A 230,686-nucleotide genomic window follows, 5' to 3' on the forward strand; every position below is an offset into this window, starting at 1 on the left:
AACAGATTGAAGGGCAAAGGACACTATATATAAAATTAGATCCGATCCACCACTTCACACTTCACACTTCACACTTAATCTTGCCCCCCCAACCTACTGTTTTATTATGGCGATTGACACAAAATAAACAAGTCGCTATACTCAAGTAAAAAAATCCCATCTCGATCACCGCTCCATTAACCAACGACAAATAGCAGATGAACTGTACCGGCAAACTGTATCTGTGGGGATTTTCATGATACTTGCATTTTTGCCTGGCATGGTCCATTACCACTGCCCATTCAATATTAACGATTTGTACTGAAATAACAAATTGTTAATCCCAATTGGATTCATCAGTGGGTTCGCCTGGCATATGCATAACCCAGAAAACAGGAGAATCATATGTCCCAAGATACCACACCGCCCATCAAGCATGGAGATCAAGCAATCAAACTCCCTGTGGGCGAGCCTGCATCCCTGACTTTTTCAAATGATCCAAAGGAAAAGGAAACCGAAGGCATCTTCGTGGGATCCGAGCCGCCTAAATACACCATTTTCCGTCTGCCATCTGATTTTAACAGTGCCTCGCTCAAAAAAGGACAGCCACTGGGGGTAAAGTGTGCCGCCTCGGGCAATGTATACACCTACAACGCTTCTGTGATGGATTATCTGGAAAAATATAAACTGGTTTTCATCTCCTATCCGCAAACGGTTGAACAGGTTCCCTTGCGCAAAGAGGACAGGATCGGTTGCTGCATTCCGGCAACGGCAAATGTTCAAAAAAGAGCCCTAAAGGGACTGGTCACCGATATCAGCTATCATGGTTGCCAGTTCAACGTAAAAATACCGCCGACCTTTAAACTTCAGCGGGTAAGTGTTCTGACGGACATCGATCTTTCTCTCTCTTTATCCGGCTATACGGACCCGCAAGCGCTAAAAGGAAAAGTGCGCAATACCAATTTTGACGAATTCAGGATCGCTTTAGGGATCGAATTTGAAAAATTGGAAGACCAGTTCGTCAAACGGTTATCCGATTTTATCGAGCGTCTTAAAACCCTTCAGTAACACCATTTTTCAATCAACGCCCGTAGTTCTCTTTCCATTGGGCCTGAGAATTCTGTACAACCAAACGGTCTTGATCTTCCGTCTGGATGACGTTATGGTATGCACTTGTAAATCAAGTGCGGCGGGCATTGCGTCCGGATTCAGATACGATCCGGACAACTCGGGTCAAATCGCTCGTTTTCTCACCGAAGCCAACATTGAATCATTAGATGATTGTATTCTTATGAGCAAATCCTTTCGATTGCGCCCCTACCAGAAAAAGGCCGTTGCCGCCGTGGTTTCGGCATTTAAGGAAAAACACCAGCGACGGATGCTCTTGTATCTGCCCACCGGTGCCGGGAAAACCGTTATCGCGGCCCATATTATCAAGGCCTTACGCGCCACCAAGGACTTTGGCCGGGTGCTCTTCGTGTCCCATCGCCGGGAAATTATCGATCAGACCGCACGCACCATCCGGCGGCATCTTCCCGGCATCAAGGTACAGATCGACCAGGGGGCTCGCATTGCCCGGGGAAACAGCGCAGTCGTCCTGGCATCCGTGCAATCGCTGGTACGCCGAAAGGAAAATTATGACCCCAAGGCCCATGCGCTGATCATTTGCGATGAATGCCACCGGGCACTGGCGCCAAGCTGGGGAGAGGTGATCGATTACTTCCACACCCAGGCGGACCAGGACACCCTGCTGCTTGGCATGACGGCCACCCCCCAACGGACGGACGGCAAGTCCGCCTTGGACGTTTTTGGTCGATGTGCATTCGAGATTTCCCGAACCGATCTGGAAGATCTCGGTTACTTGGTGCCCATGCGCTATTTCACCATTCGAGGGAACCTGAACCTTTCCAAGGTCAAAATGGCGGCCGGTGATTTTCAGGTGCGCGCGCTTTCCAGGGTCATGAACACGCCCGCCACCAGGGCCTTGACCCTTAAAGCGTGGCTGGAACAGGGCGAGGGCAAAAAAACCATTGCCTTTTGCGCCGGTGTCGATCATGCCATGGATCTGGCCGCGGATCTTTCAGACCTTGGAATTCGAGCGGAGAAAATTGACGGTAAGACCAAAAATCGCGGTGAGATTTTAAAACGGTTCGCCGCAGGAAAAATACAGGTGCTTACCAATTACGGGGTGCTGACCGAAGGATTCGACGATCCATCCGTGGAATGCATCCTGATGGCCAGACCCACCACCTCCCCGCTGGTCTACACCCAGTGTGTGGGCCGCGGTTTACGCACGGCACCGGGCAAAACCACCTGCATCGTCATCGATATCGTCGATCGAAGCGCCCATCCCCTGCAATACGGAGCCACGCAGATGGCCGGCCTTTCCAAAGGCTGGCGCAGCCGCGGAGCGGATCCGTTTCGTCAGGCACACTCGTTTTCCGGCATCAAAGTCACCTGTCCCGACGCGTTTATGCGCCTTCGGGATGCAACCTGCCTGGAGGAAGTCCAATCAATTTTAATGAGCCTGCCGCCGGAAGTCGTTACCGCCGGTCTGGACGGCGAGCCGGTGCTCCATTACGAACCGGCCGAGGGAGAATGCACCGTCGACCAGGCCCGTGTGGCGGCCCGGGATATACTCAAACAGGCCGGCGTGGTCGGCGCCAGACTGCGTGCGGACGAAAATAGCCTGCGCATTTCATTCCGATCGCCGGAAACGGACAACGAACGATACGGCTACCTGAAGTGGCACATTGGGCGGGTCGCCGGACGGACGGTGATTTACGAACCACCCAAACGAAAACGTGATGTACCGCGTCCACGCACGCTTTTACGCTCGATGCTGCCCGATGGCTGTCGCATCAGCTACCTGGCTGCCAGTGAACAAAGCGATACGATCACGGCCAGCATTACCGGTTTGACACCGGCTGCGTTTAAGGACATTCAGGATGATTTTGAGAACGAATTCGGTATCCCGCTGGACCTGAAAGGACAGATGTCGCTTTTTTGATAGAATCCCCGGAGAAATTAGGAGGCATAGGAAGGGGTTGGGTTAAAAATTCGAAAATGAAGGCGCCTGCCCCAGGCAAGCGCCTTCTTTGAAAGGATTTTTCAGCTTAACTTTTTTTTGGCCTTGCGGGTGGTCCAGCCCACTCCCAGCAGGCCGCTTCCCAGCAGCATCAGGGTAGCCGGCTCGGGTGTGGGAACCGGATTATCCTGAGGGGTGGGGGGATTCCAATCCATACCGGGAATATCAAAGCCCATGTCGTCAATATGCAGCCCCTCCGGCGCCATGGGCGCCTCCCCGAATTCGGTCTGACGGGCAAAAACGGCAAATTCAAAAACCAGGTCGGCAAAATGGTAGCCCCGCAGCCTAAAGAATCTTCCATTTTGGCCCCAATCGCCCTGCATGACACTGACCCGGTCGATGCGCTCATCCATTCCTGCGAAAATGGACTCGGTGTCAAATAACAATGGGTCAAAATCGCTCCCGTCAGTAATGCTGGGAACCAGGCCGTCGAAATCAAAGGTGATGGCCTGGGCGTTGGTGTTGACGGTTAACATGAGGCCGACACTCAGTAAAATAATGCTTAATGTTTTCATTTGGCTCCCTCCTTTGTATCCTTTGATTTCATGTCGCCTGACTCCTTCCCCTGGTGGCTTGCTGTTGACCAATACCAAAGCAAAGCGTGTGCCACACAAATATTTATTAATATAACAGTTAGTTATAAATATTTTCCGACATTATTCAATCTTCCATCCTGCCTCAAAATAGAGCATGCGCCGCCCGAAATAATTGCTTAACAACTTGATATTATTTAATATTTTTATATATTTGCCTTAAAATGAAGCAACTTTATCAGGGGGCTAAAAAGATTCATCCTCCGGGGACAAATGGCGGAAAACAGGTGCGGATTTTTGATGGGTTAAACGGAAATGATAAGGCGGCCGGTCAAATAGGCAATCCGGATGCACCAGCATGGGTGCATCCGGAATTTTATTTTTTTCCAGTCAATCAAAGATCGTCCGTTGTGTCATCGGTGGAAATATAGCTTTTAATACAGCGGTCCTCCACCGGAAGCGTCATGATCGTTTCTCCGGCAGCGGTCTCGGCTTTCACGTAGTTGACGAAAGACAGGGCGTAGTCCAGATAGGTGTCAGTCCCCGGCCCGTTTTGTTCCTGCACCGTGGCGAAAGTGTCGTATCCATCGCGACCAGCGGCGATGTAATTGTTGGTCACAACGACATACACGGCATCATCGTTCAGGCTGGCATAAGTGCCCGTGGTCCGGTCTTTGACTTCGAGATTGCTCAAGCGGTTGCCGTAATCGCTTCGCGCATCCACATCGTATTTCAATGCATAGCAATAGGGAAAGGAACCGGTTGAGCCACCCTGGGCTATATTTTCGATGGCATCTTCCAAGACCTGCTTGATCTGAGCACCGGTCATTTCGATTTCGAACAAGGTGTTGGAAAAGGGCAAAAGGGTGTAGGCAGTGTCGTAGGTGATATCACCGGCCTCGACATTGATGCGCACACCGCCGGCATTCTGAATGCAGATGTCGGCATTGGGATCCAAATCATAAAACGCCTTGGCGACAATGGGGGCGATGTCGCTGCCCAGTTCCAGGGTGACGCCGCTGTATTCGTGGCCGGGAACCCGGTTGTGCATCAGGTCTTCACCGGCAGTGCCGATGACGATCGCTCCCAGGGCATCCACCTGTTCGGTATAACCGGCGATAATGCCGGCCACCGTCTCGTCTTCAGCGACCATCGTCAGTTTGTCGTCGGCCGTGATGGTTGTTATCAGCTGTGTCCGTTCATCGCCCGCAACGGTGTATTCGCCGTACTCTTCATCCTCACGAACGAAGGTATCGCCCAAAATCAGATGCGGCGTGCCGCTGCAGGCGTCGATTTTGTCCCCCATGAAGGTCACTTCCAGTTCTCCTAAAACCTTTCCGTATTCCCAGGCCTGGGCAATACAGACGTCATCACCGTCGGCGTTTTGAACGACGGTGGGGTAGTTGCCGGAGCTGTCGAGACCGTAGGCGTTAAAATCGCCCAGGAGGGTGTGCGAATCCCCGTCGACGATGACATCCAGATCCGTTACTGCCTGAGCCAGTTCAACGACATTCTCGTAACCGTAGTGGCTCAAAAGCACGATTTTGCCGACGCCTTCAGCCTTCAAACTGTCCACAGCCGCCTGAACCGAGGCAATCTCATCGGAAAAACTCACCTCATCGCTCGGTTGAGAAGATTCCATGGTCTTGCCGGCGATGGTTACCCCGATGATGCCGATGGTCTCACCGTCAACGCTGGTGGTGATATACGGTGAGAAGAGACCGTCCAGTACATGGCCTTCCGGCACCTCGATGTTGGCACTGATCACCGGCGTGTCCAGCTTGCCGATAAAATCCGCCAACCACTGATCACCATCGTCGAATTCGTGATTACCGATACACATGGCATCGAAGCCGATGGCGTTCATCACCTCCGCGTCGGCATCCTCTTCGAACAGGGTATAATACAAGGTCCCCTGCACTGCATCACCGGCGTGCAGCACCAGATGATTTTCATGTTCGGTGGACAGATCCTCGATCAGGGCCGCCATCCTGGCCATGCCGCCGATCTCGCAGCGGGTCTCTGTGCCGTCCACGTCCAGATCGAGTGAGTCGGTATCCAGGTGAGAATGAACGTCATTGACATGTAAAATGGTGACCGTAGATTGTGTGTTTTCAGTAGTGTCATCGCTGTCACCACAACCGGTAATGGCCAAAGTCGCCAGCATCAGGATGAGCGCCAACATGGCCAAAGGACGAATGGTCTTGTATTTTGGTTTCGATTTCATCTGCTTTCCCCTTGATTGAATGTTGTTCTACTTGGTTTCTAAACCGTAAACGTTTGTATATTCGAGATGCGTATTAGGGGGGTGTTAAGTCAGGATGAGAATTTTATTAGGGGACGGGGCTCAATAAAAATAGGGTTTATAATTGTAGATCCGGTATTCCGCTGGACCTGAAGGCGCAGATGTTGCTTTCTTAAAAAAAACCAGCAGAGAAGCAGTAGTGTTGAATCGACGTTAACCACCATTTACAAATTTAAACCCAAGCTTGCCAGTTGTCTCAAACCGCTTATTTTATATGCATGGTATATTGTGTTGAAGATAATGTTTTTGGCAAGGATAGAGGAGGGAAGCGGTATGATCAATACCGCGGCAACCGATAACGCATCCCAAAAACATTATCTTGAATGCTGGAGTTTGAATTCATAAAAAGGAGGCAACCATGACACAAGAAACATTGAGGGTTCCCAATATTTCCTGCGGACACTGCGTATCGGCCATCGAGTCTGAACTGGCCGATGTGGAAGGTGTGACGTCGGCAAAAGCCGATGCTGAGACCAAGACCGTTGTTGTCGAGTGGAACGACCCGGCATCCATTGAACAGATTCGGGCCGCGCTTTCTGAAATCAATTACCCGGCGCAATAGGCAAACCAATGGCCAATCAATCACTGACCTTGCCCGTCACCGGCATGACCTGCGCCAACTGCGCCATGAACATCGAGCGGGGCCTGAAAAAACTGCCCGGGGTGAACGAGGCCAATGTCAACTTTGCCGCCGAGCAGGCGGCGGTGACCTTTGATCCTAAAAATGCTTCTCCGAAAGATCTTATTCACCAGGTCGAGGGGTTGGGATTCAAGGTCGCCACAGCGCACGTCGATTTTCCGATCACGGGCATGACCTGCGCCAACTGCGCCATGAACATCGAACGGACCTTGAACAAAAAGGTTCCCGGCGTGGTCGGTGCGACGGTTAATTTTGCCGCCGAACGGGCCACGGTCGACTACCTTCCCGCCATGGTCACCCTGGAGGATCTGGCGGCAGCCGTGGAAAAGGCCGGATTCGGGGCCATCATCCAGCAGGAGGGTGAGCCGGCCGACGCAGAGGCCGAGGCCAGAAAGCAGGAGATTGATGATCAGACCCGCAAGTTCACGGTGGGGGTCATTTTCGCCCTACCCTTGTTTTTAGTCAGCATGGGTAGAGACTTCGGGCTCATCGGTACCTGGAGCCATCAACCGTGGGTCAGCTGGTTTTTCTTGCTGCTGGCCACACCGGTTCAGTTTTACACCGGCTGGGATTACTACGTCAGCGGGCTGAAGAGCCTGCGCAACAAAAGCGCCAACATGGATGTACTGGTGGCCATGGGCTCGTCCACGGCCTACATCTATTCCCTGGCCGTTCTGCTCTTTCCAGGATTGGGCGATCATGTCTATTTTGAGACCTCGGCAGTGATCATCACCCTGATCAAGATGGGCAAACTGCTCGAAGCCCGATCAAAAGGCAAAACCGGCAATGCTATCCGCAAGCTCATGGGCCTGCGCCCCAAAACCGCCACGGTCATCCGCGAAGATAGAGAGCAGGAGATTCCCATTGATCGGGTCCGGGTGGACGATCGGGTCGTTGTCCGGCCCGGTGAGCGCATCCCGGTGGACGGGCAGGTCATCGAGGGCAGCTCGGCCGTGGATGAATCCATGCTTACCGGCGAGCCCCTTCCCGTGGATAAACGCCAGGGGGACACCGTGGCCGCCGGCACCATCAACGGTCAGGGCCTTTTAACCTTTATCGCCACCCGCGTGGGCCGTGAAACCGCGCTGGCCCAGATCATCCGTCTGGTGCAGGAGGCCCAGGGCAGCAAAGCCCCCATTCAGGCGCTGGCCGACCGGGTGGCTGCCGTGTTTGTGCCGGTGATCATCCTGATTGCCCTGGTGGTGTTCGCCATCTGGTGGGCTGCTGTTGGCGATTTCGTGACCGCCATGATCCGCATGGTGGCGGTCCTGGTCATTGCCTGCCCCTGCGCCCTGGGTCTGGCCACGCCCACGGCCATCATGGCCGGCACCGGCAAAGGGGCTGAACAAGGCATCCTTTTTAAGAACAGCCGCGCCCTGGAAGGCGCCACCCATTTATCCACGGTGGTGTTGGACAAGACCGGCACGATTACCCAGGGCAAGCCCGTAGTCACGGATATCGTCCCCCATACCGAAAACGGTATGACCGTGGATCAGTTGCTTACAATTGCCGCATCAGTGGAAAAAGGGTCCGAGCACCCGCTTGGCCGGGCCGTGGTAAAAAAGGCGCAAACGCAGTCGTTGACCTTGATGTCGGCCCAGGATTTCAAGGCACATGGCGGCGACGGCGTGGAGGCCAGTGTGAACGGCCGCACGGTGAGAGTTGGTAAACCGCACTGGTTTGACCATCACCCCGGATTGATTCCCGAAAAACTGATGGAACAAACCGTAGCATTTCAGGCCCAGGGCAAAACCGTTATGGTGGTCACCCAGGCAGAGCAGATGATGGGGTTGATCGTTGTGGCCGACCAGATCAAAGCCGACTCACCAGCGGCCATTGCCATGCTTCAAAAGCAGGGATTGAAAACCGTGATGCTCACCGGCGACAACCAGCGGGCAGCACAGGCCATTGGCAGGCAAGCCGGTGTGGACCATGTACTGGCCGAGGTGCGCCCCGAAGAAAAAGCCGCACAGGTCAAAACCCTGCAGAAAGATGATAAGCGTATCGCCATGGTGGGCGACGGCATCAACGATGCGCCGGCCCTGGCCCAGGCCGATATCGGCTTTGCCATTGGCACGGGCACAGATATAGCCATTGAAACCGCCGACGTGATCCTGGCCGCCGGGTCCCTCAACGGGGTGCCCCGAGCCATTGCCTTGAGCCGGGCCACCATGACCACCATTCGCCAGAATCTGTTTTGGGCGTTCTTCTACAATGCGGTCCTGATTCCTGTGGCCGCCGGCGCCCTTTATCCCTTTGAGACGCTGCCCATGATGCTACGCCAGTTGCACCCGATTCTGGCGGCCCTGGCCATGGCGTTTTCCAGCATCTCGGTAGTGTCCAACAGCCTGCGGTTGTATCGGGCGAAGATCGGTGATCGGTGATTTAGATCTACATTGACACGACTTCCTCAGCCAGCGCCTTATAATCCTTGGCACCATAGCTGCCGCTACGATAAAACACCACGGGTTTGCCCACCTCGGCACTTTCGGCAATGGTGGTGTTGGCTCGTACGGCTGTATCGAATACGAGATCCTGGTAGCGTTCATTGGTTTTTAGCTGATCTAAAATCACGTTGGCCACACGGGTACGCAGATCCACAAGGGTGGGAACAATACCGGAAATGGTCAGATCCGGGTTGATCTCTTCGCGTACCGCCTCGATGGTATCGAACAGTTCGGCAAGGGCGCCGTACGCATACGGATGGGTCTGGCAGGGCACCAGCACTTCCGACGCAAAGGTAAAAACATTGACGGTAAGCAGCGACAGGCTGGGCGGTGTATCCATCAGGATAAAGTCGTATTCACCAAGAATCGGCATTAATGCTTCTTTGAGCCGATTTTCCCGACCTTCGGCATCCACCAGCTCAATTTCCGCACCGGACAGATCCACATGCGAGGGAATCAGATCAAGACCTTTCCATCGGGTGGAAATGATCGCATCCTGCACCGTTTTCGAATCGTTTTGCATGATCAGGTCATAGATCGTTGGCTGGTCGTCATCCATCTCCACGCCCAGCCCCCGAGTGGCATTGGCTTGTGGATCCATATCTACCACCAGGACTAAATGGCCCGATTGAGACAACGCCGCGGCCAAGTTGATCACGGTGACGGTTTTACCCACGCCGCCTTTTTCATTGGCTACTGCAATCGCTCTGGTTTTCTTGTTGGCCATCTTGCCTCCCTTCTATATTGTTGGTTCTATAAGTTAATCAAGATTGGCTAATTGATCTAAATCTGCCTTGAGCGCACTGATCTTTTCCTGCAGCAATGTCGACGTCGTTTCCATGTCCGCGAGTGCAACCGATACCTTCTCCTTATCCAGCTGTTGGGCATTGACCCGTTCCACCAGATTAGAAAGATCCGCGCCCTGGTGTTGAAACCGCTCAAGCATCTGACTGTACACCGCTTGACCGGCAGCATCGGATAGCTTCAACAAATACTGGAATTTAATATTCTCCTTATAATCTTTAAGATGAAACAAAATCGATCGTTCGGTCTCCCGTTTCATGCGCTTGATGCCTGAAGCCAAGGCCATAAATTTTTCCTGCTGCGCTTTGTCTCCTGTTTTCTTAAATGCTTTTTTAATCAGGTTGATAATCTTGTAGACCCCGAAGCGCATGATCGCTTCGGTTTTGATCTGTGTAGAATAGTGCATGGTCGCCGCAGCCGGCGGCAGAGACAGCGCGGCATTGCCACGAATCCGTTCCAGATCCAAAGCGATGCTGATCCGCGGCCATTGTCGTCTAATAGGAACGGCACGGTTATCCATGGCCCCCTCATATTGGGCCAGCGCATCATCGATCATGGCACCGTATGGCCCGGCGATTTCATCCAGGGTGTCCAAAAGATGCTTTTCCTGATCCTTGACAAAATGGATCACCTGCGGATTGACGGTTTCGGCCATGGTGGCATCCACGGCCTGCTTGAACTCCTGGAATACCAGGTACAGCGTTTTCCCGAATCCGGCAGTATCCAGGCTTTCATTGTAGCGGTGCAGATCCGCCTGATAGCTGCGCACAAAGTGAATGATACTGGGCACCGGGCCGTCGCCATGACGGTCAAAAAAACGGTCAACGGCGTTTTTCAGATCCCGTTTGATTTGGGTCACAGCGCCGTCCAGGGTATTTTTTAGCGTGACTTTCAATCGATCCAGACGTCCCCGTTGATGATGGGCACGATCGGCCAGTTCGCGTGCCTCACCGGCATCACGGCCTAAAAGGTCCTGATTGAAACGCACCCAGCCGCCCATTCCAGTGGCGACGATCTCAAGCCGTTCCAGGTTATTCTTGAACAGCAAAGTGCTTCGCTCACCTCTTATTTTTTGTTCCAGGAACCGGTGAAAACGGCTGCGCTGGCCGGTGGTGAAATCGACCATGTCCGATTCCTGGCACCAATGGTAGTAGCGCTTGCGATCTCTTGCAGAAAGCGTCGCCTCCATCTGGGACATCAGGGTGAACAAGGCTGAAAACGTGAACCACTGCGGATCCGGGCAGATCAACCGCAAATCTGCGTCAATGTTGGTGGCGCTGGCTTCGAGCGCTGATACGGATTCGTGCTCGCTGAGATCGCAATTGATGACAAAGGCCACGGTATCGATAATTCCCATCTTGCGGATCATGGACAAAAAACGGATATCCGCCTGGCGCAGTCCGGTACGGCTGCTGATCACATAAATCGTGAGGTGCGCCATCATCAGATAATCCTGAATCATGGCCATGTGAAGTGGATTGGGAGAGTCGCTGCCCTGGCAATCGGCGATTTCCACACCGGCGCCCAGCCCCGGATGGTCAATTTCCACCAACACGTCCCTGAGATATACGGCCAGGGCATCGTCACCGACAAAATCACGATGCAGTGGGAATTGCTCACCTTCGAAAACAACCGTCGTGGGATCTTCCCCAACATGCTGCGCGGCGCGCCCAAAGCCTTTCAGGTAGGAGGCCAAGAGTACGCTCCCGGAGCTGCGTGTGTCGTTGACAATCAACTGGTCGGCCGCCAGTTCACCCAGCGCTTTTTCGATTACCCGGCGATCTTCATCGCGTCGGATGTCAAATCCGCCATCTTTTTCCGACTGATGATGGGCGGGCAGGAGAACAGCCGCCTCGTTGATATCCTGGTTGACATCTTCCCAGGTTTTAAGATGCAAGGTGGCCCGCAACCGGTCGCCGCTTCTCACCCGCGTGACAATAGACGTCACCACGCCGGCCCCACGCTTGAGATAATCGCCACCAAACAGGGTATTCACAAAAGTGCTCTTGCCTGATTTGATGGCGCCCACCACGGCAATCCGCATGGTCTCTTCGGATAGTTGTGCGGTAAGCGTTTGGCAGGTCTCTTTCCACTGTGAGAGGCCCTGGCCATCAGCGCCGGTGATTTTCTCTGCATCGCCCAGCAGATGCTGCATGTCATCACTGATCTGGGCGAGTTGGTTTTTCAGTTCCTGATAAAAAGGCATGTCGATCGTTTCTTAAAGGTTCGCGATAGCTCCAGCCCCAAATGCCCGTCATTAATCGACAACCAAAATAGTCTGGTGGCCAGGCATCCGCGTGCTGGTCACGGTTTTTTACCTTCAAACGAAACGATTGTCAAAGATTTCCCGCCCCGCCACCATAGGGGCAAGCGAATCAGCCGAAAGAACACAATGGCTTGTAAATCTTACCATTTAATGATATACACGTGTTCTAAACGAATAAGATGGGCGCTTGTGCGACGCTTGTCTATCAGTTAAGGAAGACCAAACACATGTCAGAAAAACATCCGGAATGCCCATTGTACAATCCGCTGAACTGCAAGGAGTACTACAATCCCAAGCTCTGTGCGTTCGTCAGAAAGGATAAAGTTTGTCTAAAAAAGAAAAAACCCAAACAAAAACCCAAAAAAGACGAGCCTGAAAAAGTCGAGTCTGAAAAAGAATAGCTAAACGAATACTCACCGCACTGAATCATGGGTGGAAAATGATGTCGCCCCCCTTTCCTTGAAAAAATTTTATTGACCTGAATCCAACAACGCATCAGGCATGACCGGCCGTATCGGAAAGCAGGGCCGGGTCAATACCAATTCCCTGCATGGCCGCCTCCCAGCGTCTGTCCACCTCCAGTTGGAAAGTAATCTCTTCTGAAAATGGACCGGTAATCCAGGCATTGCTACGAATTTCACCCTCCAATTGGCCAGGCCCCCAGCCGGCACAGCCCAAAGTGATGATATAATTCGCAGGACCCTGCCGGCCGGCGATTGCTTCCAATATATCCCGCGAATTGCTCAACGCCAGTGCACCGGTAATCATCATACTGCCTTCCCAGCCAAACGGTGCACCATGCAGGATAAACAGTTCGTTGGCGTGTACCGGTCCACCAATGTAGATGGGTACCTTTTCCGCATCAATGGACATGGGTATTTTAAGTTCGTCAAAAATCATCTTCGCGTTAACTTCAGGGTGTACCCGGTTGATCACAACCCCCATCGCACCTTTTGGATTATGCTCGGAAAGACAGGTGACGGTTTGGAAAAAATTGGGGTCTGCCAAGCCGGGCATGGCCATGAGAAACTGACCTTTAAACGATTGCCACGTCGGGTCCATATTTTAAGAATCCCCCCTATTCGGGTTTTGTGAAAATTGGGAAAGTGGTTGTGCTTACCTTAACGGTGAACTGTCGCAAAGGCAAGAAAAAGCTTGACTTATCACTATGGGGTTGTTAGGGATATTTTATTATTTACTCTTGGTAAGATTAACATATGAATAGCCGGTTCGTCCTTCTTAGCATTATTAGTCTTATTCTTATCCTCGTAGTGGGTGTACTCATCCGCGACGAGGAATGGGGGCGATAATGGTCTAAGGCAGCCAACCTGAAAAGAAACAAAATCCGTTATCACCCCAAAAGGGATAACGGATTTTTTTTTGGACTTATTCGGAAAGGAAATCAAGCGCATGAAAAGCGACGTCGCTAAACAGGGAATTGAGCGGGCCCCCCACCGGGCGCTGCTCAAAGCCATTGGCTACACCGATACAGAGATCAAACGCCCACTGATCGGCATCGCCAATGCCGTGAATACCGCCATTCCAGGACATGTTCACCTGGACACCCTGGCCCAGGCGGTAAAGGCCGGTATCTACATGGCCGGCGGTACGCCAGTGGAATTCGGCACGATCGGCGTCTGTGATGGTATTGCCATGAATCACACGGGGATGAAATACTCACTGGCCAGTCGGGAATTGATTGCCGATTCCGTTGAAGTCATGGCCACCGGCCATGCCCTGGACGCCATGGTGATGATTCCCAATTGCGACAAGATTGTACCCGGCATGCTCATGGCAGCAGCCCGTCTGGATCTGCCCACCATTTTTGTCAGCGGCGGTCCCATGTTGGCGGGTGAACACCCGGACCAGCCTGGGAAAAAAATTGACCTGATCAGCGTATTTGAAGCGGTCGGCGCCGTAAAGGCCGGAAAAATGGATGCGGACCAACTCACCCGCATTGAAAACGCGGCCTGCCCCACCTGCGGTTCCTGTGCAGGCATGTTTACCGCCAATTCCATGAATTGCTTGACCGAAGTCATCGGCATGGGCCTGCCGGGCAACGGCACCATCCCGGCCGCCTATTCCGCGCGGGTCCGGCTGGCCAAACAGGCCGGCATGCAGATCCTCGATTTATGGCAAAAACAGATCACCGCCCGCAAAATCATGACCGCCGATGCCTTTCACAACGCCCTGACCGTTGACATGGCCCTGGGATGCTCCACCAATACGGTTCTGCATCTGCCGGCCATCGCTACCGAGGCCGGTGTGGACCTGGATCTGAACATGATCAACGAGATCAGCGGGAAGACCCCGCATATTTGTTCCTTGAGCCCGGGTGGCGCCCATCATATTCAGGACCTGAACCGGGCCGGCGGGATCAGTGCCGTCATGAAAACACTGGCCGATGCCGGACTGATCCGCGGGGCGTGTCAGACTGCCACCGGAAAAACCGTAGCCGAGAACCTAACCGGCGTCATGACCCTTGATCTAGAGGTCATTCGCCCCATGGATCGCCCTTACCATCAGCAAGGGGGACTGGCCGTCCTCTACGGCAACCTGGCCCCCGACGGATGCGTTGTCAAACAATCGGCTGTGCTGGATGAAATGCTGCGCCACGAGGGCCCGGCCAGGGTCTTCGACTCCGAAGAGGATGCCACGGCAGCCATTATGGAGGGACGCATCAACAAAGGTGACGTGATCGTTGTTCGCTATGAAGGCCCCATGGGCGGACCGGGCATGCGTGAAATGCTCACCCCCACCTCAGCCATTGCCGGGATGGAGCTGGATGCCCATGTGGCCCTGATTACCGATGGACGTTTTTCAGGCGGTTCCCGCGGGGCCGCCATCGGCCATATTTCTCCCGAGGCCGCCCAGGGAGGGCCCCTTGGCATCGTCAATGAAGGCGATTTGATCGCCATCGATATTCCGGGCAAAACCATCACCCTGAAACTGTCCGATGAAGAGATCAACGCACGTCTGGCCGCCTGGCAACCGCCCGAGCCCAAAATCAAGCAGGGTTACATGGCCCGGTATGCCCGGCAGGTGAGCTCGGCCAGTCAGGGCGCCGTGGTAAGATAAACGAAAAAACAGAAACGGAACATAAAATTGGAGGCTTGACGCCGTGCCTTGCGCGTATTGTTCGGATTCCCTCAACTTTTCCGTCCCCCTTTTTTACAAAAAGGAGCTAAATAAAAATGAAACTGACCGGCGCACAGATTCTGATGGAAGTCCTCAAGGAAGAGGGCGTGGATTCAATTTTCGGTTTTCCTGGAGGCGCCACCATCGATCTACACGACACCTTGGTAAAAACCGATCTTCGCCACTATCTGGTTCGCCATGAGCAGGGCGCGGTCCATGCAGCGGATGGCTATGCCCGTGCAAGCGGTAAAGTCGGGGTCTGCATCGTCACTTCCGGTCCGGGGGCCACCAATACCGTAACCGGCATCGCCACGGCATATATGGATTCCATTCCATTGGTGATCATCAGCGGTCAGGTACCCACCCACCTGATCGGCAATGACGCTTTCCAAGAGGTTGATATTGTTGGGATTACCCGGCCATGCACAAAACACAACTATCTGGTCTCATCGGTGGAGGAGCTAGCCCGGGTGATCAAAGAGGCCTTTCATATCGCCCGGTCGGGACGCCCCGGTCCGGTGCTGGTGGATATTCCCAAAAATGTGCAGCAGGCTACCTGCAATTTCAAACCCAAGCAGAAGGTCAAACTCAAGTCTTACAATCCCACCTATAAGCCCAATGCCAAGCAAATCCAAAAGGTGGTGGACTTGATCAAGACCGCCAAGCGCCCAATGATTTTCTCCGGTGGCGGCGTGATTCTCTCGGGCGCATCCAAGGAACTGACCCAACTGGCCAAACGCACCCAGACACCGGTCACCATGTCGCTCATGGGGTTGGGCAGCTTCCCGGGCACCGACCCCCTTTCGCTGGGCATGCTGGGCATGCACGGAACCTACCGGGCCAATATGAGTACCGCCGAATGCGACCTGTTTATCGGCGTGGGGGTTCGTTTTGATGACCGTGTGACCGGCAAAACCGATTGTTTTGCCCCCCAGGCCAAAATTGTGCACATCGACATCGATCCCACGTCCATCCGCAAGAATGTGCCAGTCAGTGTGCCGGTGGTAGGCGACTGCAAAGCCAGCTTAAAGGAACTCAACGATTGCCTGGCAAAAGAAGATTTGGCTGCGATCAGCAAAATCCATGCGCCGTGGTTGGAAAAGATCGAAACCTGGAAACAGCAATTTAAATTGGCCTACACCCAGGAAGAGAATGTAATCAAACCCCAGTATGTGGTGGAAACGCTATACAAGCTGACGCGTGGCAAGGCCATTATCACCACGGAAGTAGGCCAGAATCAGATGTGGGCGGCCCAGTATTATCACTTTGACAAACCCAGTCATTTCGTCACCTCCGGCGGGCTGGGCACCATGGGATTCGGCCTGCCGGCGGCCATCGGCGCCCAGGTGGCCTTTCCCGATGCCCTGGTGGTGGATGTGGCCGGCGACGGCAGTATTCAGATGAACATTCAGGAAATGGCCACCGCCGTGCAATACAAGCTGCCGGTGAAAGTGGTTATTTTAAACAACACTTACCTGGGCATGGTCCGCCAGTGGCAGGAGTTGTTTTACAACGAATGCTACGCATGCACCGAGCTTGAACACTCCCCTGATTTCGTTAAACTGGCCGAGGCGTACGGCGCCGTAGGCCTGCGGGCCACCCGTCCGGATGAGGTGGAAGCCGTTTTGCAAAAAGGGATTGACACACCGGGACCGGTGATCATGGATTTTAAAGTCGCCCCCAAAGAGTGTGTCTATCCCATGGTGCCGGCCGGCGCACCCATCACCGAGATGCTGATTGTTTAACCGATTCTCATGCGTGCATGCCAGGAAAAGGGGGATGGACAATGACCGAAGAAAAACATATTTTGACCATGCTGGTGGACAACGAGCCGGGCGTGCTCTCCCGGATTGTTGGCTTGTTCAGCGGTCGTGGATTTAATATAGAAAGCCTTTGCGTGGCTGAAACGATCGATCCTAAGGTATCCCGAATCACCATTGTCACCAAAGCCAATGAACCGCTTGTTGAACAGATCGAAAAGCAGCTTCGAAAACTCATCAATGTGATCAAGCTCAGAGACCTTACCGGGTCCGAATCGGTTCAACGGGAAATGGCGCTGATCTGTGTGCGGGCAAAACCGGAAAACCGAGACGAAATTCTGCGGATTGTGGATATTTTCAGATGCAAAGTCGTAGATGTGGGGACCGAGTATTACATTATTGAAGCCACTGGGACGGCAGACAAAATGAAAGCCTTGATTAATCTGCTCAAACCCATGGGCATCAAAAAAATCGCCCGCACAGGCACCATTGCCCTGTTCAGGGAGCCCCCTCCATTAAACCGTCGCTGAGTGTGTCGCTGTGGCACGTTCAGCGATAACTTCAACCCACCCGATAGCGGTTTGTTTTTATCTGTCGGGACTAAAAAATGAAACATTAAGGAGTAAGAGATGGCTAATATTGACTTTGGCGGAACCATAGAAGAGGTCATTACATCCGAGGAATTCACCCTCCAGCAGGCACGCGAGGTGTTGGCCGGCGAAACGGTCGCCGTTTTGGGGTATGGCGTTCAGGGGCCCGGCCAGGCACTCAACATGCGCGACAATGGCATTGCCGTGATCGTGGGACAGCGTGAAGGGTCAGCCTCCTGGGACAAGGCCGTCGCCGATGGTTTCGTGCCTGGCGAAACCCTACTGCCCATTGAGGAAGCGGCCAAAAAAGCCACGGTGATCCAGTACCTGCTTTCCGATGCCGGCCAGGTGGCCATGTGGCCCAAAATCAAAGAATGCCTCAACGAAGGCGATGCCCTGTATTTCTCCCACGGGTTCGGTATTGTGTATCGCGATCAGACCGGCATCGTGCCGCCGGAAAATGTGGATGTGATTCTGGTGGCCCCCAAAGGTTCCGGTACCACGGTACGCACCAACTTTCTGGACGGCAGCGGCATCAACTCCAGCTTCGCCATCCATCAGGATTTCACCAAAAAGGCCAGAGAACGCACCCTGGCCCTGGGCATCGTCATCGGCTCCGGCTACCTGTTCCCGACCACCTTTGAAAAAGAGGTCCACAGCGACCTGACCGGTGAACGCGGTGTGCTCATGGGCTGTTTGGCCGGCGTCATGGAAGCCCAGTACAATGTGCTGCGTAAAAACGGTCACAGCCCCAGTGAGGCGTTCAATGAAACCGTCGAAGAACTGACCCAGAGTCTGATCCGCCTGGTGGCCCAGAACGGCATGGACTGGATGTACGCCAACTGCAGCACCACCGCTCAGCGCGGTGCTCTGGACTGGGCCCCCCGGTTCCGTGATGCCGTGGTCCCCCTGTTCGATGAACTGTATGAAAGCGTGACCAGCGGCAAGGAAACCAAGCGCGTCCTGGATTGCAACAGCGCCCCGGACTACCGTGAGAAACTGGATGCGGAGCTTAAGGTCTGGCACGATTCAGAAATGTGGCGGGCCGGCGCGGCCGTACGTGCCCTACGCCCGGAAAACCGGCGCAAATAGGGGTTTCGGGGTCCGGTCATGGTGCCGGACCTCGCCCCCATTTTTCGTGTCAGGAGAGAATTATGGAACCAATCCTTATCTATGACACCACATTGAGAGACGGCACCCAGGGTGAGAACATCACCTTTACCGCCGATGAGAAGATTAAAATCGCCAAACGGCTGGATGATTTGGGTGTTCAGTACATCGAAGGCGGATGGCCCGGCTCCAATCCACGGGACATGCGTTTTTTCGACCTGGCCAAACGCAAGTGTTTCACAACGGCGCGCATCACCGCCTTCGGCTCCACCCGCAAGCCTGGCATAAAGGCCGCCGACGATCCGAATCTCAAGGCCATTTTGGACAGCGGCACCCCGGCGGCGGCCATTTTCGGTAAGAGCTGGACCCTGCATGTGACATCGGTCATGGACAACACCCTTGCCGAGAACCTGGCCATGATCGCCGATAGCGTAGCATTTCTCAAGGCCAACGAACGAGAAGTCATCTACGATGCCGAGCATTTTTTCGATGGTTTCAAGGATGATCCCGACTACGCCTTGAACACGCTGTTTGCCGCCCATGCGGCCGGGGCTGATTTTATCGTGCTGTGCGACACCAACGGCGGCACCCTGCCCCATGAAGTGAAATCGATCATCGAGACGGTAAAGGAGAAAATGGGGGTGCGTTTTCCTGATCAGGATACACCTCTCAAGCTGGGCATTCATACCCACAATGACTGCGGCATGGCCGAGGCCAATTCCATTGCCGCCGTAAACGGCGGCGCGGTAATGGTGCACGGTACCATCAATGGGTATGGTGAACGCTGCGGCAATGCCGACCTGACAACGATTATTCCCGTGCTGTGTTCTAAAATGGACCGCCCTTGCATTCCCGCTGAAAAATTGAGTGGATTGAAAAGCATTTCCCGCTACGTGAGTGAAACAGCCAACATCGTCCCACTCAACACAAGGCCCTTTGTGGGACGCAGTGCGTTCACCCACAAAGGCGGTATCCACGTCAGCGCCATCATGAAAAATCCCCGTGCTTACGAGCACATGGAACCGGAGATGGTGGGCAATCAGCGCCGGGTGCTGATGTCCGATCTGGCCGGAAAAAGCAACGTGGAGTACAAAGCCAAAGAGATGGGCGTTGATCTGTGCGCCAATGGCTGTGACAGCAAGGCCATCGTTGCCGCCATCAAGCAGATGGAAGACGAAGGCTATCAGTTTGACGTAGCCGACGGCTCCTTTCAGATCATGCTTGAGAAATTTACCGAGCAGTTCAAGCCGTTGTTCGATCTGGAATCCTTCCGGGTGACCATTGAAAAAGACAAGGAATTTCCCTGTTCCGCCCATGCCACGATCAAGGTTTCGGTGGGTGACAGCCATGAAATTACGGCTGCCGAGGGACTGGGACCGGTCAGTGCCCTGGATAATGCCTTGCGTAAAGCCCTGGCCAATTTCTACCCGGATCTGGATACCATGAAACTGGTCGATTTCAAGGTCCGCGTCGTGGATGGCCGGGATGGAACCGCTGCCAAGGTGCGGGTGTTCATCGAATCCCGCGATCAAGATCAGATCTGGAGCACCATCGGCGTTTCCGAAGACATTATCGAGGCCAGTTGGCAGGCCTTGGCGGACAGTTTCCAGTTCAAGCTGGCCAAAGAGGCCAAAAAGAAAATGTCCCCATCCGATATGGCCAGCGTTGACGCCAAACCGGATCTGTCCATGTCATGCAGTGCATAAAGCCGAACTACAATGCAATCTAAGGAACCACATCATCATGCAACCAAATGAGGAAGGTATCAACGCCGCGGGATTAGCCAGTGTCGCTTTCCCGCGGCCTATGCTCACCATTTTCTGATTTCTCTTATCCCAAATGGTACACAAGACAAAGGGTGTTAATTCCGCCCTTTATGCTAAGGGCTCGCGCAAAAATAACTTCACATTTTCAGCGCCCATCCATCCCGCTCAGCGGCGTTGCGAAAACACGGAATATGCCTGATATTCCTTTGTCTTCGCGCCTTGCTGAGCGGGCGCCTGAACACTGACAATTTGTGAATTTATTTTTGCGCGAACCCTAAATCACCGCTTTTGGCGGATGAACAACCAACCATCGATCCAAAGGAGATCAGCAAATGACCGAGCGCGTAAAAATATTCGACACCACCCTGCGAGACGGCGAACAGAGTCCCGGCGCCAGCATGAACACAAATGAGAAGTTGCGCCTGGCCGTGCAACTGGAAAAACTGGGCGTGGACATCATCGAGGCGGGTTTTCCAGCCGCCTCCGAAGGTGATTTTGAAGCGGTTTCACATATTGCCGGGCGATTGACCCAAACGGAAGTCGCCGGGCTGGCACGTACCGGTAAAGACGACATTGATCAGGCCTGGGGGGCGGTCAAGCACGCTGCCAAGCCCCGTATCCATACGTTTATCGCTACTTCCGATTTGCATTTGAAGTATAAACTGAAGATGTCCCGTGAGGAAGTACTCAAAGCGGCGGTAGAAGCGGTGAAATATGCAAAATCATTTACCGACAATGTGGAGTTCTCGGCCGAGGACGGCTCCCGCAGCGACCGGGACTACCTGTGCAAGGTGTTCGGTGCGGCGATCGAGGCGGGCGCCACGACCGTCAACCTGCCCGACACGGTGGGGTATGCCATTCCCGAGGAGTTTGCCGAGCTGGCCAAATACGTGATGGATCACACCCCCAATATACACAAGGCCACCTTGAGCGTGCATTGCCACAACGATCTGGGCCTGGCCACGGCCAACACCATCGCCGCCATCAATGCCGGCGCCCGGCAGGCCGAGGTCACCATCAACGGCATAGGTGAACGGGCGGGCAACACCTCCATGGAGGAGGTCGTTATGGCCCTGCACACCCGGCAGAATCTGATGCCCTTTGAAACCGGTATCCAGACCGAGCATATCTATCCCACCAGTCGTCTGGTGAGTATGATCACCGGTATCATGGTGCAACCCAACAAAGCCATTGTGGGCGCCAATGCGTTTGCCCACGAAGCGGGCATCCACCAGGACGGTGTCCTGAAAAACCCCATGACCTATGAAATCATGAAACCGGAAACCGTGGGCCTGAGCAAGAACCAGCTGGTCCTGGGCAAGCATTCCGGTCGTCATGCCTTGCATACCCATTTGAAGGGTCTGGGCTATGATCTGTCCGAGGAAGAACTGAAAACGGTTTTCAAGCAGTTCAAGGACCTGGCCGACCGAAAAAAACACGTCATGGACGAGGACCTGGAAGCCCTGGTGACCGAAGGCGTGCTGCGCTCGGCCGAAGTCTTTTCTTTGGAGTACCTGCATGTTACCTGCGGCACAACGGTCATGCCCATGGCATCGGTCAAACTCTCCATCAACGGTCGCTCCGTCAAGGGGGCCAATTACGGCAACGGTCCCATCGATTCGGCATTCAACACCATCGCCCAACTGACGGGCGCCACAGCCGAGCTGTTGCGGTTCACCGTCAGCGCATTGACCGGTGGAACCGATGCCCAGGGTGAAGTGACCGTGCGTCTGCGCGAGAACGGTCTGGTGGCTTTAGGTCGCGGGTCCGATCCGGACATCATCACGGCCAGTGCCAAGGCCTACATCAATGGGCTCAACCGCCTGGAATACTTGAAGGCGCATCCGGTGAAAGCATCGCAAACCCTTTAAATCAATCCTGTTCTTCAGAAAACGCCAGCTGACATCCGTTTCGGCATAGCAGCATCATTTAACTTGTCAGCGCCTTAGTGTTAAGTGTTAAGTTTAAAGTGTTAAGAAGTGGAGAACCGTATAAATCAAAAAGCGGATGGGAACCAAAAAACGGTTCCCACCCGCTTTTAAAAATGGCGAAGTGATCCTATTGAGGGAATGAATTAAAAGACGTTAAAACACATCCAATGACACCCTCCTCCCTTAAGCCTTCAACCGATTCACCTACTTTTTTCCCAACAATCCGTCCCGAATCTTCCGGTTGGCATTCTCACCCACATTATACCGGTAATACATCTGGGCGAAAACCGCTCCCGGGATGGTTCCCCGGACTTCTCCCTGGTAGGTCAGGGTCAATCCTTTGCCGGGGACGTACAGCGATTCGGAAGATAGCCCCGGGGCCATGTCCTTGTCCAGCCAGGCGGCATATTGCTCGATGTCCGAACGGTTGGCCGCCACCAGCGTTTCAGGATTGCCCGCTTCCATCAGCTCGATGAAACCTTCACGGATCTTCTTGGCTGTGGCCTTGCTGGTCAGGTAGTGGGTCAGCATGTATTTGACCTGCTCGGATTCAATCACCTCAACCGGGTCCTGGGTCGGCTCTTCAAGATAAAGGCCAACGGCGTAGACCTTGACGAAACCGAATTTTTTCAGATAGGAAACACCGTTGAGCTGCAGCGTTTTCCCGGCGATCACCTTTTGGGTTGGAAATTTCACCCCCAGGATTTCCACTTGGCCGGCATAGCCGGTAACGGCAACAATCAGCCCGACAATCAGGGCGATGGCTACGGCAAATCGCATTTTTCTCATCTTGATTCCTCTTTAGGTATCAGTCCCCGGTCACCAATGTGCCGATCAACTGCTTGATATCATCGATCTTATTTTCACGTAGCCAGGCGATCATCCCGTCGATAATCGCCACGGTGCTGTCCGGGTTGACAAAATTCGCCGTGCCCACCTGAATGGCGGTGGCGCCGACCATGATAAATTCCAGTGCATCCGTGGCGTTCATGATGCCACCCACGCCGACCACGGGAATGCCCACCACCTGGGCCGTCTGCCACACCATGCGCAGCGCAATAGGCTTGATCGCCGGACCGGAAAGCCCGCCGGTAACATTGGCCAGCCGCGGACGGCGCGTGGCCAGATCCACGGCCATGCCGGTAACGGTGTTGATCACTGACAGGGCATCCGCCCCTGCATCCTCGGCCACCCGGGCAATCTGCGTAATGTCCGTGACGTTGGGTGAAAGCTTGACCATCAGGTGCTTGGTGGTTTTGGCGCGCACCACCTTGACCACCTGATGGGCCAGTTTGGGGTCGGAGCCAAAGGCGATGCCGCCTTCTTTGACGTTGGGGCAGGAAATGTTGACTTCCAATCCCTTCACGGCATCCAGCGTTTCCAGGCGTTCAGCCAGGGCGCCATACTCATCCACGGTTTTGCCGTAGATGTTGGCGATGGCGGGCGGGTCAAGGGTTTCCAGAAAGGGCAGTTTATCCTTGATAAAAGCCTCAACGCCCACGTTTTCCAAACCAATGGCATTGAGCATGCCGCAATCGGTTTCGACAATTCGCGGCGGCGGATTGCCTTTGGCCGGCGTCAGGGAGAGCCCCTTGACGATGATTCCCCCCAACCGGTTCAGATCCATATAATGCTCAAATTCGCGTGCGTAACCAAAGGTACCCGAAGCGGTCAGCACCGGATTGTTGAGGGTCAGGCCTCCGATATCCACGGACAGATCAGGCGTTGTCATGGGTTGTTCCTATTTTTGCGGTTGTGGCGTGTTGCCTTTTTTTTCGAAGAACGGCATTGATGCGCGCGTCAAGGTTGAGAAGATATGCCGGTTCGGGTTGACGCAGGCCGGGCGTGTGATCCCATTCAACCGCTTTGACTTTTTTTTTCACCTCGACCAAATTGCCATCCACCTGGTCCATCAGACGTTCCACCAGGGTTTTAAACCCTTTCAGCTGCCTTTTGGACGCTTGAATATGCTGACGGGCATCCGGGCCGATGAAAGAACAGACGTGGCCTAACAGCAGAATCTGTACATCCAGCGCACTTAGCCGATCGATGGAATGAAGGCAGGCATCGTAGTCCACCAGACAATCGACAATGATCCCACCGGTGTCGTCTCGTGTGCCCAGCGCTTCGGACGCCATCAAGAGCTTGCATCCAGGAATGTAGTAAGAAAGGAAATCCCAGGTATGGCCGGGCGTTTCCATCGTGTGGACGATCAGGTCCGGTGCAATGTCAAACCGGTCCCCTTCCCGGGCCACAATATCCACGTCAAAGGGTTCGAAAGACGTAGCCGAGGCGTCAATACCCCAATCAGCGGCAAGCACGGCCGATGATCGATTGAGTTCGGCGATCAAGGCCACGGCATTGGGCCTTGTCAGCACATCGGCGGCCTTTTGGGAACAAACCACCTGCATTTTGGGAAACTGTTGTTTCAGATAGGCCACGGCCCCACAATGGTCCCAGTGAGAATGGGTGAGAAAACAGTGTGCAGGCTGACGATCGCCCAGAATTTTCCGAATCTGCCGGTCATAGTGGGAGGCAAGAAAGGTCATCCCGCCATCGAACAGGGCTGGATGCGGCCCATCCACTAAATAAATGGGTGCCACACGGTGTCCCAGCATATAGACCCCGTCGGCCATTTTGCCAATCTTTTCAACGACCACGTCACCTCCCCCACAAAGCGATTGAATGAAATCGTATCGGCACTATAAACGAGTCCATGGGGTAGATCAACCCGGAGGTGGTGATCCGCGTTTGTGGCATCGTTTTTGTCACTCGCCGACTTCCACCCTTAGGGGTTTTGTGCTAAACTTTGATTTATTTTTAATGATCCGTTCCAACCACCGCTCACGTTAAGGCAAACCTATGCAAGTTGATGTTCAATACTGGCACTGGCTGGTATTTGGCATGGTTCTCATTATAGCAGAAATCTTTGTCCCCAGTTTCACCATCTTCTGGTTCGGCTTGGGGGGCATTCTGGTGGCAGGCGTTTTGCTGCTCGGCATTGGCATCAATTTTACCTGGCAGCTGTTCGTCTGGGCCATCGCGTCATGTATTTTCTCTTTTTTGTGGTTCAAATTCATTCGGCCGAGGATGGCTGATCGAACACGGGCAGGCATCTCCCGTGAAGCCGCCATCGGTGAAATCGGTCAGGTCATCCGTATCCCGACCCAGGGACAACGGGGCGTGGCGCGCTTTACGATTCCGCTTTTGGGATCCGAAGAGTGGCCGTTTATTTGCGATGCATCCCTGTCGGTCGGTGACCGGGTAACGGTGACCGACATTTCCGGCAACACCTTGGTGGTGCAAAAATTATAGCGGAGGTAAATATGCCAGGCTTGATTGTCGTAACGGTGTTTGTTGTCTTGGTGATCGTCACGTTAATGTTAGGCGTGCGTCTTGTTCCCCAGGGGAGCAAGCATGTGGTTCAACGGTTGGGCAAGTACCACAAGACCCTCGGTCCAGGGCTGAATATCATTATTCCCTATGTCGATTCAGTGGCCTATAAGGTTACCACCAAAGACATCGTCCTGGATATCCCCTCCCAGGAAGTCATCACCCGTGATAATGCCGTCATCATCGCCAATGCCGTGGCGTACATTAACATTATCTCTCCTGAAAAAGCCGTGTATGGCGTGGAAAACTATCAGGTCGCCATTCAAAACCTGGTCCAGACCTCGTTGCGATCCATTATCGGTGAAATGGACCTGGACGATGCCCTGTCGTCACGCGATCAAATCAAGGCCAAGCTCAAGACCGCCATCTCGGACGACATTGCCGATTGGGGCATCACCATGAAGACCGTTGAGATCCAGGACATCAACCCATCTCCGACCATGCAGGCCGCAATGGAAGAACAAGCCGCCGCCGAACGCCAGCGCCGGGCCACGGTTACCCGTGCTGACGGTGAGAAGGCCGCCGCGGTGCTGGAAGCCGAAGGCCGTCTGGAAGCCTCCAAACGCGATGCCCAGGCCAAGGTGGTGTTGGCCGAGGCCAGCCAACTGGCGATCCAGAAAGTCACAGCCGCCATTGGTGACAATGAAATTCCGGTCATGTACCTGATCGGTGAACGCTATGTGGAGGCCTTGAAAGGCCTTGCCAATTCACAAAACAGCAAAGTAGTACTGATGCCGGCGGAAATCCCGACGGCCATCCGGGGAATCGTGGGAGGCATGAAGTAGATGAAGCAGATACTGGGCATTGTGGGCTCGGCCAGGCGACTGGGCAATAGTGAAATCATGGTCAAAGCAATATTCCGCCACATTGATCAGCCTTGTGAATTGCTTCTTCTACGGCTGACTGATTTTCAGATCGAGTCATGCCGGGGATGCTATCAATGCCTGTTCAAAGATGGACAGTGCGTCATCCACGATGATCATCAACTGGTGCTGGACGCCATTGCCGCAGCCGACGCGCTGATCCTTGCCGCCCCGACCTATTTTCTTGGGGTCCATAGCTGCCTGAAACGCTTTCTGGATCGCGGGCTCACCGTTTATGGTTCGGTCGATCGGCTATGGGGCAAACCGGCCGTGGGCGTGACCATAGCCGGAATCCCCGGCATGGAGGGCAATGCGCTTTTGGGCATTGACAGTTTTCTCAAGCTGATGCTGACCGATGTGCGGCAAACCCAGATCGTCTATGGCGCACTGCCCGGGGAAATCTTTTTAAACGATAAAAACATAGGCATCGCGAAATCGTTGGCCGACAGCCTGTTCGGCCCTGCAGTGGCCAAACCCGGCCCCTGCTGTCCGTTATGCGGAGGGGATACGTTTCGCTTTTTGGGCGGGGATCAGGTGCGCTGCATGGTCTGCAGCAATACCGGTACCATTGGTACGGATCATGGCAGCCTCGTCATGGATATCAGGCCCACCGATCACCAGCTGTTTCTGACCCGCGATGATGTATCCAATCACAGGGATTGGCTGATCGGCATGAAGGATCGATTCAAAACCATGCGCGACCGCTTGAAACCGATCACGCTGGATTATCGTAAAGTGGGCCGCTGGATCAAACCACCGGATAAAACGAGTGCTCCGGAATCGGAAAAGGAATAGGCACCATGAAACTGTTTGGCAAAACCCCACCCGAGGAAACCGACCCGGCCACATTAAAAAAAGAAGTTGAACAGGCCGAGATGCGGCTTGGCATCCTCCGGGAAACCACCCAGGCCCTGTTTCTTTTCCTACGGGAATTCACGCTGGACATTAACGAAATCAATGCTGAAGCATTTAAAGAGCAGATCCAGAGCCTGCAACAAAAATTTGAGACATTTGAAAAACCCAAGAGCCTTGCGGACACCTTCGATCGAGAAAAAGGCAAAATTCTGAATCACATCCAACGGCAAAAAACCTATTTGGATGAGCGGGAAGCCGAATTTCGTGAAATCATCGACCTGATGACCACGGCCATGTCCGGTCTGGACAATGAAAACCGTGACTTTTACAGCAGTATTCGCTCCCAGGGGGAACGCTTCGAACAAATCACCCTCTTGGACGACATCAAACGCATTAAAAATGAACTGGTTCAGGAAGTGGAAAAAATGCGCGCCATGGTCCGCCAGAAGGAAAGCCAGGATCAGAAAACCCTGGACGCGCTTTCCAGCCAGGTGAATGCACTGAAAAAAGAATTGGACAAGGCCCGCCATTCAGCCAATACCGACGGATTGACCGGCGTTCACAACCGCAAGGCCCTGGACGATTATCTGCTGGGGCTGATCGACCGGAATCGGGTGACCCGCCAATCCTTTTCCCTGCTGATGATGGACCTGGACCATTTCAAGCAATTAAACGATACCTATGGTCATACGGTAGGGGACCGGATGCTGCTCGCCTTTGCCGAAAAATGCCGCAGTTCGGTACGCAGCGATGATTTTTTAGCCCGCTATGGCGGTGAGGAATTCACGTTGATCCTGCCCGGCGCATCGCTGCGCAACGCCGTTAAAAAAGCCAAGACCATATGCAAGACCATTGCAAATTCCCGCTATGCAGCAGATGACTCACCAAAAGCGGATGTGGTTTCCGTCACCGTCAGCATCGGTGTCAGCGCTTATCGCCAGGGGGACACCGTTCAAAGCATCATCGAACGCGCCGATCAGTGCCTTTACAAAGCAAAAGAAAAAGGCAGGAACAGAGTCGTGGCGGAAAACGATATCTGATCCCATCGGCCCGAGAAGATAGCTTAGCGCCTGTTTGAAAAGGTCAACCACACCGGCCATGCCATCTGCTTGCATTTCATGACCGCCTTGCCAATCATCAATCACCACTTATTTTAACTGAAAGTTATGGATAATCGGCAAAAGGAGGCCATTATGACAACACCCGCATCAACAGTTGATAATTTAAGTAAAATCTCGCTAACCATTAAAGATGAAGACAATTTATCGAGTTCGCCTTTTGAATTTATTTATGGGGTGGGCGCCGAAGGCATCACCCTGTTTGAAAAAGCCCTGTTTGGCAAAGGCGTCGGCGATCAGGTACAATTCGACATATCCCCTGCCGATTATTGCGAAACCATCGGCCACCTGGAACTGCCCCTTTTCAAGCAAACCGGCATCATGAAGCCCATTTCGCTTCAGGTGACCATTGATGCCATTTCAAAAGCCACAGATCATGAAGTCGTCAAAGCCATGGCCGCCGGTGGAAGTTGCAGCGACTGCGGCTGTGGTTGCGGTAACCATTAGATGCAATAAGCTTGATTTGTTTTCCGGAAACCCATATATCTACAGTAATCTTCAAATTCGATCACTTTCATCAATCCAAGTAAACCGTCAGTCGGCCGGAGACGTTCATGTATCGTGACAATTATATTACCGCCCTTCGCACCGAGCTATTAGAGATGGTTTCCGAACAGTTGACACCAGTGGCCCTGCGCTACGGATACAGCGAAGTCCCCCTGGAAACCAATATCAAGTGGCGCCCCCAGGTGTTGGTGCTGGGCAATTATTCATCGGGCAAATCGACCCTGATCAACGAGTTTCTGGGAACAACCATCCAGGGTACGGGTCAGGCGCCCACCGATGACTCATTTACTGTGATTACCTTTGATGATGAAGAACCTGACGGCACACCGATTCGGGTCACGGAACAGCGAGACGGCAAGTTTCTGCTCAATGATCCGGAATATCCGTTTGAGTCGCTGAAAAAACATGGTCAACGGTTCGCATCCCATTTCAAGCTGAAAAAGGTCAATTCACCGTTTTTGAAAAATCTGGCCATCATTGACACGCCCGGGATGCTGGACAGCATCACCGAACGAGACCGGGGCTACAACTATCAGGACGTTATCGGTGATTTGGCCCAGATTGCCGATATGGTCCTGGTGCTGTTCGACCCCCATAAAGCCGGCACGGTCCGCGAAGCGCATACCAGCCTGCGGGATACACTGCCATCGAAAACATTTGAAGACCGGGTGCTATACGTGCTCAACCGCATTGATGAATGCACCTCTATGACCGATCTATTAAGAGTCTACGGCACCTTGTGCTGGAATCTGTCCCAGATCACCGGCCGCAAGGACATCCCCATGATTCATTTAACCTATTCTACAGCAGCTGCGGAAAAAAACATCCAGGAAGACAACCCCCAGGCCACCTACCTTCGGTATCTTGAAAATCAACGCGAAGATCTTAAAAATGCCGTTATGCAGGCCCCCTGCCACCGGCTGGACAACCTGGCCTCGTTCGTGGAAACCCACGGCGAACGGCTCACCCATTTTCTTGAAGGAATGATCAGTTACCGCAAACATGCGCGCCTTTTTCGGGTGAAATCATTTTTCTCCGGTCTGGCCGTATCACTGGTGGGAGGCGCCGCAGCCTGGCTGGGCCTCATGACCTTTACCCCCCTTGCCGGTTTCGATCCCGTGCTTCAGCTGAGCGGTGCCGGTGTATTGAGTGCAATCCTGTTTATCCTCTGGCTGACCGTTGTGCAAAAATATTTCTATGGGCGTTTTCTCAAAAAATGGCTGCGTCAGCTGGATCATCTGACACCGCTCTCAAATCAGACCCGGCGAGACAGCTGGGCGGCCATCCGCGATCTTTTATACGTAAACCTGAAAAAAACCGAAGGTCACTTTTCTTTAAGCCAGGTTTATAGCGAGTATCTTGTGGTTAAAGAAATCCACGAGACCGGATCACGCGAGATTCGTGAGGCATTAAAGGAACTGTCTGGAATCGATTCAAACAACTGGTCGAAAGATATGAACGAACCGGTCGTCCCCTACTGGTCGGTGCCTGAATCAGAAACCCCACTTGAGGAGCAGTAATGAAAAAAACCACGCTGGGCCCCCAGGCCCTGCTTTTCCCCACCCCGTCTGTTCTGGTCGGCACTGTTGTCGATGAGCGGACCAACTTCATGACCGCCGCCTGGTGCGGCATCGCCTCATCCAAGCCGCCGGCCATCTCAGTAGCCGTGCAAGGCGTGCGCCATACCCTGAAAGGCATTCTCGCTCACAAAGAATTCTCCATCAACGTCCCCTCTGCAGCCATGGCCAAGCAGGTGGATTTTTGCGGCATTTACTCCGGACGCAACGATGACAAATCAAGTGTTTTCGAAATTTTCACCGGCGATCTGAAAAACGCACCGCTGGTCGTCGAGTGCCCGGTAAATATAGAGTGCCGGCTGCGCCACACACTGGATCTGGGGGCTCACATCCTTGTCGTCGGGGAAGTGGTCCAGACGCATATCAATGAAAGCTGCCTGACCGACGGCAAAGCCGACGCAACCAAGATCGATCCACTGGTATACTCACCAGGTACAGGCAATTACCAGCGCTTGGGAGAAATTGTCGGCAAGGCATTTTCCATCGGCAAAAAATAAATCAATCGGATACTATCCCATGCAACCATTCAACCCTGAACAGGACCTGATCGAGACCCGCCGGGAATTTGGTGAACACGGTGGCGTCACCCCGTCAATCGCCCGATCCTCCACATTCACGGTTATGGACCCGGAAATCATGCCGGAAATTTTTGGTGGTGTACGGGGGCCGGAAAAAGGAGGGTGCTTTCTCTACAGCCGGCATTTCAATCCCACCGTGGATATCCTGGCCCGCTATCTGTCGGCCATGGAAGGCACTGAATTTGCCGTGTGCACATCCAGCGGCATGTCGGCAATCTCCTGTACACTGCTTCAGTTGTGTCAAAACGGGGATCACATCGTCGCCAGCGATACCATTTATGGGGGCACCCATGCACTGCTGGCGGATTTGCTGCCGCAATTGGGTATCACCACGACCTTCGTGAATCCCACAGATCCAACGGCGTTTGAAAAAGCGATCACCAAACAGACGCGGGTGCTGTTCACCGAAACCATGGGCAACCCGACCCTGAAAATTTCCGATATCCCGGCGCTTTCCAAGGTGGCCAAGGCCAAGGGGGTGTCGCTTGTGGTCGATAACACCTTCACGCCCATGATTTTTTCTCCGGCGCGTCTGGGAGCGGATGTGGTGGTCTACTCGATGACCAAATACATCAATGGCGCCAGCGATCTGGTGGCCGGGGCCATTTGTGCCACCAAGGAGATGATTCACCGCCTTATGGACCTGCATACCGGTCGGGTAATGCTACTGGGGCCGACCATGGATCCACGCATGGCCTATGACATTATCCAGCGTCTGCCGCATCTGGCGATTCGCATGCGCGAGCATTCAAGAAGGGCTCTGGCCGTCTGCAGCCGTCTACATGAATTGGGCGTTCCGGTCACCTACCCGGGTCTTCCATCGTTTGCCCAGCATGATCTGGCCACCCAGCTCATTAACAAGGGATACGGCTATGGAGGCATGTTCACCATCGACTGCGGCACCCGCGAACGGGCCGACGACCTTCTCGACGACCTCCAGAACAAGGAAGATTTCGGCTACATTGCAGTCTCTTTGGGCTATTTCGACACACTGATGTCCTGTTCCGGATCCAGTACCTCATCGGAGATCAGTCAGGAGGAACAGTTGAAAATGGGGCTTTCTCCGGGCTTGGTCCGTTTTTCCATCGGTTATACCGGTACGCTTGAAAAGCGATTGGAGCAGATTGAACGTGCGGTGAAAAAAATTGGATTGACAACCTCATAAAACCATATGAAAGGAGAAGATAATGAGCAATTTTCTGTTCGTGCTGAGCAAGGATGACAACGAGGCCATGACCCGTTGCTGCCAGTTCGCCAAAGTCGCCCACGATAAGGGTCATCATGTGGATATGTTTTTCATCGATGGCGGTGTGATGTGGGCCGACAAAAACCGTGACCTGACCATCAAGACCACCACTGGCGACTGCCCCAATGATTACATGTCCTATATCGTGGAAAATGAAATCAAGATCGGGATTTGCACCCCTTGCGCCAAAAACCGCAACATGGACGAAGCCAACTTTTATTCCAACATGCAGCTCGACGGCGGCCCCCATCTGATCGACATGGCGGCCGAGGCCAAGGTGTTCAACTTTTAGTTAGTGCCCATCCAGAAATGGCTAATTTGCCCGATATCGGCGTTGCGCGAAAAATTTTATCCTCGGAATATCAACTATATGCCTGTGGTAAAATTTTTCGTGCGCCTTGATCTCGACCAAATTTTCCTATTTCTGGACGGACACTATTTATCGCCCCTTAAAAGCAGGACTGCCGCCCATGCACGAGGCACAAGGCGGCAGTCTGGATGGTCATGATAAAGGCAGGCATTCCCTTCTGGTATCCTCACCTGCCATCAATGTGGACTTTATTTGTTATACTTGTCGTAAAACGCCTTTTGCTTTTCTTTGAATTCCGCGTACCTGGACTCGTAATCATCAATTTTTCGGTTGAGCTGGTCGACCTTTTTCCTATAGGCCTCCCGCGTATCCGCATCTGCCCAGGCAGGTGGCGCTTTTGCGGCCAATGCATCCCGTTCTTTCTGTAAGGACTGATAGGTTTTTGCCAGATCCACCTGCATTCGATCGAGTTCATTGGCCTGGTTGGCCAGCCGATCATTCCAGGTATCCGCCTGTGATGTATTCGATCCTTGTGAAGATGCAGATCCAGCAGCTTGATTTCCCGAGGATTGCCCACCCGCTGCGGGTTGCGCCGGCGTACTCTTTACGGATTGATAGGTTTGCACGGTGGGCCGCTGTTCCGCTGGAACCGTTGCCAGGTTATCGGTAAACCGTTGGTTGCCATCGGCATCCGTATACCGATAATACTCACCAAATGCCATTGTCCAGCAAAGGAACATGAACGTGGTCGTGAGCAGTGCCGTTTTCCATGTCTGCATTGGCTTTTGCCTCATCAATTGGGTTCGTTCGAGATCAGTTCCAAAGCGGTCACCTGACCGGCGTTATTCACGTTGGCCCCGACTGTGTTATACTGGCTCATGCCACGGGTGCTGACCCCCGGCGCCAACGTCAGCTGGCGGTCTCCGATGATGACCTGGTTGCCGTCAACGCTGTTCAAAATACCGATAATGTCAAAATAGTCGGCGGCATTGACATTGCGCTGGTAACTTCCCCTTTCGCCAATGGGCGTGATGGAACGAATACCATGAATTCTGTCCCCATCATCGGCCAGGCTGGTTGATGCGGTCAGCAGACTGGTCATCAGCACCGCGGTGACCACAATCCATTTGCCCATGCGATTTATATTTAATTTGCAAAACATATCCAAACCTCCGAAAAGCGATTCGTTTTTATTACTGTTCGGCTAAAGTCCGAGAACCCGCCAGTAGAACATTCCCGGCAGGACCGCAGTGGTCGGAACCTCAGGAATCTGGCCCGTGGGATCCTGAAAGTACATCCGAGGACCGATCAAAAGGGGGCCGAACAACGTCGTTGCGTAGGATTCCCCGCTGGGCGGTAATGGTCCCTCAGCGGTTGTGATCACATCATCATCTCCAATAAGATTATTATTGTTAACATCAAACTGCGGCGACGGTGATCTGGCACCGCTACAGGAGAGGAACTGGTAGACCAATGAGCTGCCACCCGCATCACATGGCGAGCTTGACGGGATGGTGGAGACAAAAACAACAATTTCCTCTTTGATCATCGGCATCTGAACGATCCGCTCACCGCTTTTGGTCAGGTCGATCACCCATCCCATGTGATCGCCCGTACCAGCCACCGGATCGTACCAATTAATGGGATTGTCGGAAAGCACCACCCACTCAGCGGTCTCGTACTCAAAAATCTGTTCAAGCAGCCCGACGCTCCCACCCACCGTGGGCAGCGACCGGTCCGTTCCCAGCGTCCCCAGATATTTACTCTGAGCAGTTGCTAAATCATTCTTGAGATTCCACATGGGCCCCCAATCCCAGATGCCGTACATGGATTGCACCGTGGAATCGGAAAAATCGTTTGAGTTCAAATACTGGCCGGTACCGAAAATCACCATCAGGCCGCGTCCTTCATCCATGTGCACACAGTCCAGCATGACTTCGGGTGAGGCGGTAATCGGCTGAGGAGATCCACTGGCATTTTGGACGGTGATCAGCGGTTTGGGCGTAGCGCCGTCCATGTAGGAAAACGCCCAGTCGTCTTTGCTTGTCCCCCTGAGATCGAATTTCCACATGTTGCCCTTCAAATCACCGGCAAAGACATATTCGACGACGCCGTTAAGATCCATATCCACCGCCGCCGGCGTGGAAAGGCCGTTGCATCCGGTCACGCCGGTTTTTAACTGCTTGAGCAGGGTGCCGGTTTCCGCCTTAAGCACATAAAGCACCGCTTCGCCATTGGTACTGTCATACCCGTTGCCAAAAACAGCCACATACCCTTCCGCCTGTGTATTAACGATCAATGCCCGGCTGTAGGAATAGCCCATGTCATTGTCGGTGCCGTCTGGATATTCCCACAGTACCTTGCCGGCGTCCATGGCTGTCGGCGTGGTTACATCCAGGGCAAAATAGCCTTTACCACCTTTTCCCAGCCCGCACACCAGGACATCCTGGCTTCCGATGTCGGCCACTGTGGCGGTATTGTCCACATAAAATTTGTGAGAATACCCCGGGTCGGCTAGTTCGGCAAGGTGATCGTAGACCAGGCCGGGCACATAGGCGAACAGCTCCGTGCCGCCGGTACTGTCCGGGGTGGCATCGAAGGCGTGCAGCATCCCGTCATTGGCACCGATATAAAGTGTTCCTTTAAAATAGGTCGGCGCCGAGTGAACGATATCTCCAAAAATATGATTGCGGGTACGCAAAACCCCGCTGTGGGCAACATTTTTTGATGTATCGCCGCGAATGAAATCAACGATTTCCGCTGCCGTGCCCAACCCGCTGGCCGTGAGTTGGGTGGACTGTGATCCAGAAAGGTTGGCGGCATCGAAAACAATGCCCGAGGTACCATTGTACGAAAGAATTGTCCGGGAATCCCAGGCTGGCACCTTGCCGCTGGCATCCCAGACAGAAGATCCCACAGCACCAGATGTAACATTAACCGGCAGGGCAGATACCTCCCCATACCAGTTCGACGTGTTATACGTCCCCTGATAAATGACCGACTCCACGGTACGTTGGATGGAGTTGGTGGCCAGGGCTGCCGCCGCGCCCAACCGGCTGTCAATGTCATTTTTCAATACACCCAATGCCTCATTCAATTCAGCTGTGCTTTGTGCCGAAATGAACTTTCCCCGACCGTTGACGGCGGCATGGAACATATCATCAATTTTGCCCGTATCACCGCTTGTACTCGGCCAGGACGAGGGACAGGTCCCCCCAACGGAGCAATCCTCGTAAAGCTCGGTATTAAGAGTCCCAGTGACGCCGAAAGCCACGGTATAGGTCACCATATGCTGGTGATTGGCCGGATCAACCGTGGTAATGGGAACAGAGTCCGAAAGGTAGGTGTTCAGGTCATCCTCGTAGTATTTCATGGCCACATCCGCCAGCGTGTCGCTCGATGAGTCGCCAAACGGGCTGCCGTCGTAATCCGTATCCCCATTTCCGTCCTCATTACCAACAGATGGAGAACTGCCGTTATAATATCCATCAGTAAAAATGATTGTAAAGGCCTGCTGGCAGGTGCCGCCCTTGTCGGCTATAAAATACGGATAGCTACCGCTGTTCACCTGAGAGATGAAAGTCGATGGTTTCTCGTAAGCACCCGAAAAAAAGCGGCCGGCCTTCTTCAACCCTAAGCGCAGGGGCGTGCCATAGCTATCGATCTGGTAGTTGTATAAAATATTCAGTAACGTTGTGGAATCGTCGTAAAACGTGCCGTCCAGATTGACTTTTATCGGCAGGACGCGTTGGTCTTTACTATGGTAGTCATTGATAAAAAAGAGACCGATAAAAATGCCATCCGACGTGTCGATCACATTGGCGATGGCATTTTTTGCCGTCAGCTCGCGGCGGCGATAAAAAGAGTACCAGTTGGCGAAATTCTGGACTTCCTCGGCATAAGTCCTGCCGGTAACGATACCTGCGGTCGCCGCTTCAGCGTCGGTGAGCTTCACCAATTTATCTGCGCTAACAACTTCCCGGTTGTCCGTGGCGCTATCCAGATTGACCTGGTAGTACTCGATCACGCCATTGAGCAGATTGACCAAATAGGTGCCATTACCATTCTGAACATAGTAGTGGCGTCTGGCAATATTACTGATGGGACTATCTGCAGGAACAAATTTAACGGCGTCGGCGTCCACCTGAGAGGTCGAGGCCACCTCGCTGATTTCAACCACTCCTGTTCCGGAAGAAAAAGAAACACCCGATGCGATCGGATACCAGGCACCATATTGCGTAGCCTGATCGATTTCTGTGGTCACTGTTGTATCTGCATAGGTAACATAGTCGACCTTGATTCTAGTGCTATTTCCTCCACGACACCATGCGTAAACGTCATAAGTCGTTGATGTATCCAAACCGGTTGCCGTCCACTTGGCAGTAAAAGTCTCTGTTCCGCTATTTACAATTGAATAGTGATAACTCGTATCGTAATATGCACCGCTAGTGTTCCTGTACCAATAACCATTGCCCGTACCGGTAACACTCAACGCAAAACCGCTGGCATCATCGTTATCAACGATAATCCCATATTCATCCCATTCATGCCACATGGCCGTCATGTCAAGCTGATAGCCGCTGATGACCGGGTTGGAGAGCGGAAGGTCGGGGTCGGCGTCGGAAAACGTCGGCCAGGGCGTGTACTCGGTGGTGGGATCATAATACAAACCGTTGTACCCCGCCCACTGGGACATCCAGCGCATTCTGTTGCTGCTGCTGCCCTCCAGACTCCCATACCCGTATTCATTGTCTAAGTTGTCGGCGGTGTACCGTTCGGAAAACACGTAGTAGCTGCCATTGAATACCCCACTCCCCTCTTGTGCCGGTGGACACATGATGCTCCAGTCCATGCTGCCCGAATCGTCCATGACAAACATGATCATGCCCGGCGCCGCCTGCTCCAGTGCATCCAAAGGGATGTCCGCAAGGTCCATACACGAGGCACCGGCCGTGTGAGGATTGCCGGCGATAATGGCCAGCCAGACGCCCATGGCGGCGATGATGATTCTCAGCCCTGGATTCTTTTTCTTCTGTGTTATCGGTAATGCATTCATACCTGTCCTGCCTTTCGAAGATCTGTTGCTTATCTGTAGCCCACCAGCCGCATCAGACGCGGGCCGGCTATGGGCACCGATGACTGGCCTACCACTGCCGTTTGACACCAATTTCCTGGCGGATCAGCCCAAAGCCGTTGTCGTTGCGGGCGGCATTTAGGGATACGTACTCCGCAATAATCCGGCCCTCGCGCCAAGTGGGATTGTTCGTCCCCGTCGTCACACTGGTGCTCCCGCCGGTCGCGCCCAGGCTGACGGGCTGCCAGCCCACCACCGCATAGCGCAAATTGCCGTTGGCTTCTTCGCCCCGGTCATCAAGAAATGGCATCACGTTGTTCACGAAAAGGGGAGTGGTATTGGCATCAAGAGAATTGTTGAAATCCAGGCAGGGCTGGGTGAATTCGTTTTCATACCAGATGGTATTGATCAATTCCTCCGGCGCGCCGGCAGTGGTGATGGACTGGTCATTGATCCATAGGTTCAATGCCTGATTGAAATTGTCCGGGTTGGAATTATCCAGCTGCATGAATTCCTGCAGCCCCCGCATGAGGGCCGCCTGAGCCAGACCGATATTTTGCTTGTGAATGCCCACGTTGCGGGAAATGAAATTCTCGGTAACCACCGTTTCGGAGGAAACGATGCCGATGACGGTCATGATCGCCAGGATCATCAGCACCATTACGGTCACCGATCCGCTCTGGTTCTTCAAAACGGCGGGTGCCGGCGTTGCCACAGGCGGATCGAATTCAGATCGTTTTTTTATCGTGTTTGCCATTGGTTGACCTCGGATATTGGTGTTGATCAAACCATCGTTGCCATAACCGATGATGCTCAGGGCATCCCGGTGGCCCACCAGGTTTTGACAAATTGGATCTCGGCAAGCCTCTCATTGCCCCCGACAGGCGTCACCCAAACGGTGATTAGCTTGCACACCGTATAGGTCCCGGCCGGAACCTGTGACAATACTGCTGCATTTTGGGCGGGGATGGGCCTATCGTCCTCCACATTCCAGTGTACATCGTAACGCCCGTTGGCGTGGGTAAACTGTTGGGTGCCGGCCGTCAACGCTGCCGGAACGGTCCATGTGGCCGTGTCCATGAACCTTGTGGAAACGAGGGTCTCCTTCTGTTCCTCGGCAATAGTCCACGCCTCGGTCTTGCGGGTCAGATCGCGGGTGCCCATTTGCGAACGGGTCTGGAGCGCGCCCAAGGCCATCAGGCCGATCGAGAAGATGGCAATCGCCATCATCAGTTCGATAAGCGTAAACCCAGCCTCGTTGGATAGCGAACGTCGTGAGTTCATGCGTTTCCCTTTCATTTTGAATCACTCTTTAAATTCCAAGGTTGCGGCACTGAATCAAAGTGGAAAACATAACGCGCCGGTAGGAATCGTTCTGGGCCGCCAGGATTTCATCGCCCTGCGGGTTGAAATATGCCGTGCTATCCGTGTGCGCGCCAACAAACCCGACGCCCCCGGCCTCCCCGGCCCGGGCAACGATGGTCACCTGGATGCTGCGGATATTGGCCAGCTGGCCGGCGGCAACAGGCGTGGCCATCACGGCGGGCGGGGTGCTGTTGTCAAAATAGACGAAATTCAGCGCATCCACATTGCGGGCAAGCGGCTGCAATGTCCCACTGTTGCTCACATCGCGCCCCAGATGACCGCTTGTGTTGATCGCGTAGCGAATATCTTCACCCGGATCATTGACATCTCCATCGGGTGTGCGATCGACGCCATTGCTGATATCCATGGTAAAACGAAGTTGATTGCTATCGGCAAGCAGAATCCCGGCGATCGCGGAAGAAGCAGGAACCGTATCAAATCCGGCCTTGCAAATTTCGTTGATCATCACCTCCATGGCCCCCCGCATGGTCTGATTCATATCGGTCATCGCTTCCTGGGTATTTTTCCCGCGCACCTGAACCTGATAGGTGGCCACCACGACCGCCATCATGATCGAAGCAACAGCCATGGCCACAAGCAGTTCGATAAGGGTAAAACCTTTATTAGATGTATCGTTCATTGATTTTTGCCTCTTTCGATTTTATGGACATTGGCCGACTCGGGAACTGCCGGCCGTACTCACGAAAATGGCACGACATAAACCATTGAAGTGCTGTATCTCCACCCGACCTGCAGGGACGACCATCCCCCTGTTCGTGTAGCGCAAAAGCCCGGCCACCCCTGAACTGGAAAAGGTGGTATTTGTGACAGTCACGCCTGGTGGCAGTTGATGGGTGACCACAGCACCAGGGGTGGCCGCGCCCAGGACAAGCGCCTGGGTCTGGGTATCAAAGCTGTCTGCGGCGTTAAAAACGACATCCGCCGCAAGATTGCTTTTAACGGCAGCCATGCGTGTGCTTTCCATGGCCGATTTTACGCCTCGTACAGCGGCATTGAACTGGGCGTTAAAGCGCCAGTTAATGAAATTGGGAATAGCAATCGCAGCCAAAACGGCAAAGATAGCGATGCTGATCATCAACTCCATCAGCGTAAACCCCAATGGGTTGCCTGAAATCAATCCAACTTGTAAACGGCTGGATGCATGTTCGATCGCATCGACGGATTCATCAACAGTTGAGCCATATTCGTACTGCATTGATTACCTCCATTAGAGATTTCCCAATCAATACTACAAACTTTGTGCCACCAGATGAGGGAAAGTCATGGTCAACGGGCCAATCCCGCGCCAGTCGGACCGTTGGATCAATGAAAAATACTGTTGGATGGATCAATTATCCCTAAAAATGCATCGGCATGAACAGGGCAAATCTTAAAAAATTTTATAGTATTTCAAGCTACTATTAATTTTTTTTAGAGGGCTGCTTCATCACGTTGGATAAAGCCGTTGTTAGAAAGGAAAAAAAGGATGGAGAATCGTTATTCCAGCCGATACGCACATCAACGGTGACCACCGGCAGCGGCCAGCGATAGATGGGCTCTACTTTAACCCAGTCTTTTGCCGTGGTGATCAATATCTCGGCACCGTTGGCGACGGCGTGACGGAAAATGCGCTGCATATCCTTCTCGTCATAGGGGTGATGATCACCAAAGGCGAACTGACGCACAAGACGGGCGCCGCCTTGCTTCAACGAATCGAAAAATTGGTCGTTGTCCGCAAGGCCGGCGAACGCGACTGCTGTTCTATCCTTCAGGGCCGAAAAATTCGCCATTTCATTGGAGGAAGAACCATTGGAAGTGGAAACGGAGTGAACAACAGGAACATGAATCGAATGAAATACAGGCCCATGGAACGTCAGCGGCGGCAAATGATCGGAGCCTGCGGCAGCGTCACAGCGGGTAAGAACCAGGGCATGGGCACGACAAAGCGCAGAGGTCGGCTCCCGCAACCGCCCGCGGGGCAGCAGGTGCCCGTTTCCCAGGGGAGCATGCTGATCCAGCAGCACCAGATCAAGATCCCTTTTCAGACGTAAATGCTGAAAAGCGTCATCCAAAACGATGATATCCGGGGAAAACCGCTCGATGGCCAGCATGCCTGCTTGATACCGGTCACTGCCCACCACAACGGGAATATCGGTCAGGGCTGTCGCGATCAAATAAGGTTCATCACCCGCATCATCAGGACCGAGCAACACGGTCCGACCATCGCTGACCACGCCGGTCGAGCCTTCCATGCGTCCCCTATACCCACGGGAAATCACGACCACTCGGTATCCCAGCTTTTTTATGGTCTGGGCGACAAAAATTGCCATTGGCGTTTTACCCGTACCCCCGGCGGTGATATTGCCAATGGAGACTACCCGGCATGGCAATGACTTGGTTGGGAAAATGCCTGTTTGATAGAAACGCGCACGAATGGCCATCACGGCGCCATAAAGAATCGAGAAAGCATGCAAAACGGTTGCGATGCCCAAGAGCTGTGCCTGCCCGTTATCTTTGGCGATCGATGTGATACGGTTTTTAATCCGCTCCACGGCTGTTTTTCTGCGGCTCATGCTCCCAACAATCCTGATGATGCCTGTACCGGTATTCGTCCGCCAGACAGGGCATCGACATTGATGATGGCCATGGTTCGGGCCACGGCCCCCTGATGACGATTTAAAACGGCAAGGGCCTTTTGCCCCATCTCGTTTTTATTCTTGTCGTCTAAAAGGAGTTCACGGATGGTATCCGATAGGTCTTTTTCATTGGCAACACGCCTGGCGCCCCCGCTTTTTTCCAATGTCCGGGAAATCCAATCAAAGTCATCGGTGTAAGGCCCGAAGAGGATGGGTTTGGCCACGGATGCGGGTTCCAGGGGATTATGCCCCCCTGCATTTACCAAGCTGCCGCCCACGAAGGTGACATCGGCCAGGGCATAAAGTATACGCAAGATGCCAAGGCGATCGACCACCATCACAGCGCCTGGCAATCGCTTTTGCGTTTCAAGTTGAGCCATGGTCATGGCCTGAAGGCCCAAACCACAAAACTCGTCGCAAACATCGCCCGCCCGATCCGGATCACGCGGAACAACAATCAGGTCCACAATCAAGCCATCCGTACAAAGTCGTTGAAGGGCCTTGCCCAGAATCTTTTCTTCATGCGGGTGGGTACTTCCGGCAACCCATACAGGGTTGCCGCCTTGAAACCCCAGTGCCGCCTGCAGTTGTTCATACGCCTTTGGGGGAACATCTACCGGTGGCTGATCAAATTTCATGTTGCCGGCGATAACAACGGTTTCATCAGGCAGCCCAAGATCGATAAAACGGTGCCGGTCTCTTTCCGCCTGAACGCAGATTCGCCGAAAAATCGATAGCAAGGGGACCATTAAAAAAGCGATCCGCTTATATCCACGGTACGAGCGGCCCGAAAGCCTGGCGTTGACCAAATACACAGGGATGCGACGCCTTTTCAGCAGGCAAAGAAAGTTTGGCCATAGGTCGGTTTCTACGATCACTACCGCTCGCGGCCGGATAACCGCCAATGCCCGGTTCACGGAAAAAAGGGTATCGTAGGGAAAATGCCTGATCAAACGTACATGAGGGGCAATCACCCGTCTTGCGGTCTCAACGCCGGTACGTGTGGAAGCGGTAAACACCAGGTTTTTTACGCCATGTTGCCGGGCCAGCGCTTTTACCAGCGGCTCGGCCGATAATACCTCACCCACGGAAAGGGCATGAATCCAAACAGCAGTGGACATGTCAGCTGCATCGACCGACCCTTCAAATCCGCTCGGCGGCGCCATCCACAACCGGCTGAAAAAAGTCTTCCGATACTTCTGGCGAAATCGTACCAGGGGAATCCACAGCGGACAGAATAGGCACAGTGCCGCGAGCATCAACGTATTGTAGACAACAAGAACAAGGCGCATGTTTTAAGCCATACCTATTGGTTTTAGTTAATACTGAACACCAGCACCCCCGCCGCACAGGAAAAAACCAAGTTCCCCATCCAGGCGGCGATGATCGGTGGCAGCATTTCAGCATAGCCCAGAGCAAGGCAAAGGCTGTTGAATACCCAGTATAAAAAAGTAATTCCCAATCCATAGGTAATGCTGATCGCCATGCCTTCACGCAATTTTCCACGCAGAGCGATGCCGGCACCAAGCACACTTAAAAAAATACACACGAATGGATTGGCGATTTTGCTCTGGTAATCGACCCGGTAACGGGTGGCGCCGTACCCTTCCCGTTCGACCTTTTCTATATAGCGGCGAAGCTCTGCCAGTCCCATCTCATCCGATCGCTTGGCTGCCTGAGCCAGGTCTTCCGGATTGAGATCAATCTGGGCGTCCAGTGTCTGGTGCACTGTTACACGATAGCTTTCGGAATCCGCTTCGAGGGTTTGCTGAATCACATCGTTGAGTTGCCAATTACCATTGATAAATTCACCGGTCTTGGCATCAACACGTTTGACTATAAATTCACCGGACTTGGCGTCAACGCGTCTGACCAACTGAAAATCATCATCAAAGGCATGAATGGTGATCCCTGAAACCCGCTTTTCTTCGGGTGCATACTGCGAGATATGGATGATCTGGCGTGCGGACCGCATCCAGATATCGTTGGTTTTGGATGCATAGATATTTTTTTTTCGGACCTCCTGCAGCCAGATCTGGTTAGCCTTGGCCATAAAAACCGGCACGATCCTATCGGCGGTGACAAATAATGCGCCGCATAAAAAAAGGCCTATCACCAGGGTTGGTTTGAGTATGCGCCTTTTGCCAATGCCACAACTTTTCAAGGCGATGATTTCGTTGTTTTTGCTCATCAACCCCAGGGCAATCAAAATCGAGAGCAAAAACCCCACAGGGGCAATTTGAACGGCGATAAACGGCAGTTTATAGGCTAAATGAACCAAACAACGACCGGCAGATACACCAGCCTCCATAAAATTGTCTATCTTTTCTATGAAATCAACGGCCACATAAATACTCATCACCGCTATCAACACGATAAAAAAGGTGATCAATATTTCACGGGTCACATAGCGGTATAAAATCGTCATCTTTTCTTGACCAATCGCATGGCGGTGTCCATCACAGGCGTTAAAAAAGTCATTGAAATCGTTTTTTCTTTTGCCGATCGCACCAGAAGAACAATACCCAGCCCCCCAAGAATCAAGTTGGGCAACCACATGCCGATGGCTGGGTGCAACTTGCCATTTTCAGCCAGTGCAGAGCCCATGGATAGCAAAAGGTAATAAAGCAGGAAAAACAGCAGACCCAGCCCAACGCCGAACGCCTTTTTTGCGTTTCGCGATTGAATGCCAAGGGGCAGGGCCAGAAGCGCCATGGCCAGGCAGGCTACCGGTATGGAAATTTTTTTATGCAAATTCAGCAACCCGTCAAAGTAAGCGTTCTTATTATCCTTGACTTGCTTCAAGTAGTCTCGCAGTTCAGCCAACGTCATTTCCTTGGGCCGCTTGCTTGCCATTCCGGGAGCGTTGATGACATCTCTCAAATCCAGCCGAATATCGTAGGTTTCGAAATTGATCGTGTGAGAAGAACGGTCCTGCATATTCATCTGGTTGATGGTTCCATTATAAAGCCTTAAATGATAGATCATTTCATTGGGGTTCCCGAACAGTTTGCCGCGTTTGGCAATGACCGTGTTATTGACCCCTTTGGTTCGGCCATCTTCAATCAACACATGGTGCAGCACTTTGCTTTGGGGGTCGATACGGTTGACGTAAAGCATGATATTTTTAAAGCTGTCGTTAAATGTCCGTTCTTTCAAGCTTACGCTTAAATTGGCACTGGCCACGTCAAACAGCAGGGTTTTCAATCGATCAGCGCTCTGCGGCACCCCGACAATCGTCATATAGCCGGTGATCAGCATGCCCATAACGCCGAATGTCAGGACGGGCGGCAACAGACGAAAAACACTCACCCCGCCTGCTTTCAGAGCCATAATCTCATTGTCGCCGGACATTCTCAAGATGGACAGCAAAACAGCCATCATCACCGACATGGGAATGACATACTGGAGAAAAAGCGGCATCATATAGATGAAAAGAAGACATACCGCCCCCGCCCCGACCTTTTGATTGACGATCATGTCCGTAATCTCGAGGATTTCTTTCATTAAAAAGATAAATGAAAAAAACGCCAGATTGATAACAAACGGCGGAAGCATCTCAAAAATGAGGTAGCGAAACAAAATGGAAAACGGGGTGATCAACGGTTATCCCAAATGATTTTCAAATATTATCGCGGGGCGCGTTTGACTCATCCTGCTCATGCAAAATGGCGTCATCTTCATCGTCGTCCGATGCGTCCGCAGGGCTATCGTTATCCAAAGACTCGTCATCTTCCCAGTCATCGCCTTCATCGTTCATGGGAACTTCCTTTCTTTGATAAATTCATGTCCAATACACCTTAACGTCGACCAAAAAGAGATCCCAGCACACCGCGAATAATTTGCCGACCAATACTGCTGCCAATGGAGCGTGCGGCACTTTTTATCATTGCCTCGCCCACCGACTGGCGTGAACGACCGCTTGAAGACCGGCGGTGTGCAGCCTGTCGTTGTTGACGTTCCATTTCCAGCTCTCGAAGGCGCTGTTGTTCTTGGATTTGTGCGGATTCGGCCCGCTCTTTGAGCATTTCATAGGCCGACTGCCGATCGATTGGCGCATCATAGCGCCCACGTACAGGGGAACGCTGGATGAGGATTGATAGCTCTTCTTCCGACAGCGGACCAATCCTGCCTTCTGGCGGGGCAATCAATGTCTGTTGCACCGGTTTGGGCCGTCCATCATCATCCAGCACAGATACCAGCGCTTCACCGGTTCCCAGGATCGATAGGGTATCCACCGTACTGAACTGTGAATTGGGCACAAAGGATGCAGCCACAGCCCGGATATTTTTTTGATCCTTGGCCGTGAAGGCCCGCAGGGCATGCTGGACTTTGAGTCCCAGTTGCCCCAGAACCGTTTCAGGCAGATCAAGTGAATTTTGGGTGATGAAATAGATTCCAACCCCTTTGGAACGGATCAGACGCACCACTTGCTCGATTTTTTCCAGCAGTGCCTTTGGCACCCGGTTAAACAGCAGATGGGCCTCATCGAAAAACAATACCAGTTTAGGAATTGGCACCTCGCCTGTTTCGGGCAGTTGCTCGAACAGCTCGGCCAACAGCCACAGCAAAAAGGCTGCGTACAATCGCGGAGCCGTATGAATCAGCCGGCCAGCATTAAAAAGGCTCACCACCCCACGACCGGAAAAATCGGTGTGCATCAAATCGGCCAGTTGCAGAGCCGGTTCTCCAAAAAAGCGCTCGGCGCCCTGCTCTTCCAATACCAGCAAGCGCCGCTGGATGGCACCTAAACTGGCACTGGTGATGTTACCATATTCTGCGCGCAGGCGGCTTGCATTTTCGCCCATCCAGGCCAGCAAGGCCCGTAAATCCTTCAAGTCCAGCAATAACAATCCCTGGTCGTCGGCGATATCAAACCCGGCATAGAGAATCCCGGTCTGGGTGTCGTTCAGCTCGAGCAGGTTGGACAGAAGCAACGGCCCCATTTCCGATATGGTGGTGCGCACCGAATGCCCCGTCTTTCCATCCATATCCCAAAACAGGGTCGGACACGGTTGGTGCCGATATCCTGACAGCGGGATCAGATCGAGCCGTTCGTTGATTTTGGGGTGAGGCGTTCCGGCTGCAGCAATGCCGGACAGATCGCCTTTGACGTCCACGGCAAAGACCGGCGTTCCCATCCTGGAAAATCCCTCGGCCAGCACCTGTAAGGTCACCGTCTTGCCCGTGCCCGTGGCGCCGGCCACCAACCCGTGGCGGCTGGCCATCAGACCGGACTGAACCACCAATTGGCCTTGTGAACCACCAATGCTTACCACAGCAGGGGGCATGCGTATCTCCCGGTTTGCTATGACGCAGGCATCTTCCCCAACAAAGGGATGCCGCTGGTCGATAAATCAGATTCCACCGTCTGTTTAGGAATTGATGAACTCGTAAAAAGTCGCCGTTCGGACGGATTCGTAAAAAGCCCGAGATCAAGGCTTGCGAATCCGTCAGGAATTGATAGTAAAACATCCTGGTACAAATTGAAATGCCCAATATTGCCAGTTCACAAGCCGTTTGGCAAGCCTGCCGGCTTGTGATAGATCTTCGAATGGAAACAATCACGCTTTCAGATATCGCATCACCGCCTCGGCGGCGCGCTGCCCATCCACGGCGCAGGAGACAATGCCGCCGGCGTAACCGGCCCCCTCACCACAGGGAAACAATCCTGCCAGATGAACATGCTGAAGGGTCAATGGATCTCTTGGGATTCTTACCGGGGAGGAGGTTCGCGACTCGACGCCCACGACCAGGGCATCGTTGGTGACAAACCCCTTCATGCGTCTGTCAAAGGCTTTGAAAGCGGTTTGTAATCGCCCGGCAATGGCCTTGGGCAGCCAATGCGAGAGTTCTGACGACGTCACGCCGGGAGGATAAGAACAGGCTGGCAGGGTGGTCGAAGGCCTGCCGGCCACAAAATCGGCCAGCCTTTGGGCCGGCGCCACCACGCCCCCACCGCCATGCTGATGGGCAAACTGCTCGAGCGTCTGCTGAAAATCGAGTCCGGCCAGAGGCCCCTTGACCGCCAGCTCTGGGATATCGTCCAGGGCAATCTCCACCACTATACCGGCATTGGCAAAGGGTGAGTTGCGCTTGGCGAATGACATCCCATTGACTACCAGGGCGCAATCCTCGGTGGAGGCCGGTACAATGAACCCGCCCGGACACATGCAGAAACTGTACACCCCCCGCCCATCTACCTGCTGGACCAGCCGATAGGCGGCCGCCGGCAGGTACTGCCCCCGCGGCTCGCCATGATACTGGATACGATCGATCAGCAATTGGGGATGCTCGACTCTCACCCCCATGGCAAATGGCTTGGCTTCCAGCGCGACACCCTTTTCTGCAAGCAGGGAATAGATGTCCCGGGCACTATGACCGGTGGCCAGGACTACCGCCCGGCCATCCAACCGCCCGCCATCCTTGAGCATCACCCCCATAGCCCGGCCGTCTCGAATCCACAGGCCGGTCACCTGCTGTTGAAAAAAAATCTCGCCACCATGCTCCACGATGGTCTCACGCATGGCCTGGACAATGCCGGGCAATCGGTTGGATCCGATGTGCGGATGAGCCTCATATAAAATGGCCGGATCCGCGCCATGCCGGCAAAAGCATTGCAGCACCCGGCGATGGTCGCCCCTTTTTTTAGACCGCGTGTAAAGCTTGCCGTCGGAAAAAGTACCCGCCCCGCCTTCACCAAAGGCATAATTGGATTCGGTATTTAAAAGCCCGCGTCGATTGAGCGCAGCCACGTCACGCCGTCTGGGGCCGACAGCCTTGCCCCGCTCCACCACGATGGGTTTGAGCCCTATTTCCAATAAACGCAGGGCCGCAAACAGGCCCGCCGGCCCAGTGCCCACAACCACTACCGGCGGCGCCTGGCGCACATCCCGATAATTGAAGTCGGGCAATTCCGGTACACTGACCTCACCATCGGCATACACATCAACACTTAAATTCACACGAACCGGCCGTTTACGGGCATCGATGGAGCGGCGTGCAATCCTATGTTGATCGACCTGGACGGGGTGACCGGTCTGGCGGGCCAGCGCCTTGACAATCGCTTGCGGGTCGGCGGCCTTTTGGGGGGAAAGAACAAGAGAAACGGTTTTGGGCACGGTGCGTCAAACCTTTTCGCGACGATTGTGTTCGTAGCGCATTTGCAGGATCTCAACCATCAGGGCGAATCCCATAGGCAGATAAATATAGGCCTTGGGCACATGCTTGTGCAGCCCTTCCATAAAGATGGTCACCCCGATGGTAATCAAAAACGAAAGGGCCAGGATTTTAAGCGCCGGGTGCTTCAGGATGAAATCACCAATGGGCGCAGCGAAAAACAAAATGCCCACAAAAGAAAGCACCACCGCCGTAATAATGATCCACAGGTGACTGGTAAGCCCCACGGCCGTGATTACCGAGTCGACGGAAAAAACGATATCCAGCAGCACGATCTGGGTGATCACGGAGGCAAAACCGGCGGATTGACCATTTTCCCGATGCAGTTCTTCGTCCTTGATTTCAATGGTGTGATGGATTTCGCGAACAGCCTTGTAGAGCAAAAACAGGCCCCCGGCCAAAAGGATTAGATCCCGTACCGACAGATTGGCCACCACTGGATTGGTGAGCGCGGCAAGGGCCACAACCACAGCCAGCATGACAATCCGGGCCACCATGGCCAAGCTCAATCCGACCAGGCGCGCTTTTTGACGTTGGGCCTCAGGCAGTCGCCCCACAAAAATGGCGATCACCAGCACATTGTCCACCCCAAGCACCAGTTCCAATCCAATCAACAGGGCCAACAGCCCCAATGCGTCTGCCATCAATTACCTCTTCACCCAATACCGGTTTCCAGCGCTCTGCCGCCACGGCCGTCCGCGATACTTAGTTTGCCCTGGCGATCCACTTCACCAAAAGGCATCCCGGTGCACCGCTCCCTCATTTCATGGTCGTCAGTTAAATGTCAATGGACTTTTTTAGGCTGGCCTGCATCCACTCGGATCGCACATGATGTTTTTACAAAACAGTCGCTTATCCATTTTACGGTGCTAAGCATGATTGGAGTGAGGAATCGAAAGGTCTCTTAATAAGGCATGAGATATACGGCACCCATTTCATGGTAAGGCACCCCTTGACGGTTCACCTCATGGCACCATTTGATCGTACAAAACCCCATTGTCCTCAGCTGGCAATCGCTGTCCGGTGAAACATGCTGGTAATTTTCCCCAGAGGCACGAACAAGGATGGTGGTCCCCGGAAAAAGTGCTCGATGGCTGAAAAAGCGGATCCCCTGCGCACTGAAATTAATCAGTCCTCCCTTGATTTGCCCGTTGTTGTGATGGGTAAGCAATAATGTGAGCTGTCCTTGACCATGATGCCGGGGATGGTTCCTTTTTTCCTGTAGTTTCACCATATCCACTCCTTTTCCAACAACTGCCAATCTTTCCTGACACACCCATAGGCAACCCATTCACGGGTGTGAGTAAGCAGACTGCTTACATCTCCTTGTCTTGGATCAGTCACAAAGAAAGCCGTGCAAGGGTTAGGAAATCAGTTCATAACACAATGAAGAGATGGGTGGAGCGGAGAGGGTCAATTTCAATCATAAATGAAGTACCCCAGCATTAGTAACACTCTATAATGGTCAAAGATAAAAGTAATACTAAATCATTATTAGCATACCCGTCAAGTCTTGTAAAATATCCTTGATAACAGCGAAAGCGCCATTTGATGAGATCATTTTAGGATCAATTGGTGAGCTTTTGAGCCGCAGCATCGTACAACGGTTCAAGGCTAGCAAACAGCGCTGCTAAATCCGCGGCGATGGCTTGCTGTTTGGCGATGACAGCCTCCTTTTGCATGCACTTTTCAATACGCAGATCAAATTCCTCCGCTTTCGCCACCGAAGCAAGAAACTCAGAGAGTCTTCCGATATCGCTCGTCAGGTCATTGTCTTGGCAATGCACCCAGCGGTCATTTTGAATGGCGAGTCTGCCGGTGACCCCCTTTCCCGACAAATCGCAAATATAAAGATCGTAAGCCGCACATTGCTTTAACAGCCAGGCTTCGTTTTCCGGTTTTTCCAACCATGGCAGCACAGCGCGCCAATCACAGGTTTCCGGCAATGGATAGTGATAGGGAACATGAAAGCCGAAAAACAGGTGATCATTGTCAACCCGGGCATAAAATTTTGCCTGATCGGCAAGATTTTTCTGTTTTTGCCGTTTGACGTCCAACCAATGGATTTCAGGTTTGCGCAATACAGCCCAGGAATTGAATTTATATAATTTACTGGATAATTTACGGGTTACCAGACCACCTAGCTGACCCCGCCCACGCCAGTTTGTTTTAGAGACAACTAGACCAAAATCGTCAGATTCAAAGCCGGAAAACGGTTTTTTGGATTTTGCGGTGGCCGCTTTGGCCTTTTTTTTCTGCGCCAGCTGCTCCTGCTCCAATTCTTTTTCATGCTGCATGCGTTCAATAATACGCTGTTGCAGAGCGATCGACGTCGATATCTCCTCACCGCTTTCCCAACGAATATCCATTTGGTCTCTATGAATGGCGACGACTTCAAACACGCCTTTCATATTTTCATATTTTTCACCTACTTCAAACCGGATTTCTTCGCTCATGAATTTCTCCTCGATCCTTATAACATTAGGCCCTGTTTCATTATCAAACTACCGCACCCGATAAGTTGATCTCATGTTTTTTGCACATGAAATCAACTGATAATCTTGTACGATACAATTTGTCCGTTGGTTTCTTAGTCAGGAATCAAAAGAAACCGCCCCGATCCTCGGGAGGGAAAAATGGGCAGGGCCGGAAATGATTCTATATATCGAACATACTTTTTATATAGTATCGGGTGCATTTCTATTTGTCAAATCAGCGCCGTTGCTTTCATCAGTATGGTTGACGCAGGACAGAAAGGTTGAAAATCAGGTGGATAGGGAAAAGTCGCATCGAGTAAAGGGGTAGCTACTTAACCACTTTCAATGCATTTCCGGACAGCAGACGTTTTTGCAATTCCTTGAGGATAACAAAGGAAGCTTGTTCTGGCGTGATGGTTTTCAGGAATGATTTGGACAGACACGACTGCATCAGCGGATCATTACCCGGCAATCGAAACTCAGTCCGCAAAAAACGTCCATAAGACTGATGGAACCGTATCAAGCCGGCCTCATTCATGTTGGCCAGGCGTGTCTTGTCGGCAAACGTCATTTCTGCTTCAAGCTTCTCCACGACTTTTTCCACACTGGGCGGAAATTTTTCCAGAAAATCAGACATGGCGGACATTCCTAAAAAGAACCATTATTCTTTTCCGATTCATTGATACCGGTCTTCGAACAAGCGCCTTGGGACCTAATGCGCTTGTAGCGTTATGCCTTGTAAAATAAGTCCGCCATATAATCTTTCAACCGTCCTGACTTCAATTCGGTGCCCTGTGCCGATCACCCGGCAACGTGTGGTCCATCTTTTTTATGGATACCGACAAACAATTCTTCAGGGTGTGACCGTATCTGTCACACCTTGATGGTAATGTGGGATTCAAGTTAATGGGCAACAGATTTTTCACAAAGGAGGAAAGCCATGCGTAAACATGAATTGACCACCGGTTATCACGATTATTTTGAATATTTTGGTAATACCGAAATCGAACGGATCAGGAAACGGTCGGGAAAAACCCTGCGTCGGGATTGGATCATTTTTGACACGGTTGAAGACGCCATGGAATTCTTCAACAGCAAGTGTGGAGAGTTTATCGGTTATTATGCATGAGATTAGCGAGTTAGTGCCCCCTGTATCAAGCTTGATGATTGACCAGGGGGCCAAAAAAGAAAGACGACAAAACGTTCGTTAAAACACCGGATACCTTTTACAAGCGCCAGTAAATAATACCTTCTTTGGCGGCGAGTCTGGGATCAAAGGTGCTTTTGACATCCACGATGACCGGGCGATGTTTTTTGTCGCATAAACCGGCCAGTCCAGCCAGTCCCATATCACGATAATCTTTATGGGCAACGGCAAGGACTAATGCGTCCACGTCTTGCATCCGTTCCACCGATACTAAGTCGACATCGTAATATTTTTTGGCCTCATCGGAATCGGCCATCGGATCATGAACAACTACATCGACGCCGTAATCTTCAAGCTCGGCGATAATGTCAACCACGCGGGTATTGCGCAAATCCGGCACATCCTCCTTGAACGTGATGCCGAGCACCCCCACCCGGGTTTGGTTGATCTGCTTGCCTTCCCCGATCATCAGTTTGACCACCCGTTCAGCGACATATTTACCCATCCCGTCATTGATGCGTCGGCCGGCCAGAATCATCTCCGGGTGGTATCCGATGGACTCGGCCTTGAAGGTCAGGTAGTACGGATCCACACCGATACAGTGCCCGCCCACCAATCCAGGCCTGAAAGGCAAAAAATTCCATTTGGTACCGGCAGCTTCCAGCACATCCAACGTATCGATTCCCATGATATCGAAAATCATGGCCAGTTCGTTCATCAGGGCAATATTGAGGTCCCGCTGGGTGTTTTCAATCACCTTGGCGGCTTCGGCCACTTTCAGACTAGGGGCCACATGGATGCCGGCCTTGACCACACTGCTGTATACCTTTTCCAGCATCCGGGCGGTTGCTTCATCCGACCCGGACACGATCTTCATGATCTTGTCAACCGTATGCACTTTGTCTCCGGGGTTGATCCGCTCCGGTGAATACCCCACTGAAAAATCCTTGCCCAGGGTCAGGCCGGACTCTTTTTCGAGAATGGGCACACAGACCTCTTCGGTAGCCCCCGGATACACCGTGGATTCAAATACGACACAACTACCAGGACTCATGTGGCGGCCGGCTGTTTTGGATGCACTGCACAGCGGTGTCAGATCGGGAATGCGGTACTGGTCAATGGGGGTGGGAACGGCCACGATGATCAACCGGCAACTGCGAAGGGCCTCGGGATCATCGGTATAGGTGACCGCTGCAGCGGCCATTTCTTCATCGGACACCTCAAGGGTGCGATCCGTTCCGGATTTGAGTTCAGCAATGCGGCTGGATTTAAAATCATAGCCCACCACATCAAAATGCCGCGAAAGATGAACCGCCAGGGGCAATCCGACATAGCCCAGTCCCACAACGGCAATTTTCTCTTTTTTTGTTGTTAACGCCTCAAAGGTCAACATCACCTTCTATCTCCTTTATCTTTACGTTAAATATTTGCATGGATGCGTTTGCCTGTTGCGACCCATTGTCAAGCAAGTCCCCACCGCTCAACCGTATCTGATCTGATTTTGCAGGATGGATAGTGGATGTATCGACATGCAGTCACAAAAGCTTTAGATATGACGGTCGCCTGAACCGTTCTTCATCCCGAGGATGAGCAAGAATGATACCGAGGTTACTCATGACCGACAAAAAAAGGTCTGAATTCGGATTCAGGGCGCTGCAATGCAGCATCGATCTGTTCCAACAAACGACCCCGACTCTTGGGCAGCCGCCCCTCCAGATTGATATAATTGGTGTAATGATCACTACAAAGCTCGGATGGAATATCGATGAGACGGATCATGGATGCCGTCTCTTTGAGGACACCGTGAGGGCCCAACATTGTGAACACCCCTTGTTGGACCATTTTCAGCAGTGGCGTGTTGATTTTGGGCACAAAGGTCCGCAGCCGGATAAAATCTGGCTGCATACGGTTGATGACATCGGCGGTTTGTGTGGCGTGAGACAGGGTCCGTGCCGTGCCTCCAATACCGAGCATCACATAAACGCTCAGCTGGATCCCGGCTGCCCGGGTCCAGATACCGGCCTCGGTCTGTTGGGATGCGGTGGTGCCTTTTTTGATCATGCGTAAAATCTCATCATCCCCGGATTCCACGCCCACATGAATACGGGTCAGCCCCGCCTCGGCCAATCGTTTTAACCCTTCGGGGCCTTTCTTATGCATGTACTGGCTGGAGCCGTACACCGTGATTCGTTCCAGACGTGGAAAAATCCGGTGCGCATGAGTACAGATTCTGCACAGGGCATCGGTTTGCATGGCGATGGTATTGCCCGCCGGGAAAAAAAGGGTTCGCACCCCATCGCCGTGAGTCTGCCGGGCCTCATTCAGATCAGCGATAATGCCCGCCGTGGAGCGTTCCCGGTATCGGGGACCATTTTTATAGACCATGCAAAAGGTACAGCGATTGTGGGGGCACCCCACCGTTGCCTGGACCAATAGCGAATGGGCTTCACTGGGGGGCCGATATATGGGACCTTCGAAATACATGGAAAAAAAACCGTCGCTTTCTTTTTATTTTAGACCAAGTTGGCCAAGCAGTTGCCGCCGTTCATCGGCCCGCAAATAGCGCCAGGCGCCACGGGCAAGGTTGCCAAGCTTAAGGCCCGCCACCCGGATGCGGTGCAGCCGCACCACCCGATTGCCTACCTTTTTGACCATCCGGCGAATCTGCCGGTTTTTGCCTTCCATCAGAACGATGCGAAACCGGCGTTTGGAAATCCGCGTCACCCGGGCCGGCCGGGTCATCACGCCGGACAACGGCAGCCCTTTTTCCAAAAGGCCCAGTGCATGATTGTCAATGGGCCGCTCGACGGTCACATCGTATTCCTTTTCATGGTCAAACGAGGGATGCGAGAGTCGATGGTGAATGCGCCCATCGCTGGTGAGCAGGAGTAGTCCGGTCGAGTCCTTGTCCAATCGGCCCACGGGAAAAAGTCGCTGGGGCAGATCAACCAGATCTGTCACCACGGGCTCTCCGCGATGCTGGCAACTGGAGACAACGCCCGCGGGCTTATTGAGCATCACATAGATGTTGCCCTCGGAAAGGGCCACCGTCTGGCCGTTGATGCATACCGTGTCAGTATCGGGGTCCACCTTGGATCCTAGTCGGGTGATGACATCTCCATTGACCGTTACCCGACCGGCAAGGATATGGGCTTCCCCTTTGCGCCGGGAACAGGCCCCGGCGTCGGCCAGAAATTTTTGCAGTCGTACCAATGCCATGATTTTTTACATTAAATAATGCTTATTCAGAAATGGTGCATCTCGCCCGAGTTCGGGTGAGCGGTGCCGTTTCCGGACACGCATTAAGAGCGGTAGTCCGCATTAATCTTCACATAATCGAGACTAAAATCACAGGTCAGCATCGTGGCCTGCCCCGTGCCCAGGTGAAGGTCCAACGTCACCGAAAATTCCGGTTTTTTGATCACCGCGGTGGCTTCCGTTTCTGCAGCCATCCCGCAGCCGGTTCCGTTTTTGACCATCTGAACGGTATCGAAAAAAAGATCCAGCCGGTCCGGATCCAGGTCTACGCCGGCGCGCCCGGCCGCAGCGATAATACGGCCCCAGTTGGCGTCTTCGCCAAAAAACGCGGTTTTGACCAGGGGGGAATGGGCGATGGTATCGGCAATTTGATAAGCATCCTCATCACTGTGCGCCCCTTGCACCGTCAGATCGACCACTTTGGTGACGCCCTCGCCATCTTTGACCAGCTGCCGCGCCAGATCCATCAACAGGTCATCCAAAAGGCGCTGAAAGGTTTTTTTATCATCCTGAGAGTGGACAACCGCCCCGGACGCGCCGTTGGCCATGAGGATCACCGTGTCATTGGTACTCGTATCCCCATCAATGGTAATCCGGTTGAATGACGCATCAACTGCCTGGCCAAGCGCCCGCTGCAGGTCATCAGCGGCCATCTCGGCATCCGTGCAGATAAAACACAGCATGGTAGCCATGTCCGGACGGATCATACCGGCGCCTTTGGCCACGGCAACGATGCGGTAGTTAGCGTTATCCGCCTGACCTTCCCGCCCGGCGGCCTTGGGCACTGTGTCGGTGGTCATGATCGCCCGGGCCAGATCGCCAATTCCATCCTCGCACAACGCATCGGCCAGACGCGGCATGGCCGAGGCAACCTTATCAGATGGGAACGGTGCCCCGATCACCCCTGTGGATGCCACCAGTACCTGGTCCTCGGGCACATTCAACACGCTAGCGGCTTCGGCACTCATGGCCAGGGCGGCGTCCATACCCTGCGGGCCATTGGCACAGTTGGCATTGCCCGCATTGGCAACCACCACCCGGGCCACACCGGATTTGACCCGCTGGCGATCCAGCTTCACCGGTGCGGCCTGGACCCGATTATTGGTAAACACCGCGGCTACCTGAGCCGGCCGATCGGACACCAGCATGCCCAGATCCAGATCATTGTTTTTTTTGATCCCAGCGGCCACCCCGCTGGCAGTGAAGCCCTTACAGGTCAGAGGTTGTTGCATTGCCAGATCCTCTCCTAAGAGCCTGTTTGATAAATCCGTCTAAGGCCCGCTAACGGCGTTGGAAACTGTCTCAAAATGCTCACATATTACATATATATGCTCCGCTTTTGAGCCACTTTCCGCCTTGTTATCGGGCCTGATCCAGACTTCTCAAACAGGCTCGAATTGACGATAACGTTTCATCCAGGCGGTTGTGATGCCCCAGTTAAGGTTTCATTACCCAAATACCGGCCATTGTCAATCCAGTATCCCGCCAAGGTTCTTGCAAAGCGACGCCATATGACATAGAAAACGCATAATTACAAGATGAAGGTAGGCTCGCCTTTCAATTTGCCGGATCACGGTTCGGCAACGCGCCTGCCTTATAAGGAGTCTGTATGAACAAACGACAGCCGCTTTGTGAGCATTGCAATCACCCGTTGAATCTTAAACGAACCTGCACATCGGTGTCCTTTTACTGTCCCCAATGCGCAAAGGATTTTCCACTTTCAAGGTTCTTTCATCTCATGGACGAAGAGATGGAAGCCAGGTTGGCCGGCATTCGTTGTGACAGGGTATAGCCCCCTATGATCATTTTAAACAACCTTTTTCCCGTGTTCGCCCTGATTGGTCTGGGAGCCCTGCTCAAACAGATTCATCTGACCGGCGAAGCGTTTCTCAGGGCCTCGGACCGCCTGGTCTATTTTATTTTTTTCCCGGCCATGCTCTTCTGGAAAATCGGTTCGGCGCCTGCCATCGACAAAAGCGCCGCCAGCCTGATCGGCGCCGCTGTGTGTGCGGTTTTAACGGTGTATCTGATCAGCGCCATCTGTTTAAAATTATTCGGCATCTCATCATTTGTGGCCGGTTCCTTTTCTCAGAGCTGCTATCGTTTCAACACCTATGCGGGCATGGCCGTGATTCTGAATGCCCTGGGGGAAACCGGGGTGGCCCGCTTTGGTATTTTGATTGGGTTTATTATCCCGATTATCAACGTGTTGGCCGTATCGACACTAATCTGGCATTCTGGTCGCAGTATCGATACCCGTGAACGCATACGGATCACGCTGCGCGCCCTAATATCCAATCCGCTGATTATCGGTTGTCTGGCAGGAATGGCCTACGCCCAAGCCATCGGTGAATTTCCGGTTTTCCTGGACAACACCTTCCGCCTGGCGGCCATGGTCGCCCTGCCCCTGGCCCTTTTATCCATTGGTGGCACGCTCACGTTGAAAACCCTGACCGTCCACCTCAATCAGGCCATGATCGGGGTCATTGTCAAACTACTGTTTCTACCCCTTGTCGGATATTTTTTCCTGCGAGTGTTTGGCGCATCATCCTTGTCCTTTCATGTGGGGATGCTTTTTTTTGCCTTACCCACCTCTCCGGCCATTATCGTGCTGTCTTCGCAGCTGAACAGCGATACGGAATTTGCCTCCGCGGCTATCGTTTTGTCCACGTTGCTGTCCTTTTTTTCCATGAGCGCCGTGCTGATGATGTTTGGATGAAAGACGTTTGGATTGAAGAAGACTGGATTAAAAAGGAGCCATGATGCCGAATCGCCCCCGGACCAAAACCTTTAAACTGATCATCGAATACGACGGCTCTGGTTTTCACGGTTGGCAGCGTCAGAAAAACGACCGCACCGTTCAGGAAACCATCGAAAAGGCGATTGGCCGCATGACCGGAGAACAGTGCACCCTTATCGGTTCGGGAAGGACCGATGCCGGTGTTCATGCCAGGGCTCAGGTGGCCAGCTTTCAAACCGCCTCCCGTCTGGACGCAACCATTTTTTTAAAAGGGCTCAACAGCCTGCTGCCCGATGACGTCAGCATCCGCGGTTGCACACAAATGGCGGACGGCTTCCATGCCCGCTTTGATGTGCGCTCCAAACATTATCGTTACCACATCGTCAACGCCCCCATTGCGCCGGCAATTGGCAGGCAGTTTGTCTGGCATATCCGCAAACCCCTGGACACCGCCGCCATGCGGCAGGCCGCAGACCATATGGTGGGCACCCACGATTTCAAGTCCTTTGAAGGGGCCGGCAGTCCCCGCGCCCATACCGTTCGCACAGTCACCGAATCAATGATCCGGCTGGCCGACGGCGGCAGACTGACCTACGACATCCGGGCCGATGGGTTTTTACGCTTCATGGTCAGAAATATCGTAGGAACCCTGGTTGAGGTGGGACTGGACAAGCGTCCGGCAGATGCCATGCCAGCCATTCTCGCCTCCAAAGACCGCAGCCAGGCCGGTGCAACCGCTCCGCCCCAGGGGCTTTTTTTAATGGATGTCACCTATTAACGACAATTTGAAGGCATCCGTTGTTTCGGCGTGGCCGGCACCAGTCGCGCCAAGCCCCCTGAAGCGATGGAGCAGGAATTGCGGCCGGTGTTCGAAACGTTGGCCGCCCTACCCTGCTCGACCTTTGATTCCTCAGCCGAGGTCGGCAGCATCGGCCGGGCGATTGCCGTCAGCCGCGACTACTTCTTCGGTCACGACCTGATTCCCGTGCTTGTTGGCGCATCGCCGCTTGGCCGGTATACCCTGTTCGGACAGCATTTTGCCAGAATGGGAAATACTGTCTATCGCCTGGATCGTCATCCAACCATGGCCAGGCACCCGATCACCCCCATGACCGAAGCTGATCTTGGGCTGCACCTGGCCAGACAGCCCCATGAGAAGATCGCGCTGATGGATATCTTGGAACTGGAGGGCGCCTTCGATCAGGTTCGGCAGCGCTTTGCCGAGAAGTTATCCGAAAAGCCCAGCCTGCTTCTGTTCGATGTTCTCAATGCGGATCGCCTGCAGAAAAGTGCCCGTCAGATGGTTGATGTTGACACCCCACCCGTCGGCCTATTGGAACAGGTACGCCGGTATCTGGGCGCCCTGGCGAAACAGATTCTAAGGCACACCAGCATCCAACGGGTGGTGGTGGCCGGCGGTGACACCTCCGGCTTTGTGCCCCGTGCGCTGGGCGTATGCGCCCTGGAGATAATCCTGCCGGTCTCGCCGGGTGCGCCTTTGTACAAGGCGTACCAGAAGGACTCGTCCCTTTCAGCATTGGGGCTGGCGCTCAAAGGCGGGCAGATAGGCGGCGAAGATTACTTTGAAATTGACTTTACCTGCAATACTCGTGTGCTAATTTGGACCGGCAATCGCCGGAGTAATTCCGGTGCTTTCGTCCCGTCCATGAACCACTCCCAGTAACCGGACAAGTGTATGATCTATTGCCTTCAAGCTTAAACGGTTGATGTGCAAACTGCACAAACAGGTATTTTTTTACATATTTTTTATGTATTTTATAGGACATTATGTCTTTTTTTTACACTTGGGTGGTTATAGTGAATGGAAAAATAGTGGTGCAACTTCAGGGTTACTGTGTGTGGGTGATCATACTATCGAGTTTAGAGACATCTCAGGCTGGACAAAACCCGGCAATCAAACAGTTTCGCTCGAGAAAGACCAGACGGCTACGGTAAGTGGTACATACACACAGCAGAATGGTTCAGTTAAAGTAACGATATCACCTTCAGCAGCAGTTTCAGCAGGCGCACAGTGGCGTGTAGACAGTGGTTCATGGCACAACAGCGGATATACTCAGAGCGACATCGTCGTGGGCACCCATACGGTGGCGTTCAGGTCGATCTCCGGCTGGACGGCACCCGGCAGCAAATCTGTTACAATTGAAAACGGGCAGACAACCTCGACCAGTGGCACCTACACCCAACAGACGGGTTCTTTAACGGTCACCATTGATCCTTCTGCTGCACGATCGGCCGGCGCCCAATGGCGAGTAGTAGACGGGGATACATGGCACAACAGTGGCGATACCCAAAGTGGATTAGCAGTCGGCGATCACACTGTGGAATACAAGGCCATTTCTGGTTGGGCCACACCGGGCAACCAAATCGTAACGATAGAAAACAATCAGAATACCAACACGACAGGTATCTATACCAAGGAAACAGGGTCGTTGAAGGTTACTATCGAGCCTTCTGAGGCGTTAGCAGCAGGGGCACAATGGCGGGTGGATGGTGGTTCCTGGCACAGCAGCGGAGACACTGAATCAGGTCTTGCTGTCGGAAACCATACGGTCGACTATAAGGTTTTATCCGGCTGGACCGAACCAGAAGGCATGATGGTAATTGTGAACGAGGGTGAGACGACACTTGTAAATGCCACTTATTCGGATGCCTCTCAGCCAATTACAACTGGGGCATTAAAGGTGACCATATCCCCTCCTGAAGCTATATCAGCAGGAGCACAATGGCGGGTGGATGACGGTTCTTGGCACAGCAGCGGTGATACACAGAGCGGTGTTGCCGAAGGGTCCCATACATTGGAGTTTAAGGACATCGCCAGCTGGTCAAAGCCCGGGAACCAACAAGTTACAATCACCAGTGGTGAGACAGAAACGATTAGTGCTGCCTATACTCAAAAAACCGGTGCATTGCAGGTAATGCTCAGCCCATCCGAGGTGGTATCCGTCGGCGCACAGTGGCGTGTAGATGGCGGTGTTTGGCATGATTCTGGTGATATGGAAACCAATTTGAGTATTGGTAATCATATAATGGAGTGCAATGATGTTTCAGGCTGGATAACACCAACGGACCAAGAAATAACGATCACTGAAGATCAAACCACAACCATAACCGAGACATATGAAAAGGATGAAACTGTTGAACCTGAAGGTGGAAATGAAAGCGGCGATAGCGGTGACGATGGCGGTGGCGGTGGCTGTTTCGTTAGCAGTATGATATGGTCATTCTAAGCAGTTAAACATGACGATTAATAATAAGCAGGGTCAAATGGTTTTGGCCCTGCTTATTTTGTTACACATCCACTAATTGCTAATCATTCCAAGATTAAAGGTAACCACATCCAGCCTATACAAAGTCATTTACGGCGAAATTAGCGCCCCTCGGGCGGGCTCTTAGTCTGCAGCAAACTTCATTGTCTCACGGATGCAACTCGGGCAACCAAGAACCGGTATAAACCCTTTGACATTTCTTCCTTCGAATTCTGCCATTGATAATTGGCATATTGAATACTTGACATCACCATGGATAGCAGGTACTAACGGCGATCAATCATTAACACACAATCATCAAGGTGAGATCTCCCGCTATGCAATCCATGACGACCATCAGTACCTTTGCCCCAGGTGTACCTGTCGGTGCTGTACCTGTCGTCGGCGTACTCGTACTTGTAGGCGTAGGAAACGCTTTTTCGCCGTAGCGGGCCGACCGATCAAATCAAAACCCCCTCCGGCGAAAAAGCGCCGGCGGGGGTTTTTTATTTGCCACGCCGGAAAGCCAGTCGTCGGGGACACGTGAAAGGAGTCTTCAAATCATGGAAATGACCGGCGCAGAACTGATCATCCAACTGATCGCCCGCCAGGGAATCGGGACCATCGCTGGGGTCCCCGGCGGCGCCAACCTGCCGATCTACGATGCATTGTACCGGTACCAAAAGATCAGGCACGTTCTGGTCCGCCACGAACAGGGGGCGGGCTTTATCGCCCAGGGAATGGCGCGGACCACCGGCCTGCCGCAAGTCTGTTTCGCCACGTCCGGACCTGGGGCGACCAATGTATTGACCGCCATTGCCGATGCCAAACTCGATTCCGTACCGGTCGTCTGCGTAACCGGCCAGGTGCCCACGGCCCTGATCGGTACGGACGCCTTCCAGGAGGTGGACACATTCGGGCTCAGTCTGCCCATCACCAAGCACAATTACCTGGTTCGGTCGGCCGACGACCTCTTGCGGATCATCCCCGAGGCGTTTCGGATCGCCATGTCAGGCCGTCCCGGCCCCGTGTTGATCGATGTGCCCAAGGACGTGCAACTGCAGCGGGTGGTGTTCGATGCCTGGCCGGCCCCCGGACAACGGGAGACGCCGCCAGCGTTCGATACCAGCGACCTGAGACAGGCGGCCAGAATGATCGCGACGGCCAGAAGACCGATTCTCTATATGGGCGGCGGTGTTCTCCAGTCGGATGCCGCGTCCACTGCCGTGGCGCTGGCCGAAAAGGCGGCCATCCCGGTGGTGACGACCCTGATGGGCCTGGGCACCATTTCGACCACCCACCCGCTGTGCATGGGAATGCTGGGCATGCATGCGGCGGTGTACACCAATCTGGCCCTTGAGAAGTGCGATCTGCTGATTGCCGCGGGCGTCCGCTTCGACGACCGGGCCACCGGCCGGATAACCGAATTCTGTCCCAACGCCCAGGTCGTTCACATTGATATCGATGCATGCGAACTGCACAAACTCAGGCGAGCCCATGTGGGTATTCTCGGCGATGCCGGCCAGGTGCTGGGTGCACTTTTCCCCTTGATACCGGAGGACGACCGAGCCGACTGGCATGCCGCGATCGGGGATCTGAAGGCATCCTACCCGCCTGACGCCGTCGATGAGAAAAGACAGATGTCGGCTCCCGCGCTGATCAAATGCGTTTCACGGGTCGTCGGCGATGAGGCGATCGTGGTTACCGATGTGGGCCAGCACCAGATGTGGACCGCCCAGATCTATCCTTTTGTGCGGCCCCGTCAGTTTCTTACCTCCGGCGGCCTTGGCACCATGGGATTCGGTCTGCCCACGGCCATCGGCGCCGCGCTGGCCCATCCGGACCGTCAGGTTGTCTGCATCAGCGGCGACGGCAGCATGATGATGAATATCCAGGAACTGGCCACGGTGGCGGAAGAAGAAATCGACCTCAAGATACTGCTGCTGGACAACAATGCCCTGGGGCTGGTTCACCAGCAGCAGAACCTGTTCTATGGCGGCAGAGTCTATGCTTCCAGATTCCGCCGGCCGGTGGATTTTGTCACCATTGCCAGGGGATTCGGTATAAAGGCCGAGGAACTTTCGGCAGGCACAGATCCGCACAGGGCCCTGGCCATGGCCTTTGCGCAAAAAGGCCCCGTCCTTATCCATGCCGCCATCGATGCGGACGAAATGGTCTATCCCATGGTTCCGCCCGGCGCGGCGAACCGGGAAATGATCCGTGACCATGCCGAAAGGCGGCTGAACGCCTGAATTCTCTGAAAGATGGTATTCGCTTAACACGTTGCCGGGACAATGCATTTCAACAAAAAAGGCAGCGCCCGTTAGAGGCTCTGCCTTTTCAGCCGCCGTATCAGTTGATCCCCATAAAATAATCAAAGCCAATCTTTATCCGCTTTGATATTTTTCTTAAGTTTGTGACCTGCGTCACAGACAGTCTCTCTCATTATTATATTAAAGGTGTAGATGATATGACAGGTTTTTATACGCGAAACATGATCTGCTCTCCACTCATTGATAATGCATTCGAAAAACAGGGGGCATATTGCATCTGAGCTGTCGCATACCCCAATGGTGCTTAAAAAAGATTGAGGTTACCATACCTACACTTTCGCGAAGCGAAGCGTTCCTCTGCAGCAGTTTCTCCAGCATAAATTATCAATCATCATGCAGAACTGCACGGTGTTGGCCGTAGAATGACTATCGAGACTGTGATATATTCCTGATCATATCTTCTGTCATGGCATCGAGATCGTAATCCGGCATCCAGCCCCATTCTTCACGAGCCACCCGGTCTTCCATCTTGTTTGGCCAGGAATCAGCAATCGCCTGACGCAAGGGATCAATTTTGTAATCAATGGAAAAATCCGGAATGATTTTCTTTATTGAAGCGGTGATGATTTCCGGTGTAAGGCTCATGGAGGAAACATTATAGGCATTTCTATGTCGAATCGTTTCGGGATCAGCGGTCATAATATCGATAGCCGCTTTTACTGCATCCGGCATATACATCAGATCCAGGTAGGTTTCCGGCTTCAAGTAGCATGTATATTTCCTGTTTTTAACCGCTTCAAAATAAATTTCAACGGCATAATCGGTGGTGCCCCCACCAGGTGGGGTTTTGTAGGAAATCAGGCCTGGATATCGCACCCCACGGGTGTCTACGCCGTATTTCGTGAAATAATAATCGCAGAGTAGTTCACCGGTGACTTTGCTGATCCCGTATATGGTCGACGGCCGTTGGATGGTATCCTGGGGGGTATTATCTTTGGGCGTTTCAGCCCCAAAGACACCGATAGAACTTGGTGTAAAAACGGCACATTTATATTCCCGGGCAATTTCTAATACATTGCACAAGCCATCGACATTGATATGCCAGCCAAGTTGCGGATTTTTTTCCGCAGTGGCCGAAAGAATGGCCGCCAGGTGATAAATGGTGTCCACTTTATATCTCTCGACAAGTGCAGCGATTGTCTCGATTCTGTTCACATCGAGACAATGGAACGGCCCTGAGTCAATAAACCTTTGCTCCGGTGTTTTCTTGTGGCCGGCGGCGATTACATTTTCCATCCCCAGTTTTTCCCGCAGGGCAGTGGTGAGTTCCGAACCGATCTGTCCCGTCGCGCCGGTAACCAGAACTTTTTTCATTTTGCCTCCTCAACATAGCTCCAAGTTATTTTGTAATCATCTGATTCATCATTTTCCGCAGTGGAGAGGATGTCAGTCCGGTACGGCATGAAAATCAGAAAAGATTCAAGCGTCTCAGACGCATAGCCTTTTCCAGCCTGCGGCGCGCCATGTTCTCTGCTGCCTTGCGAGGCATAATGCCCTTGTTCACCGATTCTTCCAGAATAAGCGCAGTATTACGCCGCAGTTTTTCTTCGATTACCTGCAGCGTGGCCGTTTCACTCATACCCTTGTATTCCATGGCGGCGCAGATGACGCCGCCGGCATTAGCGATAAAATCTGGAATACAGAGCACATTCTTGTCATAGAGATATTTTTCGGCACCGCTGGTCAGTGGAATGTTTGCGCCCTGTACCACGAGTCGTGTATTCATCTTGTGTACATTGTCATCGTTGACAACGTCCGGGCGGGCTGCAGGAATCCAGATATCGCATTCGATGCCGATAATCGCGTCCCTGTCAGACGCCTTGCCGCCCTTGAACTTGACCACACTGTTGCCTTCTTCTTTAAGCCTGATCAGCTCGGTAACGTTAAGACCATTCGGATTATGGATCGTGCCGTGCGAATCGGCTGCGGCGATAAGCTTGGCGCCTTTCTCCGTCAAAAACCGTGCAGCATTCATACCGACCGCGCCAAATCCCTGCACTGCGACACGTGCGCCATGGATATCGAAATCACAGAAGGCAAGCGCCACATCGATGGCGTGGTAGATTCCAAAACCGGTGGCCCCGATTTCATCCAGGGGAATACCACCGATTTCACGTGGAAGTCCCACCGAACGATTGATCTCATCCTTGACCCACGCCATACATTCCTCATTCGTGCCCATATCAGGTCCGAAGATATAGTGTGTCTCTCCCTCGAGGGCGCGTGCCAGTGTTCTGATGAGTTTTTCCTTCTGTTTCTGCGGCATTTTTGGATCACCGTAAATGACCGATTTTCCGCCGCCGTGCGGGATGCCGGCAGCGGCATTTTTGAAGGTCATCGCTCTGGCAAGGCGAAAACACTCCTCGGTACTGACATCCGGTGCCATACGCAGGCCGCCAATCGAAGGGCCTCTGGCGACATTATCGACGACCAGTACGGCTTTCAGCCCAACAGACGGCTGATGTATGTGAATAACCTTCAAGGGGCCAAGCTCATCGTAAAATTTGTAAATTTCTTCCACGAGCGACGTCCTCCTGTCTCTTTTGGTTTGATGAGAATCTCATCGACAACTGAAAATGGATGTTCGAATTGGGCGGGGCTATGGTGATACGGTGGCCGGCGGAAAAGCGTGTTGCCCAACAATCAGGTCTGTTTCCCCACCCCAAAAACAGCTATTTTCATTATAATTTCCGGTTGTGTAAAATTCAAGGATTTGGATCAATGAAGACTTTCGATAAACCCAAAGAAGATCGATACTTGATAAGTTGAATGGTTCGGCTTAAACTGGTTTAGTCTAATTTTAATACAAGGAGAATGATAATGAACAAGAAAGTGTTAATCGTGGACGATGATCCGGATATACGGATGTTCAACGCCTCCATCGTGGAAGATTGTGGCTGCACACCGATCGAGGCACCAAATGGTGAAGAAGGATTGAAAATTATAAAAAAAGGCCCTCCGGATTTGGTGATCTTGGACGTTCTTATGCCCAAGCAGAACGGACTGCGCCTGTATCGGGAATTGAAAACGAATAAGTCGCTGCTGGGCATTCCCGTAATCATACTATCTGGTATTGCCAAACGTACCTTTTTACGCTCCCAGAAGGCGTTGACCGAATTCGGTGATAAGGCGGTTCCCGAACCAGAAAGCTACCTGGAAAAACCGGTCGAACCCGATGAACTCGCCCGGGAAATTAAAAAATTCCTGAGCTAAACTGTCCAACGGCGGGTATCCGAACGATTCACTGGGAAGGGATGACAGGAAAAATAGAGATTTAAAACGGCTGCTGGCAACCCGGTTCGGCAACCTTCCACCGAACAATCTTAACCCGCAACGAAATAGTAAGGAGGCTGTAATGGCGGTCATTACCATATCAAGGCAGTTCGGTGCAGGCGGCATCACCCTCGGCAAAATGGTGGCTGATGAATTGGGGTATACTTTCGCCGATAATGATATTGTTCAGCGTGTGGCCAAAGAGGCGAATGTTTCCACCAACTGGGTCGAATCTTTTGAAAAGGAGGCAGGCAGCAAGCTTTCCAGGTTCATTTCCAGCATGGTTTCCAAGCGCTGGGTGGACCGTGTGCTGGGTGATGAACGGGGATACCTGGACGAACAGATCTACCTGGATTACCTGGTACTGATCATTGCCCAATTGGCCGATGAGGGTAATGTGGTAATTCTGGGGCGGGGAAGCCAGTACATTCTCAACGACCATCCCGATGCGGTCCACGTCCTGTTGATGAACCAACTTGAAAACCGTATAAAATTTATGATGGACCGTTATGGAATGGACCATAAAAAAGCGGAACGAACGGTAAAAAATGAAGACCGTAGACGGACAAGCCTTTACAAACGATTGGGCAAGACCGACTATGAAGACCCGCGCTTATACAATCTTGTGCTTAACATGAGCCAAATGACACTGGAAACGGCCCGGGATATGGTCTGTGATTTGGCGAAACAAAAGGAAGCGTCGAAACCTTCCTAAGTGCCCAGCATCGGCCACTTGGCTGACTGATTTGGGAAAATATTGTATACAGCAGAACATGACTGGACAAAATCGGCTTCAACCCATTCAGCCCTTATTCTTCGTGCGGGCAGCGCAGAATCAAACTTCTCTGTAATTCAGGTTTTTGTGATTTTTTCGAATTATCACAAGATTGTTAGGCGTCTGCCAATTTCAGCTTACCTGTACCTGTCCGTAAAATTTGTTTTTTGAAATGCGGGACAGATTTATTGGAATAATCTGCACCTCAAGGCAAATTGGCTGACCACAAGATATGGGATTGAAATTTGTTTGAAGATATTCGCTTGGGAACCAACATAATGGCAAGCTACCACAAGTCGCTATTATTGGCATCGACTACAATTTTATGATCTGAATAGGCATCTACCCTCAATTTTCTGAACGGCAAAAGTCCAAAGATTTCCTATTCTGATTACACTGGGTGTTACAGATTGCCTGGTCAAAGGAGGTTTGCATGTTAATAAACACCCGCGACAGCTTTGGGTTGATCACTCGAATTCTACACTGGCTTATCGCAGCATTGGTAATCGGAAACCTAATTGGCGGTGCGGTCCTTTCTTTGTTCGAATCTGGAGGCCTAAGGACGTTTACCTTGTCCGCCCACAAATCCACAGGTGTGATCATTCTCCTGCTGATGACAGGTCGTCTCATTTGGCGATTGTACAACTCACAGCCGCGTGATCTGGGCAATATACCCGCACTAAATTTCATCGCCTATGTATTGCATATTTGGCTATATGTGCTTCTTTTCCTGCAACCCCTGTCGGGCATCCTCATGTCTCAGGCATATGGTTATCCAGTTATCGTTTTCGGACTATTCAAACTACCTTCCTTGATATGGAACAGCCCTGCGCTAGGAGCCATCTTCGGAGAGGTCCATACCGTTGCATCGGTTGTCTTGATCTTGACAATAGCCATCCACATTGCTGCGGCACTGAAACATCACTTCGTCGATCGTGACAACACCCTGATGCGAATGCTCAAAGGAAAGTGACCAACAATTTTGCTGATCCGCTCGACGACCTTCGCTCATTGGCCGGAGCAGCGATCCATTGAGGCATTGCTCTTCATCGAAAAAGAAGCAGCCGATTACCAAAGGGAGAATTAACTGTATGCAGTCAAATCGTAAAGTTAAACTGACCCTCACCCGTCAACCGACGATGGAGGGAGCCGGGGTTCATCTAAACCGCGTTTTCGGCCATGGGCAATCCCCCGAATTCGATCCGTTTTTGATGCTGGACGATTTTCGATCCGATACGCCAGAGCAATATTTAAAGGGATTCCCTTGGCATCCCCATCGGGGCATAGAGACCATCACTTACGTGCTGAAAGGCGATGTGGAACACGGCGACAGCCTGGGCAACACCGGCGTAATCTCCTCGGGGGATGTTCAGTGGATGACCGCTGGCAGTGGCATCATCCACCAGGAAATGCCCAAGGGTGATGCCAACGGTTCTATGCACGGTTTTCAGCTGTGGGCAAATCTGCCGGCGGCCCAAAAGATGATGGCGCCCAGGTACCGTGACATCACAGCCGATCGGATACCGGTGGTCGAGCAGGAAAACGGAACAAGAATCCAGGTGATTGCTGGATCACTTGGTGGTGTTCGGGGCCCCATGGACGACATCGTCATCGACCCAGAATATTTCGACTGCACCGTGCCGGCCGACCAAACCTTTCTCCATCCAGTGGACCCCACGTACACGGCCTTTATATACGTCATCGGTGGTACGGGGCTAACCGATGGCCAATTGCTTGAAAACGGCACGCTGGTGCTGTTTGATGAAGGCGAACAATTGGTTATCAGCGCAGCTAACGAGCCTTTGCGGTTTCTGCTGTTGACCGGAAAGCCGTTGAACGAACCGGTGGCTTGGCGGGGACCGATCGTCATGAATACTCAGGCGGAATTGGAGATCGCCTTTCGTGAATTTCAGGACGGCACCTTTATCAAAGACCAATAAAAGGAGGTCATCCGATAAAAGTACTGATTGCCTATTATTCAATGCCCATAATCTGAAATCTCTGTCGATAGAGGGGAAGACAAGTTTTTGGTTTCCGCTGAGAAGTCGGATAAAATCAGTTCAGCACTATCCAATTAAAAGTAAATCAAAAATTCCCGTTTATGGCACCGGTGCTGATCCCCCCTAATCCGGCCGTACAATCTTTTTCTCAGCCGGAGGGGTAGATCGTCGGCCCAACAAATCTGGTCTGGCCGCCGGATTGGAAGCCCGCATTTACTATTATGCCGGACTGCACAATGCAATCAGTTCATTCATGTCCGATAGGTCTTGAAGGGTCCCTATGGTTTCGACTATTTTCTCGGCATTTTCAGTTGGGATGACCGAGTCGGCCAGATCCATGAATTTCGCCTTCATCTCTGCAAAGGAGAGTGGAAACCCTGGTGACCCTTTTGATTCTTTGATAAATTGCTTGAACGTGGCACCTTGTTTGGTTCTGAGCGTCACGATGGTCTCGAACAGGGGGAGTGTTTCATTCAGCACGACCGTCACCCGCTCCCTAAAAGCCACGATTTGTGGATCATTCAGTTCGCTTTCCGTAAACATCTCCTTACCAACGCGGCCTTTGACGATGGCGATGGCGGCGCAATGCTGAACGCTGAACTTTCCTTCCAATATTTTTTGGGGGTTTTTCCGGTTGACCACGCTGAAGGGCAACGGGCCGAATTCGATCTGAAGCGCTTCAACATCTGCTGCGTCGAAGTTCTCTTTTTCGCGCATGGACTCGATGGCCTGGATGGTCGAATGGGTGGCCAGTGCCGACGCATAGGGCTTAAAGGCAACATTCTGGATGTGGTACTTTGTTCCGAGACCGTCCAGGATATTATTGTTCTCCGACTTGGGGGACAACACATTTTTCAGCCCAAAACGCCCCTCAAAAATTTCATGACTGCTGTCAAAATTCCTTCTTGCCAGGACAACGGACAAAATCCCATCCATGGCTGCCTTCCCGGCGTGAAACGGCTTGCTCATGGTGCCGAACACCTCGCGCAGGCCGCCAACCTGGGTTCCTGTCAGTCCAAACGCATTCACGATCTGTTCTGGAAAAAGCCCCATCAGTTTGGCCACACTGGCGGTGGCGCTGAACCGTCCGATGGTGGCGGTGGCGTGCCATCCATGATCATAATGACTCTGTCCGGCCGCAATGCCGATCCGCGCCGCGATTTCAAAACCGATAATGAAGGCTGTGATAAAATCCTTGCCGGAAGCCTTCATATATTCTGCGGCAGCCACGGCCGCCGGCGCCAGACATACACTGGGATGGATGCCGGCATCTTTATGCGTATCGTCGAAATCCAGCGCATGGGACATGGTGCCATTGGCAAGCGCGGCAAAGAGCATATTGGTCTTCACCCCTTTGCCAATGATGGTCGCATGGGGATTTCCGCCGGCGATATCGATCATATCCAATAAAATATCGCACACCGGTTCCTTGGCTCCGCCCAGGGTTACCCCAATCCAGTCCAGCAGGCAGAGCTTTGCAAAGCGGTGGATATCCCTGGGAATATCCGCATAAGCGGTTTCATGAATATAATCTGCAAATCGTTTGGCAATGGTCATATCCTTATTAACCTCGCTTTGAGGGGATTCAAATGGTCCGGTGTCAACCGGGCGGGATTACCACATGCTATACCGCAGTTGGCTTCCGAAAAGACGGTAATGCCCACCATGACGTCGGTTTTACGGGAGGTAACAGGGTAGATTCCCATGACCAAAGACGGATCAAGGGCGATGCCGTTTTTGTAATCCATGCCGGTCCAGACAATGCGGCCCACATTGCGACCGATAAACGTGGCCACTTTTCTCAAGCCGGTAAGCAGCTACGATACGACTCAAGTCAGTCGCTCACGGTCTGAATTACGGTATAATCCCACCGGCTAAGGATTCGTAGACGCGATACGTTGTTTCTTTACCAAGCAAGGTATCCACTTGTTTTTGCAGTTCCACGCGCTGATCACTTTTCAGCCAACGGTTCCAGTCGTCCAAACTGTTCCATGTGCTCATGACAAGGAACTCACTTGGATCATCCAACCTTCGGAATGTCCTGCCGGTAATGTACCCCGGTTGCGTTGTTGCCAGTGAGCGAAGTTTAACAATCAATGGTGCAAGGTTTCTGACTTGATCCTGATTGGTAAGGGTGCGTTTGATCATAACTGAGACTGTCATGATGCCCTCCTTTTGCCGGACTTCAGTCAATGTGGGATGCACTACATTTCAATGTTAGCCTTCACGGACTTTCCTTGTCAATCTCGTAACCATTTACCCGTTCCTTATAGGCCCGGGTACTGTTTTGGCCTTTCACCGGGGTGAGGCTTCTGATTGGCTGCCGCTTTGATAATCTTGAGGATGCGACTGCGTTCGTTCCGTCGATTTGGCCTTTGGAAATTGGCAATATATTGTTGGTGGCTGAACGGAAAAAACGAATTAAAGTGCCGATATTAAAGAGCTAATAAAATATCTATGACCTTTATGTGAACCACGGATAATGAATAACTATCGGTCTGCATGGGAAAAAGTGTGTTTTCGAGTCGCCGGCCCCGCCTTTTTAACCAGGTAGACCCGACTGTTTTCTTCAACGAAATCGACCTCTGCCGACGGTACGATCCCAGCTTTTCGCGAATTGCGCGTGGAATGGTGACCTGCCCTTTTCATTTGTTATAATTTGGTATGATATTTCAATACTGAAATGGAGATTTCGCGATGATATTTGAACATGCCAGCGTCTTTAGAACACGCTTGCATAAAAAAGGCAGAGCCTCGTTAAAGGCTCTGCCCATTCAGCCGCCGTATCAGCGGATTAAATTCCTGTTGCCAATTTATTCGAAGCTCTGCCGTTTACCGTGCCCTCAGATCCTACAGGAGGCTTGCGATTCCCGGCCAGCCACGCATCTGTTGATGAAGTAACCTAGCGCTACCAGAGTAATTGCAGTTCCAATCATGGGGCACCTTCCTTTCATTTATCCCGCCACATCGATTCCCATGTCACAGCCCAGATGCTCGTCTTTGTTTTCACACTCGAAGTTTCTTTCACGGGTGTCAACGTGTCCTTCGCTCTTGTCATCAAAGTAGTCCTGAGTTCTATTCTCGGCCATATTATCACCTCACTGGATTTTTGTTTGGGTTGTTTCATCTTGCTTGAAATAAAGTTAAGACATCGAGCGCATGAGGCAATGTGAGCCGGTTGGCTGGGTGATGGCAGGTTAATACTATCACTTAAAAACGCAATAAATCCTACTTTAACAGGACGCCCTCGGTCGCGTAAGGATTCAGAAACTGCCGTCTCCAGAGAAGTTTTCTATCAACATCACTCAACCCGGCTTTCTGGCAGACGGCGTCCCAATGCTGTTCGATGACGGCAACCAGGTTGCCGAATATTTCGCGGGCTTTGTCCTCGGAAAGAAGGAAGTTGTGCGCAGTCTGCAGGCAGGTTTTAAGCTGGCTCAGGTTGTTATTGCCGTGGATAAGCATGGCCTGCGAGGCCTCTTGACCGGTACGACCCTGGGGACAGATATCGTAAGCCGGCGTCAGGGTCAGCGCCTTGCCGTCCCAGAACGCCGCGTGGTTTCGTGCATGATCATCGGTATTACCGCACAGGATATTGAAGACGAGCCGGGAAAACGTAAGCGTTCACGGGATAGGCACGGCAAGGATCAAATCCACGCAAGATCAGGAATCGATTTTTGGAAATAGGCTTTGACGCAATCCACAAGAACAGGAAAAGTTGCCTTTGCTTTGATACGGCAAGTTTCTCTTAGAGATAAAACACGTTCCACCCAGCGGTTTCCTTTTTCGCTTTGTGTGCCAAGGCTGCGTTTTCTCCACAGCACACCAAAGCGCAACGCTCTTTCGGCACGATTGTTGGTGGGCTCAACGCCTTCGTGATCCATGAAAACCCAGAGGTTATCAATTTCCCGGATGATTTGGCGTGCGAGTCTACCGGCATCGGTCTCATCAGATTCCCAAAGGGTGACGGTAAACAGAAAGAAGGTATAAAAATCCGACCACTTCTTTGGGGCGGGAGGCTCTTTGGCAAAATGGACCAGTTGCCTCAACCAGCCAGCGATGATTTCTCCAAAGCGTCGCAAATCGGCCTTTTTCCTTTCCGCGAGTGCGTCGGCTTTGCGAATCAGATGGGCCAGACACGTTTGGCGGTTGACCCATTTACGATACAGACCATATCCATCGCTGACAAGGATTCCTTGCCAGTCCTGGATCAGGTGATCGAAGGCTTCTTTGGATCGATGAGGATCGATGCGATAAAAGGCGACCCGCTCATTGACCATGGCCCACAGCCAGTGCAAATCGTTTTCCCTGAACCATGAGGTCTCGTCGATATAGTTGCACCAGAAGCTGCGGGCGATCCGCCCGATCTCATCATACACCGGCAGCAGCGCTTCGGCGTTACGGTCGACGAGTTTTTGGATAGTTCCTGTAGAAATAGGGATTTGCAGTACGGATTCGCAAAACTGCTTGACGTCGTTTCTGCTCATCGCCTTGATGCCGCTCAGTTCTCCGACCAGGGCGGTAAAACGCGGGCCATAGCCGGTGGCCTGTTCCGGTGGAAGCTGGGCTTTGACGGTTTTGCCGCAGTTGGGACAGTCGCATTGCTGGAGAATAAAGTGGCTGACTTCCATCTCGATCTTAGGCAGTTCAATACGTTGGTGGACGTAAAACGGCTGCATTTGCTTTGGATCAAAGTGTGTATTTCCGCATGAGCAACGTTTCGGCATTAACCATTTGGAATCAGTCGGATCCAGTATTTGCTGCTGATGCGCCTTGTGACCTTTTTGTCCGCCCTTGGAACGATTGCTCTTTTTCTGTTTGCGTTGCTTTTTAGCAAAAGGCGGGTCTGAAGATGGCGGTTTGCTGGAATTATGAGAATTTTTTTGGGTACTCACTTCAAGCTTTTCAATGCGCTTTTCGTGGGATTCGACCTGCTTCTGCATATCGTCCAGCGTACGTTCCAGGTACATAATGTAATGCCGCACCATCTCTGGTGTCTGTAGCCAATCGAGCTCTGAGAAGGGTCTTTTGAGTGCCATGAAAAGCACTTTATCATAGGTAAAATAAAAAATCTAGCGATTTTTTCAATTATTTCAGACAGTTGCTGATGGCTTGTTTTTTCTTTTGTTTTCTGATGGTTACGACTGGAGGGTAAACATCCAGAATACCCCCTGAACGCTTACGGGAAAACAGTTCCTTCAGTGTATGCCTTGGATCGGTAAAACGGTGGCGGATAATCTCAGATAAGGTTTCATAACTGGCGTAACGCGCCATCATTTCATCCAGACCCAATATCGTCAGGGCTGATACCATTGCCTTTCGTGCCCATTTATCACCTTTGGCCACGCGGTCGAAGCGCTCGATCAGGAGTACATCCCTGCTTGCCGCCCGGGTCAGTTTTACAGGCGCCACGTCCAGCCCGGCCAGTGCCGCCAGGCGCATGGCAATGAATTCGGCCTTGACGACGCTGTACAGATCTGAGCTGGAAGAAAACTTGGCCACGTATTTTTTGTCCTGGTCCTGAATCAGGGCCTTTGGCCGTGCCCCGCCGATGGAACTGCCATGGAACAAGGCCTGATCCAACTCCGGTGTCAGCGGCTCGCCTTTTTCGACCCGCTCTGCGGATTCGATCAATTCCTCCAGACTGACATTTTCAGCGGTACGCGGCATGTATTCAGTGGGTGAGCGCTGAAAATCAAGCGCACCGATCCGGTCCGATCCAGACTCCAGGAGGTAGGTCAGCTCATCGAGCTCGGCTGTGTCCGTAGCCGCTCCTTTACCCCCCAGCTTCCTGTTGATAATCACGCGCCGGCCCCATGCATCGGGCGCAGCATCCCGGATACAACCGGGTATGGTCATGCCCTCGGGCAAAGGCAGTGCCCCTGGCTTTAAGGGCAACTCAGGTTCATAAATCGCTATCGCGGGATTGCTGCCTCCAATCCGATTCAGGTAGCTTTTACCGTAGTTGAAATCGCATATAACCCATATGATACCCTTATGGGTTATATATGCTTATTTTTTCGGGAAGCATTATCCTTTTGGGTCAATTTGTCTCGCGCGAAGACGCTAAGCCGCTAAGATGAAATTAAATTTATCGCGTAACGCCGATATCGGGCAAATTGGCCATTTTTGGATGAACACTAACTAAAAAGGCAGAGCCCCGTTCGAGGCTCTGCCCATTCAGCCGCCGTATCAGCGGAATCAGCGGATTAAATTACTGTTGCCAATTTCTTCGAAGCTCTGCCGTTTATCGTGCCCTTAGATCTTACAGGAGGCTTGCGATCCCCGACCAGCCATACATCTGTTGATGAAGTAACCCAGCGCTACCAGAGTAATTGCAGTTCCAATCATGGGGCACCTTCCTTTCGTTTATCCCGCCACATCGATTCCCATGTCACAGCCCAGATGCTCGTCTTTGTTTTCACACTCGAAGTTTCTTTCACGGGTGTCAACGTGTCCTTCGCTCTTGTCATCAAAGTAGTCCTGAGTTCTATTTTCGGCCATATTATCACCCCACTGGTTTGAAAATTCTCTGTTTGTTTGTTGTTTTGTTTCTTCGTCTTTCTTGGACAAAAGATATGACATCGAGCGGATGAGGCAATGTGAGCCAGTTGGCTGGGTGATGGCAGGAGAATCCTATCACCTGAGCGGAAAGCCATCCGCCGGAGACAGAGGATCTTTCAAGGATGAATTAATTTCGGAGCCGGAAAATAGGTCCGGTATCTGGCCACGCCCCGCGTCATCAGGGGAAGACCGAGGACGGCAGCCTGTGCGCCAATGAAAAAATCGGGGAGCGGTGATGTTTTACTGCCGCTGCGCTGACGGGATGTCATGAAAGCCTTACCTGCCAGAAACAAGGCTTCACGGGGAATCGGCACGATCTGGAACCCGGCTGTGCCAACTGCTTGCTCCAGATCCTCGATCCGCTCAAACCCGATCGATATCTCACTGTAGACGACCGGGCTGATGTACAAGCGACCATGACTGGCGTAATGCTCAAGTTTGGTTTCTGACCACTGCGCCCATTTCGGATCATCCAGAAACAGGTCCAGGATAACATTGGAATCGATGAAGATTCCGCTCATCCATCCCCCCGGGTCAGCGCCATAATCTCATCGGTGGTCATGTTTACCGTGGCCACGCCACGAAGTTTGGAAAAAGTGTGTTTTCGAGTCGCCGGCCCCGCCTTTTTCACCAGGTAGACCCGACTGTTTTCTTCAACGAAATCGACCTCTGCTGACGGCACGATCCCCAGCTTTTCGCGAATTGCGAGTGGAATGGTGACCTGCCCTTTGGTTGTCACGCGCATGTTTTATCCTCCGACAATGGTTGTAATACCAACAAAAATATTACCCTTTTAATGGAATGTCAATCAGCATGGGTGCCACCGCTTCTGCCTTGTGTTGCTGGAATTCAGACAGGATGTACTCGGTTTTCGGAGACCGCGGCCCCAGGCTTCTGCCGTTCCCTTCTCGATCCACGCTCCTGAACAGATACTCCCGACCGGCGGATTTTTTCCAGTGCATCCCCCCTGGTAAGCCTGCGATTCCTTCAGCGCCGCTGTCAGCGCGTCATAGAAAGGTGAAACGCCTGTTAAAGATAATAAGGTCGAAACACTCAACTTTGCATCATTCCGCCGCAGGCCGGAATCCAGTCATTACAATGCTTTCTTATAAATCTTTGCGTTCTTCGCGGCTTCGCGTGAGACATCAGGTAATTAAAACCATCCGCCCCCCATTTTCAGCAATCAACGGCTCCAGTCAGTCCTGTTTTTCACTCAAAAGCAATTTAATTTGTCTGGTTTTTTTAAGATGAAGAAAATTCCAACGATCTTTCTATCAGTGGCCAATAGGAACGGTCCAGTCCTCAATCGACAGACGGTGTTTGACCATACTGAACGCTTTATCATTCGTGACTAATATCGCTCCAACGGCAACCGAATGAGCAGCGATGAGCGTGTCCATTGTCCCAAGCGGAGTCCCTTCACTCTCGCAGGAAGCACGTAGTCGAGCGTATGCCTTTGCAGCGCTTGAATCCCACGGTAATATTTCGACACGAATTAAAAATTCTTTGACTACTACTGGCAGGCGCCTGGCTTCCGGTTTTTTAGCAACACCATGAAGCAACTCTGCCTGAGTGATTGATGAAATACAAACACTTTCCATCGGCACATCAACCAAACGCTTTCGGACTTCGGCTGGCTTTCCCTTAATAATGTAGCTGGCAGTGTTAGTATCCAGCATATAAAGTGGCATTTAAGCCTCCATTAAAATAAATCCCGGTCCGGCGGCAGGTCGTTGTCGCGATCAGCCATAAAATCCTGCGGCACTTCATTTGTATCTGCCAACTCGAAAAAGTCATTCCAGGATTCCGGCTTACGCGAGAGCACGATATCGCCGGAAACAGGATCTTTTCGAATAAAGACTTCTTTGCAGTCGAAACGAAAAGCTGATGGCAAGCGGACGGCTTGACTGCGGCCATTCATAAACAGCTTGGCAATATGGCGCATAGCAAACACCTCCTTTTGACGGTGAGATATTGTAGTGGCTCCTTGATGCACATCACAATATATATCACGCATTGTAATATATCAAGATATATTACAACATCAATATAGGCTATACCTTACAAGGATGGTTCGATGAAATTCTCGACGATCTGCCCCTGGGAGGTTAGGTCCATGATCGAAAGGAGGAGAAATGGATGGTATCATCATGCATAGGAATACTGGACTTCCCTTTCAGACATGACATCGGAACGGAAATAACTGCTTATGAATCCTGGCGTGTTCATCCCATAATTCTCTATGATTCGAACAACCGCCAGATTCGAGAATCCCATGGCCGTGACTTTTATATTTTCGCGTTCTTCGCGGCTTAGCGTGAGACATTATGCCCCCCATTTTGGCACCGAAGTTTCCGGCCGGCCCGTTTTTACCCCTTCTTTTGAGGAAGTTCTAATCAATGAGTTGCTCAACACTGATATCCATGGCATCGGCAAGTTTTTTCAGAGTGCTTTTCCTGGGGGTTGAATCTCCCCTTTCCAGCCGTGCAAGAGAAGGCTGCCTGATTCCTGCCCGGTCGGCAAGTTCTTCCTGGGTAAGTCCGAAGTGCTCACGCCAGGCCTTTATCAGCGTATCCCCCCTGACGTTTGACTTAACAACATCGTTGGGAAACCAAAGTCAGAGTCGTCAGTATCAATCTGGTTCCGCAATAAGCGCTGGTATTCATCCCACGGGATAACAGCAAATGCCGGCTTTCCGTCCTGGGTGATGATCTGATGGTTAGTATGTTCGTTCATTTCTTTTCTTGGCCTCCTGTATCGCGATGATTTGGACCTCTTCCTCGCTATAACACTTCGTCAATTTTATTTGTTATAATTTGGTATAATTTTTCACGCGAAGACGCCAAGCCGCTAAGATAAAAATTATAGAAGAACGATGGATTCTGGGATATTTACTGGCAGTGGTGGCGGAACGCTCCCCTATGGAGACCTCGAAACGATGAAAACGGCACTCCTTTTGATACTTTACCTGGTCGCTCTCTTAAACCGCCCTTTTCGGGCCAAAAAACATCGGTTTAAGGCCGTAAAACAGGCCTGTTTTTCAGCTAAATCCTTAAAAATGAGGTCTCTATCTTGGGCGACTCAGCGTCTTTACGGGCCTGTTTTCGACCTGCCCCCCCACCAGTCAGGCATTCAGTCTGGTTCGACCCGGCGTCAATGGTGGTAAAATGCGAGCATGTCATGCCGCGGCGATTTTTACTGTGTTCCTGCCTGATTCCTTTGCCCTGTAAACGCCATTGTCCGCTGAAGCAACAAGTTCATCAAGTGCCAGGTCAACCCCTTTCCGATTAGCAAGGCCGATGCTGACAGTTAATCTGAGTCTTTCTTTTCCCGTATCAATATCAGCATTTTCAATTGTTTTTCTTATACGCTCTGCAATTTTTTCTGCAGTTTCAAGGCCAGTATTCGGCAGAAGCATTAAAAATTCCTCCCCGCCATAACGTCCCACAATATCATATTCTCTTACCTGGGATTTCAATAGTTCTGCAACAGCCCGGAGGGATTTATCACCTGCATCATGCCCATGATTATCATTTATCCTTTTAAAATAATCGATATCAATAAACATCAGGGATACAGGTTCCAAGGTTCTTCTCGCCCTGGAAATAATATGGCGGGCCTGTTCATTAAAAAAACGTCTGTTTGAAATCTGTGTCAGTTCATCAATCCTGGCAAGTGCATTGAGCTTTTTTCTTAACAGATCTATTTCATAGACAGACTTGATATAGGGAAAGGTTACAAGCGGCGCAACCAGAATCGGGGTTATGATGTGCATTGTAATCAGTATTCCTGAACATTGATAATGGTTTCCCAGCTTGATTACAAGAATACCAATAAGGAGTGATAAAATAACAGACAGAATTGTGCAGAGAAAAACGATTGTACCAGTATTGTAGCGTGACAGTAAAAACCTGCTCATCAACTCGAATATCATAAACAAATTGCCTTTTAAGAACAGTTATTTTTGTCTGCCCTACTGGAGGGGATTTGAAGTGAGGGAAACGCCTTCACCTATAATACGATCTTTAGCCTCGAAAATCAAAAAAAAATAGTACCCAAACTGTACATCTTTATTGACATTTTTATCTTAATTCCTGGTTGTTGGCGTAGCCCGTCCCAAGCCACCCGAGCCCCACTGTGTTACCTTCCCCTAAGGACCACTGGGTCGGCACCCCGGAAGGGTGATTTCGGAGATCAATAGCGGGTCTGCGCTTCCCCCTGTCAACACTTCACGTGCAACCCCGCGATTGACCGCGCATGACTCGGGGCCATGATTGAGAAGTTCTTTTTTCATTTAGGGTTCTTTCATCTCATACTCTATTCCGGTTTATCCCAACGCTTTCGGTCCGACAAGACACCTAAAGAAACAACCATTAGTTCTTCATATTTTCCGTATACTTACATTGGGGATAACCTTTACACCCCAAGAAAGGACCGTAAGGACCGACGCGTTCGACCAACGGTTGACCGCATTTTTTACATATTCTGTTTTCACATAGACCAGCGCTCCCTTTAATGATGTCCTTACCGGGTTTGAAATGCCCTCCATTTTTCGCAGACCTGCGCACAGACCGGTTTAGGTCAACAGCCCACCCACAATTCGAAAGGCATTTGAAGAAGGGACCGTAGCGCCCCCTTGTATGAAAAACCGAGGGTGCACCACACGCTTCACAGACAGGGTTCTCCTGCGCAACCAAAAGCGTCATTACATCCCCGTCTTTCTTTCCGGGACGATTTCTATATAAGGTATATTCCGCTGCCGAGCGGCAGGCTTCACGGCTTTTGATGCGCATCATGCGTTCTTCGGTTCTTCCCCCATAGGAAAGCGGGTTGAGTGATCCATGCCAAAGCACGTCATCATCGATGAAGCACTCTTTTTGATGGATACTGTATCGAAGATCCACGGTCACCCCCAGTCGCTGAAGAAGGCAAAGGGCTTCGTTTACCGAATCGGCGGGGATCGATCCCTGATTTGCCGGAGGTCGGGTCACCACACGAATTTTTACCCCTTCGCTTATTTTCGCACGCAGCATATCTGAGAGAAAGCCCACACGGGAAGGAGTACAGAATCCTGAGAAAATAACCACCGTTTTTTTCGCGTTCCTGAGATCATGCAAAAAGGCATCGTCAAAAGATTCATCATTGAACAGCCCGGTCTTCGAAGAATCGAACCGAATCTGGCCAACCTCGGATGGCAGGGGAATGCGACCCTGATCGTTCGGGCCTAAACCAAGGATCGTCTCCAGCGGCACCACGCTGCCGCGATCTTCCATCATGCGCAGCACATCACGAAGAAAGGCATTGCCGGGCAACTTGGACTCCAAATACATGCGATTGGCAAAAACCACGAGATGACCTCGCGGGCGGCTCAGGGCTACATTCAAGAGCTTTGGCCCATCATCATCTAAAACGTTGGCCTGTAGGAATCTGCCCGGCTTCCACATGCCATAGCCATCCGTGGTATCGAAAATAATGGTCTCTTTTTCGTTGCCCTGAAAACGATGGACAGTACCGCAGGCCACGCTATGCATTCCCATTTCGCCAACTATTTTGGATAAAAATGTGGCTTGGGCGGTATATGGCGAAATCACACCCATATCGTTGATTCCGGTAATGCACCCCTTTTCCTTTAAATGCCAGCACAGGTTTCGAACCCCCACGGCATGGAGCACGTTATACCGCGAGTAGGTGTTGGGCTTGATGTTGGCAAACGGGGTTTGATCCGAGGTGTCCACCAGGGTCAGTGGATTACGCAGTATATCAGGATAAGAGGCAGCAGGGGTTCTCGCGTTTACGCTGGCATCGGTTTCCAATGCATCGCTATAAAATATCCGGTTGACGATGTAGCAAATATCTTCCGCCATGCGATACTGCCTGGTAAGGCGGGCAAGGTTATCCGGGGAAATCCCTTTCCCTACGGCCTCGGTAATACCGACCTTGGTAAAAATATCCTGCCCCATCCACGTTTTGACGAAAGGATCCCGTGAAGCGATAATGGGAGGGAGTTGCCTGAAATCTCCGGCCACAACCACCTGCCTGGTCGCGAGTCCGACCACGTACCCCACGGCGGGAAGAGGCAGCATGGATGCTTCGTCCACGACGACGGTATCGAATGATTGAAAGGCGTTGGGTTTTAAATAGGCTTGCGTGGCCGTGGAGGCGATGACCCGGCAGGACTTTAGCACCTTTTCTCTGATTCCGGCCAATTCCTGTGTGATTTCCCTGATTCGATTGCTAAAGACATCCCGCTGCTGTTGATAAGCCGAAATCTCTTTTTGAAGGCGCTCCAACTGAATACCACGCAAAGTGGCGTCCAATGCACGTATTTCTTTATCGAAAAGTTTTGTTTCGTTCTCGATCGCTTTGCAGTTTGCCAGTTGTTTTTGGCTTGCATCTTCCACATTTTTGATGTGGATTTTTTGGCTTTCAACCAGCGCTTCAATATTAACCGGATTCAGGGCGGTAAAAAAACGTTTGAGCGTTCCTGCAGATTGCGCCCTGGCCAATTTTCGTTCCAGGTCATCAAGCTGGATTTTTGCGTCAAAATGTTCTTGATTAATGCGTTTCAGTTTGTCGTTTGCGAATGCCAAACGCTCCAGACACGCGTTTTTTTGATGTGCCAGGGATGCGCGTTTTTCCCATTGGGCCATAAGGCGACGGTTGGATTCATTCTTTTCATCCAGCTTGGCCATATGCTGCTGGAGATCGACGTTCTCCTTCTCAAGGGGTTCGGAAAGTCGCGCAACGATCAGCACGGCATCAACATAGCCTCCGAACCGCGCTTTCAGCTCCTCTTTGACCATTTGGCCAAACCGTAGAACAGCGCCATTTTCAAACGCCTCACAAGTGCACTTCAACCGTTCGCACAGTTTTTCGAGCAATGCATCCACGGCCTGGTTGGTGTTGGATACGATGAGCACCCGCAAACCGGCCCGGTAATAGGCTTCCACGATGTGGGCCAGGGTCAAGGTCTTCCCGGTGCCGGGTGGCCCCCAGAGATAGGACACCTCGTTACAACATGCTGTTTTTAGTGCACTGAACTGGGAAGCGTTGAGACTTCCACGCGGCAACTGTGTTTCAGAAAAGGATAAGGTTTGGACGCTTTTTGCCCCATGGCTTTTTCCAACATGGGAAGGTCCCGTTTTGTCTTTTCCTCACCCACCGAATCAAAACGCGCCTTGAGGCGCAGAAGCAGGAAGGTCGTATCGCTGCGAATTTTTGCAAAAGGAAGGTGCGGCCCCATGTCCGATTCAATGGAGATAAGAATTCGCTCATCGGTTACCGACACCACCGTGCCTTCTTTGTCTCCATCGCCGGTCACCAGAACAACCGGCATGTCATCCCTCAGATTCACCCCATTCGGGTTGGCGAAGGCGTATATGTGGCCTTCACTGTTTGATTCCAGCCGTTCTCCTTTGGCCAAATCGATCGTTGAGGCGAAACGTTGTCTTTTCTCAGCCTCGATCTCGAAGTTGATCGCCTTGATGAAGTTGGTGATCAGATCACGGGAATTTTCTGATTTTTCATTCATTCAAAGTCCCTGATGGTAGATCAGATAGGATGTCTCTCACTGTAGGTACGCCCTATTAGCATCTGATACTTACCTTAAGTCCACTGGTCTTTGGCTTCTCATCAAGAAAATATACGATTGTTTCAACGTTTCCTCTCATTTTCAATACCGCTCTTTCCGGTGCCACGAAAAATTATCCTGCCCCGGCCAGAAGTGTTCGATCTCCGGTTTAAAAATAGATCGATCCATGAGCGTGAGGATATGCCCTGGTATGTTGCTGTCAATGCGTACACAATCGGAGACCAGTACCTCGTATTTTTTGCCGACGCTCATCAGCCCCTCACCGAATGACCAATGGCAAAGCAGGCAGAGGCACAGGCCGTTGGTGGGAAGGTCGTCCTTGCTCTCACTCCAGGGAACAATGTGGGCGGCTTCCACAACGGTATGTCCCTCTGGCGTCTGCATGCGAATGCCGCACAGGGCGCAGCGGTAGTCGTAAATGCTGACGATGGCTCTTCTGAAACCGGCATCCCTGACTTTTTCCTTCTGCGACGGGATATTCTGCTTCCCGTAATCGTCCGGAATCTGCTTCAACTGCAGTATTTCGTTCTTGTACCGCCCTGATATGTAATTCACTAATCCCAGCTCATAGGAAATTGTCTTAAAAGTTTAATATATAAAGTCCTTGAACCTTTCCCATCGTCGTTCCAGAAGATCGGGTGACGGCCGCAAGCTTTTTGTTTTAGGTATAATTATTTGTTGATTATGCATCCCCTGAAGTCCGTGCTTAAGCATAGGACCGTCAGTTTCATCACGGACGTCCTCACGGACCTCGATGATATAATCCGGTCTGATGCCAATAATAGATCGATCGAAAGCCGCATGATGAAGCTTGCAAAGACATAGACCATTTTTAACTACTGGCAGACCGTCTTTTTCGTTGTCAGGGATAATGTGAGCGGCATCTAACAGCTCCCTGTACTGGTGCTCTTAAGTCGGCACAGCGCACATTGGCTTTGGTAAGCATCGAGTACCCGCTCCCTAAATCCTCGCTGGTGCAACCTTATCCTCACAGATGAAGTAATATATTCGCGTCGAGCCACATCGCTGTTATCATGAATGGCATCGACATCCGCCATACCAAGCATCTTGCTCTTTACAATTGTCATATCATCAGCGGCGACGGTAAAGGACAAAGAAGAGGGATCGTCACCCACAATGAATACTGGCCAAACCACAAGGTATTTTCCAGGGACGATACCGTGAAAGTAGATTAAGGGCGTTTTAAATTCATTGCCTTGCGGAGGCTAATATTTTCATGGTGCTGGGGGTTAACGCCCCGATATTTATATCTCAGCAAATGGTCATTGCCAAAACTGTCATTGTAGGGACTTTTAGGTGAAGTGGTGATGCTCAGCGGTATTTCCGAGAGGATTTTGGGTTTGAATATACCTTGCGGCCCGATAAACTTCACATTCTTTCCTCGAAAATCGAATCCATGCCCAAGAAGCTCCCGAGGAAGGACATCACCATAGGTTGCCTCCTGTTCGGCCAGCCATTTGAAAGCCGCCAAGCGCACTTCAGTATCCAGTTGTTTTCTCAAGTTATCCTTTCACGATCCACTCAACATTTATCAAATACTTTTCAAGCCCAACTAACCGTTCTCAAATCAAAATATTGAAAGCAAAGTTTGATTCTTTCCTCGTATCCAATATTCCTTGCAGGTTAAAAAAAGATTATTTAAAGTTCCCTTCATTTTAAAAACCGCTCTTTCCGGTGCCGCAAAAGATTATCCTGCTCCGGCCAGAATTGTTCGATTTCCGGCCTGAAAATCGGTCGATCCATGAGAGCCAGGATATGCCCCAACATGTTACTACCTGAATTTTGCATGAAAATCTTCATCACACTTAGAAATACAATTATTTCCAATGATATATGGAAAATTCAAAAGTAGAACAAAAAAGTAGTTTCCGGCTAAACTTTTGCATTAACCATTTGTAATTTCATTTTTTTCCCATAATTTGAGTTAGCTTCGCTCATTGGCCAGCAACGGAGCTCGTTCTCAATTTGTGTACGTAGCTGCCTTACACGACGGATAGATACTTTTTCGTTAAAATGTTTTCGACAATATATTGCCAGCAGTAGGTATGTAATTAATCCGGCAAGGATTTGGACCATCAGTCCGTGGGGGCTACGGGCAATCAGATGATAAACTTTAAGATGCCTTTTCCACCAGGCAAAAAAGTTCTCGATGTCCCAGCGGAGCTTATAGGCTTGGGCAATTTGCTCAGCTGACAAATCATAGCGATTAGTGGCAATCCAATATTGAATGCGGTCGACTTCGTAGCCCACTAACCGTAATGGTGTTTTGCTCTGGTTAACACCGTTGGTACCCAAAAGCACCATGGCGTCGAAAAAAACAATGCTGCCGGCTGGCACAGGATTTTGAGAGATGATTGTTTTGGTCGTGCTGGCTTTGATCCGGCAGATATAAAACTTGTTTTCTTGTTGCCATTGGTCAAACAGATCGTGGCACTGGTATCCTCGATCCAGAACGCCTGTTTGGCCTTCGGAGAGTATTTTGGAAACGAAAGGTCTTTCAGCACCGTTACCGTCGGTCAGGTACACCTTTTTGGGGATGGATTGGTTCAGATCAAGGCCGACATGTACCTTTGCTTTTTTGACTCCTTTACGGTAATCGGCCCAGAGCATGGAAAAAGTGCCATCAATTAAAGAACCGTCAATGCCAACAAGGTTCCCAAGTTCTTCATGAGCCTTGGGTAAAATCTTCGAGGCTTGAGCTTGGAGATTTTGAAATACGTGCATGAATTGATCGAGACCCCGACTGTTGGTGGCTTCAGAAAAGCTGCTTTTTTCAATTCCGTCTTCAGGAGCAATGTGTTCTCTGGCAAAGTCATCCTCCTTGAGCGTTTGCAGCAGATGCTGAGCAGATGTATGTTCTTCCAGATGGAAAAAGACCAAAGCCCTGAGTTGGTCTTCGAAGGACATTTTTAGCTTTCGGTTTCCTCTGGATTTAAGTTCAGGCATATCATTCATGGCCTCAAGGGCGGGTTTCAAAAAATCAGCAAAAGATAAAGAACTTGGTGCTTTAAACGGGCTAAACGCGCGCGGCATGTATAACCTCCTGGTTTTATTAGTTATACAAAACCGCGATTCACATTAGCCGCTATTTGTCAAGCAAAAAAACACATTTTTTAAAATTATGTCGGTTAGTTAAATGCAATTTCCTATCCGGAAGTTACTGATTCATAATGGATTATCCCGAAAGCGCATTTGGTTTTGCCAAATCTAAAAGTGCTTTCAAATCGTTATCTATTGATTGCCAATCCTGATTCAGGTTGATGGTGTATATCATCACCTTGTGACTTTCCACCGTATAATTCAAACACAACTCCTTTTGCACAGTGGGGTACAGCAGAACCCCTGTACAATTAGTGTTGACGCCGCCTTGTCTCTCCAGATTCTTAAGATATGCAAAAATCTGATAGAAATGTTGAGAACGGATTTTCTCTGCGTCGTAGTGGCTGGCCAATGCTTCCCTATAAAACTTGGTATCGATGACAACTTTGAATCCATGCCCCTCGATGGAGATATCCGTGACCATCTTCGGTAAATAAACCTGAGATGCCTCATCCATGGCTTCGGCCTGCCATAAGATATCCTCACGCCCCACCTTGAACCCTATTGTCTCCAACCTGTAGAAATTGCGAACAAAATCTTCAAACAGTGCGGCCATTCGTTTTTCGTCGTCTTGGAAAAAGTCCCTGAACTTGCTCTTTCCCGGTGACTCGGAAGCCAACAGGTTATCAAACACCAACTCACAGATTTTCAGCAGAAAATCATAAAAAGCATTGTTGCGATGAAGCTGAACGCGGCTGAATACGGCATATGACAATTTAATGGGATCAACTTCATTAAAACGGCGGTAGAGTCCAATCAGCCTGTCTTTTAATTGGGAGTCAAGGCTTTCCACACGGATCATGGAAAGTAACGTCGTTTTCAAAATCCGGTTGTGCAGGATATTATGGTTCAGTTCATCGAATTCGCAGTGTGCAGTGGCCTTATTGAGCAAGTTGCGCTTTATGGTGGGGCTGAAAAGCAGTTTCCCTTTGAGGCATCGCACATCCTCGGAACAATCGACGTAACCACGATCCAGCCCTCTGCGTAAAAGGTGCTGGACACCACCACAGAGCACCTTGGCAAACAAGTCCACCAGACTGGTGCTATCGATTCCAGAAACATCGATCACATCCCGCTCGTCCAACCGGTTCCAAGCATAGCAAAGCAGGTAATAGATGTTCTGGATGGGAATTTTGCTGTCTTTAATCATGCCAATAGCAGGTCAATGCGTTTCTGGACTTTATCCGGATCATCGAACCAGTATTCCTCAAGTAACGGTTCGATTTCCGTGCGGACTACATTCTCATACCAGGTGCTGTTAAATTTTTGGTTGCTGTTCACAGTGCAGAAATAACTGTGCCCGATACAATACCCGCGGCCGAGATTTTTATGGTCCTCGGTAATTCGATCATTCAGCTGCATCATCCTGCCGATGACCTTGTCCACGATCGACGTCTCGACACCATGGTCGACAAGATACCGCCTGAACTTATCATTTTTAAAACCCGGGTTCAGGGTAATGAAGCCGAAGCGCCTCCTTAGTGCATAATCCACCATGGCAAGCGACCGGTCTGCCGTATTCATTGTTCCAACGATGTATACATTATCAGGGATATAGAAGGTGTCGTCTAAATCCTGCGCATAGGTCAAGGGTATGGCAAAATCCGGCCCCCTCTTATCACCTTCTACCAGCATGAACATTTCACCGAAGATCTTGCTGAGATTGCCGCGATTGATTTCATCGATGATAAAAACATGAGGATCGGCAGTATTTTTCTGGGCTTTGCGGCAAAACTCATAGAATACACCATTTTTGAGTTCGAACCGACCATCACTATTGGGTCTGAAACCCTGCATGAAGTCCTCGTAGGAATAAGACTGATGGAACTGAATCATGGCCACCCGACTTTTATCAATCAGCCCCATCAGCGCATAGGCAATGTGCTTTGCGATGAATGTCTTGCCCACCCCAGGAGGTCCTTGAAGGACAATATTCTTTTTTAACTTCAATATGTGGATAATCCGATCGAATTTAGCTTCATCTAAAAAAAGATCATTCAGCTCTTTCTTTTTGTCATAGATGGAGAGAGGGTCTACTATAGGCGGTGTTGCGCCAATCAAACTTTTCAGGTGCTTTACAAAATCAGGATACTGTGTAATGTCGGTCAGTGTTTTAAGGGCCATCTGATTGTCAGAAGTATCCCATACGCCCTTTTTTAACCATTTTACCTTTCGCACATGTTTGTGCTCATCCCTGTTGGCATCAAAGATATACTCTGATTGAACAATGCCGTATCCAAGCAGTTGACTTTTTCCCTTTTTCGCAAAAATATAGTCACCAATCTGAATGGTTTGTGCAAAGTCATAACACGCCAGAACTCGATTTGTGTGGGAACTGCTGTCACCGTATTCGGCTTGCATCTTGGTACGGATTGTTTCTTTGTCATCAATCTGGGTTAAATCGCCAAGGAAATCCCTGATTATCACGGATTTTGGGGAGGTCCTCTAAACCCCCCGAGTGACGCCGAAATAAGAAGATTTTGCAACCAATTCTCATGATATCGGAAGCCATTCAGTCTTTCGGCCGGACTTTGCAAGCCATGATACTTGGCGACCGTCCTCGGATTTGAAGGCGCAAAATTCTGGATGAGTGCCCATCCGCGAATACCCTGCTCGGCTGCCTCAAGACTTCCATGGAAATATTGGGTGCAGAATAGGTAACGATCCAATCGTTGCATGAGCCTATCGACCATGTTGCTTGTCCGATGCGCGCCGGGATGGTTATAAGCAATTGAAAATGAGGGAAGATTATTGCGCAGCTTTTCAAGCTTGGTCATGATGACAGATGGCATCTCACGGCAGGCAGCCCATTCGTGAAGACGCCTCACCCGTTGAGCAAAAGAGGCTTTGCTTTTAGCCTGATAGCAGCTCCACAGCTTATCTGAAACCAACCGGAAGATATCTTTGAACTTTTTCCGTGATCGATCTCGGATGGAAATGTAAAGGTGTAAAAAGCAGGAGATGAGCACCATAGCCGGGAATAATGACTTGAATGCGTTCATGGTTGGCATCCAGCCATCCGTGTTGCAGGTTTGCGGAGAGTAAGTCGGGTTCAAGTCCTGCGCTTCCTTTTTAAAAACACCATAGCCGGCCTCAAGGTCCTGTTGGCCGGCACTTTTCTTCACGGCCACGCCTAAAATGCAATCGTTGCCGACCGTGCAGGGCACATAGACCTTTTCGCCCTTGATTCGGCTGTGTTTTTCATCCGCGCTGATATGCTGGGGCAGGTATTCAGGGTTTTTAATGGAGGTGCCGATGAGGCTGTTTTTGCCAAGAGACGTCTCCATTCGGTACCAATACATCGGGTTTTTTCCGAAGCCGTAGGCTAACATCCAGAAGGGAACAGCAGCCTTGCGCAACATGAGAGGTTTTTCAACATCCTTTGTAAACCCAGTCATATAGGGCATAGCAAAGGCTGGACGTATCGTATAGGCGATGCCATCAACTTTAATACGGCGGATCCAAATCGACAGCTTTTTCGAACGATACTTATCTTTCATCCGATAGCCTTTGGAAAATGAAGGCGGAAACAGTTCTGGGAAAAGCTCATATTGCGCATCCAGAAATTTTCTGAAATCGACGGCCGAATTGATTTTGTTGTCATAGGGTTCTTGAGAAAATGGTAAACATATGGTTCTATTGAGTCGGGTGGTGGATGTTGCTGCATCTGCTTTTCCCATGTATAGTTAGAGACCTCCTTGCCAGGGTATGGTCTCTAACTATACAAAATCATTAATAAAAAGTCTAGTTGTTTAAATATTACGAAAAATCAACATGTTACACTAATGTTCATCCAGCTCCCCTAAATCCGTTATAATCAGGGAAATCCCAACCGATGGTCATCATTCCCTTTGAGTAATGACTTTCCCAGTATTTGGCATCCATTCCTGGTGAGTAAGTCCAATAGTGTACATCACTTTTTTCAATCAGGCCTTTTTTCTGCTGATTTCCAAAATATGACAGGTACCAATCAAGTTCGTGACCATCGATTCCAAAATCTTTTTGGAACTGAACCGCTGCGTCCCTGAAGTGTAAGTATTGCTCACCGATCGATAAGTTCTTTTTAATTTTCAATCTTCCCAAAACGTTCAAGCCCCGTTCAGTTGCCGGCACCCATACAACATCTTCTTGTGGGGATCTGAGATATAAGAACAGTGTAGCCAATCCTCTGCTGGCACCCTTGATCTTTCCTTTACATAGTGAACGTTCTTAAATTCTTTAAAATCCGGTTTCTTTCGAAGGTCCTCCACCATTGATGCCCCGTTTTTATTGTCATGATTACCAGATATAGCCTCTTGAAAGGCTTCCAGAGAAATCGTTTTGTAAGAGTTCCCAGATGATTTTATTTTTTTAAGAAAGTTTTCATAACTGTTGTAATCAGAGACATTGGTATCGATATTTCTCTGCTTGAAATAAGCGAGGCTCAATTTGTCTAAAGGCATGAATTTATCAGGCTGCAGCCAAAACAGTCCGACCGTCAGTTTTGCCACCCCAACACCCCATATGTTTAAACATCTATCAAACAAATTTGGTCGGATATTATCTTTGGTTACGGCTCGTTCAGCGAGGCGCCAAAGCAGGTCAATATCCTCATCGTTTCTCTTGTAGGCATAACCAAAAAACCAAGCTGCAGTACTCTGAACTACAGGTATTCCGTCGAAATCAATTGGAACCGGGGATTTGAGATCAAAGTATGTTTTTAGATATTCAAGGATAGCCATTCGATTTTTATGTGTTATACCCCGATTAAACATTGCAAAAAAAGTAAATGGATCAATAACTTTCAGCTCCGTTTTAGTACCATCTTCCATTTTATCAGTTAAACTAATCGTCTTTAACCCTTTATTTTTAATATCCTTAACAATCTGCAATAGATGATCAGGCGAATCCTTCTGCCCAGTTATTTTCTTGGCGAGTTCTTTATAGATGGCTACCCAAGTAAACATATACAACTCCAAAAATAAAAGGTTTAACCCCGTCTAACCGACATCCAATCCACACTCTCTTCTACACCTAACATAGAAAAACCTTCCAAGAACTCTGATACATATTGAGCCAGTGTCTGCTCCAGGCTCTGTCGCACTAATTGTTTAAGCTCGTCAGGCTTGACAACCACCGCCTCCGGCCCGATACCCAACACCCACTGGCGAATCTCATCCAAACCCGCCACCCTGAAACTGATTTCGATACCGCCATCAATGAGCTTCTGGATGCGCTGGCTCTGGTGCCAGATTTTTTCACCGATGTAACGCGCCCAGGACGGACTGATCCGGATAGTTACCGCATACAGTTCGTCCTGCATCACCCTGAAGCTGTGCCGGACATAATCATCAAAAGAGAAGCTCTCGGGAACAAAACGCCAGCGAGTGGTTTTGCCTTCTTTTTCCGTGTAAATAGGAAAACCGGCAAGCTGCAGATCGTCCATGTCGCGGTAGGCTGTGCGCAGGGAGACATTGCCTTCCTCGGCGACCTCGGCAGCCGTCAGGCCGTGCCTGCTCACCTCAAGGCGTCTTAATACCCGCCACTGCCTGGAAAGCTGGTCTCCTCGCATAGTCACCTTTGGTTGAAGTTTGAAAAATGAAGAATTAGATTTTAAGCTCGAAGGCTAAAAATCCTGCCTTACTTCAAACTTCAAACTTTTTTATCCTGTATTTCTGCAAACGACTGTTCGGCTTCTCCGGAATGGTATAGTCCAGCTTGCCTGCCTGAATAAGCTTTCGTATGAGGCTGTTTAAATATCCAGAGGGTTTGCCCTTACCCAACCGTTTCGCGATTTCAGATTTTGAAAGGGGCTCTTTTTCCAAAAGTGCAAGTATCCGCATTTCCATGTCTGACTCTGCCCCTGACTCTGCCCCCACATCTGACTCTGGCTGTGACTCCGCCCTCCCGTCTTTTTCAGGCTTAGTCAGAATCGGTTCCGCCAATGTCACGGTAACACGCATTCGCATGCCGATTTCCCTAATTTGCAGTTCGGGAAGGCCCAAAGATTCAGCCTCTTTGAGGATTCGACGGATACCGCTGCCCCATTGTTCGATCAGGTTCAACTCACGAAACACCCGCGCGATGACATGGTTCCGGATTTTGGAGATCCCCTGCTTCATGTCATCGATGGTCATGCCGGGAAGTAGGATGCCCGGATTTTCCACTTCGATACGGTCATCATAGAAAGCGATACGGGTTGGGGCGCCGCGCTGAGAATAGTCGGCATGCACCAGGGCGTTGATGACCACCTCGCGCAGAATGCCGAGTGGAATATTCCAGACGTCCTTGCGCCGGATTTCAGAAAAATCGGCTCCTCGCATGGCGTGCTTTTTTAGAAACAGCATGATGCTTTCCACGGCTTGGGGCAGATGATCAGGGATTTCCATGTGATCGAAGATGTCGGCCTTGTCCCGCCCTACAAACCGGCCGCATTGAATCCAGGCATCGGGAAAGTGTCGTGTCCGGTCTTTCCCAAACAGCAATACAGCCCCTTTGGTGGGAAAGCTTCTTCCCTGTTCGCGGGTCAGCAGCTTCAGAGAAAAAAGTTCCTCTTCGTCCAGATGGTGCCGATCACGAAATTGATCCCTTATCGCCGCCAAATCCAAATCGTCCCGGGACAAATCCGGCATTGGGAGTTCGTCAAAAGCGACCCCTTCTGCAGAACGGCGCAATTCGCCAATCAATTCCCGGTCCGCCTGGCGATTGGTCGAGCCGAGCCGGACATACACACCGTTTTCCGGTCCTTCCGCCTTCAGGTAATGGGGACGCAAACCGCTGAGAAGCACCTCCATCACCAGAACGGTCTTGTCCTCAAGAGTCATCAACTCTACATTGGGCACCAGACGCGGAGAAATGGAGTCGGCAATCAAGCTGCAAATCCGTTCTTCCTCATCCAATGGATGCGATACGCCAACAATCCGGCGGTTATCATCCACCCCAATCAACAATCGCCCCCCTGCCGTATTGGCGAATGCCACAAGCGTTTTCAGGATCGGCCGGGGAGAGGATAGGTCGCGTTTGAACTCCAGGGTTTTCCCCTCTGAAAGGGTCGTTATTTGATCGGTCATCACAAATGTTCCTCTGCAAAGTTTGAAGTAAGGAACAATCCTCTTTTTCAAACTTCAAGCTTCAAACTTTTTCGAATTCATCCACTTTTTTATTTCATCACAGGCCATCTGGCGCTCCCGCGCCCGTCCACCGCGGATAGCGTCGATCAGGCTCAGCAATTCATAAAGCTTTTGGTCTTCACGTGCCGCCTTTGGAACGGATTTGTACAACGGTGAAAACGATTGCCCCCGAACCTCACCATCTGGATCCGGCCACACCGGAGGCAAATCCTCACCCGTCTCGAAATATGATGATAATACCGGACCCGCATAGCCCGTGGGCATACCTCGGGTGATTTCTCCCAGGTCAGGTACAAATACATAAGGCAGTCCATAAAAAAGGAACGATTCCATGTTTCGTGCATTCGGTGTGATGCAATCTCGCTGGGCAGATGCCAAGTGCGCCTTAATTAGCCGCTTAACACCTGCATGAACTTCGGACGGACTCATCCACAACGTGGTTGCCATCCGTCCGTAGGACCAATCATTCCCACCGATTACAACCAGTTTTGCTAAAATCAATACATCCTGGGGTTTAAGTATCATCACACCCTCCATTCTTTATTCGCGATTCGCGAATAAAGAATGGAATAAAATTAAACTCATGTCAAGTATTTACCCACCACCTTGGAAAGCTGGTCTCCTCGCATTTTTGAAGTTCGAAGTTCGAAGCGTGAAGTTAGAAATTTTTCACCCTTCATCATTCCCTCTTCAAACTTCACCCTTCAAACTTCAAACTTTCTAACTCCCCTGCCTGCCCCGTCTGGTGGAAAATCGCTGGAATTCGATACGGCTGTTGCCGGGGCCGTCGTCTTTCCTGAATGCCGACACATGCAAAAGTTTCGACCCATCCGTGAGAGCTGTCCCGTGCGCAATCCTCGATTCAAAAGATATGGTAGCACCGACGCTCACCACCGGATGTCGCTGCCCTTTCGCCTTTTTAACAGACTCAACGAACGCTTTGGCTTTCGCCGGCGCAACCGATGGTACTTTTTCCTTATTATGAACACTTTCTATGGCGTCCATGGCATAGCTGTTGACCAGGTTACTGAAAAATCGAGTAAACGTATCGTTGCTGGCGAAACATTCAAGGCCAGTTACCGTACCATCGATGGCAAACATCGCGCCCACCTGATGCTCGACCAGGTGAAAGCTGTCGCTGTAATCGGCCAGCTTGTCTTCATAATGTTCGAAAACGTCGGACATGGCCATGGTTGGTGAATTTACCCTCATCCGTCTGGATTTTTTTCTGATGTTGTTCCAGATTCACGCCTGATCCGTGCGATGACCAGCACCCCGTGCCAGGAAACCCACCATGCATTCCTGAACCTCTCTACGCAAAGATGAATGCATGACCTTTTCTCCGGATGAGAAATTCTGGCTGTCATAATGCCAGCGCTGCTCTTCGACGCAGCTGACGGGAATGGTCATAGCGGTCTTGCCTGCAATCAGAAAGGATGCATTGACGATGCGATTCTGTTTGGCCCCTTTGAGTTCTTCACTCTCAATCAACAAGATTGGCAATTTGAAATTATTCTTTAATTTTAATCGGTTGACATTGCCTGATGCATCGACCTCGGTGACCACCAGCACCCCGCTGTCGATGGCCTGTTCGAGGGTCAGGTAATAAGGTTCTACAATTTCCGGAAATAACACTGGATATATGGTTAAATTTTGATGAACCTGCTTCTTTGCCAGCCAGCAATCCTGTAAAAACGAAACTACTGACATCATGTCGACACCCCCTTGTTGAATTTCCCGTGAGGCTAATATGACATATTGTCAGATGGGGTCATAGATCGGGACTTTTGCAGGAATTATTTATTTTTTTTCTGAAGATATGAGAAAATTAATAAATTCCGCGACCACGAATAAACTCTCCCCAATCGTTCACCGGTAAGAAAAGACAGTAGTAATAGATAAACGCAATTGATACGATCATTCTCATTTAATATTTGGATAAATTGTCTTTTCCAAGAACGGCAGTATACTGTCAGCAACCTGGGTATAATGAATCCACTTCAACAGAACAACTCCATCTATCGCCGATAAAGACATAATCATATTATTTGTAGGATTAATTTTAACGGGAATTGTACCTTATTGAGATAATGACCTTTATTGTCAATAGCTATTATGAAATGCACATTTTAAAATTTAATTTGGGAAAAACATCGACATTCTATTATGGAAAAACGCACAGGTTTCATCAGTTCTTAACAACCTTTAATTTTTGTTATAAACCACATCATTTTATGGCCATTTAATAGCCCGCCTTTAGTTGTTTCTGGATTTTTTGCCATTAGATAAATCAATCATATAATTGTTATAAGATATTATAACACAACAGAATTGTCATACATTATCATATAAACAGACAGTGACTTTTGATTTGAAACTGTATGGCGCCGTCCCTTCAACATTTACGGAGGCCGTGTATGAAACAAAATGAAAACAGTAACCGATTCCCCCCATACACAGATCAACAACGCCAGCCCATTGCCCAAAAGAGTATCGCCATCTACCGCGTAACCCTGGTCAAAGACGAAACCGTCTCCTTTGGCCAGGCCAACCTGTGCAACTCTCATCAGGCCCACGCCGTGCTTCAGAACCTCATTCTCACCAGAGGCCAGCCGGACCGGGAGCAGTTCGTGGTGGCCCTGCTGAGCGCCAAAAATCAGATGATCGGCATGAACATCGTCTCTGTGGGCGCCCTGTCGGCTACGACGGTTCACCCGCGCGAGGTCCTTAACCGGCAATTTTGTCCAATCCGTCATAGACGAAACAGCCTGATCCCGTCTCAAGCGCCCTCCCTCTGCCCCCTGCCCACCTCATCCGGTTTTTAGCCAAGAGAAGTCACTGCACAGAAGCGACAAATACCAACCAAGGTCAGAATACGGTGAAATACACCGATCCCCTGTCAATACCTGAAAGGAAGATCTATGAATCGTGAACTGTTGGGACAGCCCTTTCCGCCCGAGGCCATCCACCAGCGGGAGGGAAATTTCGGCCACCTGATCGACTACATCGAGGGCCACAGCGTCATCCAGCGTCTCAACGACGCCCTGGACGGCAACTGGAGCTTCGAGGTGGTGGAGCATCGCGTGTTCGATGAACTGGACGAAGTTATGGTGCTGGGCAAACTGTCCACGCACGGGTTGGTCAAATCCCAGTTCGGCGCCAGTGCGATCAAGCGTGCCCGTGAAACCCGAGAAATCATATGCCTGCCTACCTTACCGATCTGGAATGCAGCCGGTTTCCAAGCCAGGCGCCGGAATATCCGGTACTGTGGCTTTGCACCGTTGCAGCAGACGCAATATACCCTTCGGCCAGGTGGTTGAGATCGATTGAAAGGAGGTGGTTTTTACGGGTGATGAAAAGACATTGGAGGTCGCGGCAGACGCTGGCAGGCGGTTGACCGTCAATGCTGGCGGCATTCCGGCGGAAATCATTGCTGTCGGCATCGCCGCGGGTGTGGTCGTGGTTGCCGTTGGGCTGGGCTACGGGATTTACAAGGGTAGCCGGTATCTGCTCAATTATTCACGATCAGCATCATGAATGGAGTGGAAAGTCCCTCCTTTGTATTTGGCCAGCGGGGGACTTTTCATTTTTTGCATGAACAGCCATGTGATCTAAAAGGTCCGGGCAGGTTGCATGACTTCTGTAACAAAATAGAACGATCAGGGCACATCATACATTTGGCCATTCTATCATTTATCTCTTTCTGATAGGAATTATCAATTTGATAAGTCTTTAAGTTGAATAGTAAGCAGCCTTAACACATTAGAAAGGAGAAGCGCTGTGAACCGGAGTAAAAAAATTATTATTGTCTGCCACTGCATCCTCAATGCAAATGCTAAGGTCAGCCCTTTAGCTGTCTACCCGGGAGTATTGCGACAGGCCATGGATGCTTTCATTGAAGCAGGCACAGGCATTTTTCAGCTTCCATGCCCGGAAACATCCTATATGGGGCTGAACCGATGGGGGATGTGTTTTGAACAATATAACCAGCCCAATTACCGGCGGCACTGCCGCCGGATACTTGAGGCCTCTGTGGATCAGATCGAAGCTTTTTCATCGGCCGGATATGAGATTTGCGGCATCATCGGCGCAGAAGGCAGCCCCAACTGCGGAGTGACGAAAATCCCCTCAGGTTTGACCGGTGGGACAATAAGGGATCGCGAAATGGTTGAATCCCAGCTCAAAAACTTAACTTACAAAAAAGGCAGCGGCGTTTTTTTAAGAGAACTTAAAAAGATGCTGAGTGACAAAGGCATATCCTTAAAGATGATGGCAGTGGATGAGAAAAACCCCTCTACATTAATCCAACTGGAAAAGGAGAGCTAAAATGAAACGGCATCTATCCTTAACATGGACACTGGCGATCATGGTTCTGGTCATGGCGGCCAACGGATTTGCCAACGACTTATCATGGAAAAAGATTGAAAAAAAGGGCGTACTGACAGTGGGATTCTGTGCCCAGTATCCCCCGTTTGAATTCAAAACCGAAACCGGAGAGTTTAAAGGCTTTGATGTGGACATGGCCAATGCACTTGGAAAGCAGCTTAATATCGCAATTAAATTAAAGGACGGTGAGTGGCAGGGACTTATTGCCGGTCTTAAAAAGGGCGATTACGACGTCTTAATCACTGGCATGGTCAAAACCCCTGAAAGAATGGAACGGGTTGATTTCAGTGACAAATATGTTGACCTAAACGAAGTGCTGATCGTTCATAAAGACGAGGAGAGCATCCACGGGAAACAAGATTTGAAAGAGAAAACTGTAGGAGCTCAGCTGGCCTCTAACGGTGAACGGGTGATGAACGGCATCAAAGATATGATCGGAGAGACTAAAACATATAATTACACCACAGAAGCGTTCATGGATCTTAAGTTCAAACGGATTGATGCCTTAATCTGCAGTATTGCCTATGCAGCTGTCCAGATAAAAAAGGACCCCTCCTTCAAGGTGGTTGGAGATCCGCTAAAATCAAACGAAATCTGCATTGCTCTACCAAAGGGTAGCCATGAACTTGCCTCTCGGATCAATTCGGCCCTGACAGACATCAAGGCCAATGGCACACATCAGCAAATCTATGAAAAGTGGCTGGGGCTCAATTAATCCTGTCCCAGGAAGGCGGCAGGTCCCTTGGACGGTTTCAAAACAATACTGATTTTTCAAAACCACAGAGAGCTGCTTTTAGGGGCGGGTATCACCCTACAAATTACTTGCGTCTCTTACGTCATTGCCTTGGCCATTGGCACCGTTGTGGGGATTGCCAGGTCCAGACCAAGACGGCTGAATTTTCTTTTGACCCCCTATGTGGAGATCTTCAGAGGGACCCCGCTGTTGATCCAACTTTTTTTTATCTACTATGCTTTGCCTTCTGTCGGGATTACCATCAGCAGCTACACCGCAGCCTATTTAGGAATCGGATTATGCAACGGCGCCTATATATCTGAAATTATCAGGGGCAGCCTTTATGCCGTGGACAAAGGACAGGAAGAGGCCGCTATCTCTTTGGGGTTAAACAGATTCCAGAGCCTGAAACATGTCATTCTGCCTCAGGCTATCCAGGTGGCCATCCCCGCGCTTGTGAATTCCTTTTCTGCCCAGCTCAAGGAGACTTCCCTGGTATCGGTGTTAGCCATAAATGAATTGACCCGGGCAGGTCAGATGGTCTATGCAAGAACTTTTCGGCCGTTTGAGATTTACTTGGCTGTGGGTGCGATGTATTTTATTATGACCTATAGCGTATCCATTCTCTCCAGATATCTTGAAAAGTTTTTCCATGCGAGCGGAAAAGTCAGCCAGGCCTGAATTCCCGTTCATAAGCCTTTAATTTATGGACCACAATAAAACATCTTTTTTACTTAAAACTGAATATAACTTTTTTCATCACCTGGAATTCTCAGCGTTCGCAAAAAATCGATTTTCAATTCAGCCGTCGAATGAACTTCTGGAAACTTGAATCGCAGGGTATCTTTTTTTTAAGCTCTATCATACAATTATTCCTTTACCGTTTTCCATCCCGCACCTCCCTCACAATGCGCAAGACAGCGTTATCCGACATATTTTTAATTCCCTGATGAGTTGCGCAAACAGTGTAGGCCGCTTCCTTATGATTTGCTGGATATCCTCAGAAACCTTACCGCTCAAGGCCAACAAAACATCAGGATCTTCATCGAGTTCCTGTGCCAGGGCGTATATTTTTTCCTCTGAGAGGTAGGTATTCTCCCCACGTTCCACTTTGCTGAGATAGGAGGGTTCAATATTTATACGCTGGGCGACCTGCCTCAACGAATATCGTCGGTCTTTTTCGCGAAGTTCCTCCCCGCGTTCCCGAACAAATTTCCCAAAATATTATAGTGCAGCGGATTATGTGTTTCTGGATCATTCTGAAAACTGGAAGTGGACTCCTCAGCACGACTACAAGACTGTGCCTTCGATGAGCGGATACTATTTTCCTTCTTCGGCGCAACAACACTCCGAAACTTGGGATCGAATCAAAAGGCTACCCGTTGCGAATCATCCAAACGATTCTACGGCACAAAAGCCCGAGCACTACTGAACGGTACCTGCGCAGTATCGGGCTTGACCCGGCGGTTCGGGAGGCACTCGAAGAAGGCATCAGCCGGCCAGCCAAAGTCATCAACCTGCCGGTGAAAAGAGCATCGATTGGACCATAGTTTCAATTTTACGTCCACGATTTACGTCCGCAGGCAAATTCCGGAAACAAAAAAGCCACTGATCAGCAATTTGCTGCGTCAGTGGCCTTAAATAGGGAATTAAATATATTTATTAAGTGGCGTCCCCAAGGGGATTCGAACCCCTGTCGCCGGCGTGAAAGGCCGGTGTCCTGGGCCAGGCTAGACGATGGGGACGCATACTTTGCTAATTGTGATGGGCCGTGTTGGGCTCGAACCAACGACTCTCTGCTTAAAAGGCAGATACTCTACCGACTGAGTTAACGGCCCTCAAAAGAAAAACCGTTTGTATATGTCAGGGGCCCTTTTGTCAACAGCTAAATTCTATTTTCGTATCTTTTTTTGTTATTTTCTATTTTCGCCAGAATTCAGGTACAATCAAAATGATCAGTGTATAGATTTCAAGCCGCCCCAGGAGCATGCACCAGGCCAGCAGCCACTTACCCATGGTTGGAATTTGGGCAAAATTCTCCACCGGCCCCACCATTCCAAAGCCGGGTCCGATATTGCCGATGGTCGCCGCCACCGCCCCCAAAGACGTGACAAAGTCCACCCCGATACCGGCCAGCACCACCGTGCACACAGAAAAAAGCGCCATGTAGAGCGCCAGAAACCCGAGCACACTGCGAACAACGTCTTCAGGCACGGTTTTACCGCCGATTTTAATGTGGGTGACCGCCCGGGGATGAATCATGGAAAAAAGCTCTTTATAGCTGTACTTGAAGCAGAGCATGATGCGCAGGCATTTCATGCCGCCGCCGGTCGACCCGGCCGATGCTCCGGCAAACATACACCAAAAGATAATAATCTGGGACATGGCCGGCCACAGCTCATAATCCGCCGTGGCATAACCGGTGGTGGTAACAATGGAAACCACCTGGAAGGCGGCATAGCGCAGGGCCTGCAGTGGATCAGGATAGACCGTTTGATAAATGTTCAACCCGACCACGATCGTCAGGATGACGCACATGGCCAGGTAAAAACGGCATTCCGAATCTTTCCACAGGGCCATGGGCTGTCCCCTGAGGAGCTGGTAGTGCAAAGAGAAGTTGATGCCGGCCATCAGCATGAAAAGCGTGATCACCACATCGATATAGACACTGTCAAAATGCGCCACAGAGGCATTTTTAGTCGAGAAACCGCCAGTCGGCATGGTGGTGAAGGCATGGTTCAGGGCATCGAACATGCTCATTCCGCCGGCGAGCAGCAGGATCACCTCGAGAACGGTAAACAGGGCGTAGACTTTCCACAAAATCATGGCTGTGTCGCGGATGCGGGGCTTGAGCTTATCCGGCACGGGGCTGGGCACCTCCGCCTTGTAAAGCTGCATGCCACCGACCCCTAAAAAGGGCAAGATGGCAATGGACAGCACAATGATGCCCATCCCCCCCAGCCACTGGATAAAACTGCGCCAGAGCAACAGCCCCCGGCTCAGGCCCTCAATATTGGTCAAAATCGATGAGCCGGTGGTGGTAAAGCCCGATACAGATTCGAAAAAGGCGTCCACAAACAAAAAGGATGCATCGGAAAAATAAAACGGCAAGGCACCAAACAGGCCGATGGCGGTCCAGCCCACAGCCACAATGGCCATGCCTTCCCGCTGGCTGATGGTTTCTGTTTTCTCATGACGGAAAATTGCCACCAGCAAAACGCCGCAAACCAATGTGGCGATGATGGCCTTGGTCAGCGGCATCAGGCTGGGATCCATGGTAAAAAGCTCATAGGCCAGCGGGATCAGCATGGTTCCGCCGAAAAACAGGATCAACACCCCGATGGTGTGCAGGATATAGCGCCAGCGCATTTAAATATACTCCAGCTTGACAGATAAAATTTTCTCAACCCCGGGAATCGCCTGGCGGGTGGCAAAAATAATGATACGGTCCTCCGGTTCGATGATACTGTCACCGGTGGGAATGATAATACTTTGCTTGCGGATGATGCCGGCCACCATTGATCCTTTTGGAAAAGCAATTTTCTTCAAGGGCTTGGACACAATATCGGAGGTCGGCAGGGCCAGGGCTTCCATGACCTCGCCCTCTTCCCCTTTAATGGAAATGGCCGAGAGCACCTTGCCCCGGCGGATGTGCTGCAGGATGGAATTGATGGCCGATAAGCGCGGGCTGACCACCTGTTCAATCCCAATGGTGGACATCAGGGAAAAGTAACTGAACTTGTTGATCTGGGTAATGGTCTTCTTGGCGCCCAGGCGTTTGGCCAGCAGCGAGGCCAGAATATTGGTCTCCTCGTCACTGGTCAGGGTGACAAACAGATCCGTATCATGAATGTTTTCTTCCACCAGCAGGCTTTGATCGGATCCATCCCCATGCAGCACTACGGTCCGATCCAGGCGCTCGGCCAGGATACCGCAACGGTCAGGGCGTTTTTCAATCAGCTTGCAGGCGATTGATTTTTCCTCAAGCCGCTTGGCCAGCCGATACCCGATGCGTCCCCCGCCGACAATCAGCACCCGTTTCACCTGTGAGGCGTGTTTATCGAAGATGGAAAGATGCTTGAACAGCTTTTTTTCCTCGCTGATAAAGTAGACCAGGTCCCCCCCGCGCAAATGATCGTTGCCCTTGGGAATAATCAATACATCCTCACGAACCACGGCGGCGATCAAGGGGCGTTCTTCCTCTACTATATTGGGCAAATCAGCCAGTTTGACCCCCGCCAGACGCGAACCGGGATCAATGTAGATACCGACGAATTTTATCCGGCCATCGGCAAACTCTCCCACATCCACGGCGCCGGGGACGCTCATCAGGCGTTCGATGGTACGCACGACCTCGATCTCAGGGTTGATGACCGTATCGATGTGGGGGGCGTTGTTTTTAAACACCTCATAATAGGTGTCAAAATCGGCCCCGCGCAGACGGGCCAGTTTCTTGGTCATTGGCGACAGGGTATCGGCCATCAGGCAGGCCACCAGATTCACCTCATCGGAATCGGTGACGGCCAGCATGATTTCAGCTTCACGGACCCCGGCGGTTTCCAGAATCGCCGGACTGCTGCCTGATCCGATGACCGTCTGCACGTCAATGGTTTCCGATAGTCGTTTCAACGCCTGGGCATTGGAGTCGATAACCACCACATCTTTATTTTCCATGGCCAGGCGGCTGGCGATATGAAACCCCACCTCGCCGGCACCCACAATAACGATTTTCAACGCCATCCTCCTTTACAAATGGGGCCTCGCACAATCGGCAAAAATGGTGAAACCATCAAGCACAACGATCATCAATATGACATAGTGCCCATCCAGAACCTGGATGGGCACGACCTTGAGTCCATCAAAAAAGCAGCTATGCCTTACACCAGCACTTTACTGCTGTCAAACAAAGGGATCCATGGAGTGAGAAATGTTATCCATATGGTGCGAAATTGTGCTGCTATCGTCAAGAGGGATTAACAATCGGCAGGAAACCCTTAGGATCGGAAATTTTATTAATTGACCCAAATTACTTGTTCTTGCGCCCGTCTTCGGCGTTGCACCAACGGCCACATCCATTAGGGAATCAGCACGGCCAAACAAAGCAGCACCCCGCTGCCCATGGCCCAGCCGTCCCAGCGGCTAAAGGACAGCTCAGGCAGGGTTCGGGCTTCATTGTAGCAACGGGCCTGCATGGCCACCGACAGTTCGTCGGCCCCCCAAAAAACGCGTCGGAACAACGGGATAGAAAATTTTACCAGGCGTAAAAGCGGATTTTTACGCATCTCGATGCCCCGTGCGCGCTGGGCATCGGATATTTCAGAGGCATGGGTAAGAATTACCGGCAGGAAACGCACCACCAACCCCACCATTGTGGCCAGCATCTTTTCATCCACGAAAGGGACAGGTTTCATGAACCACACCAGCGCCGCACGAATGTGAGCAATACGGGTGGTCGCCATCAGCAGGATCCCCATGAGCACCACCACCAGCAGGCGCCAGCAGACGAGCAGCCCTTCTGCGGCTGCCGCAGAGGATATGACGGGCATCCAGTCATCATCGAGGGTAACGGTGCGCACAATAAAAACAAACAGCAGAAAAAAGAGAAAATAACGGATTTCACGGATTAACTGGAACAGCTTTAAGTGGGCTGACCGAAAAAGCACCGCCAGTGCGAAGGACACAATCGATAAAAAATAAACACCGCCCCATACGCTGACCACACTCAAGCCCAACATCAGTGCCTGTTTGGTACGCGGATCCAGGCGATGCAGCAGGGATTGGCCGGGATTGAATCCAATGGTGGTCAACTCGCCCATGGACGGATGCCTCTACCCAATTGAACAGAGCATGGTGGCCGGATGCCATAGTCTTGGATGCCATGGATTATTTTTTCAGGGTGACCATCCTGGACCACACGCCCCTTGGCCATGATCACCAAACGCTGGGTATGGGCGATTACCTTTTCCAAATCGTGGGTGGTAATGACGATGGTATGTCCGTTTTGATGTAGTTCAAGAATCTGATCAAGAACCCTGACCGTTGCAGGGAAATCCAGATTGGAGAAAGGTTCGTCCATCAAAAGAACCTTGGGCCTCATGGCAAGTACCCCGGCAATGGCCAGGCGCCGCTTTTCACCACCTGACAGGTAATGCGGCCGCTTGTTTTCAAACCCGCAAAGGTCCACGGCAGCAAGCGCCCGGCTTACCCGTTGGTCAATTTCGTCTCTTGGCAGCGCCAGATTTTCAGGGCCAAAGGCCACATCGTCATAAACCGTTTCACCGACAATCTGACTGTCCGCATCCTGGAAAACCATCCCCACCAGACGTCGGGCGGCCGACGGATCTTTTTTCACCGACAAGCCGCAGACCCTCACGTCTCCGGACTGGGCCACGAGCAGCCCGTTCAAATGGCGCAGCAGGGTTGTTTTGCCGGAACCATTTGCACCGGCGATGACACTCAATTCACCTTCATTGAGTGCCAGGCTGACATGGTCAAGCCCCAGGCTACCGTCGGCAAAACGATGGGAAAGGGTGTTGATCTGAATGATGGACATCAAGATCAGCCGGCCGAGTGAACCACTTGAAAGGAACCATCGATCATGGGCCGCAAGGTTCTGGCAATGGGAATGGCGGCGGCAATTTTAACGACATCGCCGATTAAAAAAGGAAGCATGCCCACAGCGGCCGCCTTGGACAGGCTCATGCCCGTAATCACCTTGAGCCATGGCACGCCAAAGGTGTAAATGACGGCAGTACCGGCCAGCATGGCCAGCACATCGACGATCACGCGGCCCCGGCCCCGTTCGGAAATCACGCCAATCAGATAGGCGGCGGCCAGAAACCCCAGCAGATATCCACCGGTCGGGCCGATAAACCTGCCCACCCCACCGGTTCCACCGGCAAATACCGGCAGACCCGCTGCGCCGGCCACCAGATACACACCGATGCTGATGGCCGCCCACCGGCCGCCAAGCAGCAATCCGGCCAGCATCACAAACAGGTTCTGCAGAACAATGGGAACCGGCCCAATGGGAATGGCAATATAGGCGCCAACCGCCGTCAATGCAGCCATGAGGGATGCGTAAACCATGCGTTTGAGTTGTTGATCCTGATTTTCCATGGGAGTGTTTTTCCTATCGGTTGGGGTGTTGAGCGTGCAGCACGGTGCCGCATTTTTTATCGGTGAAAACAATCGCCGACCAAGACGGTTTTCATTGCGCCATCGGCCTGACGAACGATCAGTCCGCCATGGTCATCGATATCCACGGCCGCGCCTTCGATCATGTCCTTGATCGTAAACACACGCACCCGCTGTCCGATGGTCACATTCAGGGCCTTCCACTGATCCACCACCTTTTGGGAATCAAAGGCGGCCATGCGCTTTTCAAACCGATCGAGAAATCCGGTTAAGATTTCCCGGCGTGGAACGGACCGTCCTAATAGCGATTTCATGGAAACCGCGACAGGTTCATCGGTCTGCGCTGTATTGTTGACGTTAAGGCCAATACCGATGTTAATGTAGGCCACTTGCTCTCCCTCGGCTTCCAGCTGGGATAAAATGCCGCATATTTTGTGTTTGCCAACCAGAATATCATTGGGCCACTTCACCCCGGCGTCGATCTGGTAGTCGGACCGCAACAGCTCCGCCATATCCACAGCCGCGGCCAGATTGATCAAACCAACCAAAAGCATGGGGATATCCGGGCGAACGACAACAGAAAAATAAAGACCACCCTCCCCCGACAACCAGTCCCGCTGCATGCGTCCCCGCCCCTGGGTCTGGCGGTCAGCTACGACCACAGTGAAATTCGGACAGCCCTGGCGAGCCAATTCGGTCGCATCGTCCATGGTGGACAACGTTTGCGGATGATAATGGATGCGCTTTTGCCTTGCGCTAAAGGCCCAGGGCTGCAGATTATCCGGATCATTTTCCAACTGATAGCCCTTGGAAGAGGCCACAATGGGAACACCGGACTGAACCAGGGCCTGGATATGTTTCCATACGGCGACCCGGCTGATCCCCAGGGCTTCGCTGAGGGTCTCCCCGGAAATCACATGGTCGGCAAGATTGAGGATTTTGATGATATGCTGTTTGGGATCCATTTGGTTAACCTTTCATTTTGATATGGTTAACCAAATTTAAGCATAGATGTCAAGGCAATTGTAAAGGGGTAGTGTCAAGTGCTAAGTTTAAAGTGTTAAGCAAATGTATTCTATCGATTCTTGTTACCTTAGAACCGCAAAAAAATAATTTTCACCTCATATTTCAGAAAAACACTTGGCCAGCCGCTGCATTTCGGCTTCGGCATCGTTGATCAACTCATCGAAAATGTCCTGTAAGGGAAGGATTTTGTCAGCCAGGCCCACACTTTGGCCTGCCATCAGGGACCCATTTTTCATGTCACCATCAACCACGGCGTTACGAAGCGCGCCCATCCAGAAGCGTTCCACCTCGTACTGCGCTTCCGTGCGATCGATAGTCTGGTCCTCAAGTTTTCTGATCAGTGATAGCTGGAGCTTGCCAAATTCATCGGTGCCCACATTTTTAAGCGCTCTTACCGGAATCACGGGAAGCCGACTGTCAAATTGGGGGGTTGCCACTGCATCGCGAGCCTTGGCTCTGCGAAAGCTTTCCTTGAAATCCGGATGAACCGCGCACTCTTCGGACATAACGAAACGCGTTCCCATTTGAATACCGGCAGCCCCCATCATCAACAGGTGCGCCATCATGCGGCCGGTAGCAATACCACCGGCAACAAAAATCGGAACCGAGTCCACGACAAACAATATCTGCTGAATTAAAACGGTCAACGATACCGGGCCGATATGTCCCCCCGCCTCGGAGCCCTCTAAAACCAGGGCATCGGTCCCCATTTTGACCAGCTTCAAAGCCAATTGTTCGGTTGGCGCAAAACAGATCACCCGGGCACCGCTGTCCTTGGCTCGCTGAATTTCATTTTCTTTGGGAATGGATCCGGCAAAAACAATCACATCGCAGCCCATCCCGCAGACCATGTCCAGTTGGTCCTGGTAGGCCGGCGCAATGGTGATCAGGTTCACCCCAAAAGGATCGGATGAAAGCGAGCGAGTCTTTTTTATCTGATTTTCGAGCACATCCACAGGCGCATTGCCCCCCGCCAACAGACCGAACCCGCCACAGCGGCCCATGTGACTGACCAATTCAGGCTCACTGACCCACGTCATGGCACCGCACATGATCGGATACCGGCAACCTAAAAACTGTCGCCCCTTGTCGAAGAATCGGTCAAGCAGCATCGTCTCCCCCTTAAATAGGCGTTGAAATGGATGTTACGCGTCAATTGGAATAATCATCTAAAAAATAAATTTTAAATATTGGTGAACTCGTAAAAAGCCTCCGTTCGGACGGATTCGTATGTCAGGTAAGTATAGGAAGGGAAAACGACCTTGGCAATCTTTTGCAAGTAATTCTTTACATCCATAATAATGGTTATTGCTGGATGCGCATTGATGGCAGCAGGGCAAGCGGGGATATGAGAAAGGCCGATCTACCAGCGTATGAGGATCGCACCATAGGTCAGGCCGGCACCGAAACAATCCAAAAGGATGAGTTGCCCCGCTTGAATGCGCCCGTCCCTGACCGCTTCGTCAAGGGCCGTCGGAATCGTGGCCGCCGAGGTATTGCCATAACGATCCACATTCACGATCACTTTTTCCCTGGGACAGCCAATCCGTCTGACCACAGCCTCGATAATCCGATAATTGGCCTGATGGGGAACAAACCAGTCCAGATCATCAATGGTAAATCCATTGCTTTCGAGTGCCCGGTTGGCAAATTCAGACAGGGTGCGCACGGCAACTTTGAAAATCTCTTTTCCGTTCATGCGCATTTTATGCATATTTTCAGCAAATCGCTCAGGGGTGAGTTCCATGCTCGATCCGCCGGCAGGAATATAGAGCAGTTCCCAAAGGTTCCCATCGGACAACAAATGACTGGAAAGGATGCGGGCCGGTGCCTCCGGTGCCGTCCGTTCCACAACGGCCGCCCCGGCCCCGTCACCGAACAGAATCCCGGTGCCCCTGTCACGCCAGTTGATGAAGGGATTGAGAACTTCCGCCCCCACCACCAATGCCGTGCGGGTCTGACCGGACTTGATAAACTGGTCCGCCGTTGCCAGGCCATATACAAAACCCGAACAAGCGGCATTGAGATCCATGGCCCACGCCCGGGACGCGCCAATTTTATGCTGAAACCAACAGGCTGTGGAAGGCAGCAACGTGTCCGGCGAGCAGGTGGCATAGATGATCTGATCAACATCCTCGGGTGTTCGACCGGCCATTTCCAGAGCTTTTCTGGCTGCCGCCACGCCCAGTGAAGAGTTTCGTTCTTCAGGGTTAGAAGGGTCGGAAAAGCGTCGTTCACGGATGCCCGTACGCTCATGGATCCACCGGTCGTCGGTGGCCACGTCCTCCTCTTCCAGCCTGTTTACAATATCGTTGTTGGTCATCCGTCGCTCAGGGAAAGCACAGCCGGTTCCAATTATTTTAGCAGCATATTTCATGGTTTGCCCAAAAACTCCATGTGACAGTGGAACATAGTCACAGTTTTATGCTTCAAATGATCAAAATCTTTTTAATTAGTTGTTTTTTTAATATCTTTCTTACATCCGTGGAGCCCTTGCAAGTAGTTTATACAAATAGTATTGTCAAGACATTTATGCCCCGGCGGCCAGGGGGTCGGTTATCCACACCGCGCTGTCAATAAAACGAAACTTCTCACAACCGGTTGTTATCGCATGTTATCGGGATGAACGGAAAGCGCCCACAGGAAAGGAATATCGGGGATATTGTGTAAAATAAGCCAAAACGGTGAACACTGTTAACCTAAATAATCGTCTGTAACGGCCTCTGCCTTGCAGCCTGGCTGTCGGACAATAATCAGGCGCCAGTGACACGCATGAAAAAATTCCGACGCATGCGTTCAAAGTGCATCGAGCAATCGTTCATGGATATTGTCAAACCCGCCATTACCAGTTCGATTTTAACATTTTGTTTTTATTATATTTTTATTCTTACAAAGGTCAGTTTTTGAGTCAAAAACGTCCAGAAAACGTACCGAACTGACATGACCTTTCCGTACTGTTTAAATACCCGGCTCCTTGTTCGATGGGAGCCGGGCTCTACCGCCTAAACGGGTGCCCGCCCCACCATCAAAGCAGCCCGCTCCACCCACCAGCATCCTTATATATTTGACAGGGTCCATTGACACCCCCGGCGGCCCGATGTCGTGGCCACGGGGCGGAAAATTCGTCAAGCTGGCATCCGGCCACAACCATCTCAGGAGAAACCCCGGATCATGTTTCCGATGTCGGCAAAAAGGATCAAAACCGGCGGATCGATGATTTTTTGACCTATATATAATACGTAGTATTATATATAGGCCAAACTTGCTCCAAGTCATCAAAACGCCTCAGATGATCTGAAAGCCCGAAAATTTGACGATCGCCTCTGACGAATACAGGAAGATAGGTTTTGGTATGAAATGCTGAAAATTTGCTTGACGTGCGTTTAAAATCCATGGGAAAATTATATCAGAGAATAAAAATAGGCTGTCAGTCGTTGGCGCGATCTGACAGCCCGAAGCCGGTGACCGGATGCGGTCACACTCAATAGTTCAACCTACCGCATCCCCCCGTTAGTGTCAACTACCACTGGTTTCAACTTCCTCGATTAGCATAGAGGCCCTGGTTCGATTCGTCAGCATGAGAGCGCAAAAGCGTCGATGCCCGAATGATTCTGGGACAACCTCCAGCAGCATCAAGCGGCCGGTTAGAGCATCGGCCCTTTCGGGTTACCTGTACCCGAAGGGTAGTGAGGACAGAGAGACGACAGCAGAGGTAGAGCGGATGCGGATCTACGACGAAATCAACAGAGAGCGTTTAGCAAGAAACAGACAGGCAATAGCAGCAGAGCTTAACCTCGACGCCTTCTGGTGGGAATGGCACATGACGATATCATTCAAACGGCCGTACACGGACGGTCTGACAGGTGTCCGCAGGGAACTGAACATCCTGCTCAAGTTCATATCCAACAGGGAGCGCGTCAACCTCGCTGGCATCGGGATTATCGTGTTTAAGGCGTCCGACGGATTCAACGCAGATAAAAGCCCCCACGCCCACCTGTTGCTAACGTCCCAGGACAAACCCGGCGTCAACCGCCTTTCATGGATCAATCGCCATCGTGGCAACCAACTGTTGGAGGAACATCTACCGCAGCACGACGGGAAAGTAACAGACAGCACCATGCTCGATCAGGGTGTCATGACAAATTATCTTTTGGCCCCTTGGAATATCAACTTGGATTCGTCTCGGACTGATTGGTTCGATATTTTCTATTACCGAAGAAACTTACTCAACAAACTGACAATCAAATAGGAGGTGCTACATGATCGAACTCAAACCCCAAACCGTTGAAACGCCTTTCGACAACCCGACGGCCCGCACCATTGGCTTTGAACTCAAAGGCAGTCGACTCCGGCGCACCATCGAACAATTGCCGATCTGGAACACCCAATACAAACCCCGGATGGCCCCGGTTGAAAAAATCATCATCTCCCAGGCTATTCAATTCGATTTTCAACAAACCGCCGATCGGATGCGGGCCTTCAATCAGGAAATGAGAGAGCTGGCTAGGATGGTTCAACTCGGCAAAGCATCGTGGAGCCCGGTCGTCTGTTTCACCGATGGCCGACGCCTATGGGCATGCTCCAGTTTCGAAACTATCATGGCGGCCAGATCCATTTCACCCCCGCCCGGCGTCCCCGTGATCTGCTACGAGGGCACTGAGGCAGATGCAATCCAATTTGCAATCAATCACTCCGATAATATCACCGCCAAAAAAGCGGCATAGGAGGTGTTCAATGAGTTTTGACCAATTGACATCAAAACGCGCAGAATCCGCCGATCCGTATGCCTCGAAAAACATACGAGAAGCCAACGAGGCGGTGTTCAACCACTATGGCGTGGCACTGCCCGGCAAACGTGGCGCTCAACAGCCCCCAGTGCCCCGAAACGGCGATGAACTGGAAAAAGGTGGCATTATTCCCGATCGAACGAACAAATCATTCCTGGAAGCCCTCGACCATTTGGAAAAATTGGTTGAGGAGAGATCGCAGGCCCCCGCGCCGAAGGCGCCCACACCCGCACCAGCACCCAGGAAACAGCCAGCGCCCCGGCGATCCGGCGGCAGCCCGGTCATATCGCTCAATGGCATGAAAGTTCAGAGTCCAGCACAGGCGGCGGCCGATAAACGGCAGGCAGCGGCCCTGGAAGCGCATCGGTGCAAGGTTCGATTGATGTGCCCCACGGAACGCCGCTCCATGGCGGCCGGACTTTTCCGCGAGGGCCGGAAGCTCAACGAGGTGGCCAACATCATGGCCGGCAAGCGTCTGCCCTAACAATTTCGAGCCGCTGAACGCACCGGACTTGCCCCAGCGGCTCAGCCGGGGGTGGAATCATCCGTGACCCACCCCTGACAACCAATTACGCCGTGGTCGGCCTCCGGTAATGGTACCGGATCAGTCGGCCAGCAGGGGCGGCACCCGGCCGGCCCCGGTAACCCTGCAAACCATTGCCTTAGGACAATGTAATTAATTCCGGGGGCGGCCAAAACCAACTATCTCAACCGCCAGTACCCAGGCGGCCGGGAAACAGCCGGCGGTGAACGTCCTCCATCAACGCCGTCGGCAATTCAAACATGAGGTGACCCATGAACGAAATCGAGAAGCGAGTGCTGAAATGCGACGTTAGAACTGTCCTACCCGTAGACAACCCCGATGTTTTGAATTCACTGACCCAACTCGGCCGAGTCCTGCAACGGTGCACTGAGCGTGCTTTTACCAAACAGGGCAAACTCCGGCGGGTTCGGACCATCGAAAAAACCATGGCGGACATATGGCAGATCAGGGAATGTGCCCAGATTTTCGGGTTGTTTCTGGATAATCAAGTTTCCCACGATGCGGCGGTGATTCAAGGCGATGGCTCGAAAACCAGATAAAAAGCTTTCCCCCATCGAAAAGCGGATGAAGGCCCGTGAGCTGTATTTATCCACCGGCGGCTCCTTGACCATGGCGCAGATCGGCGAAAAGGTGGAGTTGAGCCGCCAGACAGTGGCTAAGTATCGTCTCGCCGATGGATGGGACGCTGAATTAGCCCTTGTTGCCGAAGCGGCGAAGGTGAAGGCAGTGGATATCGTCACAGACAAAATCAGCGTAGCATTCGATCGCCACCTATCGAACCTTGAAGCCCTCGACCGCCGAATTGAAACCCTTCTCACCGAGGAAAAACTCAATCCGGCGGCCGTCGCCCAATTGGCAAAGGCGGCATCGACGATCATTCAAAGCACACGGCTCCTGAACGATCAATCAACTGCTAATCACGCCGTCGATGCCAGAGTCAGCCCTGCCGGCACCCACCCAGGTCGAACAGAAATCGGCAGTGCCGGTTTTGACAAAGCCATGGATTTCATCATGAAGACCGGCGACGAAAACGGCCAATGTTTACTTTCACAACTGATTGAAATCAGACAAAAAATCGTATCGATTGCGGATACGGATTAACATGAGCGTTAACACAGACAACCCCGATGTTAACCTCCAGCAAATATCTGTGGATCGGGCAATGTCACGGCATCGCCATAATTTCCTGATTTTAACAAAACAATCTTTAGGAACTTGGCTCTATCGGTTAAAGGGAAATACGTCTGATGGTATCTTAGAGGTATTGTAAAACACACGTTTTCAGGGGATGTCAAAACGGCAAATATCCTGTACTTATGTTGCCGATTTTATTATGTTGCTAATTCTCTTGATTCGTTTTTCTGATTCCTCTATTTGATTCACAAAAAAATAAATATTTTCTATATAATTCATCTAATTATAACTATTGCATTGACTTCCTTAGTGGCTATTGATAGCTTTATTTAAGTGATACGATATGGAAGAATTTTAGTTCTCTTCTTCGGATCGTAAAAAGCCTCATTTAAAGCACCTCAGCGGAAATGGAGAAGTAATTCCAATGAAAAAACTTAAACGAGGCATAAAATTTGTTTTTTTCCCATTTTGCAGACTAAAAGCAAAGAAGTCGCCACAAGTCAGCTTTCGTAGAGGTGCCCTATAGGTAAATTATTTATGTTGCGGTTTTTGTGACAAATTTGCAACAAACTGTGTAACACATTAAAATCAATGCAAATAAAAATCTACACCACCTTCCCCTAAAAACCAAATTATTTCAATAAGATATGTCGCTTCGCAACATAACTGTACCTATCAGTATCTGCACCCATTTTCAGTGGAGTTTACATAATCTTGTCTATCACAGTATTTGACAGTGATGGCCGACGCAAGGTAATCTTCATCTGTCGCAATTCTAATTTCCTGATAAAAATTGGTTCCAAATACGATGGTAGGATGAAAATGTCTATTTTATGCTCTATTTGGAATGTTATCATGACGTCTATATAACATCCCCATATGGGACGTAAAATAGACGTCTATTGAATATCAATGTTAAGTTTCAGGAATATCATGGCAACATTTGAACATCTCGACTTGTTATTAGGACAGTCCCTCGAATGTTTAGAGGAAGCAGCGAGCGAAATTAGAGCGCTTTCTCTTGTGAATCAAAAAGAAATGCTCAAGCATATTGGTCGTTCCATTGTTGAGTTATGGGAAGTTCGCGATGTGGTCTATCAAATGAGACCCGACATAAAAAGAGACTTCGCCAAAGAATATTCCAATGACCAACAAAGATTCGAAGGTCTTAATGTTATTCAAAGGAAGGCGGCAGAAGCTGAAAGAGCCGGCGACTATGATCTATCGATTGATATCTATAAGGATTTATTGTCAAAGTCTAAATATGGCTTCTTCCAGCTCCTTGCAGAAGCAGGACTTTACCGGTGTATGGACTTAAAGAATAGATCGACAACTTAACCTTTCGCTTCACCGGATTCGGGCCAAAGAGCGGCCCTCTCCGGTGAGCGATGCGTTAGCCTGAGATAAGCCATGGAAATATTTTTTGCTGACGATACCGTCCAAAAATCTATCAGGGAAGGGATGGGCAAGGTGATTGGATTTGGTGGACTATTCATAACACCACAGAACATCCGCCCTCTGACCGCAGAGATAAATCAAATAGCAACTCGGTACAATATCCCTGATGGTGAAGAAATCAAATGGTCTCCAGATAGAAAGAGCTATATTTATCGATATTTACATGGAAGTGATCGTACAAATTGCTATTCAGAAATCCTAAACGCAACAAAAAAGTATGACATTAAAAGCCTTGTAATAGCATGGGACACAGGGCGTACGTCTCTTCAAGGAGATGCTGCTTTCGAAAAATGCGTTGATTTTTTATTTGAGAGAATATCTGTTCAGTGGAAAAAGAAAAACAATATCGGTATTATTGTAGCAGATAGACCATCAGGCGGAAGGAAGGAAGAAGAGAAGTTTCTAATTAATTTTCTGGACAGATACCAACGCGGTACTGAATATTCTCTGCCTGATAATTTTGCACTTAATATCCTGACTACTCATTCTCACCTTGTAAGGCCATTGCAGCTTGCCGATTTAATAACGGGTATCACAGTTTCAATGGTTTGCGGAGGATACAAATATGCTAAACCTCTATTCCCTATAATCAAAGACACATTAATTCGAAATCATCTTGGATTCATTGGAGGAACAGGTCTTAAGCTATTTCCGGATGATTTAGTAAATTTATATTATTGGGTACTTAATGAAGATTGCTTTTCAAAAGTCAGTTTGATGTCTGGAAGAATGCTACCATGGAACATTAGGCCATATTATACAGAGGAAATGAAATGATTATTGGCTATCCTTGCCATTAAACCCGACTCGCTAACGGATGTGGAAAGTTAGCTTATATTGATATGAAAAAGTACGTATTTGACATAAAAAGAGAAACCAATTTTATAAAAGAAATTAATGAACAGAGTGATCGTGGAGCTGCTTTGATTGTTGCAACGTGGCTTGATGAAGAACTGAGAGCAGCCATAAAAACCAAATTTGTTAATTCTGACTCTAACGAAAAAAAAGTGTTCGAAGGAAATGGTCCGCTATCAACATTTTCATCAAAAATCGAAATCGGTTATTCATTAGGGCTATTATCAAAACAAGCATACTCTGATTTAACGATAATCAGAAAAATTAGAAATGATTTTGCACATTCAATTTTAGGTGAAAATTCTGAAGCAGTTAGTTTTAAGAGTAAACACATCCGTGACAGGTGCTACAGTTTAAAGCGCGTTGAAGATGAGGAGTTCGATTCGCCAAGACATTCATTTTTAAGAAATTGTGCTGCAATATGGGCAGATATTAACTTTATTGTTTGGGCAGAAAAAGCGACGTGAGCTAACCTCAAGATTTATATGGGCATTGAATTTGCGATATTTTCAAATAATCACCGGAAGCACCGATTACAGATATCTATAATCCGACCATTCAAAATCGAATTCGATGCAGATCCAGGTTACAATACCTTGTTTCAACCTCGATCCTAAGTCATATTTCATCTGGCAATCGCAACGCCCTAAATTTTAAATTTGGTCTTTTCTCCCCTCCTCCAGCCTTAAACGTGCAAGAAATCGATCGTTTGATGGAAACATAAAAGGGAACGAAAACGATTGACTTATTGGAAACTTTTATGGGAAAAGAAGATAGATTTTGACATTTTCTTTCCCTCGTCATCGAAAGGATTCCAATATGGCTGAAAACACCATGATCAAGCGACAACCGGTTGTTCCGAGAAATGTTGCCTACCTCAGAGTCAGCACCCAGGATCAGGATACCGAGAAGAACAAGGATGATATTTTGAGGTTCGCTAATGATCGGAAATTCGGCCATGTTGAATTTGTTGAAGAGAAGGTATCCGGTCGCAAAAGCTGGAAGGAACGCAAGATAGCCGGCATCGTCGACGACCTTTCAGTTGGACACCGGATTATCACCCCGGAGCTTTCCAGATTAGGGCGCAGTACCCTGGAAGTTTTGGAGATCCTCAACGCGGCCAAAGAAAGGGGCATTGCCGTTTTTTCGGTAAAGGAAAAGATCGAACTCAACGGCGATGACATTCAATCGAAAGTTATGGCAACGATGTTGTCACTGTTCGCAGAACTTGAACGGAACTTTATCAGCATGCGGACAAAAGAAGCCCTGGCAGCAAAGAAAAAGGAAGGCGTCAAACTCGGTAGGCCCGTGGGATCATTCAAGAGCAAGCTTGACTGTCACCGAGATGAGATCGTTGCATTGTTGAAAATGGGAGTCACCAAGGTCAAGATCGCCGAGAAATACGGTTGCGACCGATCCTTGGTCCATAAGTGGCTTACAAAAAATAAGATCCAGGCATAGAGGCACGGCCAGTCATAGCTCGGCGAGGCTTGGCTTGGCCGGGCACCTTAACACCCTCCCAGCCGTTTTGGGGAACCGTCAAAGAACAACTGTACCAAACTAATTTATTGACATTATTGTTAATACAATAGTAGGTTTTCAAAAATCCCCTCTTTCTATTTCCTGCACAGCCCAAGGAGCCCCGCCCCGATGAACAAACTCGAACTGATCCAGGCATTGAAATACGCCACCGATCTGTCCAATTCCGAAGCTGCCGCCGTTGTTGACCTCTTTTTCAATAGGATGGCCGATGCCCTGGCCAAAGGGAACCGTGTGGAAATTCGCGGGTTGTGCTCGTTTTTTGTCAAGGAATACGAAGGATACACCGGGCGGAACCCGAAAACCGGTAAAAGTGTCAAAATCAAGCCGAAGAAGCTGCCGTTTTTCAAGGCGGGCAAGGAATTGAAAGAGCGGGTGGATGGGTGACTTGAATAGTATCTGCAGGTGTAGCGAATGTGAAATATGGTATTGTAATCTTTACCGAAGCACTAAATGCTTTTGGACGACCGGACTGCATCTATCTGCAATCAAGACCAACCTGCGATAGATTGGAAGAATCGCAGTCTTAACACCTGCGTCACGGGCGGTATGGTCTTCACCGTCCCTGTTAATGCGGAGGTTGGATATTGCCTTCTAAAATCCGCTGGCGAATAGGTCCCCATTTAGCCAAGATCTCATCTCGGCTGGTGCCACGTGATTCAGCATAATCGTAGCAGATCCCATGTAACAACTTAATAGCGACTCCATGGAGAACCCATTTTGGTTCGTCATGAGGAACGGACTTCAACACCTCTGAGATTTGACTAATCCTCTGGGACACTTCAGAGTCATTTCCCATCAATTCGACGCCATGTGCCAAATCGTTTCTTAGTTTTCGTAATAAATGAAGTCCCTTCGCAGTTGGTTCTTTAATCATGTCAAGTAAAAGTGATGTATCTATTGCCTTGGAAAAGGTATTGTATGCATCCTTACCCTTTCTCAAACTATTCAAAGCGTCTTTCCTAAGTGACGTTTCATTTTTGATTATAAAAACCAGAAGCGCATCAATTACTGAGGATAGTATTATCACATTTCCTCGCATCGAATCTGTGAAAAGATTTCGATCATAGAAAATACGAAGCCTTACGACCTTTTCGATAAGTTTTTCTATTTCCATTTCGTTTTCGGTAATCTTTTAAAACCTAACGTCAATGTTTATCGAATTAAACAACGCAAGTTGGCTAATTCCAGTATAACTAGTTGTTAGGATTCGGTGGGTATTTTGATACATGCACCTGGGCCAAGGTCATTAAGACCTACACCAAATTCGCCACTCTCTTTGTAGAGGTGCTCTAAGCGCTGGCGAATAGTGTAACGGAAGGTTTTACAAAATACAGTAACAAATTTATACCCCGCTGGCAAAGCTACCCCGCTGCTGTGCGATCCGGATATCCCGCCCGGGAATGAAATGGACATACCCCGCACTTTTGAAAAAATATCCCCCCTGTATTATGAAGTGAATCACCACAAAACACTAATAAACAGGAGGGATAAGCGATGCCGCCGACAGCGACATACAATGATATTAGAGCATATCAGGAAAAAGTAGAAAAGGATAAAATCACACCGCACAGCCTTCCGCCATGCCCGCGCTGTCAGGTTGAGTCCAGATTTTTCAAATTGCATGCATACCGCGAACGCCGGTTTTTGATTATCGTTGAGTTGCTTGTCGAAGCCGTGCTTTGCACATTGGTGCGCTTCAGGTGCCCGGATTGCGGAAAGACCATCACGTGCTATCCGGATTTTGCCATTGCTAACAAGCATTACACCCGCCAGAGCATTGAAAGCTTCAGCCGCGCCTATGTGCAAGATGATCACAAGACCTACGAAGATGCGGTAATGACCGATGATGGTGTCCCCGAACGGCCGGTCAGCGGCCAGGCCCTGGCACCATCGAGCGTCCATCGCTGGATCAGCACATTAGCCGATCTTACCTGCGATGGGATAAAAAAATCACTTCCAAAAAGCAGCGTTGCACAGTCTTTTGAAAATCTGGATCTGATACAAATCCCTGAAAGAAAGTACAAAACCCCCAAAAGGAAGCATTGCCTTTTTGTCTGCTGGTGGTTTTTCAAGACGGTGGCGTTTTTGAACAAATCGGATTTCACCGACTTTGCAATAACATCTGTGTGAACTTGATATACGGTGCCTTCATAACGCCCCAACTTGAACGGGCGAGCACAAAAGGAGGCTGCGATTATGGGTTCATACACGGATGGTTTTTTAAAAAGGCTGCGCAATGAGATCGATATTGACCAGATGATCCACACCTTGGCACTAGAAACGCGAACCGGTACAAACTACCTCCGGTTTCGCTGTCCGGTTTGCCACGGATTTCACACGGCGACCAACCCAAAAACCAACCTGGCTAGATGCTTCGAGTGCAAAATTAATTTTAATCCCATTGATTTGGTCATGGCGGTCACCGCCCAAAGCTTCGTGGAAACGGTTGAGTATTTGAAACCTCATCTGACCGATACCCGCACAAATGGATAGGAATCGGGTACAGAAAATGGCTCTGTCCAAAAGGCGCCTTTCGCAGCTGGAATCGGTGATTAAACAATATCGACAGGATTTTTATGCCGTTGGAAAAGCGCTCAGAGAGATCCGCGATGGCCGGCATTATCACAAGCTGACCTTTAACAGCTTTGAAAGTTATCTCAGGCGTCGATGGGATATGGGCCGCTCTACTGCCTACCGGCTCATTGAGGCCGCTGCGGTGATCGATAACCTGTCGCCAATTGGGGAGGTGTTGCCCAAAAACGAATCACAGGCCCGGCCCCTCACCCGGATAGATGCCTTTAGCCAAAGAAGGGTGTGGCGCGATTTTTTAGAAACCGGCCAAACGCTCACCGCGGTGAATATCAAAAAGTTCGTATCGGCTCACTTGGGTGAGCAAAAAACCAAAGCGGCCTTTCGCGAGGTCATCAGCACCGATTACCAAAAAGCCGTGCGTGCGATGCTCTGTCAGATCCGCATTGCGCAAAATGACGGCTGGAGAAAAACGTCACAAAAAACCGCTTTGTATTGGAACAATGTGATGAAAGAGAAAATATTGTGGCGATAGAGCAGGACATCTCAACGCTTTCTTTAGATGATCAATTCATGATCTTGCTGCATAAAAAGATTATGAACAAGACCGGTTCGGCCAAGCGCCGCGCCAAAAAGTATTATGTGGACCAGTATAAAAAAACAGGTATCATCCCCAAGCCACTGCTGCTTGCCGGCCGCGGCATCATGGAGGGCCGAAAATGCAGCGGACGGCCGCGTGCGCTGTCTTGTGACGTAAAAAACCGCTTTATTCAAATGGTCAAAGCCGCCTGTGATGCCGATGACGACAATTTTATCTACGTTACCCGAAAGGCGCGAAAGATCACGATCTTTCATCAATTTCTGGAAGAAGAATTTGAGAAAAAGATCTCCATACACGCCCTTTACCGTCTGGTTCGCCAGGAAAACCTGCATCTGTATTTGAAAAAGCCCGATTTTGATGAACTGCCGGCCAAGGGGTTTTTCAACCCCGAGGACATTTTTGATTTGGTGCAGGTTGACGGCTGCAGCTTTCAGTACATCAAAATCAAAGATGAAAACGGAAAGTGGCGTAAACCGCAGGTGATCGAATTTTATGATACCGGATCGCGGTATATGTTCGTATTGGAACTGTATTTTTCGGAAACCAGCCTCAATGCGCTGGATCTGTTTACCCGGTTTTTACTGTACGGGCCGTTTCCCAAAAAACGCATCCGGCTGCGTCCGGATCGCGCCAAAGGGTTTTTGAACCTGAAGCGGCCTATCCACGAACTGAACATCAAATACTCGCTGCCCGATGGATTTTATATGGAGCCGGACTTTACCGGCCCAAGGTCACCGAAGCACAAGGTGCATCTGGAGTCGAGCCATCGCAGTCTGCATCATTTTGAGATCCGTATCATTAAAAAGTTTGCCGACAAAATCTTAAAAACCGAACCGGGATGGGCCTTTAAAGGCAATAAAAAAGAGCCCATTGTCGTTACCTTTCTGGACATCAGCCTCGATCAGTTAAGACACAGCCGGATGCTTGAATTGTATCGCCGGCAGCACAATGAAAGCCTTCACCGATTTACCGAGGCCGGTAAATCGGTAAAATGGGTACCCAGGGAAAAGCTTGCGGCATATTTGTCGGATCAGGATACCCTGGCATTTGATCCGGATCACGTGCAGGGCTTTATCCGCTATGGATTTGATAAGCGAAAAGCCGTTGTCTCCACGCAAAAAACCATCACCTACGACAAACAGAAATATACCGTGGTTGTGGGGGCTGAGAAATTCAGTTCGCACAAAAGCACGCCCGTTCAGGTGTCTTGCTGCAACAACAAACTCTATATTTTTGAGCCCCAAAAAGACGGCGTTTTTTTGGGCGAGGCATTGTGCCAGCAGCGGTCGGAAAAACCCAAATCCGTGGTGGAAAAGTCAGAAAAAAGGCTGAAACAAAATGAGGTTGAACAGATTGCTGCATATCTTGAAGCCAGGCAAATGAGCGTTGATATGAAAAGCCTGATTGCCTGCTACCGAAACGGACTGACGTTTGATATCGCAAAGGCCGTCTTTGAAAACAACACGAAACGCTATGATCGGCTTGTGGCCAAGCTAGACGAGCCAGACAGAGCCGGTTTTGTGCGCTTCAACGCATTTGCCATCGATTATTATCGGTATCGGCGAAATCAGCTTGCACCGGGCAAGGCGAGTGGGCCATGAAAAAAAAGCGCAAAGAACACTTCATCAATGACAAGCGTCGGGTATCGTATCTGAGCAGCGTCTATACCCGCATGTACCGGGGCAAAAGCGTGTTGATTGAGGGCGCCTACGGCGCCGGCAAGACCCGCTTTTTACAATTGATCCAGCCGAAAAAATTAAAACCGGTTTGGCTCGAATCACTGGACAACAAACATGAAATCCTGGCATCAATCCTTCAGGAGCTAAATTATGAAGGTGTGGCAACCCATTGGCACACGTCCCGGAATCTGAAAAAAATCTGCAGCCTGACCGGTTTTTTTATTGTAATCGATGAGGCCAATGATCTGGATCGCCGGGTCTGGCCGTATTTTAAAAGAATTATTGATGCATACATCCCGATGGTTTTTGCAGGCTTGCCCAAGGTCAGAACGTATCTGGCCAGTGAACATCCGGATATTCTCAGCCGTTTAAAGGTACTGACGATTTATCCTATCATCGTTGAAGACTTTATTGCCGAGTATAAAAATTTTTCTTCGGAAGCCATTGAGCAGATATATGCCGCCACCGACGGTGATATGCGAAAATTTGAAGAAATCTGCATAGAATGCCAGGATAAGGCCAAGGAGCTCAAGTATAGCCTTGTGGATATCAATTTAGCCCTGACAGTCCTCACCGATCTTCCCTCCAACCATTGATCCGACTTTAGCCGATACCGATCCAACCCCCTTCATTTTAAGCTTTAACCCGAGGATCTGAACAAAATCCCCATCATTTAGATTGCATACTTCCGGGGGCTTTTGACCGGAATCAGTCAAAAAATGAAAAATGACAGAAAACCGAGCCGGTTTTTTGCATTTGGATGTCATCTTGTAAGAGAAGTAAACTATCGATATCTTAGGGGCATGCAAAATGCGAGCATTATTATTTTGCGAACATTGGCGTTACACTATTCGCCAGCGCTTAGTGCTCTATTATTTCGGCAGCATCTTTCAAGTACCGACTGCTATTTTCAAACGAGCAGTCATTTTGCCATTTAGACTTTAATTCTAGTACAGACTCCGTTGGGACAATGCCTTCACGGAACTCTTGAAGATTTTCAGTTTTACCATGAGCAAGTAAGTTACGGACATCAAAGATGGCTTTAATTGATTGCATCGGTCTTCTTGAATAATCGAGGGGCAAACTAAAATGCTCAGCCAATAGATTTAATTTTTCTTTGGGAGATAACTTTTTTTCAAAATGTTTCCAATGTTTAATTTTTTTTTGTCCAAGATGATTGAAAAATGCTTCAAGCGAGAAGGCGATAAGAATAATGGCATTCATACTTTTGAGCATTTTCATACCAGAATCGATGTCTTCGCCTGCAGCTTGAACTTCTTTTTTAGCGCCCATGTAAAGATAAGCATAAGTTCGGATTTCACGTTTGAGCATAGTGTTAAAATTAGTGTCCATATTGTAGAATACCTAACCATTGATTATCAGGTCAATTTACCCTTACAAGTTTATATTGATTATGTTCTCGGGCAATTTCGCCCTATTCTAATGACAATCCCGCTTTTCAAAATTATCCAATAAAATTTATCAGTAGAAATCAATAAAATTAATTAATTAACAATATTGGTAACTACGCGAAGTGCGTTGCTATTAATCACAAATTAATTAAGATTACCTTGCGGCAGCCAACCCTGTCAAATATTGTGATATACGAGATTATGTCGTCTCGTTTGAAATTAGTATCGGGTAAAGATACGTACAGGGTATCTGGCGAAATTAGGGTCACTTAAAAACGTGTATTTCCAGCTATCTACATAATTGCCAGTTCATAATGATATACAGGCTGTATCTGGACAGGCGAAGTTTGGGGATTTGGTATTGATATCTGTATAGGGGCTTTGAAAGATTTTGGTTAAACGGAATGTCGATATTTGCAATAGCGACCGACCGGCACTTAGTTGGAGTAGTCTGTAAATTGGACGCACATTCGAATCCCGCCACCCCATCATTAACTAACTATGAAAGCAATTCATTAAATCAACTTGTGGATACATAATCTTATAGCCACAGTGTAGCATATGCCCTCTCATAGCGGTGCTGATCATGAATTCAATGATTTGTTAAGATACACTTTCTTTATTGTATCCTGATTCTAAAATTTTCCATTTTCTTTGGGAATGGACTATTTCCCAATACATCAGGACACTTTGATTTTATTAATCTGTTTAGGGATTCTGACATCTCAGCATTGTATAAAGTCAAGGCATTACATAAAAGCCTACAGTTCTCTGAGTTTATTCCTCCAGGTGGCACATAATCATTTGTAAGCAATACATTTTTTGACCCACTTTTATATTTTTTTTCGAATCTTTCATCAGTTGTAGGTGTAACAATGTCAATCAATTTAGTTTCAATTAGACTCGCACCGCTAAAATTACAGCCAGTGATTCCAGCTTTTTCAAGATTCGCCTTATCAAGCATTGCATCAACGAATGAGGCATTAACTAATAATGATTTTTTTAAATTAGCTTGAAAAAGATCTGCCCGATTTAAATTCGCTCCTATCAATATTGTATTTTCTAAATTTGCCTCACGAAGGTTCGCCCCGGTTAAGTTAGCGTTGGTTAGGTCTAAACCATGAAGGGAATCTTTCCATGCTTCGAGCACACTTATTAACAGTTCTACATTCTCAATATCCGCTATCCCCTCCCCGAACATAGAAGTATATATTGAAATTGGATTTAAAAAATCTGGGTTAACAGGGATCTTTGAATTTTGTAATTTGGGTATTCTGTTTAGCGTCATTCTCCAAGTTTGGGTTGCAAGCTGTCCGATAACCGCGTTTGTTTTTAACTCTAACATATTTCTAGCATTTTCAAATCTTTGGTAAGCCAATCCATACAAAGCAACGTAAATACCAACAACCCAAATCACAAATGTAGGTGGTGATTTTCTCTGTTCGCGCACATTTGGAGACGGCGGCCAAACTTTTTCATATACAAAACGAAGACCAGAGAACTCCCAACTCACCCACGTTAAGAATTCTCTTAATGAATTGAATTTTTTAAGGCACCAAAGCAAGGCAAAAATGGATCCATAGCCAATAAATAGTGCGAATATGTGCTGTTTATCTAACATCTCATTAATTTCTATTTCAAGTTATCTGTCTTTTTCTTACGACTACAGTCAATTTGAGAGTACCTTGCGTCAGCCAGCCCTGTCAAATGTTGTGATAGCCTGGATTATGTCATCTCGTTGGAAATTGAGAGCGGATACAGATATGTACAGGTAATTACAACCAACTTAAAACACATAAAATTTGTGATATCTATAAACGAAACAAGCGTTCTTCCCATGGAAACCAGTAAATAATTATTCGACAGGCCGTATAGGCACTCATCCTGGAGACAAGAAACATGATACCCGGTCCTACTGAGGGACCGGGTATTTTTGTTTGAAATTTTGCTGTTGACATTTATCATTACGGGTGACATTTATTAATTTTTCATAGTTTATTAATTTTTAATAAGAGAGGAGGCGGCCAAATGGCTAAAGCCGAAAACATCAAGTCTATTACGGTTCGATGCCCCGAACCGATCCACCGCAAATTACGGATGCTGGCGGCAATGAGGGGGCTAACGATGTCGGATACGCTGTTATGGTTGATCGAATCGGCAAAAATTGAAAACCCCGATGACGTTGCGACGGTTCAAAGCCTGCTCTATGGCGCATCGGCGGGAATCCAGGAACCCAACCAAGGCAATCAGCAGGGGGAACAGCAGATCGGGAGGAAAACCAAAGCACCAAAACGGAAACCTAAAATCCAAATCGATTAAGAAAGGAAGCCTATGATCAGAATCAAATATTATACCGGATGCAAGAAACCCGCAGAAGCTGCCAAATATGCGGGGGTCAGTGAACGAACATTGAAAAGCTGGTATTCCAAAGGCCTGCCGCACAACAAAATCAATTCCCGGCTCACATTGATCAATGGCAAGGCATTGGAAGAGTGGTGTGAGTCTCACCAACAGATCAAGGACAAACCCATTACAATCAACGAAAGGGCCAATGAACTGCTCAAAAAAACAATCGGTAAATGATCGGAAACGGCGCCCGGTTTCCAGCCGGGCACCAAACAGAAAGGATCGGTAACATGGGAGTCAAAGTCAGAAAATATGACAATGGCAGTGCATATTTCTTCGATATCATCTGGAAGGGTGAAAGGTTAAAAAAACCGGCTGGTGAGGATCAAGCTGTTGCTGAAGCGGCAGCAACACTTCTTGAAGCGAAGCTCAAGACGGGGGAAACCACCGTTGCTCAACTCAAGTATTCAGGAGATAAAACCGGCGAAACGCCCACATTCGGCGAAATAGCCAAGGTTTGGTTATCCTTGCCCCACGAATGGAAACCATCGACAAGGGACTCATACGAGTTCAACCTCAGAAAGCACATCCTGCCCAAATTCGGCAAGCTTAGGATTGATGAAATCACCCGCAGCATGATCAGGCGGTTTCTTGATGACAAGTTGGTCAAAGGGGCGGCACCCGCCTTTGTATCCCTTCTGAAAGCACCTATAAACGGCGTCATGGCTCAGGCTGTCGATTATGAATACATCCCACATAATCCCGCCAAAGACATTTCAGTTAAAAAATCCAAAAATACCGCGCGGCACGTCAACCCGCTATCAGAAAAGCAGATACCGATGCTGCTCGAAGCGGCTAAAAAGTTCGTCGGCGGTTGGTATTACCCTCCCCTGCTTTGCTCCTTGATGACCGGGCTCCGATTCGGTGAACTCCAGGCGCTGAAATGGGAGGATATTGATTTTGAAACGAGGATCATATCCATTGAGCGGATTTGGTATCGTGGCAGATTTGGGACACCTAAAAGCGGTAAGTCTCGCAAAGTCGATGCGCCCCCGCATTTGATTGAAACCCTGAATGCGCTGAAACTGGAACAAAGGAAACAGTCGTTTAGAAATGGAACTGGCGGGAAGGCTTTTGAATTTGTCTTCGCCAACCACAAGGGGAATATGCTCGACCAGTGTTCCTATAACAACGCCCTAAAAAAATGCCTCAAGACCGCCGGGCTCCCAAAAATCCGAGTCCATGACCTGCGGCACACCTATGCAACGGTACGAATCCTACGCGGCCATAATATCGCCGATGTCAGCAACCAGCTCGGGCACCGGAATATTGGCATCACTCTGGATTATTATTTTCATTTTGTCCCTGGAAAATTTAAATCCGAAATCGAAACCCTGGACACCCTGATTGATCCCCCTAAAAACCCAAAAACGTCCAGAAAACGTCCAGAATTTTCTCCCGCCAAATGAAAATTACAAAGAATTCAAGAGCCTTTCATGGATATTGTCGAACCCGCCATTGGACATGATCAGGATAATATCACCCGGCATTGATGTGCGAACCAGATCGTCAATAATGCCTTCTGTATCGTCGAAGTGGGACGCATCCTTGCCTCTTTTGATCAGATCGGCGACAAGCTGTTGGCTGGAGAAGCGCTGCCCTTCGGGGACTTTTTGGAGCATGGATGGCTTGCGGATACAAATCCGGTCCGCCGGATCGAACACGCCGGCATAGTCCTTTTGAAATACCTTGCGCATGCTTGAATTGGTCCGCGGCTCAAATACGGCAACCACACGATTGTTATGAAAGTAATGTTTCACTGCGGCAAGCGTTTCGCGCACAGCCGTGGGATGATGGGCAAAATCATCCATCACCACGATACCGCGTTTTTCACCACGGATCTCCTGTCGCCGCCTGACACCGGAAAAGCCTTCCAACGCCTTCGCAATATCATCTGGACTCAGTCCCAGATCGTCGGCCACGGCAATGGTGGCCAGGGTATTTTTCAAATTGTGCACACCGATCATGCGTGTACTGAACCATCCGAACAGTGCTCCATTTTTCTGCACCTGAAATCGGGTCTGGGGCGGCTCGATGATAATTTCTCCCAACCGCCATTGTGACGTCTGCTCAAGACCGTATGTTTGCCGCCGGCACACGGCCCGCCCCACCAAATCAAGCACATTGCGATCATCATCCACACTGACAAGGAGGGCCGAGGCCGGTATTTGACCGATAAATCGTCCAAAAGCATCCCGGACATGGTCCAGATCACGATAAATGTCCGCATGATCGAATTCAACACTGGTCAGTATTGCGGCATGCGGGGTGTAATGGAGAAACTTGGGACCCTTGTCAAAAAATGCGGTATCGTATTCATCGGCTTCGATGACGATGCAGTCGCCCTCTCCACTTCGATAGTTGCTCGTAAAATTGGGCAGGATACCACCGATGATGAACGACGGATCCCGGCCGGCCGAAAAAAGCATCCAGGCCAGCATGGCCGAGGTCGTCGTTTTTCCGTGGGTTCCGGCAACGAGCAACTGGCGTTTACCGGCAGCGGCAAATCGATTGACCGCCTGCGGCATCGAACAATAGCAAAGCTCCATATCCATGGTGGCCAGGACCTCTGCATTGTCCCGGGAAACGGCATTGCCGATCACAACCAAATCCGGACGGTGGGACAAATGGTCCCCATCGAATCCGGCCATGACCGTCACCCCCTTTTCCTCCAGGAATCGACTCATGGGCGGATAGACATTCTTGTCGGAACCGGTAACCTGATACCCCGCATCTTTGAGCATACACGCCAGGGCACCCATGGCCGTTCCACACACCGCAATCAAATGAACGGATTTCACCTTTTCCGGGATACGATTGTTTTCGGACAGAATCAGACCTCCACTGTTTTTTTAAATGAAATGACAGTTGGTCTTAAAAACCTGAAGTCATGTATTTATTTGTAGACGATTTATCCTTGAATCACAAGCGTTTCGTCTGTTTGCTGACGGTGGAAAAAAAGCGATGCACCGTTATCGATCCACGGTGTGGAAAAGCACCAATAGCAAGGGATGTTGCCATCCTGTCACGGACTTTCCGATCTTTAATGATATCCATCATTTGATTTGACACCTGATAAATACTTGGGCTAATATGAAGTCAACTGCAGGACTGATACCGTCGTTTCCAATATGGTAACGCTATTCGTTTTCTGCCAAATTAGTTTTTTTAGAAATGACAACAGATAGTGTGGATAAATATAGGCCTATTGATCAACTGAAAGCGATCTCATCCTGGGTGTCATCGGTCCAGGATCTGGACAAGCTTCTCCAGTTGATCATTGAATCGGCGACCAATGTTGTCCAAGCTGAAGCAGCATCCCTGCTTCTAGTGGATGCCAAAACCGATACGCTCTATTTCAAGGTTGCCACCGGTGCGAAAGGTGACGAAGTCAAAGAATTCAGGGTAAAGATCGGTCAGGGAATTGCCGGTCTGGTTGCCAAAACCGGCAACGCCATGCTGATTGAAGACGCACAAAAGGACGACCGCTGGATGCGTGAAATCAGCGATAGTATCGACTATGAAACCCGCTCCATGTTATGCGTCCCGTTAAAGATCAACGAGCGCACGATTGGCGTTGTCCAGGTCATCAACAAAAGGGACCAAAGCCAATTTAAACGAACCGATATGGAGGTGCTTGAAGAGTTCTCCAGCCTCGCCGCCCTGGCCATCGGCAGTGCGCGTAGCCTGGAGCAGGTTCGCCAGGAGAACCAGGACCTTAAAAAGGAACTTGGCGAAAAGCACCAAATTATCGGAACAAGCCCCATTCTGAATAAAGCGCTTCAGGATGCACAGAAACTATCCCGATCGAAAACCACCGCCCTGATTCAAGGGGAAAGTGGAACCGGCAAAGAACTCCTGGCACGGTTGATTCATCGTGAAAGCCCCCGCAAGGATAAACCACTGGTGGTGCTCAATTGCGCGGCCTTACCGGAAACCCTTCTGGAATCAGAGCTGTTCGGGTATGAAAAAGGCGCTTTTACCGGTGCTGCGGGCCGAAAAATCGGCAAATTCGAGGCTGCCCACGAAGGTACGTTATTCCTTGACGAAATCGGGGAAATGGCTCCGGGGATTCAGGCCAAACTGCTGCGGGTACTACAGGAAGGTGTTTTTTATCGGGTGGGGGGAACAACACCGATTACCGTTGATGTACGGGTGCTTTCGGCCACGAACAAAAATCTTAAAGATGAAGTCGAAAAAGGCACGTTTCGGGAGGATCTGTATTATCGTTTGAACGTCGTGACACTCAACATGCCTCCTTTACGCGAACGCCTCGAAGACGTCCCTTTGCTGGCGGAACACTTTCTGGATCTTTTCAAAAAGGAGGCAGGGTTGTCCGCATTGCGTATTTCCAGTGCTGCCATGGAAAAAATGACGCAATATGACTGGCCCGGCAACATTCGTGAATTAAGAAACGCCATTGAGCGTGCCGTTGTCATGGGAGACGGAAAAACGATCCTGCCTGAAGATCTGCCCATCACGCCATCCGTTCAAAAATTCTCTGGCATGCAGGTGGGGCTGACCCTCGACGAAGCCCTCAACGCATTTAAAAAAGAGTTTATTCTGCTCAACCTCAAGCATACCCGTGGCAACAGAAGTAAAGCTGCGAAAGTTATGGATATTCAAAGGACCTACCTCTCACGTCTGATCACCCGGTACGAAATCCGGGACCTTGCCTAATATCATTTTTTCTTAGCAATTCAAGTATTTCTATAATTTACCAATAGATATGGCGGATCTGATGCGTGGCATTTATAAAAAAGATAAATGGCATGGCATTTGCTTATAATTTGTTTATAAAATGACCCAATAGCATCGAACCGAATATTGAATCTCGGAGGAATTGTTATGACTGCTTTCAAAATGAATACCCATACAGTTAAAAAATTTAAAGCATCAATGGAATCTGGACGTTTCTACAGTGTGGAATTTACCATTGATCAACCGCATCCACTTTATCAATTCAAGATCTGGCGCAGCGATTCGAGCGCCATGTTTGTTGTGGTCAAGGAAAATTCGGCGGTTCTTCCCAAACTCAAGGCCGGCAGCGTCTTTAATATGACCTACTACAGCAGTGACACCCACTGCCCCAAGAAGCAGATCGAAACGCGAATCGGTCATATCACCAGCCAGCGGGAAGGCCGGTTCGAAGGCCATTGCACGGTATCATTGGTCCCCATGACCCCACCGGCCCTTCAACACTAATACCCTAAAAGGCTTATCATTGTGATGTTGAAAAAGAAGCTAACCGTTTGGATTTTTGATGCAACAGGTACCCCGGTGCAAAAGGCGAGCATTCCAAGGCTGCTTTTGCCCATGGGCATGCTGCTCTTTATTGGGGCGGCAATCATGGTTTACTTGGGCATCACAGACTATCTTCGTTTAAAGGACGCCAACCAAAGCATCCCGAATTTACGTGCCAATTTACAAACACAGGCAGAGTTGGTTGACCACCAACAGCATCAGATCGCAGCCTTCACCTTAAAAATTGAACAACTTAAAGGCCAATTGGCCGACCTGCATGATTTTGAACAGAAAATTCGCGTCATCGCCAATCTTGACCCCAAAGATAGTGGTGAGAGCATCTTCGGAGTGGGTGGATCCGATCCGGAAGAAATCGATCCGACAACGATGATAGAACAGGATTATCAAGATTTGATCCGCACCATGCACGATGAAATCAATGAAATGGATCACGCTTCACACGACCAGCAAAACGCTTTTGCTTCCATTTTCAGCCAATTGGAAGGCAAACGAAACCTTTTGGCCGCCACACCGTCCATTCGTCCGGTCAAAGGCTGGATCACCTCGCGCTTTGGTCGCCGACAGTCACCGTTTACCAGCCGCAGCGAGTTTCATCGCGGCCTTGATATTGCGACCCGAGCGGGCACGCCGATCCTTGCACCGGCAGATGGGCTCGTCACCTACTCAGCACGTAAAGGGCTGATGGGAAACATGATCACCATTGACCATGGGTATGGCATGGTGACGCGCTATGGCCACATTCAAACGCTTTTAAAGAAAAAGGGTCAGCGGGTCAAACGGGGTGAAACCATTGCCTTGGTGGGCAATACGGGGCGCAGCACCGGTCCACACCTGCACTATGAGGTGCGCCTGAATGGGGTAGCCGTGAACCCAATGAATTATTTTCTCAATTGATCGCCTTGGGTGATGCACGAAAAGTTACAGATTTACCAATTTTGGATATACAAAAAGACACAATCAGACGTGTGAGAATCAATTGAAAACACCCTGCGGACGATGCAATAAAAAAAATTTTATTGCATCGTTTTCCAGAGTCCCCCTTGCGGCCAATCCCTTCAGTCGGCCCTTTCGTTCCTTTTACGTTTAGTTGCATTCGTTAATTCCATTTTGTACGGGAATCGCTACCTTGTGCATAGTGGAAGCAGCCAACCACAACAAGAGAAGTTTCCCGCAAACACGAAAATTTGTCGAGCGTAAAACAGTCATGGCTTCGTAAACGGAGGTGCTTTTTACTTTCTCTGCTCTTCAATAAACGACCTTCAATGGGTGCCATGCGCTTTGGTAAATGACTACCCTTTGATATAAAACTACTCTTTAATTGTTGATTCGCCATCAAATGAATGCTTCCACTTTTAATGAATGACCATCCTTGTTCGGAATTCCGGCCCCCATGTGACCGGTTATAGATAGCCGTACCGCGTTCAATCCACCGGCCCGCAAGTTCGTCAATCTGGCGTTTCTCGTGCTTGCCATTGGTGCGGGGATGGACAGCGCCATCATTACTCCCGGCAAAAATGCATGATGGGATTTGCTTTCGACAAAGCATATGTTAAAAAAAACCGACTTTATTATCTGCGGCAGTTCAGACGACTGCTCAACATTGTTTTCTATCACACTAACTGCATTCGCCTGTGGCAAGCAACGAGATGAGGAGATGAGAGGTGTTTATGATCACTAGAAAATTGAATTGGTATTACATTCGTCTGTTGGTCTTCAGTTTGTTATTTATTTTCGGACCGACCTTATCACTGGCCAAAACTATCGTACTGGAATTCGCCCACCCCTATCCGGCCACGCATACTCAGCATCAGGCGGTGCTCTTTCCCTGGGCTAAAAAAGTTGAGGAGGCCTGCAATGGTGCCCTCAAAATCAAATTCATTCCCGGGGGTACATTGGCAAAGATGGGACAGGCATATTCAATGGTCGAGAAAAACGCTACCGATATCAGCTGGGATTTCTGTGATTACAGCCCTGGACGTTTTCCGCTGACCACGGTTATCGAATTGCCCTTTATGGTCAGTACCGCTGAGAAGGCATCCGTGGCGCTGTGGAAAACCTATGAGCAGTTTCCCGAAGTTCGGAAAGAATATGAGAATACTAAACTGTTGATGCTAAGCTGCCATGCACCTGGCGTATTTGCAACGGTGAAAAAACCGATAAAAACCTTGACGGACCTCAGAGGAATGAAAATCAAGACCGCCAGTAGTTTCACCACAGCTGCACTCCAAATATTCGGTGCGGTTCCAGTCATCCAACTGGTAAACGAGACCTACACTTCACTGGAACGGGGCATGTTGGACGGGGTGGTGATGCCGTATGATGGCATGGCCATTTTCAAGGTCCATGAACTTCTCAAGTATTATACGCCGGCGGATTTTTACTCCATGGTCTACTGGGTGGCAATGAACAAAAATAAGTTCGATTCCTTGCCTGAGGACATTAAAACGGTCATCGAAAAAAGCAGCGGTTTGCCTTTTTCCAGAGCGTTTGGAAAGTCTTGTGACGAGTCCAAGACAGCGATGAAACAGATTTGCATTGACGCCGGGATGCAGGAAATCAGCTTTCCAAAGATCGAAATACAAAAGCTTCTCGGGTTGACGAATCCGCTTAAACAACAGTGGGTAATGAATATGGAAACCAAAGGCCTGCCCGGCAGAGCTGTTCTGGAGACTGTCAGCCGCTACCTATACGAGTAGGACAACATCAGGGTGCCCCGCTGATGATCATGATCAATAGCGTCTGAGGCCCACCGCCATGGCACGCTCAAGGAACCGTCGACAGCCAGTTCCTTGACATGGGGGCGCCTCAGGCGCTTGCATCGCTGCAGTGATCGCGACCGGATAAAATTCAATTTTTGAAAATGTCATCAAAGCAATATGCGCTGGTCAAATCGATAGATGCGACGATTACTTATCGGATTAGAATTTTACGAATATCGCTATACCATCCATAAGGCGTTATAAACGCGAAAAAACGCTTTGTGCAGCAGCGAGGGTCTTTTGGATAACCGCGTCATCATGGGCGGCGGAAAGGAAAAATGCTTCAAACTGGGATGGCGCCAAATAAATCCCGTTTTCCAACATACCTTGATAATATGCGGTAAACCGTTCAAGATTCGATGTTTTCGCATCAGCAAAACACTGTACCGGCCCATCGGTAAAAAAGAGTCCCAACATGGCCCCAACATGGGTGCATGAAATGGGGATTTTTGCTTTTTCGGCGGCTGCGTTCAATCCCTGAACCAGTGTTTTGGCCCGCGTTTCCAATGTTTCGTAAAAACCAGGTGCTTTCAATTCTTTCAAGGTAGCAATGCCTGCGGCCATGGCCAACGGATTACCGGACAGGGTGCCGGCCTGGTATACCGATCCCATGGGTGCGATCTGCTGCATGATTTCCCGACGTCCGCCATAGGCCCCCACCGGCAGCCCCCCACCGATGATCTTTCCGAAGGTCGTCAAATCAGGCGTAATCCCATAGCGTGCCTGGGCACCGCCCAAGGCCACCCTGAACCCGGTCATGACTTCATCGAAAATCAAAACGGCGCCATGCTGCTGGGTCATTTCACGCAATGTTTCCAGAAAGTCCGGGGCTGGCGGAACCAATCCCATGTTACCGCCAACCGGTTCAACAATGATACAGGCGACCTTGTCCCCCTGCTCGGCCATGACACGGCGAACCGTATCGCTATCATTATATGGAAGCGACAATGTGTGCTCGACAAATGCGGCCGGCACGCCCGGGCTCCCGGGAATTTTCAGGGTCGCCACACCAGAGCCGGCCTCCACCAGCAGCGCATCCGCATGTCCATGGTAGCAACCGTCAAATTTGATGATCAGGTCCCGACCGGTAAATCCACGGGCCAGCCGAATGGCGCTCATGGTGGCTTCAGTCCCCGAGTTGACCATTCGAACCATATCCACCGATGGAATCAGCTCGACGATCATCTCGGCCAGTTCGACTTCCAGTTCGGTGGGTGCGCCATAGCTGACGCCTTTTGCCAAAACAGAGGAAATCGCCTCAATGACGGCTGGGTGACGATGGCCAAGGATCATCGGGCCCCAGGACCCGACATAGTCAATAAACCGGTTCCCGTCTGCATCGACCAGCCAGCACCCTTCGGCATGATCGATAAACAGGGGATTGGTACCCACGGCGCGGCAAGCCCGGACCGGCGAGTTTACACCACCCGGGATCAGCACCTGTGCCCGCTCAAACAATGCGGTGGACTGTACTGTTTTCATAATCAGTTATCCTTTCCAGGTAAACGGAATAAACGTGTTGACGTTGATTAATGTGAATCGGAAACTACCAGACACAATTGGATAGGTCAAACGCCAAAGGCCAAATGGCAATTGAACCATAGCCTCGAATATAGTAGACATGAATGTCGGCATCCGGCAGTCGTTGCCAGGCGCATAAATAAAAAATGGATATAAAATCAGCAACCATCACACGCCCCCACACAGACGATGAAACACAGTCAGCAGGTGGACAAACTGGGAAAATTCCTGGGCTATGTACTGGGCCGGCACCCCGATGAATTCGGTCTGGTTCCCGATGCCAGGGGATATATCAAAACCAAGGATCTTTTAAAGGCGCTGGCCGAAGAGCCCGGCTGGCGCCACGTGCGCATGAACCATATTCGTGAAGTCAGCTATCGTCCGGGCACATCTGCGATCGAGTTGGCAGGCAACCTGATCCGTGCCATGGACCGTTCAAACCTGTTTCCCCCTGAACTATCTGACAATCACCCCAAGCTGTTGTACTACCCGATCAGGCGCCGTGCCTACCCGGTCGTGCTGGAACAGGGGATACCACCCAATCCTGACGGGAATCGCATCACATTGGCCATCGATCAGGCATTTGCCGAGCGCCTGGGCCGACGGATCGATCAAGACCCCATCATCCTGGTGGTTCATTCGGTCACAGCCCTGTCCCGTGGCGCCACCCTCTGGCGTTATGGAGAGCGGTTGTTTTTATCGGACAGGCTTCCCCCGGGCAGTTTCAGCGGACCGCCCCTTCCCAAACAGCAGCCGGAACCCCAGAAAAAAGAAACAAAACCTGCGCCACCAACACCAGGCAGTTATCTGCCGGATCTATCGAATCAACCGCCGCCGGGAAGCCGATCCAAAAAGCCATCGCGGCAGCGCAAAAATGAATGGAAACGCGAACGCAAAAGAAAAAACCGGCGCGGTGGGTTTGATTGACCCGCAAGCCACCACCGTCACAGCTTTTACCTGCTTTTTTTAAAAAACGCATTGACAAGCCTTTATTTGGCTGCTAAAAAGCGCTTTCGTTTCGCAGTCATGAAAGGGCCGTTAGCTCAACTAGGCAGAGCACCTGACTCTTAATCAGTAGGTTGAAGGTTCGATTCCTTCACGGCCCACCAACAAAAAAGATAATAAAAACGGGAGCTTGTAGATATTGCAAGTTCCCGTTTTCTTTTGGGGTGTACGCATACTGTACGCACTTTTATGCGTACACTTTGCATATGTTTGCGTAACACTCGCAACTGACCAGAATCAGTTGCTCGAAATCATCCAACTAGTCATTTCTCATTTGATTCGGAGTATTTATTATATTTAAATATAGACTGTTTGACAAGGAAATCCCCGCTCAATCAACCGATTTCTTATAAGTTGCTCTCTGCGCCTTTCTGTTTTGCGACATAGCCCGAAATGTGGTATGGATTTTTATCCAAACTCCACCTCGTAAAAAGAGGTCTGCATGGACGACAAACCAAAGTTCATCAACGACCCAGAAAAAGCTTTAGAGTTTCTATTGGAGGTTTCTGCCAACGCCAGATTCGTAATTGACAAAATCTGGGAAAACGCAAAATTCTTCACCACGATAACATCCGCTGTTCTTACCTTCTCTGTTGCCGCCATACTTGCATTCATCAAGGATACGCCAGCATTAGTATCGAAACCAATTGTGATATTTTTTCTTGCTGTGCTTCCAGCGGTGTTGACCATAATGTCGTTCTTGGGCATTTTTAACCTGCGCCGAGAATATAAAAGATTCCTGCAATGGGTGGCAACAACACGAAAGCTATATGAAATCATAGGAATGACTGAAGAAATAACCACGAAAGCATTTCCTAATGACAAATACATCATGCCAAACAACTTTATTTCTGGTTCTTTCGACAGCACCGAAGATTTTGTCGAAAAAATATTGAAAAAGAAAAACTCGCTGATTTACTATTTCAACTGGCTACATCGGTGTTATATGGCTATTGGACTTATCTTGATTATTTTCGTTTTCCAGTTGGAAAGCGTTTGTAAATAAAAAGTCTGGTTCCCACTCATCCTTCAGTTTTACGACGTAGCACTAAACTTTGTATTCGGTTTAAACCATGAATGAACACGTCATCACCTTTGCAAGCGGTGTTATCGTCGGCGCACTCGTTTCCTTTGTCGGACACTTTTTCAGCATCCAAAGGGATAAGCGAAAAGAACACAATGAGTCCGCTATAAAGTTTCGTGCTGCGTTCCTTCCAGAGATAAGAAAAATACAGTATTTGGTAGATTATGACCCAAATTGTGAATCGTACACAATAAACATTTTAAAAAAGGCGTACGACCGCCACGCACTTGATCGGATTAGACGGTTATTATCCTTCGCACACGACAGATAAAGAGGCGGAATTGCCTTGTCCTTATTCAAAAAAAGGGACTTAAATAATGCCCAGATCTGTTATTTTACTCTTCCAATTTAGTATGGTGGAGGAATGAAATGAAATATTCCGATGTTGTTAAAAAATTCATTGGTAAAAAAGGATTGATTCTTGGCGATCAGTTTCATGGTTTCCTTTGGAAGCCATATAGAGATCGCGAATTGGGGGACAAAGGGTTAATTAAAGAAGTAGGTGACGACTTTGTGTTGCTCGAAGTATCGGTAATGCCTCCAAAATAGTGGAGGTCAACAAAATCAGTCACATATGTATCGGAACGATAAATAAGAATTTCCAGTCAACCGGTGCGGTTGTAAGTCCCATTTTCATTCCAGGTGTGCATCGACGGTAGCGCTTATTGAAACGTTCCTTTTTGGGGCGGCCCGGTAAACGGACTCTCAACGAATGATGAGGATGCCGATAATTGTAATCAAAAAGAGTTATCCATAGAGCTTCGTCCATGTTTTCAGCTTTGCGGCAAAACCCAAGGGTTTTGCGAGCCAGATAAGAAACCTTCTGGCGTATGGTTAAGTTGAAACGCTCAATGAATGAAGTGTTTTGTGTCCCCTCGGGGAAATCGTCTTCTGTTCCTTTAACGAAAAGTTTTTTCACTGTTTTCAATCGACGTTGAACCCGTATTTTTACGATTTGTAGATAAACAAAGTGTCGATCCTTAAAATAATGGTTGATCGCTTTTTCATATCCGGCGAATTTATCAGTCGTGATTTTGAGAAGGCGACACCTTGCCGAATCGAGCAAATAGAGCAAACCTACGAGAATTTTGGTGTTTTTATAAGTTCGTTTTCCTGTCGTAAACACCACCCAGAATCGCGTGGGTACATCAAGAGCGGCAAAAACCCACAATTGCTGGGCTTTGGAACCAATGAATGACCACAATTCGTCAAGCTAAAGAAATCGAATAACAATACCGATCATTAAACACAGGCTGATATGCCAAACACGACTCTTCTCACTAATTGCAGAACTCCAAGTGGCAATCGTACGGGTATCTCTTTCTAAAACGTCAGCAATCGGTTCGTTACTAAGACCCTCTGCTTTTAGCTTGGCGGTTTGGGTATATTCCTTAAACGATCCATGCTTGTGCCATAAATCACTGTAGGCAGTTTCGGAAAATTTATTTTTCTTCCATTACACCAGTAGAGTTGGCGAGGCACTGGATCATTTTTTGTTGTATAAGTGCCCGCTTTGGTAATCAGGTTGTCTATATCCTGGAAATGAGAACAATTTTCTCTTGGACAAAAACGAGGTAAATCGGTATTTACTAAATTCATGGTTTCCTTTGAGGTTTGAGATTTCAGGTTGGGGAACCTGAATCTCTTACCTCAAGAAACCGCTTAAATGAAGACCTCTACTATTTTGTAGGCATTACCCGTTCTTTGGCAATATCATCCGGCAATTTTTCGGCAACATCCGCGATACGCTGGGTGACATCAGCAAGTCGATTCAATTCGGCTATAATCGAGTTGACATCCTGATTGCGTGTCAATCGGGATGCCCACACATCGGCGAATGCGCCGGTTAACATCGGCAGGCGCGATCCCAAATACATGGCGCGTTCAGCCAGCAGGCGCATCTCTTCGACCTGTTCGGTAGCCTTGGTCACGGATTGAAAAAAACCGACTGAAGAATCTTTTCCTGAATCGCCTGAAAATCCCCTGAATTTCTCAAACTCACTGAAGCGTACACTACTGAAAACGATATTCTCAGCATCGTCTTGTCGCCACGCTTGAATCATGCTTATTAATTTGCGTTGTTGTGCGGCGGTCAAAATATCGCCGGCAATTCCCCAGATATCTGCCTCGGCTTTTTTGAAGGCATCCACTATCGGAGTCACCTCACTACCGTAAATTTTGGCATAATGCTGTTCGAACACCATACGGCCCAGGGTGACCATGACCACCATATCCAGCAAAGCAGCCACAGGCTTAGATCCGGCGGCAATCGTAAATGCATCTGCCGCCGAATACACCAATTGAGCTTTGATAATCCGCCGGTTTTCAGGAGATGGGCTGTTTGCGATATACTGGATCCCCGCCGAATTCATAATCGACCAATAACGATCGGCGAAAGCCATGACATGTCCTTGCAACTCAGCTTCGGTCATCACTTTGTCGGCATCCGTTGCGCCTTTTTCGTCGGCAGCGTATGTCATGGATGTCGCCAATGATAGGATGACGATTAATGGCCAGGCGATCACAACGCCAGAATGCCGTCTCTTCGAAGCATACATCTTTACCTCCTTCGGATGCACAATTGCCTACAGGATTAGCCCAACCGCCTTTTGAATCAGCAGGATTCACCCCCCTGCCATCAGCCATTCGAAGGCATCAGGGCCTGCTCCGGCGGTAAAACCATAGGGGTACGTGAGAATGAAAATGCCCAACAAGGCCAACACCATGCTGCTGATTTAAAAATGAAAATCGATCATCAACGTCCCAAATGAGTTATCTGTATTGGTTTTCTTTTGACCCGGCCGGGGTGTCGGTAAACGTTGCTCGATAAGAAGGTCAGACGTTTTGACGAGTGTCAGGCGCAAAGACAATTTTTTGTAATAATGATAATTAAGACCAAACAAACCTGAAAAAACGAAATTTTCACGTTCAACCTGCCGATCGTCATCGTTGAATAGACTACCATCATATATTACGCTATAGACAAGCCCCATTCCACGGACGCCGGCAACCAATTCAATGCCATGGGGGGATCGTACATTCCGCACCCAGTAGGCCTATGTTTTCAACAATTTTTTATCCAGGGAAAACAACAGCCTATCGATTCTAACGTACTGTATTTATACAAAATAAAAATATCTAGACATTTCAAATAGTTACTGCTACACTGCCCGTACCTTTGCAATCTCACTCAAAAAGGAGGGGCAGGTGCCACCATTCAATACCGAAAATATGACCATCACCGATGCCAGGCATTTGCCCATCGTCAAGGCCTATGCTCAGAAAATCGGTTTGGTTGAAACTATCGACAAGATGGTCGACTCACAGATGGAATTGAGCCCAGGCATGGCGGTATTCGCAATGGTCCTCGACACGCTATCCGGACGTACACCGCTTTACCGGTTGACCGAATTCTTCGAAGAAAAAGACACGGAATTGCTCCTGGGCTGTGACATCGAACCGGAACGGTTCTGCGATTACAATCTCGGGCGATCCATGGATCAGATTTTCGAGACCGGCACCCAGAAAATCTTTTCTCAAATTTCCCGGAATGCATTGATGGTTTTTGCTGTCGATCCGCGTCGGCTCCATTTCGATACGACGTCCGTAAGCGTTTATGGCGATTTCGATCAGGCCGGTCCACCATTTGACATCACCTACGGTTACAGCAAGGATAAACGTCCTGATCTTAAACAGTTTCTGGTGTCGATGCTGTGTGTCGACCGTAATATCCCCATTTTGGGCACCACTACCGACGGCAACGCCTCAGACAAAACCTTGAACAACGAACTATTGACCAACATTTCGAAATACATGGCCAAGCATAAGCTTCAGCCGGGAGCCTATGTTTACGTGGCCGATTCTGCCTTTGTTACCGAGAACAATTTGCAGGAAACAGAATCACCTCGGACCTGGTTTCTGTCACGCCTGCCCGCAACATACAAGGAATGTAGCCGAATCATTCACGAAGCCGTGTCCGCCGATGAATGGGTGGATATCGGCCAAATCGCTGAGGAACGTGACCACCCCAAGCGACCCGTTGCTTACTACCGGGCCTATGACGGTACCGTAGATCTTTATGGGAAAACCTATCGAGCCATTGTCGTGCATTCGAGTGCGCATGACAAACGTCGTCACAAACGCATTGACCGTATGCTTAAGCAGGACCGCAAACAGATAGAAGCCGACTGTAAGAAGGTCGCTGGTACAGTGTATTATTGCCGGGCAGATGCTCAGGCTGCGGCAGACAAACTGATCCGGCAATCCAACAATAGATACCACGACATCCAGGTTGATGTTCAAGAAGTGCCAAAATATGGCCGCGGAAGGCCTGCTCTCGGAAAACCCAGAAAGGTATCGCGCTATGAATATCGCTTTACGGCAAGAGTTCTCGAATCTCCGGATAAGGTCGATCCGCTCAGAGAAGAAGCCGGTTGTTTTGTCCTGTTAACCAATCTTTTGGATCAACAGGAGGATTGGCCCGCTGAAGAACTGCTTCTATTGTATAAAAGCCAGATCGGTATTGAGAAAAACTTCAGTTTTTTGAAAGATCCCGCCATCGTAAACAGCATCTTTTTGAAGAAGGCTCGTCGGATCGAAGTATTGGGTCTGGTGTTGTTGATATCTCTTTTAATTTGGCGTTTGATGGAGCGTTCCATGCGCAAGTATGTCGAATCCAACGACTGCAATTTGCCTGGTTGGGTGCGCCGGAAAACCCGGAAACCAACCTCCTTTATGATGACAACCAAGTTTACTTCCGTCATGGTCATCACCATCGGTAAACAACGGCAGTTGGCGAAACCTTTAAAGCCATTTCAGTTGGAGTATTTGAAGGCACTGGGTGTCACTGCTGACGCGTTTACCGTTCCTTGAACAACAAATAAATTAACCTCAGAGGTGTTCGTTGGGGTGCGGAATGTACGGGGGATGCTGATCCGGGTTTGGGAATGTGGGCCGACTGAAAAATACCCATACCTGGTGGTGCCGGAAACGAGGTAAACCCTTCCTGCATATTCCAACCGACGCGAAATCCGAATCCCACGTCGAGGGAAGTCATTAGATTGCCTAAAAGGCCAGTGGCTCCCAAGTAGATTTGACCGGCCCAATCATTCGTATAGATTCCTATCTTGGCAAGACGCCAAACGTGTTGATAGCCTAAATTGACAGCAGGCTCGGTCTCTCGTTGGGTGTGCCATCCGCTGGGATTTTCTCCCCACCCCCACACATCATGTAAGAACTCATGAACGCTACCAGCATAGGATTCTTCTCCAAGAACACCAGCGGTGATTTGAAAGTTGCGCGCGATTTGGCGGTTGAAACTTTGCCAGTTCAATGAGTAGGTCAACGTTCCCGCATAAGGCAGATCTCCCTCCAACGGATTCGGGTTGGTGATGTCTTCGGGAGTAATCATGATCTGCCCCACGCCATGGCTCAAACGAACGATAGAATCATTATCGCTGAGCGTGGGAAATTTGAGTCCGATCCACTTGCAAAAGGGTGGCGCTGCGGCGTCTTCCCCATCGTTGTAGCGGACCGTATGGTATTGGAGACTCCAGCCGCTGGTGAAGTTGCTGTCTCTGCTCCAAATGAGGTCGTTGTCAATTTACAGGCGGAGTGTGCCGTCGTTGTATGGGCTGTCGAGATGAAACGTATTCTCGCCCGCGACGCTTTGACTCGTAAGCATAATAAACGCCAGAAGGATTTTAAGTCGCATATTCCAGCATCTGGAAGCAACTGCTGGATTATTCAGTCCATGCCGTAAATGAAATGTCCGACCAAAACACCGGATAGCCCAAGCAGCCAGCTTTTTTCCAGGTTGAACGTCGTATCGGCCCGGTCATCATCCAGGGCTGCTTTCTGGGTGACGAATAGAAGAACGAATAGTATAGCCAAGGCGGCACGTCTCATTTTTTCCTTACTATGGAAGCGGCGTTTGGTCTCTATTGGGGGTCTTGAACCGCAGGCATGAATCGTTGGGAACCGAATCGCTGCGCAGCAGATAACCGGCCAGGGTCCATTCCGTCGTTCTGGTTTTCCCATCGATGTCAAAGTGGGCCCGCACGCTCCAATAGTAGCGGGTTCCATATTCCAACGCGTGTTTCAGTCGATGCTCGGTGGTGGTCAATTTTTGTCGCTGGTATACGAGTTTGCCTTCATCGCTGCTAACGGTCCGCCAAATCCGGAGTTCATACGTGATGTTATCGATCCGTGCGGAGTCTCGATCTTCCGACGACTCTGTCCCGATGGCAAGCGGATGCCAGCGAAAGGTCGGCTTCAGAGTATCGACCTGAACAAAGTCCGTCTGCAGCGACAACCCCTTTTTCGCCACTGGTGGATTGTCAGGATACAGTCCCACAATAGAGGCCCTACCGCAGCCAACTAACGAGACTGCCCAGAAGCATGCCAAGAAACCGGCGAATAAATTGGCAGCGCATTTAATTCTGAAAGTCATCATTCCAATTTATCGGATAAACCATGAAAAAATCGTCAATGATTTTCTCGGTCAGTTCCGGCACACAATCCCGGAATTCATGAATCACGTCGGATCCGCCCTGATCCGCCCAATCCTGGTAAGTTCTTTCCTCATCGCTGGCGCACGTAAAATGCTCATCAAGCAAGATCGTGTCGTCTTTCAAACGGATAAGTTCGACATGAATCTGCACGAACGTATCGGTGGGCGGGTCGATGGTGTAGATACCATGCAGGCCAACTTTTTGGACCTGTATGTTCAATAGCGCATCAATCTTCTCTTTCTGCGGATAAGAGAGGAGGGCCTGATTGTGGGTATCGACTGAGGCGCTTGCTGCCTGCCATTCAACAAACGTCAACTCGGTTTGGGTATTGCCCAGATCGATGACGCGCTTGATAAATGCGTCGCGAAGTTTGCGCTGTTTGATTTGCTCTGCTGCAATCGCCAAAACCACCTCGGCGTGCTCGACCTCTTCGGCAGGGACGGCGGTAAAGATCCCGTAGATTCCTCCGATAACAGCACCGAGAGGCGCAATCAGAACGCCCAGCACCGTCCCGCCAGGTAAGGGTGACGCAAATCCGATCATTATCGGCAGGCTGGCGCCAACGACAATGCCTCTTTTCAACCCGCCCCACCCCCCTTTGGCCGGCAGCATGACCTCTTTTTCCGGCAGCTCGGGCGATATGTAGACGCCAATGGTCGATATCTCTGATCGAATGGCTTCCAGGGCTTCGGGCTGCATCGTATAGATGGCTGGTGTTTGTGCGCAGCCAGCCATGACCAGTGCAACAACCAGCCAAGCGGTCAACACCAGAGGCGCTTGCTTAAGGCAGTTCTGATAAATCATGTCAGTTTACAGGTATCCGAAAGCCTCACACCTTTTTAACTGATGAACCGACCGGGCTGTATGTCGAGGCTTTTAATCGCTTGAAAGCGACAGAACACCTATTTCAAGGGCAGTTTGGGCCTACTTGTTGGGCGTGTAGCTGAATTTTTGACCCCCGACCGTAGCCTCGTACATTAACCCACCCTTGGCGTGAACGAACACGGCCATACCCTTGCGGTAGCTGGTTTTAGCCTGGGTGCCGGTGGCCGGACCCGCGCTGGCGCCGGCCGTGGCCCCCCCAGTACCAGCCTTGGCCTGCGCACCGGCGGTGATGGCCACCGCCGAGACACCGGCGTCGAATTCGAATTCACCGCCGGTGAACTCGTCGAAGGCGCGCTTGTCCTCGAAGAAGATCAGCTGGCTGAAAGCTTGCCCGCCGAACTGGAATCCAATGGTGCCCTTGAACATCTTGACCGTGCCGGTCGGCACGCCCTGGGCATACACCTGGCCGGTGCCGTATGCTCCGCCAACGCCGATGCCGCCTTTTCCGATGGTGGGAAACACCGCATAGCCGTAGCAATTCTCAAAAAACGGCTGGACGGCCTCCGCTTTTTTGAACACCGCAAGCGTATCCGTGTACGCGTCGGCCCAGGCCGAGGCCGACCAAACCATGGCCAACAAGACCGAAACGACAATCAATCGAACCATTTTCATTTTTCTCCTCCTTGGGTGTGAGTGTAATTGTTCCAAACCGCGCAACGATTTTATCCTATTTGCCTCAATTGGTCGGGACCGTTATCACCGGGGCCTCCGCTTCCTGTCTGCCCCTTTCGGTGAAGGAAAAAAGGATCATCAGAAAGTTGAACATGGCCTTGGAATGAATGTCCCGATCATCGATCCAGAACCAGCGATCCCGGTAATGGACGGCGACGAAGACTGCGTCGGGTTTTGACGCGCCATTTTTAACATGAATCCAGGGCCGCGGATGGGCTTTATTCAGCCCTTTGCGTTGCCAGGCCTCATCCATATGAATTCCGGCCATATCCCCTGGCGGCGTCTCGATGCCGGATGCGAAGGTGGTCATGATCTGCAGCATCGACCGGCTGAGGATGGCAATTTCCTCATTGCTCAGTGCAAACTTGCCATTGACCACCTTGAATTCATTGATCCGGGGGTCTACAGTCAGCAGCTTTTTCAGATGGCGAATGTCTGCTTCGGCGGCAGTGTCGACAGGCGGTCGAAAAATGACCGTTAAATGGGCCCCGGTTTCCGTTTTTCGTGAACGCATGGCAATCCCGTCCGCCGCATAGACGCGGCGAAACAGAACCACCAATTGATCGAAATCAGGGTCTGCATCCCGCACAGCAACGGAACGGTACCTGGTATTGTCAATGCCGTTGATGCTCTGTATGCAAATCCGCAAAATCGTGTCGGCCGGATATTCGCTTTGGATCAGCAGCAGAATGGGAGCCAGCGGGAGCGGCTTGACCAGAGATCGTGCAAATTTTTCTCCCATGAGGGGACTGTACGTGATGGTCGGTCTGTCGGTGTACATGCCGCGCCCGCCGATGCTTTGGGTCTGGCCGCCATTCCACGAAAAGCCCAGTTCGATCTCGCTTTCCAGGGCATACTGGTTGATCACGGACGTGACGTCCATGAATACCGGCGCGTCCAGATATCGTGTTTTCAGCAGATTGAGGAGCGTTTGGCGCTTCCACGACTCCGAAATGGCGGAGACATAATCGAACCGGTCGCGATCGATGGTTGTCGGACCCACAGTACTGCATCCCGCCAGGTGAGCAGCGGCCAGTGCCACTTTCACTATCATTTTCCAATGCAAGTATACAGCCCATGATGGACGCATCTGGGAGAGTCGATAGTGTTCCCGGTTCCGAAGTTTTATGTTCGGTGAAGCCATCAAAATGAGTTCGCTGCCTTTCTCATTTCAGCATTTCCTTTTCACAAGCCAAACAGCTTTATAGCCGCACAATTACCAGTGGTACTGAAGGTATACCGTGTTGTAGTTGCTGCCGCCGGAGATTCGTCCAAAGGCAGAAGATGTCGAAAAGATCCCGCTGCGGTGATGGATGCTGTATCCCAGCCAAAGACCCTCCATCCATTGGACACCCAAAAGCTACCCCAAGTCGATGTCTACCGAGAAATCCAGGAAATTGAGCAGCTGACTGGGTCGGTATCCTTTCTCCTGCATGTCTTTTTCTTCCAGGTACGGAATCCGATCGACATACGATAAGCCTTCCGCGAATCCCAGCCGCCACGGGGTGGGCCACTTGATCGTATAATAGAATTTTACTGCCAGAACATATTCGGTGGATCGGTTCCGCACGTCCGAGGCGTGGTGATGCACAATTCCGGGCGTTAGGTAAGTGGCGATCGGCAGGGTGAACAGCTCGTCGGCAAGGGGGACACCGAAAAAGACAGATGTGAGTTGATTGTTGTAGGGATCGCTCTTGGTCTTCCCGGTTACAATTTCTCCCAGATTGGATTCGGTTCCCCATCCATGAGCCAGACGAATATACGATTTGGATGCCAGCGTATCCACGGGATTTTTCTTGTCATTGAAAAATCCGAACCCCAGAAAAGCTTCGGCCTGGGTAGAATCATCAATAAAAGAGATATCTCGGGTGTCGGAATCAAGAAAGAGAATACTGCCCCTTGCCAGCAGATACAGGTTTCGCCAAACGTGAAAACGGATGTCTGCGGCGATCTGAGCGTCTATGGCGCTGCCCGAATCTTCCCTTCCCAAGCCGTAATAATAGTTATTGAAATCAGCGCTTTTCCAACGAAATCGCACATACGGTCTGAATTCCCAAGCCCCCCGTTCCCATTCAAAACCAGGTGTCAGATTTGCGTAAAAACGGCCGCTTTGATGGCTCAATACCTCGAAATCCATACGAAACCAGTCCGTAAAATGGTAGGAAAACTGCCCTCCCAGATCCAAGCCGGATTCACGAATCTCGTTCTGATATTCTTCTGGGATATCAAAGAACCGGTACCTGGCAAACGGGCTCATCTGCCAGTTTTTACCTTGAAAAAGCCGGTAGCCGAATTCGAGGCCATCGATAAACAAGCGACCGTGTCATAAAAAATCAACGGTACGATATCATTGACGACACTTTTTTTCGCATCGAACGGAATGGTGGCGGAGCGGATGCTCATGGCAATGCCCCACTTTTCGGGTGCACCGACGTTCCGGCGTTCAGGTTTTTCTTCCTCGCAAAACGCATCGTGACTCGCGAAGATGAGGAGAGCTGTCAACACCCCCATAAAAAGGGACTTCCATCGTTCTTTGATGAATGCGTTTTTGTGAATGTTTCAATTTCCCTAAAAGCGCCAGGAGAGTCCGAGAACGGGTCCGTCCTGATAGACATCGTACAGAAAATCGTCCTGGTCATAGTCGACATCCAGATAACGGTATCCGACTGTTGTTGAAAAGACTGCGGTCCATTGGTAGCCGAGGTTGATCAGACCGTCCCACATAAAATCGGATCCCACACCCAAGCCCCCGAAAACCAGGAATCCGCTGACGAAAAATTTGGATGCGCCCAAAGGCGCCAGCCCCTTGAGACCGATGATCGGATCCACCCAATCCTCCCGATTGGATATTTCTCTTGCGGGCAGTATGCCGGTCCCTAGTTTGAGAGACGAATCCACAGACCAGTAGCGCAGCCCGGCCATGCCGTCCAAAAAGGCGCGGTCACGCTCGATCAGGCGGTAAAAGCCGGCCATCGAGGCAATCCAGGTTTTTGTCCGGGAAGTGAGCTCCGAGAAAAACGGGCCGGCGGTGGCCTCGTCGTCCTCGATGTCCGAATAGGAAATGTCGGCGACCACGCCAAGCCTGCCCTTGCGGACCTCGCCAATCAGAGCGAAGGCACCGTTGATGTTGCCGGCGATGTCATCGTAAAAATCGAGATCGACGTCTGCCGCCGGTAATCCCGGCAGGGTGGCCAGGGTCCCTTTCTGGCCGGACAGCCAGCCATAGGTCCCGAGCTGAAAATGCCACTTGTCACCTGCGTCTGTTTCACCGTGGACCGGAGCGGCCAGAAGCAACGCAGCGAGCACCGACCCGGCCAAGGCTGTGGCGTTTTTCATTGAAAGCCGAAGCATGCTGTCCTCCTTTTTTATCCTGAAGTCTTGCCGTCGGTTGAACGACGATTGCCAAGGCTGGCGTGTGCCAGCCTTCATTTCCCGCTGAAGATGTTGGGAAGCACGAAGTTGGCCTGGAACCGGAAGCGCCATCCTTCGGGGCCGGTTGCGGGAGATTCCAGCCAGTAGCCGACACCGGCCTGCAGGCTCACCGGCAGTTTGCCGAAATAGACCAGCTTGGCCAGGGCGGCATTGACCGGCACCGACCACTTATCCGTTTCCCAGTTGTATTCGCTTTCGGATTGAACCGACAGGGTCCATGCGCCGGGCCAGGTGTAGGCCGCGAACGGCTGGATGAAAGTGCTGCTGATGTCCGATCGGTCGCTGTCGCCGGCAACGGACCAGACATGGTTGGCCAGTGCGCCCAGGGTCCAGGGTCCCCGCATGGTCAGCACGACCGCGGCCGGCCCCACGCCCCATTTTTTCCCACCAAGCAGCGAATCCGTGGCCGTCGGGAGGAGAACGATCGGCCCGGCGCCCCACAACAGGCCGCTGGCCGTCGGCTTCTTCGGCGAGAGGAAGAGACTCAGGCTGGTGTCCCCCAGGCCGAACTGGGAGCCTTCGCCCGGAAAGATGTCGTCCTGATCAATCATCGGCACAATCGTACGCGAAATCAGGTTCCAGTCTTGGGTCAGGTGGAACGGGATCACCGGCTGGATGTTGGTCCGCAGACGCTCGCCCTTATTCCCGGCACCGATGTCCTGGTCGTAGTTCATTTGGATCGGGATCGTCATCAGGTCGGCAAGGGGATTGGTCAGATCCTGGGCCAGATCGGCGGCCTCATCCACGGATACCGAATCGTAAGCCCCAGCCGTCTGCAATGAGAATAAGAGAGCTGTACCTATCAAGAAGAGAACAATTGCCATCCTTTTTTTTCTCATACGTTGACCTTCTGCCTTCCTCGGAGTGTTAAAATGCCTCCCGGATGCCGACATAAATCCCCTTGTTGTCGCCATTGCCGACGGCCGCGTCGATGCGGAAATTGATTTTCTGATCTGTGTTGAGCATGAACCGAATCCCGGCGCCTACACTGTAGTAAAGATCCTCGGTAATCAGCGCCTCCAGATCATCGTCCCAGAGCTTGGCCAGGCCGCCGAAAACGACCGTGCCCCAGCGTTCGGCAAACTGCCAACGGTGCTCCACCTGGCCGCTCAACAGCGTAAGGCCGCTGATCTCACCGGACTTGAACCCCCTCAGGTCGCTTTGCTGCCCCAGGCGGGATTTGTCCGTGTACGGGGTGTCCTCCGTGCCGGTGCGGCCGTATGCGCGCAGGGCCAGAATGTGTGCCTTTGTCAAGCTGATGTAATGGTTCACGGCGACATCGCCAACAGCATAGTCCGCCTCGTTGCCCCAGGATGAAGGGTTGAAAAAACCCTTTACCTCAGCCAATGTTCCCAAACCGGGATAATGGATGTTGTCCCGCGAATCGTACGAAACCACCGGTCCGATCCCTCCGGAAGTGGTGTCCTCGGCGCCGACTCGATCCAGATAATCGCCGTCTTGCGGCGTGTCCGGCCGATATCGAACATCAGATATAAGACCATGAAGGCCAAAGAACCAGTCGCCCTGGATGCGATAGGTCACCTGCGCATAGCCTGCCAGAACATCGGTCGCGAAATCGGCTTCACCGCCGAGGGGATCACGGAATTCGTTGTTGATCCGTGCATGGAACAAACCGGCTTTGCTTCTCACCTTGTCCTGAAACAGGTACAGGCTGTTCAGAAGCCCTGCAAAATAGGAATCCGTGTTCGTATAAGCGCCCACCAGCTGGGCACTGGATCGCGGCGTTCCCTCTTCCCGCTGACCGACATCGTAAAAAAACATCCCCGTGGCCCCGGCACCGGTGCCGATGGACGGGTTGGACACCACGATCGGTGCGACAGCGTAATTCTTGTTTTTTTGCTGCCCATGCATCTCGTCTTCGGCCGCGGCTTCCAGCGGAAGGCTCAAAAGGACAACCAGCACCGCGACCCAAAGCGCCTTAGGGAGCCAAGCCGTTCTGGAACCCGCGTGCTTGCCGCCACAATTGCCATCAATCATCGCCGGCCTTTCAATGCAGTTACGCGTTCGTTCGAAGAAGCGCAGACTATTTTGCACAGCGCTTAGTTTCATTGTCGTGTTATCACCTGAAACGCATCCATTTCAGGGGTCGTCGAGCGTTCTCGCTTGCTCGACCCTCAACTGCCACCCGGCCTCACCAGGAACCAGACCATAAACCAGCTTTCGCCTGCTGCCGGTCGGGTTCCCGTTGGTATCGCCCTTGTTGTATACGGGAAAAATCCTCACGAGCTTCTGTCCTTCGATCTTGAAGGTGTCGTGTCCCCTGTAGCCTTGGAAATGCGCATCCCCTTCCCGTATTTCAGGGAAATGGATCATGGACAGGCTTTTGTCTTTGTTCGAGGCAAATCCCAAAACCGACCCGTAACTGCCGGAACCTGCCGATTTGGTGACGATGTAGATCTCGTCGAAACCGTTGCCGTCCAGATCCGCCACCAAGACATCCGAAACGGGATCCCGGTCTTCGAACACTTCCCGAAAGTTGTGCTCAAAGCCTTCGGTGCGGATCTCGATGGTGGCATGGCTCCGGCCGGCCGGGTGGGTTTGCGATACGGCGATCGTCTTGCCGGTCGTTGTCGTGTATGCCTTGGCGGCATCGCTTTGCTCGCGGCTAAACCGGGCAAGAACGTCATCGTTTTTAAGGAAGAGCAAATCGCCATCCTCGATTTTCCATCTGAGGGTTCTTTCCACAGCTTCCAGGACGCTTGTTTCCAGGCCCATCTCGAGATCCGGGCAGGCCATGCGTGTTGCGCCCATTGGCCCGAATGTCAGCAAAGACCCGTCACGTTTATAGCTTCCGAAGAAATGGTTGCACCCCGCAAAACCCGTCGCCTGTTTCTCTTCCGGGTCCAGCAGCATATGGGGCTGCTTGTCACCTGCCATGGGCGATACAGGTGAGCCCCCCACCTCCGTCAGGTACCACTGGATGCCTTCAATGCCTGAGACTTGCGAGCCGGGAGGCGGCGCTGCCTGCTTCATGCATGACACCAGCAGCATTGCGATGCATAGGACACTACCGACAACGACTGTTATTTTCATTATTCACACTATTCCGGAGAGAGCGCAGCCGAACGAATGTATCCACAACCCCTGCGGTTTTCCTCCGGCTGAATAATCGAAATAGAACCTATCTCAAAAAAAAGATTTTTGGTTCAGATCAAGGCGAAGCCAAGCATCAACCCGCAGTAATACGGGGTGTATTCCGAGGCTTGATGCGCGGCTTCAGCGCCGATATGGAGCAAAAAGACTTTTTTGAGATGGGTCCTATTCAATGACGCTATACTCGGAGGCGCTCACTTCCTGTTCGTCAGGGTTCTTGATGTCGAACACGACCTTGTGCAATTGCCCCGGGGTAAATTCAAATTTACCCTGATCTTCATATTCCTCATTCACCGGCAGGCCTTCATCACGGCCGATATCGAATGTTTCATGAGCTGTATAAGAACCATATACAGTCGCAGTAATGTCCATTTCACCCACTTTTTTATCGTTGATGAAGAATTCAACGAAGGAGGGGCCGTTCAACCGGGGTTCTTTCATGGTATGCTTCAATGTGATTTTAATATCACCGTGCGGTATTTTCACATTCCCGTCAAAATCATGCCAGTACAGGCCAAGGGTGGAATAGCTGTATCTCAGCTTTCCGTCTTTGATAAACAGCGCCTGTCCGCCAATATGTTCGCCAACCGCATAAATCACCCCCTCGGTCGTATCATCAGCCGTTATATAGGCATTGACCTCATAGTTGGTTGATTTGATCTCAGGTCCGGCCAGTTCGGGCACACGGTACACATTGGGTGTCAGTTCCCAATGTCTTTTTCCAGCCCGCTGCGGATTGGATTCCGGCTGCAGTGCCCTGCCCAGAGAACCGCCGATAGGATAGACATCATACTTATCGGATTCCTCCCAGAATAGTTTTTCCAGTTCTTTGATTTTTTTCGGGTACTTGTCCGCCACATTCACCTGCTGGATGGGATCTTTTTCAATGTTGTACAATTCCCATTCGGTGTTCAGTGGATCGAAGTTTGCCATGGCCGCGGGATCTAACGACCAGGGAATCCGATACGGTTTTCCGCTGATGGTCCAGCCATCGTGATACAAGCCGACAAATCCTATCATTTCAAAATACTGGGTGGGATGGTTTGTTTTGGCATCGGGATTGTTCCATGCATAGGTGAGCGATTTTCCCGGATACGGCTTTCGTTTCTGGCCGTTCACATAGTCGGGCGCCGGAACACCGGTCACCTCCAGGATCGTGGGAACTAAATCAATAACGTTTTGAAATTGTCTTCGCCATTCGCCCCTGGCCTTGATGGCTTTGGGGTATCTTATGGCTGTAGCGGACATGGTTCCGCCGAAATGGGACGCCATCTGCTTGGTCCACTGGAACGGTGTGGAGGATGCGTAGGCCCATGCCACGGAATAATGGTTAGCCATGTGCGGCCCGCCCCAGGCATCCAGCCCTCCGAACTCTTCGAGTTTTTCCAGCTGCTGTTCCATGGTCAGCGGCGGGAACCCGTTCTGCATTAACAGCTCGGAAAATGTGCCGGTGGGGGTTCCTTCCGCCGTGCAGCCGTTGTCGGCGGTCAGGTAAATCACCAGGGTATTGTCCAGTTCGCCCATTTCCTCGATGTGGTCGATGACCCGTCCAACATGATAATCAACGTGTTCCAGAAAAGCGGCATTGACCTCCATCTGCCGTGATAAATACCGTTTCCCCTCTTCGCTGAAGGAATCCCATGTGGGAAGGACTTCCGGCCAGTCCACCATCTTGGCGTCTTTGGGCACCAGGCCGAGTTTTTTCTGGCGTTCCAGCTGCTGCGCCCTGTAGGCATGCCATCCGTCATCAAACTGTCCTTTGTACTTGTCGCGCCACTCTTTGGGTACCTGAATGGGCGCATGCACGGCACCCGGTGTATAGTACATAAAGAATGGAACATCCCGCAGCCCTTTCCAGTTGTCCAGCCACTTGATGGCCTGATCCGCCATCCCCTGGGAAATATGGAATTCCGATCCATCGGCATTGGTTTTCGGGGTGTCAATGGCCGTGGTGTTTTCGTATAATAAGGGGTGGAACTGGTTTGTTTCACCGCCCAGAAATCCCCAGAAATACTCGAAACCCCAGATACCGGTGGGCCAGCTCTCGAACGGACCGGCAGGCGAGGCCTCTTCCATGGGGGTGTTGTGCCATTTGCCGAAGGCTGCCGTGGCATATCCGTTGTCGGTTAAAATCTTGGCAATGGATGGGGTGGTGTAGTCGATCTGCGAGTTGTACCCCGGATAGCCGGTGGCCATCTCTGAAATGATGCCGGTGCCGATCTGGTGAATATTGTACCCGGTCAACAGCGAGCCCCGGGTGGGGGAGCATACCGCAGCCACGGACATATGGGTATATCGGATGCCTTCATCACCGATTCGGTCGAACGTGGGGGTCTTCATGACGCCCCCATAGGATGTCGCATTCGAATAACCGGCATCATCGAGCATAATGACCAGTACATTGGGAGCCCCATCGGGCGCTTTGGGCTGTCCGATAAAATCGGGTTTCGAGTCCGCAAGGGTTTTCCCCTGGACCCCTTTCCATTCCTTTTTCGGATAGGGTATGGCATTGTCGCCTCCACTCTTTTGCGCGGCGGCTGCCTGACTGCCGAACGCAAAAGTCAAAATACTTAAAAATAAAATGATGATCTTTAATGATTTCATCATTGCCTCCTTTTGTTTGTTTCAAATTCCAAAATGTTTTTCCCGCTCTTCAGAACATTATTTCGTGTCATTTTTTCTCACGAATACCACGTCATATGTCCTGCCCGTCGCCGCCTGGTGGTATACGCCGGCCAGTGCAACGGGGATAAGGCCCGCAAGGGTGAGGCCACCGGATCGTGGCCACAGCCCTTGCGGCTTTTTTAGATGAATTATCAACCTAGTCAATAATGCTGTACTCGGAGGCATCCACTTCTTGCTCATCGGGATTCTTGATGTCGAACACGACCTTGTGCAATTGCCCCGGGGTAAATTCAAATTTACCCTGATCTTCATATTCCTCATTCACCGGCAGGCCTTCATCACGGCCGATATCAAAGGTTTCGTGACCGGTAAAGGCCGCATAAACCGTCGCGGTAATGTCCATTTCCCCCACCTTTTCGTCGTTGATGAAAAATTCGACGGTGGAGGGGCCGTTCAACCGGGGTTCTTTCATGGTATGCTTCAATGTGATTTTATTATCACCGTGCGGTATTTTCACATTCCCGTCAAAATCGTGCCAGTACAGGCCGAGCGTGGAGTAGCTGTATCTCAGCTTTCCGTCTTTGATAAACAGCGTCTGTCCGCCGATATGTTCGCCAACCGCATAAATCACCCCCTGGGTCGTATCATCAGCCGTTATATAGGCATTGACCTCATAGTTGGTTGATTTAATCTCCGGTCCGGCCAGCTCGGGAACCCGGTATACATTGGGTGTCAGCTCCCAGTGTCTTTTGGCGGCCCGTTGCGGATTGGATGCCGGCTGCAGCAGGCGGCCCAGGGAACCGCCGACAGGGTAAACATCATACTTGTCCGCCTCTTCCCAGAACAGTTTATCCAGTTCTTTAACTTTTTTCGGGTACTTGTCCGCCACATTCACCTGCTGGATGGGATCTTCATTGATATTGTACAACTCCCATTCGGTGTTCAGGGGATCGAAGTTTGCCATGGCTGCGGGATCTGTTGACCAGGGAATCCGATACGGTTTTCCGGAGATGGTCCACCCATCATGATACAGCCCCATGAAGCCCAGCATTTCAAAATACTGGGTAGGATGATTGGTTTTGGCATCCGCATCGTTCCAGGCATAGGTAAGCGATTTGCCCGGATAGGCTTTTCTTTTCTGACCATTTACATAGTCGGGCGCCGGAACCCCGGTCACCTCCAGAATCGTGGGAACTAAATCAGTAACGTTCTGAAATTGTCTTCGCCATTCTCCTCTGGCCTTTATCGCTTTGGGATACCGGACGGCTGTGGCGACCATGGTGCCGCCGAAATGGGACGCTATCTGCTTGGTCCACTGAAACGGGGTTGATGAGGCATACGCCCATCCGACGGAATAATGGTTGGCCATGTGCGGCCCACCCCAGGCATCCATTCCTCCGAACTCTTCGAGTTTTTCCAGTTGCTGCTCCATGGTCAGCGGCGGGAACCCGTTCTGAAACAACAGCTCGGAGAATGTCCCCGTGGGGGTTCCTTCCGCGGTGCAGCCGTTGTCAGCGGTCATATAAATAACCAGGGTATTTTCCAGCTCGCCCATTTCCTCGATATGGTCGATGACCCGTCCGATGTGATAATCGACGTGTTCCAGAAAAGCGGCATTGACCTCCATCTGCCGTGCCAGATACGCTTTCCCCTCCTTGCTGAAGGAATCCCATTTGGGCAGGACTTCCGGCCAGTCCACCATCTTGGCGTCTTCAGGCACCAGGCCCAGTTTCTTCTGACGTTCCAGCAGCTTCGCCCGGTAGGCATGCCAGCCGTCGTCGAACTGTCCCTTGTACCTGTCGCGCCACTCTTTGGGTACCTGAATGGGAGCATGCACGGCACCCGGTGTATAATACATAAAGAATGGAACATCCCGCAGGCCATTCCAGTTGTCCAGCCATTTTATGGCCTGGTCGGCCATGCCCTGGGAAAGATGGAATTCCGATCCATCAGCATTGGTTTTAGGGGTTTCAATGGCCGTGGTGTTTTCGTATAATAAGGGATAAAACTGGTTTGTTTCACCGCCCAGAAATCCCCAGAAATACTCGAAACCCCAGATACCGGTGGGCCAGCTCTCGAACGGACCGGCAGGCGAGGCCTCTTCCATGGGGGTGTTGTGCCATTTGCCGAAGGCTGCCGTGGCATATCCGTTGTCGGTTAAAATCTTGGCAATGGAGGGCGTGCTGTAGTCGATCTGCGAATTGTACCCCGGATAACCGGTGGCAAACTCCGATATGATCCCGGTGCCGATCTGGTGAATGTTGTAGCCGGTCAACAGCGAGCCGCGGGTCGGGGAACAGACCGCGGCCACGGACATGTGCGTGTATCGAATACCTTCATCCCCGAGCCGATCGAACGTGGGGGTGCGCATGACGCCCCCGTAGGAAGTCGCACTCGAATATCCGCCGTCATCCAGCATGACAATGAGTACATTGGGCGCACCGTCGGGGGCCTTGGGCGGCCCGATAAAATCGGGTTTCGAGTCAGCCAGGGTCTTTCCCTGGACCCCTTTCCATTCCCCTTTCGGATAGGGAATGGCGTTGGCGCCTTTACTCTTTTGCCCAGCAGCCGCCTGGCTGCAGAGCACAATAGAAAGCGTGGTTAAAAATAGCATTGCGGTCTTTAACGATTTCATCGTTCCCTCCATGCTGTTTGATAGGCAGTTTACCCCCCCCTCCGCGCTACCCGCTAACCTCACCATGGCCGGTACCGGCTGTTGTAAATGCAGTTCCAGGTAAACGGGAAGTTATGGCCTCTGCCGCCTCAAAGCCCTTATGCAGGCTTCACCGATCACGGCAAAACGGCGGCGCTATTTCAGCCCCGTATCCTTCAATGCCTGCCGGCACCGGCTGCTCGTTTTCTTTTTGTTCTTGTTCAGGCAATCCAGCAGCCGCCCCTCTCCTGCGTGCACATCAGCGCAGTGCTTTTCGAGATCGTCCCCGCACTCGCTGGCAAGGTAGGTCAGGGCGCCCACGGCCCGCTCGAGCTGGGCCGATGCGTCGAACAGGGCATACTCGCACTGTCCGCTCAGCTTGTCCGCATGGGCATACAGACAGGCCAGGATGCGGCCATCGCCGGGCGTCACGCCCTGGCAATAGGCCGCCAGTTCCTTGTCGCAGCCTGTTGCCACGGTCTCGACGAGTCCCTGCGCCACCGCTTCGGCGGGCCCTTTCTGCTGGGCATTTGCCGGCCCTGCGCAGATGATCATGATGCACAAAAGGATTCCGATCGTGATGATGTTTCGCATAATCTCCTCTTTCTTCTTAAACCGATTGGTTGAGGTACAGACAAATTTCATCCACCAATTCCTTCAACAGCTGCTCATATTCCTGCCTGCGGTTTGGCGCCTCTTTTTCATTCGATTGGCTCCAGTGATTCAGCGCTTCGGCGCACTGGCGGTAATCTTCACAGATGGATTGAAATTCCCGGTTTTCCTTGAACAGGCGTTTGATATCATCCCTGTTGCCCGGAAATGTTTCCAGAACGTTGAATACACTGCTTTTGATGACGGTCATCACAGCACCCTTGAAGCGTTGCAGGATCACAGAACGATCGTATTAGAGATTTGGATGGAAGCGTTTGGTGTTATTTTGTTCATTTTCTGTAATGCAGGAAAAATCCTTTGTGTACTAATTTAGGATATGTTATATAACTTAAACTTCTATAATATTTATAAATTTTCTTTTTCAATAAACCGGGCCATGGTAGTGAGCAGATGACAACTAAGGATCAATCACCATCAAGGACAGCCGCATCTGACTCAATAGCCGTCCCTGATAGTGAATTTGTCCAGCAGCAAGTCAACCGCATTCTGACCAGTTCCGAGTTCAAGGCCACCGACGTCCAGAAATCCTTTCTCACGTTCGTTGTGGAAACCGCGTTGGCCGGACGGACCCACGAAATAAAGGGCTATACCGTCGCCACCCAGGTCTTCGGCAGAGGTGAGGACTTCAACCAGGCAACCGACCCCATTGTTAGCATTCAGGCCAACAAGCTTCGGCGGGCCCTCGAACGGTATTACCTGGTGGCCGGGCAAAACGACCCTGTCCGCATCGACATCCCCAAAGGCACCTATGTACCTGTCTTTATGAGCAACAGTGACGTCAACTCGAAGAATTCACATATAAACAGCCGAAAGATCGAAACCGCCAGCACCGGTGCGTGGCCGACGATCGTGGTTCAGTCCTTCGAGAACCTGACCGGAAACCGAGACTTGGAATATATGGGCATCGGCATCGCCACCGAAATCGCCCTGGAAATCACGCGCTACCAGGAAATCCGTGTACTGCGGCAGACACCCGGGGAAACGTAACGGCGCGCCTCGGATATCGGCGCCCGCTTCGTGCTCTGCGGAAGTATAAGAACGGATCTGAACGGCCTGAAAGTGATCGTCAACCTGGTCGATGGGTTGACGGGGATGCACATCTGGGGGGATTCTTATCGAACGGATCTCAATCCTGCAGGCTTGATTTCGTTCGAAGAGCGTATTGCCAGTACGGTTGTCAGCAAGATCTCATGCGAGGATGGGATTATTACCAAGGCCCTGTCCGCCGAATCGAAACGGGTCCCCCCTGCGGAACTCACCACCCACCAGGCGATACTGCGTTTTTACCGTTTTTTGAACGATTTCTCACCGGAGACATTTCTCGGTACGTTTGAGGCCCTCCGGCAGGCGTGTAGCCAGGAACCGGAATGCGGACTGGCGTGGAGCATGCTGGCCCGCCTCTATTCCCTCAATTACAGCCTGGAGCTGTTCGACCTGGAAACCCCCATCGAAAGAGCCGCAGCATTTGCCGAACGGGGCGTAAAGCTCGACCCCGCAAACCAACGGATCAGGATGATCATGGCCTTCATTCTTCTGTTTAAGAATGATTTTTCTGCGGGACTGGCCGAAGTCGACCGTACGCTGCAATTGAATCCGAATTCATTGATCAGCCTTGAGAACATCGGCTACTTGCTGACCCTTTTCGGCGATTGGCAACGGGGACCGGCACTCATCAACCAAGCCATCGAACAAAACCCATACTATAACATCACTGTTCACTATGCCCTGTGGGTCGATTGGGTCCGCCAGGGAAGATACGAACAGGCCTACGAAGAAACCCTACGCTTCAATAAACCCCTGCTATTCTGGGATCCGTTGCTGAAGGCGGCAAACCTGGGGTTGTTGGGAAGAATCGAGGAGGGGGTTCAGGCGGGAAACGATCTGCTGAAATGCAAACCCGACTTCTCAACACGCGGCCGCGTGTTGATTCAGCACTACATCAAATTCGATGAGATTGTCGCCAAGGTTATTCAGGGGCTGAAAGAAGTTGGAATCGATGTCGCTTGATTGGCCATGTGCATCGGTGCAAAGTTAAGAGAGCTATTCCTTCATACCGACCGGTTATAATTGAGAGCCTTTCCTTTCTTTCAGGCCTCGTATCTAATTGTCTTTCATTTTGTAATCACAAGATGGGACTTGTAGGATTTTTCTGATTCTTCCAACGAATTTCATCTAAAAACGATCGGCTATATCTCCAGGACATCTACCAGAACCGCAACAGTATATCCCGCCCCTCGAAGAGGCCGCAGCCATTCGGCGATTGGTTCAGACCTACGGGTTCACCCAACACGAAATCGCAAAACTGATCAAAAGATCAAAAAGCTATGTCAGTCAGGTCCTGGGGCTGGAGCGGCTTTCCGATGAGGCCCAAAAGAAGGTTCAGACGTCTGAACTTTCCAAAGAGGTTCAGATCCAGGCATCCCGGGAAACAGAGCCTGAAAAGCAGATTGAAATTCTGAGGATGGCATCCGATGACAAAAAGACCGTTCGGGATATCCGCAATCAAGCCAGACAGGCTGGAAGCCAAGACTCGGATCACAATGAGACTTTCAGCCAGTGGACATGGCGATCAAAAAAGGGACGGTTTACGGTGTCGGTCCGGTTTATGGAGAAGCACCCTTTCGAGAACAAAACTAATATGGTCCGGAATGCTTTAAAGGAAGCGATAAGTCAGATTTCTGGTGAGGGCAGAGAAACCGGCGGTGAGTTGGTGGAGCAAGAGGTCCTTGCCAATGAAAATAAAAAAATCAGTCTTTAATTATCCAAGTCTTCCATTGACAAATTATCATCAGATGATAACTTATGACAGCGATAGACGACAATTCCCCGGATGACTACGGCAATCTTGAGACGCTTCTTGATTTGGATGGCGAAATTTTCATGATGGATGCCGGCTATTGGGTGAAATTCGAGGCTAAACGGGTATCGCCATCACCTCGAATTCCCCATGGGATACGATATTCATTGACCTTGCATGATAGAAAAAATGTCCGAGTGGTCGGATTCGATAATGCACATGCAATCAAACCCAAGGGTCGAAAACGGTACTCGGGGCAAAAGGTAACGTGGGATCACAAACACCAGATAGAAAGCGTTACCCCATACGAATTCGAATCAGTCGACCAGCTGCTTATTGACTTCTGGGCAGCAGTTGAAGAACAGATGGGAGGATAAAACCGTGAAAAAAACCGTGATGAAAATCGGGATTCTTTCTAAGGATGAATACCGCAAACGAACCATATCAATTGCAAAAGGTGAATACAGCCCCCGAAAAGATGAACCCAAAGTTTGGTTTGAGTCAATGGAATCCCTCGGTCAAATATTGAGTGGGCCAAACCAACAGCTTTTACGGATCATCCGGGACCGCCATCCAAACTCCCTGACGGAGCTTGAAAAGATATCAGGTCGAAAAAAATCCAACCTTTCAAGAACACTAAAGATGCTTTCGAACTATGGCATTGTGGATCTTATCCGCGAAAAAGAGACGGTAAGGCCTGTGGTGAAAGCTACAGATTTCAGGGTGGAGCTGAGTCTATGAGTGGATAGGTGCGTCTGAACAATGAATTTTATGAACATATAACCAATAAAAAAGTTATTCTTGCTCTGAATTTACTTCCCACCGAGGTCACTTATTGTTTTCTTCGCTGAGAAGATAAAAATCATCCATTTCTGGATGGGCAATAGACTATGATCAACGTCCTTAACCACACAGTATCCATATTGGCAATTGACATTGGTGGTTAGCCGAGGCTAATATTTTAACATCATAGAACAAAACATCTGTATCGATACGCCATTATTACTGTTTTATCGGTAAGATCAATATGACAAATATATATCGTTCACTCCTTTGTTTCTGGGTTACCGCATTCCTTGTGCCTGCCCAAGCCATTAGGAATCTGTCACGGATTGAAGCCCGGTTTCCCTCACCGGGGTATTATGTAGATCTATATGTGGCCTACAAGATTAGAACAAGAGATCCCTTCTCATTCCTTAATAACTCAAATTGTAATGGAGCATAGCATGGTAAACCAAACAAAAAATATGGTTACCAATAACGTAAAAAAACAAAAATGCCCCAAATGTTCAAAACACGAAGGTTTAGAAATTATCTATGGTGCCCCAACACAAGAAGAAACTGAACGTATTAAGCAAGGTTTCGCAATACCTGGTGGCTTGCGGCCTGAAAGTGGTCCTGTGTTTAAATGGAGATGCGGCAGTTGTGGGTATGTTTGGGGCAAAGCCTAAGGAATTGTCGTGCGTACAAATCATTCAAACCTCAAACGTAAGCAGTCTTGGGGGGAAGAAATCGCAAATAGCATCAGCCATGGCGCCGGTCTGATCGCGGCGCTGGCCGGAACACCTTTTCTCATCCTACATGCAGTTCAGCTCGATGATGCGAGATTTATCGTCGGCGCAAGTATCTTCTGTGCGACCGTGATCCTTCTATATTTTGCCTCCGCCTTCTACCATGCGTTGCCATTCGGTAAGGCCAAACGCTGTTTCCGGATTATCGAGCATTGTGCGATCTTTTTTCTTATCGCCGGCACCTACACGCCATTGACGCTTGGTTTGCTTCATGGTGCATTCGGCTGGACACTCTTCGGTATTATTTGGGGACTTGCCATCGCCGGCGTGGTTTTGAAGGCGTTTTTTAAAACTGCGCATCCCATTTTATCCACCGCCCTGTATTTGCTGATGGGGTGGCTTCTCGTAATTGCGGTCAAACCGCTGTTTGAGCGGATGCCAACTGCGGGGCTTTGCTGGTTGATTGCAGGAGGTCTGTCCTACACCGCCGGCGTGGCCTTTTTCGCAACCGATTCACGGGTACCTTATGGTCACCTGATCTGGCATCTATTTGTTATCGCGGGCACTACATGCCATTTCTTCCTGATCCTGTGGTATGCGGCTTGATAACCGATAACTTTGATTCCGATTTCGATCCGGTCTCGATACCGACGGTTCGTCGCTTACTTCCGGTTGGGAATGACCAGCACAGGACAGAGGGACGCATTGATGACGTGCTCGGTGATGGTGCCGACAACGAAATCCATGATGCTGTTCCTGCCGTCGGTGCACATGACGATCAGATCCGGCCCAAGCTGTTTGGCAACCTCCACGATGACATGCTCCGGCTTGCCGCCGTGCAACAGGTAATCCACTTCAATATCATCGGCGTGTAACTGGTGGATAACCGCCTTCATTTCTTCCTTGGAATCTAAGGCGACATGCTTGTATTTTTCCTTCATTTTATGGACACTCACGCGCAACATCTCCCGTTCTTCCTTATCCATGAATTCTTCGTGGACATTGAGCAACGTGATTTTTGAACCGAACTGGTGGGCAATCTGTATGGCTTTTTTGACAGCCATATCGGACCGATTTTTCAAATCGGTTGGGCAAAGAATATGCTTGAACATGCAATCGATCCTTTCTGCCGAAGCGGTGATTAGGGATTCTTGCTCACGATCCTCCATCCAACGTTATTGCAATTTGCGGATGTGGAAAATTTTATTCCATAAGCCGAAAAATCCGAAGTGATAGTAAAGCATGGATCATCCATATACAAGGCCGATAAACCATGTCCTTGAAATGGTGCTGGGGTCGGGGCCTTTAATACCTGGCCATAGCGATTTACCTTACCCGCCACTAAACCCATGACTGAATACCAACGTTCGGTTGCACCGCTTTGCGTGTCTGCGCACACCGGTCAAATGCGACCAGTGGTTAAATTCGACCTTTTTTGATACCTGCACAAATCTGTTCAAAATTCGCTAAGCTATGAAATTCACCGATAAAACAACCGGTTGGGTGATGTTTTTTCACGTCTGGATAGCTGGCATAAGGATTGCTTATACATTGGTTAATATAAAACAGTGCCCATCGGCGCAAAGGTAAAACGCCTTGCCGCCCCCACTCCGACGCCGATAGGCAGGTTCCATTCCGAAGAATGGAAATGAAGATCAGTACTAAATCCCGCCACTTCGTATTGAGGAGAACGTGAAATGAAAAATCATACTTTTAACCGTGTATCAATAATCCCGGTATTGATGATGGTTTTTATATTCGCTTCGAATGTATTTGGCCAAGAGAGAGATGCCGCCAGTTACCGAGACGGGTATGGTTCTGTCGGGGCAATGGGCCAGGATCCTGATGACCTCATGAAATACGGCCGGGATATGATGAGGTACGGCTTCCATGAATTAGGCATGCCGGGGGGAACCAACAAGTATCCGGGGTATTACAACAACTTGAGCGATGCTACCAGATTCAAGGAAAGGTGTCTAATCCGATGAATATCCTCCTCATTTATCCTCAGTTTCCCGAAACGTTTTGGTCTTTTTCTTATGCATTGCGGTTCATCGGGAAAAAAGCGGCATTTCCGCCGCTCGGATTGCTCACGGTCGCGGCCCTCCTGCCGCGCTCATGGTCTTTTCGTCTTGTGGACCTGAACGTGGAGGATCTTTCCGACGATCACCTTGAATGGGCCGAAATGGCATTTATCAGCGCCATGGCCATCCAGCGCCGATCGGCTGCCGATATCATCGCGCGCTGCCAAGCCCACCGATTGAGGATTGTTGCCGGCGGACCGCTTTTTACCGCCGAACCGGATGCCTTCCGGCAGGTGGACCACCTGGTGTTGGACGAGGCCGAGATGACCCTGCCGGCTTTTATTGAGGACCTGGAAAACGGCTGCCCGCAAGCAATCTACCGGGCGGATGGGTACCCTGATATCCACCAGACCCCCATTCCGTTATGGCACTTGATTCACATGAAACGCTATGCATCCATGAACATTCAGTATTCCAGGGGGTGCCCGTTCGACTGCGATTTTTGCAATATCACGAGTCTTTTCGGCAGCCGGCCGCGCACAAAAACGCCAGCGCAGGTCCTTGGGGAGTTGGACGCCATTTATCAGACCGGTTGGCGCGGCAATATCTTCTTTGTGGATGACAATTTTATCGGCAACAAACGTTCGCTGAAGAAGCAGTTGCTCCCAGCTCTGATTGAATGGCGTAGGGATAAAAAAGGATTCGTTTTCTTTACCGAATCCTCCATCAACCTGGCCGATGACCCAGAATTGATGACTCTGATGGCCGATGCCGGATTCGATTCCGTCTTCATCGGCATCGAATCACCGGATGAGAGCAGCCTCACGGAGTGCCGCAAGACGCACAACAAAAACCGGAATATGCTGTTGGATGTAAAAAAGATACACCGCTCCGGTATGCAGGTCATGGGTGGATTCATCGTCGGCTTCGACAGCGATACGCCCTCGATTTTTCAACGACAGATCGATTTTATCCAGCAAAGCGGCATTGTCACGGCCATGGTCGGCATGCTTCAGGCGCCGCCGGGAACCCGGCTCTTTGATCGCTTGGTGGATGAACGACGTGTCTGTGCAGACTTCTCCGGGGATAATGTGGACGGCCGGACCAATATTATCCCGGTCATGGGACTGGACCACTTGATCAATGGGTATCGGGCAATCATGCGGCAGATCTATTCGCCCCGCAAATACTACCAGCGGGTCAGATCCATTTTGAAGGATCTTAAGGTACCGGCAGCGACCGTTCCTATTGATGGGCAGCGATTCCTGGCGTTTTTCCGTTCCTGCCTGCGGCTGGGCGTATTGGGCAAAGAGCGATTCCAATACTGGTATCTGCTAATCTGGACCCTGGCGCGGAGGCCCAGGCTGCTTCCGTTGGCAGTTACCCTGTCCATCTACGGCTACCATTACCGGAGGATATGCGAGTTGCATATCCTTTAAGCAAGGGAGCCAGAATCCATATAGACTAAATGGTATCCGTCCGAACAAACAAGCATCGATGAAGCTGATCGGCTCATTAATTAGGAGGTAAGTGATGACTGAATGGAATCACCCCCCGGGGGGACCCAAACTGACGTTGGATGACGTGCTGAAGAAAATTCTACAGCAGTTTAAAAGATTCAAAGGCGGGCCGGTCTTCATTCTTCTCGCCGGTGTGGTGGTGGTGGTCTTATGGACCGCATGGTTCACCGTCCAACCGGAGGAGACGGGGATTGTACAGCGCTTCGGCAAGGTCATGCGCACGGCCGGTCCGGGGCTGCATTTCAAATTGCCGTATGGCATCGAGAAAGTCCGCTTGGTGCCCACTGCCCGCGTGCTCAAAGAAGAGTTTGGGTTTCGGACGGTCTCGGTTTCCACCGTTCCCGGTGAAAAGACCCGCTATGATACGCGCGGCGCCTACACGGACGAGTCGCTGATGCTCACCGGGGATTTGAACGTCATCGACGTTCAATGGATCATCCAGTACCGCATCGAAGACCCGATCCGCTATCTGTTCCAAGTCCGCGACACATCGAAAACCATTCGCGACACTACCGAGGCGGTCATGCGCCGCGCGGTCGGCAACCGTCTGGGCAGCGATGTGCTGACCACCGGACGGGTGGCGGTGGCCAGTGAAGCCAAAACCGAGATCCAGAAAATCCTCACAACTTATGCGTCCGGTGTGCGTCTGGTGACCGTGGAACTTCAGGATGTGACTCCACCTGATAAGGTTAAACCGGCTTTCAATGAAGTCAACGAGTCGCGTCAGGACAAAGAGCAAACGATCAATAAAGCCCAGGAACAGGCCAACCGGGAAATCCCAAAAGCCCGAGGGGTGGCTACGCAAAGCATCAGCGAGGCCGAAGGTTACGCACTGGAACGCGTAAACCGGGCCCAAGGAGAGGCCACCCGTTTTGCGGCCATTTTAGGACAGTACGAACAGGCGCCGCAGGTTACGCGGCGGCGCCTGTATCTGGAGGCCATGACCGGTTTCCTATCAGATATGAAAGGTCTCTATATCGTGGATAAGGACCAGAAGGCAATGGTGCCCTGGCTCCCATTGGAATCCAGCGGGCAACCATCAGCACAAGGGAGGCGGCCATGAAGTTTACCTTGAAAGCAGTACTCATCGCGATAGCGGTGGTGATCGTTATCTTACTCTATGGCGGTATATATACATTGGAAGAGGGTCTGCAGGCCATTGTCGTGCAGTTTGGCCGGCCTGTTGGGGAACCGGTAACCGAGGCGGGGCTGCACATGAAACTGCCCTTTGTGCAGGAGGTCCGACGATTCGAAAAGCGTCTGCTGGTCTGGGACGGTGATCCGAACCAGGTTCCCACCAAGGGGCGCGAGTTCATCTGGGTGGATACCACTGCCCGATGGCGGATTGCCGACGCGAAAAAATTTCTGGAGAATGTGGCCAGCGAAGAGGGGGCCCAGTCGCGCCTGAACGACATTCTCGATTCGGTGGTGCGCGACCAGGTGTCAAGCAGCGAACTCGTGGAACTTGTACGCAGCGCATCGTGGGAAGTACCTGAGGGCGAGGCCCTAAAGGAGCTCCCAAAGGAACGCGAAGAGGAGCTTAAAAGAGAGATTGCCCGAGGTAGGGAGGAGATCACCCGAACGATACTGACGGAAGCACGAAAGATCATCCCGCAATACGGCATCGAACTGGTGGATGTGCGCATCAAGCGCCTGGATTACGTGGAAAGTGTCCGCGAAAAGGTCTATGAACGAATGATTTCCGAGCGCAAACGGATCGCCGCGCAGTTTCGCTCCGAAGGCGAGGGACGCAGCGCCGAGATCCTCGGGACAATGGAAAAAGAGCTGCGCCAGATCCGCTCCACCGCTTACCGCCGGGTGCAGGAGGTCCAGGGCAAAGCCGATGCTGAGGCTACGCAAATCTACGGACAGGCGTTCAATAAAAATCCAGAATTCTATGCTTTTTTGCGTACCCTTGAAAGCTACAAGGAAAAGACCAATATGAACTCCGTACTGATTCTCACTACGGACAGTGATTTTTATCAATATATCAAAAACGCGAACCCAAGCCAAGTGCGGATCCCATCGTCTCCGTAGTCACGAGGAGATTCGCCGCCGGTAGGAAACGTCTGGAAGTAAAACGATCTGCGGCGCGGCATTGCCGATGGTGGTTGCGAGGTCAAGCCCGGTTGGCTGGGTGATCGGTATTTTCATACCGGAACAGGCAAACACCCGTCGAAAGGAGACATCATGGTAGAATACTTAGAATCCAAGGATATCAAACAACTGATGGCCGAGGCCGACGAACTGGTCAAACGGATCGATGCCGATGCCATGAAAAACATGGAAGAGGAGCACCGCCTGCAGTTTGAGATCCATGCACAACATTTGAAAAGCATCAAATCCAAAGTAGAGAACGAGATGGAGAAGAAAGGAACATCCAAAATGGACCACGGTGCCGAAGGCATGCATGAGGCGATCCAGGAAATCGCCAAGGCCATGGGGGACCTGGCCAAGTACCTTACCTAACAGCATAAAAGTAAAGGAAAAAAAGAAATGGCCACCAACAGAAATAAAGATCCAATCAGCATGCTGACGGACAAGCTTCGCGCCCTTTTCGGTTCCGGTGGTAATCCGAAAAATAAGCGCACGTTGCCGCCGAAGACGCGCTTCAACATCTGGTATCTCCTGATGGCCATCCTTTTTTTTTCCTATGCGCAGCAGTTTTTCTTTTCCGCGAACGTGGAGACGATCCCGTACAGTCAATTCAAACAGGCCATCGCCGACGGGACCGCGGGCAAACTGGTCATCGGACCGGATAATATCACCGGAACGCTGAAAGGTTCCACCGGTCAAGCGTTCAAGACCATTCGGGTCGACGATCCGGGGCTGGTGAAGGAACTGGATGAACGCAACATCAGGTATTCGGGACGATACGAAAATAAATTCCTGGGCAGTCTTCTCGCCTGGGTTTTCCCTCTGCTCTTCTTTTTCCTGATCTGGCGATTTGCCATGAAAAAGATGGGTACGGGGATGGGGGTGATGTCTTTCAGCAAAAGCAAGGCCAAGATTTTTGCCGAGAGCGAGACCAAAGTCACGTTCGAGGATGCTGCCGGCATCGACGAAGCCAAGGAAGAGCTCCAGGAGGTGGTCGAATTTCTGAGCACTCCGGAAAGATCCCAGAAACTGGGGGGCCGGATTCCCAAGGGGGTCCTTCTGGTTGGCCCGCCGGGAACCGGCAAGACCCTTCTGGCCAGGGCCGTGGCCGGGGAAGCCAAAGTGCCTTTCTTCAGCATCAGCGGGTCAGAGTTTGTGGAGATGTTCGTCGGCGTGGGGGCGGCCCGCGTTCGCGACCTCTTCTCCCAGGCCGCGACGCAAGCCCCCTGCATCATCTTCATCGATGAACTGGACGCCCTGGGCAAGGCGCGGGGCATGAATGTGATGGGCGGCCATGACGAACGCGAGCAGACGCTTAACCAACTCCTGGTGGAGATGGATGGCTTCGAAACCAATAAAGGGGTCATCATCATGGCCGCCACCAACCGGCCCGAAATTCTCGATCCGGCGTTACTGCGGCCGGGAAGATTCGATCGGCAGGTTCTGGTGGACCGGCCGGACATCAACGGGCGGGAAGCCATCCTGAAAATCCATTCCAAAAACGTGGCCCTGGGGCCGGAGGTCGACCTGCGCCTGATCGCCGGGCGCACGCCGGGATTTGTAGGCGCGGACCTGGCCAACATCATCAATGAAGCCGCGCTTCTGGCGGCCCGGAACAATAAAGAAAGCGTCGAGCTGACGGATTTCGACGAGGCCATCGATCGGGTGGTGGCGGGTCTTCAGAAGAAAAACCGGGTGATGAATGCCAAGGAAAAGGAAATTGTCGCTTTCCATGAGTCCGGCCACGCGATCGTGGCCGAGTCTGTCGAGCATGCCGACCCGGTGCATAAAATTTCGATTATTCCCCGCGGGATCGCGGCGCTGGGCTACACCCAGCAGCAGCCCACCGAGGACCGTTATTTGATGACTTGCGCGGAGCTGTTGGACCGGCTGGCCGTCCTTTTGGGCGGTCGCGTGGCCGAGGAGCTGGTATTCAACGAAATTTCCACCGGGGCCCAGAACGACCTGCAACGGGCGACGGACATTGCCCGATCCATGGTCGCGGAATATGGCATGAGCGATCGTCTGGGGTTGGTGAGCTATGAGCGCCCGCGCCAGGCGATGTTTCTTCCGGAAGATTTTTCTCCCGCGAAACATTACAGTGAGGCCAAAGCCGCCCAGATCGATGACGAGGTCTCCCGGTTTGTCGATGAGGCGCATCAGCGTGTGCGAAAAATCCTCTCGGCGCGGCGACCTGTTCTAGATGATCTGGCCCGCCTCCTTTCGCTGAATGAAAGTGTACAGGGTGATGAACTCAGGCAGATGCTGTCGGCCGCAACACCTGTAACGGCATCTTCATTTTGCGTTCAGCCATCCCAATACCCAATCGGAAGCATGGAAGAGAAAAATGGAATTGAATAAAATCATTTTTTTTATCCCCGGCCTGTTACAGGTCAAGCATGCTAAGGCTGCATAGGTAACCAACCAATAATCCTGGTGGCCTGAAATGCGGGGTCGGTCCTCCGGGGAAAACCAAATCCTGCAAAAATCGAGGTGTATGATGGCAATAATAAGGTGGAATCCATGGCGTGAGATCGAAGAAATGGCTGATCGCTACACGAGAACGGTGGGGCAAGCTCAGGCTGGCGGCCAAGAGGTCGTCGCCACAGGCGACTGGGCACCTCGGGTAGACATCGCCGAGACCGACAACGCCTTCGAGATCAAGGCGGAGCTTCCTGAAGTTAAAAAGGAGGACGTCAAAGTGAGTGTTTACAATGGTATCCTGACGATTCGGGGAGAAAGAAAACAGGAAAAGGAGGAAAACGGCAAAAAGTTCCATCGCGTAGAGCGAAAATACGGAAGCTTCACCCGCAGCTTTACGTTGCCTGACAATGTCGATGAGAATGACATCAAGGCTGCGTTCAAGGATGGCATCCTGAACCTACAGATTCATAAGACGGAGGAGGCCAAACCGAAAGCCATCGAAGTTAACGTGGCATAAAGGGCGGAGGTTCCGACCTCCGACTGAATCTGGGAAGAGCGATCGCTTTTCCCAGACGGGTGCCATAGATAGTTGTTATTCGCATGCCGGTTTCATCGAAGCGGCTGGCTTACGCAAACAGAGAGTTGAGAAAAGAGACAACGCTGCTGTGACCCTTATGATGCCGAACAACCAGATCACCCTGCTTCAAAACGGCGAGGCCTATTTCCCGGCACTCGAAGCAGCGTTAGACCTGGCAACACATGAAATCTATCTGGAAACCTATATCTTCGAAGATGACACGACCGGGCGACGCATTGCCGAAGCCCTCAGGCGGGCGGCCTTACGGGGTGTAAAAACCCACCTGCTGATTGATGGATTCGGCTCGTTCAGTTTGCCGGAAACCATGGTCGATTTTCTTGAGGCGGCCGGCGTATTGGTGATGAAGTTCCGGCCCAAGACTTCGCCCTGGACGCTGCGGCGGCGACGGTTGCGTCGCTTGCACCGAAAGATCGTGGTCGTGGACAGGACGATCGCTTTTGTCGGCGGCATGAATATCATCGATCATATGGACATTCATCGTCAGACATCGACGCGCTTTGACTACGCGGTTAGGGTGAACGGGCCGCTGGTGAAAGAAATTCACGACTCCGCTCGTCGGGTATGGTCGCGGGTGGCTTGGACTCGCTTGCCTCCTGGCTGGGATGAAGACAATGACAGACAGGAGCCTTCAATGGAACCCAAGGGTTTGATGCGCTCGGCTTTTCTGGTACGCAACAACATCCGCCACCGCCGCGATATCGAAAATGCCTATGTGCAGGCGATCGAAAAGGCGCGATACGAAATTGTTATTGCCAGTGCCTACTTTTTGCCAGGATTGAATTTCCGACATGCGCTTTTGGATGCGGCCGGGCGGGGAGTCCGGGTGGTTTTGCTGTTGCAGGGACTTGCGGATCACCGCCTGCTGCATTCTGCCTCACATGCCTTATATGGCAGTTTTCTCGATGCTGGGATTGAGATCCATGAATACCGCAAGAGCATGATGCACGCCAAAGTCGCTGTGGTCGATGAGCATTGGGCTACGGTGGGATCTTCAAACCTCGACCCTTTCAGCCTGCTGCTGTCTATGGAGGCAAATGTTGTCGTTGACGACGGAAGTTTTGCTCTGGAATTAAAACATAGCCTGGAACAGGCAATCAAAACGGATGCGCGCCGGATCATTGAAAACAGCTGGAGAACGAAATCAACAAAACTGCGTCTGGTGAATTGGCTAAGTTATGGCGTGGTGCGATTCATGGTCGGAATCGCCGGGTATGCCCCGGGGATAAAACCAGGTCAGGCAAAGCGGAGATAAACGACATGATGCTGAATCGGGATACGAGATGAAAACCTACCCGAACATAAAATCGGCAGCGACCATGGATGCCGTTATCCCCTATGTTGAAGCGCTGTTTGATATCCGTTTCAAGCGCATCAAAAAATACCGGTATAATGCCCCTTGCCCGTTCCACGCTGACACCCAAGAGAATTTCATGGTGTATGTCAATAAAGAAAATGAGGTCCGATTCCATTGTTTTGGCGCGTGTAAGGGAGATTGGGACATTACCGACCTGATCATGCTGAGGAATAAGTATCCGTTCCAAAGGGCGCAGCAGGTTTGGGCCGAGCATCTGGGTGTTGCGGATTTCACGTTCAGTGATGGCCGCAGCCCCTGCATTCCCGAGCCTGACGAAACACCGGAGCCCGATGAACCGGTTGGGTTTGTCGAACCGAAGCAAGGCGATAAAAAGGGGGTTGCCGCCCTGGAAAATGCCGCCGATTTTTACCATGACCTGTTTGTCGTTAATGAAGACCGGTTCAGGACCGTTTGGGAGTATCTTGCCTGCCGGGGCGTCGGGAAAGAGACCATCGACAAGTTCAACATCGGCTACGCGCCGCCATACAGCGATGAACTGCACCATGGCCGGGCACTCATCGCCAGTATTATGCCACGAGTTGAAAAGGATCCTGGCGTTTTCAATGCGTTCTCGGATGCTGGATTGATCAGATTCTTGAACAATGGATCCGTGAAGGGTTACGGATACTATTGCCGGCAGATCGATTTCAACCGCAAAAACCTGTTTTCAAGAAATTACGGTGATTTCTTCGCCGGTCTGATGGTGTTTCCAATTTATGACACAGATGCCGGTGTGATCGGAATGGTCGGCAGGCGCCTGGAGGATCGGGGTGTTCGCTGGCTCAAGCACCAGGCCAGTGAAGTCCCCCTATCCGCCAAAAGCTGGCTTTACGGCATTGAAAAGGCAGCCAGGTATATCCGGCAGTACCGGACGATCATCCTGGTGGAGGGCCTATTTGATTATTTTGCCTTTTACAATCTGCTCCACGGCCAGGACAAACTGGTGGTGGTGTCGACATTGGGTTCCTATCTCACTCCCAACGCGGCGGCCATTCTCAAAAACCTTGATATCGAAAACTTTATTGCCGCTTACGACTGGGACGAACTCGGCAGAAACGGCATCGAACGGACAGCGGTCCAATCCGGCGGGTGGGTCTATTACCTTGGCGGTCTGGCAGACGGTCAGGACCCATATGATAAACTGGAGCCGGTGGTCAGCGCCATCAGTGGATTTTCTCTGAAACATTTATAGGTCGATGTGTCATTTTCAAAATGTTATGCTTGTAGAGTTAACCCTATAGTTGCATTAAAAGATGCTTAAATCATTGTTATTGATTGTTACCTATACGAAAATGGCTATCGGAAAAAGTAATGTCCGAATTCACCATTTGTTGATTCTTCCAGGCAACAATGATTTAAGCATCTTTTCTACCCTAACGTTTTTATTCTGGACGTTATCGATGTCCAGAGCATTGTTGATGTTCCTGATTTTGTCAGTCGGAGTTATCTTAGGATAGTTACTGCACGGCAGCGTCAGGAGAATAAAAACTGCCCCCATGCATGACAAAGCTCTGTAACCCAGAAGGAACTCTCTGATGTTCCCTGAGTGAGAGTTTGCCCGGAAGAAAAGGAATCTGGAATCATAACCGCCCGACATCAAGGCCGGCGATGGTGCCACCAAGCCTGGGAGGATCTATCTGATGAAAAACAACTATACCGCACAACCCCTGTTTCCCCATTTGCCGGAACGCTTGGCAGGATTAGAGGAACTGGCGGAAAATCTCTGGTGGAGCTGGAATCCGGGCGCCCGCATGCTCTTTAAAGCCCTCGACCGGCAGGCCTGGAAGGAAAGCGGCCACAACCCGGACAAGATGCTCAGGGAATTGCCCCGGGAACTTCTGGAAAAAGCCGGGGCCGATGCCGATTATATCCGCCAGTTCGATGAGGTAATGGCTGTCTTCCATCGCACCATGCAAAAAAAAACGTGCAATCTGCTGGCGCCTTTTTCATCGGACCACAAGCTTGCCGTGGCCTACTTTTCCGCCGAATACGGCCTGCATCGCTCCCTGCCCTTCTATGCCGGCGGGTTGGGCTTTCTGGCGGGCGATTACCTGAAAGAATGCAGCGATTTATCTGTGCCGCTGGTGGCGGTGGGATTCATGTACCCGGACGGCTATCTACGGCAGCAGGTCCGGGATGACGGCTGGCAGGCGGATCTGGTGGAGCCCCTTGAGCGCGAGGCTGCCCCGATTTCCAGGGTGATGGATAAGGAGGGACGGCAACTTGTCGTAACGGTCCCGCTGACCGATCCGCCCATCCATGTCGCGGTGTGGAAGGTCGCCGTGGGGCGTGTTTCCCTATATCTGATGGACACCGATGTTGAAAGCAACAGTCCCTGGAACCGAGCCATCACCGCCAGGCTTTACGCCGGCGATCTCGAGCAGCGCCTGCGCCAGGAAATCGTCCTGGGAATCGGCGGCCCGACGGTGCTCAAAACCTTGGGTATCGACCATTACCTCCTGCACCTGAACGAAGGCCATGCGGCATTCGCGCTTCTGGAACGTATCCGGGGACATCTGCAGAGCGGAAATGACTTTGCCGCTGCCCGCCGGAAAGTCATCGATTCCACCATCTTTACCACCCACACGCCGGTGCCGGCCGGTCACGATGTATTTCCCTTCCAAATGATCGGAACGTATTTTGATTCCTACTGGCCCGCCCTGGGCCTTGATCGCGATGCGTTTATCAATATGGGGATCCACCCGGAGCAACCGGCTGCCGGATTCAATATGACGGCTTTCGCGCTGCGCCTGTCCGGCTGTCGGAACGCGGTGAGCAAACGGCACGCCGAGGTCTCGCGAAAGATGTGGCGAAGCCTCTGGCCCAACCTGCCGGAGAACCAGGTTCCCATCGATTACGTTACCAACGGCGTCCATGTCCCCACCTGGATCGAACCGAGGATCAAGCGTCTGCTGGACACGTACCTCGGTACCGATTGGCTTGATAAGCATGACGACCCGGTCATCTGGCAGCGTATCGACACCATCCCCGACATCGAGCTGTGGAAAACGCATTACTGGCTCAAAGTGAAATTGATCGATGCCGTCCGGGAACGCGCCCGCCTGCGTTGGGCCGATGGCGGAGGCAGCTCATCGGTAATGCTTGCCGGAGGCGCCTTCCTCGATCCCTCGGTCCTGACGATAGGCTTTGCAAGGCGGTTCGCCACTTACAAAAGAGCCCTCCTGATCTTTCAAGATCTGGAGCGCCTGAAAAAACACTTCAAGGACCGCTGGCGTCCCATCCAGATCATCTTCGCCGGTAAGGCCCATCCAGCCGACGACCCCGGCAAGGTCGTTCTGCAAAACCTCATCAACCTGTCGCGCGATCCCCGGATCGGGGGAAGAGTCGCTTTTGTGGAGGATTATGGGGAGCAGTTGGCGCAGTATCTGGTGCATGGGGTGGACATATGGCTGAACACGCCGCTGCCTCCATTTGAAGCCTGTGGGACAAGCGGCATGAAGGCGGCCCTGAACGGCGTTCCTCACCTAAGCCTGCTGGACGGCTGGTGGGAGGAAGGGTTTAACGGTAAAAATGGCTGGGCCGTGGAGCACGATGCAAATGCCGAGAATCCGGATGGCAACGATGCCGAAAAGATCTACCGCCTTCTGGAAAAGCAGATCATCCCGCTTTATTACCAGGTGTCGGATAACGGCATTCCCATAAAATGGGTCCGGCTGATGAAGGAAACCGTTAAGCGTGCGGCTTGCGGTTTCTCCGCACGTCGGATGGTCAAGCAATATATTGAAAAGTTCTATTCCAGCAGCATTAAACATGCGCTGGAAGATTAGCGTGCAGGTAATAAACTGTTCAAACTATCAATCAATGGAGGATTATCATGAATGAAAGTCAAAAAACGATAGATCCGGTTTGCGGCAAAAGCGTCCATCCTGACGAATGTCGGTTTCGCAGCGATGATGAGAACGGGACATACTATTTTTGCTCCAAGGACTGTCAGAACAAATTCGATAAAGCGGACGCCAAAACCAAGAAAGGCTTTTGGGCTCGGTATACCGAACGACTCAAAGATATCCAATGCAGTCGGACATCCCAGGACTGCAAATAACCAGTGTCTGTCCAGAAATAGTCAAAAGGGAAACCAAGTGCTCTGGAAACGACAATGATGTATTGAAACCGGATAAGTCCTGTTGTTATGATCGAAAAGAGCGACACCGGGCTCAGCAAGCAACGGTAGAGCTCCTTTCATCATCGTTTCAGCGGCAAGGGTATCTTTTGAGCAACGGCGACAAGCCACTGCTACATCGTGGCTATGGGAAAGCGGTATGCCTGGAAAAAAAAAACAGCCTACCCCAAAAACGGTCAAAGCAAAAACAAAACCCACCTCCCACCGGGCCAAGGCGTCAGACCCAGGCATTCCATCGGACAATCGGTTCCCGGTGGTCGGGTTGGGCGCGTCCGCCGGAGGGCTCGAAGCGCTGAGATCCTTTTTTAAAGAAGTCGCGGCGGACAGCGGCATGGCGTTTGTCGTTGTCGTCCACATGGCTCCCAAACAGCCGAGCCTGATGCCCGAGCTCCTGCAGAAAACAACCCCGCTGCCGGTCCTTGTGGCCAAGGACGGACAGACCATTGAACCCGGTCACATCTACGTCATTGCACCGGACAAAGAGATCCGCGTATTCAAAGGTAAAATCCAGCTATTGGATTCCCTTGACAAGCGTACAGCGCTGCCCATCGATCAATTCCTGGAATCGCTGGCCCATGACCGTGGCGTCAATGCGGCCGCGGTGATTTTGTCGGGCACCGGCACGGATGGAACGCTCGGCGCCAAAGAGATCAAGGCCAGGGGCGGATGGGTCCTGGTTCAGTCTGAAAATTCGGCCGGTTACGGCGGCATGCCCCGGAGTGCGGCGAATAGCGGTGTGGCGGATGTCATTCTGGCCCCGGAAGAGATGCCGCAACGGCTCGGCAGCTATTTTACCCATCCTGATCGGGCGTTAAGCCAACAGCCCGCGGCCACCGGAGACCAACTGGAGTGGTTGAACAAAATCTTTGCCCTTTTACGAACCCAGATCGGGCATGATTTTTCCCTGTACAAGAAAAATACGCTGCTGCGCCGCATCAATCGCCGCATGGAACTGAACCAGATTGCTCAGCATGGGCAATACGTGCGTTATCTGCGCGAGAATCCCGCCGAACTGCAGGCGTTGTTCCGCGAGCTGTTGATCGGCGTGACCCATTTTTTTCGCGACGCCGCGTCTTTCCATGCCCTTAAAACCAACGTCCTTCCGGAACTGCTGGGCCACGTCAAAGCCGACGCGACATTCAGGGCCTGGATCCCAGGCTGCTCAACGGGCGAGGAGGTCTATTCCCTGGCGATGGTGATCCGCGAACTGATAGACACCAACCCCAATCATATCCACCTGCAACTGTTCGGTACGGACATTGATGGTCATGCCATCGACAAAGCCCGGCAAGGGCTCTTTCCGGCGAGCATTGCGGACAATATCGATGATGATCGTCTGAATCGGTTTTTCATCAAGGAAGGCGGGTCGTTCCGCATCCGTAAGGAAATCAGAGACTGTGTGGTCTTCTCGGTTCAGGATTTGATCAAGGATCCGCCTTTTTCACGACTGCATCTGCTGTGCTGCCGCAACCTGTTGATCTATCTGAACAGCGAGGCCCAAAAGAAACTGTTGCCGCTGTTCCATTATACCTTGGCCCCCAGCGGCATTCTCATGCTGGGCGCCTCCGAGTCCATCGGTGGATTTTCCAACCTGTTCGCGGTGCTGGACAAAAAATGGAAAATATACAAACGGCGTGAGGTGCCGCAGGCCCTGCGCCAGCAGGTTGACTTTCCCAGCGGCCCGTGTGCACCGGGCATGAATGCGGGGGACGCCATGGGTGACAGGCCGGCAAACCAGAAAGTCAATATCGCGCAAATGACGCAGCAGGCGATCCTTGACCAGTTCGCCCCCACCGCCATTCTCGTCGATGCCAACGGTAATATGTTGCATGTCCAGGGACGCACCGGCAAATACCTGGAGACCCCCAGCGGTCCCCCTACGCGAAATATCCTGGATATGACCCGCGAGGGGCTGCGGATCGAGCTTTCCTCCGCCATCCGGGAGGCCAGATCGTCCAACCAGCCGGTGCGTCGCCGAAAAATTGCCATAAAAGTAAACGGTGATGTTCAATGGGTCGACCTGCACGTTTCGCCCCAGCATGCCCCCGCAGCGCTTTCCGGGTGCCTGCTGGTGGTTTTCGAAGATGCCGAGGCCGCGATCACGCAAGGTTCACCGACGGACCATGAAGGGAACCTGCACCCGGAAGCCAACCGCATCGCAGCGCTGGAAAGAGAGCTGCAGAAGACCCGCGAAAGTCATCAGATCACTGTCGAGGAACTGGAGTCGTCCAACGAGGAACTTAAGTCCATCAACGAAGAGATGCAGTCTTCAAACGAAGAGTTCCAGTCCACCAATGAGGAACTGGAATCTTCCAGGGAAGAACTGCAATCCTTAAACGAAGAACTGCAGACGGTCAATGCCGAGCTGCAAAGTAAGGTGGAAGAGCTGTCGGCGGTCCACAACGACATGCGCAATTTGCTCAACAGCACGGAAATCGCCACCATTTTCGTGGACAACCACATGCGGATCAGAAGATTCACGCCCGAAGCGACCGCCATCATCAACCTGATCCAGGCCGACATCGGACGTCCGCTGCAGCATGTGGTTACCAATCTGTCCTACAAGGGGATGATCACTGATTTGGATGATGTACTGACGCATCTCGCCTCCAAAGAAGTCGAGGTGCGGACCAATGAAGGCGAATGGTACAAGATGCGCATTCTCCCCTATCGCACCACGGATAACCGCATCGACGGCGCGGTACTCACCTTTACCTCTATTGCTGAGCAGAAAATGGCCCAACACCTATTGAGCACCACCAACCTGGAAATGCAGCAGGCCGGGCTGTTGACACGCCAGATTTTCGACATGAATGCCGATCCACTGGTCGTGCTTGAACAGGAGGGTACGATTGTCCTGGCCAATTCGGCCTTTACGGATATCGTAAAAACAAGCCCTGAAAAAGCAGCTGGGATGGACATCTTTCAAATCAACAGCCGCCTTCCATGGTGGGCCGATCTGATCGCCAATCTCAACAAGGCCTTGGAAAAAAAAGAGAATTTCGAAATCATTACGGGAAAGCGATCCTCGTCAAAAACAGAAGGCGCATACCGGGTAATGGGACAGATCATTCGTCTTGATGACGATCGGCCCCACCGTATTCTGCTGCGGTTTGCAAAAAACGACTGAAAGGAAGTAGACCATGCCTCCACCAGGAAATAAATCCGATCAGTCAAAAACAATTGACCGGCTTCGTCGGCAAGCGGAAAAACTGATCAGGCAGAGATCGGAATCAGATCTCGAAGCGTCCACCGATATTATTGCGCTGATCCATGAGCTGAAAATTCACCAGGCGGAGCTGGAAATCCAGAACGAAGAACTCAAGCGGGCGCAACTGGAGCTGACCGATCTGTATCGACAATTTGAAGACCTGTATGAATTCGCCCCATGCAGCTATCTGAACCTCAACCCAAAGGGGCTGGTTTCCCGCATCAACCTGGCCGGGGCAATGCTGTTAAGCGACCTGCGTGAAAAAATCCTTAACACCGGTTTCAGCCAGTTCGTGGCGCCGGACTGGCGGGATGCCTATCTTGACGCACTCAAGAAAGCCGGCCGGACCGGTGAAACGCAACGCCTGGAATTGCAGCTAAGCAATGCCAACGCATCGATCATCTGGGTCTGGGCGGAGATTCAGGCACATCGGGATGACACCGGTGTGGTGATCCAGTGGCGGATGACGCTGGTGGATATCTCCGACAAAAAGAAAATTGAAAAGACCCTGGCCAATGCCGGCCGGGATCTGGAAATCCAAATCGAACGCCGCACGGCGGAGCTGTCGCGAGCCAATCGGCAGCTGCAACGCGAGATTGGCTCCCGCGAACTGGCCCAAAAGGCGCTGGAGGCCCACATGATTGGATTGAAAGAGGCCAACATCGCTCTAAAAGTGCTGCTCAAGGAACGCGAAGACGAACGTCACGCGCTTGAAGAAAAGGTGGTCTGCAACATCAACGAGCTGACCCGGCCGCACCTTGAGAAACTGGCTGCCGGACACCTGAGTCAGCCGCAAAGCGCCCTGCTCGACACCATCAAACGCAGCATAGACGACATTGCATCACCGCTCAGCAGACGGTTCATTATCGAAAGCTGTCATCTGACCCCCTCGGAAACCCGGGTGGCCAACTTTATCCGCCAAGGGAAAACCACCAAGGAGATCGCCGATTCGATGCGTGTGGCAACCAGCACAATCGATTTTCACCGACTCAATATCCGCCGCAAGCTTGGGCTGACCAATCAGCGGATCAATCTTCAATCGCATCTAAAGTCACTGCTATAGTAAGTAGATTTTCCCCGTATTCTCCCCCTGTTTTTCTCATCTTGCTACATCACAGCGATTTGGTTATGGGTAAGGCTCGATAAATTCTACTGCATGCCTTCAAGATCCGGCGTTGTCGTGTCCGGAAAATCGATTAAAGAGAGAGGAACAATAAAATGATCCGCTCACCCCTTACCAATATAAATAAGCCATTATCTTCGGGCTCGGGAGCCAGGAAGACGTATCCGCTGAAGCCAAAAAAAAAGAGTGTGAATCGTCTTCGCAGTCTGGTGGTCGATAACGATAAGACGATTCTCAAATACGTGGTCCAAGTACTCATCCGGTTCGGTCACCAGGCCGAGACGGCTAATAAAAAAAATGAAGTAGTGAACAAGTTAAACACCGGCATCTACGATCTGATGATCACGGATCTGGAAATGCCGGAAATGAATGGTTACCATCTGAGCCGAAGCATTAAGAGAATCTATGACATCAAGGTTATTATCATGACAGGCCGTTATCAGAGTGATTGTCTGGAGATGATGGCCGCACAGTGGGTGGACGGATGGCTTTTCAAACCATTCGGTTTGGATGATATGCGCGCCAGGCTTCAGGGATTGGGGCTGCTTAAGGATTAACACCACGCATCCCTGTAGGCATCAAACGCCTGCAGAATGATTTGAATATATGGCCTGTTTTTGATGGTGATGAAGGACGGCCCTGGAAAGTGGTTTTTACCAATTATGGTTAAATATCAGAAAATTGGGTATCGTTACAATAAGCACATGGCATATAGAATCGCTGCTATAGTAAGTGGATTTCCCCCGCATTCCGCCCTTGTTTATCCCGTCTTGTGATATTGTAACGGCCGACTTAAGATCTACACTATAAAAGCCAGCCAACATTGTTACGCTATGCACACACCTTAACGCTGACCGTCCGGTTACCCGGAGATTGAAGCAATCGACCGACTCGTCTGGATTTCGTGCGGCATGACTACAAAACGTGAAAGAACGCCTATGATATCTTCACCTTGCAGAAACTGCGACAAATGCCATATGCCCAAGGATGTATGCATGAAAGACTGTAAAAAAATCGCGGCGGTTCAAAAATCTCAAAATATGATGCGCACACCGCCATATGCGTGCGACGACGGTTCCGATACATTCGACTGCCTGTATAAATTGTCATTTATCGGGGTGTCAGTCGAGGTCGGTTAAGGGACATGGAAAATATAACTATACCCATCTTGCTTGTCTTGGAATCCGTTTTCCGTGTTGCATCAATGGGCACAGACAATAGGTATGCACCCATTGTTGCGCCTTGAAAACGAATCCCAATCCGGCGCCATATAGGTATATTTATATTTACCACGTCCCTAAATGGAGTTCTGGGCTTATTGTTCCTGGAAATGATCTCTTGGCCGGATGCTGCTTTTTTACTCCCATTGTATAAGAACGATATGTCTCAGTTGAGATGTTACCAGAAATCGTTCAGCCACTGCCAATGGAACGGGTTTCAAGGAGAGGAACAAAACAATGAAATTCGACACGTCCATTGTTGAAAACAAAACACAGTCTTCGAAGGCGGGTGACAGGAAGGCGCATTCGCCGAAGCGGATCAAACGAGGCCAACGTCGTTTCAGCAGCCTGGTTGTTGATGATGACAACGCAATTCTCAAATACGTGGCCCAGATGCTCACCCGACTCGGCTGCCAGGTCGATACCGCCCAGGAAAAACCTGAGGTCATGACCAAGGTGACTACGGACACCTACGATTTGCTGGTCACGGATCTGTTGATGCCGGAATTGAATGGCTACCATCTGACCCAAAGCATCAAAAAAGAGATGCATGACACCAAAGTGATTATCATGACCGGCTGTCATGAGCACGATTGTCTGGACATGATGGCCTCGGGGTGGGTGGACGGATGGCTTTTCAAGCCATTTGGACTAAAAGACCTACGCGCCATGCTCCAGCGGTTGGGATTGCTCAAGGATTAACGGCTTCGTAAAACGTTTTTCCAGGCCATGCATGGCCCAATAAGAACGTAAAAGTACCTCGTTTTTGTCTAACGGAAAAAATTCGGGGATCGCTTTTTACGCGTTCATCAGGGACGAACGCCGCACATCCCTGTTCGCATCCAGCGCCTGCAAATTAATCGAACCGTCGAAATCAGACAGTTAACGGAGAGTGGAAAATGAATCCCATCGCGACACAGATAGATGAACTGGTCAACCAGATTGCACAGTCCCTTGTGGACCGCCCCCAGGAAGTTCGGGTCAATGCCATTCAAGGCGGCCAAACCATTGTGCTGGAACTGCGTGTTGCCAAGGATGACATCGGCAAGATTATCGGAAAGCAGGGCCGCACCGCCCAGGCCATGCGGACCATTATTGCCGCCGTTTCGGCAAAGTTCAAAAAACGCACGGTACTGGACATCGTTGAGTAGAGGGCGCCTGAATCGATCGATCACGGAAGGTATGGGCGATATGGAAGACCACGACCCAAAAAAGGATGTAGAGACAAGACGCGCCAGGTCGAAAGCCGACTTTATCAGACGCGTCGGCATGGGACCGGACCTTGCTAAGTTTTTGATTGATTTTACCGAAAGGCCCGAGATCCTCTTTTCGCTGTCCCTGGACAGGTATCGTGAATTTGAAAATCAGATGGACGCTATTATATCCTCGTTGGAGAAACAATAAACTATCCCTATGCATCTGTTGTGAGAACACCGGCCACTTCTCTTCCAGGATCCACTCGGTGCCATCTCCCACCCCGATTGGCCATATGTGACCATTGGTTGCATATCACCCTTTTCAGATAGCAATCATCGGCCGCCCAGGAATGTCGGCTTTCTTAAATACGATAAAATATCAGAAGGATGGATATCTTGGCAGGGAGTCTTAGGTACCTGGCACAAAGATTGATTATCAATCCATAAAAGCCCCATCTATTGCGGGGGAGCTTCATCGCAACCCATAATCAACTAATCAACAGGAGGTCCACCATGAAATCAAGCACCCAGGACAAGACGGAAGGCAAGTGGCACAAAATGAAGGGCAAGATCAAGGAGGTCGCCGGAAAAGCAGTCGGGAACCGCGACCTGGAAGCCGAAGGCAAAGCCGAAAATGTTGATGGGAAGGTTCAGGAAAAGATCGGCGAGATCAAGGACGTCGTCGGGAAGTAAACAGGGACGCCGGTCAAAGGAATTTGATGACGTTAAAAAAGGAGGCCACCATGCTTTGGACCCTATTTGTAATTCTACTGGTTTTGTGGGGGGTGGGATTGATGACCGGGACCACGTTTGGAGGTGTCATTCACGCCCTGCTGGTCATCGCCATCATTGTGGTACTGATCCAGGTGCTTCAAGGACGAAGACGGGTGTGACCCGTCTTGCCTTCTCTCGCCAGAAAAGGCGAGTTATTCACGCAAAATGAGATACTGCCATGAAAATGAAACGCTATGTTGTCGCCTGTTTGGTGCTGATGATGTTTAGCGCGGCCTTCCTGGCCTGCGCCTCGACCGCCAAACAGTCGAGCACCGGGGAATACGTTGACGACTCGGTCATCACGACCAAGGTCAAGTCACTGCTTGCCGCCGATGATTTTCTCAAGTCGTTCCAGATCGGCGTTGAAACTTACAAGGGTGTCGTTCAGCTGAGCGGTTTCGTTAATTCTCAAACAGCCGCTGATAAGGCTGTCGAGATCGCAAAAAGCGTCCAAGGGATCAATTCCGTCAAGAATGATCTGATCGTGAAATAGTCGACCAGCATCCTAAATCCAATCCACCTAAGAAAGCACCATTCGCTGGAGGAGATTGAAAATGAGTCTGTCACACAGGAATTTTTGCATCGCTATCGTATTATCCCTTTTTCTCGCATTAGCCGGTTGTGAACAAAATGGAACCGCTGAAAAGGCAGGGGAAAAGGTTGATCAAGCTGTTGAAAAAGCCGGTGAAAAAATTGAAAGTGCCAAGCAAGCGATCGGCGACAAGGCCGAACAAACCGGAGAATTCATGAACGATGCCGCTATCACAGCCAAGATTAAGGCGGACATCCTTAGTGACCCCCTGCTTAAATCTTCACAGATTAACGTGATCACGACCAACGGCGTGGTCTCGCTGAACGGCGTCGTCGATTCCCAGCAAAGCATCGACAGGGTGATGCAAATTGCCCAAAGTATCAAGGATGTCAAATCAATAGAAAACGATCTGACCGTCAAGGGGTCCTAAGCCTCGGTTTTCGAGAAGGGAAGGAAAACCATGAACTGGGATCAAATCAAAGGAAACTGGAAGCAGATCAAAGGTGTTGTCAGGCAGCGGTGGGGCCAACTCACCGACGACGATGTGGACGTCATTGCTGGAAAGCGTGATATCCTCTTGGGGAAAATACAAGAAAAGCATGGCGTCGCCCGCGAGGAGGCTGAAAAAGAACTCAAGGACTGGGAAGATTCATTGAAGTAGATTCGGGCTGACTCAACAACTTTAATTTTGCATGAACCTATCGGGTTTGAATGGCTTTGAGTCCATCGATCCGCTTTCGGGACTTCGTATCGGGTCGAATGTCGCGATCCGATACGATTTTCCCAGGAGTTCCTCCATCCTTTCTTATCTGCGCATGGTGCCTGCGAAGAACGCTAGTTGGGAAAACGCCAGAAGGAGCGATAAAGAATGAAAATGAGCAGCGAAAGGGTTCGAGGAACGCTGTTTCATTGGTGGGCATATTTACGCAGAAGCGGCCCGGCAAAAGTGGTCGCCGGCGAAGAGCCGCCATTGAGAACGGAACTGCTCAACATCGACCAGATGAAGTTGCACGGGAAGGTACTGGCGAACTCCCACAAGCTGGGTTCTAAATGCGCTTCAGGCCGGCTGCTGACGCGTCTGATGGAAAATGAAGGTGTCCTGATTGCCGCCCGCAACCTATTGACGGAGGCCGTTAAGACCAAGCGCCGGATTGCGCCTGCCGGAGAATGGCTGCTCGACAATTTCTATTTGATCGAGGAACAGATTCGAATGGCAAGGCAACACCTGCCCAAGGGCTACAGTTGGGAACTGCCGATTCTGCTGAATGCCCCCTTGGCCGGGCTTCCCCGCGTGTACGACATTGCCCAGGAGATTATCGCGCACGGCGATGGGCATACGGATCCGGAAAATCTCAGCAATTTCGTTACCGCCTACCAAACGGTAAGCATCCTGAAGCTTGGCGAATTGTGGGCCATCCCCATCATGCTGCGCTTCGCCCTGATCGAGAATATTCGGCGGGTTGTCGCCCGGATCGCCGCCGACCGGGCAGAACGAAACCGTGCCGACTATTGGGCAGATCTGTTGACGGAGACCATTGAAAAAGACCCCAATCGCCTGATTCTGTCAGTCGCCGACATGGCACGCTCGACCCCACCCATGGCGAGTGCGTTTGTTGCGGAGCTCACGCGCCGCCTTCAAGCCCAGGGCCACGCGCTGGCCCTGCCGCTAACCTGGATTGAGCAGCAGTTGTCCGCGGTCGGCCTGACGACCGAGCAGTTGGTACGCTCGGAGAACCAGCAACAGGCCGCCGATCAAGTCTCGATGAGCAACAGCATCGGCAGCCTCCGTTTCATGGGCGCGATGGACTGGCGCGAGTTTGTCGAGACGATGAGCGTTGTCGAGCGGACCCTGGGAGAGGATCCCGGCGACGTTTATGACAAGATGGATTTTGCCACCCGGGACCGCTACCGCCATGTCGTGGAAAAGATTGCGAAGAACAGCCCTCATTCCGAGAGCGAGATCGCGCGCCAGGCAATCCAGTTGGCGCAGGCGTGCGCTGTCAACAAAGGCGGCGACGACCGCGCGGCACATGTCGGGTACTACCTGATCGACGAGGGGCTGACGCAACTCGAACGAATAGTTAAGATGCGGGTATCGCCTGCCGAGGGCTTACGCAAGGTCAGCAGCCGGCATCCGTTTTTATTGTATGGCGGCACCATCCTGCTCCTGACGGTAATTTTCACCGTGTGCCTCGCGGCAAAGGCATATGCCGGCGGGTTGCAGGGGGGGGCACTCGTGCTGGTCGGGCTGCTTTTGCTTCTGTGCACCAGTCAGTTGGCGATCGCCTTGGTGAACTATCTGGCGACGGTAATGGCGACGCCTCGCCCCTTGCCGCGCATGGATTTCTCCCAGGGGATCCCGTCTGAATTGCGGACGCTGGTTGTGGTGCCGACGATGCTCGGAAACTCTCAAAACATCGAGGAACTGATCGAGTCGCTGGAAGTCCGCTTTCTGGCCAATCGGGATGACCACCTGCATTTCGGTCTCCTGACCGATTTCCACGATGCGGTCGAAGAAACCTTGCCGGAAGACGAACGGCTGCTACGGTTGGCGCGGCAGGGAATCGAAGCACTAAATGACAAATACCGGAATCCGGATGGAGACCGTTTTTTCCTGTTTCACCGCCCGCGCCGATGGAATCCGCAGGACCGGATTTGGATGGGGTATGAGCGCAAACGCGGAAAACTTGCGGATTTGAATTGGTTTCTGCGCGGCGGGGCGGATATCGAAGCGGATAATCGATTCACGTTCGTCGTCGGCGAAACCAGGGTGTTATCGAACGTAAAGTATGTCATTACCCTGGATACAGACACCCAACTGGTACGCGATTCGGCGTGGCAGTTTGTGGCAGCCATGGCGCACCCGCTTAACCGTGCACGCTACGACGAAAGCCGGCAACGTGTCGTTGCGGGGTACGGAATTCTTCAGCCGCGAGTAGCGGTGAGCCTCTCCGATGCGAATCGGTCCCGCTATATGCTCATGTGCGCCAGCGATCACGGTATCGATCCTTACACACGCACCGTTTCCGACGTTTACCAGGACCTTTTCGGTGAAGGCTCGTTCATCGGCAAGGGCATCTATGAGGTTGATGCCTTCGAACGGGCATTGGCTGGACGTCTGCCCGACAACCGGATTCTCAGCCACGATCTTCTGGAAGGCTGTTACGCCCGGGCCGGGCTAATCAGCGATGTGCAGCTCTATGAGGAATACCCATCGCAGTATAGAGCGGATGTGAGCCGTCGCCATCGTTGGATTCGCGGCGATTGGCAGATCGCCCGCTGGCTGTTGCCGGATATTCCCATCCCCAATGCGCGCCTGAGCAAAAATCCGCTGTCGCTGCTGTCGCGCTGGAAGATCTTCGACAACCTGCGGCGCAGCCTGATGGCCTCGGCGTTGACCCTCCTGCTGCTGTTGGGCTGGACGGTGCTGCCGGCCCATGGATTCTGGACCTTGGCGGTGATCGGCATCCTTGTGATTCCTGCGTTGATCGCCGCGGCTCTGAATGCATTTCGCAAGCCGGCCGATGTAACGCCGGGGCAGCACCTTGCGGGCGAGTTGGTCGCGGCTGGCCGGCATCTCGCTCAGGCAGTATTCACGCTCGTCTGCCTGCCCTACGAAGCGTTTTTCAGCCTGGATGCGATGGTGCGCGCCGGCTGGCGGATGCTGATTACCCACCGGCAAATGCTCCAATGGGATTCATCGGGCGACATGGATGGCCAGGGCCGCACGGACCTCACCACTTCTTGGCGAACGATGTGGTTCGCCCCCTCTTTTCGGCTGCCGCTCTGTCTTATTTGATCGTTTCAAGACCGGCCGCGCTTGGCATGGCAGGACCCATCCTGGGCCTCTGGTTTGCCTCTCCGGTCATCGCCTGGTGGATCAGTCAACCGTTGCCCCGGCGCCGAGAAAGACTGACAACGGATCAGACCCTCTTTTTGCACAAGCTTTCCCGAAAAACCTGGACGTATTTCGAAACCTTCGTCGGCCCGGAAGATCATTGGCTGCCGCCGGATAATTTTCAGGAGCATCCCACTCCCGTAATCGCGCATCGCACATCGCCGACCAACATGGGCCTCGCGCTGCTGGCTAATTTATCCGCGTACGACTTCGGCTACGTTTCGGCCGCACAACTGCTTGAGCGGACAACGAAGGCACTTGGCACCATGCAAACCCTGGAACGACACCGGGGCCATTTCTTCAACTGGTACGACACACAATCGCTGAAACCGCTTCCACCACGCTACATTTCGTCGGTGGACAGCGGGAACCTGGCCGGCTACCTGATGACAATGCAGCCGGGCCTGCTGGCGCTTGCCGATCACAAGATCCTGGGGCCGCGCGTGTTCGAAGGTTTAAGCGACACCCTCGGGAATATAATGGACGCCACGGCCGCCATGCCAAACGGTTACGCTCCTGCCCGGCTCGCTCAGCTTCAACAGGATCTGGCATCCGCGACCCGTTCCCAACCCACCACGCTATCTGCTTCGCGGCAGTGCCTCGATCAGCTGGCCACCTCCGCCGCACAACTGGCGGCCAGCCTCGAAGCGGACGATACCAACCCCGGGAGCCACTTGCGGTGGTGGTTCCGCAACTTCATCGGGCAATGCCGGGAGGCGCTCGCCGAACTGACATTGCTGACTCCGTGGACGGCGCTTTTATCGTCTCCAAACCGCCTCGGAAACGTTCCCGATCTCGAAGCGATCCCGACGCTTAGGGAACTGGCGGGCCTGGACGTCAACCTCCAGGCGACCATCGCGCGGCAACTGAACGTTTCCGCGACGCCGGAGGAGACCGATTGGCTGAATGAACTTCAAGGCCTCATCGCGGTAGCCGGCCAGAACGCTCGAACGAGACTCGCGGCGATCAATCGGCTCGCCCTGCAATGCGACGGGCTCGCCCGCATGGACTACGATTTTCTTTTCGACGAGAAGCGTCATCTGCTGGCAATCGGCTACAATGTCGGCGAACACCGGCGGGACGCGAGCTACTACGACCTGCTGGCCTCGGAAGCCCGGTTTGCCAGTTTTGTGGCGATTGCGCAGGGGCAATTGCCCCAGGAGAGCTGGTTCGCCCTGGGACGTCTGCTCACCATCGCCGGTGGGGAGCCGATCCTGCTGTCGTGGAGCGGCTCGATGTTCGAATACCTGATGCCGCTCATGGTGATGCCGACCTACGAACGCACCTTGTTGGACCAGACCTGCAAGGCGGCGGTGGATAGACAGATCGCGTATGGAAAAAAACGCGGTGTGCCGTGGGGCATTTCGGAATGTGGGTACAATGCTGTCGATGTGAGTCTCAACTATCAATACCGCGCCTTCGGCGTTCCCGGCCTGGGGCTCAAACGCGGGCTCGCCGAGGATCTGGTGATTGCGCCCTATGCCTCGGCCCTGGCGCTGATGGTGGCCCCCGGGGCGGCCTGCGCGAACCTTGAACGCCTTGCCGCCGAAGGCTTCGAAGCCCGGCATGGCTTCTACGAGGCGGTCGACTACACGCCGTCGCGCCTGCCGCGCGGACGATCGAACACCGTGATTCGCTCATTCATGACCCATCACCAGGGCATGAGCTTTCTCTCCTTGGCCCATCTGCTCCTGAACCGTCCGATGCAGAAGCGCTTCGCGTCGGTTCCCTCGTTCCGGGCGACCCTGCTGCTGCTCCAGGAGCGGATTCCCAAGGCGACAACGTTCTATGCCCACACCACGGAAATCTCGGAACACCATGCGGCTGCCAGCGTTCCGGAGGCGCCGATACGGGTTTTCACAAGCCCCGACACACCGAACCCGGCAGTGCAGTTGCTCTCCAACGGCCGATATCACGTGATGGTCACCAATGCCGGCGGCGGATACAGCCGATGGAAGGACCTGGCCGTCACCCGTTGGCGCGAAGACGGCACCCGCGACAACTGGGGCACCTTCTGCTACCTCCGCGACGTCGCCAGCAGGGAATTCTGGACGACGGCATGTCAGCCGACGCTCAACCGACGCGAACATTTTGAAGCGATCTTCTCGGAAGGGCGCGCCGAGTTTCGCTGCCGCGACCACGGCTATGACACCCACACCGAGATCGCGGTTTCGCTCGAGGATGACATCGAACTGCGCCGCATGCGCGTCACCAACCGTGCGCGGACGCGCCGGGCGATCGATGTGACCAGTTACGCGGAGGTCGTTTTGGCCCCTGCCGACGCGGACGCACTGCATCCAGCGTTCAGCAATCTCTTTGTGCAGACCGAGATCCTCCACCGGCAGCAAGCCATCCTGTGCACACGCCGGCCCCGCTCCCAGGCCGAGCAGGCGCCCTGGATGTCGCACCTGATGACCGTGCATGGGGCACAGATCGAAGACGTCTCTTATGAGACCGATCGCATGCAGTTCATCGGCCGCGGCAACACTGTCGCCAATCCACAGGCGATGGTCGGGGACGCCGGCTTTTTTACGGGAGCGCTATCGGGCAGCGAGGGTTCGGTGCTCGATCCGATCGTTGCCATCCGCCACCGCATAACGCTTGATCCCGAAGAATCGGCAACGATAAACATCATCTCCGGCATCAGCGAAACCCGTGATGCCGCCCTGCACCTGGTGGAGAAATACCAGGATCGACGTCTCGCGGATCGCGTCTTCGATCTGGCGTGGACGCATGGCCAGGTACTGCTGCGCCAGATCAATGCCTCGCAGGCCGATGCGCAACTCTATGGGCGCCTTGCCGGTTCGATCATCTACGCCAATGCGTCGCTGCGAGCCGACCCGAACGTTATTTTAAAAAATCACCGGGGGCAATCCGGCCTCTGGGGGTACACCATCTCCGGTGATCTGCCGATTGTGCTGCTGCGGATCGAGGATCCGGCCAATATCGACCTGGTGCGTCAACTTGTTCAGGCCCACGCCTACTGGCGCCTGAAGGGACTGGCCGTTGACCTGGTCATATGGAACGAAGAGCACGCCGGCTACCGGCAACTGTTTCACGACCAGGTCATCGGGCTCATCAGCGCATTCACCGAAGCCAGTCTGATCGATCGGCCGGGTGGCGTTTTCGTAAGATCCGTCGACCAGATCGCCGAGGAGGAGCGTATCCTGATCCAGACGGTCGCCCGCGCCATCATCTCTGACCGTCGAGGGTCGCTGGCGGACCAGATCAACGGTCGCAGTCTGTTGAAAATAAAAGTACCCCTCCTCACCCTGACCCGCACCCACCGTTCCGAACCCGTTGCGGTGGCTGCATTGCCCCGTCACGATTTGACCTTTTTCAACGGGCTGGGCGGATTCACCCCGGATGGGCGCGAGTATGTCATTACCAGCGCCCATAGGCAGGTGACGCCGGCACCGTGGGTGAACGTGCTGGCCAACCCGAACTTCGGCAGCGTTATCTCGGAGAGCGGTCAGGCCTACACCTGGAGCGAAAATGCCCACGAGTTCCGCCTGACACCCTGGGGCAACGACCCTGTCGGTGATTCGAGCGGAGAAGCGTTGTACCTGCGAGATGAAGAGCGCGGCCACTTCTGGTCCCCGACGCCGTTGCCCTGCCGCGGGGCAACGCCGTACGTCACCCGACACGGCTTTGGCTACAGTGTCTTCGAGCACGCCGAGCGCGGCATCCGTTCAGAACTGTGGGTGTATGTGGCCCTGGATGCGCCGATCAAATTCATGGTGCTCAAAGTGCATAATTCGTCCGGTCGATACCGTCGACTCTCTGCGACCGGATATGTGGAATGGGTTTTGGGCGACCTGCGTCCGAAAACGATCATGCACCTGATCACCGAAACGGATCCGAATAGCGGTGCCTTGTTTGCACGTAACCCCTATAACACAGAGTTTCGCGACCGGGTTGCCTTCTTCGACGTAGACGATCCGAAACGCACCGTAACCGGTGATCGGACGGAATTCATGGGGCGGAACGGGTCGCTGCAAAGTCCGGCGACGATGAGGCGGACGCACCTTTCCGGCAAGTTGGGGGCCGCACTGGACCCCTGCACCGCGATCCAGGTAGCCTTCGATCTATCTGACGGTCAAACGCGTGAAATCGTCTTCAGGCTTGGCGTCGGACGAAACGCCGACGATGCCAGTAAACTCGTCAATCGGTTTCGCGGATCAATCGCTGCGCGCGGTGCCCTTGAAACCGTATGGCGGCACTGGGCACACACGCTCGGCGCGGTGTATGTGGAAACACCCGATGCGAGCCTCAACATGCTGGCCAACGGTTGGCTGTTGTATCAGACCCTGGCATGCCGCCTTTGGGCGCGCAGCGCGACCTACCAGTCGGGGGGCGCCTTCGGTTTCCGTGATCAGTTGCAGGATGTAATGGCCCTCATCCATGCCGAGCCGCATCTCGTGAGAGAGCACCTGCTTCTATGCGCGGCCCATCAATTCGTGGAAGGAGACGTTCAGCACTGGTGGCATCCTCCGACGGGTCGGGGGGTGCGCACACACTGTTCGGACGACAGCCTCTGGCTGCCGCTGGCGACGTGCCGCTATGTCCTAGCCACCGGAGACACCGGCGTGTTGAATGAATCCGTCGCTTTCATCCAAGGCCGCCCGGTAAAAGCGGATGAGGACGCTTATTACGATCTGCCCGAGCGCGCCAAAGAGGCGGCAAGCCTTTATGAACACTGTGTTCGCGCCATACTGAACAAGCTCACATTCGGTGAACACGGGCTACCCCTCATCGGCTCCGGTGACTGGAACGACGGCATGAACCTGGTGGGCGAGCACGGTAAGGGAGAAAGCGTCTGGTTGGGTTTTTTTCTTTATGACGTACTTATGCAGTTCACGAAGGTTGCCCAGGCCCGGAGTGACCTGTCCATGGTCGAACGTTGCCAGAAGGAGGCGGCTGGACTGCGGGAGAGTCTCGAACAGAATGGATGGGATGGCGGGTGGTACCGTCGCGCCTACTTTGACGACGGCACTCCGCTTGGGTCGTCGAAAATTCCCGAATGCCAGATTGATTCGATTGCGCAAAGCTGGTCTGTCCTTTCGGGTGCGGGAGATCCTGATCGTTCACGAAGGGCCATGGAGGCGGTGGATACGCGTCTCGTCCGCCGCGAATACGGACTGGTCCAACTGCTGGATCCGCCTTTCGATCAGTCAAGGCTGAATCCCGGCTATATCAAGGGATACGTCCCCGGCGTGAGAGAAAACGGCGGACAGTACACGCATGCGGCCATTTGGGCGGCAATGGCGTTCGCCCGTTTGGGGGATAATCGACGCGCGTGGGAATTCTTTGCCATGATCAACCCCGTGAACCATGCCCGGTCGGCCGAGGAGGCGGCCACTTACAAGGTGGAGCCTTACGTGGTTGCCGCCGACGTTTATGCGGTTCCTCCACATACCGGCCGGGGCGGCTGGACCTGGTACACGGGATCGGCCGCCTGGATGTATCGGCTGATCGTGGAATCGCTGCTGGGGTTGAGGGTGGAAGTAGACAAACTGACGATAACCCCCTGCCTTCATGAGTATTGGGAGGCCTTTAAGGTGCATTACCGATATCGGGAAACGGTCTACCACATCTCGGTCAGGCAGACGGACGGAGTCAAAAGCGGGGCAAAGGTGACCGTTGACGGCGTCAAGCAACCCGACAAGTCGATTCGGCTTGTTGATGACCGGCGGGAGCACAACGTCGAGGTACGGATAACAGGGAGACCGGATCATGAAACTTAATGACATCCCCAATATCGCAAAAAGCGGCTGTGGCGGATACCCCGCCAATATTATCATGCTCACCTGCGATGCCTTCGGCGTATTGCCTCCGATAGCCCGCCTGACGGCTGAAAAAACCATGTTTCACTTCCTCTCCGGCTATACCGCCAAGGTGGCCGGAACAGATGCCGGTGTCTTTGAAAAGGACGCCTTCTTCGGGCTGGATATCCCCACAAGCTGCACCGGAGTGCCCGGCGATGTGCTCAACCCTCGCAACACCCGGGCTGACAAGAAGATGTATGATGAGGCGGTAACCCGTCTTGTGGGAATGTTCAAGGAAAATTTTGAGAAATACGCGCCTACTGTCACGGCGATGTGGCGAGTGTCATGTAAATGAAGGTACGGGGGGCTTTTCTTAAACCCAAAATAGGCGATTGTCGAGCTTGCCGTAGATTCAAGGCAGCTGTCGTGGCGCTATAGTGGGCTATGCGCCGCGACGGCTAACGCCGAAGATGCGGTGAGACCGGCAATCCCAAAGGGTTTCGCCTTTTGAGAGGGAAAACCACCGACAAGCTTCTGACATCATAGCCTTCATAGATTCTTCGAAAAAGGGGAAACGCCTACTTTGGGTTAAAGAAAGGAAGAATGATGAAAGATGATACGAGACATAAAATTGAAATCGCTGTTAACTCGGAGTATTCACAGGAATTCGCCGACTGGCTGAATAAAAAAGGCCATGTTGCTTCTGTCGGTAGAACGACTGAAAATTTCATTAATGGCGTCTTTACAGCCGACGATAACCTTGCGAATGAAATTATACGGCAATTGTGGGAAGAATTTCGTAGTGATGGCATTGATGTCAGTTTTCGTGGTTGACGCAAAAAGGTTTGAACGATCCAGTCCATAATAATTAAGATCATCCAACAAGGCGGATGCAGGCGACGACAAATCAGCGGTCGCTATCGTTCGCCAGCGGCAGAAAGGAGGTGATGAATATGCCAAATAAAGATGGAACTGGGCCCAAAGGTCAGGGACCGAAAGACGGTCATGGTAAAGGTAAGGGCAAGGGCAATAGTTCTGGTCAAGGTCCGATGACTGGAGGAAAGCAAGGAAGTAAGGAAGAAACCAAGAAGTAAGCCAGTTTTAAAAACGAGAATTGAGAGCTTACGAACAATCGTAAGATCGCAGACCAAAAAGGCCGGGGCTAACATTATTGTTGGTTTTCATGTTTTGTGTCCCGGCCTTTTTTGACTGGTTCTGCGGAGCGTTAGTGAATGGAACATACAGAATCGATTTACCGGCTGGCATGATGTCGACCTGGCAGAGGCAGGCATCGCCGAATCACGCAAGGCTGGACAAGCACTGCGTGACGCAGGGTTCCAATTCGATTCCGCGTATACGCCGCTGCTTAAACGGGCGATAAACACGCGCTGGGTGGTTCTTGACCAGCTCGACCAAATCCAAAGAGATGAAATCAGGCAAAAGGCTTCTCATCGTTGCACATGGCAACAGCCTTCGGGCACTCGTCAAATATTTGGGCCAAATCACGGACAAAGAAATTATTGAACTCAATATCCCTACGGGAATTCCTTTGGTTTACGAGCTTGATTCTGATCTCAAGCGTGTGCGTCATTACTATCTTGCGAATGAGAATATGCTCAAGGACGCGATGGCCGAAGTTGCAGATCAGGGAAAGGCAAAATAAAGTACCGGCCCCAGCACAAGGAATATACATAACCTCTATTTGGCCTCTGTTTGTCAAGGTAAGATTTTTTCTGCAGATCGAAAAAATGTAGGATATTTTCTCCCGTCTTTTATTCCGCACCGGCGTTCTGCCCAAAGGACAGGTCCGCCATTTGCCATGGTCGCAACCATCTCAAAAAGGTCAAATAAGGCCACCGGTTGCATATGACCCTTTAATATGACTATCAACGGCCGCGCCGTAATACTGATATTCTTTAAATACCTTAATATATCAGAAAGATGGATACCTTGACAGGGAGCATTGGATACCTGGCACAAATATTGATTACCAATCCATAAAAGCCACATTTTTTGCACGGGAACATCCCTGCAACCCTTTTTGAAAATGATAAAATTGGAAGCCAAAAGAAAATGAACATATCGAAAAAGGCGCCAACCATGGCTTCTGCGCTAAAACAATATAAGGGGATCAAGTATCGGCAACTACCTGATCATTGTTGCCACCATGAGCGGACTTGAGTTTGGCTTTATCAATGAGGCCTTCAAAGACGCGATTATCCTGCTGGCCGCCATCACCAGCCTGCTGGGCCCGTCTCTTTTCAAAGCGTTTTTCAAATCCGAAGCCGCGTCGAGAGACGCCGGCGACATCGAGAAAAGAAAATTATCCGCCGGTTGGATGCGGCAATGGAAATGAGCAAACAGAGCACGACAAATTTCGAGGATATCATCCAGGTCGTGGTTGGCGCGTGCGCGCTTTGCGTTCCCGTGGCGTTTTCCGAAGAGGCCTGGAATCTGGGCCGGACACTGCCGGCTGCCAATATTATCGTTCTGGTTGTGCTATCGCTGTTGTTCGTCAATTTGTATTCCCTGCACAACATTTTTCAAGGCAGAATCACGCATCGAATTTTCGCTTTTTTCGCGAGAACCTTCATCGATTACTGCATCACGCTGCTGGTCGTGGTCGTCGTGCTGTCCGCCCTGGACCATATGCCCATTTTCAGCGAGCCATGGGTGGCCGTCAGGCGCGTCGTGGTGCTCTCTTTCCCCGCCTCGATGGGAGCGGTGGTCGTGGATAGTTTCGACAAGGAATAGGCACATTAATGTCCGAACCCGTGTAACAGGAGAAAATGGAAGGAAAAATCGAATATCAAAAACAGATGGATGACTTGCGCGCCAATCGTGATGATGTCAGGGACAAGCTATCGGCTATGCAACAGGCTGGAGAGGGGGCATGGGAAGCCCTCAAAGAGGGTCTTGAGAATTCATGGGAGATTCTGAAGATGAGCTTCAACAAAGCAAAATCCGAGTTCGAGAAGGGGTACAAAAAAGGCACAAAAGAGTAAAAAAAGGAAAGTCCAATGGATTGGAAGACATTAACGAGCTTGGGGCGTTTCAAAGACATCATCATGGTCCTGCTCAGATACGGATTTGACGATCTGGTCGACCGTCTCAACATTCCGGGGACCAAGTTCATGCGGAAGAAAAGTCCCATCGACCATCCGCTGGACACCTTTGAAAGAATTCGATACGCCTGCGAAGAGCTGGGACCGACCGTTGTCAAGTTCGGACAGATGGCGAGTCTGCGACCGGACTTGGTGCCGCCGGGGTTGATCGCAGAACTGAGCAAACTGCAAGATGACGTGGCGCCCGTGGATATGTCGCAGATCAGCGCGGCGATCGAGCAGAGCACCGGTAAGCCGCTAAAGGAGACGTTCAGCGTTTTTGATGTGACGCCGGTGGCGGCGGCTTCGATCTCCCAAGTCCATCGCGGTGTTTTGGCAGCGGATGGGCGTATCGTATCGGTCAAAGTCCAACGCCCGGATATTCGGGCCAAGATGCGCACCGATCTGGACATCCTGGCCATCATGGCGGACCAGCTTCACGAACGTGTCGAAGAACTCAACAGCTTCGACCTTCCCAATCTCGTTCGCTTGATCAAAAAAACCCTGCTGCGCGAGCTCGATTTTAGAAAAGAAGCACGCCACATGAAAATCGCGCGCACCCATGCGGGCGAAGGGGCCGATGTCTATATTCCGGAGGCTTATGAAACCTATTGCTCGGAGCACCTACTGGTTATGGAATTCATCCAGGGCGCAAAACTGAAAGATTTCAAGCGCGAATCCATCGCCGATCCTGAATTGCTGGCAAGGCAGGGCCTCGTTGCCGCCATCGATCAAATCCTCAAACACGGCTTTTTTCATGCCGACCCGCATCCGGGCAATATCCTGATCATGCCGGAGGGTCGCATGTGTTTGATTGATTGGGGAATGACGGGCCGGTTGTCGGAACGCGACCGCCACCAGCTCATCGGTTTGTTGCAGGCGGTCTTGGACAAAGACGGTGAAGCCATAGTCCACACGCTTTTGCGTATCGGCCACGCCGAAGCGGTCATCGACCAAAGGGCCCTGGAGCGGGACCTGCTGGATATCCTGGACCTCCATTACGCGGTTCCCATCCAGGACATGAACATCGGTCAGCTGCTCATGGCGATCACGGATCTTTTGCGGACCTATTGCCTTCGACTGCCCCCGGACATGGTGATTATGATCAAGGCGCTGGTGGCCGCCGAAGGCACGGCCCGGTGCATTTGCCCCGAGCTGGATGTGGTTGCCGAGGCCAAGACGCAAATCACCCAATTGGCGGCCCAGCGGTACACCACCGAATCGGTGTTACGCCGGCTGCGATTTACCTTTACCCAACTGTTCAGTTTGCAACAGGAGATTCCGAGTCGCCTGGAGAGCCTGCTGGGTAAGGCCGACCGCAATGAACTGACGCTGGGATTCCGGCACGAAAACCTTACCGGACTTATCCATACCCTCGAAAATGTGGCCAGCCGCGTGACCTTCGGCATCATCATCGCGGCCATGATTGTCGGCTCCTCGATGATCATCACCACCGGCGTCAACCCCCTGCTGTTCGGTTTTCCGGCCCTGGGCGTCATCGGGTATCTGTTTTCCGGAGTGCTCGGCATGTGGCTGCTGATCAACATCATTCGCAAAAGAAAGTATTGATGCGCCATGTGGTTTAAACCTTTCTTCAGAAGCAAGGCAGCAGAACAAGCCCTCTATAAAACCCTGCAGCTCAGCAGCCTGCCCGGCCCCACCAAAACCTTCGCTCGCCTGGACCGGTTTCCACAGCATAGCCTTGGACTGTTTCTGCCGGAGCCTTTGGAGGACTCGTCCCTGCTCAGCGGGTACGAAAAACAGCAAGGTATACAAAAGACGTCCCCGACAGGTCATATGTGACCACTGGTTGCATATGCTCCTTTCAGATGAGCATCGACGGCAAACATACCTTTTGTCTTGGTAAATTCTTCGATTCAAAAAAAAAACAATGCAACCAAGGGCCTTGAGATTTCCACGATATCCATTGTGGATGTAGACTACAACACGGCTTACCCTATATCCACCCGTCAGACACCAGTTATTGACGATCCGAACAAAACCCGGATGGATTGGTACCTGGAGCATCTCGAACAGGATCGGTACGCACTTTGGCCAACGGTCCGTTATCTTACTCATGATGGTTTCTATCAAAAGGTAAAGTTTGTCGATGGTGTCGTCGGCTTAGGACTTCACAGTATCGGCAAGATGCGCTGCGACGCCTATCTGCGTCATAGATACCACGGTCCGCAAAACCACGCGGCCGAAAGAAGGTGTATGACGGCAAAGTCCATTTTGATGATTTGACCCGTTTCGAATTGGCCGCAATAGAAGGCAACCACCGAATCTTTATGGAACAAATGCCTTTTCCGATATGGCTATTCGCTTTCTGGCCAGGGCCGGGATGATTGAAAAAGACGAGAGAATACTTTTGATAGAGAATGAATCGCATGACGCCATGCCGGAAACCTTGTTGATGAAAATCTTTAAAGTCTGAACAGGGGTGCGGATACAACAGTCTTCGGGCACTCGTCAAATATTTCGACCAAATCACGGACAAAGAAATTATTGAACTCAATATCCCTGCATGAATTCCTTTGGTTTACGTGCTTGATTCTGATCTCAAGCGTGTACGTCATTACTATCTTGCGAATGAGAATTTGCTCAAGGACACGATGGCCGAAGTTGCAGATCAGGGAAAGGCAAAATAAAGTACTGGTGCCGACACAAGGAGTACACATAACCTCTAAACGTTCTGCCATGGTCGCACCCCTCCCAAAAAGGTCAAATAAGACCACCGGTTGAATATGACCCTTTTCCGATGGCGATTAGCGGTGGCCCCGGAATATTTTTTTTGAAAATTACGTTAAAATATCAGTAATATGGGTGTCTTTGCAGTGAGTGCCTGGACCTGGCACAAATATTGATTATATAGAATTAGAAGATGTCGGCACGACGATTCCCGTTAGTGTTGCTTTTCATCTTCCGAAACGCGATGGCGCTTTCCGTGAACCCCTGCCGACCGCGGTATCACCGCCGCCTGACGTTCGTGATGCCTTGATTCTCGATTTCTTTCCACACAGTAAGGCATGGGGAATACGTTGACGACTCGGCCATCACGGCCAAGGTTAAATCGATGCTGGCCACGGATGATTTTCTCAAGTCATTCCAGATCGGTGTTGAAACCTACAAGGGCACCGTTCAGCTGAGCGGCTTCGTAAATTCTCAAAAAGCAGTCGATAAAGCGGTCGAAATCACTCGCACCGTCAAGGGGGTCGAATTCCTCAAGAAGGAAGGAAAACCATGAATTGGGATCAAATCAAAGGAAACTGGAAGCAGGCCAAGGGTGTTGTCAGGGAGCGGTGGGGCAAACTCACCGACGACGATGCGGACGTCATTGCTGGAAAACGGGATATACTCTATTAACAGCGAAACAAGCTTTGGAGAGAGGGGGCAAGCTGTCTGCAATAGAAAAAGATGTCGCTGAAGGAAACGATAGCCTTAAAAAAGCTGAAGAGATTGCTCAGGTCTCCCGGACGATTCTTGGAGAAACCAACAACGCCAGAACCAAGGCTCTCAAGGTGGGGGCCGATCGGTTGGGTGAGCCGTACATGGCGGTTGAAAGACAATACCTGAAACTCACCAAGTCTATTGAGAACGACAACCTGAGTTATGCACAGAAGAATGCCCTGGAAGTTCAAGGCGCATTTCGAAAATTGGAAATCATGGCCATTAAAAAAAGCGCCTTGGGCAATGCGCGAAAGATGATGGCCGATGCCGACAAGGCAAAGCTCCAGAAGATCGCTCCGTCGGCTTATGGTGTTGCGGAGACAGCCTTGAACGAGGCGGAAATCTATGCCGGGCAAAATCCCTATGAGGCGGAAATGATCAGCCAGAAGAATCTTCACGCGGAGTTCATGGCCCGACGGTTGATGGCGATCAGCGAGAGCAGCAAAACGTTTCAATCGATGACTCCGGAATCATCCGCCATTTATGTGGAGAACCTGTTCGCACAACTTGGACAGGCCCTCAACACCGGTGATATGCGGGACAAAACGGTTGACGCCCAACTGGGTACGTTGCCGCTGCGGCCGGAACCATGGAACGGAATAATCTATCCCTTGAAAAGGAAAAGACGAACTTCCAGCACGAAATAGCAGTTTTGGAACAGCAACTTACGGGTGTTCAAGGTGTCTCCCAAGAGCAGGCGGATGCCAAAAACAGACTTTCTGCAAAAAGCGCGTTCAATGAACAATTCAATACCGTTCAACGCTATTTTGATGCTGACGAGGCAGAGGTGTACAAACAGGGTGGCAATTTGGTCATTCGGCTGAGGGGTATAAAGTTTCCCGTGGGCCAAGCCACCCTTACCCCGGAAAACTATACGTTGCTCAGCAAAGTTCAGCGGGCCATTCAGACCTTCGACCAGCCGAAAGTGACAATCGAGGGTCATACCGACAGCTCCGGCTCTACCCAAATAAACCATGAACTGTCCCTAAAACGTGCCGGGGCCGTTAAAACTTATCTGGTCGCCAACAAGACACTCCCGGAAAATCATATTCAGGCGGCGGGATTTGGTCCGGATCGACCGTTGGCTCCGAATACAACACCTGAGGGCCGTGCCATTAACCGGCGGATCGATGTCTTGATTTCACCAACCCAAGCACCGTAGGCCGATCCACAAATAAGAAATATTGCCGACTATATGCCCATAAAAAAAGCCGACCAATCTCCATATGAATTGCTCGGCTTCTCAATTAAATCAAATAATATCAATACAACCAGAAAAACAAACTCCAAAAAAGGAGCACGGTCATGGGAGACAAGGGCGGTAAAAAAGACAAACATAAAAGCCAAAAACAAAACAGAAACAAACAGCGGAAGAAAGCAAAAGACAAGCTCGAAAAACAACACAAAGGGCCACCGGAACTGGTATTGCCGAAACAAAAATCGTGATTCAGTCCTCTGAAATCATTGGCAATGATAAGTCGAACCAATAACCAGGAGACATGGAATGGGAGGGGGAAAAATTGAGACAAAATCCCTGGAATACGCCGAAAGCATCATCGATACCGTGCGTGAACCATTAATGGTCCTGGATCAAGAGTTAAGGGTGGTTTCTGTCAGCCGTTCATTCTATGGCGTCTTCAAGGTGAAGCCTGAGGAGACCGTGGGCCAGCTTATTTACGACCTGGGCAATAAGCAGTGGGATATCCCCAAGCTGCGGGAATTGCTGGAAACCATCCTTCCCCAAAAGGCATTCTTTGACAACTATGAGGTTGTTCACGATTTCGCCACCATCGGCAGACGCATCATGCTTCTGAATGCCCGGCAGATTGAACGGGGAATTGGAAAGGCGCAGATCATTCTGCTGGCTATCGAGGACATCACGACACGGAAGGAAATGGAAGAAAAGATCAAGCGGCTCGCCTATCATGACTCCCTGACAGGTCTGCCGAACCGAATGCTTCTCAGCGATCGTTTGAACATGGCCAAGATCCTATCCGATAGAAATCGGAAAAAGCTGGCGCTCATGATGCTCGACATAGACAAGTTCAAAGAGATCAATGATACCCTCGGCCACCATATCGGAGATCTGCTGCTGCAGGTGGTTGCGGAAAAATTAACGGGGATCCTCCGGAAAGAAGACACCGTTGCCCGCTTCGGCGGCGACGAATTCGTCCTCGTGCTCCCAGACCAAAAAGACGTCCAGACGGCACTTAATGTTGCCCGGAAGATTATCGATGCTTTCCGGGACACCGTTGTTCTTGAGGGACGCGCATTGATCATCACCAGCAGCATCGGTATCTCCATCTATCCCGATCATGGCCAGGATATCGACACCGTTTTGAAGAACGCCGACAGTGCCATGTATCGAGCCAAGCAGGCAGGGCGAAACCAATATCGTCTCTATATCGCGGTCTGAAGATGGGGCACCAAGCGCATCTTTCTGTCTGAATGTGAAAGTAAGCAGTCAATTTCCTGTCAGGACAGCTCGGCGCATTAGAGGTCGGGTCCGATATGCGGCAAAATCAAGGTCCCGGTTGGGTTTGTCATGATTTTGCTGGTCGGCTTCAGCCGCGTCTACTTGGCTGCTCATTACCTGAGTGATGTGCTGGGAGCCGCCGCGGCGGGTTTGGCCTGGCTGGCGTTGACACTGAAGGCGGTGGACACCGTGCGCCGCAACTGCGGTCGGCAGGTATAAGCTCTGGGATCGGGCGCCTGCCACGTGCGGCCGGTTCATTGTTTTGGCCCCGACGCGAAGGCGCTTTGCCGGTGCTGGAACAATACCGATCGCCCGGCATAACGTGTTGAGAAACCGAATGAAGCTGCAACCGCAAACCGAGCGCCCCCACGGGTTCTCCGACATGGATGATGATGCGCTCTTCACCCAGGAGACAGGAGTTGCCCCATGAATAAATTCAACCAGCTTTGGAGCAATTTACGATCAAGCTTTTGGTTTATGCCCTCGCTGATTGTCCTGGCCGGCATTGCTCTCGCAACCGTGTTGATCGAGGCGGACTCCGCCGGGAGCGACCGATGGCTGGCCCAGTGGCCACGCCTGTTTGGAGCCGGTCCGGAAGGCGCGCGCGTGATGATGTCAACGATTGCCGGTTCGATGATGTCCGTGGTGGGCGTTACGTTCTCCATGATATTGGTGGTGCTGACGCTGGCCTCGAGCCAATACACCTCGCGCATTCTGCGCAACTTCATGCGCAGTCGTGTCACGCAGGTCGTGCTCGGGATCTTCGCCGGCATTTTCACCTATTGCCTGATCGTGTTGCGCAGCATCCGCGGCGGAAACGAGGGCGCATTTGTTCCAAGCCTTGCGGTCTTCTTCGGCTTCATGCTGGCGCTCGGAGGTGTCGGTACCCTCATGTTCTTCATTCATCACATCGCCTCCTCAATCCAGGCTTCCAGCATCATCGCCTCGGTCGCCGAGGAAACCATGGCGTCCATTGACCGGCTTTTTCCGGAAAGACTTGGACAAGGGCCGGGCGAAGACGATGATGACCAAACGCTGTACCCTCTATCCAAGCGGTATTGGCGCATCGTCCCGGCCATGCAGAGCGGTTATATTCAGAGCGTTAACAACGCAGCGCTTCTGCGCCTGGCGCGTGACAGGAAAACCATCGTGAGGATGGAGCACGGCATCGGCGAGTTCGTTGTTCAGAACACCATGCTGGTCTCACTGGCCTTGGAAGACCCACCGGATCAAGAGACGATTGCTGCCGTGCAGGCGGCTTTCAGCATCAGCCGCCACCGCACGGTGGATCAGGACGCGGCCTTCGGCGTTCGGCAGATCGTGGATGTGGCCTTGAAAGCACTCTCACCCGGTATCAACGACACAACGACGGCCGTGATGTGCGTGGATTATCTGACGACGATTATAGCGCGGATAGCACCTCTGCAAATCCCCTCATCGCGGCGATACGAGGATGGAGAACTGCGCGTGATCGCCAAGGGGCCGGGTTTTGAAAGCTTGCTGGCCGTAGCGTTCGATCAGATTCGAAGCAACGCCAAAGGCGATGTCGCCATCATGTTGCGGATGCTCGGGGCGCTTCAAACCATCGCCGGCCTGACGGCCAGCCCTCACCGGCGGCAGGCGCTTGGCGCTCACGTGCATTGGATCGCCGAACTGGCCGACCGCACCCTCGCGTCCGCCCATGACCGTGCACGGATCGACACGCGATTGAAGCGCGTGTACGAAGCGCTTGAAGCCGAGCTTGCTTTGTATGCAAGGGAGGAGAAAGACCTTCGCCGGATACCGGAGTAGTAGACGATGCAAACCGAGACCATTTTGATCCTGAATATACCCGGTGGATTGCTGCGGAGCAAGGCCGGATGGGTATCTTGGAACTCGATCGCACGGCGATTGTGGCCCAGGAATCCCGGTGGGCCCGCCGACATCTGTTGCTCACGGAAAAGAACCATGTGATCGATGCCTTCCGGCAAGGCCTTCTCGACCAGGCGGTTTACGAGAAGCTGCTGGCGGACATCGACGCACGTCGGTTGCGGCTGGAATCGGATGAAGAGGAAAAAACGACCGAATCGCAGCCCGTTGCCGCGAACTGCGATTGAGTCAGATGGAATAGGGTTGAATATAACCAACGGTTAAATATGACCATCAGGCTGCACCGATTTCCAACCCCATATCCAGGGTCTGGAAAACCGAATTTTCATATAAACCGAAAGGTTATATAACATTCGTGAGGCATTGTGGCACTGGCATGAGAATTGAGTATCTAATCTTGTAAACAATGTCATTACCGTAACCGATCAGCTTCTTTTTTTAAATTATGAATTTAGACATTTAAACACAAGTGTGGCTTTATAGTCTTCCTGATCACGAAGGCAAATGGATGGGAAAGGTCCATGAATCGCCTAAAGAAATTCGCGCTGCTACCGGTCAATAAGATACGAGTTGGCCTAATGATGACACCGATTACAACGGCACTCGTTGTGGAAGCAGATAAACTAGCGGTCCAGCAACAGGCCCTGCTCGACGAAGCTGAAAAGCGAGCAGCCGATGCGCTGGATGGGATAGCCAAGGAAAAAAAATGAGCCAAACCAATCTGAACCGCATCTTTAACCCGCACCACGTCGCGGTAGTGGGTGCCAGCGAAAAAGCGGGCACCATCGGCAACGCGTTGATGAGAAATCTGGTTGACGGCGGGTTTGTTGGATCCGTGCTGCCGGTGAATCCCAAATACAACACCATGCACGGGCAGGCGTGCTTCGAATCGGTTTCCGCCCTGGAGACGGGCGTGGACCTGGCGGTTATCGCCACGCCGATGCATAGCGTGCCCGATATCGTCGCTGAATGCGTCGAAAAAAGAGTCGGCGGCGCCGTCATCATTTCGGCCGGGGGCAAGGAGATCGGTGAAGCGGGCCGGAAGATTGAGGAAAGGATACGGCATATCGCCAATGAAGGCGGGCTACGTATCGTGGGACCGAACTGCATGGGCATTATTCGTCCCGCAGTGAACCTCAACGCCAGCTTTGCCGCCGAGATGCCCGTGGGTGGAAACCTGGCCTTTGTATCCCAGAGCGGCGCCATCTGTACGGCGATTCTCGATCTGGCGTTGAAGGAACGCATCGGCTTCAGCCATTTTGTCAGCATCGGCTCCATGCTGGATGTCGATTTCGGAGACATGATCGACTTTCTCGGCAATGATTACTCGGCCAAAAGCATTCTATTGTATATCGAAAACCTGACCAATTTCCGTAAATTCATGAGTGCCGCGCGTTCCGTGTCCCGGATCAAACCCATCATCGTTCTCAAGTCCGGCAGGAGTCCCGCCGGTGCGAGGGCCGCAGCCTCCCACACGGGCGCCATGGCCGGAGAAGATGCGGTCTATGACGCCGCTTTCAAGCGCGCCGGCATTGTGCGCGTGGATACCATCGAAGAACTCTTCGACTGCGCGGAACTGATGGCCAAGCAACCGCGGCCGCGCGGCCCCCGGCTGGCTATCCTCTCCAACGGCGGAGGCCCGGGTGTGATGGCGACGGACACGCTCGCCCGCCATGGTCAGGAGCCCGCCCCCCTTGACCCCGAAACGATGCAGGCCTTTGATGCCTTCCTGCCGGACTTCTGGAGCCGCGGCAACCCCATCGACATCCTCGGTGACGCCTCGCCGCAGCGGTTCGGCCGCGCCCTGGCGATCTGCTTCAACTCGAAAAAGCTCGACGGCGCGCTGGTCATCCTTGCGCCCCAGGCCCTGACCGACCCCCTTTCCGTAGCCGAGACACTGGCCGCCGCGGTCCAGGAACGCCGGTTTCCGGTATTTGCCTGCTGGATGGGCGGCAAACGCATCGCCCCTGCCGTCGACGTGTTGAATGCCGCGGGAATCCCGACCTATGACACGCCGGAACGGGCGGTCCGGGCGTTTCTTTATATGGTCGAATATGCCAGGAATCTCGAAATGTTGTTGGAAGTCCCTCCGAAAATAGCCGGAGACATGGCGTTTGATCAGGAGAAGGCCCGCCAGCTGATCGCCGGTGCGCCGGACCAGGGATTTATGTCGGAATCGGATTCCAACGACATCCTCACGGCCTACGGCCTGCCCATGATCAGGACGCAAATCGCCACGACCGAGGCGCAAGCCGCACGGATCGCCAGGGAACTCGGATACCCGGTGGTCATGAAACTGCACTCACCGGATATTGCCCATAAAACCGATGCCGGCGGCGTTCGGCTGGACCTGCGCGGCGATGGGGAGATTGATGAGGCTTTCCGTCAAATCGTATCGTCGCCGGCCAATACAAACCCGATGCCCGCATCGAGGGCGTGACCCTTCAGCCCTATTTTTCAAACCCGGATTATGAAATCCTGCTGGGCGCCAAGCGCGATCCCAATTTCGGCCCGGTAATTCTGTTCGGCATGGGCGGTATTTACACGGAAGTGTTGAAAGACCGATCCCTGGGGCTTCCCCCCATGAACCGTTTGCTGGCCCGGCGGCTGATGCAGGAAACCAAGGCCTATTCACTCTTGCAAGGATACCGCAACCGTCCCGCCGCAGACATGCAGCGACTGGAAGAAATGATCATCCGGCTCTCGCAACTGCTCATCGATTTCCCCGACATCGCCGAACTGGACATGAATCCCGTTCTGATCAAGGACGGCAAACCCGTGGCAGTCGATGCCCGTATTCTCGTTTCACCGCTCGCGATGCCCTCCTCCCTTCATCTGGTGATCGGCCCCTACCCGCAGGAGGATGAATCCCATATGATCAGCGTGGATGGGCGCCGCATTTTCGTCCGACCGGTCAAACCCGAGGACGCCCCCCTTTTCACGACGTTGTTCGAGACGCTTTCGCCCACGACGATTTACTATCGTTTCTTCGGCACGTTAAAGGAATTAAACTCCGAAATGCTGGCCCGCTTCACTCAGATCGATTACGACCGGGAGATTGCCCTGGTGGCCATCGATGAGGAATCGGAAACCGAAAGCATGCTGGGGGTCGCCCGAATCATCGGCGATGCGGACCGCAGGACGGGTGAATTCGCCGTTCTGGTGAGCGACGCCTGGCAAGGCAAGGGGATCGGGGGCAACCTGCTGGAAAAATGCCTGTCGATTGCCGAAAAACAGGGTTTTGAATCGGTGCACGGCATCGTGCTGCATGAGAATCGGAACATGCTCGCGCTGGGAAAGAAACTGGGGTTTGACATTAAAAAGGAGCCCGATTCCGGGGATAATGAACTGGTGATCCATTTTGTTTCATCATCCACGCAGCAATAAAAAAAGGAGAACACCCATGATCGATAAAGACGAACTTTGCCATAAGATAAGAGATATTTATCCGGACATTGGAGAATGCGGCATTGATGTCGATGTTGCATTCGATGAGACCAACCAGCGGTGGGTGGTCGATTTGAAAAAGGGTTCCCGCCGTATGAAGACCTTTCTGGAAGAAGGAGATGCGGAATTCTGCCTGCAAGGCCGGCAGTGTGTCAGCCTGGGCATTGAAATCGGTCAATTGCGCGACACTATCGCGCGCAGGTAACGCCACGTTCAGGCGACGCACCAGGACAGCTTTATGCGATCCCACCACCATGGAGCAAAGGGCCACCCTGACCGAAGGCAAGCCTAAGGTCGTTGCCGTCCGCCCCCTTGCCGGCGGTGATGAGACAAAGATGCTGCGTCTGGCCGCCAGTCTCGAAAAAGGCAGCGACCACCCCTTAGTGGGCGCTATCCTCATTCGTGTTCAAGGCACATCGGCAGTTTTTGAAGTCGGGTGAAAAACCGGAAGCATCCTTTCAGGTCACTGCTGATAAAATTCAGGCACGGGAATACTGTAACCTTCACGGATTATGGAAAAACTGAGGCAGGCGATTTAAACGCTGTGGAAATCAAAAGCGGTGAATCTGTTTAGGAACGTCTGGGATCATGCTGATGGTAAATCCGGTCATAGAAATTGTCGATATGCGTCAGCCTGAATCCTTGGTGGCTCAAGAAAACCGAGTTGAGCGCAACTTGACCAGCACCTATTTTTTTCGGCAGCCGCGCCGCTAAATACACGGTCAGCTGTGAGGTGAAGCACCGGCCGAGTGGTACCGTGAGTGTAGACGATATAGCTTTCCTCACGGTATAATATAAACCTGCAACAAAAAAAGGAGCAATCATGAAAGTACAGGATTATTGTAAAGCGATGCATGCTGAAGTTAGTTCCTGGAAAGAAAAACTTGAAGCAATGAAAAAGGTTGCGGACAGCTATGGCACCGAACAGAAAGAAAAAATTTTGCCGCTTGTTGGCCAACTTGAGCAGGAGGTTACCAGTGCCCAGATGAGGGTTCAGCAGCTTGAAACAGAATGCCCATCAGACTGGTCACCGATGAAAAACGAAATCGATGATCTATTCGGTACCATTGGGAGCAGTGTCGACCGCGCCTGGCGTGAGCTTTCTCCTGGTGAGGTTGGCGGGTAAAAACGATATATGGGAGGGTATCTTTTTTCCCTCCTTAAACATCTTCGGTTGCCATATTTAATCGAAAGGCTTTTTCGAGTGGGTGGCGTCGGATTACGTGGCGGACAAGGTCCACGACAAGGCCATTCACGGCCCCGGCTCGTGGCTCTTCACCTTTGTGCTGGGCATGGCCATCGGTGGCTTTATCGCCGGACGGACATCCAAACAAATTCCGGTGCGCGATATGCCGCCCATCTGGAAGAAACGGTTCGGCGACAGCCGGGCCAAACGCTACGCAGCCACTTTTTCCGGCGGTTTCTTGATCCTTTTCGGATCGCGGCTGGCCGGTGGCTGCACCCTGGGGCTTTTCATCTCCGGGTCGACGCAACTGGCCATCAGCGGCCTTTATTTCGGCGTTGTTATTTTTGTCGTGGCCATGCTCACCGCCCGGCTGATCTTCGGCAAGATCGCGGAAAAGGAGGATATCCAATGACAATGATTTGGCTGGGACTCTTTTCGGGCATCGCCTTCGGATTCGTCATCCAGCGCATCGGCGCCACCGACGCCCATCGAATGGCCCGATCGCACCTGATGCTGAACGCGGATATCCCCCGGTTCATGGTCCTGACGGTGGCCTTGTCCGCCGTGGGCCTCTTCGGGCTCCAGTCGGTCGGCGTGGGGCGCACCCTGCCCCTGCCCACCAGCATCGTGGCCACGGGACTGGCCGCCGTGATCTTCGGCATCGGGTGGGGGCTGACCGGGTATTGCCCCGGGACCGCCTGGGCGGCCGCCGGCGAGGGGCGCATGGATGCGGTCTTCGCCCTGTTGGGCGGCCTGGCGGGTACCGCCCTTTTCGCCCAGTTGCATGAGACGCTCATCCCCGTATTATACGACCCGACCAACGTGGGGCAGATCACCCTGACGAATCTGTTCGGTAATTATGCCGCAGCCGTCGCAGTGTTGGCCATCGGTTTCGGCTTGTGTACCTGGGGCATCGGGAAGCTGTGGGGATCGGGCGGACCGATCGTTTCCTTCGAATGGGAGCTTAATTCGGAAACATCACCGGGTAACGCCGTCTCTCGAAGCCGAGCCGGCGCAGTATGCGATGAAGGGAGCGTGAAGTGACGTGGAATCGACGCTTTCAAATCTTAAGCAGATGCAGTCCCAGGGCGAAGAGATCGCCAACAGTATCAGTCACGGCATAGGGCTGTTCGGCGCGCTCATCGGAACGCCATTTCTCATCATTCATACATTGCGCCATGGGGATACCGGATTCATTGTCGGCACGATTGTCTTCGCCGCCTCCATGGTTCTCCTTTACCTCGCCTCCACGCTCTACCATGCATGGCCCGTTGGCAAGGTCAAGCGCTGTTTTCGAATCGTCGAGCATTCCGCGATCTTTATTCTTATTGGCGGCACCTATACCCCGTTGACCCTTGGCATCCTCCGAGGCGCATCCGGCTGGACGCTCTTCGGATTGGTTTGGGGGTTGGCTGTCGCCGGAATAACGCTGAAAATTATCTATAAGGCCTCACACCCCATTTTATCGACGGCCCTTTATCTGGTGATGGGGTGGTTAGCCGTGATAACGGTAGAACCGCTGCTTTCCAACATGCCGACTGCGGGCCTGTTCTTATTGATTGCGGGCGGCTTGTCCTACACCGTCGGCGTGGCATTTTTTGCAGCGGATTCGCGGATACCCTATGGCCACCTGATCTGGCATCTATTTGTCATCACCGGTACCACATGTCATTACTTCCTCGTGCTTTGGTATGCGGCCTGACATTTTTGGCAGACGTTCTTTTCAGCTCCACCGCCGAGAAAATGTTCTGCCGGCGCCCCATTCCGTTGTTGAGCATTCGCATGAAAACCAATGATTGACAAATTAGAGATATAGAAATTGGAAAAAGGAAAAAAATGAAGAAAGACAATTTGATCAAAAACCAAAACCTGTTTCCGCGAACCACCGATATACCGCAAGCCCATTTAAATATTTACTTGAAAAAAACCGAGGAAATATCGATAAAACATGAATGGAGGACGCTATGATAGAAACATTAATGGACAAGATTAAAGGTACGGCTATGAAAAGCATGAAACGAATAGGTGATCAGCGTCGTCGATTTCAGGAAATCGTTTATGGGAAGGGCATGGAAACATTTAGTCGAATGAATCTCAGGGCCAACAAGACCAAGGACAAAATTAATCAAATGAGAGATTCCATTCTGAAAAAGCATTGATTAATTGCCCGGAAATTATTGAAGGAATCACAGCTGCAAACCGAATCGGAAATTCTTGGCTTTTGTGAACAAATCCACAGCAGAGGAATTTCATATGTCCTTGTTTCGAGGGGAAAGGCGGGTTTGCTGTTATCTTCAGTCGAACAAAGAATCAAGGCTGTTGCACCACCGGTCGAGGTAGACAGCACCGTGGGCGCCGGGGATTCGGTGGTGGGAGGTTTCGTGCTGGGGCATTCCCGGGGAAAAGACCTTGCGGACTGCATGCGGCTGGCCTGTGCCGCGGGAACGGCAACCGCGCAAACGCCTGGTACCGGGCTTTGTCATCGTGCGGATGTCGAAGCAATTTTGCCGAGGGTTGACCTATCAAAGGTATAGACGTTGCTGTTCATTCCTGAATGATTACTGGATGTCAACGCCTGTAAAGAACTGAGATAACAGGAGCGTTATTGTGGCCATCACCCTGCCAAAAACGAAGATTGTCTGTACCATCGGACCCGCCAGTGACACGCCTGAGATCATTAGAGAATTGATTGCAGGCGGCATGCGTATTGCCCGCTTGAATTTTTCTCACGGTACACACGTTGACCATGAGAAAAAAATCCATGTCATCAGGAAAATCGCCGAAGAGCTGGGCAAACCGGTTGCGATATTACAGGATCTCGGAGGACCAAAAATCCGGGTGGGGGTTATCCCTGATCCAGGGATTCGATTGGAACCGGGACGTCATATTATTCTTACCTCGCAGACCGTTGCGGGTTCGCAACAGCGCATATCGGTTTCTTATCCGCTTTTAAACGAACAAGTAAAGGACGGGGATCGGATAATGCTCGCAGATGGTTTTTTGGAACTTCGGGTTACATCGGTAAGCAGAGCTGAAATCCACTGTGAGATCATTACGGGCGGGGTGCTTACGTCTCACAAAGGGATAAATCTGCCGACCGGAAGTATTCTCATGCCTTCCATGACGGACAAAGACCGTGACGATCTGCATTTTGGCCTGGGTCTTGATGTGGATTATGTCGCGCTTTCATTTGTCAGGACGGCAGCAGACATTCAGGACATAAAAGAAATCATCCGCCGGGAAAACAAGCATACACCGGTCATCGCCAAAATTGAAAAGCATGAGGCCATCGATCATTACGACGACATCCTGGATGCTGCGGACGCAATCATGGTGGCCCGAGGTGACTTGGGGGTGGAGATACCTTTGGAAGAAGTGCCCGGCATCCAAAAACGACTGATTCAAAAAGCCAATGCTTTGGGAAAACCGGTTATTACGGCTACCCAGATGCTGCGATCCATGGTAGACGCGCCACGACCAACCCGAGCCGAGGCCTCGGATGTCGCCAACGCCGTTTTGGACGGAACGGATGCCGTTATGCTTTCGGAAGAAACGGCGACAGGGAATTATCCGGTTCAAGCGCTTCACTATATGATTCGCATCGTTGCCGAAGCGGAAAAAACCTATCCCCATGATCGGTACCTGAAAATGGTGCCGGAAAAGGAGATTTCGGACGCGGTGACCTATGCGGCCTGCGTTTTGGCGGACCACCTGGATGCAGCTGCGATTTTAGCGCCGACACGGTCCGGCCGGACAGCCATACACATCTCCAGATTCAGGCCCAAGCAACCGATTATTGCCTTTACGCCCAGCCAGCCCACCTTGAGGCAACTCTCTCTTTTCCGTGGGATATACCCCCGCATGATTTTGAACCATCGGGATACGGATGATCTGATCGAAAAGGTATCCAAAAAGGCGGTTGAAACAGGCGATTTGATTGAAGGGGACACAGCTGTCATCACTGCCGGCAACCCTGTCTGGGTCGCCGGCATGACGAATATGATTCGGGTGATGTCATTATAGGAGAGGGTTATACTCTCGACATCCAACTGAATGGTGTTGGTATGGTCTTGAAGTGACAACCACAACATCGGGAACTGTCAGCTCAAGTCTGCATTTCAGCCTTTCAGGTCCACCATGAAAACCATGGAATGCCTGAAGTTACATCATCCCACCCATGCCGCCGCCCATTCCTTGAGTCCCCGGATGCATCTGCTTTTTTTCTTCGGGTTTTTCTGCGATCATGGCCTGGGTGGTCAGCATCAATGAAGCCACACTGGCTGCATTTTGCAGGGCAAAGCGGACCACTTTGGTCGGATCCATTATGCCGGCTTTCATCAGATCCTCATAGGTGTCCGTTTGGGCATTGTAACCAAAAGCGCCCTCGCCGTTTTTGACTTTATCGATCACGACAGAACCTTCGGCACCGGCATTTTTAGCAATCTGACGAAGGGGCTCCTCCATGGCGCGCATGACGACTTTCACCCCCAGCTTTTGATCCGCTTTGATTTTTATTTTCTCCAGCACGGCCAGACAGCGAACCAGCGCGACACCTCCGCCCGGTACGATCCCTTCTTCCACAGCTGCACGGGTGGCGTTGAGCGCATCTTCAACACGGGCTTTTTTCTCTTTCATTTCGGTTTCGGTTGCCGCACCGACATTGATCACGGCCACACCACCGATCAGTTTGGCCAGACGCTCCTGCAGTTTTTCCCGATCGTAGTCGGAGGTGGTTTCTTCGATCTGGGCACGAATCTGCTTCACCCGGCCCTCGATGGCCGAGCGCGAACCTGCGCCGTCGACGATGGTGGTGTTGTCTTTATCGATGTTGATCCGTTTGGCCTGGCCGAGGTCGGCAACCGCTAAATTTTCCAATTTGGTCCCTAAATCCTCGGAGACCACTTGACCACCGGTTAAAACGGCAATGTCTTCCAGCATGGCTTTTCGTCTGTCGCCGAAACCCGGCGCCTTTACCGCGGCGACCTGAAGGGTGCCTCTCAATTTATTGACCACCAGGGTGGCCAGGGCCTCCCCGTCCACATCTTCTGCAATGATCAATAAAGGCCGGCCCATTTTGGCGACCTGCTCAAGAATAGGCAAAAGATCTTTCATGTGACTGACTTTTTTCTCATTGATCAGAATGAAGGCATCTTCCAAAGCGGCAACCATTTTTTCTCCATCGGTCACAAAATAGGGAGACAGGTATCCTCGATCAAACTGCATGCCCTCAACAACTTCAAGGGTTGTTTCCATACCTTTGGCTTCTTCAACGGTGATGACCCCTTCTTTACCAACCTTGTTCATGGCTTCGGCAATGATGTTGCCGATGGTTTCATCATTGTTCGCCGAAATGGTGCCAACCTGCGCAATGTCGCGCTGATCCTGGGTGGGCTTGCTCAACTTATGCAGTTCTTTGACAACGACTTCAACCGCGGCATCAATTCCCCGTTTAATGGCCATGGGATCATTGCCGGCAGCCACCATCTTTTGTCCCTGTTCGTAAATCGCTCTGGCCAAAAGCGTGGCCGTGGTTGTACCATCACCGGCCGTGTCACTTGTTTTGCTGGCGACTTCCCTGACCATCTGGGCGCCCATGTTTTCAAATCGGTCTTCCAGTTCGATCTCCTTGGCTACGGTGACGCCGTCTTTGGTGACCGTCGGGGATCCCCAAGATTTGTCAATGACTACGTTTCTGCCCTTGGGGCCCAGGGTGACAACCACTGCATCGGCAAGCGCCTTGACACCGTTGAGCATCGCTTCGCGGGCTTTCATGTCATACTTTATTATCTTAGCCATCTTGTCCTATCCTCCCTATTCGTTTTTATTCGGCGACGCCAAGCACGTCATCCTCGCGCATGATAAGGTATTCTTCTCCCTCGATTTTCACCTCAGTACCCGAATATTTACCAAATAGAATCCGATCGCCTTTCTTGACGTCAAGCGCTATTCGCTTTCCAGCTTCGCTGAGTCTGCCATTGCCTGCTGCTATCACTGTGCCTTCAATTGATTTTTCCTTGGCCGTATCCGGGATGATGATCCCACCTTTTGATTTTTCATTTTCTTTGACGCGTTGAACTAAAATACGATCCTGTAATGGTCTGAGTTTCATGGTTCCATTTTTCCTTTCTAATAATGTTTCCCCAAAGCAGCCAACCTCACACCGAGATTTGTTCCGTCTGGAAATCTCGGCTGGATCAAAGAGCCTGCGCCCTGGCGTTAAAATATCGTTTAAACGCACCCATATGAAGGGATGCAATGTGCTTCACTGGCGTGGAACCCGATTCAGGTCAATATCGCAATCGATGCACGTTGAAAAATAGAAAAGAAAGATGTCGTAAGAAGTGATAATACAAAAAAATACGTATGCCGAGCCACCTTGTCAAGGTGCTTCAAAACGAGAAGCTGCAAACCTGTTCTGGCGATCTTGTTTCAGAAACCTGGCTCCCAACACGGAATCGTTGCCACGGAACGAAACCAAACGCGATATAGGGGGAAAAGTATCTGTATTTACAAGTTAAAATAGCTTTAGGTTCCATGGATGCCCGTCTTCGGGGTGTCCATGCCCGGTTGCGCTCACAAGAAAACTATACTAAAATAATTGAATTGATACCCAATAGCCAGCAACTGCCTGATAAAAAGCTAACCATCAAGTCAACTGACAGCATAGATCAGCGATGAAAAAAACCTTTCTGGAAATTCACAACAGGATTCTGGGGTCGATCCGTGAGCCCCTGATCGTGCTTGATCCCGATCTGAAAGTCGTAACGGCCAATCATACATTTTATCGAACATTCAATGTCAAGCCCGCCGAGACCGAAGGCGTGCTGATCTATGACCTGGGCAACCGGCAGTGGGACATCCCCCGGCTCAGGAAACTGCTGGAAGAGATCCTTCCTCAGAATACCTCTTTTCATGATTTTGAGGTGGAACATACCTTTGAAACCATCGGCCCCAAGATCATGCATCTGAATGCCAGACGGATCTATGGCGCGGACAACCAGGCCGATATGATTCTGTTGGCCATCGAAGATGTGACCGAACGCGAATATCATAAACGACACCTTGAGGAACTCGTTGAGGAACGAACCGCTGAAATCAGAAAACTCAAAAACCAGCTTGAGGCCGAGAGAGCCTATCTGCAGGAAGAGATCAAGCTGGAATTCGACCATGAAAACATCATCGGCCAAAGCAATGAAATCAAATATGTGTTCTACAAGGTCGAGCAAATTGCCTCCACGGATACCAATGTATTGGTTCTCGGAGAAACCGGAACCGGCAAAGAACTGGTGGCACGGGCGATTCATGGCTTGAGCGGTCGAAAGGACCGGGCCCTGGTTAAAATGAATTGTGCCGCCCTGCCTTCGAATCTCATTGAAAGCGAACTGTTCGGCCATGAGAAAGGCGCCTTCACCGATGCGCATTCCAAACGGTTGGGGCGTTTCGAGATTGCCAACGGCACCACCCTGTTCCTCGATGAGATCGGCGAACTTCCTTTGGAGTTGCAGCCCAAACTGCTCCAGGTCATCGAAACCGGAGAATTTGAACGCCTGGGCAGTTCCAACACCACAAAAGTCGATGTGCGCATCATTGCCGCCACCAACCGAAATCTGGAAGCGGAGGTTCGAAAAGGGACCTTCCGTGAGGATCTCTGGTACCGGCTGAATATTTTCCCGATCACCATGCCGCCGCTCAGGGAGCGCAGGGAAGACATTCCGTTGCTGGTCAATTATTTTATCGAAAAAATATCCAAAAGACTCGGAAAGTCGATCAATCTGGTTCCAGTCAATGTGATGGACACGTTGCGCAACTACCACTGGCCTGGCAATATTCGCGAACTTGAAAACGTCCTTGAGCGAGCCGTGATCAATTCGTCGGGTCCCAAGCTGCACTTGGTTGACGAACTGCAAAAAGCGGGCAAAATGGTAGCAGAGGCGAATCGGACCCTTGCAGATGTGGAGCGCGAATATATTCTTCAGGTGCTTGAGCGGGCACACTGGAAGGTAAGCGGTAAAAACAGTGCTGCCGAGATACTTGGACTAGACCGAAGCACCTTGCGCGCACGCATGCGAAAACTCGATATCCAGAGACCATGATTTTGGTCGCATATGATCAATGGTCATATATGGCCGACCGGTCATACCGCATTTTCCCCAACACCCTTATCTCTCCCGTCATCTTTTCTTATTAAATCAGACCACTGAAGTTAATTCACGGAACATGCAAAAGACGGCATGAACCTTGAGTATAATGTCGGCGGATACCGATAATCGGCAAACAAGGACGAACCGCAAGTGCGTTGCGCACAATCGTCAACGCGGTTTCTTCCAAAACAAAGAAGCGATCTCGGCTTGAAATCATCGAATGATTAGGATGGAAGGCTTTTCCTGGAGGTGGCCATAATGATCGTCGTCAGAATTATCATGCAGGTGATGCCTGAAAAACAGAAAGAACTGGTGCAAACAATTCTCTCGATGATTGAGCCAATGGAAAAGGAGAAGGGCTGTATAAGCTATTCTCTCTTTTGCAATATGGAAGATAAATGCCTCCTTAATCTTCTTCAAGAGTGGCATACGCGAAGGGATTTGGATCAATACCTGGGTTCCGATATGTTCGGCGTTTTTCTGGGAACGAAGAGCCTGCTGATCGAACCGCATGGGATAAATATTTATACCATTCATCAATCGGAAGGGATGGAAGCTGTTTATGAAGCCCGAGGGAAACAGCGCGGTCACAGTCATACCGTTGCGCCGAATTTACTCAAAAAGGATTGACGTAGCGGCATATTGGAAAACCTCCCTTAAGAAATGAAATTGGTTCGATTAAATGGGAAGGGTGAGGCTGATCCACCATTCCCCTTGCAAGGAGAAAAACATGGAATTTTTTTGGATGATTTTGATTGGCCTGATTGCCGGGTCGCTTGCCAGGCAATTTATGAAGGGCAAAGACTTTGGGGCGACTGTCGACATCATTGCCGGCATGGTTGGTTCGTTGATCGGCGGGCTTATTTTTGAAAAAGCAGGCCTTTTTGCCGGAAGCAGCCTGATCGGAAGTCTGCTCGTTGCAACTACAGGCGCAATTATTTTTTTGTATGGCGTGCGCTTGATCAAAAGAGTTTAGACGGAGGCGTTAAATGCGATCTTACCAAGTGAAAGACCTGATGGTACCGCTTTCAGAGTATGCGACAGTTCCCCAATCGGCTACGCTGCTATATGCCGTCGATTCATTAAGGAAAGCCCAGGCCGCTTTTGGCCAGGATCGTTACCGGCACCGGGCGATTCTGGTGTTCAACGGCGACAATCATTTTGTGGGCAAGTTGAGCCAGCATGATCTGATCGCGGCTCTCGAACCCAACTACAAAGAAATGAAAAGTTCCATGAATCATGGATCCATGCATCGCCTCGGTCTAAGTGATGGCTTTGCTAAATCGACCCTGGAGCAATATCACCTGTGGGAAAAAGCCCTCGAGAACCTTTGCGAAAAAGCGATTCACCTGAAGGTTAAAGACATCATGTATACGCCCGGAATGGGCGAGTTCGTCAATGCAAGCACCACCCTGGATGAAGCCATTCACCGACTGATTGTCGGACGTCACCACAGCCTGCTGGTGACATCCGACCATGACGCACAAGAAATCGTAGGTGTGCTCAGAATCGTGGATGTCTTTGAGTTAGTCTGCGATGCAATGCATGAATGTGCCGTGGCGTAGATCTTCGCTATGCAAGCCTTCCAAAATTCAACAGCAAGCTGAGCGACAAGCGACAACGAAACATAAAAAGGTGACTGTAATGACATCGGTTATCAAGTATTACGCGGGAATCAACTCGGTTGCCGTCATCGGCAATTATTTGCCCCGCCAATGCGGTATCGCCACCTTCACCACGGATCTGGTTGAGGGGTTGTCGGCAGAGGCGCCGGATATCAACTGCTGGGCGGCGGTCGTGAACGACAAACCCGAGGGATACCCTTATCCGGATAACGTACGTTTCGAGATTAATCAAAACAAGTTGAGCGATTATCGCACCGCTTCTCAATTTCTCAATATCAATCAGACGGATATCGTCTGCGTGCAGCATGAATACGGTATTTTCGGAGGACCGGCCGGCAGCCATCTGCTGAAACTGTTGGGTGATTTGCGCATGCCGGTGGTGACGACCCTGCACACGGTGTTGAAGGATCCCGGGCCGGAATATCGCGCCGTCATGAGCAAGTTATCCGATCTGTCCGATAAACTGGTCGTCATGAGCCACAAGGCATCCGATTTCCTCAAGGATGTCTATGCGGTGCCCGAAGACAAAATAGAATTTATCCATCACGGCATTCCCGATACCCCATTTATCGATTCAAGCTTCTACAAAGACAAGTTCGGCGTAGAAGGTAAAAAAGTCTTACTCACGTTCGGTCTGCTCTCCCCGAACAAGGGTATTGAAAATGTACTGCGCGCGCTGCCGGCGATCATCAACAAGCACCCGGATGTGGCCTATATTATCTTGGGGGCTACGCACCCGCATATCCTGAAATCACATGGGGACGCCTACCGGATCATGCTGCAGCAGCTCACGCGCAAGCTCGATATCGGTGGGCAGGTCATTTTTCAAAACCGGTTTGTGGAACTTAAAGAGTTGTGCGAGTTCCTTGGCATTGCCGATATCTACGTAACCCCTTATCTCGAAGAAGCCCAGATCACCTCCGGAACCCTGGCCTATGCCATGGGCACCGGCAAAGCCATCGTTTCGACGCCCTACTGGTACGCCACCGAGATGCTTGCCGACGGTCGGGGACGAATCGTGCCCTTCAACAATCCGGACGCCATCGCCGAACAAATCATCGACCTGCTGGACAACAACGTCGAGCGGCACGCCATGCGCAAAAGAGCTTATACCTTCAGCCGCGAAGCGATCTGGAGAGAAGTATCCCGAAAATATCTTCAGGTGTTCAATGAAGTCCGGCAAAACCGCACCCATCACCCCCGTCCCCGGTATTCCTATGTTGAAAACATCAAAGCCATCACGACTTTTGAACTGCCGGAGATCAAGCTTGATCACCTGAAGGCCTTTACCGATGATACCGGTATCCTGCAGCATGCCAATTTTACTATCCCTGATCGTACCCATGGCTACTGCACCGATGATAATGCCAGGGCGCTGCTGGTTACCGCCATGGGTCAAAAATACCTGCCGACCAACGGCTTGGGGCTCGATTCTCTCAGCGGTCATTATCTCGGATTTCTTCTATATGCCTACAATGAAAAAAACGGTCGCTTTCGCAATTTTATGACCTATTCGCGGCAATGGGTGGAGGAGACCGGGTCCGAGGACGCCCATGGCAGAGCGCTCTGGTGCATCGGTAAAGCCGTCGCTTTTCTTGACGATCCCGGACATCTGGCCATGAGCACAACCCTTTTCAACAAGGCCCTGCCGGCAGCCGAGAATTTTCATTCGCCCCGCGCCATCGCTTTCTGTCTGGTCGGCGTACATGCCTATCTGAATAAATTTTCCGGCGACAGTGATGTGCGCAGGATCCGGAACGTTCTTGCCGACCGGATTTTCGATCAGTTCAGAAGTCAGGCAACCGACGATTGGCCCTGGCTGGAGAACGCCCTGAACTATGCCAACGGGAAATTGCCTCATGCACTGCTGCTTTCGGGGCAGCGGATGCAACGCAGCGACATGGTTGATATGGGGCTCAGGGCCCTCACCTGGCTGCTCGCCATCCAGACCGAAAACAAGCACTTTGTGCCCATTGGCAGCAACGGATGGTACCAGCGAAGCGGTTCCAGAGCCCGTTTCGACCAGCAACCCGTCGAGGCCAACGCCATGGTCGAAGCCTGTGTCGAAGCGTTTAACATTACCCGGGACCAGACCTGGTTCGAGAATGCGGTTATGTGCTTCAACTGGTTTCTCGGACACAACGACCTGAATATGCCGCTCTATGATCCCAAAACCGGTGGCTGCCGGGATGGATTGATGGCCAACGGCATCAACCAGAATCAAGGCGCCGAATCCTCCCTGGCCTGGCTGCTGTCGCTGATGACCCTGCAGAATCTTTATGCCGAAGAGACGCTCAATCAGTGGGCATCACAGAAAAGCGAATAACAAGGAGCCGTCATGCGCATTGCCATGCTTTCGCCCATTGCCTGGCGCACGCCGCCGCACCACTACGGACCGTGGGAAAGTGTGACGTCACTGCTGACCGAGGGACTGGTTTCGCTCGGGCATGAGGTGACTTTGTTTGCTACTGCGGATTCACAGACAGGCGGCAAACTGCACGCCGTCTGTCCGCGCGGTTATGAGGAAGACCAATCTCTCATACCAAAGGTATGGGAGTGCCTGCACATTTCCGAACTCTTCGAACATGCCGATGCATACGATTTAATCCACAACCATTTTGATTTTTTGCCGCTGACCTACTCCGGCATGACCAACACGCCGATCGTGACTACCATTCACGGTTTCTCATCACCAGGGATTCTGCCGGTTTACAAGAAATACAACGGTAAGACTTACTATGTTTCCATCAGTGATGCCGACCGGTCGCCGGATCTTGAGTATATCAAAACGATTCATCATGGCATTGATATCGGGCGGTTTGACTTTCAGCAGACCCCATATGATTTCCTGCTTTTTTTCGGGCGGATACACAACGACAAAGGGACCCGGCAGGCTATTGAAATCGCCAAGGCCTGCGGAAAAAAATTGATATTGGCCGGCATTATCCAGGATCAGGCTTACTACGATCAATATGTCGCCCCTCATATAGACAACGACAAAGTGTCTTATATCGGCAGTGTCGGCCCTGCTGAACGCAGCCTGTTGCTCGGCAAAGCTATGGCGCTTTTGCACCCCATCCAGTTTGATGAACCCTTCGGGCTGTCTGTTATCGAATCCATGGCCTGTGGTACACCCGTGATAGCTTTCGACAGAGGTAGCATGGCTGAACTTATCGAAAACGGTAAAAATGGCTTTTTAGTGGGCAACGTGGACGAGGCCGTTGAAGCCGTTGCACGAATCCAGGAGGTTGATCGCGATTATTGTCGGGGCCATGTCGAAAGGCATTTCACGGTCGACCGCATGGTCGCTGAATACATAAACGTGTATGAAATGATTCATTACACTGAAAAGGAGAAAAAAAATGAAACTAACTAGGGGCTGTTTCTAAAAAATCACTCTAACCAAACCAAGCACGCAGCTATCATGACAACGGATTTAAATGTCAGGGCTAACTTTTCATAACGGGTGGCAACACGACGGCATTGTTTAATTTTGGCAAAAAAGCATTCTACCAGATGCCGCTCTTTGTATATATGGCGGTCGTAATCCCGCATTTCTCGTCTGTTGCGTTTGGGCGGAATTACAATCTTTATTCCCTGAGATTGCACCTGAGCAATGAACTGATCTGCGTCATAGGCTTTATCCCCGAGAAGGTTATCAGCCGATTGGCTGGACACCAAATCCGGAGCTGGAACAATGTCGTGAACGTTTCCACCGGTCAAACCAATACGCAAAGGATTGCCCAATGCGTCAACCAAAGCATGAATTTTAGTCGTCAGGCCACCCGTGCTTCGGCCGATCTCCTGATTGAAGTGCCCCCTTTTGCGCCGGTCCCATGCTGGTGGACCTTTACATGGGAAGCGTCGATCATGATCGATTCGAAGTCGGCACCCTTCGAAACCACCGATAGGATGTCATCCCATATGGCCAATTTGGCCCACATGGCAAACCGTTTGTAAACGGTCTGCCATGGACCGAATGATTCGGGCAAATCGCGCCAGGGAGCGCCTGTTTTTATGATCCAAAGAATCCCGTTAAACATTAATCGGTCGTCTTTGGGGGGCCTGCCACGCCGATCCTTTTTATTACGTACCAGCAAGGGGCCTATAATTTTCCACTTCTCATCTGATATCTCATGTCTTCTCATCCTGAGCATATCAGCATAACTGAGTAAAAATGTTAAGGCTTATTTTAGAAACAGCCCCGGTCCCGGATCAAAAAAATTATTCAGCGTATTGTTAACCTGCCGAATTCGGCGGCCGAAGCGCTGATGGCACAGATCATGGTTGACTTTGCCGGAAGACACGAAGACATCGAGACCATCTTCGGGCGGCACCTGAATGCGTTGCAGGATTATCTTCCACAGGATACCGTACTCAGCGATCTTCAAAAAACACTCATCGGCGCTTTCTTTACCAAGGAGTACTCCATTGAATCGGCGGCCCTTTTCAACCCATCCATTGTTCCCCATCCGGATCAGAGCCATTTGAAGAATGGCAGCCTGCGTTTTGTCATGAGTCTCCGGGCAACCGGTGAAGGGCATATTTCGTCCATCGTTTTTCGCAGCGGCGTCCTCGATCGACGTAACCGGTTTCGCTTCGACCCGATCAGCGATTACGTAGAAACACCCGACCTCCAATTAAATCCGGTTTACAAACGCGATCCTTTCCAGCGCAAATTGAACGAGATGAGGGTTGGTAATGAGATAACCGCCCATATTCTTGATCAGATGCCAGATGATTTTACGTATAATGAGCTAATCGAAAAAATTGGCAAACTTCGAGTGAAACCACTATTTCCAAAGGATCGTCAAAACAGAGCCTTCGAGGTGATGTGGTGGCTTGCCAATTCCAATTATGAGGTGGGGTTTCACCCCGATCACCGAATATCCGAACGGGTGATCTTTCCGGTCTCAAAAAACGAAAGCCGAGGTATTGAAGACGCCCGCTTCGTTCAATTTATAGATGACCGGCAAGAAGCCATTTATTTTGCGACCTATACCGCCTATAATGGACATACCATCCTGCCGCAACTGATCGAGACCAAGGATTTCATCAAATTCAACATTGTCACCCTCAACGGGAAAGCGATCAAAAATAAGGGGATGGCGCTTTTCCCACGAAAAGTTGGGGGCCGCTATGCCATGCTCTCCCGCCAGGATGGTGAAAACAATCATATCATGTTTTCGGATAATATCCATTTCTGGCAAGCATCTAAAATTATTCAGGAGCCTGAATATCCGTGGGAATTCATCCAGATTGGCAACTGCGGTTCGCCCTTGGAGACGGATCAGGGATGGATCGTCCTCACCCATGGTGTCGGACCCATGCGTCAATATTGCATTGGCGCCATTTTGCTTGATCTTGAGAATCCTGCGAAAATAATCGCTCGCCTGGACACGCCGCTGCTCTCGCCGCATGAGAAAGAACGCGAAGGATATGTTCCCAATGTCGTTTATTCCTGCGGTGCAATCATTCATAATCGTGAACTGGTTATTCCCTATGCCATGTCCGACATCAATTCCGGCATTGCAACCGTCGCCGTGGATGCGCTGCTGAACGGTATGCGGGCGGTCGAATAATGAAATCTTTAAATTGTGACCGAAAAACCAACCGCAATTGGGCACGGCATACGAAAAGCGTATCCACTTTTTACGAGCATACCTTAGGCGTTCGATCGATGGAAAATAACCAGAAAAGAAGGAAAATGTTGAAATTGATTGGAAAGGGCGTTTCCCCGGGGATGGCCCAAGGGAAGGCCTTTGTTTATAAGGATGCGCTGTTAAGGGATTCCGAACTCTATCTGATCGACGATAGCCAGCTCGACGATGAGAAAAAAAGAATTAAAAAAGCGATCGACGATGTAAGCAAATGCCTGACAATCGATGCCGAGCAAATCGAGGGTAAGATAGGCAAGCAATCGGCGGACATCTTCCGAGCGCAAAAGGCGATCCTGCAAGATTCTCATGTGATCAATGAAATGAACCGGACGTTGGAAACAAAGATGATCAATGCCGAGCAAGTGGTCAGAACGGTATTCCGATTGCTGGCGCGACGATTCAGAGACCTGGACAATGAAGTGCTTCGCGAACGGGGGGATGATATCGACGACCTGTCGCGCCGGCTGTTGCTGTCATTGGCAGGCATTCATGCGCACAGCCTCGAGCACCTGCCGGCCAATACGGTGCTCGTCGCCCGTCGGCTGCTGCCGTCGGACACGGTGTTTCTCTCGCGTTCATCCACCGTAGGTGTTCTCGCCGAGTTTGCGGGTCCGGCGGCCCATGCTGCCCTTCTTGCCCGTGAACTCGGCATCCCCTGTGTGGGGGGAATCCCCGATCTGTTGGAAACGGTCCACACAGGTGAGGTTGTGCTTGTTGATGGGACCATGGGGGCAGTGGTGATCAATCCAAGCCGCCAAGCCTTGCAAAAGCACAACAAGGCATTTGAGGAAGTACGCAAACGCAGGGAAACGATGGTATGTGTCAACACCGTTGAAGGAACGTCAACCGTGGATGGGATCGAGGTCTCGGTCATGGCCAACGTGCGCAGTCGTGAGGATGTCGAACTGGCGATGCAATGCGGAGCGGATGGGATCGGGCTGTTCCGAACAGAACCCTTCTTTCTTTCGACCAAACATTTTCCTTCAGACAAAGCCTTCGCGATGTTTCTTCGAAACAGCCTCGAGCCGGCACGTGGAAGGCATATCGATGTTCGTCTGCTCGACATTGGTGCCGACAAGAATCCGATCTACCTTCATCTGCCTCCGGAACCCGATCCTTTTTTGGGACGGCGGGGCGTGCGTGTGCTGCGTGAATATCCGGATCTGTTGGCTGCTCAGTTGCGGGCGATATTGGAGGTGTCGCAGGAATTCGGGATCGGTGTTCTGATACCGATGGTTACGATCGAAAGCGATGTGGTGCATGTTGTATCGTGGTTAAAACAATTTGCTTCCGAAATGGGCATTCGCGAGTTGCCCCGTATCGGGGCGATGATCGAAACACCGGCCGCGGCATTGTCAATTGCCTCACTGAAGGCGCATGTAGATTTTTTCAGCATCGGCTCGAATGATCTAACGCAGTATACCATGGCCGCCGGTCGGGAAAATCCGTTGGTTGCAAAATATTTCATCGACGACCATCCGGCGATACTGCGCCTCATCGAGTTGGTGGTCAGGGAATCCGGCACCACGCCCGTTTCAATCTGCGGCGAGTTGGCGGGCCGGGTCGATGTTATCCTGAAGTTGTTGAAAACCGGAATCAGGTCTCTCAGTGTGGCTGCATCGCTTGTGCCGGACGTGAAGTTTGCCATCAGGGGAATCGAAAACAAAAAGGGGAGAAAGTCATGAAAAGGAAGGCTAGATGGACTGGAAGACATTAACGAGCTTGGGGCGTTTCAAAGACATCATCATGGTCCTGCTCAGATACGGATTTGACGATCTGGTCGACCGTCTCAACATTCCGGGGACCAAGTTCATGCGGAAGAAAAGTCCCATCGACCATCCGCTGGACACCTTTGAAAGAATTCGATACGCCTGCGAAGAGCTGGGACCGACCGTTGTCAAGTTCGGACAGATGGCGAGTCTGCGACCGGACCTGGTGCCGCCGGGGTTGATCGCAGAACTCAGCAAACTTCAAGATGACGTGGCGCCCGTGGATATGTCGCAGATCAGCGCGGCGATCGAGCAGAGCACCGGTAAGCCGCTAAAGGAGACGTTCAGCGTTTTTGATGTGACGCCGGTGGCGGCGGCTTCGATCTCCCAAGTCCATCGCGGCGTTTTGGCAGCGGATGGGCGTATCGTATCGGTCAAAGTCCAACGCCCGGATATTCGGGCCAAGATGCGCACCGATCTGGACATCCTGGCCATCATGGCGGACCAGCTTCACGAACGTGTCGAAGAACTCAACAGCTTCGACCTTCCCAATCTCGTTCGCTTGATCAAAAAAACCCTGCTGCGCGAGCTCGATTTTAAAAAAGAAGCACGTCACATGAAAATCGCGCGCACCCATGCGGGCGAAGGGGCCGATGTCTATATTCCTGAGGCTTATGAAACCTATTGCTCGGAGCACCTACTGGTTATGGAATTCATCCAGGGCGCAAAACTGAAAGATTTCAAGCGCGAATCCATCGCCGATCCTGAATTGCTGGCAAGACAGGGCCTTGTTGCCGCCATCGATCAAATCCTCAAACACGGTTTTTTTCATGCCGACCCGCATCCGGGCAATATCCTGATCATGCCGGAAGGTCGCATGTGTTTGATTGATTGGGGAATGACGGGCCGGTTGTCGGAACGCGACCGCCACCAGCTCATCGGTTTGTTGCAGGCGGTCTTGGACAAAGACGGTGAAGCCATAGTCCACACGCTTTTGCGTATCGGCCACGCCGAAGCGGTCATCGACCAAAGGGCCCTGGAGCGGGACCTGCTGGATATCCTGGACCTCCATTACGCGGTTCCCATCCAGGACATGAACATCGGTCAGCTGCTCATGGCGATCACGGATCTTTTGCGGACCTATTGCCTTCGACTGCCCCCGGACATGGTGATTATGATCAAGGCGCTGGTGGCCGCCGAAGGCACGGCCCGGTGCATTTGCCCCGAGCTGGATGTGGTTGCCGAGGCCAAGACGCAAATCACCCAATTGGCGGCCCAGCGGTACACCACCGAATCGGTGTTACGCCGGCTGCGATTTACCTTTACCCAACTGTTCAGTTTGCAACAGGAGATTCCGAGTCGCCTGGAGAGCCTGCTGGGTAAGGCCGACCGCAATGAACTGACGCTGGGATTCCGGCACGAAAACCTTACCGGACTTATCCATACCCTCGAAAATGTGGCCAGCCGCGTGACCTTCGGCATCATCATCGCGGCCATGATTGTCGGCTCCTCGATGATCATCACCACCGGCGTCAACCCCCTGCTGTTCGGTTTTCCGGCCCTGGGCGTCATCGGGTATCTGTTTTCCGGAGTGCTCGGCATGTGGCTGCTGATCAACATCATTCGCAAAAGAAAGTATTGATGCGCCATGTGGTTTAAACCTTTCTTCAGAAGCAAGGCAGCAGAACAAGCCCTCTATAAAACCCTGCAGCTCAGCAGCCTGCCCGGCCCCACCAAAACCTTCGCTCGCCTGGACCGGTTTCCACAGCATAGCCTTGGACTGTTTCTGCCGGAGCCTTTGGAGGACTCGTCCCTGCTCAGCGGGTACGAAAAACAGCAAGGTATACAAAAGACGTCCCCGACAGGTCATATGTGACCACTGGTTGCATATGCTCCTTTCAGATGAGCATCGACGGCAAACATACCTTTTGTCTTGGTAAATTCTTCGATTCAAAAAAAAAACAATGCAACCAAGGGCCTTGAGATTTCCACGATATCCATTGTGGATGTAGACTACAACACGGCTTACCCTATATCCACCCGTCAGACACCAGTTATTGACGATCCGAACAAAACCCGGATGGATTGGTACCTGGAGCATCTCGAACAGGATCGGTACGCACTTTGGCCAACGGTCCGTTATCTTACTCATGATGGTTTCTATCAAAAGGTAAAGTTTGTCGATGGTGTCGTCGGCTTAGGACTTCACAGTATCGGCAAGATGCGCTGCGACGCCTATCTGCGTCATAGATACCACGGTCCGCAAAACCACGCGGCCGAAAGAAGGTGTATGACGGCAAAGTCCATTTTGATGATTTGACCCGTTTCGAATTGGCCGCAATAGAAGGCAACCACCGAATCTTTATGGAACAAATGCCTTTTCCGATATGGCTATTCGCTTTCTGGCCAGGGCCGGGATGATTGAAAAAGACGAGAGAATACTTTTGATAGAGAATGAATCGCATGACGCCATGCCGGAAACCTTGTTGATGAAAATCTTTAAAGTCTGAACAGGGGTGCGGATACAACAGTCTTCGGGCACTCGTCAAATATTTCGACCAAATCACGGACAAAGAAATTATTGAACTCAATATCCCTGCATGAATTCCTTTGGTTTACGTGCTTGATTCTGATCTCAAGCGTGTACGTCATTACTATCTTGCGAATGAGAATTTGCTCAAGGACACGATGG

At 51.3% G+C, this 230,686-nt stretch carries 234 protein-coding genes, 3 tRNA genes and 5 pseudogenes; 138 read left to right on the forward strand and 104 right to left on the reverse strand.

All coding sequences use genetic code 11. From position 1 onward, the window contains the following. The first annotated feature begins 384 nt into the window (after window positions 1–384). Window positions 385–1,047, forward strand: a complete 663-nt coding sequence (locus tag Dvar_RS28010; RefSeq protein ID WP_419656442.1) for a PilZ domain-containing protein — start codon at window positions 385–387, stop codon at window positions 1,045–1,047. Between the two features lie 94 nt (window positions 1,048–1,141). Further along, entirely contained in the window at window positions 1,142–2,989 is a 1,848-nt protein-coding gene (locus Dvar_RS28015; protein ID WP_419656443.1) for a DEAD/DEAH box helicase, read from the forward strand. Between the two features lie 101 nt (window positions 2,990–3,090). On the opposite strand, the gene Dvar_RS28020 is transcribed toward Dvar_RS28015, so the two are convergent. Next, window positions 3,091–3,582 (reverse strand): PEP-CTERM sorting domain-containing protein, encoded by a 492-nt coding sequence (locus tag Dvar_RS28020; RefSeq protein WP_419656444.1) that lies wholly within the window; start codon window positions 3,580–3,582, stop codon window positions 3,091–3,093. 412 nt (window positions 3,583–3,994) lie between these two features. After that, window positions 3,995–5,827, reverse strand: coding sequence for an NAD nucleotidase (gene nadN, locus Dvar_RS28025; protein ID WP_419656445.1), 1,833 nt, complete (start codon window positions 5,825–5,827; stop codon window positions 3,995–3,997). Between the two features lie 436 nt (window positions 5,828–6,263). Between nadN and Dvar_RS28030 the strand changes: the two genes are divergently transcribed. Together Dvar_RS28030 and Dvar_RS28035 are read left to right on the forward strand one after the other, a co-directional pair. After that, window positions 6,264–6,467, forward strand: a complete 204-nt coding sequence (locus Dvar_RS28030; protein ID WP_419656446.1) for a heavy-metal-associated domain-containing protein — start codon at window positions 6,264–6,266, stop codon at window positions 6,465–6,467. 8 nt (window positions 6,468–6,475) lie between these two features. Continuing rightward, window positions 6,476–8,929 carry a heavy metal translocating P-type ATPase gene (locus Dvar_RS28035; protein ID WP_419656447.1) on the forward strand — a complete coding sequence of 818 codons (2,454 nt, stop codon included), beginning with the start codon at window positions 6,476–6,478 and terminating at the stop codon, window positions 8,927–8,929. A gap of 7 nt (window positions 8,930–8,936) precedes the next feature. Here the strand turns inward: Dvar_RS28035 and Dvar_RS28040 are convergent, their stop codons facing one another. Together Dvar_RS28040 and Dvar_RS28045 are read right to left on the reverse strand one after the other, a co-directional pair. Further along, window positions 8,937–9,719, reverse strand: coding sequence for a ParA family protein (locus tag Dvar_RS28040; RefSeq protein ID WP_419656448.1), 783 nt, complete (start codon window positions 9,717–9,719; stop codon window positions 8,937–8,939). A gap of 33 nt (window positions 9,720–9,752) precedes the next feature. Then, complete coding sequence (locus Dvar_RS28045) at window positions 9,753–12,002, reverse strand: dynamin family protein (protein ID WP_419656449.1); 2,250 nt, start codon at window positions 12,000–12,002, stop codon at window positions 9,753–9,755. A 287-nt stretch (window positions 12,003–12,289) separates the two neighbouring features. Here Dvar_RS28045 and Dvar_RS28050 point away from each other — a divergent pair, with 287 nt between their 5' ends. Continuing rightward, complete coding sequence (locus Dvar_RS28050; protein WP_419656450.1) at window positions 12,290–12,463, forward strand: hypothetical protein; 174 nt, start codon at window positions 12,290–12,292, stop codon at window positions 12,461–12,463. Between the two features lie 94 nt (window positions 12,464–12,557). On the opposite strand, the gene Dvar_RS28055 is transcribed toward Dvar_RS28050, so the two are convergent. After that, window positions 12,558–13,124: a YqgE/AlgH family protein gene (locus Dvar_RS28055; RefSeq protein WP_419656451.1), complete on the reverse strand. Its 567-nt coding sequence runs from the start codon at window positions 13,122–13,124 to the stop codon at window positions 12,558–12,560. A gap of 348 nt (window positions 13,125–13,472) precedes the next feature. Here Dvar_RS28055 and ilvD point away from each other — a divergent pair, with 348 nt between their 5' ends. From ilvD to Dvar_RS28085, 6 genes are all read left to right on the forward strand, one after another. Then, on the forward strand, window positions 13,473–15,140 hold the full coding sequence (ilvD, locus tag Dvar_RS28060) for a dihydroxy-acid dehydratase (RefSeq protein WP_419656452.1): 1,668 nt from the start codon (window positions 13,473–13,475) through the stop codon (window positions 15,138–15,140). A 116-nt stretch (window positions 15,141–15,256) separates the two neighbouring features. Next, a complete protein-coding gene (gene ilvB / locus Dvar_RS28065; protein WP_419656453.1) occupies window positions 15,257–16,945 on the forward strand; it encodes a biosynthetic-type acetolactate synthase large subunit in 1,689 nt (562 codons plus the stop codon). A 41-nt stretch (window positions 16,946–16,986) separates the two neighbouring features. Continuing rightward, window positions 16,987–17,490 (forward strand): acetolactate synthase small subunit, encoded by a 504-nt coding sequence (gene ilvN, locus Dvar_RS28070; protein ID WP_419656454.1) that lies wholly within the window; start codon window positions 16,987–16,989, stop codon window positions 17,488–17,490. Between the two features lie 99 nt (window positions 17,491–17,589). Then, window positions 17,590–18,642: a ketol-acid reductoisomerase gene (gene ilvC / locus Dvar_RS28075; RefSeq protein ID WP_419656455.1), complete on the forward strand. Its 1,053-nt coding sequence runs from the start codon at window positions 17,590–17,592 to the stop codon at window positions 18,640–18,642. Between the two features lie 62 nt (window positions 18,643–18,704). Beyond that, window positions 18,705–20,366 (forward strand): citramalate synthase, encoded by a 1,662-nt coding sequence (gene cimA / locus Dvar_RS28080; RefSeq protein WP_419656456.1) that lies wholly within the window; start codon window positions 18,705–18,707, stop codon window positions 20,364–20,366. A gap of 392 nt (window positions 20,367–20,758) precedes the next feature. Then, window positions 20,759–22,297, forward strand: coding sequence for a 2-isopropylmalate synthase (locus Dvar_RS28085; protein ID WP_419656457.1), 1,539 nt, complete (start codon window positions 20,759–20,761; stop codon window positions 22,295–22,297). Window positions 22,298–22,561: 264 nt separating this feature from the next. On the opposite strand, the gene Dvar_RS28090 is transcribed toward Dvar_RS28085, so the two are convergent. Genes Dvar_RS28090 through Dvar_RS28100 form a run of 3 tightly spaced genes read right to left on the reverse strand, consistent with a single transcriptional unit; the run spans window position 22,562 to window position 25,017 of the window. Then, window positions 22,562–23,146, reverse strand: a complete 585-nt coding sequence (locus tag Dvar_RS28090; protein ID WP_419656458.1) for a chalcone isomerase family protein — start codon at window positions 23,144–23,146, stop codon at window positions 22,562–22,564. Window positions 23,147–23,165: 19 nt separating this feature from the next. Continuing rightward, complete coding sequence (locus tag Dvar_RS28095; protein WP_419656459.1) at window positions 23,166–24,089, reverse strand: dihydroorotate dehydrogenase; 924 nt, start codon at window positions 24,087–24,089, stop codon at window positions 23,166–23,168. Further along, a complete protein-coding gene (locus Dvar_RS28100) occupies window positions 24,076–25,017 on the reverse strand; it encodes an MBL fold metallo-hydrolase (RefSeq protein ID WP_419656460.1) in 942 nt (313 codons plus the stop codon). The genes Dvar_RS28095 and Dvar_RS28100 overlap by 14 nt, the downstream gene beginning before the upstream one ends. Window positions 25,018–25,219: 202 nt before the next feature. On the opposite strand from Dvar_RS28100, the gene Dvar_RS28105 reads away from it, so the two are divergent. The 9 genes from Dvar_RS28105 to Dvar_RS28145 all read left to right on the forward strand — a co-directional run bounded on the left by Dvar_RS28105 (window position 25,220) and on the right by Dvar_RS28145 (window position 32,786). Further along, a complete protein-coding gene (locus Dvar_RS28105) occupies window positions 25,220–25,672 on the forward strand; it encodes an NfeD family protein (protein ID WP_419656461.1) in 453 nt (150 codons plus the stop codon). 11 nt (window positions 25,673–25,683) lie between these two features. After that, entirely contained in the window at window positions 25,684–26,535 is an 852-nt protein-coding gene (locus tag Dvar_RS28110) for an SPFH domain-containing protein (RefSeq protein ID WP_419656462.1), read from the forward strand. Continuing rightward, window positions 26,536–27,408 carry a flavodoxin family protein gene (locus Dvar_RS28115; RefSeq protein WP_419656463.1) on the forward strand — a complete coding sequence of 291 codons (873 nt, stop codon included), beginning with the start codon at window positions 26,536–26,538 and terminating at the stop codon, window positions 27,406–27,408. It abuts the gene before it with no gap. Window positions 27,409–27,413: 5 nt separating this feature from the next. Then, window positions 27,414–28,508: a GGDEF domain-containing protein gene (locus tag Dvar_RS28120; RefSeq protein ID WP_419656464.1), complete on the forward strand. Its 1,095-nt coding sequence runs from the start codon at window positions 27,414–27,416 to the stop codon at window positions 28,506–28,508. 153 nt (window positions 28,509–28,661) lie between these two features. Next, window positions 28,662–29,033 (forward strand): hypothetical protein, encoded by a 372-nt coding sequence (locus Dvar_RS28125; protein WP_419656465.1) that lies wholly within the window; start codon window positions 28,662–28,664, stop codon window positions 29,031–29,033. Window positions 29,034–29,140: 107 nt separating this feature from the next. After that, window positions 29,141–30,613 carry a dynamin family protein gene (locus Dvar_RS28130; RefSeq protein WP_419656466.1) on the forward strand — a complete coding sequence of 491 codons (1,473 nt, stop codon included), beginning with the start codon at window positions 29,141–29,143 and terminating at the stop codon, window positions 30,611–30,613. Further along, a complete protein-coding gene (locus tag Dvar_RS28135) occupies window positions 30,613–31,167 on the forward strand; it encodes a flavin reductase family protein (RefSeq protein ID WP_419656467.1) in 555 nt (184 codons plus the stop codon). Before Dvar_RS28130 ends, Dvar_RS28135 begins: the two co-directional genes overlap by 1 nt. 19 nt (window positions 31,168–31,186) lie before the next feature. Next, window positions 31,187–32,413, forward strand: coding sequence for an aminotransferase class I/II-fold pyridoxal phosphate-dependent enzyme (locus tag Dvar_RS28140; RefSeq protein ID WP_419656468.1), 1,227 nt, complete (start codon window positions 31,187–31,189; stop codon window positions 32,411–32,413). Window positions 32,414–32,435: 22 nt separating this feature from the next. Continuing rightward, window positions 32,436–32,786 (forward strand): DsrE family protein, encoded by a 351-nt coding sequence (locus Dvar_RS28145; protein ID WP_419656469.1) that lies wholly within the window; start codon window positions 32,436–32,438, stop codon window positions 32,784–32,786. A 266-nt stretch (window positions 32,787–33,052) separates the two neighbouring features. Here Dvar_RS28145 and Dvar_RS28150 read toward each other — a convergent pair whose 3' ends face one another. The 18 genes from Dvar_RS28150 to Dvar_RS28235 form a co-directional block, all read right to left on the reverse strand. Beyond that, window positions 33,053–33,583 carry a DUF4124 domain-containing protein gene (locus tag Dvar_RS28150; RefSeq protein WP_419656470.1) on the reverse strand — a complete coding sequence of 177 codons (531 nt, stop codon included), beginning with the start codon at window positions 33,581–33,583 and terminating at the stop codon, window positions 33,053–33,055. A gap of 14 nt (window positions 33,584–33,597) precedes the next feature. Next, window positions 33,598–33,966 (reverse strand): hypothetical protein, encoded by a 369-nt coding sequence (locus Dvar_RS28155; protein ID WP_419656471.1) that lies wholly within the window; start codon window positions 33,964–33,966, stop codon window positions 33,598–33,600. Window positions 33,967–34,008: 42 nt separating this feature from the next. Beyond that, window positions 34,009–37,860 (reverse strand): PilC/PilY family type IV pilus protein, encoded by a 3,852-nt coding sequence (locus Dvar_RS28160; protein WP_419656472.1) that lies wholly within the window; start codon window positions 37,858–37,860, stop codon window positions 34,009–34,011. 88 nt (window positions 37,861–37,948) lie between these two features. Continuing rightward, a complete protein-coding gene (locus Dvar_RS28165) occupies window positions 37,949–38,635 on the reverse strand; it encodes a pilus assembly PilX N-terminal domain-containing protein (RefSeq protein WP_419656473.1) in 687 nt (228 codons plus the stop codon). Between the two features lie 56 nt (window positions 38,636–38,691). Beyond that, window positions 38,692–39,162 carry a type IV pilus modification PilV family protein gene (locus tag Dvar_RS28170; RefSeq protein WP_419656474.1) on the reverse strand — a complete coding sequence of 157 codons (471 nt, stop codon included), beginning with the start codon at window positions 39,160–39,162 and terminating at the stop codon, window positions 38,692–38,694. Between the two features lie 28 nt (window positions 39,163–39,190). Continuing rightward, the gene (locus Dvar_RS28175) at window positions 39,191–39,883 is read right to left on the reverse strand and encodes a prepilin-type N-terminal cleavage/methylation domain-containing protein (RefSeq protein WP_419656475.1); all 693 of its coding nucleotides are present in this window, start codon (window positions 39,881–39,883) and stop codon (window positions 39,191–39,193) included. Between the two features lie 21 nt (window positions 39,884–39,904). Then, on the reverse strand, window positions 39,905–40,459 hold the full coding sequence (locus Dvar_RS28180; protein WP_419656476.1) for a pilus assembly FimT family protein: 555 nt from the start codon (window positions 40,457–40,459) through the stop codon (window positions 39,905–39,907). A 205-nt stretch (window positions 40,460–40,664) separates the two neighbouring features. Further along, window positions 40,665–41,816, reverse strand: coding sequence for a tetraacyldisaccharide 4'-kinase (gene lpxK / locus Dvar_RS28185; protein WP_419656477.1), 1,152 nt, complete (start codon window positions 41,814–41,816; stop codon window positions 40,665–40,667). Further along, window positions 41,813–43,171, reverse strand: a complete 1,359-nt coding sequence (locus Dvar_RS28190) for a 3-deoxy-D-manno-octulosonic acid transferase (RefSeq protein ID WP_419656478.1) — start codon at window positions 43,169–43,171, stop codon at window positions 41,813–41,815. The genes lpxK and Dvar_RS28190 overlap by 4 nt, the downstream gene beginning before the upstream one ends. Window positions 43,172–43,194: 23 nt before the next feature. Continuing rightward, window positions 43,195–44,307 carry an LptF/LptG family permease gene (locus Dvar_RS28195; protein ID WP_419656479.1) on the reverse strand — a complete coding sequence of 371 codons (1,113 nt, stop codon included), beginning with the start codon at window positions 44,305–44,307 and terminating at the stop codon, window positions 43,195–43,197. Further along, window positions 44,304–45,482 (reverse strand): LPS export ABC transporter permease LptF, encoded by a 1,179-nt coding sequence (lptF, locus tag Dvar_RS28200; protein ID WP_419656480.1) that lies wholly within the window; start codon window positions 45,480–45,482, stop codon window positions 44,304–44,306. The genes Dvar_RS28195 and lptF overlap by 4 nt, the downstream gene beginning before the upstream one ends. Window positions 45,483–45,501: 19 nt before the next feature. After that, complete coding sequence (locus tag Dvar_RS28205; protein ID WP_419656481.1) at window positions 45,502–45,639, reverse strand: hypothetical protein; 138 nt, start codon at window positions 45,637–45,639, stop codon at window positions 45,502–45,504. Window positions 45,640–45,679: 40 nt separating this feature from the next. Next, the gene (locus Dvar_RS28210; RefSeq protein WP_419656482.1) at window positions 45,680–47,170 is read right to left on the reverse strand and encodes a helicase HerA-like domain-containing protein; all 1,491 of its coding nucleotides are present in this window, start codon (window positions 47,168–47,170) and stop codon (window positions 45,680–45,682) included. Between the two features lie 273 nt (window positions 47,171–47,443). After that, window positions 47,444–49,000, reverse strand: a complete 1,557-nt coding sequence (locus Dvar_RS28215; protein ID WP_419656483.1) for an NAD(P)/FAD-dependent oxidoreductase — start codon at window positions 48,998–49,000, stop codon at window positions 47,444–47,446. 6 nt (window positions 49,001–49,006) lie between these two features. Then, entirely contained in the window at window positions 49,007–49,702 is a 696-nt protein-coding gene (locus Dvar_RS28220; RefSeq protein ID WP_419656484.1) for a TerC family protein, read from the reverse strand. 260 nt (window positions 49,703–49,962) lie between these two features. Then, the gene (locus tag Dvar_RS28225; protein WP_419656485.1) at window positions 49,963–50,292 is read right to left on the reverse strand and encodes a PilZ domain-containing protein; all 330 of its coding nucleotides are present in this window, start codon (window positions 50,290–50,292) and stop codon (window positions 49,963–49,965) included. A 334-nt stretch (window positions 50,293–50,626) separates the two neighbouring features. Beyond that, window positions 50,627–51,514, reverse strand: a complete 888-nt coding sequence (locus Dvar_RS28230; protein ID WP_419656486.1) for a hypothetical protein — start codon at window positions 51,512–51,514, stop codon at window positions 50,627–50,629. 349 nt (window positions 51,515–51,863) lie between these two features. Beyond that, window positions 51,864–52,172 (reverse strand): DUF6794 domain-containing protein, encoded by a 309-nt coding sequence (locus Dvar_RS28235; protein ID WP_419656487.1) that lies wholly within the window; start codon window positions 52,170–52,172, stop codon window positions 51,864–51,866. 303 nt (window positions 52,173–52,475) lie between these two features. Between Dvar_RS28235 and Dvar_RS28240 the strand changes: the two genes are divergently transcribed. Continuing rightward, window positions 52,476–52,664, forward strand: coding sequence for a hypothetical protein (locus tag Dvar_RS28240; RefSeq protein WP_419656488.1), 189 nt, complete (start codon window positions 52,476–52,478; stop codon window positions 52,662–52,664). A 97-nt stretch (window positions 52,665–52,761) separates the two neighbouring features. Here the strand turns inward: Dvar_RS28240 and Dvar_RS28245 are convergent, their stop codons facing one another. The 4 genes from Dvar_RS28245 to argJ form a co-directional block, all read right to left on the reverse strand. After that, window positions 52,762–54,075, reverse strand: coding sequence for a nucleotide sugar dehydrogenase (locus tag Dvar_RS28245; protein WP_419656489.1), 1,314 nt, complete (start codon window positions 54,073–54,075; stop codon window positions 52,762–52,764). Window positions 54,076–54,290: 215 nt separating this feature from the next. Further along, window positions 54,291–55,166 carry a radical SAM protein gene (locus tag Dvar_RS28250; protein ID WP_419656490.1) on the reverse strand — a complete coding sequence of 292 codons (876 nt, stop codon included), beginning with the start codon at window positions 55,164–55,166 and terminating at the stop codon, window positions 54,291–54,293. Window positions 55,167–55,190: 24 nt separating this feature from the next. After that, window positions 55,191–55,901, reverse strand: a complete 711-nt coding sequence (locus Dvar_RS28255; protein ID WP_419656491.1) for a pseudouridine synthase — start codon at window positions 55,899–55,901, stop codon at window positions 55,191–55,193. Window positions 55,902–55,984: 83 nt separating this feature from the next. After that, a complete protein-coding gene (gene argJ / locus Dvar_RS28260; RefSeq protein WP_419656492.1) occupies window positions 55,985–57,172 on the reverse strand; it encodes a bifunctional glutamate N-acetyltransferase/amino-acid acetyltransferase ArgJ in 1,188 nt (395 codons plus the stop codon). A gap of 377 nt (window positions 57,173–57,549) precedes the next feature. On the opposite strand from argJ, the gene Dvar_RS28265 reads away from it, so the two are divergent. The 6 genes from Dvar_RS28265 to ilvB (Dvar_RS28290) all read left to right on the forward strand — a co-directional run bounded on the left by Dvar_RS28265 (window position 57,550) and on the right by ilvB (Dvar_RS28290) (window position 64,198). Then, a complete protein-coding gene (locus Dvar_RS28265; protein WP_419656493.1) occupies window positions 57,550–57,732 on the forward strand; it encodes a dual CXXC motif small (seleno)protein in 183 nt (60 codons plus the stop codon). Window positions 57,733–57,738: 6 nt separating this feature from the next. Further along, entirely contained in the window at window positions 57,739–58,659 is a 921-nt protein-coding gene (locus tag Dvar_RS28270) for an AEC family transporter (RefSeq protein WP_419656494.1), read from the forward strand. Window positions 58,660–58,699: 40 nt separating this feature from the next. Beyond that, complete coding sequence (gene truA / locus Dvar_RS28275; protein WP_419656495.1) at window positions 58,700–59,458, forward strand: tRNA pseudouridine(38-40) synthase TruA; 759 nt, start codon at window positions 58,700–58,702, stop codon at window positions 59,456–59,458. 15 nt (window positions 59,459–59,473) lie between these two features. Further along, a complete protein-coding gene (locus Dvar_RS28280) occupies window positions 59,474–60,364 on the forward strand; it encodes a four-carbon acid sugar kinase family protein (protein WP_419664168.1) in 891 nt (296 codons plus the stop codon). A 43-nt stretch (window positions 60,365–60,407) separates the two neighbouring features. Beyond that, window positions 60,408–61,928 (forward strand): hypothetical protein, encoded by a 1,521-nt coding sequence (locus Dvar_RS28285; RefSeq protein WP_419656496.1) that lies wholly within the window; start codon window positions 60,408–60,410, stop codon window positions 61,926–61,928. A 581-nt stretch (window positions 61,929–62,509) separates the two neighbouring features. Further along, complete coding sequence (gene ilvB / locus Dvar_RS28290) at window positions 62,510–64,198, forward strand: acetolactate synthase large subunit (protein ID WP_419656497.1); 1,689 nt, start codon at window positions 62,510–62,512, stop codon at window positions 64,196–64,198. A gap of 447 nt (window positions 64,199–64,645) precedes the next feature. Here ilvB (Dvar_RS28290) and Dvar_RS28295 read toward each other — a convergent pair whose 3' ends face one another. Together Dvar_RS28295 and Dvar_RS28300 are read right to left on the reverse strand one after the other, a co-directional pair. Next, window positions 64,646–65,593, reverse strand: a complete 948-nt coding sequence (locus Dvar_RS28295) for an NAD-dependent epimerase/dehydratase family protein (RefSeq protein WP_419656498.1) — start codon at window positions 65,591–65,593, stop codon at window positions 64,646–64,648. A 94-nt stretch (window positions 65,594–65,687) separates the two neighbouring features. Then, window positions 65,688–66,800: a Glu/Leu/Phe/Val family dehydrogenase gene (locus Dvar_RS28300; protein WP_419656499.1), complete on the reverse strand. Its 1,113-nt coding sequence runs from the start codon at window positions 66,798–66,800 to the stop codon at window positions 65,688–65,690. A 299-nt stretch (window positions 66,801–67,099) separates the two neighbouring features. Here Dvar_RS28300 and Dvar_RS28305 point away from each other — a divergent pair, with 299 nt between their 5' ends. The 4 genes from Dvar_RS28305 (at window position 67,100) to Dvar_RS28320 (ending at window position 70,267) form a co-directional block, all read left to right on the forward strand. After that, window positions 67,100–67,492 (forward strand): response regulator, encoded by a 393-nt coding sequence (locus Dvar_RS28305; protein ID WP_419656500.1) that lies wholly within the window; start codon window positions 67,100–67,102, stop codon window positions 67,490–67,492. Window positions 67,493–67,634: 142 nt separating this feature from the next. Then, entirely contained in the window at window positions 67,635–68,267 is a 633-nt protein-coding gene (locus tag Dvar_RS28310) for an AAA family ATPase (RefSeq protein ID WP_419656501.1), read from the forward strand. Between the two features lie 493 nt (window positions 68,268–68,760). Continuing rightward, window positions 68,761–69,300 carry a cytochrome b gene (locus Dvar_RS28315; protein WP_419656502.1) on the forward strand — a complete coding sequence of 180 codons (540 nt, stop codon included), beginning with the start codon at window positions 68,761–68,763 and terminating at the stop codon, window positions 69,298–69,300. Between the two features lie 118 nt (window positions 69,301–69,418). Next, window positions 69,419–70,267, forward strand: coding sequence for a pirin family protein (locus Dvar_RS28320; RefSeq protein WP_419656503.1), 849 nt, complete (start codon window positions 69,419–69,421; stop codon window positions 70,265–70,267). Window positions 70,268–70,546: 279 nt separating this feature from the next. Here Dvar_RS28320 and Dvar_RS28325 read toward each other — a convergent pair whose 3' ends face one another. The 32 genes and pseudogenes from Dvar_RS28325 to Dvar_RS28480 all read right to left on the reverse strand — a co-directional run bounded on the left by Dvar_RS28325 (window position 70,547) and on the right by Dvar_RS28480 (window position 96,424). After that, complete coding sequence (locus tag Dvar_RS28325) at window positions 70,547–71,884, reverse strand: MmgE/PrpD family protein (protein WP_419656504.1); 1,338 nt, start codon at window positions 71,882–71,884, stop codon at window positions 70,547–70,549. Next, window positions 71,881–72,132 carry a hypothetical protein gene (locus Dvar_RS28330; protein ID WP_419656505.1) on the reverse strand — a complete coding sequence of 84 codons (252 nt, stop codon included), beginning with the start codon at window positions 72,130–72,132 and terminating at the stop codon, window positions 71,881–71,883. Before Dvar_RS28330 ends, Dvar_RS28325 begins: the two co-directional genes overlap by 4 nt. A gap of 49 nt (window positions 72,133–72,181) precedes the next feature. Then, entirely contained in the window at window positions 72,182–72,490 is a 309-nt protein-coding gene (locus tag Dvar_RS28335) for an antibiotic biosynthesis monooxygenase family protein (protein ID WP_419656506.1), read from the reverse strand. A 791-nt stretch (window positions 72,491–73,281) separates the two neighbouring features. Beyond that, window positions 73,282–73,416, reverse strand: coding sequence for a hypothetical protein (locus Dvar_RS28340; RefSeq protein ID WP_419656507.1), 135 nt, complete (start codon window positions 73,414–73,416; stop codon window positions 73,282–73,284). Between the two features lie 139 nt (window positions 73,417–73,555). Then, window positions 73,556–73,921 carry a HipA domain-containing protein gene (locus Dvar_RS28345; RefSeq protein ID WP_419664169.1) on the reverse strand — a complete coding sequence of 122 codons (366 nt, stop codon included), beginning with the start codon at window positions 73,919–73,921 and terminating at the stop codon, window positions 73,556–73,558. A gap of 53 nt (window positions 73,922–73,974) precedes the next feature. After that, a complete protein-coding gene (gene tnpC / locus Dvar_RS28350; RefSeq protein ID WP_419655468.1) occupies window positions 73,975–75,366 on the reverse strand; it encodes an IS66 family transposase in 1,392 nt (463 codons plus the stop codon). 49 nt (window positions 75,367–75,415) lie between these two features. Then, window positions 75,416–76,225 carry a type II toxin-antitoxin system HipA family toxin gene (locus tag Dvar_RS28355; RefSeq protein WP_419656508.1) on the reverse strand — a complete coding sequence of 270 codons (810 nt, stop codon included), beginning with the start codon at window positions 76,223–76,225 and terminating at the stop codon, window positions 75,416–75,418. A 471-nt stretch (window positions 76,226–76,696) separates the two neighbouring features. After that, window positions 76,697–76,831 (reverse strand): hypothetical protein, encoded by a 135-nt coding sequence (locus Dvar_RS28360; protein ID WP_419656507.1) that lies wholly within the window; start codon window positions 76,829–76,831, stop codon window positions 76,697–76,699. A gap of 176 nt (window positions 76,832–77,007) precedes the next feature. Beyond that, the gene (locus Dvar_RS28365; RefSeq protein ID WP_419656509.1) at window positions 77,008–77,412 is read right to left on the reverse strand and encodes a type II toxin-antitoxin system VapC family toxin; all 405 of its coding nucleotides are present in this window, start codon (window positions 77,410–77,412) and stop codon (window positions 77,008–77,010) included. Next, window positions 77,409–77,636 (reverse strand): AbrB/MazE/SpoVT family DNA-binding domain-containing protein, encoded by a 228-nt coding sequence (locus Dvar_RS28370; protein WP_419656510.1) that lies wholly within the window; start codon window positions 77,634–77,636, stop codon window positions 77,409–77,411. The genes Dvar_RS28365 and Dvar_RS28370 overlap by 4 nt, the downstream gene beginning before the upstream one ends. A 40-nt stretch (window positions 77,637–77,676) precedes the next feature. Then, window positions 77,677–77,853, reverse strand: a complete 177-nt coding sequence (locus Dvar_RS28375) for a hypothetical protein (RefSeq protein ID WP_419656511.1) — start codon at window positions 77,851–77,853, stop codon at window positions 77,677–77,679. 312 nt (window positions 77,854–78,165) lie between these two features. Then, on the reverse strand, window positions 78,166–78,582 hold the full coding sequence (locus Dvar_RS28380) for a type II toxin-antitoxin system VapC family toxin (RefSeq protein WP_419656512.1): 417 nt from the start codon (window positions 78,580–78,582) through the stop codon (window positions 78,166–78,168). 11 nt (window positions 78,583–78,593) lie between these two features. After that, window positions 78,594–78,836 (reverse strand): antitoxin, encoded by a 243-nt coding sequence (locus Dvar_RS28385; RefSeq protein WP_419656513.1) that lies wholly within the window; start codon window positions 78,834–78,836, stop codon window positions 78,594–78,596. 447 nt (window positions 78,837–79,283) lie between these two features. Beyond that, a complete protein-coding gene (locus Dvar_RS28390) occupies window positions 79,284–79,460 on the reverse strand; it encodes a helix-turn-helix domain-containing protein (protein ID WP_419664170.1) in 177 nt (58 codons plus the stop codon). Beyond that, a complete protein-coding gene (locus Dvar_RS28395) occupies window positions 79,457–79,627 on the reverse strand; it encodes a type II toxin-antitoxin system prevent-host-death family antitoxin (protein WP_419656514.1) in 171 nt (56 codons plus the stop codon). The genes Dvar_RS28390 and Dvar_RS28395 overlap by 4 nt, the downstream gene beginning before the upstream one ends. A gap of 442 nt (window positions 79,628–80,069) precedes the next feature. Next, on the reverse strand, window positions 80,070–80,666 hold the full coding sequence (locus Dvar_RS28400; protein ID WP_419656515.1) for a GGDEF domain-containing protein: 597 nt from the start codon (window positions 80,664–80,666) through the stop codon (window positions 80,070–80,072). 598 nt (window positions 80,667–81,264) lie between these two features. Then, window positions 81,265–83,961, reverse strand: a complete 2,697-nt coding sequence (locus Dvar_RS28405; RefSeq protein WP_419656516.1) for an AAA domain-containing protein — start codon at window positions 83,959–83,961, stop codon at window positions 81,265–81,267. Continuing rightward, the gene (locus Dvar_RS28410) at window positions 83,919–84,422 is read right to left on the reverse strand and encodes a hypothetical protein (protein WP_419656517.1); all 504 of its coding nucleotides are present in this window, start codon (window positions 84,420–84,422) and stop codon (window positions 83,919–83,921) included. The genes Dvar_RS28405 and Dvar_RS28410 overlap by 43 nt, the downstream gene beginning before the upstream one ends. Before the next feature lie 141 nt (window positions 84,423–84,563). After that, window positions 84,564–85,037, reverse strand: coding sequence for an HNH endonuclease (locus Dvar_RS28415; protein WP_419656518.1), 474 nt, complete (start codon window positions 85,035–85,037; stop codon window positions 84,564–84,566). A 33-nt stretch (window positions 85,038–85,070) separates the two neighbouring features. Further along, window positions 85,071–85,373, reverse strand: coding sequence for an HNH endonuclease (locus Dvar_RS28420; RefSeq protein ID WP_419664171.1), 303 nt, complete (start codon window positions 85,371–85,373; stop codon window positions 85,071–85,073). Window positions 85,374–85,674: 301 nt separating this feature from the next. Continuing rightward, the gene (locus Dvar_RS28425; RefSeq protein ID WP_419656519.1) at window positions 85,675–86,004 is read right to left on the reverse strand and encodes a hypothetical protein; all 330 of its coding nucleotides are present in this window, start codon (window positions 86,002–86,004) and stop codon (window positions 85,675–85,677) included. A 149-nt stretch (window positions 86,005–86,153) separates the two neighbouring features. Then, window positions 86,154–86,291, reverse strand: a complete 138-nt coding sequence (locus Dvar_RS28430; protein ID WP_419656520.1) for a hypothetical protein — start codon at window positions 86,289–86,291, stop codon at window positions 86,154–86,156. Window positions 86,292–86,375: 84 nt separating this feature from the next. Then, entirely contained in the window at window positions 86,376–87,536 is a 1,161-nt protein-coding gene (locus tag Dvar_RS28435) for an IS4 family transposase (RefSeq protein WP_419656521.1), read from the reverse strand. 142 nt (window positions 87,537–87,678) lie between these two features. Continuing rightward, window positions 87,679–88,752, reverse strand: a complete 1,074-nt coding sequence (mcrC, locus tag Dvar_RS28440; protein ID WP_419656522.1) for a 5-methylcytosine-specific restriction endonuclease system specificity protein McrC — start codon at window positions 88,750–88,752, stop codon at window positions 87,679–87,681. Beyond that, window positions 88,749–90,029: an AAA family ATPase gene (locus tag Dvar_RS28445; RefSeq protein WP_419656523.1), complete on the reverse strand. Its 1,281-nt coding sequence runs from the start codon at window positions 90,027–90,029 to the stop codon at window positions 88,749–88,751. Before Dvar_RS28445 ends, mcrC begins: the two co-directional genes overlap by 4 nt. After that, window positions 90,026–91,282: a hypothetical protein gene (locus Dvar_RS28450; RefSeq protein WP_419656524.1), complete on the reverse strand. Its 1,257-nt coding sequence runs from the start codon at window positions 91,280–91,282 to the stop codon at window positions 90,026–90,028. The genes Dvar_RS28445 and Dvar_RS28450 overlap by 4 nt, the downstream gene beginning before the upstream one ends. A 109-nt stretch (window positions 91,283–91,391) precedes the next feature. Beyond that, window positions 91,392–91,715: a hypothetical protein gene (locus tag Dvar_RS28455; RefSeq protein WP_419656525.1), complete on the reverse strand. Its 324-nt coding sequence runs from the start codon at window positions 91,713–91,715 to the stop codon at window positions 91,392–91,394. Next, on the reverse strand, window positions 91,691–92,548 hold the full coding sequence (locus Dvar_RS28460) for a hypothetical protein (RefSeq protein WP_419656526.1): 858 nt from the start codon (window positions 92,546–92,548) through the stop codon (window positions 91,691–91,693). Before Dvar_RS28460 ends, Dvar_RS28455 begins: the two co-directional genes overlap by 25 nt. Before the next feature lie 23 nt (window positions 92,549–92,571). Next, the gene (locus Dvar_RS28465; protein ID WP_419656527.1) at window positions 92,572–93,153 is read right to left on the reverse strand and encodes a transcriptional regulator; all 582 of its coding nucleotides are present in this window, start codon (window positions 93,151–93,153) and stop codon (window positions 92,572–92,574) included. A 73-nt stretch (window positions 93,154–93,226) separates the two neighbouring features. After that, window positions 93,227–94,651, reverse strand: coding sequence for an ATP-binding protein (locus Dvar_RS28470; protein WP_419656528.1), 1,425 nt, complete (start codon window positions 94,649–94,651; stop codon window positions 93,227–93,229). Window positions 94,652–94,705: 54 nt separating this feature from the next. After that, window positions 94,706–95,236: a hypothetical protein gene (locus Dvar_RS28475; RefSeq protein ID WP_419656529.1), complete on the reverse strand. Its 531-nt coding sequence runs from the start codon at window positions 95,234–95,236 to the stop codon at window positions 94,706–94,708. 195 nt (window positions 95,237–95,431) lie between these two features. Next, window positions 95,432–96,424 (reverse strand): annotated as a pseudogene (locus Dvar_RS28480) (ARPP-1 family domain-containing protein). A gap of 704 nt (window positions 96,425–97,128) precedes the next feature. Between Dvar_RS28480 and Dvar_RS28485 the strand changes: the two are divergent. The 6 genes from Dvar_RS28485 (at window position 97,129) to Dvar_RS28510 (ending at window position 100,511) form a co-directional block, all read left to right on the forward strand. Then, window positions 97,129–97,536 carry a JAB domain-containing protein gene (locus tag Dvar_RS28485; RefSeq protein ID WP_419656530.1) on the forward strand — a complete coding sequence of 136 codons (408 nt, stop codon included), beginning with the start codon at window positions 97,129–97,131 and terminating at the stop codon, window positions 97,534–97,536. 96 nt (window positions 97,537–97,632) lie between these two features. After that, on the forward strand, window positions 97,633–98,031 hold the full coding sequence (locus Dvar_RS28490; protein WP_419656531.1) for a Rad52/Rad22 family DNA repair protein: 399 nt from the start codon (window positions 97,633–97,635) through the stop codon (window positions 98,029–98,031). A 16-nt stretch (window positions 98,032–98,047) separates the two neighbouring features. Beyond that, window positions 98,048–98,248 (forward strand): hypothetical protein, encoded by a 201-nt coding sequence (locus tag Dvar_RS28495; RefSeq protein ID WP_419656532.1) that lies wholly within the window; start codon window positions 98,048–98,050, stop codon window positions 98,246–98,248. 243 nt (window positions 98,249–98,491) lie between these two features. Beyond that, complete coding sequence (locus tag Dvar_RS28500; RefSeq protein ID WP_419656533.1) at window positions 98,492–99,037, forward strand: CD3072 family TudS-related putative desulfidase; 546 nt, start codon at window positions 98,492–98,494, stop codon at window positions 99,035–99,037. Between the two features lies 1 nt (window position 99,038). Next, entirely contained in the window at window positions 99,039–99,812 is a 774-nt protein-coding gene (locus Dvar_RS28505; protein WP_419656534.1) for a substrate-binding periplasmic protein, read from the forward strand. 27 nt (window positions 99,813–99,839) lie between these two features. Continuing rightward, the gene (locus tag Dvar_RS28510) at window positions 99,840–100,511 is read left to right on the forward strand and encodes an amino acid ABC transporter permease (RefSeq protein ID WP_419656535.1); all 672 of its coding nucleotides are present in this window, start codon (window positions 99,840–99,842) and stop codon (window positions 100,509–100,511) included. 222 nt (window positions 100,512–100,733) lie between these two features. On the opposite strand, the gene Dvar_RS28515 is transcribed toward Dvar_RS28510, so the two are convergent. Further along, the gene (locus tag Dvar_RS28515) at window positions 100,734–100,991 is read right to left on the reverse strand and encodes a helix-turn-helix domain-containing protein (RefSeq protein ID WP_419656536.1); all 258 of its coding nucleotides are present in this window, start codon (window positions 100,989–100,991) and stop codon (window positions 100,734–100,736) included. A 221-nt stretch (window positions 100,992–101,212) separates the two neighbouring features. On the opposite strand from Dvar_RS28515, the gene Dvar_RS28520 reads away from it, so the two are divergent. Next, a complete protein-coding gene (locus Dvar_RS28520) occupies window positions 101,213–101,380 on the forward strand; it encodes a hypothetical protein (protein WP_419656537.1) in 168 nt (55 codons plus the stop codon). 117 nt (window positions 101,381–101,497) lie between these two features. Here Dvar_RS28520 and Dvar_RS28525 read toward each other — a convergent pair. The 10 genes from Dvar_RS28525 to Dvar_RS28570 all read right to left on the reverse strand — a co-directional run bounded on the left by Dvar_RS28525 (window position 101,498) and on the right by Dvar_RS28570 (window position 110,370). Next, window positions 101,498–101,575: transfer RNA gene (locus Dvar_RS28525), tRNA-Glu, on the reverse strand. 20 nt (window positions 101,576–101,595) lie between these two features. Next, window positions 101,596–101,668: transfer RNA gene (locus Dvar_RS28530), tRNA-Lys, on the reverse strand. A gap of 82 nt (window positions 101,669–101,750) precedes the next feature. Further along, window positions 101,751–103,199, reverse strand: a complete 1,449-nt coding sequence (locus tag Dvar_RS28535) for a TrkH family potassium uptake protein (RefSeq protein ID WP_419656538.1) — start codon at window positions 103,197–103,199, stop codon at window positions 101,751–101,753. Further along, window positions 103,200–104,564 (reverse strand): Trk system potassium transporter TrkA, encoded by a 1,365-nt coding sequence (trkA, locus tag Dvar_RS28540; RefSeq protein WP_419656539.1) that lies wholly within the window; start codon window positions 104,562–104,564, stop codon window positions 103,200–103,202. A gap of 341 nt (window positions 104,565–104,905) precedes the next feature. Continuing rightward, a complete protein-coding gene (locus Dvar_RS28545; protein WP_419656540.1) occupies window positions 104,906–105,646 on the reverse strand; it encodes an energy-coupling factor transporter transmembrane component T family protein in 741 nt (246 codons plus the stop codon). Further along, entirely contained in the window at window positions 105,634–106,383 is a 750-nt protein-coding gene (locus Dvar_RS28550) for an energy-coupling factor ABC transporter ATP-binding protein (RefSeq protein ID WP_419656541.1), read from the reverse strand. Before Dvar_RS28550 ends, Dvar_RS28545 begins: the two co-directional genes overlap by 13 nt. Before the next feature lie 5 nt (window positions 106,384–106,388). Continuing rightward, window positions 106,389–106,949, reverse strand: a complete 561-nt coding sequence (locus tag Dvar_RS28555; protein WP_419656542.1) for a biotin transporter BioY — start codon at window positions 106,947–106,949, stop codon at window positions 106,389–106,391. 56 nt (window positions 106,950–107,005) lie between these two features. Continuing rightward, window positions 107,006–107,932, reverse strand: a complete 927-nt coding sequence (locus Dvar_RS28560) for a biotin--[acetyl-CoA-carboxylase] ligase (RefSeq protein WP_419656543.1) — start codon at window positions 107,930–107,932, stop codon at window positions 107,006–107,008. A 156-nt stretch (window positions 107,933–108,088) separates the two neighbouring features. Beyond that, window positions 108,089–109,105 carry an NAD(P)H-dependent flavin oxidoreductase gene (locus Dvar_RS28565; RefSeq protein ID WP_419656544.1) on the reverse strand — a complete coding sequence of 339 codons (1,017 nt, stop codon included), beginning with the start codon at window positions 109,103–109,105 and terminating at the stop codon, window positions 108,089–108,091. Between the two features lie 251 nt (window positions 109,106–109,356). Further along, window positions 109,357–110,370, reverse strand: coding sequence for a beta-ketoacyl-ACP synthase III (locus Dvar_RS28570; RefSeq protein WP_419656545.1), 1,014 nt, complete (start codon window positions 110,368–110,370; stop codon window positions 109,357–109,359). A 1,344-nt stretch (window positions 110,371–111,714) separates the two neighbouring features. On the opposite strand from Dvar_RS28570, the gene Dvar_RS28575 reads away from it, so the two are divergent. Genes Dvar_RS28575 through Dvar_RS28585 form a run of 3 tightly spaced genes read left to right on the forward strand, consistent with a single transcriptional unit; the run spans window position 111,715 to window position 113,264 of the window. After that, window positions 111,715–112,242: a hypothetical protein gene (locus Dvar_RS28575; RefSeq protein WP_419656546.1), complete on the forward strand. Its 528-nt coding sequence runs from the start codon at window positions 111,715–111,717 to the stop codon at window positions 112,240–112,242. A 10-nt stretch (window positions 112,243–112,252) separates the two neighbouring features. Beyond that, complete coding sequence (locus Dvar_RS28580; RefSeq protein WP_419656547.1) at window positions 112,253–112,717, forward strand: hypothetical protein; 465 nt, start codon at window positions 112,253–112,255, stop codon at window positions 112,715–112,717. A gap of 10 nt (window positions 112,718–112,727) precedes the next feature. Continuing rightward, on the forward strand, window positions 112,728–113,264 hold the full coding sequence (locus tag Dvar_RS28585; RefSeq protein ID WP_419656548.1) for a hypothetical protein: 537 nt from the start codon (window positions 112,728–112,730) through the stop codon (window positions 113,262–113,264). Between the two features lie 389 nt (window positions 113,265–113,653). Here Dvar_RS28585 and Dvar_RS28590 read toward each other — a convergent pair whose 3' ends face one another. Then, on the reverse strand, window positions 113,654–113,917 hold the full coding sequence (locus Dvar_RS28590; protein ID WP_419656549.1) for a hypothetical protein: 264 nt from the start codon (window positions 113,915–113,917) through the stop codon (window positions 113,654–113,656). Between the two features lie 16 nt (window positions 113,918–113,933). On the opposite strand from Dvar_RS28590, the gene Dvar_RS28595 reads away from it, so the two are divergent. The 6 genes from Dvar_RS28595 (at window position 113,934) to Dvar_RS28620 (ending at window position 118,697) form a co-directional block, all read left to right on the forward strand. Next, entirely contained in the window at window positions 113,934–114,425 is a 492-nt protein-coding gene (locus tag Dvar_RS28595; RefSeq protein WP_419656550.1) for a hypothetical protein, read from the forward strand. A 966-nt stretch (window positions 114,426–115,391) separates the two neighbouring features. Beyond that, on the forward strand, window positions 115,392–115,796 hold the full coding sequence (locus Dvar_RS28600; RefSeq protein WP_419656551.1) for a hypothetical protein: 405 nt from the start codon (window positions 115,392–115,394) through the stop codon (window positions 115,794–115,796). Between the two features lie 72 nt (window positions 115,797–115,868). Further along, window positions 115,869–116,693: a DUF3800 domain-containing protein gene (locus tag Dvar_RS28605; RefSeq protein WP_419656552.1), complete on the forward strand. Its 825-nt coding sequence runs from the start codon at window positions 115,869–115,871 to the stop codon at window positions 116,691–116,693. A 65-nt stretch (window positions 116,694–116,758) separates the two neighbouring features. Beyond that, window positions 116,759–117,238, forward strand: coding sequence for an MltR family transcriptional regulator (locus tag Dvar_RS28610; protein WP_419656553.1), 480 nt, complete (start codon window positions 116,759–116,761; stop codon window positions 117,236–117,238). Window positions 117,239–117,590: 352 nt separating this feature from the next. Beyond that, complete coding sequence (locus Dvar_RS28615) at window positions 117,591–118,232, forward strand: recombinase family protein (RefSeq protein WP_419656554.1); 642 nt, start codon at window positions 117,591–117,593, stop codon at window positions 118,230–118,232. A gap of 189 nt (window positions 118,233–118,421) precedes the next feature. Then, a complete protein-coding gene (locus tag Dvar_RS28620; RefSeq protein ID WP_419656555.1) occupies window positions 118,422–118,697 on the forward strand; it encodes an HU family DNA-binding protein in 276 nt (91 codons plus the stop codon). A 181-nt stretch (window positions 118,698–118,878) separates the two neighbouring features. Here Dvar_RS28620 and Dvar_RS28625 read toward each other — a convergent pair whose 3' ends face one another. Further along, entirely contained in the window at window positions 118,879–119,427 is a 549-nt protein-coding gene (locus Dvar_RS28625; RefSeq protein WP_419656556.1) for a hypothetical protein, read from the reverse strand. 380 nt (window positions 119,428–119,807) lie between these two features. Between Dvar_RS28625 and Dvar_RS28630 the strand changes: the two genes are divergently transcribed. From Dvar_RS28630 to Dvar_RS28650, 5 genes are all read left to right on the forward strand, one after another. Then, complete coding sequence (locus tag Dvar_RS28630; protein WP_419656557.1) at window positions 119,808–120,443, forward strand: hypothetical protein; 636 nt, start codon at window positions 119,808–119,810, stop codon at window positions 120,441–120,443. 66 nt (window positions 120,444–120,509) lie between these two features. Further along, window positions 120,510–120,806, forward strand: a complete 297-nt coding sequence (locus Dvar_RS28635) for a CHC2 zinc finger domain-containing protein (protein WP_419656558.1) — start codon at window positions 120,510–120,512, stop codon at window positions 120,804–120,806. Window positions 120,807–120,822: 16 nt separating this feature from the next. After that, a complete protein-coding gene (locus Dvar_RS28640) occupies window positions 120,823–121,377 on the forward strand; it encodes a DNA methylase (protein ID WP_419656559.1) in 555 nt (184 codons plus the stop codon). After that, window positions 121,368–123,044: an integrase gene (locus tag Dvar_RS28645; protein ID WP_419656560.1), complete on the forward strand. Its 1,677-nt coding sequence runs from the start codon at window positions 121,368–121,370 to the stop codon at window positions 123,042–123,044. The genes Dvar_RS28640 and Dvar_RS28645 overlap by 10 nt, the downstream gene beginning before the upstream one ends. Further along, complete coding sequence (locus Dvar_RS28650; RefSeq protein WP_419656561.1) at window positions 123,041–123,718, forward strand: ATP-binding protein; 678 nt, start codon at window positions 123,041–123,043, stop codon at window positions 123,716–123,718. Before Dvar_RS28645 ends, Dvar_RS28650 begins: the two co-directional genes overlap by 4 nt. Before the next feature lie 265 nt (window positions 123,719–123,983). On the opposite strand, the gene Dvar_RS28655 is transcribed toward Dvar_RS28650, so the two are convergent. Further along, window positions 123,984–124,475, reverse strand: coding sequence for a hypothetical protein (locus Dvar_RS28655; RefSeq protein WP_419656562.1), 492 nt, complete (start codon window positions 124,473–124,475; stop codon window positions 123,984–123,986). 678 nt (window positions 124,476–125,153) lie between these two features. Further along, window positions 125,154–126,155 (reverse strand): pentapeptide repeat-containing protein, encoded by a 1,002-nt coding sequence (locus Dvar_RS28660; protein ID WP_419656563.1) that lies wholly within the window; start codon window positions 126,153–126,155, stop codon window positions 125,154–125,156. 407 nt (window positions 126,156–126,562) lie between these two features. Between Dvar_RS28660 and Dvar_RS28665 the strand changes: the two genes are divergently transcribed. From Dvar_RS28665 to Dvar_RS28675, 3 genes are read left to right on the forward strand one after another with little or no spacing between them, the layout of a single operon-like run. Next, window positions 126,563–126,853, forward strand: coding sequence for a hypothetical protein (locus tag Dvar_RS28665; protein WP_419656564.1), 291 nt, complete (start codon window positions 126,563–126,565; stop codon window positions 126,851–126,853). A gap of 12 nt (window positions 126,854–126,865) precedes the next feature. After that, window positions 126,866–127,117 carry a helix-turn-helix domain-containing protein gene (locus Dvar_RS28670; RefSeq protein WP_419656565.1) on the forward strand — a complete coding sequence of 84 codons (252 nt, stop codon included), beginning with the start codon at window positions 126,866–126,868 and terminating at the stop codon, window positions 127,115–127,117. A 53-nt stretch (window positions 127,118–127,170) separates the two neighbouring features. Then, window positions 127,171–128,349, forward strand: a complete 1,179-nt coding sequence (locus tag Dvar_RS28675; protein ID WP_419656566.1) for a tyrosine-type recombinase/integrase — start codon at window positions 127,171–127,173, stop codon at window positions 128,347–128,349. 3 nt (window positions 128,350–128,352) lie between these two features. Here the strand turns inward: Dvar_RS28675 and mpl are convergent, their stop codons facing one another. Continuing rightward, window positions 128,353–129,741: a UDP-N-acetylmuramate:L-alanyl-gamma-D-glutamyl-meso-diaminopimelate ligase gene (gene mpl, locus Dvar_RS28680; RefSeq protein ID WP_419656567.1), complete on the reverse strand. Its 1,389-nt coding sequence runs from the start codon at window positions 129,739–129,741 to the stop codon at window positions 128,353–128,355. 373 nt (window positions 129,742–130,114) lie between these two features. On the opposite strand from mpl, the gene Dvar_RS28685 reads away from it, so the two are divergent. The 4 genes from Dvar_RS28685 to Dvar_RS28700 all read left to right on the forward strand — a co-directional run bounded on the left by Dvar_RS28685 (window position 130,115) and on the right by Dvar_RS28700 (window position 134,901). Then, complete coding sequence (locus Dvar_RS28685) at window positions 130,115–131,620, forward strand: sigma-54 interaction domain-containing protein (protein ID WP_419656568.1); 1,506 nt, start codon at window positions 130,115–130,117, stop codon at window positions 131,618–131,620. A gap of 168 nt (window positions 131,621–131,788) precedes the next feature. Further along, window positions 131,789–132,145: a hypothetical protein gene (locus Dvar_RS28690; protein ID WP_419656569.1), complete on the forward strand. Its 357-nt coding sequence runs from the start codon at window positions 131,789–131,791 to the stop codon at window positions 132,143–132,145. A 24-nt stretch (window positions 132,146–132,169) separates the two neighbouring features. Next, the gene (locus Dvar_RS28695; RefSeq protein ID WP_419656570.1) at window positions 132,170–133,099 is read left to right on the forward strand and encodes a M23 family metallopeptidase; all 930 of its coding nucleotides are present in this window, start codon (window positions 132,170–132,172) and stop codon (window positions 133,097–133,099) included. Window positions 133,100–133,872: 773 nt separating this feature from the next. Continuing rightward, window positions 133,873–134,901, forward strand: coding sequence for a TRAP transporter substrate-binding protein (locus tag Dvar_RS28700; protein WP_419656571.1), 1,029 nt, complete (start codon window positions 133,873–133,875; stop codon window positions 134,899–134,901). A 261-nt stretch (window positions 134,902–135,162) separates the two neighbouring features. Here Dvar_RS28700 and hemL read toward each other — a convergent pair whose 3' ends face one another. Then, window positions 135,163–136,446 carry a glutamate-1-semialdehyde 2,1-aminomutase gene (hemL, locus tag Dvar_RS28705; protein WP_419656572.1) on the reverse strand — a complete coding sequence of 428 codons (1,284 nt, stop codon included), beginning with the start codon at window positions 136,444–136,446 and terminating at the stop codon, window positions 135,163–135,165. A 228-nt stretch (window positions 136,447–136,674) separates the two neighbouring features. Between hemL and Dvar_RS28710 the strand changes: the two genes are divergently transcribed. The 4 genes from Dvar_RS28710 to Dvar_RS28725 all read left to right on the forward strand — a co-directional run bounded on the left by Dvar_RS28710 (window position 136,675) and on the right by Dvar_RS28725 (window position 139,123). Further along, entirely contained in the window at window positions 136,675–137,412 is a 738-nt protein-coding gene (locus tag Dvar_RS28710) for an RNA 2'-phosphotransferase (RefSeq protein ID WP_419656573.1), read from the forward strand. Window positions 137,413–137,517: 105 nt separating this feature from the next. After that, window positions 137,518–137,594: transfer RNA gene (locus Dvar_RS28715), tRNA-Lys, on the forward strand. Between the two features lie 338 nt (window positions 137,595–137,932). After that, a complete protein-coding gene (locus Dvar_RS28720) occupies window positions 137,933–138,496 on the forward strand; it encodes a hypothetical protein (RefSeq protein WP_419656574.1) in 564 nt (187 codons plus the stop codon). 447 nt (window positions 138,497–138,943) lie between these two features. Continuing rightward, window positions 138,944–139,123, forward strand: coding sequence for a hypothetical protein (locus Dvar_RS28725; RefSeq protein WP_419656575.1), 180 nt, complete (start codon window positions 138,944–138,946; stop codon window positions 139,121–139,123). Window positions 139,124–139,142: 19 nt separating this feature from the next. On the opposite strand, the gene Dvar_RS28730 is transcribed toward Dvar_RS28725, so the two are convergent. The 3 genes from Dvar_RS28730 to Dvar_RS28740 all read right to left on the reverse strand — a co-directional run bounded on the left by Dvar_RS28730 (window position 139,143) and on the right by Dvar_RS28740 (window position 141,621). Continuing rightward, a complete protein-coding gene (locus Dvar_RS28730; RefSeq protein WP_419656576.1) occupies window positions 139,143–139,778 on the reverse strand; it encodes an IS1 family transposase in 636 nt (211 codons plus the stop codon). Between the two features lie 475 nt (window positions 139,779–140,253). Beyond that, on the reverse strand, window positions 140,254–141,153 hold the full coding sequence (locus Dvar_RS28735; RefSeq protein ID WP_419656577.1) for a hypothetical protein: 900 nt from the start codon (window positions 141,151–141,153) through the stop codon (window positions 140,254–140,256). Window positions 141,154–141,309: 156 nt separating this feature from the next. Then, on the reverse strand, window positions 141,310–141,621 hold the full coding sequence (locus Dvar_RS28740; protein ID WP_419656578.1) for a hypothetical protein: 312 nt from the start codon (window positions 141,619–141,621) through the stop codon (window positions 141,310–141,312). 160 nt (window positions 141,622–141,781) lie between these two features. Here Dvar_RS28740 and Dvar_RS28745 point away from each other — a divergent pair, with 160 nt between their 5' ends. After that, entirely contained in the window at window positions 141,782–143,446 is a 1,665-nt protein-coding gene (locus tag Dvar_RS28745; protein ID WP_419656579.1) for an IS1634 family transposase, read from the forward strand. Here Dvar_RS28745 and Dvar_RS28750 read toward each other — a convergent pair. From Dvar_RS28750 to Dvar_RS28825, 16 genes are all read right to left on the reverse strand, one after another. Further along, complete coding sequence (locus Dvar_RS28750; RefSeq protein WP_419664172.1) at window positions 143,433–144,176, reverse strand: lipid A deacylase LpxR family protein; 744 nt, start codon at window positions 144,174–144,176, stop codon at window positions 143,433–143,435. The genes Dvar_RS28745 and Dvar_RS28750 overlap by 14 nt on opposite strands. A 143-nt stretch (window positions 144,177–144,319) precedes the next feature. Next, window positions 144,320–144,481 (reverse strand): hypothetical protein, encoded by a 162-nt coding sequence (locus tag Dvar_RS28755; RefSeq protein WP_419656580.1) that lies wholly within the window; start codon window positions 144,479–144,481, stop codon window positions 144,320–144,322. 10 nt (window positions 144,482–144,491) lie between these two features. Beyond that, entirely contained in the window at window positions 144,492–144,929 is a 438-nt protein-coding gene (locus Dvar_RS28760; RefSeq protein WP_419656581.1) for a hypothetical protein, read from the reverse strand. A gap of 79 nt (window positions 144,930–145,008) precedes the next feature. Then, window positions 145,009–145,890, reverse strand: coding sequence for a hypothetical protein (locus tag Dvar_RS28765; protein WP_419656582.1), 882 nt, complete (start codon window positions 145,888–145,890; stop codon window positions 145,009–145,011). A 120-nt stretch (window positions 145,891–146,010) separates the two neighbouring features. Then, complete coding sequence (locus Dvar_RS28770) at window positions 146,011–146,583, reverse strand: hypothetical protein (RefSeq protein ID WP_419656583.1); 573 nt, start codon at window positions 146,581–146,583, stop codon at window positions 146,011–146,013. A gap of 64 nt (window positions 146,584–146,647) precedes the next feature. Further along, entirely contained in the window at window positions 146,648–147,691 is a 1,044-nt protein-coding gene (locus tag Dvar_RS28775) for a hypothetical protein (protein WP_419656584.1), read from the reverse strand. A gap of 312 nt (window positions 147,692–148,003) precedes the next feature. Further along, window positions 148,004–148,957 carry a MipA/OmpV family protein gene (locus Dvar_RS28780; RefSeq protein ID WP_419656585.1) on the reverse strand — a complete coding sequence of 318 codons (954 nt, stop codon included), beginning with the start codon at window positions 148,955–148,957 and terminating at the stop codon, window positions 148,004–148,006. Further along, window positions 148,897–149,154, reverse strand: a complete 258-nt coding sequence (locus Dvar_RS28785; protein ID WP_419656586.1) for a hypothetical protein — start codon at window positions 149,152–149,154, stop codon at window positions 148,897–148,899. The genes Dvar_RS28780 and Dvar_RS28785 overlap by 61 nt, the downstream gene beginning before the upstream one ends. A 57-nt stretch (window positions 149,155–149,211) precedes the next feature. After that, window positions 149,212–149,994, reverse strand: a complete 783-nt coding sequence (locus tag Dvar_RS28790) for a hypothetical protein (RefSeq protein WP_419656587.1) — start codon at window positions 149,992–149,994, stop codon at window positions 149,212–149,214. Window positions 149,995–150,068: 74 nt separating this feature from the next. Then, window positions 150,069–150,899: a hypothetical protein gene (locus tag Dvar_RS28795; RefSeq protein ID WP_419656588.1), complete on the reverse strand. Its 831-nt coding sequence runs from the start codon at window positions 150,897–150,899 to the stop codon at window positions 150,069–150,071. A 43-nt stretch (window positions 150,900–150,942) separates the two neighbouring features. Further along, window positions 150,943–152,145 (reverse strand): BamA/TamA family outer membrane protein, encoded by a 1,203-nt coding sequence (locus Dvar_RS28800; RefSeq protein WP_419656589.1) that lies wholly within the window; start codon window positions 152,143–152,145, stop codon window positions 150,943–150,945. Window positions 152,146–152,175: 30 nt separating this feature from the next. After that, entirely contained in the window at window positions 152,176–153,129 is a 954-nt protein-coding gene (locus Dvar_RS28805) for an META domain-containing protein (RefSeq protein ID WP_419656590.1), read from the reverse strand. A 225-nt stretch (window positions 153,130–153,354) separates the two neighbouring features. Next, the gene (locus tag Dvar_RS28810; RefSeq protein ID WP_419656591.1) at window positions 153,355–155,796 is read right to left on the reverse strand and encodes an arylsulfatase; all 2,442 of its coding nucleotides are present in this window, start codon (window positions 155,794–155,796) and stop codon (window positions 153,355–153,357) included. 214 nt (window positions 155,797–156,010) lie between these two features. Next, window positions 156,011–158,449 (reverse strand): arylsulfatase, encoded by a 2,439-nt coding sequence (locus Dvar_RS28815; protein ID WP_419656592.1) that lies wholly within the window; start codon window positions 158,447–158,449, stop codon window positions 156,011–156,013. Window positions 158,450–158,623: 174 nt separating this feature from the next. Then, the gene (locus Dvar_RS28820) at window positions 158,624–159,061 is read right to left on the reverse strand and encodes a cysteine rich repeat-containing protein (RefSeq protein ID WP_419656593.1); all 438 of its coding nucleotides are present in this window, start codon (window positions 159,059–159,061) and stop codon (window positions 158,624–158,626) included. 16 nt (window positions 159,062–159,077) lie between these two features. Beyond that, window positions 159,078–159,329 carry a hypothetical protein gene (locus Dvar_RS28825; protein ID WP_419656594.1) on the reverse strand — a complete coding sequence of 84 codons (252 nt, stop codon included), beginning with the start codon at window positions 159,327–159,329 and terminating at the stop codon, window positions 159,078–159,080. A gap of 200 nt (window positions 159,330–159,529) precedes the next feature. On the opposite strand from Dvar_RS28825, the gene Dvar_RS28830 reads away from it, so the two are divergent. The 7 genes from Dvar_RS28830 (at window position 159,530) to trhA (Dvar_RS28860) (ending at window position 164,053) form a co-directional block, all read left to right on the forward strand. Further along, a complete protein-coding gene (locus Dvar_RS28830; protein ID WP_419656595.1) occupies window positions 159,530–160,126 on the forward strand; it encodes a hypothetical protein in 597 nt (198 codons plus the stop codon). Between the two features lie 30 nt (window positions 160,127–160,156). Continuing rightward, complete coding sequence (locus tag Dvar_RS28835; protein WP_419656596.1) at window positions 160,157–161,146, forward strand: hypothetical protein; 990 nt, start codon at window positions 160,157–160,159, stop codon at window positions 161,144–161,146. A 253-nt stretch (window positions 161,147–161,399) separates the two neighbouring features. Next, a complete protein-coding gene (locus Dvar_RS28840) occupies window positions 161,400–161,897 on the forward strand; it encodes a hypothetical protein (RefSeq protein WP_419656597.1) in 498 nt (165 codons plus the stop codon). Between the two features lie 44 nt (window positions 161,898–161,941). Continuing rightward, window positions 161,942–162,313 carry a toxin-antitoxin system TumE family protein gene (locus tag Dvar_RS28845; RefSeq protein ID WP_419656598.1) on the forward strand — a complete coding sequence of 124 codons (372 nt, stop codon included), beginning with the start codon at window positions 161,942–161,944 and terminating at the stop codon, window positions 162,311–162,313. A gap of 4 nt (window positions 162,314–162,317) precedes the next feature. Further along, entirely contained in the window at window positions 162,318–162,677 is a 360-nt protein-coding gene (locus Dvar_RS28850; protein ID WP_419656599.1) for a transcriptional regulator, read from the forward strand. Between the two features lie 485 nt (window positions 162,678–163,162). Next, a complete protein-coding gene (locus Dvar_RS28855; RefSeq protein WP_419656600.1) occupies window positions 163,163–163,387 on the forward strand; it encodes a hypothetical protein in 225 nt (74 codons plus the stop codon). 9 nt (window positions 163,388–163,396) lie between these two features. Further along, complete coding sequence (trhA, locus tag Dvar_RS28860) at window positions 163,397–164,053, forward strand: PAQR family membrane homeostasis protein TrhA (RefSeq protein WP_419656601.1); 657 nt, start codon at window positions 163,397–163,399, stop codon at window positions 164,051–164,053. A 56-nt stretch (window positions 164,054–164,109) separates the two neighbouring features. Here trhA (Dvar_RS28860) and Dvar_RS28865 read toward each other — a convergent pair whose 3' ends face one another. Then, the gene (locus Dvar_RS28865) at window positions 164,110–164,559 is read right to left on the reverse strand and encodes a universal stress protein (RefSeq protein WP_419656602.1); all 450 of its coding nucleotides are present in this window, start codon (window positions 164,557–164,559) and stop codon (window positions 164,110–164,112) included. A gap of 585 nt (window positions 164,560–165,144) precedes the next feature. On the opposite strand from Dvar_RS28865, the gene Dvar_RS28870 reads away from it, so the two are divergent. From Dvar_RS28870 to pyk, 55 genes and pseudogenes are all read left to right on the forward strand, one after another. Further along, window positions 165,145–165,435 carry a hypothetical protein gene (locus tag Dvar_RS28870; protein WP_419656603.1) on the forward strand — a complete coding sequence of 97 codons (291 nt, stop codon included), beginning with the start codon at window positions 165,145–165,147 and terminating at the stop codon, window positions 165,433–165,435. Next, the gene (locus Dvar_RS28875; protein WP_419656604.1) at window positions 165,432–166,910 is read left to right on the forward strand and encodes a B12-binding domain-containing radical SAM protein; all 1,479 of its coding nucleotides are present in this window, start codon (window positions 165,432–165,434) and stop codon (window positions 166,908–166,910) included. Before Dvar_RS28870 ends, Dvar_RS28875 begins: the two co-directional genes overlap by 4 nt. A 94-nt stretch (window positions 166,911–167,004) precedes the next feature. Beyond that, on the forward strand, window positions 167,005–168,054 hold the full coding sequence (gene hflK, locus Dvar_RS28880) for an FtsH protease activity modulator HflK (RefSeq protein ID WP_419656605.1): 1,050 nt from the start codon (window positions 167,005–167,007) through the stop codon (window positions 168,052–168,054). Beyond that, window positions 168,051–169,028, forward strand: coding sequence for a protease modulator HflC (gene hflC / locus Dvar_RS28885; RefSeq protein ID WP_419656606.1), 978 nt, complete (start codon window positions 168,051–168,053; stop codon window positions 169,026–169,028). The genes hflK and hflC overlap by 4 nt, the downstream gene beginning before the upstream one ends. Before the next feature lie 153 nt (window positions 169,029–169,181). Beyond that, a complete protein-coding gene (locus Dvar_RS28890) occupies window positions 169,182–169,460 on the forward strand; it encodes a hypothetical protein (protein ID WP_419656607.1) in 279 nt (92 codons plus the stop codon). Window positions 169,461–169,622: 162 nt separating this feature from the next. Further along, a complete protein-coding gene (gene ftsH / locus Dvar_RS28895; RefSeq protein ID WP_419664173.1) occupies window positions 169,623–171,449 on the forward strand; it encodes an ATP-dependent zinc metalloprotease FtsH in 1,827 nt (608 codons plus the stop codon). A 136-nt stretch (window positions 171,450–171,585) separates the two neighbouring features. Next, complete coding sequence (locus Dvar_RS28900; RefSeq protein ID WP_419656608.1) at window positions 171,586–172,029, forward strand: Hsp20/alpha crystallin family protein; 444 nt, start codon at window positions 171,586–171,588, stop codon at window positions 172,027–172,029. Window positions 172,030–172,186: 157 nt separating this feature from the next. Continuing rightward, window positions 172,187–173,362 carry a cardiolipin synthase ClsB gene (gene clsB / locus Dvar_RS28905; RefSeq protein ID WP_419656609.1) on the forward strand — a complete coding sequence of 392 codons (1,176 nt, stop codon included), beginning with the start codon at window positions 172,187–172,189 and terminating at the stop codon, window positions 173,360–173,362. 28 nt (window positions 173,363–173,390) lie between these two features. Next, window positions 173,391–174,656: a toprim domain-containing protein gene (locus tag Dvar_RS28910; RefSeq protein ID WP_419656610.1), complete on the forward strand. Its 1,266-nt coding sequence runs from the start codon at window positions 173,391–173,393 to the stop codon at window positions 174,654–174,656. 448 nt (window positions 174,657–175,104) lie between these two features. Further along, on the forward strand, window positions 175,105–177,252 hold the full coding sequence (gene glgP, locus Dvar_RS28915) for an alpha-glucan family phosphorylase (protein WP_419656611.1): 2,148 nt from the start codon (window positions 175,105–175,107) through the stop codon (window positions 177,250–177,252). Between the two features lie 47 nt (window positions 177,253–177,299). Then, window positions 177,300–177,527, forward strand: a complete 228-nt coding sequence (locus tag Dvar_RS28920; protein ID WP_419656612.1) for a YHS domain-containing protein — start codon at window positions 177,300–177,302, stop codon at window positions 177,525–177,527. Between the two features lie 217 nt (window positions 177,528–177,744). Further along, window positions 177,745–180,735, forward strand: a complete 2,991-nt coding sequence (locus Dvar_RS28925; RefSeq protein ID WP_419656613.1) for a chemotaxis protein CheB — start codon at window positions 177,745–177,747, stop codon at window positions 180,733–180,735. Between the two features lie 13 nt (window positions 180,736–180,748). After that, the gene (locus tag Dvar_RS28930) at window positions 180,749–181,879 is read left to right on the forward strand and encodes a LuxR C-terminal-related transcriptional regulator (RefSeq protein ID WP_419656614.1); all 1,131 of its coding nucleotides are present in this window, start codon (window positions 180,749–180,751) and stop codon (window positions 181,877–181,879) included. Between the two features lie 155 nt (window positions 181,880–182,034). Then, window positions 182,035–182,496: a response regulator gene (locus tag Dvar_RS28935; protein ID WP_419656615.1), complete on the forward strand. Its 462-nt coding sequence runs from the start codon at window positions 182,035–182,037 to the stop codon at window positions 182,494–182,496. Between the two features lie 438 nt (window positions 182,497–182,934). Further along, window positions 182,935–183,078, forward strand: coding sequence for a hypothetical protein (locus Dvar_RS28940; RefSeq protein WP_419656616.1), 144 nt, complete (start codon window positions 182,935–182,937; stop codon window positions 183,076–183,078). 318 nt (window positions 183,079–183,396) lie between these two features. Further along, on the forward strand, window positions 183,397–183,861 hold the full coding sequence (locus Dvar_RS28945) for a response regulator (RefSeq protein WP_419656617.1): 465 nt from the start codon (window positions 183,397–183,399) through the stop codon (window positions 183,859–183,861). A 218-nt stretch (window positions 183,862–184,079) separates the two neighbouring features. Continuing rightward, window positions 184,080–184,310 (forward strand): KH domain-containing protein, encoded by a 231-nt coding sequence (locus tag Dvar_RS28950; RefSeq protein WP_419664174.1) that lies wholly within the window; start codon window positions 184,080–184,082, stop codon window positions 184,308–184,310. A 558-nt stretch (window positions 184,311–184,868) separates the two neighbouring features. Further along, window positions 184,869–185,048, forward strand: coding sequence for a CsbD family protein (locus tag Dvar_RS28955; protein ID WP_419656618.1), 180 nt, complete (start codon window positions 184,869–184,871; stop codon window positions 185,046–185,048). Window positions 185,049–185,098: 50 nt separating this feature from the next. After that, a complete protein-coding gene (locus Dvar_RS28960; RefSeq protein WP_419656619.1) occupies window positions 185,099–185,248 on the forward strand; it encodes a lmo0937 family membrane protein in 150 nt (49 codons plus the stop codon). Window positions 185,249–185,307: 59 nt separating this feature from the next. Further along, window positions 185,308–185,622, forward strand: a complete 315-nt coding sequence (locus Dvar_RS28965) for a BON domain-containing protein (RefSeq protein ID WP_419656620.1) — start codon at window positions 185,308–185,310, stop codon at window positions 185,620–185,622. 61 nt (window positions 185,623–185,683) lie between these two features. After that, entirely contained in the window at window positions 185,684–186,091 is a 408-nt protein-coding gene (locus Dvar_RS28970; RefSeq protein ID WP_419656621.1) for a BON domain-containing protein, read from the forward strand. Between the two features lie 30 nt (window positions 186,092–186,121). Further along, window positions 186,122–186,322 carry a CsbD family protein gene (locus Dvar_RS28975; RefSeq protein WP_419656622.1) on the forward strand — a complete coding sequence of 67 codons (201 nt, stop codon included), beginning with the start codon at window positions 186,122–186,124 and terminating at the stop codon, window positions 186,320–186,322. A gap of 207 nt (window positions 186,323–186,529) precedes the next feature. Beyond that, on the forward strand, window positions 186,530–189,460 hold the full coding sequence (locus Dvar_RS28980) for a hypothetical protein (protein WP_419656623.1): 2,931 nt from the start codon (window positions 186,530–186,532) through the stop codon (window positions 189,458–189,460). 26 nt (window positions 189,461–189,486) lie between these two features. Then, window positions 189,487–195,306, forward strand: a complete 5,820-nt coding sequence (locus tag Dvar_RS28985) for a GH36-type glycosyl hydrolase domain-containing protein (protein ID WP_419656624.1) — start codon at window positions 189,487–189,489, stop codon at window positions 195,304–195,306. Then, entirely contained in the window at window positions 195,296–195,682 is a 387-nt protein-coding gene (locus tag Dvar_RS28990; RefSeq protein ID WP_419656625.1) for a phosphoenolpyruvate carboxykinase (ATP), read from the forward strand. Before Dvar_RS28985 ends, Dvar_RS28990 begins: the two co-directional genes overlap by 11 nt. Before the next feature lie 248 nt (window positions 195,683–195,930). Further along, window positions 195,931–196,161, forward strand: coding sequence for a hypothetical protein (locus Dvar_RS28995; protein WP_419656626.1), 231 nt, complete (start codon window positions 195,931–195,933; stop codon window positions 196,159–196,161). A gap of 119 nt (window positions 196,162–196,280) precedes the next feature. Next, a complete protein-coding gene (locus Dvar_RS29000) occupies window positions 196,281–196,421 on the forward strand; it encodes a hypothetical protein (protein WP_419656627.1) in 141 nt (46 codons plus the stop codon). Between the two features lie 115 nt (window positions 196,422–196,536). After that, a pseudogene (locus Dvar_RS29005) lies at window positions 196,537–196,990 on the forward strand (2,3-bisphosphoglycerate-dependent phosphoglycerate mutase). Window positions 196,991–197,494: 504 nt separating this feature from the next. Further along, window positions 197,495–197,683 (forward strand): hypothetical protein, encoded by a 189-nt coding sequence (locus Dvar_RS29010; RefSeq protein ID WP_419656628.1) that lies wholly within the window; start codon window positions 197,495–197,497, stop codon window positions 197,681–197,683. Next, on the forward strand, window positions 197,674–198,081 hold the full coding sequence (locus Dvar_RS29015) for a DUF2391 family protein (RefSeq protein ID WP_419656629.1): 408 nt from the start codon (window positions 197,674–197,676) through the stop codon (window positions 198,079–198,081). The genes Dvar_RS29010 and Dvar_RS29015 overlap by 10 nt, the downstream gene beginning before the upstream one ends. Before the next feature lie 35 nt (window positions 198,082–198,116). Continuing rightward, window positions 198,117–198,332 carry a hypothetical protein gene (locus Dvar_RS29020; RefSeq protein WP_419656630.1) on the forward strand — a complete coding sequence of 72 codons (216 nt, stop codon included), beginning with the start codon at window positions 198,117–198,119 and terminating at the stop codon, window positions 198,330–198,332. 15 nt (window positions 198,333–198,347) lie between these two features. Continuing rightward, window positions 198,348–200,000: an ABC1 kinase family protein gene (locus tag Dvar_RS29025; RefSeq protein ID WP_419656631.1), complete on the forward strand. Its 1,653-nt coding sequence runs from the start codon at window positions 198,348–198,350 to the stop codon at window positions 199,998–200,000. A gap of 6 nt (window positions 200,001–200,006) precedes the next feature. After that, window positions 200,007–200,234: a hypothetical protein gene (locus tag Dvar_RS29030; RefSeq protein WP_419656632.1), complete on the forward strand. Its 228-nt coding sequence runs from the start codon at window positions 200,007–200,009 to the stop codon at window positions 200,232–200,234. A gap of 126 nt (window positions 200,235–200,360) precedes the next feature. Then, on the forward strand, window positions 200,361–200,678 hold the full coding sequence (locus tag Dvar_RS29035) for a hypothetical protein (RefSeq protein WP_419656633.1): 318 nt from the start codon (window positions 200,361–200,363) through the stop codon (window positions 200,676–200,678). An 808-nt stretch (window positions 200,679–201,486) separates the two neighbouring features. Then, window positions 201,487–201,678 carry a BON domain-containing protein gene (locus tag Dvar_RS29040; RefSeq protein WP_419664175.1) on the forward strand — a complete coding sequence of 64 codons (192 nt, stop codon included), beginning with the start codon at window positions 201,487–201,489 and terminating at the stop codon, window positions 201,676–201,678. After that, window positions 201,675–201,797 carry a CsbD family protein gene (locus tag Dvar_RS29045; RefSeq protein ID WP_419656634.1) on the forward strand — a complete coding sequence of 41 codons (123 nt, stop codon included), beginning with the start codon at window positions 201,675–201,677 and terminating at the stop codon, window positions 201,795–201,797. The genes Dvar_RS29040 and Dvar_RS29045 overlap by 4 nt, the downstream gene beginning before the upstream one ends. A gap of 14 nt (window positions 201,798–201,811) precedes the next feature. Next, the gene (locus Dvar_RS29050) at window positions 201,812–202,528 is read left to right on the forward strand and encodes a hypothetical protein (protein WP_419656635.1); all 717 of its coding nucleotides are present in this window, start codon (window positions 201,812–201,814) and stop codon (window positions 202,526–202,528) included. Next, window positions 202,471–203,043, forward strand: coding sequence for an OmpA family protein (locus Dvar_RS29055; RefSeq protein ID WP_419656636.1), 573 nt, complete (start codon window positions 202,471–202,473; stop codon window positions 203,041–203,043). The genes Dvar_RS29050 and Dvar_RS29055 overlap by 58 nt, the downstream gene beginning before the upstream one ends. Before the next feature lie 143 nt (window positions 203,044–203,186). After that, window positions 203,187–203,327, forward strand: a complete 141-nt coding sequence (locus Dvar_RS29060) for a hypothetical protein (RefSeq protein ID WP_419656637.1) — start codon at window positions 203,187–203,189, stop codon at window positions 203,325–203,327. Between the two features lie 58 nt (window positions 203,328–203,385). Continuing rightward, window positions 203,386–204,297: a diguanylate cyclase domain-containing protein gene (locus tag Dvar_RS29065; protein WP_419656638.1), complete on the forward strand. Its 912-nt coding sequence runs from the start codon at window positions 203,386–203,388 to the stop codon at window positions 204,295–204,297. A gap of 129 nt (window positions 204,298–204,426) precedes the next feature. Next, window positions 204,427–204,576, forward strand: coding sequence for a phosphatase PAP2 family protein (locus tag Dvar_RS29070; protein WP_419656639.1), 150 nt, complete (start codon window positions 204,427–204,429; stop codon window positions 204,574–204,576). A 207-nt stretch (window positions 204,577–204,783) separates the two neighbouring features. Beyond that, window positions 204,784–206,148 carry a DUF2254 domain-containing protein gene (locus Dvar_RS29075; RefSeq protein WP_419656640.1) on the forward strand — a complete coding sequence of 455 codons (1,365 nt, stop codon included), beginning with the start codon at window positions 204,784–204,786 and terminating at the stop codon, window positions 206,146–206,148. Window positions 206,149–206,216: 68 nt separating this feature from the next. Next, the gene (locus Dvar_RS29080; protein WP_419656641.1) at window positions 206,217–206,453 is read left to right on the forward strand and encodes a hypothetical protein; all 237 of its coding nucleotides are present in this window, start codon (window positions 206,217–206,219) and stop codon (window positions 206,451–206,453) included. 294 nt (window positions 206,454–206,747) lie between these two features. After that, on the forward strand, window positions 206,748–206,936 hold the full coding sequence (locus tag Dvar_RS29085) for a hypothetical protein (protein ID WP_419656642.1): 189 nt from the start codon (window positions 206,748–206,750) through the stop codon (window positions 206,934–206,936). A gap of 89 nt (window positions 206,937–207,025) precedes the next feature. Further along, a pseudogene (locus Dvar_RS29090) lies at window positions 207,026–209,613 on the forward strand (GNAT family N-acetyltransferase); the annotation flags it as partial. Between the two features lie 16 nt (window positions 209,614–209,629). Then, entirely contained in the window at window positions 209,630–209,878 is a 249-nt protein-coding gene (locus Dvar_RS29095) for a hypothetical protein (RefSeq protein ID WP_419656643.1), read from the forward strand. 49 nt (window positions 209,879–209,927) lie between these two features. Beyond that, a complete protein-coding gene (locus Dvar_RS29100) occupies window positions 209,928–210,113 on the forward strand; it encodes a hypothetical protein (protein ID WP_419656644.1) in 186 nt (61 codons plus the stop codon). Then, entirely contained in the window at window positions 210,076–210,198 is a 123-nt protein-coding gene (locus Dvar_RS29105; RefSeq protein WP_419656645.1) for a desulfoferrodoxin family protein, read from the forward strand. Before Dvar_RS29100 ends, Dvar_RS29105 begins: the two co-directional genes overlap by 38 nt. Before the next feature lie 298 nt (window positions 210,199–210,496). Then, complete coding sequence (locus Dvar_RS29110; RefSeq protein WP_419656646.1) at window positions 210,497–210,799, forward strand: hypothetical protein; 303 nt, start codon at window positions 210,497–210,499, stop codon at window positions 210,797–210,799. A gap of 82 nt (window positions 210,800–210,881) precedes the next feature. Beyond that, window positions 210,882–211,271, forward strand: a complete 390-nt coding sequence (locus Dvar_RS29115; protein ID WP_419656647.1) for a YeeE/YedE thiosulfate transporter family protein — start codon at window positions 210,882–210,884, stop codon at window positions 211,269–211,271. After that, window positions 211,268–211,903 (forward strand): DUF6691 family protein, encoded by a 636-nt coding sequence (locus tag Dvar_RS29120; protein WP_419656648.1) that lies wholly within the window; start codon window positions 211,268–211,270, stop codon window positions 211,901–211,903. Before Dvar_RS29115 ends, Dvar_RS29120 begins: the two co-directional genes overlap by 4 nt. Before the next feature lies 1 nt (window position 211,904). Then, entirely contained in the window at window positions 211,905–212,561 is a 657-nt protein-coding gene (gene trhA, locus Dvar_RS29125) for a PAQR family membrane homeostasis protein TrhA (protein WP_419656649.1), read from the forward strand. Between the two features lie 262 nt (window positions 212,562–212,823). Then, window positions 212,824–213,018 carry a hypothetical protein gene (locus tag Dvar_RS29130; protein ID WP_419656650.1) on the forward strand — a complete coding sequence of 65 codons (195 nt, stop codon included), beginning with the start codon at window positions 212,824–212,826 and terminating at the stop codon, window positions 213,016–213,018. Between the two features lie 18 nt (window positions 213,019–213,036). Continuing rightward, complete coding sequence (locus tag Dvar_RS29135) at window positions 213,037–213,393, forward strand: PfkB family carbohydrate kinase (RefSeq protein ID WP_419656651.1); 357 nt, start codon at window positions 213,037–213,039, stop codon at window positions 213,391–213,393. A gap of 73 nt (window positions 213,394–213,466) precedes the next feature. Next, window positions 213,467–214,882 carry a pyruvate kinase gene (gene pyk, locus Dvar_RS29140; protein WP_419656652.1) on the forward strand — a complete coding sequence of 472 codons (1,416 nt, stop codon included), beginning with the start codon at window positions 213,467–213,469 and terminating at the stop codon, window positions 214,880–214,882. Window positions 214,883–215,020: 138 nt separating this feature from the next. On the opposite strand, the gene groL is transcribed toward pyk, so the two are convergent. Continuing rightward, window positions 215,021–216,655, reverse strand: coding sequence for a chaperonin GroEL (gene groL, locus Dvar_RS29145; protein ID WP_419656653.1), 1,635 nt, complete (start codon window positions 216,653–216,655; stop codon window positions 215,021–215,023). A gap of 25 nt (window positions 216,656–216,680) precedes the next feature. Continuing rightward, window positions 216,681–216,968, reverse strand: coding sequence for a co-chaperone GroES (groES, locus tag Dvar_RS29150; protein WP_419656654.1), 288 nt, complete (start codon window positions 216,966–216,968; stop codon window positions 216,681–216,683). A gap of 565 nt (window positions 216,969–217,533) precedes the next feature. Between groES and Dvar_RS29155 the strand changes: the two genes are divergently transcribed. From Dvar_RS29155 to Dvar_RS29185, 7 genes and pseudogenes are all read left to right on the forward strand, one after another. Continuing rightward, complete coding sequence (locus tag Dvar_RS29155) at window positions 217,534–218,952, forward strand: sigma-54 interaction domain-containing protein (protein ID WP_419656655.1); 1,419 nt, start codon at window positions 217,534–217,536, stop codon at window positions 218,950–218,952. Window positions 218,953–219,122: 170 nt separating this feature from the next. Beyond that, a pseudogene (locus tag Dvar_RS29160) lies at window positions 219,123–219,224 on the forward strand (KH domain-containing protein); the annotation flags it as partial. A 34-nt stretch (window positions 219,225–219,258) separates the two neighbouring features. Continuing rightward, window positions 219,259–219,630 (forward strand): putative quinol monooxygenase, encoded by a 372-nt coding sequence (locus Dvar_RS29165; protein WP_419656656.1) that lies wholly within the window; start codon window positions 219,259–219,261, stop codon window positions 219,628–219,630. A gap of 100 nt (window positions 219,631–219,730) precedes the next feature. Next, window positions 219,731–219,976, forward strand: coding sequence for a GlsB/YeaQ/YmgE family stress response membrane protein (locus tag Dvar_RS29170; RefSeq protein ID WP_319523894.1), 246 nt, complete (start codon window positions 219,731–219,733; stop codon window positions 219,974–219,976). A 13-nt stretch (window positions 219,977–219,989) separates the two neighbouring features. Next, complete coding sequence (locus tag Dvar_RS29175; protein WP_319523893.1) at window positions 219,990–220,565, forward strand: HPP family protein; 576 nt, start codon at window positions 219,990–219,992, stop codon at window positions 220,563–220,565. A gap of 79 nt (window positions 220,566–220,644) precedes the next feature. Beyond that, complete coding sequence (locus tag Dvar_RS29180; protein ID WP_419656657.1) at window positions 220,645–222,951, forward strand: glycosyltransferase family 4 protein; 2,307 nt, start codon at window positions 220,645–220,647, stop codon at window positions 222,949–222,951. 12 nt (window positions 222,952–222,963) lie between these two features. Beyond that, window positions 222,964–224,001 carry a glycosyltransferase family 4 protein gene (locus Dvar_RS29185; protein ID WP_419656658.1) on the forward strand — a complete coding sequence of 346 codons (1,038 nt, stop codon included), beginning with the start codon at window positions 222,964–222,966 and terminating at the stop codon, window positions 223,999–224,001. A gap of 20 nt (window positions 224,002–224,021) precedes the next feature. On the opposite strand, the pseudogene Dvar_RS29190 reads toward Dvar_RS29185, so the two are convergent. Next, a pseudogene (locus tag Dvar_RS29190) lies at window positions 224,022–224,746 on the reverse strand (transposase); the annotation flags it as partial. A gap of 150 nt (window positions 224,747–224,896) precedes the next feature. Between Dvar_RS29190 and Dvar_RS29195 the strand changes: the two are divergent. The 5 genes from Dvar_RS29195 to Dvar_RS29215 all read left to right on the forward strand — a co-directional run bounded on the left by Dvar_RS29195 (window position 224,897) and on the right by Dvar_RS29215 (window position 230,314). Further along, complete coding sequence (locus tag Dvar_RS29195) at window positions 224,897–226,207, forward strand: glycoside hydrolase family 130 protein (RefSeq protein ID WP_419656659.1); 1,311 nt, start codon at window positions 224,897–224,899, stop codon at window positions 226,205–226,207. 125 nt (window positions 226,208–226,332) lie between these two features. Beyond that, complete coding sequence (ptsP, locus tag Dvar_RS29200) at window positions 226,333–227,970, forward strand: phosphoenolpyruvate--protein phosphotransferase (protein ID WP_419656660.1); 1,638 nt, start codon at window positions 226,333–226,335, stop codon at window positions 227,968–227,970. Between the two features lie 13 nt (window positions 227,971–227,983). After that, window positions 227,984–229,636, forward strand: a complete 1,653-nt coding sequence (locus Dvar_RS29205) for an ABC1 kinase family protein (protein WP_419656661.1) — start codon at window positions 227,984–227,986, stop codon at window positions 229,634–229,636. 6 nt (window positions 229,637–229,642) lie between these two features. Next, window positions 229,643–229,870: a hypothetical protein gene (locus Dvar_RS29210; protein ID WP_419656632.1), complete on the forward strand. Its 228-nt coding sequence runs from the start codon at window positions 229,643–229,645 to the stop codon at window positions 229,868–229,870. A gap of 126 nt (window positions 229,871–229,996) precedes the next feature. After that, window positions 229,997–230,314: a hypothetical protein gene (locus tag Dvar_RS29215; protein ID WP_419656633.1), complete on the forward strand. Its 318-nt coding sequence runs from the start codon at window positions 229,997–229,999 to the stop codon at window positions 230,312–230,314. Window positions 230,315–230,686 lie beyond the last annotated feature (372 nt).

Source organism: Desulfosarcina variabilis str. Montpellier, from assembly GCF_048565275.1.
GTDB lineage: Bacteria > Desulfobacterota > Desulfobacteria > Desulfobacterales > Desulfosarcinaceae > Desulfosarcina > Desulfosarcina variabilis.

What these genes read in the sequence shown, in the direction of transcription:
- Dvar_RS28010 (WP_419656442.1), top strand. Translation starts at nt 385, where the DNA reads ATGTCCCAAGATACCACACCGCCCATCAAGCATGGAGATCAAGCAATC.
- Dvar_RS28015 (WP_419656443.1), top strand. Translation starts at nt 1,142, where the DNA reads ATGGTATGCACTTGTAAATCAAGTGCGGCGGGCATTGCGTCCGGATTC.
- Dvar_RS28020 (WP_419656444.1), bottom strand. Translation starts at nt 3,582, where the DNA reads ATGAAAACATTAAGCATTATTTTACTGAGTGTCGGCCTCATGTTAACC.
- nadN (WP_419656445.1), bottom strand. Translation starts at nt 5,827, where the DNA reads ATGAAATCGAAACCAAAATACAAGACCATTCGTCCTTTGGCCATGTTG.
- Dvar_RS28030 (WP_419656446.1), top strand. Translation starts at nt 6,264, where the DNA reads ATGACACAAGAAACATTGAGGGTTCCCAATATTTCCTGCGGACACTGC.
- Dvar_RS28035 (WP_419656447.1), top strand. Translation starts at nt 6,476, where the DNA reads ATGGCCAATCAATCACTGACCTTGCCCGTCACCGGCATGACCTGCGCC.
- Dvar_RS28040 (WP_419656448.1), bottom strand. Translation starts at nt 9,719, where the DNA reads ATGGCCAACAAGAAAACCAGAGCGATTGCAGTAGCCAATGAAAAAGGC.
- Dvar_RS28045 (WP_419656449.1), bottom strand. Translation starts at nt 12,002, where the DNA reads ATGCCTTTTTATCAGGAACTGAAAAACCAACTCGCCCAGATCAGTGAT.
- Dvar_RS28050 (WP_419656450.1), top strand. Translation starts at nt 12,290, where the DNA reads ATGTCAGAAAAACATCCGGAATGCCCATTGTACAATCCGCTGAACTGC.
- Dvar_RS28055 (WP_419656451.1), bottom strand. Translation starts at nt 13,124, where the DNA reads ATGGACCCGACGTGGCAATCGTTTAAAGGTCAGTTTCTCATGGCCATG.
- ilvD (WP_419656452.1), top strand. Translation starts at nt 13,473, where the DNA reads ATGAAAAGCGACGTCGCTAAACAGGGAATTGAGCGGGCCCCCCACCGG.
- ilvB (WP_419656453.1), top strand. Translation starts at nt 15,257, where the DNA reads ATGAAACTGACCGGCGCACAGATTCTGATGGAAGTCCTCAAGGAAGAG.
- ilvN (WP_419656454.1), top strand. Translation starts at nt 16,987, where the DNA reads ATGACCGAAGAAAAACATATTTTGACCATGCTGGTGGACAACGAGCCG.
- ilvC (WP_419656455.1), top strand. Translation starts at nt 17,590, where the DNA reads ATGGCTAATATTGACTTTGGCGGAACCATAGAAGAGGTCATTACATCC.
- cimA (WP_419656456.1), top strand. Translation starts at nt 18,705, where the DNA reads ATGGAACCAATCCTTATCTATGACACCACATTGAGAGACGGCACCCAG.
- Dvar_RS28085 (WP_419656457.1), top strand. Translation starts at nt 20,759, where the DNA reads ATGACCGAGCGCGTAAAAATATTCGACACCACCCTGCGAGACGGCGAA.
- Dvar_RS28090 (WP_419656458.1), bottom strand. Translation starts at nt 23,146, where the DNA reads ATGAGAAAAATGCGATTTGCCGTAGCCATCGCCCTGATTGTCGGGCTG.
- Dvar_RS28095 (WP_419656459.1), bottom strand. Translation starts at nt 24,089, where the DNA reads ATGACAACGCCTGATCTGTCCGTGGATATCGGAGGCCTGACCCTCAAC.
- Dvar_RS28105 (WP_419656461.1), top strand. Translation starts at nt 25,220, where the DNA reads ATGCAAGTTGATGTTCAATACTGGCACTGGCTGGTATTTGGCATGGTT.
- Dvar_RS28110 (WP_419656462.1), top strand. Translation starts at nt 25,684, where the DNA reads ATGCCAGGCTTGATTGTCGTAACGGTGTTTGTTGTCTTGGTGATCGTC.
- Dvar_RS28115 (WP_419656463.1), top strand. Translation starts at nt 26,536, where the DNA reads ATGAAGCAGATACTGGGCATTGTGGGCTCGGCCAGGCGACTGGGCAAT.
- Dvar_RS28120 (WP_419656464.1), top strand. Translation starts at nt 27,414, where the DNA reads ATGAAACTGTTTGGCAAAACCCCACCCGAGGAAACCGACCCGGCCACA.
- Dvar_RS28125 (WP_419656465.1), top strand. Translation starts at nt 28,662, where the DNA reads ATGACAACACCCGCATCAACAGTTGATAATTTAAGTAAAATCTCGCTA.
- Dvar_RS28130 (WP_419656466.1), top strand. Translation starts at nt 29,141, where the DNA reads ATGTATCGTGACAATTATATTACCGCCCTTCGCACCGAGCTATTAGAG.
- Dvar_RS28135 (WP_419656467.1), top strand. Translation starts at nt 30,613, where the DNA reads ATGAAAAAAACCACGCTGGGCCCCCAGGCCCTGCTTTTCCCCACCCCG.
- Dvar_RS28140 (WP_419656468.1), top strand. Translation starts at nt 31,187, where the DNA reads ATGCAACCATTCAACCCTGAACAGGACCTGATCGAGACCCGCCGGGAA.
- Dvar_RS28145 (WP_419656469.1), top strand. Translation starts at nt 32,436, where the DNA reads ATGAGCAATTTTCTGTTCGTGCTGAGCAAGGATGACAACGAGGCCATG.
- Dvar_RS28150 (WP_419656470.1), bottom strand. Translation starts at nt 33,583, where the DNA reads ATGCAGACATGGAAAACGGCACTGCTCACGACCACGTTCATGTTCCTT.
- Dvar_RS28155 (WP_419656471.1), bottom strand. Translation starts at nt 33,966, where the DNA reads ATGTTTTGCAAATTAAATATAAATCGCATGGGCAAATGGATTGTGGTC.
- Dvar_RS28160 (WP_419656472.1), bottom strand. Translation starts at nt 37,860, where the DNA reads ATGAATGCATTACCGATAACACAGAAGAAAAAGAATCCAGGGCTGAGA.
- Dvar_RS28165 (WP_419656473.1), bottom strand. Translation starts at nt 38,635, where the DNA reads ATGGCAAACACGATAAAAAAACGATCTGAATTCGATCCGCCTGTGGCA.
- Dvar_RS28170 (WP_419656474.1), bottom strand. Translation starts at nt 39,162, where the DNA reads ATGAACTCACGACGTTCGCTATCCAACGAGGCTGGGTTTACGCTTATC.
- Dvar_RS28175 (WP_419656475.1), bottom strand. Translation starts at nt 39,883, where the DNA reads ATGAACGATACATCTAATAAAGGTTTTACCCTTATCGAACTGCTTGTG.
- Dvar_RS28180 (WP_419656476.1), bottom strand. Translation starts at nt 40,459, where the DNA reads ATGCAGTACGAATATGGCTCAACTGTTGATGAATCCGTCGATGCGATC.
- lpxK (WP_419656477.1), bottom strand. Translation starts at nt 41,816, where the DNA reads ATGAGCCGCAGAAAAACAGCCGTGGAGCGGATTAAAAACCGTATCACA.
- Dvar_RS28190 (WP_419656478.1), bottom strand. Translation starts at nt 43,171, where the DNA reads ATGCGCCTTGTTCTTGTTGTCTACAATACGTTGATGCTCGCGGCACTG.
- Dvar_RS28195 (WP_419656479.1), bottom strand. Translation starts at nt 44,307, where the DNA reads ATGACGATTTTATACCGCTATGTGACCCGTGAAATATTGATCACCTTT.
- Dvar_RS28205 (WP_419656481.1), bottom strand. Translation starts at nt 45,639, where the DNA reads ATGAACGATGAAGGCGATGACTGGGAAGATGACGAGTCTTTGGATAAC.
- Dvar_RS28210 (WP_419656482.1), bottom strand. Translation starts at nt 47,170, where the DNA reads ATGCCCCCTGCTGTGGTAAGCATTGGTGGTTCACAAGGCCAATTGGTG.
- Dvar_RS28220 (WP_419656484.1), bottom strand. Translation starts at nt 49,702, where the DNA reads ATGGCAGACGCATTGGGGCTGTTGGCCCTGTTGATTGGATTGGAACTG.
- Dvar_RS28225 (WP_419656485.1), bottom strand. Translation starts at nt 50,292, where the DNA reads ATGGTGAAACTACAGGAAAAAAGGAACCATCCCCGGCATCATGGTCAA.
- Dvar_RS28230 (WP_419656486.1), bottom strand. Translation starts at nt 51,514, where the DNA reads ATGAGCGAAGAAATCCGGTTTGAAGTAGGTGAAAAATATGAAAATATG.
- Dvar_RS28235 (WP_419656487.1), bottom strand. Translation starts at nt 52,172, where the DNA reads ATGTCTGATTTTCTGGAAAAATTTCCGCCCAGTGTGGAAAAAGTCGTG.
- Dvar_RS28240 (WP_419656488.1), top strand. Translation starts at nt 52,476, where the DNA reads ATGCGTAAACATGAATTGACCACCGGTTATCACGATTATTTTGAATAT.
- Dvar_RS28245 (WP_419656489.1), bottom strand. Translation starts at nt 54,075, where the DNA reads ATGTTGACCTTTGAGGCGTTAACAACAAAAAAAGAGAAAATTGCCGTT.
- Dvar_RS28250 (WP_419656490.1), bottom strand. Translation starts at nt 55,166, where the DNA reads ATGTATTTCGAAGGTCCCATATATCGGCCCCCCAGTGAAGCCCATTCG.
- Dvar_RS28255 (WP_419656491.1), bottom strand. Translation starts at nt 55,901, where the DNA reads ATGGCATTGGTACGACTGCAAAAATTTCTGGCCGACGCCGGGGCCTGT.
- argJ (WP_419656492.1), bottom strand. Translation starts at nt 57,172, where the DNA reads ATGCAACAACCTCTGACCTGTAAGGGCTTCACTGCCAGCGGGGTGGCC.
- Dvar_RS28265 (WP_419656493.1), top strand. Translation starts at nt 57,550, where the DNA reads ATGAACAAACGACAGCCGCTTTGTGAGCATTGCAATCACCCGTTGAAT.
- Dvar_RS28270 (WP_419656494.1), top strand. Translation starts at nt 57,739, where the DNA reads ATGATCATTTTAAACAACCTTTTTCCCGTGTTCGCCCTGATTGGTCTG.
- truA (WP_419656495.1), top strand. Translation starts at nt 58,700, where the DNA reads ATGATGCCGAATCGCCCCCGGACCAAAACCTTTAAACTGATCATCGAA.
- Dvar_RS28285 (WP_419656496.1), top strand. Translation starts at nt 60,408, where the DNA reads ATGTGCAAACTGCACAAACAGGTATTTTTTTACATATTTTTTATGTAT.
- ilvB (WP_419656497.1), top strand. Translation starts at nt 62,510, where the DNA reads ATGGAAATGACCGGCGCAGAACTGATCATCCAACTGATCGCCCGCCAG.
- Dvar_RS28295 (WP_419656498.1), bottom strand. Translation starts at nt 65,593, where the DNA reads ATGAAAAAAGTTCTGGTTACCGGCGCGACGGGACAGATCGGTTCGGAA.
- Dvar_RS28305 (WP_419656500.1), top strand. Translation starts at nt 67,100, where the DNA reads ATGAACAAGAAAGTGTTAATCGTGGACGATGATCCGGATATACGGATG.
- Dvar_RS28310 (WP_419656501.1), top strand. Translation starts at nt 67,635, where the DNA reads ATGGCGGTCATTACCATATCAAGGCAGTTCGGTGCAGGCGGCATCACC.
- Dvar_RS28315 (WP_419656502.1), top strand. Translation starts at nt 68,761, where the DNA reads ATGTTAATAAACACCCGCGACAGCTTTGGGTTGATCACTCGAATTCTA.
- Dvar_RS28320 (WP_419656503.1), top strand. Translation starts at nt 69,419, where the DNA reads ATGCAGTCAAATCGTAAAGTTAAACTGACCCTCACCCGTCAACCGACG.
- Dvar_RS28325 (WP_419656504.1), bottom strand. Translation starts at nt 71,884, where the DNA reads ATGACCATTGCCAAACGATTTGCAGATTATATTCATGAAACCGCTTAT.
- Dvar_RS28335 (WP_419656506.1), bottom strand. Translation starts at nt 72,490, where the DNA reads ATGACAGTCTCAGTTATGATCAAACGCACCCTTACCAATCAGGATCAA.
- Dvar_RS28340 (WP_419656507.1), bottom strand. Translation starts at nt 73,416, where the DNA reads ATGGCCGAGAATAGAACTCAGGACTACTTTGATGACAAGAGCGAAGGA.
- tnpC (WP_419655468.1), bottom strand. Translation starts at nt 75,366, where the DNA reads ATGGCACTCAAAAGACCCTTCTCAGAGCTCGATTGGCTACAGACACCA.
- Dvar_RS28360 (WP_419656507.1), bottom strand. Translation starts at nt 76,831, where the DNA reads ATGGCCGAAAATAGAACTCAGGACTACTTTGATGACAAGAGCGAAGGA.
- Dvar_RS28365 (WP_419656509.1), bottom strand. Translation starts at nt 77,412, where the DNA reads ATGAGCGGAATCTTCATCGATTCCAATGTTATCCTGGACCTGTTTCTG.
- Dvar_RS28370 (WP_419656510.1), bottom strand. Translation starts at nt 77,636, where the DNA reads ATGCGCGTGACAACCAAAGGGCAGGTCACCATTCCACTCGCAATTCGC.
- Dvar_RS28375 (WP_419656511.1), bottom strand. Translation starts at nt 77,853, where the DNA reads ATGCACTGGAAAAAATCCGCCGGTCGGGAGTATCTGTTCAGGAGCGTG.
- Dvar_RS28380 (WP_419656512.1), bottom strand. Translation starts at nt 78,582, where the DNA reads ATGCCACTTTATATGCTGGATACTAACACTGCCAGCTACATTATTAAG.
- Dvar_RS28385 (WP_419656513.1), bottom strand. Translation starts at nt 78,836, where the DNA reads ATGCGCCATATTGCCAAGCTGTTTATGAATGGCCGCAGTCAAGCCGTC.
- Dvar_RS28395 (WP_419656514.1), bottom strand. Translation starts at nt 79,627, where the DNA reads ATGAACGAACATACTAACCATCAGATCATCACCCAGGACGGAAAGCCG.
- Dvar_RS28400 (WP_419656515.1), bottom strand. Translation starts at nt 80,666, where the DNA reads ATGCACATCATAACCCCGATTCTGGTTGCGCCGCTTGTAACCTTTCCC.
- Dvar_RS28410 (WP_419656517.1), bottom strand. Translation starts at nt 84,422, where the DNA reads ATGAATGAAAAATCAGAAAATTCCCGTGATCTGATCACCAACTTCATC.
- Dvar_RS28430 (WP_419656520.1), bottom strand. Translation starts at nt 86,291, where the DNA reads ATGCAAAATTCAGGTAGTAACATGTTGGGGCATATCCTGGCTCTCATG.
- Dvar_RS28435 (WP_419656521.1), bottom strand. Translation starts at nt 87,536, where the DNA reads ATGCCGCGCGCGTTTAGCCCGTTTAAAGCACCAAGTTCTTTATCTTTT.
- mcrC (WP_419656522.1), bottom strand. Translation starts at nt 88,752, where the DNA reads ATGATTAAAGACAGCAAAATTCCCATCCAGAACATCTATTACCTGCTT.
- Dvar_RS28450 (WP_419656524.1), bottom strand. Translation starts at nt 91,282, where the DNA reads ATGGGAAAAGCAGATGCAGCAACATCCACCACCCGACTCAATAGAACC.
- Dvar_RS28460 (WP_419656526.1), bottom strand. Translation starts at nt 92,548, where the DNA reads ATGTTTACTTGGGTAGCCATCTATAAAGAACTCGCCAAGAAAATAACT.
- Dvar_RS28465 (WP_419656527.1), bottom strand. Translation starts at nt 93,153, where the DNA reads ATGCGAGGAGACCAGCTTTCCAGGCAGTGGCGGGTATTAAGACGCCTT.
- Dvar_RS28470 (WP_419656528.1), bottom strand. Translation starts at nt 94,651, where the DNA reads ATGACCGATCAAATAACGACCCTTTCAGAGGGGAAAACCCTGGAGTTC.
- Dvar_RS28475 (WP_419656529.1), bottom strand. Translation starts at nt 95,236, where the DNA reads ATGATACTTAAACCCCAGGATGTATTGATTTTAGCAAAACTGGTTGTA.
- Dvar_RS28485 (WP_419656530.1), top strand. Translation starts at nt 97,129, where the DNA reads ATGAAACAAAATGAAAACAGTAACCGATTCCCCCCATACACAGATCAA.
- Dvar_RS28490 (WP_419656531.1), top strand. Translation starts at nt 97,633, where the DNA reads ATGAATCGTGAACTGTTGGGACAGCCCTTTCCGCCCGAGGCCATCCAC.
- Dvar_RS28505 (WP_419656534.1), top strand. Translation starts at nt 99,039, where the DNA reads ATGAAACGGCATCTATCCTTAACATGGACACTGGCGATCATGGTTCTG.
- Dvar_RS28535 (WP_419656538.1), bottom strand. Translation starts at nt 103,199, where the DNA reads ATGCGCTGGCGCTATATCCTGCACACCATCGGGGTGTTGATCCTGTTT.
- Dvar_RS28545 (WP_419656540.1), bottom strand. Translation starts at nt 105,646, where the DNA reads ATGGGCGAGTTGACCACCATTGGATTCAATCCCGGCCAATCCCTGCTG.
- Dvar_RS28550 (WP_419656541.1), bottom strand. Translation starts at nt 106,383, where the DNA reads ATGTCCATCATTCAGATCAACACCCTTTCCCATCGTTTTGCCGACGGT.
- Dvar_RS28555 (WP_419656542.1), bottom strand. Translation starts at nt 106,949, where the DNA reads ATGGAAAATCAGGATCAACAACTCAAACGCATGGTTTACGCATCCCTC.
- Dvar_RS28560 (WP_419656543.1), bottom strand. Translation starts at nt 107,932, where the DNA reads ATGGATCCCAAACAGCATATCATCAAAATCCTCAATCTTGCCGACCAT.
- Dvar_RS28565 (WP_419656544.1), bottom strand. Translation starts at nt 109,105, where the DNA reads ATGCTGCTTGACCGATTCTTCGACAAGGGGCGACAGTTTTTAGGTTGC.
- Dvar_RS28570 (WP_419656545.1), bottom strand. Translation starts at nt 110,370, where the DNA reads ATGAAATATGCTGCTAAAATAATTGGAACCGGCTGTGCTTTCCCTGAG.
- Dvar_RS28575 (WP_419656546.1), top strand. Translation starts at nt 111,715, where the DNA reads ATGCGGATCTACGACGAAATCAACAGAGAGCGTTTAGCAAGAAACAGA.
- Dvar_RS28580 (WP_419656547.1), top strand. Translation starts at nt 112,253, where the DNA reads ATGATCGAACTCAAACCCCAAACCGTTGAAACGCCTTTCGACAACCCG.
- Dvar_RS28585 (WP_419656548.1), top strand. Translation starts at nt 112,728, where the DNA reads ATGAGTTTTGACCAATTGACATCAAAACGCGCAGAATCCGCCGATCCG.
- Dvar_RS28595 (WP_419656550.1), top strand. Translation starts at nt 113,934, where the DNA reads ATGGCGCAGATCGGCGAAAAGGTGGAGTTGAGCCGCCAGACAGTGGCT.
- Dvar_RS28600 (WP_419656551.1), top strand. Translation starts at nt 115,392, where the DNA reads ATGGCAACATTTGAACATCTCGACTTGTTATTAGGACAGTCCCTCGAA.
- Dvar_RS28605 (WP_419656552.1), top strand. Translation starts at nt 115,869, where the DNA reads ATGGAAATATTTTTTGCTGACGATACCGTCCAAAAATCTATCAGGGAA.
- Dvar_RS28610 (WP_419656553.1), top strand. Translation starts at nt 116,759, where the DNA reads ATGAAAAAGTACGTATTTGACATAAAAAGAGAAACCAATTTTATAAAA.
- Dvar_RS28615 (WP_419656554.1), top strand. Translation starts at nt 117,591, where the DNA reads ATGGCTGAAAACACCATGATCAAGCGACAACCGGTTGTTCCGAGAAAT.
- Dvar_RS28620 (WP_419656555.1), top strand. Translation starts at nt 118,422, where the DNA reads ATGAACAAACTCGAACTGATCCAGGCATTGAAATACGCCACCGATCTG.
- Dvar_RS28625 (WP_419656556.1), bottom strand. Translation starts at nt 119,427, where the DNA reads ATGGAAATAGAAAAACTTATCGAAAAGGTCGTAAGGCTTCGTATTTTC.
- Dvar_RS28630 (WP_419656557.1), top strand. Translation starts at nt 119,808, where the DNA reads ATGCCGCCGACAGCGACATACAATGATATTAGAGCATATCAGGAAAAA.
- Dvar_RS28635 (WP_419656558.1), top strand. Translation starts at nt 120,510, where the DNA reads ATGGGTTCATACACGGATGGTTTTTTAAAAAGGCTGCGCAATGAGATC.
- Dvar_RS28640 (WP_419656559.1), top strand. Translation starts at nt 120,823, where the DNA reads ATGGCTCTGTCCAAAAGGCGCCTTTCGCAGCTGGAATCGGTGATTAAA.
- Dvar_RS28650 (WP_419656561.1), top strand. Translation starts at nt 123,041, where the DNA reads ATGAAAAAAAAGCGCAAAGAACACTTCATCAATGACAAGCGTCGGGTA.
- Dvar_RS28655 (WP_419656562.1), bottom strand. Translation starts at nt 124,475, where the DNA reads ATGGACACTAATTTTAACACTATGCTCAAACGTGAAATCCGAACTTAT.
- Dvar_RS28660 (WP_419656563.1), bottom strand. Translation starts at nt 126,155, where the DNA reads ATGTTAGATAAACAGCACATATTCGCACTATTTATTGGCTATGGATCC.
- Dvar_RS28665 (WP_419656564.1), top strand. Translation starts at nt 126,563, where the DNA reads ATGGCTAAAGCCGAAAACATCAAGTCTATTACGGTTCGATGCCCCGAA.
- Dvar_RS28670 (WP_419656565.1), top strand. Translation starts at nt 126,866, where the DNA reads ATGATCAGAATCAAATATTATACCGGATGCAAGAAACCCGCAGAAGCT.
- Dvar_RS28675 (WP_419656566.1), top strand. Translation starts at nt 127,171, where the DNA reads ATGGGAGTCAAAGTCAGAAAATATGACAATGGCAGTGCATATTTCTTC.
- Dvar_RS28685 (WP_419656568.1), top strand. Translation starts at nt 130,115, where the DNA reads ATGACAACAGATAGTGTGGATAAATATAGGCCTATTGATCAACTGAAA.
- Dvar_RS28690 (WP_419656569.1), top strand. Translation starts at nt 131,789, where the DNA reads ATGACTGCTTTCAAAATGAATACCCATACAGTTAAAAAATTTAAAGCA.
- Dvar_RS28695 (WP_419656570.1), top strand. Translation starts at nt 132,170, where the DNA reads ATGTTGAAAAAGAAGCTAACCGTTTGGATTTTTGATGCAACAGGTACC.
- Dvar_RS28700 (WP_419656571.1), top strand. Translation starts at nt 133,873, where the DNA reads ATGATCACTAGAAAATTGAATTGGTATTACATTCGTCTGTTGGTCTTC.
- hemL (WP_419656572.1), bottom strand. Translation starts at nt 136,446, where the DNA reads ATGAAAACAGTACAGTCCACCGCATTGTTTGAGCGGGCACAGGTGCTG.
- Dvar_RS28710 (WP_419656573.1), top strand. Translation starts at nt 136,675, where the DNA reads ATGAAACACAGTCAGCAGGTGGACAAACTGGGAAAATTCCTGGGCTAT.
- Dvar_RS28720 (WP_419656574.1), top strand. Translation starts at nt 137,933, where the DNA reads ATGGACGACAAACCAAAGTTCATCAACGACCCAGAAAAAGCTTTAGAG.
- Dvar_RS28725 (WP_419656575.1), top strand. Translation starts at nt 138,944, where the DNA reads ATGAAATATTCCGATGTTGTTAAAAAATTCATTGGTAAAAAAGGATTG.
- Dvar_RS28755 (WP_419656580.1), bottom strand. Translation starts at nt 144,481, where the DNA reads ATGAGACGTGCCGCCTTGGCTATACTATTCGTTCTTCTATTCGTCACC.
- Dvar_RS28765 (WP_419656582.1), bottom strand. Translation starts at nt 145,890, where the DNA reads ATGATTTATCAGAACTGCCTTAAGCAAGCGCCTCTGGTGTTGACCGCT.
- Dvar_RS28770 (WP_419656583.1), bottom strand. Translation starts at nt 146,583, where the DNA reads ATGAAAATGGTTCGATTGATTGTCGTTTCGGTCTTGTTGGCCATGGTT.
- Dvar_RS28785 (WP_419656586.1), bottom strand. Translation starts at nt 149,154, where the DNA reads ATGGGGGTGTTGACAGCTCTCCTCATCTTCGCGAGTCACGATGCGTTT.
- Dvar_RS28790 (WP_419656587.1), bottom strand. Translation starts at nt 149,994, where the DNA reads ATGCTTCGGCTTTCAATGAAAAACGCCACAGCCTTGGCCGGGTCGGTG.
- Dvar_RS28795 (WP_419656588.1), bottom strand. Translation starts at nt 150,899, where the DNA reads ATGGCAATTGTTCTCTTCTTGATAGGTACAGCTCTCTTATTCTCATTG.
- Dvar_RS28800 (WP_419656589.1), bottom strand. Translation starts at nt 152,145, where the DNA reads ATGAAACTAAGCGCTGTGCAAAATAGTCTGCGCTTCTTCGAACGAACG.
- Dvar_RS28805 (WP_419656590.1), bottom strand. Translation starts at nt 153,129, where the DNA reads ATGAAAATAACAGTCGTTGTCGGTAGTGTCCTATGCATCGCAATGCTG.
- Dvar_RS28810 (WP_419656591.1), bottom strand. Translation starts at nt 155,796, where the DNA reads ATGATGAAATCATTAAAGATCATCATTTTATTTTTAAGTATTTTGACT.
- Dvar_RS28815 (WP_419656592.1), bottom strand. Translation starts at nt 158,449, where the DNA reads ATGAAATCGTTAAAGACCGCAATGCTATTTTTAACCACGCTTTCTATT.
- Dvar_RS28820 (WP_419656593.1), bottom strand. Translation starts at nt 159,061, where the DNA reads ATGCGAAACATCATCACGATCGGAATCCTTTTGTGCATCATGATCATC.
- Dvar_RS28825 (WP_419656594.1), bottom strand. Translation starts at nt 159,329, where the DNA reads ATGACCGTCATCAAAAGCAGTGTATTCAACGTTCTGGAAACATTTCCG.
- Dvar_RS28830 (WP_419656595.1), top strand. Translation starts at nt 159,530, where the DNA reads ATGACAACTAAGGATCAATCACCATCAAGGACAGCCGCATCTGACTCA.
- Dvar_RS28845 (WP_419656598.1), top strand. Translation starts at nt 161,942, where the DNA reads ATGACAGCGATAGACGACAATTCCCCGGATGACTACGGCAATCTTGAG.
- Dvar_RS28855 (WP_419656600.1), top strand. Translation starts at nt 163,163, where the DNA reads ATGGTAAACCAAACAAAAAATATGGTTACCAATAACGTAAAAAAACAA.
- Dvar_RS28865 (WP_419656602.1), bottom strand. Translation starts at nt 164,559, where the DNA reads ATGTTCAAGCATATTCTTTGCCCAACCGATTTGAAAAATCGGTCCGAT.
- Dvar_RS28870 (WP_419656603.1), top strand. Translation starts at nt 165,145, where the DNA reads ATGAAAAATCATACTTTTAACCGTGTATCAATAATCCCGGTATTGATG.
- Dvar_RS28875 (WP_419656604.1), top strand. Translation starts at nt 165,432, where the DNA reads ATGAATATCCTCCTCATTTATCCTCAGTTTCCCGAAACGTTTTGGTCT.
- hflK (WP_419656605.1), top strand. Translation starts at nt 167,005, where the DNA reads ATGACTGAATGGAATCACCCCCCGGGGGGACCCAAACTGACGTTGGAT.
- hflC (WP_419656606.1), top strand. Translation starts at nt 168,051, where the DNA reads ATGAAGTTTACCTTGAAAGCAGTACTCATCGCGATAGCGGTGGTGATC.
- Dvar_RS28890 (WP_419656607.1), top strand. Translation starts at nt 169,182, where the DNA reads ATGGTAGAATACTTAGAATCCAAGGATATCAAACAACTGATGGCCGAG.
- ftsH (WP_419664173.1), top strand. Translation starts at nt 169,623, where the DNA reads ATGGCCATCCTTTTTTTTTCCTATGCGCAGCAGTTTTTCTTTTCCGCG.
- Dvar_RS28900 (WP_419656608.1), top strand. Translation starts at nt 171,586, where the DNA reads ATGATGGCAATAATAAGGTGGAATCCATGGCGTGAGATCGAAGAAATG.
- clsB (WP_419656609.1), top strand. Translation starts at nt 172,187, where the DNA reads ATGATGCCGAACAACCAGATCACCCTGCTTCAAAACGGCGAGGCCTAT.
- Dvar_RS28910 (WP_419656610.1), top strand. Translation starts at nt 173,391, where the DNA reads ATGAAAACCTACCCGAACATAAAATCGGCAGCGACCATGGATGCCGTT.
- glgP (WP_419656611.1), top strand. Translation starts at nt 175,105, where the DNA reads ATGAAAAACAACTATACCGCACAACCCCTGTTTCCCCATTTGCCGGAA.
- Dvar_RS28920 (WP_419656612.1), top strand. Translation starts at nt 177,300, where the DNA reads ATGAATGAAAGTCAAAAAACGATAGATCCGGTTTGCGGCAAAAGCGTC.
- Dvar_RS28925 (WP_419656613.1), top strand. Translation starts at nt 177,745, where the DNA reads ATGCCTGGAAAAAAAAAACAGCCTACCCCAAAAACGGTCAAAGCAAAA.
- Dvar_RS28930 (WP_419656614.1), top strand. Translation starts at nt 180,749, where the DNA reads ATGCCTCCACCAGGAAATAAATCCGATCAGTCAAAAACAATTGACCGG.
- Dvar_RS28935 (WP_419656615.1), top strand. Translation starts at nt 182,035, where the DNA reads ATGATCCGCTCACCCCTTACCAATATAAATAAGCCATTATCTTCGGGC.
- Dvar_RS28940 (WP_419656616.1), top strand. Translation starts at nt 182,935, where the DNA reads ATGAAAGACTGTAAAAAAATCGCGGCGGTTCAAAAATCTCAAAATATG.
- Dvar_RS28945 (WP_419656617.1), top strand. Translation starts at nt 183,397, where the DNA reads ATGAAATTCGACACGTCCATTGTTGAAAACAAAACACAGTCTTCGAAG.
- Dvar_RS28955 (WP_419656618.1), top strand. Translation starts at nt 184,869, where the DNA reads ATGAAATCAAGCACCCAGGACAAGACGGAAGGCAAGTGGCACAAAATG.
- Dvar_RS28960 (WP_419656619.1), top strand. Translation starts at nt 185,099, where the DNA reads ATGCTTTGGACCCTATTTGTAATTCTACTGGTTTTGTGGGGGGTGGGA.
- Dvar_RS28965 (WP_419656620.1), top strand. Translation starts at nt 185,308, where the DNA reads ATGAAAATGAAACGCTATGTTGTCGCCTGTTTGGTGCTGATGATGTTT.
- Dvar_RS28970 (WP_419656621.1), top strand. Translation starts at nt 185,684, where the DNA reads ATGAGTCTGTCACACAGGAATTTTTGCATCGCTATCGTATTATCCCTT.
- Dvar_RS28975 (WP_419656622.1), top strand. Translation starts at nt 186,122, where the DNA reads ATGAACTGGGATCAAATCAAAGGAAACTGGAAGCAGATCAAAGGTGTT.
- Dvar_RS28980 (WP_419656623.1), top strand. Translation starts at nt 186,530, where the DNA reads ATGAAAATGAGCAGCGAAAGGGTTCGAGGAACGCTGTTTCATTGGTGG.
- Dvar_RS28985 (WP_419656624.1), top strand. Translation starts at nt 189,487, where the DNA reads ATGGCAGGACCCATCCTGGGCCTCTGGTTTGCCTCTCCGGTCATCGCC.
- Dvar_RS28990 (WP_419656625.1), top strand. Translation starts at nt 195,296, where the DNA reads ATGAAACTTAATGACATCCCCAATATCGCAAAAAGCGGCTGTGGCGGA.
- Dvar_RS28995 (WP_419656626.1), top strand. Translation starts at nt 195,931, where the DNA reads ATGATGAAAGATGATACGAGACATAAAATTGAAATCGCTGTTAACTCG.
- Dvar_RS29000 (WP_419656627.1), top strand. Translation starts at nt 196,281, where the DNA reads ATGCCAAATAAAGATGGAACTGGGCCCAAAGGTCAGGGACCGAAAGAC.
- Dvar_RS29010 (WP_419656628.1), top strand. Translation starts at nt 197,495, where the DNA reads ATGAGCGGACTTGAGTTTGGCTTTATCAATGAGGCCTTCAAAGACGCG.
- Dvar_RS29015 (WP_419656629.1), top strand. Translation starts at nt 197,674, where the DNA reads ATGGAAATGAGCAAACAGAGCACGACAAATTTCGAGGATATCATCCAG.
- Dvar_RS29020 (WP_419656630.1), top strand. Translation starts at nt 198,117, where the DNA reads ATGGAAGGAAAAATCGAATATCAAAAACAGATGGATGACTTGCGCGCC.
- Dvar_RS29025 (WP_419656631.1), top strand. Translation starts at nt 198,348, where the DNA reads ATGGATTGGAAGACATTAACGAGCTTGGGGCGTTTCAAAGACATCATC.
- Dvar_RS29030 (WP_419656632.1), top strand. Translation starts at nt 200,007, where the DNA reads ATGTGGTTTAAACCTTTCTTCAGAAGCAAGGCAGCAGAACAAGCCCTC.
- Dvar_RS29045 (WP_419656634.1), top strand. Translation starts at nt 201,675, where the DNA reads ATGAATTGGGATCAAATCAAAGGAAACTGGAAGCAGGCCAAGGGTGTT.
- Dvar_RS29055 (WP_419656636.1), top strand. Translation starts at nt 202,471, where the DNA reads ATGGAACGGAATAATCTATCCCTTGAAAAGGAAAAGACGAACTTCCAG.
- Dvar_RS29060 (WP_419656637.1), top strand. Translation starts at nt 203,187, where the DNA reads ATGGGAGACAAGGGCGGTAAAAAAGACAAACATAAAAGCCAAAAACAA.
- Dvar_RS29065 (WP_419656638.1), top strand. Translation starts at nt 203,386, where the DNA reads ATGGGAGGGGGAAAAATTGAGACAAAATCCCTGGAATACGCCGAAAGC.
- Dvar_RS29070 (WP_419656639.1), top strand. Translation starts at nt 204,427, where the DNA reads ATGATTTTGCTGGTCGGCTTCAGCCGCGTCTACTTGGCTGCTCATTAC.
- Dvar_RS29075 (WP_419656640.1), top strand. Translation starts at nt 204,784, where the DNA reads ATGAATAAATTCAACCAGCTTTGGAGCAATTTACGATCAAGCTTTTGG.
- Dvar_RS29080 (WP_419656641.1), top strand. Translation starts at nt 206,217, where the DNA reads ATGGGTATCTTGGAACTCGATCGCACGGCGATTGTGGCCCAGGAATCC.
- Dvar_RS29085 (WP_419656642.1), top strand. Translation starts at nt 206,748, where the DNA reads ATGAATCGCCTAAAGAAATTCGCGCTGCTACCGGTCAATAAGATACGA.
- Dvar_RS29095 (WP_419656643.1), top strand. Translation starts at nt 209,630, where the DNA reads ATGATCGATAAAGACGAACTTTGCCATAAGATAAGAGATATTTATCCG.
- Dvar_RS29100 (WP_419656644.1), top strand. Translation starts at nt 209,928, where the DNA reads ATGGAGCAAAGGGCCACCCTGACCGAAGGCAAGCCTAAGGTCGTTGCC.
- Dvar_RS29110 (WP_419656646.1), top strand. Translation starts at nt 210,497, where the DNA reads ATGAAAGTACAGGATTATTGTAAAGCGATGCATGCTGAAGTTAGTTCC.
- Dvar_RS29120 (WP_419656648.1), top strand. Translation starts at nt 211,268, where the DNA reads ATGACAATGATTTGGCTGGGACTCTTTTCGGGCATCGCCTTCGGATTC.
- Dvar_RS29130 (WP_419656650.1), top strand. Translation starts at nt 212,824, where the DNA reads ATGATAGAAACATTAATGGACAAGATTAAAGGTACGGCTATGAAAAGC.
- groL (WP_419656653.1), bottom strand. Translation starts at nt 216,655, where the DNA reads ATGGCTAAGATAATAAAGTATGACATGAAAGCCCGCGAAGCGATGCTC.
- groES (WP_419656654.1), bottom strand. Translation starts at nt 216,968, where the DNA reads ATGAAACTCAGACCATTACAGGATCGTATTTTAGTTCAACGCGTCAAA.
- Dvar_RS29155 (WP_419656655.1), top strand. Translation starts at nt 217,534, where the DNA reads ATGAAAAAAACCTTTCTGGAAATTCACAACAGGATTCTGGGGTCGATC.
- Dvar_RS29165 (WP_419656656.1), top strand. Translation starts at nt 219,259, where the DNA reads ATGATCGTCGTCAGAATTATCATGCAGGTGATGCCTGAAAAACAGAAA.
- Dvar_RS29170 (WP_319523894.1), top strand. Translation starts at nt 219,731, where the DNA reads ATGGAATTTTTTTGGATGATTTTGATTGGCCTGATTGCCGGGTCGCTT.
- Dvar_RS29175 (WP_319523893.1), top strand. Translation starts at nt 219,990, where the DNA reads ATGCGATCTTACCAAGTGAAAGACCTGATGGTACCGCTTTCAGAGTAT.
- Dvar_RS29180 (WP_419656657.1), top strand. Translation starts at nt 220,645, where the DNA reads ATGACATCGGTTATCAAGTATTACGCGGGAATCAACTCGGTTGCCGTC.
- Dvar_RS29185 (WP_419656658.1), top strand. Translation starts at nt 222,964, where the DNA reads ATGCGCATTGCCATGCTTTCGCCCATTGCCTGGCGCACGCCGCCGCAC.
- Dvar_RS29195 (WP_419656659.1), top strand. Translation starts at nt 224,897, where the DNA reads ATGGCACAGATCATGGTTGACTTTGCCGGAAGACACGAAGACATCGAG.
- ptsP (WP_419656660.1), top strand. Translation starts at nt 226,333, where the DNA reads ATGTTGAAATTGATTGGAAAGGGCGTTTCCCCGGGGATGGCCCAAGGG.
- Dvar_RS29205 (WP_419656661.1), top strand. Translation starts at nt 227,984, where the DNA reads ATGGACTGGAAGACATTAACGAGCTTGGGGCGTTTCAAAGACATCATC.
- Dvar_RS29210 (WP_419656632.1), top strand. Translation starts at nt 229,643, where the DNA reads ATGTGGTTTAAACCTTTCTTCAGAAGCAAGGCAGCAGAACAAGCCCTC.